Origin of the sequence: Curtobacterium sp. VKM Ac-2865 (assembly GCF_015350905.1) — a bacterium.
In the GTDB taxonomy this organism is placed as follows: Bacteria; Actinomycetota; Actinomycetes; order Actinomycetales; family Microbacteriaceae; genus Curtobacterium.
This window is the reverse complement of sequence record NZ_JADKRZ010000002.1, coordinates 168,489-392,758: the sequence shown is the minus strand read 5'-3', so window position 1 is coordinate 392,758 and position 224,270 is coordinate 168,489. Positions and strand designations below refer to the sequence as shown.

Annotated in this window: 224 protein-coding genes, 3 tRNA genes and 1 pseudogene (2 of these 228 cut by a window edge); 138 read left to right on the top strand and 90 right to left on the bottom strand. The window is 70.6% G+C overall.

The genetic code is table 11. From position 1 onward, the window contains the following. Positions 1-245, top strand: partial view of a family 16 glycosylhydrolase gene (locus ITJ54_RS06955; RefSeq protein WP_194626814.1) — the end only. Its footprint begins 589 nt before the window's first position; only the last 245 of its 834 coding nucleotides appear in the window; its start codon lies off the left edge, out of view; it ends in the stop codon at positions 243-245. A gap of 58 nt (positions 246-303) precedes the next feature. Here the strand turns inward: ITJ54_RS06955 and ITJ54_RS06950 are convergent, their stop codons facing one another. After that, on the bottom strand, positions 304-1,437 hold the full coding sequence (locus ITJ54_RS06950; RefSeq protein WP_194626812.1) for an alpha/beta hydrolase: 1,134 nt from the start codon (positions 1,435-1,437) through the stop codon (positions 304-306). Between the two features lie 288 nt (positions 1,438-1,725). On the opposite strand from ITJ54_RS06950, the gene ITJ54_RS06945 reads away from it, so the two are divergent. Both ITJ54_RS06945 and ITJ54_RS06940 read left to right on the top strand, forming a co-directional pair. Beyond that, positions 1,726-3,096: an NAD-dependent succinate-semialdehyde dehydrogenase gene (locus ITJ54_RS06945; protein WP_194626810.1), complete on the top strand. Its 1,371-nt coding sequence runs from the start codon at positions 1,726-1,728 to the stop codon at positions 3,094-3,096. A 124-nt stretch (positions 3,097-3,220) separates the two neighbouring features. Then, positions 3,221-4,369 (top strand): ATP-binding protein, encoded by a 1,149-nt coding sequence (locus ITJ54_RS06940; protein ID WP_194626808.1) that lies wholly within the window; start codon positions 3,221-3,223, stop codon positions 4,367-4,369. Between the two features lie 90 nt (positions 4,370-4,459). Here the strand turns inward: ITJ54_RS06940 and ITJ54_RS06935 are convergent, their stop codons facing one another. Continuing rightward, positions 4,460-5,905, bottom strand: coding sequence for an NAD(P)/FAD-dependent oxidoreductase (locus ITJ54_RS06935; protein WP_323741618.1), 1,446 nt, complete (start codon positions 5,903-5,905; stop codon positions 4,460-4,462). A gap of 40 nt (positions 5,906-5,945) precedes the next feature. Continuing rightward, on the bottom strand, positions 5,946-7,301 hold the full coding sequence (gene gabT / locus ITJ54_RS06930) for a 4-aminobutyrate--2-oxoglutarate transaminase (RefSeq protein ID WP_194626804.1): 1,356 nt from the start codon (positions 7,299-7,301) through the stop codon (positions 5,946-5,948). 92 nt (positions 7,302-7,393) lie between these two features. Between gabT and ITJ54_RS06925 the strand changes: the two genes are divergently transcribed. Beyond that, positions 7,394-9,019 (top strand): PucR family transcriptional regulator, encoded by a 1,626-nt coding sequence (locus ITJ54_RS06925; protein WP_194626803.1) that lies wholly within the window; start codon positions 7,394-7,396, stop codon positions 9,017-9,019. Here ITJ54_RS06925 and ITJ54_RS06920 read toward each other — a convergent pair. Then, the gene (locus tag ITJ54_RS06920) at positions 9,006-9,989 is read right to left on the bottom strand and encodes an NAD-dependent epimerase/dehydratase family protein (RefSeq protein WP_194626802.1); all 984 of its coding nucleotides are present in this window, start codon (positions 9,987-9,989) and stop codon (positions 9,006-9,008) included. The two genes, ITJ54_RS06925 and ITJ54_RS06920, sit on opposite strands and share 14 nt — an antisense overlap. A gap of 156 nt (positions 9,990-10,145) precedes the next feature. Next, positions 10,146-10,232 (bottom strand) — tRNA-Leu (locus tag ITJ54_RS06915). 85 nt (positions 10,233-10,317) lie between these two features. On the opposite strand from ITJ54_RS06915, the gene ITJ54_RS06910 reads away from it, so the two are divergent. The 7 genes from ITJ54_RS06910 to pknB all read left to right on the top strand — a co-directional run bounded on the left by ITJ54_RS06910 (position 10,318) and on the right by pknB (position 19,476). Next, positions 10,318-10,995 carry an FhaA domain-containing protein gene (locus ITJ54_RS06910; protein WP_194626801.1) on the top strand — a complete coding sequence of 226 codons (678 nt, stop codon included), beginning with the start codon at positions 10,318-10,320 and terminating at the stop codon, positions 10,993-10,995. Then, positions 10,992-11,549: an FHA domain-containing protein gene (locus ITJ54_RS06905; protein ID WP_194626800.1), complete on the top strand. Its 558-nt coding sequence runs from the start codon at positions 10,992-10,994 to the stop codon at positions 11,547-11,549. The genes ITJ54_RS06910 and ITJ54_RS06905 overlap by 4 nt, the downstream gene beginning before the upstream one ends. A 6-nt stretch (positions 11,550-11,555) precedes the next feature. Further along, positions 11,556-12,920, top strand: coding sequence for a Stp1/IreP family PP2C-type Ser/Thr phosphatase (locus tag ITJ54_RS06900; protein ID WP_194626799.1), 1,365 nt, complete (start codon positions 11,556-11,558; stop codon positions 12,918-12,920). Continuing rightward, positions 12,917-14,356 carry an FtsW/RodA/SpoVE family cell cycle protein gene (locus tag ITJ54_RS06895; protein ID WP_194626798.1) on the top strand — a complete coding sequence of 480 codons (1,440 nt, stop codon included), beginning with the start codon at positions 12,917-12,919 and terminating at the stop codon, positions 14,354-14,356. Before ITJ54_RS06900 ends, ITJ54_RS06895 begins: the two co-directional genes overlap by 4 nt. Then, on the top strand, positions 14,353-15,807 hold the full coding sequence (locus tag ITJ54_RS06890) for a peptidoglycan D,D-transpeptidase FtsI family protein (RefSeq protein ID WP_194626797.1): 1,455 nt from the start codon (positions 14,353-14,355) through the stop codon (positions 15,805-15,807). The genes ITJ54_RS06895 and ITJ54_RS06890 overlap by 4 nt, the downstream gene beginning before the upstream one ends. Beyond that, positions 15,804-17,543 (top strand): serine/threonine-protein kinase, encoded by a 1,740-nt coding sequence (locus ITJ54_RS06885; RefSeq protein ID WP_194626796.1) that lies wholly within the window; start codon positions 15,804-15,806, stop codon positions 17,541-17,543. Before ITJ54_RS06890 ends, ITJ54_RS06885 begins: the two co-directional genes overlap by 4 nt. A 118-nt stretch (positions 17,544-17,661) precedes the next feature. Next, positions 17,662-19,476 carry a Stk1 family PASTA domain-containing Ser/Thr kinase gene (pknB, locus tag ITJ54_RS06880; protein WP_323741617.1) on the top strand — a complete coding sequence of 605 codons (1,815 nt, stop codon included), beginning with the start codon at positions 17,662-17,664 and terminating at the stop codon, positions 19,474-19,476. 131 nt (positions 19,477-19,607) lie between these two features. Here pknB and ITJ54_RS06875 read toward each other — a convergent pair whose 3' ends face one another. Further along, positions 19,608-20,252: an anthranilate synthase component II gene (locus ITJ54_RS06875; RefSeq protein ID WP_071278539.1), complete on the bottom strand. Its 645-nt coding sequence runs from the start codon at positions 20,250-20,252 to the stop codon at positions 19,608-19,610. Positions 20,253-20,334: 82 nt separating this feature from the next. Between ITJ54_RS06875 and ITJ54_RS06870 the strand changes: the two genes are divergently transcribed. Further along, on the top strand, positions 20,335-20,592 hold the full coding sequence (locus ITJ54_RS06870; protein WP_071278537.1) for a cell division protein CrgA: 258 nt from the start codon (positions 20,335-20,337) through the stop codon (positions 20,590-20,592). Between the two features lie 352 nt (positions 20,593-20,944). On the opposite strand, the gene ITJ54_RS06865 is transcribed toward ITJ54_RS06870, so the two are convergent. Then, complete coding sequence (locus ITJ54_RS06865; RefSeq protein WP_194626794.1) at positions 20,945-21,796, bottom strand: rhomboid family intramembrane serine protease; 852 nt, start codon at positions 21,794-21,796, stop codon at positions 20,945-20,947. 2 nt (positions 21,797-21,798) lie between these two features. Next, complete coding sequence (locus tag ITJ54_RS06860; protein ID WP_194626792.1) at positions 21,799-22,338, bottom strand: peptidylprolyl isomerase; 540 nt, start codon at positions 22,336-22,338, stop codon at positions 21,799-21,801. A gap of 116 nt (positions 22,339-22,454) precedes the next feature. Here ITJ54_RS06860 and ITJ54_RS06855 point away from each other — a divergent pair, with 116 nt between their 5' ends. Next, positions 22,455-23,030, top strand: coding sequence for a hypothetical protein (locus tag ITJ54_RS06855; RefSeq protein ID WP_194626790.1), 576 nt, complete (start codon positions 22,455-22,457; stop codon positions 23,028-23,030). 1,128 nt (positions 23,031-24,158) lie between these two features. On the opposite strand, the gene ITJ54_RS06850 is transcribed toward ITJ54_RS06855, so the two are convergent. The 10 genes from ITJ54_RS06850 to dnaA all read right to left on the bottom strand — a co-directional run bounded on the left by ITJ54_RS06850 (position 24,159) and on the right by dnaA (position 35,564). Then, positions 24,159-24,231, bottom strand: a tRNA-Ala gene (locus tag ITJ54_RS06850). A 53-nt stretch (positions 24,232-24,284) separates the two neighbouring features. After that, positions 24,285-24,361 (bottom strand) — tRNA-Ile (locus ITJ54_RS06845). 75 nt (positions 24,362-24,436) lie between these two features. Continuing rightward, entirely contained in the window at positions 24,437-24,844 is a 408-nt protein-coding gene (locus ITJ54_RS06840) for a DUF3566 domain-containing protein (RefSeq protein ID WP_194626788.1), read from the bottom strand. Beyond that, positions 24,837-27,482, bottom strand: a complete 2,646-nt coding sequence (gyrA, locus tag ITJ54_RS06835) for a DNA gyrase subunit A (protein WP_194626787.1) — start codon at positions 27,480-27,482, stop codon at positions 24,837-24,839. The genes ITJ54_RS06840 and gyrA overlap by 8 nt, the downstream gene beginning before the upstream one ends. Positions 27,483-27,599: 117 nt before the next feature. Next, positions 27,600-29,603: a DNA topoisomerase (ATP-hydrolyzing) subunit B gene (gene gyrB / locus ITJ54_RS06830; protein ID WP_194626786.1), complete on the bottom strand. Its 2,004-nt coding sequence runs from the start codon at positions 29,601-29,603 to the stop codon at positions 27,600-27,602. A gap of 132 nt (positions 29,604-29,735) precedes the next feature. Continuing rightward, positions 29,736-30,236, bottom strand: a complete 501-nt coding sequence (locus ITJ54_RS06825; RefSeq protein WP_071278525.1) for a DUF721 domain-containing protein — start codon at positions 30,234-30,236, stop codon at positions 29,736-29,738. After that, entirely contained in the window at positions 30,236-31,486 is a 1,251-nt protein-coding gene (gene recF, locus ITJ54_RS06820) for a DNA replication/repair protein RecF (protein ID WP_194626785.1), read from the bottom strand. The genes ITJ54_RS06825 and recF overlap by 1 nt, the downstream gene beginning before the upstream one ends. Before the next feature lie 31 nt (positions 31,487-31,517). Further along, a complete protein-coding gene (gene gnd, locus ITJ54_RS06815; RefSeq protein WP_194627379.1) occupies positions 31,518-32,453 on the bottom strand; it encodes a phosphogluconate dehydrogenase (NAD(+)-dependent, decarboxylating) in 936 nt (311 codons plus the stop codon). 19 nt (positions 32,454-32,472) lie between these two features. Next, positions 32,473-33,627 carry a DNA polymerase III subunit beta gene (dnaN, locus tag ITJ54_RS06810; protein ID WP_194626784.1) on the bottom strand — a complete coding sequence of 385 codons (1,155 nt, stop codon included), beginning with the start codon at positions 33,625-33,627 and terminating at the stop codon, positions 32,473-32,475. Positions 33,628-34,109: 482 nt separating this feature from the next. Beyond that, positions 34,110-35,564: a chromosomal replication initiator protein DnaA gene (dnaA, locus tag ITJ54_RS06805; protein ID WP_194626783.1), complete on the bottom strand. Its 1,455-nt coding sequence runs from the start codon at positions 35,562-35,564 to the stop codon at positions 34,110-34,112. 505 nt (positions 35,565-36,069) lie between these two features. On the opposite strand from dnaA, the gene rpmH reads away from it, so the two are divergent. The 8 genes from rpmH (at position 36,070) to ITJ54_RS06765 (ending at position 41,239) form a co-directional block, all read left to right on the top strand. Further along, complete coding sequence (gene rpmH, locus ITJ54_RS06800) at positions 36,070-36,207, top strand: 50S ribosomal protein L34 (RefSeq protein ID WP_055951440.1); 138 nt, start codon at positions 36,070-36,072, stop codon at positions 36,205-36,207. 129 nt (positions 36,208-36,336) lie between these two features. Continuing rightward, positions 36,337-36,687 carry a ribonuclease P protein component gene (rnpA, locus tag ITJ54_RS06795; protein ID WP_194627377.1) on the top strand — a complete coding sequence of 117 codons (351 nt, stop codon included), beginning with the start codon at positions 36,337-36,339 and terminating at the stop codon, positions 36,685-36,687. A 71-nt stretch (positions 36,688-36,758) separates the two neighbouring features. Next, on the top strand, positions 36,759-37,115 hold the full coding sequence (yidD, locus tag ITJ54_RS06790; protein ID WP_323741616.1) for a membrane protein insertion efficiency factor YidD: 357 nt from the start codon (positions 36,759-36,761) through the stop codon (positions 37,113-37,115). Positions 37,116-37,123: 8 nt separating this feature from the next. Continuing rightward, the gene (gene yidC / locus ITJ54_RS06785; protein ID WP_194626782.1) at positions 37,124-38,098 is read left to right on the top strand and encodes a membrane protein insertase YidC; all 975 of its coding nucleotides are present in this window, start codon (positions 37,124-37,126) and stop codon (positions 38,096-38,098) included. A gap of 44 nt (positions 38,099-38,142) precedes the next feature. Beyond that, the gene (locus ITJ54_RS06780) at positions 38,143-38,637 is read left to right on the top strand and encodes a protein jag (protein ID WP_194627373.1); all 495 of its coding nucleotides are present in this window, start codon (positions 38,143-38,145) and stop codon (positions 38,635-38,637) included. Then, the gene (gene rsmG, locus ITJ54_RS06775) at positions 38,634-39,284 is read left to right on the top strand and encodes a 16S rRNA (guanine(527)-N(7))-methyltransferase RsmG (RefSeq protein ID WP_194626781.1); all 651 of its coding nucleotides are present in this window, start codon (positions 38,634-38,636) and stop codon (positions 39,282-39,284) included. Before ITJ54_RS06780 ends, rsmG begins: the two co-directional genes overlap by 4 nt. A gap of 84 nt (positions 39,285-39,368) precedes the next feature. Further along, the gene (locus ITJ54_RS06770) at positions 39,369-40,262 is read left to right on the top strand and encodes a ParA family protein (RefSeq protein ID WP_323741615.1); all 894 of its coding nucleotides are present in this window, start codon (positions 39,369-39,371) and stop codon (positions 40,260-40,262) included. Next, positions 40,262-41,239, top strand: coding sequence for a ParB/RepB/Spo0J family partition protein (locus ITJ54_RS06765; RefSeq protein WP_194626779.1), 978 nt, complete (start codon positions 40,262-40,264; stop codon positions 41,237-41,239). The genes ITJ54_RS06770 and ITJ54_RS06765 overlap by 1 nt, the downstream gene beginning before the upstream one ends. Positions 41,240-41,449: 210 nt before the next feature. Here the strand turns inward: ITJ54_RS06765 and ITJ54_RS06760 are convergent, their stop codons facing one another. From ITJ54_RS06760 to ITJ54_RS17855, 6 genes are all read right to left on the bottom strand, one after another. Further along, positions 41,450-41,905, bottom strand: coding sequence for an ElyC/SanA/YdcF family protein (locus ITJ54_RS06760; RefSeq protein ID WP_323741614.1), 456 nt, complete (start codon positions 41,903-41,905; stop codon positions 41,450-41,452). 168 nt (positions 41,906-42,073) lie between these two features. Beyond that, positions 42,074-43,036: a D-alanine--D-alanine ligase family protein gene (locus ITJ54_RS06755; protein WP_194626774.1), complete on the bottom strand. Its 963-nt coding sequence runs from the start codon at positions 43,034-43,036 to the stop codon at positions 42,074-42,076. A gap of 43 nt (positions 43,037-43,079) precedes the next feature. Continuing rightward, the gene (locus ITJ54_RS06750; protein WP_194626772.1) at positions 43,080-44,384 is read right to left on the bottom strand and encodes a PLP-dependent aminotransferase family protein; all 1,305 of its coding nucleotides are present in this window, start codon (positions 44,382-44,384) and stop codon (positions 43,080-43,082) included. A gap of 201 nt (positions 44,385-44,585) precedes the next feature. Then, on the bottom strand, positions 44,586-44,912 hold the full coding sequence (gene trxA, locus ITJ54_RS06745) for a thioredoxin (RefSeq protein WP_017887828.1): 327 nt from the start codon (positions 44,910-44,912) through the stop codon (positions 44,586-44,588). A gap of 59 nt (positions 44,913-44,971) precedes the next feature. Beyond that, positions 44,972-45,958: a thioredoxin-disulfide reductase gene (trxB, locus tag ITJ54_RS06740; RefSeq protein ID WP_194626770.1), complete on the bottom strand. Its 987-nt coding sequence runs from the start codon at positions 45,956-45,958 to the stop codon at positions 44,972-44,974. Between the two features lie 105 nt (positions 45,959-46,063). Next, positions 46,064-50,203 carry a DUF6049 family protein gene (locus ITJ54_RS17855; RefSeq protein WP_228508713.1) on the bottom strand — a complete coding sequence of 1,380 codons (4,140 nt, stop codon included), beginning with the start codon at positions 50,201-50,203 and terminating at the stop codon, positions 46,064-46,066. Between the two features lie 122 nt (positions 50,204-50,325). Between ITJ54_RS17855 and ITJ54_RS06730 the strand changes: the two genes are divergently transcribed. The 16 genes from ITJ54_RS06730 to dnaB all read left to right on the top strand — a co-directional run bounded on the left by ITJ54_RS06730 (position 50,326) and on the right by dnaB (position 67,537). Beyond that, entirely contained in the window at positions 50,326-51,759 is a 1,434-nt protein-coding gene (locus ITJ54_RS06730) for a CCA tRNA nucleotidyltransferase (protein WP_194626768.1), read from the top strand. Between the two features lie 197 nt (positions 51,760-51,956). Next, positions 51,957-52,349: a 30S ribosomal protein S6 gene (rpsF, locus tag ITJ54_RS06725; RefSeq protein ID WP_194626766.1), complete on the top strand. Its 393-nt coding sequence runs from the start codon at positions 51,957-51,959 to the stop codon at positions 52,347-52,349. Positions 52,350-52,352: 3 nt separating this feature from the next. Beyond that, entirely contained in the window at positions 52,353-52,946 is a 594-nt protein-coding gene (locus tag ITJ54_RS06720; protein ID WP_194626764.1) for a single-stranded DNA-binding protein, read from the top strand. Between the two features lie 47 nt (positions 52,947-52,993). After that, entirely contained in the window at positions 52,994-53,251 is a 258-nt protein-coding gene (rpsR, locus tag ITJ54_RS06715) for a 30S ribosomal protein S18 (protein WP_071278496.1), read from the top strand. Positions 53,252-53,265: 14 nt separating this feature from the next. Then, positions 53,266-53,718 (top strand): 50S ribosomal protein L9, encoded by a 453-nt coding sequence (gene rplI / locus ITJ54_RS06710; protein ID WP_071278494.1) that lies wholly within the window; start codon positions 53,266-53,268, stop codon positions 53,716-53,718. Between the two features lie 425 nt (positions 53,719-54,143). Continuing rightward, positions 54,144-54,437 (top strand): WXG100 family type VII secretion target, encoded by a 294-nt coding sequence (locus ITJ54_RS06705; RefSeq protein WP_071278485.1) that lies wholly within the window; start codon positions 54,144-54,146, stop codon positions 54,435-54,437. Between the two features lie 75 nt (positions 54,438-54,512). Continuing rightward, the gene (locus ITJ54_RS06700; protein WP_194626763.1) at positions 54,513-54,824 is read left to right on the top strand and encodes a hypothetical protein; all 312 of its coding nucleotides are present in this window, start codon (positions 54,513-54,515) and stop codon (positions 54,822-54,824) included. Next, positions 54,824-56,242: a hypothetical protein gene (locus tag ITJ54_RS06695; protein WP_194626761.1), complete on the top strand. Its 1,419-nt coding sequence runs from the start codon at positions 54,824-54,826 to the stop codon at positions 56,240-56,242. Before ITJ54_RS06700 ends, ITJ54_RS06695 begins: the two co-directional genes overlap by 1 nt. A 290-nt stretch (positions 56,243-56,532) precedes the next feature. Continuing rightward, positions 56,533-56,826: a WXG100 family type VII secretion target gene (locus ITJ54_RS06690; protein WP_071278485.1), complete on the top strand. Its 294-nt coding sequence runs from the start codon at positions 56,533-56,535 to the stop codon at positions 56,824-56,826. An 87-nt stretch (positions 56,827-56,913) separates the two neighbouring features. After that, positions 56,914-57,225 carry a type VII secretion target gene (locus tag ITJ54_RS06685; protein WP_194626759.1) on the top strand — a complete coding sequence of 104 codons (312 nt, stop codon included), beginning with the start codon at positions 56,914-56,916 and terminating at the stop codon, positions 57,223-57,225. Next, entirely contained in the window at positions 57,225-58,679 is a 1,455-nt protein-coding gene (locus tag ITJ54_RS06680) for a hypothetical protein (protein WP_194626757.1), read from the top strand. The genes ITJ54_RS06685 and ITJ54_RS06680 overlap by 1 nt, the downstream gene beginning before the upstream one ends. A 31-nt stretch (positions 58,680-58,710) precedes the next feature. Next, a complete protein-coding gene (locus tag ITJ54_RS06675; protein ID WP_194626755.1) occupies positions 58,711-59,340 on the top strand; it encodes a hypothetical protein in 630 nt (209 codons plus the stop codon). Continuing rightward, positions 59,337-60,218, top strand: a complete 882-nt coding sequence (locus ITJ54_RS06670; protein ID WP_194626753.1) for a hypothetical protein — start codon at positions 59,337-59,339, stop codon at positions 60,216-60,218. The genes ITJ54_RS06675 and ITJ54_RS06670 overlap by 4 nt, the downstream gene beginning before the upstream one ends. After that, complete coding sequence (locus tag ITJ54_RS06665; protein WP_194626751.1) at positions 60,215-61,138, top strand: hypothetical protein; 924 nt, start codon at positions 60,215-60,217, stop codon at positions 61,136-61,138. The genes ITJ54_RS06670 and ITJ54_RS06665 overlap by 4 nt, the downstream gene beginning before the upstream one ends. Next, the gene (locus ITJ54_RS06660) at positions 61,138-65,580 is read left to right on the top strand and encodes an FtsK/SpoIIIE domain-containing protein (RefSeq protein WP_194626749.1); all 4,443 of its coding nucleotides are present in this window, start codon (positions 61,138-61,140) and stop codon (positions 65,578-65,580) included. The genes ITJ54_RS06665 and ITJ54_RS06660 overlap by 1 nt, the downstream gene beginning before the upstream one ends. A 589-nt stretch (positions 65,581-66,169) precedes the next feature. Next, positions 66,170-67,537, top strand: coding sequence for a replicative DNA helicase (gene dnaB, locus ITJ54_RS06655; protein ID WP_416354898.1), 1,368 nt, complete (start codon positions 66,170-66,172; stop codon positions 67,535-67,537). Positions 67,538-67,677: 140 nt separating this feature from the next. On the opposite strand, the gene ITJ54_RS06650 is transcribed toward dnaB, so the two are convergent. Beyond that, positions 67,678-68,034 (bottom strand): hypothetical protein, encoded by a 357-nt coding sequence (locus ITJ54_RS06650; protein ID WP_194626748.1) that lies wholly within the window; start codon positions 68,032-68,034, stop codon positions 67,678-67,680. A 225-nt stretch (positions 68,035-68,259) separates the two neighbouring features. Here ITJ54_RS06650 and ITJ54_RS06645 point away from each other — a divergent pair, with 225 nt between their 5' ends. The 4 genes from ITJ54_RS06645 to ITJ54_RS06630 all read left to right on the top strand — a co-directional run bounded on the left by ITJ54_RS06645 (position 68,260) and on the right by ITJ54_RS06630 (position 70,928). Beyond that, positions 68,260-68,634, top strand: a complete 375-nt coding sequence (locus ITJ54_RS06645) for a hypothetical protein (protein ID WP_194626747.1) — start codon at positions 68,260-68,262, stop codon at positions 68,632-68,634. 473 nt (positions 68,635-69,107) lie between these two features. Continuing rightward, entirely contained in the window at positions 69,108-69,947 is an 840-nt protein-coding gene (locus ITJ54_RS06640) for a class I SAM-dependent methyltransferase (protein WP_194626746.1), read from the top strand. Between the two features lie 54 nt (positions 69,948-70,001). Then, positions 70,002-70,406, top strand: a complete 405-nt coding sequence (locus tag ITJ54_RS06635; protein ID WP_194626745.1) for a GNAT family N-acetyltransferase — start codon at positions 70,002-70,004, stop codon at positions 70,404-70,406. 351 nt (positions 70,407-70,757) lie between these two features. Then, positions 70,758-70,928, top strand: a complete 171-nt coding sequence (locus ITJ54_RS06630; RefSeq protein WP_194626744.1) for a hypothetical protein — start codon at positions 70,758-70,760, stop codon at positions 70,926-70,928. 74 nt (positions 70,929-71,002) lie between these two features. On the opposite strand, the gene ITJ54_RS18450 is transcribed toward ITJ54_RS06630, so the two are convergent. The 6 genes from ITJ54_RS18450 to ITJ54_RS06600 all read right to left on the bottom strand — a co-directional run bounded on the left by ITJ54_RS18450 (position 71,003) and on the right by ITJ54_RS06600 (position 77,703). Then, positions 71,003-71,488, bottom strand: a complete 486-nt coding sequence (locus ITJ54_RS18450) for a Mov34/MPN/PAD-1 family protein (RefSeq protein WP_194626743.1) — start codon at positions 71,486-71,488, stop codon at positions 71,003-71,005. Then, positions 71,470-72,387, bottom strand: coding sequence for a HesA/MoeB/ThiF family protein (locus tag ITJ54_RS18445; RefSeq protein WP_416354901.1), 918 nt, complete (start codon positions 72,385-72,387; stop codon positions 71,470-71,472). The genes ITJ54_RS18450 and ITJ54_RS18445 overlap by 19 nt, the downstream gene beginning before the upstream one ends. Before the next feature lie 392 nt (positions 72,388-72,779). Then, the gene (locus tag ITJ54_RS06615; RefSeq protein ID WP_194626740.1) at positions 72,780-73,331 is read right to left on the bottom strand and encodes a hypothetical protein; all 552 of its coding nucleotides are present in this window, start codon (positions 73,329-73,331) and stop codon (positions 72,780-72,782) included. Further along, positions 73,328-74,281, bottom strand: coding sequence for an SMODS domain-containing nucleotidyltransferase (locus ITJ54_RS06610; protein ID WP_194626739.1), 954 nt, complete (start codon positions 74,279-74,281; stop codon positions 73,328-73,330). The genes ITJ54_RS06615 and ITJ54_RS06610 overlap by 4 nt, the downstream gene beginning before the upstream one ends. Before the next feature lie 478 nt (positions 74,282-74,759). Then, complete coding sequence (locus ITJ54_RS06605; protein WP_194626738.1) at positions 74,760-76,205, bottom strand: SAVED domain-containing protein; 1,446 nt, start codon at positions 76,203-76,205, stop codon at positions 74,760-74,762. 667 nt (positions 76,206-76,872) lie between these two features. Continuing rightward, positions 76,873-77,703, bottom strand: coding sequence for a PhzF family phenazine biosynthesis protein (locus tag ITJ54_RS06600; RefSeq protein WP_194626737.1), 831 nt, complete (start codon positions 77,701-77,703; stop codon positions 76,873-76,875). 311 nt (positions 77,704-78,014) lie between these two features. On the opposite strand from ITJ54_RS06600, the gene ITJ54_RS06595 reads away from it, so the two are divergent. Together ITJ54_RS06595 and ITJ54_RS06590 are read left to right on the top strand one after the other, a co-directional pair. Further along, complete coding sequence (locus ITJ54_RS06595) at positions 78,015-78,710, top strand: hypothetical protein (RefSeq protein ID WP_194626736.1); 696 nt, start codon at positions 78,015-78,017, stop codon at positions 78,708-78,710. 700 nt (positions 78,711-79,410) lie between these two features. Continuing rightward, positions 79,411-80,703 (top strand): hypothetical protein, encoded by a 1,293-nt coding sequence (locus ITJ54_RS06590; RefSeq protein ID WP_194626735.1) that lies wholly within the window; start codon positions 79,411-79,413, stop codon positions 80,701-80,703. Between the two features lie 365 nt (positions 80,704-81,068). Here ITJ54_RS06590 and ITJ54_RS06585 read toward each other — a convergent pair whose 3' ends face one another. Beyond that, a complete protein-coding gene (locus ITJ54_RS06585; RefSeq protein WP_194626734.1) occupies positions 81,069-81,797 on the bottom strand; it encodes a hypothetical protein in 729 nt (242 codons plus the stop codon). A 168-nt stretch (positions 81,798-81,965) separates the two neighbouring features. Between ITJ54_RS06585 and ITJ54_RS06580 the strand changes: the two genes are divergently transcribed. The 6 genes from ITJ54_RS06580 to ITJ54_RS06555 all read left to right on the top strand — a co-directional run bounded on the left by ITJ54_RS06580 (position 81,966) and on the right by ITJ54_RS06555 (position 86,894). Continuing rightward, complete coding sequence (locus ITJ54_RS06580) at positions 81,966-82,679, top strand: SDR family oxidoreductase (RefSeq protein ID WP_194626733.1); 714 nt, start codon at positions 81,966-81,968, stop codon at positions 82,677-82,679. A gap of 733 nt (positions 82,680-83,412) precedes the next feature. Further along, positions 83,413-83,787 carry a DUF4345 domain-containing protein gene (locus ITJ54_RS06575; protein WP_194626732.1) on the top strand — a complete coding sequence of 125 codons (375 nt, stop codon included), beginning with the start codon at positions 83,413-83,415 and terminating at the stop codon, positions 83,785-83,787. 78 nt (positions 83,788-83,865) lie between these two features. Further along, positions 83,866-84,192 carry a hypothetical protein gene (locus ITJ54_RS06570; RefSeq protein WP_194626730.1) on the top strand — a complete coding sequence of 109 codons (327 nt, stop codon included), beginning with the start codon at positions 83,866-83,868 and terminating at the stop codon, positions 84,190-84,192. A 57-nt stretch (positions 84,193-84,249) separates the two neighbouring features. Then, positions 84,250-84,543 (top strand): hypothetical protein, encoded by a 294-nt coding sequence (locus tag ITJ54_RS06565; RefSeq protein WP_194626728.1) that lies wholly within the window; start codon positions 84,250-84,252, stop codon positions 84,541-84,543. A 647-nt stretch (positions 84,544-85,190) separates the two neighbouring features. After that, positions 85,191-86,240 carry a BLUF domain-containing protein gene (locus tag ITJ54_RS06560; RefSeq protein WP_194626726.1) on the top strand — a complete coding sequence of 350 codons (1,050 nt, stop codon included), beginning with the start codon at positions 85,191-85,193 and terminating at the stop codon, positions 86,238-86,240. Between the two features lie 9 nt (positions 86,241-86,249). Next, a complete protein-coding gene (locus ITJ54_RS06555) occupies positions 86,250-86,894 on the top strand; it encodes a class I SAM-dependent methyltransferase (protein ID WP_194626723.1) in 645 nt (214 codons plus the stop codon). Positions 86,895-86,966: 72 nt separating this feature from the next. Here ITJ54_RS06555 and ITJ54_RS06550 read toward each other — a convergent pair whose 3' ends face one another. The 4 genes from ITJ54_RS06550 to ITJ54_RS06540 are packed head-to-tail and all read right to left on the bottom strand — an operon-like array spanning position 86,967 to position 88,439. Further along, positions 86,967-87,206: a PLDc N-terminal domain-containing protein gene (locus ITJ54_RS06550; RefSeq protein ID WP_194626721.1), complete on the bottom strand. Its 240-nt coding sequence runs from the start codon at positions 87,204-87,206 to the stop codon at positions 86,967-86,969. Positions 87,207-87,238: 32 nt separating this feature from the next. Next, entirely contained in the window at positions 87,239-87,370 is a 132-nt protein-coding gene (locus tag ITJ54_RS18085; RefSeq protein ID WP_267237986.1) for a hypothetical protein, read from the bottom strand. Positions 87,371-87,399: 29 nt separating this feature from the next. Next, positions 87,400-87,969, bottom strand: coding sequence for an acetyltransferase (locus tag ITJ54_RS06545; RefSeq protein ID WP_228508707.1), 570 nt, complete (start codon positions 87,967-87,969; stop codon positions 87,400-87,402). A gap of 5 nt (positions 87,970-87,974) precedes the next feature. Then, positions 87,975-88,439 carry an ASCH domain-containing protein gene (locus tag ITJ54_RS06540; protein WP_416354897.1) on the bottom strand — a complete coding sequence of 155 codons (465 nt, stop codon included), beginning with the start codon at positions 88,437-88,439 and terminating at the stop codon, positions 87,975-87,977. A 138-nt stretch (positions 88,440-88,577) separates the two neighbouring features. Between ITJ54_RS06540 and ITJ54_RS06535 the strand changes: the two genes are divergently transcribed. The 8 genes from ITJ54_RS06535 to ITJ54_RS06500 all read left to right on the top strand — a co-directional run bounded on the left by ITJ54_RS06535 (position 88,578) and on the right by ITJ54_RS06500 (position 95,478). Next, complete coding sequence (locus ITJ54_RS06535) at positions 88,578-89,249, top strand: hypothetical protein (protein WP_194626717.1); 672 nt, start codon at positions 88,578-88,580, stop codon at positions 89,247-89,249. A gap of 25 nt (positions 89,250-89,274) precedes the next feature. After that, positions 89,275-89,820, top strand: coding sequence for an SdpA family antimicrobial peptide system protein (locus ITJ54_RS06530; RefSeq protein WP_194626716.1), 546 nt, complete (start codon positions 89,275-89,277; stop codon positions 89,818-89,820). Beyond that, positions 89,820-90,788 (top strand): sporulation-delaying protein SdpB family protein, encoded by a 969-nt coding sequence (locus tag ITJ54_RS06525; protein WP_194626715.1) that lies wholly within the window; start codon positions 89,820-89,822, stop codon positions 90,786-90,788. The genes ITJ54_RS06530 and ITJ54_RS06525 overlap by 1 nt, the downstream gene beginning before the upstream one ends. Further along, complete coding sequence (locus tag ITJ54_RS06520) at positions 90,772-91,233, top strand: hypothetical protein (RefSeq protein WP_194626714.1); 462 nt, start codon at positions 90,772-90,774, stop codon at positions 91,231-91,233. The genes ITJ54_RS06525 and ITJ54_RS06520 overlap by 17 nt, the downstream gene beginning before the upstream one ends. Before the next feature lie 137 nt (positions 91,234-91,370). Further along, entirely contained in the window at positions 91,371-92,171 is an 801-nt protein-coding gene (locus ITJ54_RS18260; protein ID WP_194626713.1) for a CPBP family intramembrane glutamic endopeptidase, read from the top strand. Positions 92,172-92,313: 142 nt separating this feature from the next. Further along, positions 92,314-93,519, top strand: coding sequence for an FAD-binding domain-containing protein (locus ITJ54_RS06510; protein ID WP_323741613.1), 1,206 nt, complete (start codon positions 92,314-92,316; stop codon positions 93,517-93,519). A gap of 36 nt (positions 93,520-93,555) precedes the next feature. Next, positions 93,556-94,317: an SDR family NAD(P)-dependent oxidoreductase gene (locus tag ITJ54_RS06505; protein ID WP_194626711.1), complete on the top strand. Its 762-nt coding sequence runs from the start codon at positions 93,556-93,558 to the stop codon at positions 94,315-94,317. Between the two features lie 195 nt (positions 94,318-94,512). Further along, positions 94,513-95,478: a helix-turn-helix transcriptional regulator gene (locus tag ITJ54_RS06500; RefSeq protein ID WP_194626710.1), complete on the top strand. Its 966-nt coding sequence runs from the start codon at positions 94,513-94,515 to the stop codon at positions 95,476-95,478. A 24-nt stretch (positions 95,479-95,502) separates the two neighbouring features. Here ITJ54_RS06500 and ITJ54_RS06495 read toward each other — a convergent pair whose 3' ends face one another. Further along, a complete protein-coding gene (locus tag ITJ54_RS06495) occupies positions 95,503-96,033 on the bottom strand; it encodes an AAA family ATPase (protein ID WP_194626709.1) in 531 nt (176 codons plus the stop codon). 117 nt (positions 96,034-96,150) lie between these two features. Between ITJ54_RS06495 and ITJ54_RS06490 the strand changes: the two genes are divergently transcribed. Then, complete coding sequence (locus ITJ54_RS06490) at positions 96,151-96,666, top strand: hypothetical protein (RefSeq protein ID WP_194626708.1); 516 nt, start codon at positions 96,151-96,153, stop codon at positions 96,664-96,666. 13 nt (positions 96,667-96,679) lie between these two features. On the opposite strand, the gene ITJ54_RS06485 is transcribed toward ITJ54_RS06490, so the two are convergent. Further along, positions 96,680-97,249 carry a TetR/AcrR family transcriptional regulator gene (locus tag ITJ54_RS06485; protein WP_194626707.1) on the bottom strand — a complete coding sequence of 190 codons (570 nt, stop codon included), beginning with the start codon at positions 97,247-97,249 and terminating at the stop codon, positions 96,680-96,682. A 60-nt stretch (positions 97,250-97,309) separates the two neighbouring features. Here ITJ54_RS06485 and ITJ54_RS06480 point away from each other — a divergent pair, with 60 nt between their 5' ends. After that, a complete protein-coding gene (locus ITJ54_RS06480; RefSeq protein WP_194626705.1) occupies positions 97,310-98,047 on the top strand; it encodes an SDR family oxidoreductase in 738 nt (245 codons plus the stop codon). 281 nt (positions 98,048-98,328) lie between these two features. Here the strand turns inward: ITJ54_RS06480 and ITJ54_RS06475 are convergent, their stop codons facing one another. The 3 genes from ITJ54_RS06475 to ITJ54_RS06465 form a co-directional block, all read right to left on the bottom strand. Then, a complete protein-coding gene (locus ITJ54_RS06475; RefSeq protein ID WP_194626704.1) occupies positions 98,329-98,940 on the bottom strand; it encodes a hypothetical protein in 612 nt (203 codons plus the stop codon). Continuing rightward, positions 98,940-99,887, bottom strand: coding sequence for an alpha/beta hydrolase (locus tag ITJ54_RS06470; RefSeq protein ID WP_194626702.1), 948 nt, complete (start codon positions 99,885-99,887; stop codon positions 98,940-98,942). Before ITJ54_RS06470 ends, ITJ54_RS06475 begins: the two co-directional genes overlap by 1 nt. A 77-nt stretch (positions 99,888-99,964) precedes the next feature. Then, a complete protein-coding gene (locus tag ITJ54_RS06465) occupies positions 99,965-101,059 on the bottom strand; it encodes a fatty acid desaturase family protein (protein WP_194627365.1) in 1,095 nt (364 codons plus the stop codon). A gap of 291 nt (positions 101,060-101,350) precedes the next feature. On the opposite strand from ITJ54_RS06465, the gene ITJ54_RS06460 reads away from it, so the two are divergent. The 3 genes from ITJ54_RS06460 to ITJ54_RS06450 all read left to right on the top strand — a co-directional run bounded on the left by ITJ54_RS06460 (position 101,351) and on the right by ITJ54_RS06450 (position 103,574). After that, on the top strand, positions 101,351-102,082 hold the full coding sequence (locus tag ITJ54_RS06460; RefSeq protein WP_194626700.1) for a GAF and ANTAR domain-containing protein: 732 nt from the start codon (positions 101,351-101,353) through the stop codon (positions 102,080-102,082). Positions 102,083-102,144: 62 nt separating this feature from the next. After that, positions 102,145-102,723, top strand: a complete 579-nt coding sequence (locus ITJ54_RS06455) for an RNA polymerase sigma factor (protein WP_194626698.1) — start codon at positions 102,145-102,147, stop codon at positions 102,721-102,723. After that, positions 102,720-103,574, top strand: a complete 855-nt coding sequence (locus tag ITJ54_RS06450; RefSeq protein WP_194626696.1) for a hypothetical protein — start codon at positions 102,720-102,722, stop codon at positions 103,572-103,574. The genes ITJ54_RS06455 and ITJ54_RS06450 overlap by 4 nt, the downstream gene beginning before the upstream one ends. On the opposite strand, the gene ITJ54_RS06445 is transcribed toward ITJ54_RS06450, so the two are convergent. Further along, positions 103,504-104,379, bottom strand: coding sequence for an NAD(P)H-binding protein (locus ITJ54_RS06445; RefSeq protein ID WP_194626693.1), 876 nt, complete (start codon positions 104,377-104,379; stop codon positions 103,504-103,506). The genes ITJ54_RS06450 and ITJ54_RS06445 overlap by 71 nt on opposite strands. Positions 104,380-104,437: 58 nt before the next feature. Here ITJ54_RS06445 and ITJ54_RS06440 point away from each other — a divergent pair, with 58 nt between their 5' ends. The 3 genes from ITJ54_RS06440 (at position 104,438) to ITJ54_RS18080 (ending at position 105,515) form a co-directional block, all read left to right on the top strand. Continuing rightward, positions 104,438-104,929 carry a MarR family winged helix-turn-helix transcriptional regulator gene (locus tag ITJ54_RS06440; RefSeq protein ID WP_194626691.1) on the top strand — a complete coding sequence of 164 codons (492 nt, stop codon included), beginning with the start codon at positions 104,438-104,440 and terminating at the stop codon, positions 104,927-104,929. Between the two features lie 99 nt (positions 104,930-105,028). Further along, positions 105,029-105,280, top strand: a complete 252-nt coding sequence (locus ITJ54_RS06435) for a hypothetical protein (protein WP_194626689.1) — start codon at positions 105,029-105,031, stop codon at positions 105,278-105,280. Between the two features lie 103 nt (positions 105,281-105,383). Continuing rightward, a complete protein-coding gene (locus ITJ54_RS18080; protein WP_267237985.1) occupies positions 105,384-105,515 on the top strand; it encodes a hypothetical protein in 132 nt (43 codons plus the stop codon). Positions 105,516-105,586: 71 nt separating this feature from the next. Here ITJ54_RS18080 and ITJ54_RS06430 read toward each other — a convergent pair whose 3' ends face one another. The 5 genes from ITJ54_RS06430 to ITJ54_RS06410 are packed head-to-tail and all read right to left on the bottom strand — an operon-like array spanning position 105,587 to position 111,070. Continuing rightward, positions 105,587-106,594 carry an aminoglycoside phosphotransferase family protein gene (locus tag ITJ54_RS06430; protein ID WP_194626687.1) on the bottom strand — a complete coding sequence of 336 codons (1,008 nt, stop codon included), beginning with the start codon at positions 106,592-106,594 and terminating at the stop codon, positions 105,587-105,589. Further along, positions 106,591-107,493, bottom strand: a complete 903-nt coding sequence (locus ITJ54_RS06425) for a carbohydrate ABC transporter permease (RefSeq protein ID WP_194626685.1) — start codon at positions 107,491-107,493, stop codon at positions 106,591-106,593. The genes ITJ54_RS06430 and ITJ54_RS06425 overlap by 4 nt, the downstream gene beginning before the upstream one ends. After that, positions 107,493-108,452, bottom strand: coding sequence for a carbohydrate ABC transporter permease (locus ITJ54_RS06420; RefSeq protein WP_194626683.1), 960 nt, complete (start codon positions 108,450-108,452; stop codon positions 107,493-107,495). Before ITJ54_RS06420 ends, ITJ54_RS06425 begins: the two co-directional genes overlap by 1 nt. Continuing rightward, on the bottom strand, positions 108,449-109,798 hold the full coding sequence (locus tag ITJ54_RS06415; RefSeq protein WP_194626681.1) for an ABC transporter substrate-binding protein: 1,350 nt from the start codon (positions 109,796-109,798) through the stop codon (positions 108,449-108,451). Before ITJ54_RS06415 ends, ITJ54_RS06420 begins: the two co-directional genes overlap by 4 nt. Positions 109,799-109,855: 57 nt before the next feature. Further along, positions 109,856-111,070, bottom strand: coding sequence for an FAD-dependent monooxygenase (locus ITJ54_RS06410; RefSeq protein WP_194626679.1), 1,215 nt, complete (start codon positions 111,068-111,070; stop codon positions 109,856-109,858). Between the two features lie 189 nt (positions 111,071-111,259). Here ITJ54_RS06410 and ITJ54_RS06405 point away from each other — a divergent pair, with 189 nt between their 5' ends. From ITJ54_RS06405 to ITJ54_RS06390, 4 genes are all read left to right on the top strand, one after another. Next, positions 111,260-111,892 carry a TetR/AcrR family transcriptional regulator gene (locus ITJ54_RS06405; protein ID WP_194626678.1) on the top strand — a complete coding sequence of 211 codons (633 nt, stop codon included), beginning with the start codon at positions 111,260-111,262 and terminating at the stop codon, positions 111,890-111,892. After that, positions 111,889-112,236: a DMT family transporter gene (locus ITJ54_RS06400; RefSeq protein WP_194626677.1), complete on the top strand. Its 348-nt coding sequence runs from the start codon at positions 111,889-111,891 to the stop codon at positions 112,234-112,236. The genes ITJ54_RS06405 and ITJ54_RS06400 overlap by 4 nt, the downstream gene beginning before the upstream one ends. After that, positions 112,236-112,550 carry a DMT family transporter gene (locus tag ITJ54_RS06395; protein ID WP_194626676.1) on the top strand — a complete coding sequence of 105 codons (315 nt, stop codon included), beginning with the start codon at positions 112,236-112,238 and terminating at the stop codon, positions 112,548-112,550. The genes ITJ54_RS06400 and ITJ54_RS06395 overlap by 1 nt, the downstream gene beginning before the upstream one ends. A gap of 141 nt (positions 112,551-112,691) precedes the next feature. Beyond that, a complete protein-coding gene (locus ITJ54_RS06390; RefSeq protein WP_194626675.1) occupies positions 112,692-114,032 on the top strand; it encodes a fibronectin type III domain-containing protein in 1,341 nt (446 codons plus the stop codon). A gap of 199 nt (positions 114,033-114,231) precedes the next feature. On the opposite strand, the gene glgX is transcribed toward ITJ54_RS06390, so the two are convergent. Further along, entirely contained in the window at positions 114,232-116,250 is a 2,019-nt protein-coding gene (gene glgX / locus ITJ54_RS06385; protein WP_194626674.1) for a glycogen debranching protein GlgX, read from the bottom strand. A 155-nt stretch (positions 116,251-116,405) separates the two neighbouring features. Between glgX and ITJ54_RS06380 the strand changes: the two genes are divergently transcribed. From ITJ54_RS06380 to ITJ54_RS06370, 3 genes are read left to right on the top strand one after another with little or no spacing between them, the layout of a single operon-like run. After that, a complete protein-coding gene (locus ITJ54_RS06380; protein ID WP_194626673.1) occupies positions 116,406-117,230 on the top strand; it encodes a glycosyltransferase family 2 protein in 825 nt (274 codons plus the stop codon). Beyond that, positions 117,227-118,084 carry an endonuclease/exonuclease/phosphatase family protein gene (locus ITJ54_RS06375; protein ID WP_194626671.1) on the top strand — a complete coding sequence of 286 codons (858 nt, stop codon included), beginning with the start codon at positions 117,227-117,229 and terminating at the stop codon, positions 118,082-118,084. The genes ITJ54_RS06380 and ITJ54_RS06375 overlap by 4 nt, the downstream gene beginning before the upstream one ends. After that, the gene (locus tag ITJ54_RS06370; protein WP_194626669.1) at positions 118,081-118,710 is read left to right on the top strand and encodes a hypothetical protein; all 630 of its coding nucleotides are present in this window, start codon (positions 118,081-118,083) and stop codon (positions 118,708-118,710) included. The genes ITJ54_RS06375 and ITJ54_RS06370 overlap by 4 nt, the downstream gene beginning before the upstream one ends. On the opposite strand, the gene ITJ54_RS06365 is transcribed toward ITJ54_RS06370, so the two are convergent. Both ITJ54_RS06365 and ITJ54_RS06360 read right to left on the bottom strand, forming a co-directional pair. After that, positions 118,692-119,480 carry an SDR family NAD(P)-dependent oxidoreductase gene (locus ITJ54_RS06365; protein WP_194626667.1) on the bottom strand — a complete coding sequence of 263 codons (789 nt, stop codon included), beginning with the start codon at positions 119,478-119,480 and terminating at the stop codon, positions 118,692-118,694. The genes ITJ54_RS06370 and ITJ54_RS06365 overlap by 19 nt on opposite strands. Positions 119,481-119,509: 29 nt before the next feature. After that, complete coding sequence (locus ITJ54_RS06360; RefSeq protein WP_194626665.1) at positions 119,510-120,076, bottom strand: hypothetical protein; 567 nt, start codon at positions 120,074-120,076, stop codon at positions 119,510-119,512. 137 nt (positions 120,077-120,213) lie between these two features. Here ITJ54_RS06360 and ITJ54_RS06355 point away from each other — a divergent pair, with 137 nt between their 5' ends. Continuing rightward, a complete protein-coding gene (locus ITJ54_RS06355; RefSeq protein WP_194626663.1) occupies positions 120,214-120,699 on the top strand; it encodes a DUF4126 family protein in 486 nt (161 codons plus the stop codon). An 84-nt stretch (positions 120,700-120,783) separates the two neighbouring features. On the opposite strand, the gene ITJ54_RS06350 is transcribed toward ITJ54_RS06355, so the two are convergent. The 3 genes from ITJ54_RS06350 to ITJ54_RS06340 form a co-directional block, all read right to left on the bottom strand. Then, positions 120,784-121,563, bottom strand: a complete 780-nt coding sequence (locus tag ITJ54_RS06350) for an SGNH/GDSL hydrolase family protein (protein WP_194626661.1) — start codon at positions 121,561-121,563, stop codon at positions 120,784-120,786. Between the two features lie 141 nt (positions 121,564-121,704). Next, positions 121,705-122,685, bottom strand: coding sequence for an aldo/keto reductase (locus tag ITJ54_RS06345; RefSeq protein ID WP_194626659.1), 981 nt, complete (start codon positions 122,683-122,685; stop codon positions 121,705-121,707). A gap of 40 nt (positions 122,686-122,725) precedes the next feature. Beyond that, a complete protein-coding gene (locus tag ITJ54_RS06340; RefSeq protein ID WP_323741612.1) occupies positions 122,726-123,295 on the bottom strand; it encodes a TetR/AcrR family transcriptional regulator in 570 nt (189 codons plus the stop codon). An 89-nt stretch (positions 123,296-123,384) separates the two neighbouring features. On the opposite strand from ITJ54_RS06340, the gene ITJ54_RS06335 reads away from it, so the two are divergent. Beyond that, positions 123,385-124,116: an SDR family oxidoreductase gene (locus ITJ54_RS06335; RefSeq protein WP_194626658.1), complete on the top strand. Its 732-nt coding sequence runs from the start codon at positions 123,385-123,387 to the stop codon at positions 124,114-124,116. A gap of 100 nt (positions 124,117-124,216) precedes the next feature. On the opposite strand, the gene ITJ54_RS06330 is transcribed toward ITJ54_RS06335, so the two are convergent. From ITJ54_RS06330 to ITJ54_RS18255, 4 genes are all read right to left on the bottom strand, one after another. Then, the gene (locus ITJ54_RS06330) at positions 124,217-125,095 is read right to left on the bottom strand and encodes an aldo/keto reductase (protein WP_194626657.1); all 879 of its coding nucleotides are present in this window, start codon (positions 125,093-125,095) and stop codon (positions 124,217-124,219) included. A gap of 65 nt (positions 125,096-125,160) precedes the next feature. After that, entirely contained in the window at positions 125,161-125,754 is a 594-nt protein-coding gene (locus tag ITJ54_RS06325) for a YdeI/OmpD-associated family protein (protein ID WP_416354896.1), read from the bottom strand. A gap of 24 nt (positions 125,755-125,778) precedes the next feature. Next, entirely contained in the window at positions 125,779-127,341 is a 1,563-nt protein-coding gene (locus ITJ54_RS06320; RefSeq protein WP_194626655.1) for an FAD-binding oxidoreductase, read from the bottom strand. A 26-nt stretch (positions 127,342-127,367) separates the two neighbouring features. Next, complete coding sequence (locus ITJ54_RS18255; RefSeq protein WP_194626654.1) at positions 127,368-128,318, bottom strand: helix-turn-helix transcriptional regulator; 951 nt, start codon at positions 128,316-128,318, stop codon at positions 127,368-127,370. A 148-nt stretch (positions 128,319-128,466) separates the two neighbouring features. On the opposite strand from ITJ54_RS18255, the gene ITJ54_RS06310 reads away from it, so the two are divergent. Further along, the gene (locus tag ITJ54_RS06310; RefSeq protein ID WP_194626653.1) at positions 128,467-129,453 is read left to right on the top strand and encodes an aldo/keto reductase; all 987 of its coding nucleotides are present in this window, start codon (positions 128,467-128,469) and stop codon (positions 129,451-129,453) included. A gap of 114 nt (positions 129,454-129,567) precedes the next feature. Here the strand turns inward: ITJ54_RS06310 and ITJ54_RS06305 are convergent, their stop codons facing one another. The 3 genes from ITJ54_RS06305 to ITJ54_RS06295 form a co-directional block, all read right to left on the bottom strand. Next, positions 129,568-130,050 carry an FBP domain-containing protein gene (locus tag ITJ54_RS06305; RefSeq protein ID WP_194626652.1) on the bottom strand — a complete coding sequence of 161 codons (483 nt, stop codon included), beginning with the start codon at positions 130,048-130,050 and terminating at the stop codon, positions 129,568-129,570. Positions 130,051-130,254: 204 nt separating this feature from the next. After that, the gene (locus tag ITJ54_RS06300; RefSeq protein ID WP_194626651.1) at positions 130,255-130,974 is read right to left on the bottom strand and encodes a methyltransferase domain-containing protein; all 720 of its coding nucleotides are present in this window, start codon (positions 130,972-130,974) and stop codon (positions 130,255-130,257) included. Between the two features lie 34 nt (positions 130,975-131,008). Beyond that, complete coding sequence (locus ITJ54_RS06295) at positions 131,009-131,914, bottom strand: helix-turn-helix transcriptional regulator (protein WP_194626649.1); 906 nt, start codon at positions 131,912-131,914, stop codon at positions 131,009-131,011. A 102-nt stretch (positions 131,915-132,016) separates the two neighbouring features. Between ITJ54_RS06295 and ITJ54_RS06290 the strand changes: the two genes are divergently transcribed. Then, positions 132,017-132,847, top strand: coding sequence for an oxidoreductase (locus tag ITJ54_RS06290; protein ID WP_194626647.1), 831 nt, complete (start codon positions 132,017-132,019; stop codon positions 132,845-132,847). Positions 132,848-132,919: 72 nt separating this feature from the next. On the opposite strand, the gene ITJ54_RS06285 is transcribed toward ITJ54_RS06290, so the two are convergent. The 3 genes from ITJ54_RS06285 to ITJ54_RS06275 all read right to left on the bottom strand — a co-directional run bounded on the left by ITJ54_RS06285 (position 132,920) and on the right by ITJ54_RS06275 (position 136,013). Further along, positions 132,920-134,170 (bottom strand): hemolysin family protein, encoded by a 1,251-nt coding sequence (locus tag ITJ54_RS06285; RefSeq protein ID WP_194626645.1) that lies wholly within the window; start codon positions 134,168-134,170, stop codon positions 132,920-132,922. 110 nt (positions 134,171-134,280) lie between these two features. Then, positions 134,281-135,312, bottom strand: a complete 1,032-nt coding sequence (locus ITJ54_RS06280) for a M23 family metallopeptidase (RefSeq protein WP_194626643.1) — start codon at positions 135,310-135,312, stop codon at positions 134,281-134,283. Between the two features lie 53 nt (positions 135,313-135,365). Then, entirely contained in the window at positions 135,366-136,013 is a 648-nt protein-coding gene (locus ITJ54_RS06275) for a TMEM175 family protein (protein WP_194626641.1), read from the bottom strand. A gap of 78 nt (positions 136,014-136,091) precedes the next feature. Here ITJ54_RS06275 and ITJ54_RS06270 point away from each other — a divergent pair, with 78 nt between their 5' ends. Then, complete coding sequence (locus tag ITJ54_RS06270) at positions 136,092-136,586, top strand: hypothetical protein (protein ID WP_194626640.1); 495 nt, start codon at positions 136,092-136,094, stop codon at positions 136,584-136,586. Positions 136,587-136,629: 43 nt separating this feature from the next. On the opposite strand, the gene ITJ54_RS06265 is transcribed toward ITJ54_RS06270, so the two are convergent. Further along, the gene (locus ITJ54_RS06265) at positions 136,630-138,327 is read right to left on the bottom strand and encodes a cation:proton antiporter (protein WP_194626639.1); all 1,698 of its coding nucleotides are present in this window, start codon (positions 138,325-138,327) and stop codon (positions 136,630-136,632) included. Between the two features lie 142 nt (positions 138,328-138,469). Here ITJ54_RS06265 and ITJ54_RS06260 point away from each other — a divergent pair, with 142 nt between their 5' ends. Next, the gene (locus ITJ54_RS06260; RefSeq protein WP_194626638.1) at positions 138,470-140,680 is read left to right on the top strand and encodes an NADP-dependent isocitrate dehydrogenase; all 2,211 of its coding nucleotides are present in this window, start codon (positions 138,470-138,472) and stop codon (positions 140,678-140,680) included. Positions 140,681-140,787: 107 nt separating this feature from the next. On the opposite strand, the gene ITJ54_RS06255 is transcribed toward ITJ54_RS06260, so the two are convergent. Beyond that, positions 140,788-141,246 carry a DUF3817 domain-containing protein gene (locus ITJ54_RS06255; RefSeq protein ID WP_194626637.1) on the bottom strand — a complete coding sequence of 153 codons (459 nt, stop codon included), beginning with the start codon at positions 141,244-141,246 and terminating at the stop codon, positions 140,788-140,790. A gap of 191 nt (positions 141,247-141,437) precedes the next feature. Between ITJ54_RS06255 and ITJ54_RS06250 the strand changes: the two genes are divergently transcribed. Together ITJ54_RS06250 and ITJ54_RS18250 are read left to right on the top strand one after the other, a co-directional pair. Beyond that, positions 141,438-142,190, top strand: coding sequence for a ThuA domain-containing protein (locus tag ITJ54_RS06250; RefSeq protein ID WP_194626636.1), 753 nt, complete (start codon positions 141,438-141,440; stop codon positions 142,188-142,190). Further along, the gene (locus ITJ54_RS18250) at positions 142,187-143,347 is read left to right on the top strand and encodes a PP2C family protein-serine/threonine phosphatase (RefSeq protein WP_194626635.1); all 1,161 of its coding nucleotides are present in this window, start codon (positions 142,187-142,189) and stop codon (positions 143,345-143,347) included. Before ITJ54_RS06250 ends, ITJ54_RS18250 begins: the two co-directional genes overlap by 4 nt. A gap of 39 nt (positions 143,348-143,386) precedes the next feature. Here ITJ54_RS18250 and ITJ54_RS06240 read toward each other — a convergent pair whose 3' ends face one another. Then, positions 143,387-143,818 carry a hypothetical protein gene (locus ITJ54_RS06240; RefSeq protein ID WP_194626633.1) on the bottom strand — a complete coding sequence of 144 codons (432 nt, stop codon included), beginning with the start codon at positions 143,816-143,818 and terminating at the stop codon, positions 143,387-143,389. 229 nt (positions 143,819-144,047) lie between these two features. Between ITJ54_RS06240 and ITJ54_RS06235 the strand changes: the two genes are divergently transcribed. From ITJ54_RS06235 to ITJ54_RS06185, 11 genes are all read left to right on the top strand, one after another. Continuing rightward, positions 144,048-144,923: an aminoglycoside phosphotransferase family protein gene (locus ITJ54_RS06235; RefSeq protein ID WP_194626632.1), complete on the top strand. Its 876-nt coding sequence runs from the start codon at positions 144,048-144,050 to the stop codon at positions 144,921-144,923. A 39-nt stretch (positions 144,924-144,962) separates the two neighbouring features. Continuing rightward, positions 144,963-145,595, top strand: a complete 633-nt coding sequence (locus ITJ54_RS06230) for a hypothetical protein (RefSeq protein ID WP_194626631.1) — start codon at positions 144,963-144,965, stop codon at positions 145,593-145,595. After that, positions 145,592-146,323, top strand: a complete 732-nt coding sequence (locus ITJ54_RS06225) for a DinB family protein (protein WP_228508701.1) — start codon at positions 145,592-145,594, stop codon at positions 146,321-146,323. The genes ITJ54_RS06230 and ITJ54_RS06225 overlap by 4 nt, the downstream gene beginning before the upstream one ends. 205 nt (positions 146,324-146,528) lie before the next feature. Beyond that, complete coding sequence (locus ITJ54_RS06220; RefSeq protein ID WP_194626630.1) at positions 146,529-147,173, top strand: ABC transporter permease; 645 nt, start codon at positions 146,529-146,531, stop codon at positions 147,171-147,173. Beyond that, entirely contained in the window at positions 147,163-148,434 is a 1,272-nt protein-coding gene (locus tag ITJ54_RS06215) for an ATP-binding cassette domain-containing protein (RefSeq protein ID WP_194626629.1), read from the top strand. Before ITJ54_RS06220 ends, ITJ54_RS06215 begins: the two co-directional genes overlap by 11 nt. Continuing rightward, positions 148,427-149,200, top strand: a complete 774-nt coding sequence (locus ITJ54_RS06210) for an ABC transporter permease (protein WP_194626628.1) — start codon at positions 148,427-148,429, stop codon at positions 149,198-149,200. Before ITJ54_RS06215 ends, ITJ54_RS06210 begins: the two co-directional genes overlap by 8 nt. Continuing rightward, complete coding sequence (locus ITJ54_RS06205; RefSeq protein ID WP_194626627.1) at positions 149,197-150,201, top strand: glycine betaine ABC transporter substrate-binding protein; 1,005 nt, start codon at positions 149,197-149,199, stop codon at positions 150,199-150,201. The genes ITJ54_RS06210 and ITJ54_RS06205 overlap by 4 nt, the downstream gene beginning before the upstream one ends. Positions 150,202-150,228: 27 nt before the next feature. Beyond that, positions 150,229-151,401 (top strand): ROK family transcriptional regulator, encoded by a 1,173-nt coding sequence (locus ITJ54_RS06200; RefSeq protein WP_071277021.1) that lies wholly within the window; start codon positions 150,229-150,231, stop codon positions 151,399-151,401. A gap of 162 nt (positions 151,402-151,563) precedes the next feature. Then, entirely contained in the window at positions 151,564-152,679 is a 1,116-nt protein-coding gene (locus ITJ54_RS06195; protein WP_194626626.1) for a sugar ABC transporter substrate-binding protein, read from the top strand. A 64-nt stretch (positions 152,680-152,743) separates the two neighbouring features. Next, positions 152,744-153,553 (top strand): ATP-binding cassette domain-containing protein, encoded by an 810-nt coding sequence (locus ITJ54_RS06190; RefSeq protein WP_416354895.1) that lies wholly within the window; start codon positions 152,744-152,746, stop codon positions 153,551-153,553. Next, on the top strand, positions 153,550-154,818 hold the full coding sequence (locus ITJ54_RS06185) for a sugar ABC transporter permease (protein WP_194626624.1): 1,269 nt from the start codon (positions 153,550-153,552) through the stop codon (positions 154,816-154,818). Before ITJ54_RS06190 ends, ITJ54_RS06185 begins: the two co-directional genes overlap by 4 nt. Positions 154,819-154,878: 60 nt before the next feature. On the opposite strand, the gene ITJ54_RS06180 is transcribed toward ITJ54_RS06185, so the two are convergent. Next, a complete protein-coding gene (locus tag ITJ54_RS06180) occupies positions 154,879-155,508 on the bottom strand; it encodes a TetR/AcrR family transcriptional regulator (RefSeq protein WP_194626622.1) in 630 nt (209 codons plus the stop codon). A gap of 81 nt (positions 155,509-155,589) precedes the next feature. On the opposite strand from ITJ54_RS06180, the gene ITJ54_RS06175 reads away from it, so the two are divergent. Together ITJ54_RS06175 and ITJ54_RS06170 are read left to right on the top strand one after the other, a co-directional pair. Then, positions 155,590-156,354, top strand: coding sequence for an ABC transporter ATP-binding protein (locus ITJ54_RS06175; RefSeq protein ID WP_194626620.1), 765 nt, complete (start codon positions 155,590-155,592; stop codon positions 156,352-156,354). Further along, positions 156,351-157,628, top strand: coding sequence for an ABC transporter permease (locus ITJ54_RS06170; RefSeq protein ID WP_194626618.1), 1,278 nt, complete (start codon positions 156,351-156,353; stop codon positions 157,626-157,628). Before ITJ54_RS06175 ends, ITJ54_RS06170 begins: the two co-directional genes overlap by 4 nt. 99 nt (positions 157,629-157,727) lie before the next feature. On the opposite strand, the gene ITJ54_RS06165 is transcribed toward ITJ54_RS06170, so the two are convergent. Then, positions 157,728-158,003 (bottom strand): hypothetical protein, encoded by a 276-nt coding sequence (locus tag ITJ54_RS06165; protein ID WP_194626616.1) that lies wholly within the window; start codon positions 158,001-158,003, stop codon positions 157,728-157,730. 103 nt (positions 158,004-158,106) lie between these two features. Between ITJ54_RS06165 and ITJ54_RS06160 the strand changes: the two genes are divergently transcribed. The 3 genes from ITJ54_RS06160 to ITJ54_RS06150 all read left to right on the top strand — a co-directional run bounded on the left by ITJ54_RS06160 (position 158,107) and on the right by ITJ54_RS06150 (position 160,749). Continuing rightward, positions 158,107-158,784, top strand: a complete 678-nt coding sequence (locus tag ITJ54_RS06160) for a hypothetical protein (protein ID WP_194626614.1) — start codon at positions 158,107-158,109, stop codon at positions 158,782-158,784. Positions 158,785-158,853: 69 nt separating this feature from the next. After that, positions 158,854-160,299, top strand: coding sequence for a phytoene desaturase family protein (locus ITJ54_RS06155; RefSeq protein WP_194626612.1), 1,446 nt, complete (start codon positions 158,854-158,856; stop codon positions 160,297-160,299). Positions 160,300-160,305: 6 nt separating this feature from the next. Beyond that, positions 160,306-160,749, top strand: coding sequence for an SRPBCC family protein (locus tag ITJ54_RS06150; RefSeq protein ID WP_194626610.1), 444 nt, complete (start codon positions 160,306-160,308; stop codon positions 160,747-160,749). Positions 160,750-160,808: 59 nt separating this feature from the next. Here ITJ54_RS06150 and ITJ54_RS06145 read toward each other — a convergent pair whose 3' ends face one another. Next, positions 160,809-161,627 carry a shikimate 5-dehydrogenase gene (locus tag ITJ54_RS06145; protein ID WP_194626608.1) on the bottom strand — a complete coding sequence of 273 codons (819 nt, stop codon included), beginning with the start codon at positions 161,625-161,627 and terminating at the stop codon, positions 160,809-160,811. A 90-nt stretch (positions 161,628-161,717) separates the two neighbouring features. Here ITJ54_RS06145 and ITJ54_RS06140 point away from each other — a divergent pair, with 90 nt between their 5' ends. The 4 genes from ITJ54_RS06140 to ITJ54_RS06125 all read left to right on the top strand — a co-directional run bounded on the left by ITJ54_RS06140 (position 161,718) and on the right by ITJ54_RS06125 (position 166,973). Beyond that, on the top strand, positions 161,718-162,656 hold the full coding sequence (locus tag ITJ54_RS06140; RefSeq protein ID WP_228508699.1) for an NADP-dependent oxidoreductase: 939 nt from the start codon (positions 161,718-161,720) through the stop codon (positions 162,654-162,656). A gap of 84 nt (positions 162,657-162,740) precedes the next feature. After that, positions 162,741-162,935 (top strand): PspC domain-containing protein, encoded by a 195-nt coding sequence (locus ITJ54_RS06135; protein WP_071276996.1) that lies wholly within the window; start codon positions 162,741-162,743, stop codon positions 162,933-162,935. Positions 162,936-163,095: 160 nt separating this feature from the next. Then, positions 163,096-164,478 (top strand): L-serine ammonia-lyase, encoded by a 1,383-nt coding sequence (locus ITJ54_RS06130; protein ID WP_194626606.1) that lies wholly within the window; start codon positions 163,096-163,098, stop codon positions 164,476-164,478. 191 nt (positions 164,479-164,669) lie between these two features. Beyond that, on the top strand, positions 164,670-166,973 hold the full coding sequence (locus ITJ54_RS06125; RefSeq protein WP_194626605.1) for a S8 family serine peptidase: 2,304 nt from the start codon (positions 164,670-164,672) through the stop codon (positions 166,971-166,973). Between the two features lie 57 nt (positions 166,974-167,030). Here ITJ54_RS06125 and ITJ54_RS06120 read toward each other — a convergent pair whose 3' ends face one another. The 5 genes from ITJ54_RS06120 to ITJ54_RS06100 are packed head-to-tail and all read right to left on the bottom strand — an operon-like array spanning position 167,031 to position 171,622. Beyond that, positions 167,031-167,870, bottom strand: a complete 840-nt coding sequence (locus tag ITJ54_RS06120) for a class II fructose-bisphosphate aldolase (RefSeq protein ID WP_194626603.1) — start codon at positions 167,868-167,870, stop codon at positions 167,031-167,033. Then, the gene (locus ITJ54_RS06115; RefSeq protein ID WP_194626601.1) at positions 167,867-168,820 is read right to left on the bottom strand and encodes a 1-phosphofructokinase family hexose kinase; all 954 of its coding nucleotides are present in this window, start codon (positions 168,818-168,820) and stop codon (positions 167,867-167,869) included. The genes ITJ54_RS06120 and ITJ54_RS06115 overlap by 4 nt, the downstream gene beginning before the upstream one ends. Beyond that, positions 168,817-169,782, bottom strand: a complete 966-nt coding sequence (locus tag ITJ54_RS06110; RefSeq protein WP_194626599.1) for an N-acetylglucosamine-6-phosphate deacetylase — start codon at positions 169,780-169,782, stop codon at positions 168,817-168,819. Before ITJ54_RS06110 ends, ITJ54_RS06115 begins: the two co-directional genes overlap by 4 nt. After that, positions 169,779-170,744, bottom strand: coding sequence for an ROK family protein (locus ITJ54_RS06105; RefSeq protein ID WP_194626597.1), 966 nt, complete (start codon positions 170,742-170,744; stop codon positions 169,779-169,781). Before ITJ54_RS06105 ends, ITJ54_RS06110 begins: the two co-directional genes overlap by 4 nt. After that, positions 170,744-171,622, bottom strand: coding sequence for an SIS domain-containing protein (locus ITJ54_RS06100; protein ID WP_194626595.1), 879 nt, complete (start codon positions 171,620-171,622; stop codon positions 170,744-170,746). The genes ITJ54_RS06105 and ITJ54_RS06100 overlap by 1 nt, the downstream gene beginning before the upstream one ends. 136 nt (positions 171,623-171,758) lie before the next feature. On the opposite strand from ITJ54_RS06100, the gene ITJ54_RS06095 reads away from it, so the two are divergent. From ITJ54_RS06095 to ITJ54_RS06050, 10 genes are all read left to right on the top strand, one after another. After that, positions 171,759-172,547, top strand: a complete 789-nt coding sequence (locus ITJ54_RS06095; RefSeq protein WP_194626593.1) for a DeoR/GlpR family DNA-binding transcription regulator — start codon at positions 171,759-171,761, stop codon at positions 172,545-172,547. Positions 172,548-172,722: 175 nt separating this feature from the next. Continuing rightward, positions 172,723-173,934 (top strand): Gfo/Idh/MocA family protein, encoded by a 1,212-nt coding sequence (locus tag ITJ54_RS06090; RefSeq protein WP_194626591.1) that lies wholly within the window; start codon positions 172,723-172,725, stop codon positions 173,932-173,934. Further along, the gene (locus ITJ54_RS06085; protein WP_194626589.1) at positions 173,931-175,241 is read left to right on the top strand and encodes an ABC transporter substrate-binding protein; all 1,311 of its coding nucleotides are present in this window, start codon (positions 173,931-173,933) and stop codon (positions 175,239-175,241) included. The genes ITJ54_RS06090 and ITJ54_RS06085 overlap by 4 nt, the downstream gene beginning before the upstream one ends. A 150-nt stretch (positions 175,242-175,391) precedes the next feature. Continuing rightward, the gene (locus ITJ54_RS06080) at positions 175,392-176,342 is read left to right on the top strand and encodes a carbohydrate ABC transporter permease (protein ID WP_194626587.1); all 951 of its coding nucleotides are present in this window, start codon (positions 175,392-175,394) and stop codon (positions 176,340-176,342) included. Next, on the top strand, positions 176,339-177,247 hold the full coding sequence (locus ITJ54_RS06075; protein WP_194626585.1) for a carbohydrate ABC transporter permease: 909 nt from the start codon (positions 176,339-176,341) through the stop codon (positions 177,245-177,247). Before ITJ54_RS06080 ends, ITJ54_RS06075 begins: the two co-directional genes overlap by 4 nt. A gap of 11 nt (positions 177,248-177,258) precedes the next feature. Next, complete coding sequence (locus ITJ54_RS18245; RefSeq protein WP_194626584.1) at positions 177,259-178,044, top strand: hypothetical protein; 786 nt, start codon at positions 177,259-177,261, stop codon at positions 178,042-178,044. Further along, on the top strand, positions 178,041-178,268 hold the full coding sequence (locus tag ITJ54_RS06065) for a hypothetical protein (protein WP_194626583.1): 228 nt from the start codon (positions 178,041-178,043) through the stop codon (positions 178,266-178,268). The genes ITJ54_RS18245 and ITJ54_RS06065 overlap by 4 nt, the downstream gene beginning before the upstream one ends. 28 nt (positions 178,269-178,296) lie before the next feature. Continuing rightward, entirely contained in the window at positions 178,297-179,985 is a 1,689-nt protein-coding gene (locus ITJ54_RS06060) for a bifunctional 3'-5' exonuclease/DNA polymerase (RefSeq protein WP_194626582.1), read from the top strand. 743 nt (positions 179,986-180,728) lie between these two features. Continuing rightward, positions 180,729-181,568 carry a phosphatase PAP2 family protein gene (locus ITJ54_RS06055; protein WP_194626581.1) on the top strand — a complete coding sequence of 280 codons (840 nt, stop codon included), beginning with the start codon at positions 180,729-180,731 and terminating at the stop codon, positions 181,566-181,568. Positions 181,569-181,617: 49 nt separating this feature from the next. Continuing rightward, positions 181,618-183,210 carry a serine/threonine-protein kinase gene (locus ITJ54_RS06050; RefSeq protein ID WP_194626580.1) on the top strand — a complete coding sequence of 531 codons (1,593 nt, stop codon included), beginning with the start codon at positions 181,618-181,620 and terminating at the stop codon, positions 183,208-183,210. Positions 183,211-183,213: 3 nt separating this feature from the next. Here ITJ54_RS06050 and ITJ54_RS06045 read toward each other — a convergent pair whose 3' ends face one another. Further along, positions 183,214-184,074: an NAD(P)H-binding protein gene (locus ITJ54_RS06045; protein WP_194626579.1), complete on the bottom strand. Its 861-nt coding sequence runs from the start codon at positions 184,072-184,074 to the stop codon at positions 183,214-183,216. 86 nt (positions 184,075-184,160) lie between these two features. Here ITJ54_RS06045 and ITJ54_RS06040 point away from each other — a divergent pair, with 86 nt between their 5' ends. From ITJ54_RS06040 to ITJ54_RS06025, 4 genes are read left to right on the top strand one after another with little or no spacing between them, the layout of a single operon-like run. Then, on the top strand, positions 184,161-184,868 hold the full coding sequence (locus tag ITJ54_RS06040) for a TetR/AcrR family transcriptional regulator (protein ID WP_194626577.1): 708 nt from the start codon (positions 184,161-184,163) through the stop codon (positions 184,866-184,868). Positions 184,869-184,907: 39 nt separating this feature from the next. Beyond that, a complete protein-coding gene (locus ITJ54_RS06035) occupies positions 184,908-188,042 on the top strand; it encodes a GH92 family glycosyl hydrolase (RefSeq protein WP_323741610.1) in 3,135 nt (1,044 codons plus the stop codon). Between the two features lie 34 nt (positions 188,043-188,076). After that, positions 188,077-188,379: a hypothetical protein gene (locus tag ITJ54_RS06030; protein ID WP_194626575.1), complete on the top strand. Its 303-nt coding sequence runs from the start codon at positions 188,077-188,079 to the stop codon at positions 188,377-188,379. A 33-nt stretch (positions 188,380-188,412) separates the two neighbouring features. Then, a complete protein-coding gene (locus ITJ54_RS06025; RefSeq protein WP_194626573.1) occupies positions 188,413-188,640 on the top strand; it encodes a hypothetical protein in 228 nt (75 codons plus the stop codon). Positions 188,641-188,705: 65 nt separating this feature from the next. Here the strand turns inward: ITJ54_RS06025 and ITJ54_RS06020 are convergent, their stop codons facing one another. After that, a complete protein-coding gene (locus tag ITJ54_RS06020) occupies positions 188,706-189,176 on the bottom strand; it encodes a MarR family winged helix-turn-helix transcriptional regulator (RefSeq protein ID WP_194626571.1) in 471 nt (156 codons plus the stop codon). A 219-nt stretch (positions 189,177-189,395) separates the two neighbouring features. On the opposite strand from ITJ54_RS06020, the gene ITJ54_RS06015 reads away from it, so the two are divergent. From ITJ54_RS06015 to ITJ54_RS06005, 3 genes are all read left to right on the top strand, one after another. Continuing rightward, positions 189,396-190,049, top strand: coding sequence for a hypothetical protein (locus ITJ54_RS06015; RefSeq protein ID WP_194626569.1), 654 nt, complete (start codon positions 189,396-189,398; stop codon positions 190,047-190,049). 103 nt (positions 190,050-190,152) lie between these two features. After that, on the top strand, positions 190,153-191,037 hold the full coding sequence (locus ITJ54_RS06010; RefSeq protein ID WP_194626568.1) for a S26 family signal peptidase: 885 nt from the start codon (positions 190,153-190,155) through the stop codon (positions 191,035-191,037). Then, complete coding sequence (locus ITJ54_RS06005) at positions 191,034-191,894, top strand: LamG domain-containing protein (protein ID WP_194626566.1); 861 nt, start codon at positions 191,034-191,036, stop codon at positions 191,892-191,894. The genes ITJ54_RS06010 and ITJ54_RS06005 overlap by 4 nt, the downstream gene beginning before the upstream one ends. Positions 191,895-191,995: 101 nt before the next feature. Here ITJ54_RS06005 and ITJ54_RS06000 read toward each other — a convergent pair whose 3' ends face one another. The 3 genes from ITJ54_RS06000 to ITJ54_RS05990 form a co-directional block, all read right to left on the bottom strand. Beyond that, a complete protein-coding gene (locus ITJ54_RS06000) occupies positions 191,996-192,508 on the bottom strand; it encodes a GNAT family N-acetyltransferase (RefSeq protein ID WP_194626563.1) in 513 nt (170 codons plus the stop codon). Between the two features lie 37 nt (positions 192,509-192,545). Beyond that, the gene (locus ITJ54_RS05995; RefSeq protein WP_194626561.1) at positions 192,546-193,484 is read right to left on the bottom strand and encodes an aldo/keto reductase; all 939 of its coding nucleotides are present in this window, start codon (positions 193,482-193,484) and stop codon (positions 192,546-192,548) included. A gap of 64 nt (positions 193,485-193,548) precedes the next feature. Beyond that, positions 193,549-194,190 (bottom strand): CG0192-related protein, encoded by a 642-nt coding sequence (locus ITJ54_RS05990; RefSeq protein ID WP_194626559.1) that lies wholly within the window; start codon positions 194,188-194,190, stop codon positions 193,549-193,551. Between the two features lie 41 nt (positions 194,191-194,231). Here ITJ54_RS05990 and ITJ54_RS05985 point away from each other — a divergent pair, with 41 nt between their 5' ends. Next, positions 194,232-195,104, top strand: coding sequence for a putative RNA methyltransferase (locus ITJ54_RS05985; protein ID WP_194626557.1), 873 nt, complete (start codon positions 194,232-194,234; stop codon positions 195,102-195,104). Between the two features lie 14 nt (positions 195,105-195,118). Here ITJ54_RS05985 and ITJ54_RS05980 read toward each other — a convergent pair whose 3' ends face one another. Further along, positions 195,119-196,030 (bottom strand): hypothetical protein, encoded by a 912-nt coding sequence (locus tag ITJ54_RS05980; protein WP_194626555.1) that lies wholly within the window; start codon positions 196,028-196,030, stop codon positions 195,119-195,121. Positions 196,031-196,074: 44 nt separating this feature from the next. Continuing rightward, a complete protein-coding gene (locus ITJ54_RS05975) occupies positions 196,075-196,518 on the bottom strand; it encodes a VOC family protein (protein ID WP_194626553.1) in 444 nt (147 codons plus the stop codon). Positions 196,519-196,580: 62 nt separating this feature from the next. Here ITJ54_RS05975 and ITJ54_RS05970 point away from each other — a divergent pair, with 62 nt between their 5' ends. Next, complete coding sequence (locus ITJ54_RS05970; protein ID WP_194626551.1) at positions 196,581-197,552, top strand: helix-turn-helix transcriptional regulator; 972 nt, start codon at positions 196,581-196,583, stop codon at positions 197,550-197,552. Here ITJ54_RS05970 and ITJ54_RS05965 read toward each other — a convergent pair. Together ITJ54_RS05965 and ITJ54_RS05960 are read right to left on the bottom strand one after the other, a co-directional pair. Beyond that, a complete protein-coding gene (locus tag ITJ54_RS05965) occupies positions 197,539-197,877 on the bottom strand; it encodes a hypothetical protein (protein WP_194626549.1) in 339 nt (112 codons plus the stop codon). The genes ITJ54_RS05970 and ITJ54_RS05965 overlap by 14 nt on opposite strands. A 24-nt stretch (positions 197,878-197,901) precedes the next feature. Further along, a complete protein-coding gene (locus tag ITJ54_RS05960; protein WP_194626547.1) occupies positions 197,902-198,888 on the bottom strand; it encodes an Abi family protein in 987 nt (328 codons plus the stop codon). Between the two features lie 371 nt (positions 198,889-199,259). On the opposite strand from ITJ54_RS05960, the gene ITJ54_RS05955 reads away from it, so the two are divergent. The 6 genes from ITJ54_RS05955 (at position 199,260) to ITJ54_RS05930 (ending at position 207,124) form a co-directional block, all read left to right on the top strand. Then, complete coding sequence (locus ITJ54_RS05955) at positions 199,260-199,349, top strand: potassium-transporting ATPase subunit F (RefSeq protein ID WP_071276921.1); 90 nt, start codon at positions 199,260-199,262, stop codon at positions 199,347-199,349. Beyond that, entirely contained in the window at positions 199,349-201,037 is a 1,689-nt protein-coding gene (gene kdpA, locus ITJ54_RS05950; RefSeq protein ID WP_194626545.1) for a potassium-transporting ATPase subunit KdpA, read from the top strand. The genes ITJ54_RS05955 and kdpA overlap by 1 nt, the downstream gene beginning before the upstream one ends. Continuing rightward, complete coding sequence (kdpB, locus tag ITJ54_RS05945) at positions 201,034-203,175, top strand: potassium-transporting ATPase subunit KdpB (RefSeq protein WP_194626543.1); 2,142 nt, start codon at positions 201,034-201,036, stop codon at positions 203,173-203,175. Before kdpA ends, kdpB begins: the two co-directional genes overlap by 4 nt. Before the next feature lie 5 nt (positions 203,176-203,180). Continuing rightward, entirely contained in the window at positions 203,181-203,783 is a 603-nt protein-coding gene (gene kdpC, locus ITJ54_RS05940) for a potassium-transporting ATPase subunit KdpC (protein ID WP_194626541.1), read from the top strand. Between the two features lie 174 nt (positions 203,784-203,957). Then, a complete protein-coding gene (locus ITJ54_RS05935; RefSeq protein ID WP_194626538.1) occupies positions 203,958-206,450 on the top strand; it encodes an ATP-binding protein in 2,493 nt (830 codons plus the stop codon). After that, positions 206,447-207,124, top strand: coding sequence for a response regulator (locus ITJ54_RS05930; RefSeq protein ID WP_194626537.1), 678 nt, complete (start codon positions 206,447-206,449; stop codon positions 207,122-207,124). The genes ITJ54_RS05935 and ITJ54_RS05930 overlap by 4 nt, the downstream gene beginning before the upstream one ends. Here the strand turns inward: ITJ54_RS05930 and ITJ54_RS05925 are convergent. Then, complete coding sequence (locus tag ITJ54_RS05925) at positions 207,114-207,965, bottom strand: LuxR C-terminal-related transcriptional regulator (protein ID WP_194626535.1); 852 nt, start codon at positions 207,963-207,965, stop codon at positions 207,114-207,116. The two genes, ITJ54_RS05930 and ITJ54_RS05925, sit on opposite strands and share 11 nt — an antisense overlap. Before the next feature lie 113 nt (positions 207,966-208,078). Here ITJ54_RS05925 and hxlB point away from each other — a divergent pair, with 113 nt between their 5' ends. The 5 genes from hxlB to ITJ54_RS05900 all read left to right on the top strand — a co-directional run bounded on the left by hxlB (position 208,079) and on the right by ITJ54_RS05900 (position 212,198). Then, a complete protein-coding gene (hxlB, locus tag ITJ54_RS05920; protein WP_194626533.1) occupies positions 208,079-208,651 on the top strand; it encodes a 6-phospho-3-hexuloisomerase in 573 nt (190 codons plus the stop codon). Between the two features lie 19 nt (positions 208,652-208,670). Further along, complete coding sequence (hxlA, locus tag ITJ54_RS05915) at positions 208,671-209,297, top strand: 3-hexulose-6-phosphate synthase (protein WP_071276907.1); 627 nt, start codon at positions 208,671-208,673, stop codon at positions 209,295-209,297. A 466-nt stretch (positions 209,298-209,763) separates the two neighbouring features. Next, complete coding sequence (locus ITJ54_RS05910; RefSeq protein WP_194626531.1) at positions 209,764-210,249, top strand: helix-turn-helix transcriptional regulator; 486 nt, start codon at positions 209,764-209,766, stop codon at positions 210,247-210,249. A gap of 231 nt (positions 210,250-210,480) precedes the next feature. Further along, positions 210,481-211,440: a GNAT family N-acetyltransferase gene (locus ITJ54_RS05905; RefSeq protein WP_194626528.1), complete on the top strand. Its 960-nt coding sequence runs from the start codon at positions 210,481-210,483 to the stop codon at positions 211,438-211,440. Continuing rightward, on the top strand, positions 211,437-212,198 hold the full coding sequence (locus tag ITJ54_RS05900) for an alpha/beta hydrolase (RefSeq protein ID WP_194626526.1): 762 nt from the start codon (positions 211,437-211,439) through the stop codon (positions 212,196-212,198). Before ITJ54_RS05905 ends, ITJ54_RS05900 begins: the two co-directional genes overlap by 4 nt. Here the strand turns inward: ITJ54_RS05900 and ITJ54_RS05895 are convergent. Then, positions 212,155-213,552, bottom strand: a pseudogene (locus tag ITJ54_RS05895) (APC family permease). The gene ITJ54_RS05900 and the pseudogene ITJ54_RS05895 overlap by 44 nt on opposite strands. On the opposite strand from ITJ54_RS05895, the gene ITJ54_RS05890 reads away from it, so the two are divergent. From ITJ54_RS05890 to ITJ54_RS05870, 5 genes are all read left to right on the top strand, one after another. Beyond that, on the top strand, positions 213,551-214,345 hold the full coding sequence (locus ITJ54_RS05890) for an HAD family hydrolase (protein ID WP_194626525.1): 795 nt from the start codon (positions 213,551-213,553) through the stop codon (positions 214,343-214,345). The pseudogene ITJ54_RS05895 and the gene ITJ54_RS05890 sit on opposite strands and share 2 nt — an antisense overlap. Before the next feature lie 66 nt (positions 214,346-214,411). Next, on the top strand, positions 214,412-216,928 hold the full coding sequence (locus ITJ54_RS05885) for a glycoside hydrolase family 65 protein (protein WP_194626522.1): 2,517 nt from the start codon (positions 214,412-214,414) through the stop codon (positions 216,926-216,928). Positions 216,929-217,111: 183 nt separating this feature from the next. Beyond that, positions 217,112-217,879, top strand: coding sequence for an SDR family NAD(P)-dependent oxidoreductase (locus ITJ54_RS05880; protein ID WP_194626520.1), 768 nt, complete (start codon positions 217,112-217,114; stop codon positions 217,877-217,879). A gap of 74 nt (positions 217,880-217,953) precedes the next feature. Next, positions 217,954-218,418: a prevent-host-death protein gene (locus tag ITJ54_RS05875; protein WP_194626518.1), complete on the top strand. Its 465-nt coding sequence runs from the start codon at positions 217,954-217,956 to the stop codon at positions 218,416-218,418. 3 nt (positions 218,419-218,421) lie between these two features. Continuing rightward, on the top strand, positions 218,422-218,766 hold the full coding sequence (locus ITJ54_RS05870; protein ID WP_194626516.1) for a hypothetical protein: 345 nt from the start codon (positions 218,422-218,424) through the stop codon (positions 218,764-218,766). Positions 218,767-218,769: 3 nt separating this feature from the next. Here the strand turns inward: ITJ54_RS05870 and ITJ54_RS05865 are convergent, their stop codons facing one another. The 4 genes from ITJ54_RS05865 to ITJ54_RS05850 all read right to left on the bottom strand — a co-directional run bounded on the left by ITJ54_RS05865 (position 218,770) and on the right by ITJ54_RS05850 (position 220,785). Further along, positions 218,770-219,285: a DUF1697 domain-containing protein gene (locus ITJ54_RS05865; protein ID WP_194626514.1), complete on the bottom strand. Its 516-nt coding sequence runs from the start codon at positions 219,283-219,285 to the stop codon at positions 218,770-218,772. A 102-nt stretch (positions 219,286-219,387) separates the two neighbouring features. Next, the gene (locus ITJ54_RS05860) at positions 219,388-219,861 is read right to left on the bottom strand and encodes a HEPN domain-containing protein (RefSeq protein ID WP_194626512.1); all 474 of its coding nucleotides are present in this window, start codon (positions 219,859-219,861) and stop codon (positions 219,388-219,390) included. Continuing rightward, positions 219,862-220,446, bottom strand: coding sequence for an ArsR family transcriptional regulator (locus tag ITJ54_RS05855; RefSeq protein WP_194626510.1), 585 nt, complete (start codon positions 220,444-220,446; stop codon positions 219,862-219,864). It lies immediately after the preceding gene. Between the two features lie 75 nt (positions 220,447-220,521). After that, positions 220,522-220,785, bottom strand: coding sequence for a hypothetical protein (locus ITJ54_RS05850; protein WP_194626508.1), 264 nt, complete (start codon positions 220,783-220,785; stop codon positions 220,522-220,524). Positions 220,786-220,897: 112 nt separating this feature from the next. Here ITJ54_RS05850 and ITJ54_RS05845 point away from each other — a divergent pair, with 112 nt between their 5' ends. Continuing rightward, positions 220,898-221,350 carry a hypothetical protein gene (locus tag ITJ54_RS05845; protein WP_194626506.1) on the top strand — a complete coding sequence of 151 codons (453 nt, stop codon included), beginning with the start codon at positions 220,898-220,900 and terminating at the stop codon, positions 221,348-221,350. A gap of 129 nt (positions 221,351-221,479) precedes the next feature. Here the strand turns inward: ITJ54_RS05845 and ITJ54_RS05840 are convergent, their stop codons facing one another. Beyond that, positions 221,480-222,949, bottom strand: coding sequence for an NCS2 family permease (locus ITJ54_RS05840; protein WP_194626504.1), 1,470 nt, complete (start codon positions 222,947-222,949; stop codon positions 221,480-221,482). A 67-nt stretch (positions 222,950-223,016) separates the two neighbouring features. On the opposite strand from ITJ54_RS05840, the gene folE reads away from it, so the two are divergent. Together folE and folP are read left to right on the top strand one after the other, a co-directional pair. Then, positions 223,017-223,661 carry a GTP cyclohydrolase I gene (gene folE, locus ITJ54_RS05835; protein ID WP_194627353.1) on the top strand — a complete coding sequence of 215 codons (645 nt, stop codon included), beginning with the start codon at positions 223,017-223,019 and terminating at the stop codon, positions 223,659-223,661. Next, positions 223,658-224,270: the 5' portion of a dihydropteroate synthase gene (gene folP / locus ITJ54_RS05830; RefSeq protein ID WP_194626502.1), read on the top strand. 323 nt of this gene lie beyond the right edge of the window; the window shows 613 of its 936 coding nt (coding positions 1-613); it begins with the start codon at positions 223,658-223,660; its stop codon lies beyond the right edge, outside the window. Before folE ends, folP begins: the two co-directional genes overlap by 4 nt.

Below are 224,270 nucleotides of genomic sequence, written 5' to 3'. Positions count from 1 at the left end.
CGGACACGTTCCACACCTTCGCGGTCGACTGGAAGCCCGGGTCGGTCACCTGGTCGGTGGACGGTGTCGCGTACAGGACGGTGACCTCGGCGGACACCCGGGGGAACCCGTGGGTGTTCGACAAGCCGTTCTTCATCGTCCTGAACCTGGCGGTCGGCGGTTCCTGGCCGGGGTACCCGGACGGCACGACGCAGTTCCCGCAGCAGATGCGGATCGACTACGTCCGGGTGACCGACAACTCCTGAACACCGGGGCGGGACGGAGCCACTCCGTCCCGCCCCGGCGAGCCGGACACCGCGCCGGTCAGCTCGGCGCGAGCCCTGTCCGCTGCATGAGCGACGCGAGCCCCGCCGCCAGGCCCGCACCCGCCGTCGCCCAGTTGTGCCCGCCCCCGGGGACGACCCAGGTCGTGACGTGCATGCCCGCGGCTCGTGCCCGCGCCGCCATGACCGGCATCACCGGTCCGTACACGCGGTCGTCCTGGCCGACCGCGAAGAAGGCGTCGGACGACGGGTAGGGCGTGTGGGCCGCGAGCTCCGCCGCGGGGACGGCTGCGTGGTACGCGGCGGCGTTGCCGGAGAAGCCCTGGTCGATCGTCGCCGCGACGGACCCGAGACTCGGCGCGTCCTGCCCGGACACGTCGATGAGGTTGCCGAACCGCTCGGGGTCGCCGGCCCCGAGCTGGATCGCACACGTGCCGCCCTGGGAGAACCCGCCGATCGTCCACGCGGACGCCCCCGACTGCACCCGCAGGTGGGACGTGATCCACCGGGGGACGTCCTGCTCCAGGTAGGTCCGGCTGTTGCCGAGCGGTCCGTCGACGCACATCGGGTTGGCCGACTGCGGGCCGAGCTGGTCGGGGACGACGATGATCGGCGCCAGTCCGCGGTCGGTCTGGGCGAGCGCGTCGGCCGTCGCTGCGATGTGGCCGCTGTCCTCGACGTCGTCGGGGCCGGCACCGCGGGACTGTCCCGACAACAGGACGGCGACCGGCAGGTGCGGCGGGTCCGGGGTGAGCGCGGCCGGCGGCAGCCAGACCAGGGCCGGACGTGCGCGGAAGTGCGACACGGTGCTCGGGATCTGCACGCGCAGCAGCCGTCCGCGCGTCGGCGTCGTGGCAGGCGCGGTCCACGTCCGCGCGAGGTCCTCGTTTACCGGCGGCGCGGTGGACCCTGGCGTCTCCGCGGCGGGGATGCCGACGTCGGAGGTCGGCGCGGGCGTCGCCGTGCCGCGGTCCGGCCCGACCGACGACGGCGGCGCCGACACGACGACGGACGGTCCGGATCCCGACCTCCCGGACGCAGACGCACCGTGCGTCGTCGCACCGTCGGCCGCCCGGGTCCACCAGGTCGCCGAGACGCCGAGGTTCACCACGGTGAGGACGACCAGCACCGCGACGACCGCGGTGAGGGGACGGGGACGGTGCGTGCGCTGCATGGGATCGAGAGCGTACGGACGTCCTCCGCGAGCACACCCCGCGGAGCGCTCGAGACGCTGAGGGTCCTCGCCGTCTGCTTGCAGGCAGTTCACGACGGACCTCCAGGACGACACCGGCCCCGACGGGGGCCGGCACAGGACCCGGCCTGGAGGCTCGTCCCGGCCATGCGCCACAGCGTCCAGCACCAGGTCCCCGGCTCGACATCGCGGCAGCGCCGTCGGATGCGCACTGGAGGAGACTCGGACCGAGACCCGATGCCTCCGCCACCGCCAGCGACAGGACCCCGCATGAGCGACACCGTCTACGCCGTCACCGACCCAGCCACGGGCGAGGTCCTCCGCAGGTTCCCCACGATCACGGACGACGAACTCCGCGCGGCCATCGCCACCGCGGACCGCGCCCACGCCGAGGACGCGAGCACCGTCGCCGAGCGTGCCGCGCGCCTGCACCGCGTGGCCGAGCTCTACCGCGAGCGCCGCGAGGACCTCGCCGCCACGATCGTCCGCGAGATGGCGAAGCCGATCGACCAGGCCCTCGGCGAGGTCGACTTCTGCGCCGACATCCACGACTTCCAGGCCGACCACGCCGAGGAGTTCCTCGCCGACCAGCCCATCGCGCTCGCCCCGGGCAGCACCGGCAGCGCGTTCATCCGCAAGGACTCCGTCGGCGTGCTGCTCGGGATCATGCCGTGGAACTTCCCCGCGTACCAGATCGCCCGGTTCGCCGGTCCGGCCCTGCTCGTCGGCAACACCGTCCTGCTGAAGCACGCCCCGCAGTGCCCCGAGTCCGCCCTGGCGATCGAGGGCATCTTCCACGAGGCCGGCTTCCCCACCGGCTCGTACGCGAACGTCTTCGCCACGAACGACCAGGTCGCCGACGTCATCGCCGACCCCCGCGTGCAGGGCGTCTCCCTCACCGGCTCGGCGCGCGCCGGTGCCGCGGTCGCCGAGATCGCCGGCCGCAACCTCACCAAGGTCGTCCTCGAGCTCGGTGGGTCTGACCCCTTCATCCTCCTGTCGACCGACGACCTCGACGCCGTGGTCGCGTCCGCCGTCGCCACCCGACTCGAGGGCAACGGCCAGGTCTGCAACGCTGCCAAGCGCTTCCTCGTCGTCGACGACCTGTACGACGCCTTCCTGACGAAGTTCGCCGCCGCGATGTCCGCCGTCACCTCCTCGGACCCCTCCACCCCCGGCGCCGAGCTCGGCCCGCTGTCGTCCCCCGCGGCCGCCGACCGCCTGCAGGAGCAACTCGACGCCGCCCGGGCCCAGGGCGCCACCGTCGTCACCGGTGGCGACCGCCACGGCAACGCCTTCGCACCGACCGTCCTGACGGACGTCACCCCGGACAACGACGCCTACCGCGAGGAGTTCTTCGGTCCCGTCGCCGTGGTCCACCGCGTCGCCGACGAGGACGACGCCGTCCGGCTCGCGAACGACACCCCGTTCGGCCTCGGCTCGTACCTCTTCACCACCGACCAGGAGCAGGCACTCCGGGTCGCCGACCGGATCGAGGCCGGCATGGTCTACGTCAACATCGTCGGCGCAGACAGCCCCGAGCTCCCCTTCGGCGGCGTCAAGGCCAGCGGCTTCGGCCGCGAGCTCGGCGCCCTGGGCGCCGACGAGTTCGTCAACAAGAAGCTGATCCGCATCGGCTGACCGCCGCGGCGATCACCTGCCCGTCACCCAGGCCGCAGCATCCTCATCGGGCCGCAGACTCGGACCGCCACGCGATGGTCTGTTATGAAACACTGCTTTCATAACAAACGATCGGAGGCTCGTCGTGCAACCCAGTCCCTACACCCCGGGCGAGATCGCGAGGACGGTTCCCGGCCGCTCGCAGCAGCTGGCCGAGGTCGACGAGCGGTTGTCCGTCCTGGTCGACCTCGGTCGCCTCGTCGGCCGTATCCGCGTCGACCACGCTGCTCGCGGGTTCGGCAAGACCTCCCTCCTCCGGGAGTACCAACGGCGTGCCACAGCAAGAGGCGTGTCGACCATCTGGGTGACCGCCGGAGAAGCAACTGGCCTGACTGCACAGATCGCCGCGGAAGTCAGCCGTGCCACCAGCGGCCTGAGCGAGAAGACGAGGAAGGCGCTCCACGATCGGATCGCCACGCTGGAACTGTCGCTCGGCATCCCCGGCGTCGCGAGTGCGAGCGGGACGCTCAGGCCACCGACCCGCGAGGCGACGACGGAGCTGACAGGCGCGAGAGCTCTCGAGACCATCATCACGGCAGCCGCTGGAGAACGGCCCCTGCTGATCCTCATCGACGAGATCCAAGCGGCCGATGCCGATGGGCTCCGCACGCTCGTGTACGCCTGGCAGCACCTCCAGGCCGAGGGACCACGCCTCCCGGCGGCCGTCTTCGCCGCCGGCCTCCCCAACGCACCTGAGACCATCGCGAGCATCGTCACCTTCAGCGAGCGCCTCGCTTACCGGCCGCTGGGGTCACTCCATCGAGAAGCCGAGGAGATCGCCCTCGTCGGCCCCGCGCGAGCGCTCGGTGTCGACTGGACTCAGCCTGCCGTCGACCGTGCCCTGGAGATCGCGCAGGGGTACCCGTACTTCGTGCAGCTCATCGCGGACGCGGCCTGGACCGCTGCCGGCCGTCCCGATCCAGGAAGCAGTGTCAGCGTCACCGCAGTCGAACGCGGTCGGATCGCGATGCAGGCCGATCTCGACGCGCTCTACCGCGCCCGCTGGTCCGCGTGCGCTCCTGCCGAACGTCGGCTCCTCGCCACCATCGCCGACCTCGGGGACGGACCGGTTCCGCGATCAGCGATCGCAGCCGCGATGAAGACAGGCAGCAACCAGCTCTCGACACCGCGAGCTCGCCTCATCGACAAGGGGCTCATCCAACCGGCGGACCGCGGGATGCTCGAGTTCACGATCCCGGGTTTCGCGGCCTTCGTCCGTGACGTCGACGCCTGAGGACGACCGACGTGCCGGACCCGGCCCCACACCGGACGGGAGGCCCGGTGCCAGCCGGCACCGAGCCTCCCGTCCATGGGGTGGTCGCGTCTACCGCACCACCGGCTGCGGCAGGACCGCAGCGATCTCCGCGGCGACCTCGCGGCCGATGCGGACCGCACCGTCGACGTGCTGGTACCCGGCACCGGCCAGGTCACTCGACGCGAAGCGGAGGGGGCCGACCGCTGCCCGCTGGTCGGCGCCGTACCGGCTGAGACCACCGAGGTCGAAGCTCGCGGCGTAGGCGCCCCGCGTCCACTCCTCGGTCCCCCAGTCGCTCTCGTGGTAGACGACGGGGTCGGCGGCTTCCGGGCCGTAGTAGTGCACCAGGGACGCCAGGATCCGGGCCTTGCGCTCATCCGCGGGCAGCGCGGAGACCTCGTCGGCGTGCTCGTCGGACACGAAGCCGACCAGGGTGCCCTGGGTCGCGCCGTGGGTGGTGTTGTCGTAGGACTCGTGCACGAGCTCGTAGGGGCTGAACGCGGTGCCGGACAGACCGGCTTCGCGCCAGAAGGGCCGGTCGTAGACAGCCTGCACCTTGATGACGAAGCCCATCGACAGGTGCTGGTGGAGCTGGTGCTGGCGGCGGGGCAGGGGCGGATCGAACGAGATCCGCGAGTACAGGGGCGGCGGGACGGCCACGAGCGCCTGCCGGGCGTGCACCTCGATGCCACCGTCGGCGAGCGCGACGACCGCGTCCTCGGCCTCCGTGGTCGACCACCGCAGGGTGCGGACCGGTGCGTTCAGGTGGACGTCGGCGCCGAGTTGCTCGGCCAGCCGCTCGGAGACCTGCTGCATCCCGCCGACGACCCGCTTGTCGAGGATGAAGTCGGCATCGACCAGGTTCGCGAAGCTGCCGGCGGAGGCGGCCATGAGCAGAGCCTGCAGCGCGGAGAACGCGTGCGCGGGCTTCGTCAGCATCGCGCCGGCGATGAACAGCTCGACGTTGTCGGTGGCGACCCGGTCGTCGCTGAGGCCGTGCAGCCAGTCGCGGAAGGTGACGGCGTCGAGCTGCTTGGCGTCCGGGGCGTCCCACGGCCGCGCGGGGTCGACCTGCGCCACGAAGCCGTCGACGACGTCCACCAGCCGCTCGATCTCGTCCGCGGTCGCGGTGGGCAGCGGGAAGATGTCGCCGGTGTACTCGGTGCGGGTGCCGGCGGCGTCGACGTAGACGCTCGAGCCCTCGCGGTAGCGGTCGTGGGTCTGCAGGCCGAGCTCGTCGAGGACCTCGAGCAGGGCGGTCTGGTCGGGCGAGACCCACTGCCCGCCGATCTCCAGGGCGACGCCGTCGACGTCGTCCGTCCAGGTGCGGCCACCGACGCGGTCGCGGGCCTCGAGCACTGCGACGGTGCGGCCGGCGGCCCGGAGTCGTGTCGCGGCGATCAGTCCGGTCACGCCGGCGCCGATGATGACGACGTCTCTCTGGATCATCGTGCGTCTCCCTGGCTCGTGGTGGTGTGCCGTGTCGTGACCGTACTCGGTGTCGGTGGTGGGCACGCGGCGGGTCGGTGGTCGTCACGCGGCGGGTCGGTGGTCGTCACACGGCGGCGAGCCCCTCGAGCACGACGCCGAGGCCCTCGGTGAGCAGGGCGTCGTCGATCGAGAGCGGGGGCAGGAAGCGGACGACGTTGCCGTACGTGCCGGCGGTCAGCGCGATCACCCCGTGTTCGGCGGCGTACGTGACGACCCGCCCGGTCAGCGCGGAGTCCGGCTCCCCGGTCGCGGGGTCGACGAGCTCCATCGCGAGCATCGCACCGCGGCCCCGGACGTCTCCGATGCGCGGGTCCTGCGCCTGCGCGGTCCGCAGCGCCCCGAGCACGATCGTCTCGATCGCCCGCGCACGCTCGATGAGCCCGCCGTGTTCGAACGCGTCGATGGCGGCCAGGGCAGCGGCGCACGCGACCGGGTTGCCGCCGTACGTCCCGCCGATGCCACCGACCTGCGGGGAGTCCATGACGTCGGCGCGACCAGTCACCGCGGACAGGGGCAGACCGCCGGCGATGCCCTTCGCGGTCGTGACGACGTCGGGCACGACGCCCTCGTGCTCGCTGGCGAACATGGCGCCGGTGCGGGCGAAACCGGTCTGCACCTCGTCGGCGATGAAGACGACGTCGTGCTCGCGGGCCCAGGCGGCGAGCGCCGGCAGGAACCCCTCGGCGGGCACCACGAACCCGCCCTCGCCCTGGATCGGCTCGATGAGCAGGGCCGCGGTGTCCTCCGCGCCGACCTGCTTCTCGATCTGGCTGATCGCCCGTGCGGCTGCCTCGGCGCCGGTGAGCCCGTCGTGGAACGGGTACGACATGGGGACGCGGTAGACCTCGGGGGCGAAGGGCCCGAAGCCGCTCTTGTACGGCTGGTTCTTCGCCGTCAGCGCCAGGGTGAGGTTCGTCCGGCCGTGGTACGCGTGGTCGAACACCACGACGGCCTGCCGACCCGTGTGGCGCCTGGCGATCTTCACGGCGTTCTCCACGGCCTCGGCGCCCGACGTGAACAGTGCGGTCCGCTTCTCGTGGTCGCCCGGGGTCAGGCGGTTGAGCGCTTCGGCGACCTCGACGTAGCCCTCGTAGGCGGCGATGGTGAAGCACGTGTGCGTGAAGGCCTGGGCCTGCGCGGCGACGGCGGCCACGACGGCCGGGTCCGCGTTGCCGACCGACGTGACGGCGATGCCCGAGCCGAGGTCGATGAGCGAGTTGCCGTCGGCGTCGACGACCACCCCGCCGCCGGCTGCGACGACGGCGATCGGCACGGCGACACCGACACCCCTCGGCACGGCGGCGGTCTTGCGGGCGAGGAGCTCCTGGGAGCGCGGACCGGGGACGGCGGTGACCAGGCGGCGCTCCTGCGGCAGGCCGGGGCCTCCGGTGGCCGTCCGGGGAGCGGTGACGGAGGACATGGGCCGATGCTAGGAGCCGAGCCGGAGCAGCATCGCTGTCCGCAGTGTCGAACGCGGGGCCCGCCGTTCGACACCGCGGATACAGTGTCGCCATGCCCGCGACGCTGCGTTCCCTGCTCGACCGGCGCGACCTCCGGCTGCGGCTCCTCACGCCGGAGGACGACCGCTCCGCCCTCGACACCCCCGTCTCGTGGCTGCACAGCTCGGACCTGCCCGACCCCACACCGTTCCTGCAGGCGGGGCAGGCACTCCTGACCACCGGCACCCAGTTCGGCGCCGACCCCGAGGTCCCGTCCCACCTGGCGGACGCCTACGTCGAACGCCTCCGGACCCGCGGCGTCGTCGCCCTCGGCTTCGGCACCGAGGTCGTCCGCGCCGGCACCCCCGACGCCCTCGTCGCGGCCTGCCGGACCCGGGGTCTGCCGCTGTTCGAGGTGCCGTACGAGACCTCCTTCATCCAGGTCGCGCAGGCCAACGCCGACGCCGTCGCCCGCGATGCGAACGCCAGGCGCGACTGGGCCGTCGCCGCGCAGCGCGCCGTCTCGCTCGCTGCGATGCGCCCGGACGGCCTCGGTGCCACGATCGCCGAGCTCTCCCGCCAGCTCGACTGCTGGGTCGGCCTGCTCGACGTGTCGGGCCGGCTCGACCGCTCCTTCCCCACCGGGGGCGTCACCGCGGCCGAACAGCAGCAGCTGCAGGCGGAGAGCACGCGCCTGCTGCGTGGCGGACACCGCGCGAGCCTCCCGGTGCGCACCGCCACCGGGCGGTTCACCCTGCAGACGCTCGGGTCGGGCGGCGACCTGAGCGGCGTGCTCGCCATCGCGACGAGCGGCCTCGACCAGCCCGGGCGTGAGGTCGTGACCGCCGTCATCGCGCTGGCCGGACTCGCCCTGCAGCAGAACCGCGAACTCGCCAGGGCACGCGGACTGCTCCGCACCGGGCTCCTGACGATGCTCTCCTCCGGCGATCCCGGGGTGGTCGAGACCACCTCTCGGCAGCTCTGGGGGCCCCTGCCGACCGAACCCGTCCGCGTCGCAGCGTTCGACGTCGCCGCCGAGCGGGTCGACCGGGTCGTCGACCTGCTGGAGCTGTGGGTGCAGGACCGTCCGGGACACCTCTTCTTCGCGGTCGACGACGCCCTGTTCCTCTGTGTCAGCGCCGACGACACCGGCTCCGTCGACCGACTCGTCGACCACCACGACCTGCACGCGGGCCTGTCGGACAGTGCCTCCTACGCCGACTTCGCGCGGGCCAGGGCCCAGGCGGTCCGTGCACTCGGCCGCAGCCGCGAAGGCCGCGCCGGCATCGTCGAGTTCGGCGACCTCGCACGCGAGGGCGTCCTCGCCCACCTCGCCCACACCGAGGCCGGGCCGGTCGCCCGCGCGTTCCTCGCACCCCTGGTCGACCACGACGCCGACGCCGGCACCGACCTCACCCGCACGGTCCGCACCTGGCTCGAGCAGGACTGCGAGTACGACCGCACTGCCAGTGTCCTCGGCGTCCACCGACACACCGTCCGTGCCCGCATCGAACACGCCGGTCGCCTGCTCGGCCGGGACCTCGGCCTGTTCGCGACGCGCGCCGACGTCTGGGCCGCGTTCGTGGCCCTCCCGGCGGACCGCCCGCGGTCCCGAACGCGACCAGGAGCCGGACGGGAGGCTCGGAGCACCCCCGCCACGCGCCTCCCGTCCGGCAGTGCGCGAGTCAGGCGGACGTGAGCGGCGCGGCGACGTCGAGCTCGCCGTGCTCGACGAGCCAGCGGACAGCCTCCTCGACCGTCTGCCCCGCGGTGTGCTGCGGCTCGTAGCCGAGCAGGCGACGTGCCTTGTCGATGCTGAAGACCTGACTGCGGGACAGGTGGTCCCAGCTGGCCTGCGCGGCGTCCTGGTCGGTGGTCTCACGGAACCGGTCGAACGGGACGGACTCCAGCCGGGCCTCCTGGCCGAACCACGACGCGGCGAGCGACGCGTACCCACGGACGTTGAGCGCGTCCGGTGCGACCACCGTGAAGTCCTCGCCGGCGGCGGCGTCCCGGTGCTCGACCGCGAGCTGGAAGGCCTGGGCGACGTCGTCGGCGTGCACGTGCGCCATCGTCTCCGCGCCGATCCCGGGGATCGCGAGCGACTCCCCGGCAGACAGTGTGCGCAGCACGCCGGGGTCGAGGTTGCCGACCGGACCGATCGGCATCCAGCCGGGGCCGCTGATGTGACCGGGGTGGAGCGACGTCGTCACGACACCACCATCGGCAGTTTCCTGCTTGAGCATCCGGGCGATGCGATCCTTCTCGACGCCGTACTCGCCGACGGGCGCCGTGCCGTTCTCCTCCGTGATCGGCAGCACCGAGCTCGGCCCCGCACGCCAGATCGAGCCGCAGTGGACCAGGTGCACCCCGGTGCCGCGCAGCCGCTCGACCAGCGCGACGGCGGACTCGAGCGTGAAGCAGACCAGGTCGACCACCACGTCGGGACGCAGTCCGACGACCCGCTCGCCGAAGGTCCCGTCGCGGTCCTCCTGCTCGCGGTCGGCGACGACCTGTTCGACCTGCTCCCACTCCGGGGCGTCGACGTAGGCCGACCGTGACCCACGACTGATGTTCACCACCTGGTGTCCGGCGCGGACCAGCCGCGGGATCAGGAAGGTGCCGATGTGTCCGGTGCCGCCGATGACGACCACGCGCTGAGGGCTCATGCGGCCACCGTAGGCCGAGGGGGTCGGCGTGGCGCCCGGGAACGGGGCTCCTGTGGAGGAACCGCCGGAGAGAGGTCCCTGTGGAAGGACGCCCCAGGGACGACGCCCCCGGAACGACGAAGGCCCCGATCTCTCGATCGGGGCCTTCGTCTTGCCTGGTGCGCGAGGGGGGACTTGAACCCCCACGCCGTTTCCAGCACACGGACCTGAACCGTGCGCGTCTACCAATTCCGCCACTCGCGCCAGCCATGGAACACTACCACGCACAGACTGCCCCAGCTGACGCCGACTACCATGCAGAGGTCATCGACCGAGAACGTGGGAGCCCATGGGACTGCTGGACAGCTTCGAGCGGGGACTGGAACGCGCCGTCAACGGTGCGTTCGCGAAGACGTTCCGCTCCGGCGTGCAGCCGGTGGAGATCTCCAGCGCGCTCCGACGCGAACTCGACACCAAGGCCGCAGTGGTCTCGCGTGACCGCATCCTGGTGCCGAACGAGTTCAGCGTGCGCCTCGCGCCGCCGGACTTCACGCGCATGAACGACGTGGGCCGTCCCCTCGTCGACGAGCTCACGCAGATGGTGCAGCAGCACGCGGTGGCGCAGAACTACTCGTTCTCCGGCCCCGTCACCATCCGGCTCCAGCAGGACGGCACCCTGTCCACCGGGATCCTGCAGATCGACGCCACGACCGTGCAGCGGGACGTCGCCTGGGTCGCCGTCCTCGACATCGGCTCGCAGCGGCACAAGCTGCAGCGCGGACGCACCGTGATCGGCCGCGGCACGGACGCCGACATCACCGTGGCGGACACCGGGACCAGCCGGAAACACGTCGAGGTCGTGTGGGACGGCAAGCACGCCCAGGCCAACGACCTCGGCTCCACGAACGGCTCGAAGCTGAACGGCGAACGCTTCCAGCAGGCGATCGTGGAGCCGGACTCCACCATCGAGATCGGTCGTACCCGTATGGTGTTCCGGGTGATCCCTGAGAACGGAGGTGCGCGATGACCACTGGACTGACCCTGCTCGTCCTGCGTTTCGCGTTCCTCGCGGTGCTCTGGCTGTTCGTCTTCGTCATCGTGTTCGCCCTGCGAAGCGACCTCTTCGGCCAGCGCGTCCGGACCATCCCCACGGACCCGAAGGGCGCACCCTCCGGCCCGACGACACCCACCATCCCGGCCAACGCCGCCGCTGCGGGTGGCGGGGCCGGGTCGTTCACGGAGCTGATCGACCAGAACCGCGCAGCAGGCCCCGGACCGGCCGCCACGGACGTCGCCACCCGGCTGGTCATCACCGAGGGCGCCCGCGAGGGCATGGAGATGCCGCTCGGCCGCGGCCCGATCACGGTCGGCCGCTCCAGCGAGAGCAACGTCGTCATCCGTGACGACTACACCTCCACCAACCACGCACGACTCGAACTGCAGTCGTCCGGATGGGTCGTCATCGACCTCGAGTCCACGAACGGCACCTTCGTCAACGGCCAGAAGGTGACCTCACCGGTCACCGTCGCCGAACGCACGCCGATCACCATCGGGACGACCACGTTCGAGCTGCGGCGGTAACCCGGGATGACCGCTCGCACGCTGAGCGCCGCTGTGTCCCACGTCGGGCGCATCCGCGCCAACAACCAGGACTCCGGCTACGCGGGAGCGCACCTGTTCGCCGTCGCCGACGGCATGGGTGGTCACGCCGGAGGCGACGTCGCCTCGGCCATCGCCATCCGTCGCATCCGCGAGGTCGACCGTGAGTTCCCCTCGGCGCACGACGCCGAGTTCGCCCTGCAGTCCGCGCTGATCGCCGCGAACCAGCTCATCACCGAGACCGTGTTCGAGCACCAGGAGCTCACCGGCATGGGCACGACGGTGAGCGCGATGATCCGCGTGGGCGACCAGCTCGCGATCGCCCACATCGGCGACTCCCGGATCTACCGCCACCGCGACGGCGAACTGCAGCAGATCACGTCGGACCACACCTTCGTGCAGCGGCTCGTCGACAGCGGGCGCATCACCCCCGAAGAAGCGGCAGTGCACCCGCGCCGCTCGGTGTTGATGCGCGTGCTCGGCGACGTCGACGCGGCACCCGAGGTCGACACCGCGATCATGGACATCCGCCCCGGCGACCGGTGGTTGCTCTGCTCGGACGGCCTGTCCTCGTACCTCGCCGAGGAGCGCATCCGGCACGCGCTGGCGTCGAACATGGACGCCAACCAGGTCACGCAGCGGCTCGTCAAGGAGACGCTCGACCACGGCGCGCCCGACAACGTGACCGTCGTCGTGATGGACGTCACCGACACGGTCCCGACCGAGGACGACGACGACGCGGCCACCACCGTCGGGTCGGCAGCGGCACCCCTCACCTTCGAGGCCTCGACCGGCCGCAAGCCGATCCGCCTCCCCACGATCCTGCTGCACCCGCTCAAGGTCACCACGGCTCCGGAGGACTCGCACTTCGAGCCCGAGAGCGACCAGTACTTCGCGGAGCTCATCGCCGAGGACCGCCGCCGCCGCGTGCGTCGACGGATCACCTGGACCATCGCGCTCGTGCTCGCCGTCGCTGCCCTCGTCGGGGCCGTCTTCCTCGGCTGGCGCATCGTGCAGGACCACTACTACGTCGGCTCGGACCGCGGCCAGGTCGCGATCTACAAGGGCGTGCAGCAGCAGATCGGTCCGCTGGCGCTCTCCGACGTGTACGAGGACTCCGGCATCGAGGTCTCCGACCTGCCCGAGTACACCCGCGAGAACGTCCGCTCGACGATCAACGCGCAGTCGCTGACCGACGCCAGGGACATCGTGGACCGCCTCCGCACCGCTGCGCGGACCGGTCAGGACCAGTCCGGCACGGGGGGTTCCGGCGGCTCGCCGTCCCCGAGCCCGACCTCGACGCGCTCGCCTGCGCCCTCGCCGTCCCCGAGTGCCACGCGAGGTGGCCGATGACCGCCACCGCGCAGCAGTCCTTCACGCAGGCGATCACGATCAAGCTCCGTGAGCCCGCCCGCGCCCGCAACCTCGAGCTCGTGCTGCTCGTCATCGCCTGCGGCATCTGCGCCGGGGCGATGGTGCTCGTGGAGCTCGGCACCAAGGGCCGGCTCTTCGACACCTCGGTGCTCTGGATCGGTGGGTCGATCCTCGGCCTGGCGCTCGTCATGCACGTCGTGCTGCGGATCGTCGCGAAGAACGCCGACCCGTTCATCCTGCCGGTGGCCCTGGTGCTCAACGGCATCGGGATCGCGGAGATCTACCGGATCGACATCCACAACGGCGACCTCGGGTGGGCGGCGATCGGCGTCAAGCAGATCGTGTGGACGCTCCTCGCGATGGTGCTCGCGATCGTCACCCTGATCCTGGTCAGGAACCACCGGTTCCTGCAGCGGTACCGCTACATCTTCATGTTCCTGACGGTCGCGCTGCTGCTCATGCCGATCCTGCCCGGGCTCGGCTACGCACGCGGCGGGGCCCGCGTCTGGATCCACCTCGGGCCGTTCACGTTCCAGCCGGGCGAGCTGGCGAAGATCACGATGGCGCTGTTCTTCGCCGGGTACCTGGTCACCGCGCGGGACAGCCTGTCGATCGTCGGCAAGAAGTTCCTCGGCATGACGTTCCCCCGTGCCCGTGACCTCGGCCCGATCCTCATCGTGTGGGGCGTCGCGATGGGCGTCCTCGTGTTCCAGCGCGACCTCGGCACCGCCCTGCTCTACTTCGGCCTGTTCCTCGTGATGATCTACGTCGCCACCGCACGGCTCAGCTGGGTCGTCATCGGGCTCGCGCTGTTCATCGGCGGCGCCCTCGTCGCGGCGAACGCCCTCGAGTACGTCCACGGCCGCTTCGAGCAGTGGCTGAACCCGTTCGACCCGACGATCTACAACGCTCAGACGCAGGCGAGCTACCAGCTGGTCCAGGGCCTGTTCGGCTTCGCGAACGGCGGCATCACCGGGACCGGACTCGGCCAGGGACGCCCCTACATCACGCCCGTCGCCAACGCGGACTACATCATCGCGTCGCTCGGCGAGGAGCTCGGGCTGATCGGCGTCTTCGCGATCCTCGCCCTGTTCATCGTGCTCGCCTCCCGTGGCATCCGCGTCGGCTTCATGGCGCAGGACGACTTCGGCAAGCTCCTCGGCATCGGGTTCGGGTTCACCATCGCCCTGCAGGTCTTCGTCGTCGTCGGCGGCATCACCCGGATCATCCCGGTGACCGGCCTGACCACGCCCTTCATGGCCGCCGGTGGCTCGTCCCTGGTGGCCAACTGGATCATCGCGGCGATGCTGCTGCGCCTGACCGACTCCATCCCCGCGGAACAGCGCGTCCTCTCCGATCGCGGTGACGCGCTCGGTGGGTCCGCTCGCGGGCGCAGCAGGAAGGCGCGTCGATGAACCGGCAGCTCCGCGGCGTCTCGACGATCGTCGTCCTCATGTTCGTCGCGCTCTTCGTGTCGACGACCTCGATCCAGTTCTTCGCGGCCGACTCGCTCCGAGCCGACTCGCGGAACTCCCGCACGATCCTCGACAGCTACTCGACCAAGCGCGGCGCCATCCTCGTCAACGGCACGCCGATCGCCGAGTCGACGGCCGTGGACGACCAGTACCGGTACCAGCGCAAGTACTCGAACGGTGCGCTGTACTCCGCCGTGACGGGGTACTTCACGATCGGCCAGGGCAACACCGGCATCGAGGGCGCGGAGAACGCCGTCCTCTCCGGCAACTCGGACGACTCGTTCTTCCAGAACCTCAACTCGATCCTCACCGGGCAGGACGTCCAGGGCGACAACGTCAACCTGACCATCGACCCCGACGTACAGCGCGCGGCCTACGACTCCCTCGGCGCGAACAGCGGTGCCGTGGTCGCGATCCAGCCGAAGACCGGCAAGATCCTCGCGATGGTGTCCAAGCCCGAGTACGACCCGAACTCGCTGACGTCCCACGACACGAAGAACGTGAAGGCGCAGTACGACGCCCTCCTGGCGCAGACCCCGACGCCGCTGCAGAACCGCGCGATCGGCGGCGACCTGTACACGCCCGGATCGGTCTTCAAGCTCATCGTCGCGTCGGCGGCGCTCCAGGGCGGCAAGTACGACCTCGACTCCGAGTTCCCGAACCCGTCACGGCTGCAGCTGCCCGGCACGAGCAGCTACATCAACAACGCCGAGGGTGGCTCGTGTGGCGGCGGCGACACCGTGAAGCTCCGCGTGGCGATCCAGAACTCGTGCAACATCCCGTTCGCGGAGCTCGGACAGAAGCTCGGCTACGACACGATCAAGGCGATGGCGGACAAGTACGGCTTCGGCGACGCGATCGACGTCCCGATGCGTGCCACCGCGAGCCAGTACCCCGATGTCGACTCGACCGCCCAGCTCATGCTGAGCTCGTTCGGCCAGGCCAGCGTCCGCGTCTCGCCGCTGCAGATGGCGATGGTCTCGGCCGGCATCGCGAACGGCGGCTCGGTCATGCAGCCGTCGCTGGTCGACTCGATCACGACGAGCGACCTGAAGACCGTGCAGTCGTTCTCGCCGAAGCAGTACAGCAGCCCGCTGTCCAACTCGGAAGCGTCCGACCTGACCGAGGCGATGCAGAGCGTCGTGAAGGCCGGGACCGGAACCAATGCGAAGATCGACGGGGTCGACGTCGCCGGCAAGACCGGAACGGCCGAGGGCGAAACGGGTGACCCCTACACGCTGTGGTTCACCGGGTTCGCGCCCGCGAAGGACCCGGAGGTCGCCGTGGCGGTCGTCGTCGGGAACGGCGGCGGGCTCGGACAGTCCGGCGTCGGCAACACGGTCGCGGCCCCGATCGCGAAGAACGTCATGGAGGCGGTGCTGAACAAATGAGACCCACCAGCGGACTCACCTTCGGTGGGCGGTACCAACTCTCGTCCCGGGTCGCCATCGGCGGCATGGGCGAGGTCTGGCAGGCGACCGACCTCGTCATCGGACGGACCGTCGCCCTCAAGATCCTCAAGGACGAGTACCTCGGCGACCCCGGGTTCCTCGAGCGGTTCCGTGCCGAGGCCCGGCACGCCGCACTCGTCAACCACGAGGGCATCGCCAACGTCTTCGACTACGGCGAGGAGGACGGCAGCGCCTACCTCGTGATGGAGCTCGTCCCGGGCGAGGCCCTGTCGACGATGATCGAGCGCGAGCACACCCTGCCCGTCGACAAGGTCCTCGACATCGTCGCGCAGACCGCCAACGCCCTGCAGGCCGCACACGCGGTCGGCCTCGTCCACCGCGACATCAAGCCGGGCAACCTGCTGATCACGCCGGACGGCCGCGTCAAGATCACCGACTTCGGCATCGCCCGCATCGCCGACCAGGTCCCGCTCACCGCGACCGGCCAGGTCATGGGCACGGTCCAGTACCTCTCGCCGGAACAGGCGAGCGGACACCCGGCGTCGCCGTCGACCGACATCTACTCGCTCGGCATCGTGGCGTACGAGTGCCTGGCGGGTCGTCGTCCCTTCACGGGCGAGTCGCAGGTCGCGATCGCGATGGCACACATCAACGAGCAGCCGCCGGCACTCCCCGGGGACGTGCCCGAGCCGGTCGCCGCACTCGTCATCTCCTGCATCGCGAAGAAGCCGGCCGACCGTCCGGCGACGGCCGCCAACCTGGCCCGTGCGGCCCAGGCGCTCCGTCGCGGTGACGTCGCCGCGGCCACCGTCGCGGTCCCCGCCCTCGGGGGCGCAGGCACGGTCGCGTTCAACCCGCCCCAGGGCAACGACGCGGCGACGGCACTGATCGGCACCCAGGCCGGCAGCACCGTCGGTGGCGGCCCGCGCACACCGAGCTCGCCGGTCACGGACGAGGACGAGGACCCCAAGAAGAGCCGCGCGTGGATCTGGTGGGTCGTGGCCGTCGCCGTGCTGCTGGTCGTGGGTGGCGTCATCGCCGCCTTCGCCTTCGCGAACCAGGACGAGCCCAAGCCGGTCGCGTCCTCGAGCAGTGCTCCGCCGAAGCCGAGCCCGACCCCGTCGGCCTCCCCGACGCAGGAGCGGTTGTTCGTCAACCAGAGCGACTACGTCGGACGCAGCACCACCGAGGCCCAGGCCGCGTTGCGCAACCTCGGCTTCGAGGTCACCGTCGAGGACGGCGACGCCGCGCCCAGTGCCGACCAGGCCAACACCGTGCAGTCGATCACCCCGACGGGGAGCGTCGCTGACGGCACGCTCATCACCCTGCGCAGCTACACCGCGCCGCCGACGGTGAACAAGCCGAACACGCCGAGCGCCGGCCCGGTGTCGGACGACGGCGCTGTCACCTTCACCTGGACCGACGCCACCTGCCCGACCGGGTACACGGTCAAGGCGTACTCGTGGAGCGTCACCGGCGGCAAGGACAGCTCCGGGGCGACGTCCGGCACGACCTCGTCCAAGGCCGTCGACGTGCAGGCCGACGCTGCGGGGCAGACCGTCTCGTTCGTCTACAACGTGACCTGCGGCAACCTCACGGCGTCCGAGAACTCGGACCCCGCGACCGCCACGTGGGAGGCACCCGTCCAGACGGAGACCCCGTCGCCGACGGCACCGTCGACCGGCGCTCCGGAAGGCCCGCAGGACAACAACTGAGGCCACCCGCGGGGTCGTCCACACCGTTCCGGTAACGGTTGTCTGGACGGCCCCGCGGCCAGCGTCTCGTCAGGGACCCCTGTCGTACACTTGCGCGGACGGACATTCGGAGGAGTACGTGCCTGAAGGTGTGACCGCGGGGATCACCCTCCTCGCCAACCGCTACGAGATCGGCGACGTGATCGGCCGTGGCGGCATGGCCACGGTGCACGTCGGTCAGGACACGCGGCTCGGCCGTCGCGTGGCCGTCAAGCTCCTCAAGCCGAGCCTGGCGAACGACCCGGCCTTCCGCACCCGGTTCCGTCAGGAAGCCCAGGCAGCGGCGCGCATGGCGCACCCGACGATCGTCCGCGTGTACGACGCCGGCGAGGAGACCATCACCGAGAACTCCGGCGCCGAGGTCCAGGTGCCGTTCATCGTGATGGAGCACGTCGAGGGCCGTCCACTCAGCGAGATCATCGCCGAGGGCCCCGTCGACCAGGCCGAAGCCGTCCGCATCACCAGCGGCATCCTCACCGCGCTCGAGTACTCGCACCGCGCCGGCGTCGTCCACCGCGACATCAAGCCCGCCAACGTCATGGTCACCACCACCGGCCAGGTCAAGGTCATGGACTTCGGCATCGCCCGAGCCATCACCGACACCTCCGCCACGGTCGCGCAGACCACCTCCATCCTCGGCACCGCGTCGTACTTCTCGCCGGAGCAGGCACGCGGGGAGACCGTCGACGCCCGCACCGACCTCTACTCCACCGGTGTCGTCCTGTTCGAGCTGCTCACGGGGCGCCCGCCGTTCCTCGGGGACTCGCCCGTCGCCGTCGCCTACCAGCACGTCAGCGAGCAGCCCGTCCCCCCGTCGACGATCACGCCCGTGGTCTCCCCGGCCATCGACGCCGTGACCCTGCACGCCCTGGTGAAGGACCGCACGCGGCGCTTCCAGAACGCCGCGGAGTTCCGCCGCGACCTCGAGCAGGCAGCAGCGGGTCAGGTCCCCGCGTCGACGAAGAAGCTCCAGCAGCAGCGGGCGAACGACGCCTCGACGATGCTCTTCGGGGTCAACCCGCGCACCACCACGAACTCCGAGGTCGCCTTCCGCGAGCTCGACGACACCCAGGAGCACCGCCCCCAGCGCACGCAGAACCGCCCGCCGGTCGCGTGGATCTGGGTCGGCATCCTGCTGACGATCGCGGTCATCACCGGTGTCGGGTTCTGGGTGGCCAACCTGCAGCCCGGCCAGGCCCCGATCTCGTCGTCGGTGAGCGTCCCGAACGTGGTCGGCGCCACCTGGAACTCCGCGTCGAGCGCCCTCGAACGACGCGACCTGAAGCCGATGCGCGTGGAGGAGAACTCCGACGACGTGTCCCGTGGTTCGGTGATCCGCACCGAGCCCGGCTCCGGCACGGCAGTGGCACGGCAGCAGGACATCCGGGTCGTGGTCTCCCTCGGACCCGAGCAGGTCGCGATCCCCGACGTGGCGAACCAGGCCCAGGCCGACGCCGAACAGTCCCTGAAGACCGCCGGCTTCGAGATCGGCTCGATCACCTCCGACTACTCGACGACCGTCCCCGAGGGGACGGTCCTGGGCTCTGACCCGGCCTCCGGCTCCGCCCACGCCAAGGGCACGGTCGTGAACCTCCGGGTGTCGAACGGTCTCGTGCAGCTGCCGAACGTGCAGCAGCAGCCATTCGAGACGGCCAACGCCACCCTCGCCGGGCTGGGCCTCACCGTGCAGCCGCAGCCGACCAGCTCCTGCACCGGCAGCACCGTCACGCAGCAGAGCGCGCCGGCCGGCGACATCGCCCAGGGCAGCACCGTGACGCTCACCTACTGCGCCGCTCCTGACCGTCCCGCGGCGCCCTCGGCACCGACGGGTGACACGGGCGGCCAGCCCGGTCAGGACGGCGGCGGCGACGACGGCGGTGACGGCGGCAACTGAGCCGTCCCGTCAGCGCTGCGGGTCCAGACCACCACCGGACTGGAGGCTCGTGGCGGCGCCGTGACGGGCCTCCAGTCCGGTGGTCCACAGGTCCACGGCAGACCGGCGCCGTGCCGGGCTGCCGAGGTGCTTCAGGCCTGTCGGGACGCGATCAGCGGGCCGAGGCCCGCGGCGCGGTCGGCCGCACCGGTCAGCCCGGTGGTCTCGAGCCAGTTGCCGACCATCCGGTACCCGCCCTCGGTGAGGACGGACTCCGGGTGGAACTGCACGCCGTAGACGCGGGCGTCCTGGTGCTGCACGCCCATGATCACGCCGCCGCCGGTCCTGGCCGTCACGGTGAGTTCGTCGGGCACGGTGCCGTCCACGATCGCGAGCGAGTGGTACCGCGTCGCGGTGAACGGGTGCGGGACCCCGGCGAACAGCGTGCTGTCGTCGTGGTCGACCTGCGAGGTCTTGCCGTGCATGAGCTCCTCGGCGTGCGTCACGGTTGCGCCCAGCGCCTCGGCGATGGCCTGGTGCCCCAGGCAGACGCCGAGCAGGGGCTTGTCGGCGTCGATGGCCGCGTGCACCGTGGCGATCGAGACGCCGGCGTCCCCGGGGGTACCCGGTCCGGGCGAGAGCAGCACGCCGTCGTACTCGGCGAGCCGGTCGGCGATCTCGGACTCGGGGAAGGCGTCGTTCCGGACGACGTCGGTCTGCGCGCCGAGCTGCTGCACGTAGCCGTTGAGCGTGTAGACGAAGCTGTCGTAGTTGTCGACGACGAGGATCCTGGTCATGGTCGGTTCACCGTACTCGTGAGGGTCGTGCAGAGGCTCTGTGCAGCCCCTGCGCACACATGTTCACGGTAGGATACCGGCCATGGCCAAGGACAAGGACCGCACCAAGCCCGCCCGGACGACCACCCGAGCCGACTCGGTCGACACGGCGGGCGATCAGCCCAACCCCGTGTGGTTCAAGCCGGTCATGTTCGGATTCATGCTGATCGGGCTCGCCTGGGTGATCGTCTTCTACATCTCCCAGGGCACGCTGCCCGTCCCGTCGCTGAACTCGTGGAACATCCTCGTCGGCTTCGGCATCATGTTCGTCGGCTTCCTGATGACCACACGGTGGCGCTGAACCCGACCCCGATCTCCTGACGACGCCCGCTGCTCCCCTCGGTGCGGCGGGCGTTCTCGTTCTCCACAGGGAACGGCCGTCGGAGCCGCTCAGATCGTGGTTCTCCACAGAAGTCGGCGTTCTCCACATCGGGTTCCACACCCAGACCCCGGAGTTGTCCACAGGTGTTTCCACAATGGGGATAATCACACCCGTGTAACTCACCGAGTTGTCCACAGGTACGAAAACGCCCCGCCACAGCAGTGACGGGGCGTTCGCAGTGCGCCGAGCGTTCGCGGTGCGCCGAGCGTTCGCGGTGCGCCGGGCGTTCGCGGTGCGCCGGGCGTTCGCGGTGCGCGGCTCGGTCAGGTCGTCAGGCGAGCGCCAAGACGTAGCCGACGACCGTCAGCGCGATGATGAGCACCGCTTCTCCGATGAGCAGGGCGATCTGGAGCCCTCGCTGCCGGACGTTGCGGGTCTTCGAGAACACGTACCCGGTCAGGAAGCCCACCGCGATGCCACCGACGTGGGCCTGCCACGAGATGTTCGTCCCGGGGAGGAACCCGATCACGAGGTTGAGCCCCATGATCACGAGCAGCGAGACCGCGTTCGAGCCGAGGCTGCGCTGCAGGACGAAGAACGCCGCGAACAGGCCGAAGATCGCCCCGGAGGCTCCGACCACCGAGGTCGTCGGGGCCAGCAGGGTGACGGCCATCGAGCCGCCGAGGCCCGACAGGAAGTACAGCGCGAGGAACCGCCACGTCCCGAGCATGTTCTCGAGCATCCGTCCGAAGATGAACACCGCCCACATGTTGAACAGGATGTGGAAGAGCCCGGAGTGGACGAACAGTGACGTCACCATCCGCCAGGGCTGCGTCGGCAGGTAGTACGCGTTGTACCCGAGCAGCTGCGTGAAGAAGCGCCCGGACACCTGGTCGAGCAGCCAGATCACGACCGAGACCGCGACGATGACGACCGTGGCCTTCTGGTCGAGCATGGCGAAGCGCCGCCGTGCGACCGTGAACCCGCTGGGTCCGGTCGCACGACGGTTCGCCGTGAACTGCGCCCGCTGCTCGCGGACGCACTCAGGGCAGTGCACCCCGACGGCCGCCGGCGTCTGGCACTCGGTGCAGATCGTCCGTCCGCACCGCTGGCAGAGGATGAAGCTCTGCCGGTCCGGGTGCCGGTAGCAGTAGTTCGCCGGGTTGTACGCCTGGTCGGTCAAGGTCAGACGGACTCGACGTCGATGCTGTTGATGACGACGTCCTCGACGGGCTTGTCACGGCCGTCGGTTGGCACGCCCTCGATCGCGTCGACCACGGCGCGGGACTCGTCGTCGGCGACCTCACCGAAGATGGTGTGCTTGCCCTGGAGCCAGGGGGTCGCCACCGTCGTGATGAAGAACTGCGAGCCGTTCGTGCCGCGGCCACCCTGCAGGCCGGCGTTGGCCATCGCGAAGATGTACGGGTTCTGGAAGGTGAGCTCCGGGGAGATCTCGTCGTCGAACCGGTAGCCCGGGCCGCCGATGCCCTGGCCGAGCGGGTCGCCGCCCTGGATCATGAAGTCCTTGATGATGCGGTGGAAGACCACGCCGTCGTAGAGCTTGTCGGTGGAGACCTTGCCGGTGCCCGGGTGGGTCCACTCCTGCTGGCCGGTGGCCAGGTCGACGAAGTTCTTGACGGTCTTCGGTGCGTGGTTGCCGAACAGGTTGACGCGGATGTCGCCCTTGTTCGTGTGGATCGTTGCGACAGCGGTGTGCAGAGACATGTTCCGATTCTCGCATGCGTCCCCTGCGTACAGACGGTACCCACAGGTACGACTCCGTGACCTGTCAGGCGCTGCGGTGGCAGGATGGGGGCACGCCGTTCCGATGGAGGTACCAGATGACGACGATCGAACTGCCGCGCAAGCGCCGGAAGCAGATCAAGAAGCTCAAGGGCAAGACCGCCTCGCTCCTCGGTGAGCAGCGCAAGGTGCTCGAGCACGCGAACGAGATCCTCGCCGAGGCCCGCTCGCACGCCGCCGACGCAGCACGCAAGGACATCGCACCCCGCGTGCAGAACGCGATCGACAACGGCATCCGCCCGGCTGTCGCCACGGGTGTCCACGCTGCCAGCTCGGCTGCACAGACCGCTTCGCACCGTTTCCAGACCGAGGTCATCCCCGGCCTGGTCTCGACCGCGGGTTCGGTCATGAGCGTGGGCGACCTCGCGAAGGACCCCCGCGTCAAGAAGCTCGTGAAGAACGCTCAGAAGAAGAGCAAGGCCGCGAAGAAGGCCGCTGCGAAGTACGTCCCGTCGCAGCAGAAGAAGGGCCTCGGCTTCGGTGGTGTCGCACTGATCATCGTCGGTGTCGTTGCCGTCGCTGGTGCTGCCTACGCCGCGTACCAGACGCTCCGAGCCGACGACGACCTCTGGGTCGCCGACGACTCCGACTCCGCGGACAAGTCCGCAGCCTGACCTCTCCGGTTCGGACGACGGGCCCCGGCACTGCGCCGGGGCCCGTCGTCGTTCCCGGGGGTCCGTTCCGTCGCGCCCACCCGCCGCGGTGAGATCGCACTCCGTGTCGCCTCAGCGCAGCCGGACCCGACACCAACTGCGACCTCACCGCCGCCAGGCCGGCCATGCGACGGACGGGAGGCGCGTGGCGGCCCCGGCGTGAGCCTCCCGGCCCGCCCACCGGTCACGACACCCCGCGCGCGTCCGCCGGCCGGCTAGGACCCGTCGCCTGCGGCGCCGCGCGCCGACGGCTCGCGCCCACCCACCGCGGTGAGATCGCACTTCGTGTCGCCTCCGGCCTCGCGGACCCGACACGAACTGCGACCTCACCGCCGCCGCCGGGTCGGCCATGCGACGGACGGGAGGCGCGTGGCGGCCCCAGCGTGAGCCTCCCGGCCCGCCCATCGGTCGCGACACCCCGCTCGGCCCCGCCACCGGCCAGGACCCGTCGCCTGTGGCGCCGCGCGCCGACGGCTCGCGCCCACCCACCGCGCTGAGGTCGCACTCCGTGTCGCCTCCGGCCTTGCGGACCCGACACGAACTGCGACCTCACCACCGCCGCCGGCCGGCCAGGCACCGGCCGGGACGCGCGTGGCGGCCCCGGCGTGAGCCTCCCGGCCCGCCCACCGGTCGCGACACCCCGCTCGCACCCCGCCACCGGTCAGGGCCAGTCGCCTCCGGCGCCGCGCGCCGACGGCTCGCGCCCAACCACCGCGCTGAGATCGCACTCCGTGTCGCCTCCGGACCCGCGGACCCGACACGAACTGCGACCTCACCACCACCGCCGCCGGCTGGCCACGCACCGGACGGGAGGCGCGTGGCAGCTCCGCCCGCAGCCTCCCGGCCCGCCCACCGGTCACGACACACCGAGCGAGTCCCGCCCACCGGCCACAGACCGTCGATGGCTGCGCGCCCAGCCGACCGGTCGCGACCACTCGGCGGACATGAGCGGGATGTTGTGACCACTCGCGGCCGGCCGAGCACGCAGACACACAGCCACGCAGGCACACAGGGACGTGGGCGGCACGCCCCCGGACAGCAGAACGCCCCTGGTCGGCGACCGGGTCACCGTCCAGGGGCTGTTGCGAGTGGAGCCTAGGAGATTCGAACTCCTGACATCTGCCTTGCAAAGGCAGCGCTCTACCAACTGAGCTAAGGCCCCGGAGCGACCGAGACGGCCGCCACGTCGAGACTTCCGACGCGGGAGTTGAGTTGTGGTGGGGCTACAAGGACTTGAACCTTGGACCTCTTCGTTATCAGCGAAGCGCTCTAACCGCCTGAGCTATAGCCCCTCAGACCGGATGAAAGCCTACCGCAGGAAGTCGTGGGAACGAAATCGAGCGGATGGCCTCATCCGGCCGGGTGTGTCAGTTGTTGGTGAAGCCCACGAGCAGACCGCCCGTGATCCGCACGCTGAGGTTGTACAGGACGCTCACGATCGCGCCGAGCACGGTGCCGACGACGACGTTGAGGATGCCGACGACGATCGAGAACCCGAGGACCTGGCCCAGTGAGAACTGGTCCATGATCGAGTACCCGTTCTGCCCGGTGACGTCCTTCAACAGCATGTCGATCTTCTCGAACACCCCGGTCTGGTTGAGGATGAGCCAGACCAGCGCGGTGGCGACGACGATCACGATGCTGCCGGCGAGGGCGATGAGGAAGCTCAGCTTCACCACCGACCAGAAGTCGAGGTAGACGAGGCGCAGACGGACCTGTCGGGTGCCGACGGGACGCTTCGCCTTCCTCTGGAGCTTCTCGGCGACACTACTCATTGCTTGACTGGTCCTCTCCGGCCACGGTGTCCGTGGGCACTGTGTCGGCGGGGTCGGGAGCCGCTTCGTCCGGGCTCACCGTCTCCACCGGGCCCGCAGGCTCGATCTCGGGGTCGTCCTGGTCGTCCAGGTTCCGCTCTGTGTTCTGGGCCACCGCGATGATCCGGTCGTTCTCCGCGAAGCGCGCGAAGACGACTCCCATCGTGTCTCGGCCCTTGGCGGGGACCTCGGCCACGGCAGACCTTACCACCTTGCCCGATTGCAGCACGACGAGCACCTCGTCGTCCTCACCCACGATGAGCGCCCCCACGAGGTCGCCGCGGTCGGCGGCCAGCTTGGCCACCTTGATGCCGAGACCACCACGGCCCTGGATGCGGTACTGGTCGACGGAGGTGCGCTTGGCGTAGCCGCCCTCGGTCATGACCCACACGAAGCCGTCGTCCGAGACCACCCGTGCGGCGAGCAGCGAGTCGCCGTCGCGGAAGGACATGCCCTTCACGCCGGAGGTCGAGCGACCCATCGGGCGGAGCGTGTCGTTCGTCGCCGTGAACCGGAGGGACATGCCGTGGCGCGAGACCAGGAGCAGGTCGTCGGTCTCGTCCACGAGCAGCGCCGACCGGAGCTTGTCACCGTCGCGCAGGTTGATCGCGATGATGCCGCCGGTGCGGTTCGTGTCGTACTCGGTCAGCGCGGTCTTCTTGACCAGTCCGTGCTCCGTCGCGAGCACGAGGTACTGAGCGGCCTCGTAGTCCCGGATGTCGAGGACCTGCTGGATCCGCTCGTCCGGCTGCATGGCGAGCAGGTTGGCGGAGTGCTGGCCCTTGGCGTCGCGGCCGGCCTCCTGCAGCTCGTAGGCCTTGGCGCGGTAGACGCGGCCCTGGTCGGTGAGGAACAGCAGCCAGTGGTGCGTCGTCGTGACGAAGAAGTGCTCGACGACGTCGTCGGCGCGGAGCTGAGCGCCACGGACGCCACGCCCGCCGCGGTGCTGCGCGCGGTACTGGTCGCTGCGCGTGCGCTTGACGTAGCCACCGCGGGTGATGGTGACGACGACCTCTTCCTCGGGGATGAGGTCCTCGATCGACATGTCGCCGTCGTACCCGAACATGATCTCGCTGCGGCGGTCGTCACCGAAGCGCTCGACGATCTCGTCGAGCTCCTCGCCGATGATGCGACGCTGGCGCTCCGGGCGGGCGAGGATGTCCTCGAAGTCGGCGATCTTGAGCTCGAGCGCCTCGGCTTCCTCGTGGATCTTCTGTCGCTCCAGCGCGGCCAGACGGCGCAGCTGCAGCTCGAGGATCGCGCGGGCCTGGATCTCGTCGACGGACAGCAGGTCCATCAGGCCGCTGCGGGCCTCTTCGACGTCGGGCGACCGGCGGATGAGCGCGATGACCTCGTCGAGGGCGTCGAGCGCTGCCAGGTAGCCGCGCAGGATGTGCGCGCGCTTCTCGGCCTCGCGCAGGCGGTACTGGGTGCGGCGGACGATGACCTCGACCTGGTGGTCGACCCATGCCGAGATGAAGCCGTCGAGCGCCAGGGTGCGCGGGACACCGTCGACGATCGCCAGCATGTTCGCGCCGAAGTTCTCCTGCAGCTGCGTGTGCTTGTAGAGGTTGTTCAGCACGACCTTGGCGACGGCGTCGCGCTTGAGCACGATGACCAGGCGCTGACCGGTTCGTCCGGAGGTCTCGTCGCGGATGTCGGCGACGCCGGCGAGACGGCCGTCCTTGACCAGCTCGGCGATCTTGATCGCGAGGTTGTCGGGGTTGACCTGGTACGGCAGCTCGGTGACGACCAGGCAGGTCCGAGCCTGGATCTCCTCGACGCTGACGACGGCACGCATGGTGATCGACCCGCGGCCGGTCCGGTAGGCGTCCTGGATGCCCTTGACGCCGAGGATCTGCGCGCCGGTCGGGAAGTCCGGTCCCTTGATGCGCTGCATCAGCGCCGCGAGCAGCTCTTCACGCGTGGCGTCCGGGTTCTCGAGCGCCCACTTCGCGCCGGAGGCGACCTCGCGCAGGTTGTGCGGCGGGATGTTCGTCGCCATGCCGACCGCGATGCCGACGGAGCCGTTGACGAGCAGGTTCGGGAACCGCGCCGGCAGGATCGCCGGCTCCTGCGTGCGACCGTCGTAGTTGTCCTGGAAGTCGACGGTCTCCTCGTCGATGTCCCGGACCATCTCCATGGCGAGCGGCGCCATCTTGGTCTCGGTGTACCGCGGGGCCGCGGCGCCGTCGTTGCCGGGCGACCCGAAGTTGCCCTGACCGAGCGCGAGCGGGTAGCGGAGCGACCACGGCTGCACCAGGCGGACGAGTGCGTCGTAGATCGCGCTGTCGCCGTGCGGGTGGAACTGGCCCATCACGTCGCCGACGACGCGCGAGCACTTCGAGAAGGCCCGGTCCGGCCGGTAGCCACCGTCGTACATCGCGTACAGCACGCGACGGTGGACGGGCTTCAGGCCGTCACGGACCTCGGGCAGCGCGCGCCCGACGATGACCGACATGGCGTAGTCGAGGTACGACCGCTGCATCTCGAGCTGCAGGTCGACCTGCGAGATGCGGTCGCCGGAGACGACGATGTCCCCGACCTCTCCGTGCACGATCTCGGGCTGGTCGTCGTTGGTTTCGTTCTCGTCAGCCATCTGGCTCGGCTACCTTTCTGACGGCCGGGAGGCCGTGGTGGCGTTCGTCGCGCCGGGCGCGACCACAGGTGGTCAGGACCAGAGCACGCGGCTCGCGCCGCGCCTCCAGGCCGGTGATCAGATGTCCAGGAACCGGACGTCCTTCGCGTTCTGCTGGATGAACTGGCGACGGGCGTCCACGTCCTCGCCCATGAGCGTGGCGAAGGTGCTGTCCACCGCGGCTGCGTCCTCGAGCGTGACCTGCAGCAGGGTGCGGGTGTCCGGGTTCATGGTGGTGTCCCAGAGCTCCTTGTAGTCCATCTCGCCGAGGCCCTTGTAGCGCTGGATCCCGTTGTCCTTCGGGATGCGCTTGCCCGAGGCGATGCCCGACTGCAGCAGGGCGTCGCGCTCACGGTCGCTGAAGACGTACTCGTGCGCGGAGTTCGACCACTTCAGGCGGTACAGCGGCGGCTGCGCGAGGTAGACGTAGCCGCGCTCGATGAGCGGCCGCATGTAGCGGAACAGCAGCGTCAGCAGGAGCGTCGTGATGTGCTGGCCGTCGACGTCGGCATCGGCCATCAGCACGATCTTGTGGTACCTGGCCTTGTCCGGGTCGAAGTCCTCACCGATGCCGGCGCCGAACGCCGTGATCATCGACTGGATCTCCTGGTTGGCCAGGGCGCGGTCGAGGCGGGCCTTCTCGACGTTCAGGATCTTGCCGCGGAGGGGCAGGATCGCCTGGGTCATCGGGTTGCGGCCCTGCACGGCGGAACCACCGGCGGAGTCACCCTCGACCATGAAGATCTCCGACAGGGTCGGGTCCTTCGACTGGCAGTCCTTGAGCTTGCCGGGCATGCCGCCCGACTCGAGCAGCCCCTTGCGCCGCGTGGTCTCGCGGGCCTTGCGGGCCGCGAGCCGTGCCTGCGAGGCCTGGATCGCCTTGCGGACGACGTCGCGGGCCTGGGTCGGGTTGCTCTCGAACCAGTGGGTGAGCTCGGTGCCGACGACACGCTGGACGAAGGACTTGGCCTCGGTGTTGCCGAGCTTGGTCTTCGTCTGGCCCTCGAACTGCGGTTCGGCGAGCTTCACGGAGATGACAGCCGTCAGCCCTTCACGGATGTCGTCACCCGTGAGGTTGTCGTCCTTCTCCTTGATGATCTTGGCCTCACGCGCGTAGCGGTTGACCAGCGTCGTGAGCGCTGCGCGGAAGCCCTCTTCGTGGGTGCCGCCCTCGTGCGTGTTGATCGTGTTCGCGAAGGTGTGGACGCTCTCCTGGTACGAGGTGTTCCACTGCATCGCGACCTCGAGCGCGATCTTGCGCTCGGTGTCCTCGGACTCGAAGCCGATGACGTCCGGGTGCACCAGGTCGGCCTTCTTCTGCGCACCGAGGTACTCGACGTAGTCGGCGAGCCCGCGGTCGTAGCGGAAGCTGTCGTGGCGCGACTCCTCGCCCTCGTCCGGGGTGCGCTCGTCGCGCAGGTTCAGACGCAGGCCCTTGTTGAGGAACGCCATCTGCTGGAAGCGTGCGCGCAGGGTCTCGTAGTCGAAGTCGATCGACTCGAAGATCTCGGCGTTCGGCCAGAACGTGATCGTCGTGCCGGTCTCGGTGGTCTCTTCGTCCTGCGAGACAGGGGCGACCGGGACGCCGTCGGTGTAGCTCTGCCGCCAGACGTGGCCCTGCCGGCGGACCTCGACGTCGAGTTCGCTCGAGAGCGCGTTCACGACGGAGGAACCGACACCGTGCAGACCACCGGAGACCGCGTAGCCGCCGCCACCGAACTTGCCGCCGGCGTGCAGGACGGTCAGGACGACCTGGAGCGTCGAGACACCCTCGGCCGAGTGCACGTCCACGGGGATGCCGCGGCCGTTGTCGACCACGCGGACGCCGCCGTCCTCGCGGATCGTGATGTCGATGGTGTCGCAGTACCCGGCGAGGGCCTCATCGACGGAGTTGTCGACGATCTCCTGCACGAGGTGGTGGAGACCGCGCGGGCCCGTCGAGCCGATGTACATGCCGGGGCGCTTGCGGACGGCCTCGAGCCCCTCGAGCACCTGGATCTGGTCTGCGCCGTAGGACGACTCGCTCTGCTGGGCCTGCTCGCTGAGCGAGTCCTGTCGGTCGTCGTCAGATGCTGATGCCATGTCGAGAGTGCTCCTGCCTGCGCGCGGAACACCCACGCACTGCACCGCCCAGTCTATCGCAGCAGCCTCGTCCTCAGGGCTGAAACGGGCCACAGACGGGCGATTTCGCGACCAGAGGACGATTTGGTCTGCTCAACCGTAGGTGTCGCGAGGGCCGCGCCCCTGGACGCTCCTGGGGCCACGTTTCCAGGTGGGGGCGTCCGGGCCGGAAACCCGTATCGACTCGACGCCCGCTTCCGGGTGCCGCTCCGCGATGGTCGTCGTGACGCTCGCGCGCATCAGTCGGAGCTGTGTCGCCCATGCCGTCGAGTCGCACCGGATGAGCAGTGCACCGTCCTCGATGTCCGTCGGACGGGAGTGCTTCGCGAGCTCCTCACCGACCACGCTCGGCCAGTCCACGAAGAGCTCCGAACGCGCCAGCGGTTCCGTCCAGCCGAGCTCCGCCGCGAGCGACCCGACGATGTCGCCGAGGCCCTTCGGCTCACGCCCGCGGCCGTACGGCACGGTGTCGGCGTCGATCTCCTTGGCACGACGTCGGCGGGCGTCGACCCCGCGCTTGCCCGGGTCGCCGAACACCGCCTTCATGTGCTGGTACACGCGGCTGGGTTCGGTGGGCTTCCACGGCCTGGGCATCAGGCCTCCGCCGCTGCGGTCGGGTCAGCGGGTGCCGCCGGTTCCGTCGGCGTCGTCGGACTGGAGGCCCGGCTCGGCTCCGTCTCGTCGGTCACGATGGTGCCGGCCTCGATCCGCACGGTGTGCGCGGCGAGCTGCCCGGGGACGTCGCCGAACACGGCAGCGGTGATGAGCACCTGTTCGTAGTCCGCCACCGCGGTGCCGAGCCGTTCCCGCCGGGACTCGTCGAGTTCGGCGAAGACGTCGTCGAGGATGATGATCGGGTCACCGAGGCTCGACTCCGCCCGCAGGATCGACGCCGAGGCGAGCTGGATCGCGAGCGCGAACGACCACGACTCCCCGTGACTGGCGTAGCCACGGGCCGGTAACCCGTTCAGGGTGAAGAGCACGTCGTCGCGGTGGGGCCCGGCGAGCGTCAGGCCGCGGTCGAGCTCGTCGCGACGCCGGCGTTCCAGCGCCTGCCGGAAGGCCTCGGCCGCAGCGGGGACCGTGACGGGTTCGTCCGGGGTGCCGAGCACCGGGTCCGTCGCGCTGGCGTCCTCGGGGTCGCCGCCCCGCACGGAGAGCACACCCGTGATCGAGGCCTCGTGCCGCTCGCCGGCGACCATCGCGTACGACTCCGCGACGAAGGGTGCGAGCCGACGGGTCAGGTGGTCGCGGGCGGCGATGATCTCGGACCCGAACGCCACGAGCCGCTCGTCCCAGACCTCGAGCGTCGAGAGCGACCCGGCCTTTGCGCCGGAGTTCCTCGCCGACTTGAGCAATGTGTTGCGCTGCCGGAGCGTGCGGTCGTAGTCGGCGATGACGCCCTGCATCCGTGGCGCGATCTGCACGAGGAGCTCGTCGAGCATGCGCCGACGACCGGACGGTTCGCCGCGGACCAGCGCCAGGTCCTCCGGCGCGAAGAGCACGCTCGTGCAGTAGCGCGGGAGCTCGCGCGGCTTGATCGCCGAGCGGTTCACCTGCGCCCGGTTCGACCCGGAGCGGTTGATCTGCACCTCGGCGAGGATGCTGCGGTCCTCGTGCGCGAGCCGAGCGCGGACGATCGCCGCGTCGCACCCCTGCCGCACGAGAGCGGCGTCCGTCGGGACCCGGTGCGACCCGAGCGTGGACAGGTAGGCGATGGACTCGACGAGGTTCGTCTTGCCCTGGCCGTTCCGCCCGACGAACAGGTTCGGCCCGCGTGCGAAGTCGACCTCCGCCTGCCGGTAGTTCCGGAAGTCGGTCAGTTGGAGATGGTCGACGTGCACGCGGGCCGAGGCCGGGTTGCCCCGGGAAGTCCTAGGACTTCTTGACGGCGTGGCCGCCGAACTGGTTGCGGAGCGCCGCGACGGCCTTCATCGTCGGGGACGCGCTGCCCTGACGCGAGACGAAGCGCGCGAAGATCGACGCCGAGAGCGCCGGCATCGGCACGGCGAGCTCGATGCCCTCTTCGAGCGTCCAGCGGCCTTCGCCCGAGTCCTCGACGTAGCCCTCGAGCTCGGTGAGCTTCGGGTCCTCGTTGAGGGCCAGCACCATGAGGTCGAGCAGCCAGGAGCGCACGACCGTGCCGCGCTGCCATCCGGCGAACACCGCCGGGACGTCCTTGATCAGGTCCTTGGCCTCGAGGAGCTCGTAGCCCTCGCCGTAGGCCTGCATGATCGCGTACTCGATGCCGTTGTGGACCATCTTGGCGTAGTGGCCGGCGCCGATCGGGCCGGCGTGCGAGAAGCCCGCTTCGCGGGGGCCCTCGGGACGGAGCGCGTCGAACACGGGCATGGCGCGCTCGACGTCGGCGGCGTCGCCACCGACCATCAGGCCGTAGCCGTTGTCGAGGCCCCAGACGCCACCCGAGACGCCGACGTCCATGTAGCGGATGCCCTTGGCGTCGAGCAGCTTGGCGTGCACCTCGTCGTCGAGCCACTTCGAGTTGCCGCCGTCGATGACGAGGTCACCCGGCTCGAGGACCTCGGCGAGGTCGTTGATGACGTCGTCGGTGATCTTCCCGTGGGGGACCATGACCCAGACCAGGCGCGGGCCGGTCAGGGCCTTCGCGAGGGCGCCGAGGTCAGCGACGTCCGAGACGGCGGGGTTGGCGTCGTACCCGACGACGTCGATCCCTGCGTTGCGCAGACGCGCACGCATGTTGTTGCCCATCTTCCCGAGGCCGACAAGACCGATCTCCATGATTTCCTTCTTCTGTTCGTCGTCGCGCTGGGGCCACGAGTGACGCGTCAGCGCAGGTGTGACTGTTGCGCTATCGCAGCAGGAGGTTGGGCTGCAGCAGGTACCGGTATCCGTCCGTGGCCGGTTCCTCACGCGAGGACTGGCCGGTGATGAGCACCGGGCCCGGCTTGTTGGGGTTCTCCGTCTTGGTGAAGGAGATCCGGACGAACTCGGAGTGCACCGCGTTCAACCCGTCCAGGAGGAAGGCGGGCTTCAACGAGACCACCATGTCCTCACCGGTCAGCAACGCATCGATCGACTCTGACGCCTGCGCTTGTTCGGAACCGATCGCTTCGAGCGTGAGCCCGTCGACCGTGAAGGAGAACCGGAGCGCGGCTTCGCGCTCCAGGACGAGGGAGACCCGTCGGACGGCTTCGACCAGCTCGGCCGTGTTGATCACGGCGTGGTCCTGCACGGTCTCGGGGAAGAGCCGGCGGACCGGCGGGTAGTTGCCCTTGATGAGCAGGGACGTGACCGTCTTGTCGGCGGCCTGGAAGGCGATGAGCTCGCGGTCCGAGTTGCCGCTGATCGACACCGACACCGTGGTGGCCGAGCCGAACGTGCGGCCGACCTCCTGCAGGGTGCGAGCCGGGACGAGCGCGTGCATCGGCTCGGTGGGTTCGCCGCCGGAGCGGCCGGAGTCCCACTGGATCGTGCGGACCGCGACACGGTAGCGGTCGGTCGCGATGAGCGACAGGTCGTTGTCGCTGACCTCGAGCTGGACGCCGGTGATCACCGGGGTGACGTCGTCGCGGCTGGCGGCGACGGCCACCTGCGAGACGGCCTCGGAGAACGCGTCGCCGGGGATGACACCCGTCTGCGGCCCGATCTCCGGCAGCGTCGGGTACTCCTCGACCGGCATGCTCAGGAGCGTGAAGTGCGCGGAGCCGCAGGTGACGGTGATCCGGGACTCGTCCGTGGAGAACGTGACCGGGGCGTTCGGCAGGCGGCTCGCGATGTCGTTGAGCAGACGGCCGGAGACCAGGACCGTGCCCGACTCGTCGATCTGCGCCGAGATCGAGGTCTGCGCCGAGACCTCGTAGTCGAAGGACGAGAGCGTCAGGCGCTCCCCGTCGGCATGGATCAGGACACCCGAGAGGATCGGGAGGGTCGTGCGCTGTGGGAGGAGTTTCACCGCGAACGAGACGGCTTCGGAGAAGACGTCCCGGTTGACCTCGAACTTCACAGCTGGGACCCCTGTCGATGGTTGGACTGTCCGGCCGCCCCATTGTGGCACAGCCCAGCGGAGGCCGGATTTCTTGTCATCCCGCCGTCCACAAGGTTGGCCCAGGGATCACTGGAGATAAACAGGAGTAATCGTATTAACGCCTGTGCACACTGTGGACAACTCTGTGGATACCAGTCGCCGCAAGGGAACTACACAGTTGTGACTTGTGGGCGGCCTGTGGGCACCCTCGGGATGAATCATCCTCGTCTATCCACTTCCATCCCCAGTTTCCACAGTTGACCCCATCGCTGTGTACAACCGTTCGGCGTGTCCTCCACAGTTATCCACAGGCTTTCCACACTGTGTGAAAACCACCGCCTGGAACCGTCTCAGATGGTGGACGCGCGCCCAGGCGCGCCGATGTCGGGACCGAGGGCGAGCCTCCCGGCTGGGTGAACCGATGTTCTGGGCGACGCGAGTCGCCGGTGCGAGCGACGTGCTCAGCGGTACCGGCGGTCCTGCTTGATCCGGCTCGTGAGCTCCGTGACCTGGTTGTAGATGGAGCGTCGTTCCTTCATCAGGTCGGCGATCTTCTTGTTCGCGTACATGACGGTGGTGTGGTCGCGGTTGCCGAACAGCTGCCCGATCTTGGGCAGGGACAGGCTGGTCAGCTCACGGCAGAGGTACATCGCGATCTGTCGTGCCGTCGCGATCGCCTGGGAGCGGGACGAGCCGTAGAGGTCGTCGACGGAGAGCTTGAAGTACTCCGCGGTGTGGTTGATGATGTCCGTCGGCGCGATGACGTTGTCCTCGTCGAGCGTGATCAGGTCCTTGAGGACCGTCTGCACGAGCGCCATGTCCACGGCCGTCCGGTTCAGGCTGGCGAAGGCCGTCACGCGGATGAGCGTGCCCTCGAGCTCCCGGATGTTGCTGGAGACCTTCGACGCCATGAACTCGAGGATGTCGTCCGGCACCTGGAGGTGGTCCGACTGCGCCTTCTTGCGGAGGATCGCGATGCGGGTCTCGAGGTCGGGGACCTGCACGTCCGTGATGAGGCCCCACTCGAAGCGGCTGCGCATCCGGTCCTCGAAGCCGGTGAGGTGCTTCGGCGCCACGTCCGACGTCACCACGACCTGCTTGTTGTGGTCGTGGAGGGTGTTGAACGTGTGGAAGAAGGCCTCTTGTGTGGAGTCCTTGCCCTGGAGGAACTGGATGTCGTCGATGAGCAGGATGTCGATGTCGCGGTACCGCTGCTGGAACTGGTTGGACCGGTTGTTCGCGATCGAGTTGATGAAGTCGTTCGTGAACTCCTCGCTGGACACGTACCGCACGCGGATGCCCGGGTAGAGGCTCTCCGCGTAGTGCCCGATCGCGTGCAGGAGGTGGGTCTTGCCGAGGCCGGAGTCGCCGTAGATGAACAGCGGGTTGTAGGCCTTGGCCGGGGCCTCGGCGACCGCGACGGCCGCGGCGTGCGCGAACCGGTTCGAGGCGCCGATGACGAAGTTGTCGAAGTTGTACTTCGGGTTGAGCCGCGACTCGGGCCGGCCGCCGGTGCCCGGGGAGTCGATCTGGCTCGGGACGAACGGGGCTTCGATGTACTGGCGCGGCGCGGCGCTCTGTTCCACCGGCTGCTGCACGGGCTCGGCGTACGCGGGGACCACGGGGTCGACCCGGGGCTCCGAGGCCATGTCCGGGTTGACCGTGATCGCGAAGTTCGCGACCGAGTCGTCACCGATGCGGGCGACGGCCTCGGTGATCGGGATCCGGATCCGCTGTTCGAGCATGCCGCGCGTCAGGTCGTTCGGGACCTCGAGGTAGAGCGTGCCGGCGAGGACGCCCTTCGGCTCGACGAGGTTGAGGAAGCCGTGCAGCTGCGGCGTGATGCGGTCGTCCTCGGCGAGGATCCCGAGGACGTTCGACCAGAGGTCCTCGACGGGGTCGGCGGGCATCGTCATGTCGCGCTCGTCTCCAGGGGTCTCGTTTGGTCGTTCGGGTCGGTCGTTCGCGTTCTGTCGTCCGGGTTCTGTCGTCCGGGTCGCAGGACGTACCGCGGAGGGCGTGGGACCGCGCGGCAGCACACTGGTGCCGGCGAGTCGTCCGTGGTTCAGGGCGGCTTCCTCGACGCTGCTGTGCCGCGGGCTTCCCACAGGGTTGTCCACAGTCTTGTCCACGATCGCCCGGGGCGCCAGGTCGGGGGTACTCCCCTGTCGTGGCGGGCCTCAGGCCGATCGATCACCCAACTGTAAAGGACCGGGGGCGCTCTCACCGAACGGAAGTTGTCCCCAATGTGGAGAACCCGGATGCGGCATCGGAGGACGCTGGGCTCACCGATCGGGGTTTGACCTGCTCGCCCCTGTCACGTACCGTGGACAAGTTGACAGCGGCCCCTTGGTCGCGCCCACCTGGTTCAACCAAACCCATTCGTGACGGCTCGCCTCGAGCAGCCGTGTGGAGAAGATCATGAGCAAGCGCACCTTCCAGCCGAACAACCGTCGCCGCGCCAAGAAGCACGGCTTCCGTCTCCGCATGCGCACCCGTGCGGGCCGCAGCATCCTGGCCGCACGTCGCGCCAAGGGCCGCACCGAGCTCTCCGCCTGATCCAGCTCCACGCTGGTCCGGCTGTGCAGCCGATCGCGCCGCTCCGGAGTGGACCTCGTGTCCACCCGGGCGGCGCTTCGCTGCGCCGTCGGTGTCACGGACCGCGTCGTCGGACGGGTCGGTGACGTCGTGCTCGCTCGTGCGAACCGCATCGTGCGCGGTGACGACTACCGCGCAGTTGTGCGTCGGGGCCGGAGGGTCGCGACGCCGAACGTCGTCGTCTCCGTGGTCCGGCGAGCCGTCGAACCAGATGCGCCCACACGCTTCGGGTTCATCGTGGCCAAGACGGTCGGCAACGCGGTGACCCGCAACCTGTTGCGGCGTCGGTTCAAGGGCATCGCCCACGAGCTGCTGGTCACGGTGCCGACCGGGCACGACGTGGTGGTTCGCGCACTGCCAGCCGCTGCGCAGGCCACGTGGCCTACCCTGCTCGAAGACGTCTCGCGCTCGTTCGCGCGCGGTGTGGAGAAGGCAGCATGAACCGGACGCTCGCGATGCGGACCCAGAGTTCACCTCGGACCCAAGCGGTTCGTGCGCTCTGGGTCGTTCGTGTGCTCTGGTTCCTCGTGTTGCTCCCGCGCAACGTCTGCGTGGTCGTGCTCCGTGCCTACCGCGCCGTGATCTCCCCGCTCTACGGCAACGTCTGCCGGTACCACCCCTCGTGCTCGCGCTACGCGCTCGAGGCGATCCAGCAGTACGGCGTCGTACGCGGGACCGCCATGGGCGCTTGGCGCATCGGCCGGTGCAACCCCTGGGCCGCCGGCGGCATCGACGACGTCCCAGCACGACGCGAGCCCCACACCGTCAACCGGTTCGGGTTCGTGCTCGCCCCGGTTCAGCAGCAGTCGCAGTCACCGGTCGGCACCCTCCGCCCGGTGCTGTTCCCCCAGCGCACTCGAAAGGCGTGACCGTCCTCATGGACCTCATCGGAACGATCCTCTGGCCCCTCAAGTGGGTGGTCTCCGCCATCCTGGTCGGCTTCCACTGGATCTTCGAGAACCTCGGCCTGGACCCCGCAGCGGGCCTGACCTGGGTCCTGTCGATCATCTTCCTGACCTTCGTGGTCCGTGCCGCACTCATCCCGATCTTCGTGCGCCAGATCAAGTCGCAGCGCCGCATGCTCGAGGTCGCGCCGCAGCTGAAGAAGATCCAGGACAAGTACAAGGGCAAGAAGGACCAGTTCTCGCGCGAGGCCATGTCCCGCGAGACCATGGCGCTGTACAAGGAGACCGGGACCAACCCGTTGAGCTCCTGCCTGCCGCTCCTGCTGCAGATGCCGATCTTCTTCTCGCTGTACTCGGTGCTGCACGAGGCGCAGATCAACAAGACCGGCATCGGCCTGCTGACGAACGACCTGGCCAGGGAGTTCGGCAACGCGTCCCTCTTCGGTGCTCCCCTGCACGAGACCTTCACGAACGCCTCCGGGTGGGAGGTCCGCATCATCGCGGGCTTCATGATCGTGGTCATGACGGCATCCCAGTTCGTCACCCAGCTGCAGCTCGTCGCGAAGAACATGTCGCCGGAGACCAAGGAGTCTCCGATGTACCGCCAGCAGAAGATGATGCTGTACGTGCTCCCCCTGATCTTCGTGATCTCGGGTCTGTCGTTCCCCCTCGGCGTCATGTTCTACTGGCTCGCGTCGAACCTCTGGACGATGGCGCAGCAGTACTTCGTCATCCGCAGCATGCCGACGCCGGGCTCCGAAGCCGCGCTGGCTCGCGAGGTCCGCCTCGCGAAGAAGGCCCAGCGCCGTGGGACGCCCGCAGGGATCCTCGCCGAGGCCGGAGCCGGCGCGGGAGCCGCTGAGATGGAAGCCGTGCGCATCACGACGACGCAACGCCAGCAGCCGGTCGGCAAGCAGCGCTCGAAGAAGAACGGGAAGACCAAGTGACCGAGCAGGACACCGCCGCAGCAGTCGAGCCAGCCGAGGGTGATCTGACCCCGAGCGTCTCCGTCGACGGCGTCGAGGAGGACCTCGACGACGAGACGCGCGACGAAGCGGACATCGCTGCGGACTACATCGAGGAACTGCTCGACATCTGCGACCTCGACGGTGACATCGAGATCGAGGAGCGCGCTGGTCGCGTCTACCTGTCCGTCACCGACGAGGGGAACGCGCTGCGGGTCCTCGCGAAGCCGGACACGGTGACCGCGCTGCAGGAGCTCACGCGCATCGCCGTCCAGGCCGAGACCGGCGAGTTCAGCCGGCTCATCCTCGATGTCGGTGGGTCGCGAGACGCCCGCGCCGAGGAGCTCCAGCGCCTCGTGGACACGGCGGTCGAGCGCATCGAGGCCGGTTCCGCCACTGCTGCTCTGCCCCCGATGTCCTCGTACGAACGCAAGCTCGTGCACGACCTGGTCGCCGAGAAGGGCTTCAACTCGGAGTCCGAGGGCGAGGGTCGCGACCGTCACACGGTCATCACCCGATGACGACGGACGCCGTCGACGCGCCCGTGCTGCAGGCTGAGCCGGCGGCAGCGTCGGCGCTGTTCGGCGACCGGATCGACGTCGCGCGGTCGTTCACGAACGAACTCGCGCGCCGCGGTGAGGAACTGGGTCTCATCGGACCCCTCGAGCTTCCCCGCCTCTGGACGCGACATATCCTCAACTCTGCGTTGGTCGCACCGCTCTTGACGGCAGGGGGCCATGTCGGTGACGTCGGTTCGGGCGCAGGGTTGCCGGGCCTCGTCCTGGCGATCGCGCGTCCGGACGTCACCTTCACGTTGATCGAACCCATGGAGCGCCGCGTCGAGTGGTTGACCGCCGAGGCCGCGCGGCTGGGTCTCGAGAACGTCTCCGTGCTGCGTGCACGGGCCGAGGACGTGTCGGACGACCTGGTGCTCGATCAGGTCACCGCTCGGGCCGTGAGTGCCCTCTCCAAGCTCATCCCGATGACGGTGCCACTCGTGCGGTCTGGCGGCGAGCTCATCCTCATGAAGGGCGCGCGCGTCGATGACGAGGTCGCGGCCGCCCGCAAGGTGATCCTCCGGAAGCGCCTGGAGAACGTCGAGGTGCTCGAGCTCGGCGTCGGTGTGGTCGAGGAAACCACCCGCGTCTTCCGGGCTACAGTTGACTGACGCCGCGCGGCGCTGAGGTCCCTCGGGATCGTGTGCAGCGCCCCGCGTTCCACGTGAAACATCGAACCGGGGAAGAGGCACTCGTTGAGTTCATCGACCGACTACGACGCGTCGACACCGCTCGCTCGCGAGATCGCTGACCTGACTCGCCGCCGCCGTGCGATAGCGTCGGAGCAGTTCCCTCTGCCGGAGAAGACCCGCATCCTGACGGTGTCCAACCAGAAGGGCGGCGTCGGCAAGACCACGACGACCGTGAACCTCGCGGCGGCCCTCGCGCGCGGAGGCGCCCGCGTCCTGGTCATCGACCTCGACCCCCAGGGCAACGCATCGACGGCGATGGGGGTCAACCACCAGGCCGACGTCACGAGCATCTACGACGTCATCGTGGACGAAGCGCCGATCGCCGATGCGGTGCAGCGCTCTCCCGAGTCCGAGAACCTCTGGTGTGTGCCGGCAACGATCCACCTCGCAGGAGCCGAGATCGAGCTCGTGTCGCTGGTCGCTCGTGAGCAGCGGCTGCGGACGGCACTCGACCAGTACCTCGAGTCGTTGGACGAGCCGTACCACTACGTCTTCATCGACTGCCCGCCGTCACTCGGCCTGCTGACCATCAACGCCTTCGTCGCTGCGAAGGAAGTCCTGATCCCGATCCAGTGCGAGTACTACGCACTCGAGGGCCTCAGCCAGCTGCTCCGGAACATCGAGCTCATCGAACGCCACCTGAACCCGAACCTGCAGGTGTCGACGATCCTGCTCACGATGTACGACGGTCGGACGAACCTGGCGAACCAGGTAGCGGCCGACGTCCGCGAGCACTTCGGAGACCAGGTGCTCAAGGCGATGATCCCCCGATCGGTGCGCGTGAGCGAAGCCCCGAGCTACGGCCAGAGCGTCGTGGCCTACGACATCAACTCCTCCGGGTCGTTGTCCTACCTGGAAGCGGCGGCGGAGATCGCAGCACGAGGAGCAAAGCACTGATGGCACCCAAGCGCACCGGACTCGGCCGAGGTATCGGCGCCCTGATCCCGACGGCCGCGGACCAGCAGGACCGGCCCGTTGACGTGTTCTTCCCCACCGGCGGGACCGGAGCATCCGTGGTGGTCGACGGCGCCACCGCAGAAGACCTCGTGGCGGTTCCTGGTGCACGTCTGGCGAACCTCAACCCGCTCGACATCGTGCCGAACTCGCAGCAGCCCCGTAAGGAGTTCCGCGAGGAAGAGCTGCAGGAGCTCGTGCACTCCATCCGCGAGATCGGCGTCCTGCAGCCGATCGTGGTGCGACCGCTCGAAGGTGCTTCGGGAACGGATCCGCAGTACGAGTTGATCATGGGCGAGCGGCGTCTGCGGGCGACGAAGGAGCTCGGGCTCGCCACAATCCCCGCGATCGTCAAGGACACCCCAGACGACGCGATGCTCCGCGACGCTCTGCTGGAGAACCTCCACCGCGCCAACCTCAACGCGCTTGAAGAGGCCTCGGCCTACCAGCAGCTGCTCGCGGACTTCGGCATCACGCAGGAAGAGCTCGCGCAGCGCATCGGACGCTCGCGCCCCCAGATCACGAACACCATCCGACTCCTTCGCCTCCCCTCCCCCGTGCAGCGCCGGGTGGCTGCGGGTGTGCTGTCGGCCGGGCATGCCCGCGCCATCCTTGCAGCGCCCGACGCTGAGGCGATGGAGTACATGGCGGAGAAGATCGTGAACGAGGACCTGTCGGTGCGGCAGGCTGAAGCCCTTGCGCAGCAGCTCGTGCAGGGAGCGCCGAAGAAGGCGCCCGCGCAGCCCAACAAGCGCGAGGCGCACTTCTCGGACGTCGCCGAGCGCCTGGGCGACCGACTGAACACCCGTGTACGGATCGCCGTCGGTACACGGAAGGGCCGCGTGACGATCGACTTCGCCAATGCCGCGGACCTGAACCGCATCCTCGAGGAGCTCGGGGCGGCTGACCTCGGAGCCTGAGGCAGCGTTCCACGTGGAACATCCCTTCAGAAGCCGTCCACGCGGCCTCTGACGGCACGGATCTAGTCGCGGTATGACCTGGCTCACTCGTGGGCTCCCGAGGCCTCAGCGGACGCTTCGGCATCCACAGCAGCCGGCTTTGGGGCCGACCCCGGGGCCATGGAGCCGATGTTCCACGTGGAACGCCTCGTACTCATGCTGCGACGCCCGTCAGCGGAGCGTTCGGAGCTTCAGGAGACCGATGACGGTCAGGATCGGCTTGATGAGGGTCATCTCTCCGACGCGGTAGTCAGCAGCGCGGACGAGTCGATCAGCCAGATCTGGGCGCTGGCGTCTGAGGTACACCCGGGCCTTCTCTGCGTGCAGGCTGTTCGACACGAGCATGATCCAGTCGGCGTCTTCGAGTTCGGGGATGACGTTCGCCACGTTGTTCCACGTGGAACGGCTTGTGGTCTCCTCGACGAGTGGTCCGCGCCACAGGAGGACATCACGCAGGTGTCGGGCGACCAGCGTGGCCTCCGGGACCGGACCACGGACCGCACCACCACTGGTGACGATGGTCGTGAGTGCCCCCACCGGAACAGATCGCAGAGCCATCCGGGCGCGCCAGCGGTTGACGAGGTTCGCCCGCTGACCACGGTTCGCGACGCCGAGGACGACGATCACGCCGGCGGAACCGAGTGGCGGCGGTGTCCCTGTCCCTTCCGGGAAGCCGCGCCCGCTCGAACGACGGTGGACCACCTCAGCCCAGACCAGGACCCCCGCAGCCGTGACGCCGCAAAACGACAACAGGCGCAGTGTTCCACGTGGAACACTGCGCCTGTTGGGCATCCGTCAGGCCTGGTGGTCGCGGATGGCTTGCTCGGCCAGCTCGGCGTAGGTCCATCCCAGGTCGAAGCCCGAGACCGACAGTGCCTGCGGAACCAGTGAGGTCTCGGTCAGTCCTGGCAGCACGTTGGCCTCGAGGAACCACGGTGTACCGGCGCCGTCGATGATGAGGTCGACACGCGAGATGTGGCGGAGCCCGAGTGCCTCGTGGGCAGCCACGGCGGCAGCAGCGGCGGCGGCAGCGAAGTCCGGCGACAGGCGGGCCGGCGTGTAGAAGGTGGTCTCACCGGCGTTGTACCGAGCCTCGAACCCGTAGAACCCGTTCTTCGGCACGATCTCGACCGGCGCGAGCGCGACAGGGCCGTCTCCGGTGTCGATGATGCCGACGGCGACCTCTGTCCCGCGGATCAGCTGCTCGACCACGACGTCGTCGCAGTACGTGTAGGCCGTCACCATGGCACGAGGCAGATCGTCGACGTCCTCCACGAGGGTGACACCCTGGGCACTGCCGCCACGGGCGGGCTTCACGGCCAGGGGCACGGGGTGCTCCCCCGCGATGCTCTTGAGGACTCCCACGGCGCCGAGCTCGCGGAAGACGTCGTGCGACAGCGTGACGGACCGTGGGGTCTTGACGCCGGTCCTGGCGACCAGTGCCGACGCGGTGGGCTTGTCCCATGCCAACCGGGCCGAGGTCGACCGTGAGCCGACGAACGGGATGTCCAGAGCCTCCAGGATGCCGCGCAGCGCGCCGTCCTCACCGGAGGCGCCGTGCAGGGCCGGCCACACGACGTCCGGGCGGGTGTCCGCCAGGGCGGGCAGGAGCGAGGCGTCAGCGTCGCGCAGGTCCACCTGCCAGCCGTACCCGGTCAGCGAGTCCGCGACCCGGCGTCCGGAGCGGAGCGAGACGTCGCGCTCGTGGGAGATGCCCCCGGCGACGACGACGACGTGACGGCGAGTGAGCTCGGCCATGGCGGGGACCTCCGGTACTGCGATGTTCTACGGAAAGTGCTGGTCAGGAGATGTTCGGCGGCGGCGCGCTGACCGACGACGTCTGCCGAGCGGTGCTGCTCGACCGCGTCGTGGCGCCGAACGTCTCGACGAGTTCGAGCTCGTCGTTGACGACGTTCGCCAGACGCTTGACGCCCACACGGATCTGCTCCGGCGTCGGGTAGCAGAACGACAGGCGGATGTTGTGGCCACCACGACCATCGGCGTAGAACGCGGTCCCCGGGGTGTACGCCACGAGCTCCTTCACCGCGCGGGGCAGCATGCCCTTCGAGTCGAGCGACTCGGGCAGGGTCAGCCACACGAAGAAACCGCCGTTGGGGCGTGTCCAGCTCAGGTCGGGCAGGAACTCCCCCAGGGCCTGGAACATGGCGTCGCGGCGCTCGGCGTAGATGCCACGGAAGGTGTCGATCTGCCCGCGCCAGTCAGCGGCGTCGAGGTAGGCGTTGACGACGTACTGGCCGAACGAGTTCGGAGCGAGGACGGCGGACTCGTTGGCGAGCACGAGCTTCTCGCGGATCGCGTGGGGAGCGAGAGCCCATCCGACGCGGAAGCCCGGCGCGAGCGTCTTCGAGAACGAGCCGAGGTAGACCACGCCCTCGTCGTCGATCGACCGGATGGCCTGGGGTGCTGGCTCGTCGAACCAGAGCAGGCCGTACGGGTTGTCCTCGAGCACGAGGATGTTGTTCGAGCGACAGATGTCGAGGATCTCGATGCGGCGCTCACGGCTCATCGTGACGCCGGCGGGGTTGTGGAAGTTCGGGATCGTGTACAGGAACTTCATCCGCTTGCCAGCGGCTCGCAGGTTCGCGATGGTCTCGCGGAGCGCCTCGGGGACCAGGCCGTTCTCGTCGGTCGTCACGTGGACGGTCTCCGCCTGGTACGACCGGAAGACCCCGATGGCGCCGACGTACGACGGGGACTCGGCGAGGACGACGTCGCCCGGGTCGATGAACAGGCGCGTGACGAGGTCGAGCGCGTGCTGTGACCCCGTGGTGACCACGACGTCCTCGGCGCTGGCACGGATGCCCTCCAGGGACATCACGTCGACGATGTGCTCGCGGAGGGAACGCAGGCCCTGTCCGCTGCCGTACTGGAGCGCCATCGCGGCGTCCTCGGCCATCACACGGTCCAGGGAGCCCGTGACGAGCTCACGCGGGAGCGCGGAGACGTAGGGCATGCCGCCGGCCAGGGAGACGACCTCAGGGCGCGAGGCGACGGCGAACAGGGCTCGGACCTCGGAGGCGCTCAGACCAGCCGTGCGCTGGGCGTAGGAGTCGTACCAGGGGTCGAGGCTGTTGCCGTTCGTCATCGGTTCTCCGTTCAGAGGGGTTCCGCCACAGTACGACATGGAGTCCGCGAACCCCGGGTGTGTGTCGCAGGCCGATCCTGAACACGTGGACCGCTCCGGGCGGGACAGACGAACGCCCCGCCCCGCCGCTCCGGCCGGGACAGACGAACGCCCCGCCCTCCGATGGAATGGAGGACGGGGCGTCCGAGCGTGCGGGAGTGCCTACGCGAGGAACTCGGCCAGGTCGGCCTCGAGAGCCGGCTTCGGCTTGGCGCCGATGACGGTCTTGACGACTTCGCCGCCCTTGAAGACCTTCATCGCGGGGATGGAGGTGATCTGGTAGTTCATGGCCGACTGCGGGTTGTCGTCGACGTTGAGCTTGACGATCTCGATCTTGCCGGCGTGCTCTTCGGCGATCTGGTCGAGGATCGGCGAGACGGCGCGACAGGGGCCGCACCACTCTGCCCAGAAGTCGACGAGGATCGTCTTGTCGGACTTCAGGACCTCGTCCGAGAAGGTGGCGTCGGTGACTGCCTTGGCGTTGGACATGTGTACTCCTTCGAGAAGTCGTTCAGTGGGTGGAACGGCGACGTGTGCCGCCGCATTCCCTACGCGGAGATGGTGACGGGCTCGACCGGGGCCTCGCCCTCGGCCGGCGCCGTCAGGGCGTCGTCGAGGTCGGCGAGGTACTTCTCCGCGTCGAGCGCCGCGACGGCACCGGAACCGGCAGCCGTGATGGCCTGACGGTAGGTGTGGTCGAGCACGTCGCCCGCGACGAAGACACCGGGGACGCCGACGGCACGGGAGGTGCGGCCCTCGACGGCGATGGTGCCCTCGGGGGCGAGCTGGAGCTGCTGGTGGACCAGGTGCACGCGCGGGTCGTTGCCGATCGCGATGAACAGGCCGTCGAGTGCGAGCTCCGAGGTCTCACCGGTGACGGTGTCCTTGAGCGTGACGCCCTCGACCGCAGAGGCACCGGAGATCCCGACGACCTCCTTGTTCCAGGCGAACTCGATCTTCGGGTCGTTGACCGCGCGGTCCTGCATGATCTTCGACGCGCGCAGGGTGTCCTTGCGGTGGATGACCGTCACCTTGTCGGCGAAGCGGGTCAGGAAGGTGGCTTCCTCCATCGCGGAGTCACCACCACCGACGACGGCGATGTTCTTCTGGCGGAAGAAGAAGCCGTCGCAGGTCGCGCACCACGAGACGCCGTGGCCGGACAGGCGCTCCTCGTCCGGCAGCCCGAGCTGGCGGTAGGCCGAGCCGGTGGCGTAGATGACCGCGAGGGCCTCGTACGTCTCGCCGGAGCCGACGGTGACGCGCTTGACGTCGCCGGTGAGCTCGACCTTGACGGCGTCGTCGTACAGGACCTCGGCGCCGAAGCGCTCGGCCTGTTCCTGCATCTTGATCATGAGGTCGGGGCCCTGGATGCCCTCGGGGAAGCCCGGGAAGTTCTCGACCTCGGTCGTCTTCGTGAGCTCGCCGCCCGTCTCGACGCTGGACGCGACGATGAGCGGCTTGAGCTGGGCTCGAGCGGCGTAGATGCCGGCGGTGAACCCGGCCGGGCCGGAACCGATGATGATGAGCTGGCGCATGCCTGGTTGCCCTTCCGTTGCGTACTGACCGGGTCAACCAATGGTAGCCGTGGGGCATTCCACACGGCCCGTGAACGGACAGCGTCCGGTGCTCCAGTTGGAGGGTCAGCGACCGAGGCGCGAACGCAGCAGGCCGACGGCGTTCGTGATCTCGCCGTTCTTCGCGACGACCAGGGCCAGGAAGTACACGACGACCATGACCGCGCCGGAGAGCACCACGGTGATGGCTGCGCTGGTGAAGTCCGCCATCGCGAAGCCGTCGGCCGAGAACGTGCCGAAGAAGTTCGCGACGAGCAGTCCGGCGACGCCGGCGAGCAGCGCGGCGATCACGAACTGCACGTGGGAGCGGGTGACCACGGCGCCCTCCATGCCACCGAGGCGGCGACGGACCAGCACGAGGGCGACGATCGTCTGCGCGGTGCCGGCGAGCGTCGTGCAGGCGGCCACCCCGACGCCGATGGCACTGCCGGGGAGCGCGGTGACGGCGAGGGCGCCGATCACGAAGAGCCCGGACTGCACGAGCTGCATCAGGAACGGCGTGCGGTGGTCGTGCATGGCCCAGAACACCCGCTGGATGATGAAGAGCATGCTGAACAGCACCAGGCCGGGCATGTAGGCCAGCAGCACGGCGCCGATGGACAGAGCGCCGTCGAAGTCCCGCGCGAACATCCGGCCGAACGGCACCGCGACGACGATGAGCGCCACGGACGAGAAGACCGTGAACAGCCCGACGATCCGGAGCGACAGGGACAGGTTCCGGCGCACCGAGTCGAGGTCGCCGCGTTCGGCGTCGTGGGTCATCCGGGTGAAGTACGCGGTCGCGATCGACACGGTGATGATCGAGTGCGGCAGCATGAACAGCAGCCAGGCGTTCTGCAGCACGGCGTTGCCCGCACTGCCGGTGCCGAGGGACGCCACACGCGACTGCACGATGCCGGCCAGCTGCGTGACGAGGATCATCGCGAACAGCCAGCCCGCGGCCGTCCCGGTGGCCTTGAGGCCCACACCACGCCAGCGGAAGTCCGGGCGGAAGGTCAGCCCCGCCCGACGCCAGAAGAGCGGCAGGAAGGCCGCCTGCGCCAGCACGCCGAGCGATGCGCTGCCGGCGAGCACGGCGATCTTCAGCGGGGTCCAGGTGTCGACGCCGGAGTTCTCCACGCGGCCGCCGAAGAGGGCGATGAACACGATGAGGCCGGCGATCGCGATCACGTTGTTGATCAGCGGTGCCCAGGTGAACGGCCCGAAGACCTGCTTGGCGTTGAGGACCTCACCGAGGAGCGAGTACAGCGCGTAGAAGAGGATCTGCGGCAGGCACCAGAACGCGAGCGCGACCGCCAGGTCGGTCTGCTCCGGCGAGAAGCCCTTGCCGTCCGAGGCCTGCGATGCGTACAGGCGCACGAGCACCGGTGCGACCACCGTCGCCACGACCGTGATCACGAGGAACACCGTGGCCCCGAGGGTGACGATCTTGTTGACGTACGAGACGCCGCCGTCGGCGTTCTGCTTCATGGAGCGGACGATCTGCGGGATCAGCACGGCCGACAGCAGGCCGCCGGCGATGAGCGCGTAGATGTTGTTCGGGATCTGGTTCGACACCGCGAAGGCGTCGGCCGCCGGGGAGTGCGTCTGACCGATCGCGTACGCGAGCACGAAGGTCTTCGCGAAGCCGAGCACGCGCGAGATCATCGTCCCCGCGGCGAGCATGGCGCTCGCGCGACCCAGGCTGCGCTGGGCGACGGGCGCTGCGGCCGACGGCTGGGGCTGGGTGCTGATCGTCGGCTCCTGTGGGTGGTCGGTCCGGTCGTCGTCGGCCTGGAGGCTCGACACGGCTCCGGCACGCGCGATCGCGGCGTCGAGACGGTCGCCGCCGTCCTCGGCGAGGGTGGCGGTGGAGCCGGCCGTGGCGAGGGCGGTGGCGGCCCCGGGGACCTGCTCAGGGCCTCCTGTCCGGTCGTCCACCCGGGACGGCTCCGTTGCGGACGCATCCGTTCGGCACGGCTCCGCTCCTGGCGCGTCCGCGACGAACAGCCGGTTCGGGTCCTCCCGCGGCTCGTCGGCCTCGCCGTTGCGGCGGCGCCGCAGGCGGCGACGGACGTTGCGGAAGATCCCCAGGCCGAAGATCAGGATGACGGCGATCGCGGCGGCGGCCGTGATCAAGCTCTCCCACTGGGCCTGCACGTTGATCTCGACGACCTCGGGGTCGGCGACGCGGACCCCGGTGGCCGTCGTGAGGGCCATGGTCAGTTCGACCTTGCCGTTGGCGACCGAGGTCACCGGGAACGTGACGCGGCTCGAGGAGTCCGGCTGCACCGTGACCTTGACGGCGTTCTTCTCGATGCGCAGGAACGAGTTCGACGGCTGGACCGTCAGGAAGACCGTGATCGGGTACGCCGACCGGTTCCGGATGGAGATGGGCAGTGAGGACCGGTCCCCCAGCAGCAGGATGCTGCTGCCGTTGAGGATGCCGACGCTCGCGACGACCTTGTCGGTCCTCGCGACGCGGGCGTCGACGGCGGCGACCAAGCCGTCCTGGTCGGACCGCCAGGCGTTGGAGGCCGCGGCCAGGTCCGCCAGGCGGGCGGGGGCCGTGAGCTGGGCCGGGTCGGCGACCGCGGAGGCGAAGTCGGTCAGGGCGTCGGCGGAGCGGACGATGCGCCGCAGCTGGGCGAGGCGGGCGTCGTCGTCGGAGGCGCTGGCGAGGGTGAGCGAGCCGGGCGTCGTCGCCGCGGTCGTGGAGAGGTCGGCGGGCGAGACCCACGGGGTGCTCTCGAGGGCGTCGAGGGCCTCGCTGAGACGCGTGGAGTCCGTCGGCCACGAGCGCCCCAGGGTGAGGAGGACGGGGCTGCTCGTGCTGCCCTGACGGGAGGCTGTGGCCAGCGTCGCGGTGAGCTTGCTCATGGCGCTCGACCAGGCGCGCTGCGTGGTGGCGGTGGCGGCGTCACGGAGGAGCGTCGACATGCCCTGGTCGGACACGAGGACGTGGTCGTCGCCGATCTTCTCCGACGCGGCGATCGTGGTGTCCCCGCCGGCCGAGGTGTTGCTGCTCGCGACGATGGTGGACTTCGTGCCGGCCTTCCGCAGGGCGGGGAGGTCGTCGGTCGCGACGGTGCCCTCGGTCGGCCAGGCGACGGAGGACATCGTGTACGGGAAGTCGAGCAGGGACGCGGTGGTCGGGAGGGTCGTGTCCGCCGGGGCGCCCGGGGCCGCGGTGGCGCCGTCGCTGGGGGCGACGGACGGGGTGGGCGCGGGGGTGTCGCTCGCCCCGGGCGTCGGCGTTCCGGTGGTGCTCGGTGTGCCGGTGGGGCTCGGCGTGCTGGCGCCGGGGAAGTTCTCGGCCTTGACGGACTGGTCGAGGGAGATGGGCGCGAGGATCTCGTCGGACCCCGCCTGCCGCAGCCCGGTGACGTCGGCGTCGGCCCAGGACAGCGCGAAGGTCTCGTTGCGCATCCGCTCGAGGCGGTCGAGCCAGGCGATGGCGGAGGACGGTGCGTTCTCCCCGAGGATGCGGATGGACGCGATGATGCGCGGGTCGATGCCGAGCGCGACGTTGTGGTCCTGTGCGGCGTCGAGCTGCTGCGACAGGGTGCCGTCGACCGCGGTCGCCGCGGCGAGGTCACCGGCAGGGATCAGCCCGCCGGCGTTCGCGGGCATGGTGACCGGCATCGCGACGGACACCCCGACCGGGGTCTGCTCGTAGTTCGGGTACCAGGTGATCGCGGTGCGGTCGATGGCGGACGTCGACCCGGCCGTGTAGTCCGCGGAGATCTTCCGGGCGCCGAAGGAGGTGTACCCGCCGAGCGCCACGTTGCCCGGGATGAGCTCGACGTCGCTCAGGGTGACCGATCGGTGTGCCGGGACCACCGGGACGTCCACGGAGCCCATCGGTGCGCCGGGGTAACCGGTCGTGCTGGTCTCCTTGAACCAGTCGGTGAGGACGTCGCGCGTGCCCGCGTAGACGCGGTAGATGCCGAACTTCGCGATGCCCGTCGGCAGGTCGGCGTCGGTGTCGTTCGTCACCGTGACCGTCAGCGAGAGCGGCTCGTCCGGCCGCAGGACGCCGCGGTCAGCAGGGACGACCTCGATGCTCGCCGTGCCCCCGTCGCCGGCAGCGGGAGCGGCCACACGGGTCGTCGCGGTCGGCTCGGTGGCCGCCTGCGACGGGGCCACGGACGCAGGCGTGACGACGAGACCGAGGGCGACGAGGGCTGTCGCGGCGGCGGCGAGCGAGGAGCGGAGAATGTGCATGCGGTGGGGCCCGTGATCGGTTCGGACCTCGACGAGTGTATGAGGCACGACCATGAGAGCCTCGCGTGCGCGCCAGGGGTGTGGACAACCCGCGGCGTCCATCTGGGATGATCGAGGACGTCATGCAGTCCGTAGCCCAGGCCGTCGAACGACTCGACGCACTCGCAGCCACCGCGCCCGTCGCGGCGCTCGCACGCGCCTTCGCCGCCGCCGGTCACGAACTCGCGCTCGTCGGGGGTCCGGTGCGGGACGCCTTCCTCGGACGACCGGTGACCGACCTCGACTTCACGACGGACGCCAGGCCCGACGACGTGCTGCGGATCGTGGAGCCCATCGCGAGTGCCACCTGGGATGTCGGCCGCCAGTTCGGCACGATCGCCGCCCGGGTGCAGGGCGAGCAGGTCGAGATCACCACGTACCGCAGCGACGTCTACGACGGCGAGACCCGGAAGCCCGAGGTGGCGTTCGGCGAGACCATCGAGGACGACCTGCTGCGCCGCGACTTCACGGTGAACGCGATGGCGCTCCGACTGCCCGGTCGGGAGCTCGTCGACGTGCACGGCGGGGTCGAGGACCTGCTCGCCGCACGCCTGCGCACGCCGCAGTCCGCCACCGTGTCCTTCCGCGACGACCCGCTGCGGATGATGCGTGCGGCGCGGTTCACCTCGCAGCTCGGCTTCACGGTGTCCGACGAGGTCGAGCAGGCCATGACGTCCCTGGCCCCGTCGATCGAGATCGTCTCCGCCGAACGCGTCCGGGACGAACTCGTCAAGCTGTTGAACACGGACGACCCCGTGCCGGGCATCCGGTTGCTCGTCGACACCGGGCTCGCCGAGCTCTTCCTGCCCGAGCTGCCCGCGATGCGGCTCGAGATCGACGAGCACCACCACCACAAGGACGTGTACGAGCACTCCCTCACGGTGCTGACCCAGGCCATCGGGTACGAGCACGAACGGCACGCCGGGGACGCCCCCGACACCGTGCTGCGGCTCGCGGCGCTGCTGCACGACATCGGCAAGCCGGCGACCCGGAAGCTCGAGCCCGCCGGCGCCGTGAGCTTCCACCACCACGACCTGGTCGGCTCGAAGCTCGCGAAGAAGCGGCTGCGGGCACTGCGGTTCGACAACGACACCATCGCCGCGGTCAGCCGGCTCATCGAGCTGCACCTGCGCTTCTTCGGGTACACCGACGGTGCCTGGACCGATTCGGCCGTCCGACGGTACGTGCGGGACGCCGGCCCGCAGCTCGAGCGGCTGCACGAACTCACGCGCTCCGACGTCACCACGAGGAACCGCCGCAAGGCCGACCGGCTCGCGTTCGCGTACGACGACCTCGAGGCCCGGATCGCCGTGCTCGCCGACCAAGAGGAACTCGACTCCATCCGGCCGGACCTGACCGGCGACGACATCATGCGGATCCTCGACATCCCGCCGGGCCGTGCCGTGGGCGACGCCTACCGGTTCCTGCTCGAGGCCCGGATGGACGAGGGCCCCCTCGGCGCGGAGCTCGCCGAGGAGCGCCTGCGCGCCTGGTGGGCATCCCGCGACGCGTCCTGACCGGCCGAGCCCGGCCCTGGCTCCGGGACCAGCCATCTGCGTGAGGCGAGCTGTCCACACACCGGTAGCGGGCCTCCAGGCCGTCAGGTAGGATTGCGGGGTTGTGCCCGCGCACCTGCGCATCGGCACGCACGCATCAACCCTCCTGTTCCGGGAACCGCCCGGAGCCGTTCGAGACCAAAGGAGGTGGGTTCCGCATGCACCAGTACGAACTGATGGCGATCCTCGACCCCGAGATCGATGAGCGCACCGTCGCTCCCAGCCTGGACAAGTTCCTCGCGGTCATCCGCAACGACGGTGGCACCGTCGACAACGTGGACGTATGGGGCCGTCGCCGGCTCTCCTACGAGATCGCGAAGAAGACCGAGGGCATCTACGCCGTCGTGAACTTCACGTCGTCCGCCGACTCCGCCAAGGAGCTGGACCGCCAGCTCGGCCTCTCCGAGGCCGTGCTCCGCACGAAGGTCCTCCGCGCCGAAGAGGGCATGGCACAGGTTGCCGCCCAGAAGCAGCGCGACGAGGCCCGTGCCGCTCGCAAGGCCGCTTCGGCAGCCGCTGCGCCGGCTCCCGCGACCGCGAGCGCCGAGTAACCGATGGCCGGCGAAACCGTCATCACGGTGGTGGGGAACCTCACTGCTGACCCCGAGCTGCGCTACACGCAGAACGGGCTCGCTGTGGCGAACTTCACCATCGCCTCCACCCCTCGCACGTTCGACCGTCAGGCGAACGAGTGGAAGGACGGCGACGCGCTGTTCCTCCGCGCGAGTGTGTGGCGCGAGTTCGCCGAGCACGTCGCGGGGTCGCTGACGAAGGGCTCGCGCGTCATCGTGCAGGGCCGTCTCCGTCAGCGCTCGTACCAGGACCGTGAGGGCCAGCAGCGTACGAGCATCGAGCTCGAGGTCGACGAGATCGGCCCGTCGCTCCGGTACGCGACCGCCCAGATCACCCGTGCAGCGGGTGGCAGTGGCGGCGGTCGTGGACAGGTCGGCGGCGGTTCCGGTGGCGGCGGCAACTTCGGTGGCAACGCCGGTGGCGGCAACGGCGGTGGCGGCGGCAACGCTGGTGCCGGCGGTGGACGCTCCGACGAGCCGTGGTCGCCGCAGGGTGGCCAGCAGGGTGGTGGGGCACAGGGGAACGACGTGTGGTCGACCCCCGGTGGCACCTACGACGACGAGACCCCGTTCTGATCCCTCAGCGGACGAACAACTACTTCTTCTCCTAAGGAAAAAACACAATGGCTGGAAAGAGCAGCGGCGACCGCCGCAAGCCTCGCGGGAAGGGCGGCAAGAACGCCGCCCCCGCGAAGTCCATCAAGGTCGGTGTCATCGACTACAAGGACGTTGCGACCCTTCGCAAGTTCATCTCGGAGCGTGGGAAGATCCGCGCCCGTCGCATCACCGGTGTCTCCGTCCAGGAGCAGCGTCTCATCGCCCGTGCCGTGAAGAACGCCCGTGAGATGGCGCTCCTCCCCTACGCCGGCTCCGGCCGCTGATCGGGGGTCGACACATGTCGAAGCTCATCCTCACCCACGAGGTCTCCGGCCTCGGTTCCGCCGGTGACGTCGTCGACGTCAAGAACGGCTACGCCCGCAACTACCTCATCCCCCAGGGCTTCGCTGTCGCGTGGTCCAAGGGCGGCGAGAAGCAGGTCGAGGCCATCCGTGCCGGCCGCGTTGCGCGTGAACTCGCCACCATCGAAGAGGCACAGGACCTCAAGATGAAGCTCGAGAACGCCACCATCCAGCTGACCGTCAAGGCCGGCCAGGACGGCCGTCTCTTCGGCTCCGTGCGTCCCGCGGACGTCGCCTCGGCCGTCGAGGCCCAGGGCGTCGGCTCGCTCGACAAGCGCAAGGTCGAGGTCCCCGCGACCATCAAGACCGTCGGTGACCACGAGGCCACCGTGCGTCTGCGCGAGGACATCGTCGCGACGATCTCGCTGAACGTCGTCGCCGCCAAGTAAGACAGCGTCTGTTCCGTCGGAAGGCGGGTCTCCCAGTCGGGAGGCCCGCCTTCCGTCGTTCCCGGATGGTTCCGTCCGGCGGGTGCTGTGTTCCCACACGACACGGAGGGCCGCCTTCCGTCGTTCCTGGAGGGGTCGCGTCCGGCGGGTGCTGTGTTCCCACACGACACGGAGGGCCGCCTTCCGTCGTTCCTGGAGGGTTCCGTCCGGCGGGTGCTGTGTTCCCACACGAGACGGAGGGCCGCCTTCCGTCGTTCCTGGAGGGGTCGCGTCCGGCGTCCGGTCGCGTCTGCGCCGTCGCGTCTGACCGTGGAACGGTCGGTGAACAGGCGTCGAACCACCTCGTCCCGCGGTGGAACGCTCGGTACGTTCGTCTCGGCCTCCAGTACCGGAGGTGAACGAAATCCGAGACCAGGAGCACGCACATGCCCAACTTGAACGTCACGTACGGCGAGATGCAGGACGCCGCGACCCGACTCGTGAACGGTGAGCAGGACATCACCTCGAAGCTGCGTGAGCTGAAGTCGCTGGTCGACTCGCTCATCACCGGTGGCTACGTCACCGACCAGTCCTCCGTCGCCTTCGGCAGCTCGTACCAGGAGTTCAACGACGGTGCGACGAAGACCATCGAGGGTCTCGAGGGCATGTCGACGTACCTGAACAAGGCCGCCGAGGCACTGCAGCAGACCGACCAGGAGCTCGCGAACGCGATCAAGTAGTCGGATCGCCCGGGGTCTCGCGCGAGTGCGACCCCGGGCGCCCGTCGTCCTCCACCGCATCGACCGGGAGCACCCATGGCAGACCTCATCATCACGCGCGCCGTCCTCGAGGACTCCGCCACCAAGCTGCAGCACATCTCCGACGAGCTCGAGCACCAGAAGTCGGACGACCGTGCGCTGACCGAGGTCTACGGCCAGCACGACGTGCAGAAGGCGATGCACGACTTCTCCGGCGACTGGAAGATCCACCGCAACAAGATGAAGGGCGCCGTGAAGGACCTGCACGACAAGATGCAGAAGTCCGTCGAGCACTGGTCCGCCCTCGAGCAGGACCTGCACGACAAGCTCACCACCGAGTCGCAGCCGACCGAGGGGCAGGCCGCCTGATGCCCGCCCGCGCCGGCAACTGGGAACTGCTGCACGAGTCGTCCGACCCGGTCGTGGCCGACGTCGCCACCGTGCAGGACCTGGTGCACTACTACACGACGATCGCGCAGGAGATCAGCGCCGAGGCCGACGTGCTCCACCGCATCGGGGACGGCGACACCGCGGAGTTCAAGGGCGAGTCCGCCGACGCCGTGCGGAAGAAGAGCAAGGAGGTCGCGGAGTCCCTGCAGAAGATGTCCGGCCGCTACGACGCGATCCGCGATGCCCTGACCGGGTACCTGCCCGAGCTCGAGACCGCGCTGTCCGAGTCGGCCGCAGCACTCCGCGACGCCGAGGACGCCTCGGCCTCCGGCGCACGAGCCGCGTCGATGGCGGACCCGTCGCAGAACCGCGCGCAGGACGCCCCGCCGCTCACCAGCGACGAGCAGGGGTCGATCGACGCGAAGCACCGCGCCGAGAGCGCCGCGTCCGACAGCGCCGACGCCGCGGTCGCCCGACTCCGACGCGCGGTGGACGGCATCAACGGCGCCGGCAAGGCCGCAGCGTCGACGATCCGCGCGGCCTGGGACGACGGCCTGCACGACACCCTCGGCGACAAGATCAAGGCGTTCTTCTCGAAGCTGCTCAAGATCATCGTCAAGATCTTCACGTACATCGGCATCGCCCTGGCAGCCCTGGCGATCCTGATCCCGGGCGTCGGCATGCTCACGTTCATGGCCGCCGTCGCCGCGTCCGTGGTCCTGGTGGCGAACATCACGCTCGCGGGCATGGGTGAGGGCTCCTGGCTCGACGTGATCACCTCGGCCGTGGGACTCGTGCTCGTCGGCGTGGGCGGCATCATGACGAAGGCCGCATCCGTGGCGAAGACCGCCGGGCTCGGCAAGGGGATGCAGGGGTTCGCGAAGACGAACCTCGACAAGGTCAAGAAGCTGCAGGACGTCCGCGCGATCAACGTCAAGAACGCCCTGAACGACAGCACCGCGGCGCGCACGGTCGGCACGATCGACCGGCACATCAACCGCCTGAACGACGTGCGGGTCGACACCATCACGAAGAACACGCTCGGTGGCTTCAAGGAGAAGCCGAACTGGTGGCACCCGAACAAGGCGCTGTGGACCGAGGACAAGAGCAAGATCAAGGACGTCTTCGTGAAGCGCGACTGGCGGTCGGACCGACTGTTCAGCGTCGACCGGCAGATCGAGATGGACGCCATGAAGGTCGCGATGAAGCGGGACCACGGCGTCGACATCGCGGCCCTGCCGGCCTGGCACAAGTACGTCGCCGGTGGCCGTGTGGTGGCGAGCTGGATCAACACGTTCGGGTACGGGCAGGGCATCAAGCCGACCGGGTGGGGCGCGGACCAGGAGCGCGTGCCGGGCTACAAGGAGGCCTCCGGCGCACTCGTGCACGGGTTCTGACCGTCGCGGCGTCGCTCCCCGGGTACTCCGAGGTCCACACAACGGGGGACACCTGGTCCGGAAGACGCGCGCGCGACACGCGGGTAGCAATGGATACTCTCCGGTACTGACATCGAAACATCAGTTCGATTCGACCCGATGCCCGCGGCGGTGTACTGGAATGTGCACATCAGAGTGCAGTTGCATCCGGTGTCTCGACGGTGAAATGTACCCCGCAAAGTCGTTCCACCCCGGAATAACCTCCTGTCAGTGCCTCGACCGGGGCCACGGACGAACGACAGGAGCTGGCAATGCCCAACTTGAACGTGACCTACGGCGAGATGCAGGACGCCGCGACCCGACTCGTGAACGGTGAGCAGGACATCACCTCGAAGCTGCGTGAGCTGAAGTCGCTGGTCGACTCGCTCATCACCGGTGGCTACGTCACCGACCAGTCCTCCGTCGCCTTCGGCAGCTCGTACCAGGAGTTCAACGACGGTGCGACGAAGACCATCGAGGGTCTCGAGGGCATGTCGACGTACCTGAACAAGGCCGCCGAGGCACTGCAGCAGACCGACCAGGAGCTCGCGAACGCGATCAAGTAGCGACACCGCACCGGTCCCGGTCCCCGTCACCACGACGGGCACCGGGACCGAGCCGGTTCCGATCCCGTTCACCGACCAGGAGCACCCATGGCAGACCTCATCATCACGAAGGCCGTCCTCGAGGACTCGGCCACGAAGCTGCAGCACATCTCGGACGAGCTCGAGCACCAGCGGTCGGACGACCGGGAGCTCGACCAGGTGTACGGGCAACACGACGTGCAGAAGGCGATGCACGACTTCTCCGGCGACTGGAAGATCCACCGCAACAAGATGAAGGGCGCGGTGAAGGACCTGCACGACAAGGTGCAGAAGGCCGCCGACAACTGGACGGCCGTCGACCAGGACCTCCACGACAAGCTGACGACGGAGTCGCAGGCCACCGACGGGCAGGGCCACTGATGCCGGCGCGCGGCGGTGACTGGGCACTGCTCGGTGAGGGGTCGGACCCGGTCGTGGCCGACGTCCCCGTGGTGCAGAGCCTGGTGAGCTACTACACGATGATCGCGGACGCCATCACGAGCGAGGCGAGCACCCTCAAGAGCATCGGCGACGGCGACGAGTCGCAGTTCAAGGGCGAGACCGCCGACGCCGTCCGGAAGAAGAGCAAGGAGGTCGGGGCCTCCCTGGAGAAGATGGCCGGTCGCTACGTCGCGATCAAGGACGCCCTGACCGGGTACGTGCCGCACCTCGAGGACGCCCTGAGCGAGTCCGCTGCGGCACTCCGAGACGCGGAGGACGCCTCTGCTGCCGGGTCGCAGGCGAGCGGCATGGCCGACCCGTCGCAGGGCCGGGCCCAGGACGCTCCCCCGCTGACCGCCGACGAGCAGGGCGCGATCGACGCCAAGCACCGCGCCGCGACCGCCGCCGACGACAGCGCGAACGCCGCGAAGGCCCGGCTGCGTCGGGCGGTCGACGCGCTGAACGCGGCGGGCAAGGCGGCAGCGTCGACGATCCGCGAGGGCTGGCACGACGGCCTCCACGACACCCTCGGCGACAAGATCAAGGCGTTCTTCTCGAAGCTGCTCAAGATGATCGTCAAGATCTTCACGTACATCGGCATCGCCCTGGCGGCGCTCGCGATCCTGATCCCGGGCGTCGGGGTGCTCGCGATCATGGGTGCCGTGGCGGCCGGGGTCAGCCTGGTGGCGCAGATCGGGCTGACGGCGCTCGGCGAGGGCAACGTCTTCGACCTGGTCATGGCCGTGGTCGGCGTCGTCACGCTCGGCGTCGGCGTCGGGATCACGAAGGCCACGTCGGTCGCGCTCAGCAAGGGCATCACCGCGGGGAAGACCGCCGTGCAGAACGCCACGAAGGTCGACCTCGGCAAGATCGCGAAGCTGCGGAACGACGCGATCGGCGGGTGGCTGTCGAAGACGAAGAGCCTCGACGACGCGTACGGCGACCTGAAGTACGCCGACCAGCTCGACGGTGCCGTCACGAAGAACGGGATCGCCAAGATGGAGGACCTGCTGGGGAAGTTCAAGGACAACCCGAACTGGTGGAACATCTCGAAGGTCGGGACGACGATCAAGAACGACTGGGCCACCATCTCGAAACAGTTCGGTTCCGACCTGTTCACCAAGAAGGGCTTCACTGGCTGGGCCGAACGCATCGGTGGTGTCGACTTCCAGATCCTGCGCAACGACCTCGGCAAGTGGGGCGGCGCCAACGGGTTCGGCGCCGTCGTCGGGACCGCCCCGAAGTGGCACACGTACGTCAACGGTGGGCTGAGCGTCTGGGGTCGGAACTACTCGATCGCCGGCCTGGTCCTGAACCCCGTGGGCGACGGCGCGGACACGAAGCGGCCGTGGACCGACGACTGGTCCGCCGTCAAGCACCCGATCACCGTCTGACCCCGGTCCGACGCGACAAGCAGTGGAGCCCATGAGCGCAACACCCGTCCTCACCTCGCGCATCGACGTCGAGGTCCCGCAGTGGCTCGTCGTGCCCGGCACGGCCGACGTCACCCCGGTCTGGCGCGCGGGGGCGCTCGAGCTGTTCGCGGCGATCGCGCAGGTCGACCGCGACACCCCGGCCGACCAGCGGGTGTTCGACGGTGGGCCCGAGGTGGACCCGGAGGCGGCGCTCGACACGCTGCTCGAGTTCCGCGCTGCGCTCGACGGGGGTGAGCGGCTGGTGGCGGGTCTCGGTGTGCCGAACCGGTGGCCGCTCCCCGTCGTCGTGTCCGTGGGCATGGCCGAGTCCGACGGGCCGGGGCTGCTCGAGCTCGCCGGTGCCGAGGGCGGCCTGCCCGTCGAGCGTCCGGCGGTCGACGAGCTCCCCGACCACGTCGGTGGCGAGGGGCCCGTCGTGACCCGGTACGACCTCGACGACGACGGCGCGATCTGGGCCACCGTCTGTGCCGTCCGCCGTGAACGCTTCGCGACCGCTGACGCCACGACCCCCGTCGACACCCGGGTGCTCTGGCGCACCCGGGACCTCGACGTCGTCCCCGTGTTCGGGGACGAGCTCATCGACCTGCTCGCCGCCGTCAAGAACGAGGTCTCCGCATGAGCGACACCACCCGCACCGACACCGACACCGACAGCGCCGACACCACCCCCGCCGACACCACCGACGTGCCGCGCACCGACCCCACGGCCTCGTTCTTCATGGTGGTCCCGCCCGGGTGGGCCCGGCTCCCCGCGCGCGAGGACGACCGGCAGGAACTCGCGGCGATCGTCCGGGACGTCATCGCCCGCGCGCTCCCGGACGACCTGCCCCGCGACCGCGCCGAACCCCTGCGCCAGGAGATGCGGAAGCGCCTGACCGCGACCGTCGTCGAGGCCGGCGACAACGGCGCGAACGCGGTCTACCTCGCCGTGCAGCCCGTCGACGGGTACACGCCCCCCGTCTCGATCATCGAGACCGAGGTGGAGGACGAGTCCGACCAGCCCCCCGAGCAGGTCATCGCGCAGGTCCTCGCGGACGCGCTGCCGACCCGCCACGACGAGGACGACCCGGGTATCCGCGAGGTCGACGGCGGCATCGCTGCCCGCACCGAGACCGTCATCCGGCGCGTGGACCCGGGCGCCGAGCTCCCCGGCCTCGGCGACGACCTGCCCGTCGTCGACGACCGCCAGGTGGTCTACACGATCCCGGTCCCCCACCGCCCCGGCCGCTGGGTCGTCATGTCCTTCTCCGCAATCAGCGCCGCGAAGCCGAACGGCACGGCCGGCGCCGGCACCAACGGCAACGGCAACGGCACCACCGGCGCCGGCACCACCGGCGCCACCGGCACAGACCCAGACCCAGACACCACTGACCACCTCACCGACGCCCTCGTCGCCCTGTTCGACGCGATCATGACGACCTTCCGCTGGACGGACGTCCCCGGCACCGAGCCGACCACCCTCGAACGCCGCCTGGCCGAGCTCGGAGGAGCCGCATGAACTGGTCGCTCTCCCACCCCGAGTCCCACCTCATGCTGACGATGTCGGTGGTGCTGTTCCTCGGCGCCCTGGCCTTCGTCGTGCCGACGATCATCGCGCACCGCCGCCGGCCCGTCTCGGACGCCGCTGCCTGGGCAGACCTGCCCCGGCGCGAGGAGGGCGCCGCCTGGGCCACCGACCGCGTGCTCCGCAGCGTCGAAGCGTCGTGCACCGTCGCCCGCGTCGGCTTCCCCGGCTTCGTCCGGGCCGTGGTCGGCCCCACCGTGCGCCTGGACCTCGCGTCGCCGACGGTCGCCCCGCCGGAACCGTGGCAGACCACTCCCGACGGCCGCTCGTGGTCGGCCCCGATGTGGGCGCTGCAGGCCGTGCCGCTCGGGCAGACCCCGTCGACGCAGTTCGCGACGGTCGTCGGGCTGGGCAGCGACCAGGACGGTGCCGTCCTGGTCGACCTGCGCCGCGCCTCCGGCTTCGTCGCCCTGGACGGCGACCGCACGGCCCGTGCCGCGGTCGCGCGCCGGATCGTGGACCAGGTCCGCACCGACCCCTGGTCGGTGGGCACCCCGGTGCTGACCGTCGGGATCCGCGGCGGCGAGTTCGGGCCGGCCGACGCCGTGTCCGTGGGCGAGGCAGTGGCGGCCGTCGCGGCGGACGCGACCCCGGGCCTCCTGGTCGTCCACGGTGTGCCCGGCGGCAGCGAGGGACGCGAACTCGCGCGCCTGCTGGAACGGCCGGGCGGCCGCTGGGCCGCCCTGTCCATGAGCCCCGACCCCCTGGCGCGCTGGACGCTCGACTGCCGTCGCGACGGCACGTTCGTCTCCGACGAGTTCGGCGTGGTCCGCTGGGTGGACCAGCTGCTGTCGACCGTCGCCGCGGTGCCGGTCGAGGACGACGCGACCGTCGTCGAGGAGCTGCGCGCCTGATGCGCGTCGTCGTCACCGTCGTCGACGACGTCGTCGGCACCACCTCCGACGTCCTCGTCGACGCACCGGGCCAGACCCCCATGCGATCGGTCGTCGACGCCCTGGCGCGACGCACCGGCAGCGCACCCATGCCGTCCGACGCGTCCGACGGCGACGTCCCGTTCGCGCGCAGCGGGCTGGTCGACGGTGCCGTCCTGCACGTCCACGGCACCGACCGCCCCGAGGTCGAGCGCGGCGTCGTCCACCTGCTCGTCGCCGGTGGCGTCGGTGCCGGTCGCGAACGCCGGCTGGCGCCCGGCCACGTCCGGATCGCCCTGGTCGCGGACGGCGCCCCGGCCGTCGGCGCGCCGGCTGCCGACCACCCCGGCCTGGAGGCTCGGGTCGCCTTCGACCGGACCGTCACCCTCCGGCTGTCCCCGCGTGCGCACCCCGCGGCCGACACCGCGGAGGTGGTCGCGACCCTCGAGGACGAGGCCATCGGCGACGCGTGGGTCGTCTGGGAACCGGGCGCCCTGGTCCGGCTCGGGTCCAGCGTGCTCACCGTGCGACCCGTCGCCGTGGCGGACCGGCTCCTGCTGCAGCCGCCGGACTCCGGCCAGCTCGACTTCAACCGGCCGCCCAGGCTGCTGCCGCCGTTCCTGACGACGCAGTTCCGGATCCCGAAGCCGCCGGTCCCGCCGCAGCGCTCGGCGATCCCCTGGATCATGGTGTTCGTGCCGGCGATGTTCGGCATCGTGATGGCCACCGTGTTCCACTCGCCGTTCTACCTGCTGTTCGCGGCGATGACCCCGATCATGGTCGTCGGGCAGACCGTCACGGCCCGGCGCACCGGCAAGAAGAGCCACCGGAAGCAGACCGCGGAGCACCGGGAACGGGTCGCCGCGCTCGAGGCCGCGATCGCCCGGGCCGTGCTCGCCGAGCGGGACGAGCGACGGTCCTCCGCGCTCGACGCGGCGTCGCTCCGGGTCGTCGCCGGGACGCCCGGTCGTCGCCTCTGGGAGCGCCGGCCCTCGGACGCGGACCACCTGCACGTGCGGATCGGTGTCGGGGACCTGCCGTCGACCGTCACTGTGGACGACGACCGCGACCTGGACGGCCTGGCGGACGAGCAGCGGATCACCCGCGGCGTCCCCGTGACCGTGCCGCTCGCCGAGGTCGGCGTGCTCGGGATCGCCGGTGCCGAGGACCTGCCCCGCGACCTCGGGCGCTGGGTGCTCGGGCAGCTCGCCGTCACGCAGAGCCCGCGCGAGGTGCAGTTCGTCGTGCTCACCGCGCAGCAGCACGTGCCGGCGTGGGCGTGGACCCTGTGGCTGCCCCACCTCCGCCCGACGAACGGACAAGAGGCCCTGGCGCTCATCGGTGCCGACGGCGACACGATCGGCCGTCGCCTGGCCGAGCTCAGCCAGGTGCTCGCGGAGCGGAAGGCCGAGCGGACGAAGAACGGGTCGATGCGGCCGCGGTTCTCGCCCGAGATCGTCGTCGTGCTCGACGGCGCCCGTCGCCTTCGTGCCATGCCCGGCGTCGTGGGACTGCTCCGCGACGGGCCCGCGTGCGGCATCCGCCTGGTCTGCATCGACGAGGAGGAGTGGCAGCTGCCCGAGGAGTGCGTCGCGACCGTGACGCACCGGACCGCGACCGAGCTCGTGCTGCGCCGCCAGCTCGCCGCCCCCGTGGAGCTCGTGCTCGCCGACCGGGTCGAGGACGACTGGTACGACGCCGTCGCCCGCGCCGTCTCTCCCCTGCGCGACACGAGCGGCTCCGACGGCGACGGCCTGGTGCCCGACGCCGCACGGCTGCTCGACGTGGTCGACCTGCCGCAGCCGTCGGGGGCGCTCGTCGCCGACCGCTGGACCTCGCGCGAGGCCACCACCTCGGCCGTCGTGGGCGTGGGCATCGACGGCGCGTTCGCCCTCGACCTGGTGAAGGACGGCCCGCACGGCCTGGTCGCCGGCACCACCGGCTCCGGCAAGTCCGAGTTCCTGCAGACCCTCGTCGCGTCGCTCGCCTTGGCCAACCGCCCGGACCAGATGACCTTCGTGCTCGTCGACTACAAGGGCGGTGCGGCGTTCAGCGTGGCGTCGGAGCTGCCCCACACCGTCGGGCTCGTCACGGACCTGGACCAGCACCTCGTCGAGCGCGCGCTCCGCTCCCTGCGCGCCGAGCTCACCCGGCGCGAGCACATCCTCGCCGCGTCCGGCGCGAAGGACATCGAGGACCACGAGACCCACCTGGCCCGCGGCGGTGCCGGTGAGGCGATGCCGCGACTCGTCATCGTGATCGACGAGTTCGCCGCCATGGTCACCGAGCTGCCCGACTTCGTCGCGGGGCTCATCGGCATCGCCCAGCGCGGCCGGTCCCTCGGCGTGCACCTGATCCTCGCGACGCAGCGCCCCGGCGGCGTGGTCGGGCCGGACATCCGCGCGAACACGAACCTGCGCGTGGCGCTCCGCATGACGGACACCGGCGAGAGCTCCGACGTGATCGACGTCGCCGACGCGGCCCGGATCCCGAAGAGCGTCCCCGGGCGGGCCTACGCGCGCCTCGGGCACTCCTCCGTGGTGCCCTTCCAGTCGGCGCGCGTCGGCGGTCGGTGGGCCGGCGACGAGGACCCGGCCACGAGCCTCCCGTTCGTCCGCGTGCTCGACTGGCGCGACTTCGCGACCGCACCACCTGCCCGACCGACCAAGAGCGACCAGTCGTCGGCGGCGACCGACCTGTCGGTCCTGGTGCAGGCGATGGCGGACGCCCGCGACCGGCTGGGCATCGGACCCCTGCACAGCCCGTGGCTGGCCCCGCTGCCGGAGCTGCTGCCGCTCGCCGAAGTGGCGTCCGCCTCCGTCGGCACGCGCCGGTCGCTGGCGGCGTCGACGGAGACCCTGCGGTTCCCGTTCGGCGTCGAGGACCTGCCGGACACGCAGGAGCAGCGCGCGGCGGAGATCGACCTGGACCGCTTCACCCACCAGTACGTCGTGGGGGCGCCCGGGTCCGGTCGGTCCACCGCGCTCCGGAGCATCGCCGCGTCGGCTGCGCAGTCCGTCTCCTCGTCGGACCTGCACCTGTACGCGATCGACTGCGGCAACGGCGCACTCGCGTCGCTGCAGCACCTGCCGCACTGCGGTGGCGTCGTGCAGCGGACGCAGGTCGAACGCGCGACCCGGCTGGTCGACCGGCTGACCCGGGAGATGGCCCGGCGGCACGACCTGATCGCCGCCGCCTCTGCTGCGGACATCACCGAGCAGCGGCTGCTCGCCGCCCCCGGTGAGCGGCTGCCGCACGTGCTCGTGCTCATCGACCGGTGGGAGAACTTCACGACCTCCCTCGGCGAGGTGGACGGCGGAGCCCTGACCGACGCGATCCAGTCGATGCTCCGCGACGGAGCCGCGGCTGGCATCCACGTCGTCATCTCCGGCGACCGGACGCTCATGTCGTCGCGGATGTCGACGCTCACCGACGACAAGATCGTGCTGCGCCTGACCGACCGGCTCGACTACTCGCTCGGCGGGATCAACCACCGGAAGCTGCCGGCGTCGATCCCTGCCGGCCGTGGGTTCCGCGCCGACTCGGGCATCGAGGTGCAGTTCGCCACGCTCGGCACCGACGTGTCCGGGCAGGGGCAGACGGCAGCCGTGCGCGACCTCGCTGCCGTGGTGCGGAATGCGTTCCCGGTGCCGCCGGCGCCTCGACCGTTCCGCGTGGACGCGCTGCCGAAGGACCTGGACCTCGACGCCGCGCTGGCACTCGAATCCGCGCCGTCGCTCGCACCACTGGTAGCGGTAACTGGGATCGGGGGTGACGACATGGAGCTCCAGACCGTCGACTTCGCCACCGGTGGTGGCACGTTCGTGGTCGCCGGGCCGTCACGTTCCGGTCGGTCCACCATGCTCGCCGCCATGGCGCGGTCGCTGCTGGTCGGAGGCACCTCGCTCGTGGTCGTCGCGCCCCGGCAGGGTCCGGTGCGGGACCTCGCCGGGCTGCCGGGCGTCCGTGCGGTCTTCACCGGCGACGACGTCACTGTGGACGAGTTGTCCCCCGTGCTCACGCCCGACGGGACTCCGCTCGTGCTCGTGGTCGACGACGGGGAGCTGCTCATCGACTGCTCGGCCGCGCGGTGGCTGCGCGACTGGGGCCGGGCCGCTGTGGACAACCGGCAGGGGCTGTTGCTCGGGGGGAACACGACCGGGCTCGCAGCCGGGTTCGGTGGGTGGCAGGTCGACGCGAAGAAGAACCGTCGTGGGGCCCTGTTGTCGCCGCAGGACACCCTGGCCGGAGACCTGATCGGGGTGCGGATCTCGCGGTCGTCGATCTCGTCGCGGATCGTGCCCGGGTCGGCGCTGGTGCACCTGGGGACGGGGATCGCGTCGACGCTGCAGGTGCCGGTGGTGCGGGCGACGACGCGGTCGGGGAGCGCGGGCGTGGGGGCGGGCGCGGTGTTGGCCGGCTGAGGCCGGCTCGTCGTCGCTTGTCGCTTCTGGCTCCTCGTCTCTGGCTGGTCGCTTGTCGGTTGCGGTTCTGGTTTCGGTGGTGCCGGGCGTGTCCGGGTCGGTTCCGCCCTGGTTCCGGCCCGGTTCCGTCTCGTCGGTTCCGGTCTGGTCTGCGCCGCTTGCGGCCTGGAGGCTCGGGGTGCGCTGCGTTGGCTGGTTACCATCCGCGGGCGGTCGCGCTCCCTGGGAGCCAGCAGGGAACACTCCGCTCAGGAACCGGTTTGTCAAGTCGTTTCCCACCGTGACGACGTCAAATCGGGAACCTTCAAGCGCACATTGAAGCACGGTTGTCCACACACAGTGTGGAAACCAAAAGCCCAGGTCAAGCGGTCGAACGTATGTTCTTCCGCCCCTTTTTCCACATGTCTGTCCACAGTTCTCCACACGGGTTCTCGGCGTGTTCCGCGAGTCCTCCACAGAGTTGTCCACAGGGGCAGTTGTTGGGGATAACTTGCACCCCGTACGGTGAGCGCGCGACCGGGGGATGTCGGTTGCTCGGGGTAGGACTGGCTTGCGGGGGCGGCCCGTACGGACAACAAGAGGAGCACGTGTGTCGATCGCGCATCTGGACCCGGCACCGCAGACGTACTCGGAGCGCGGTGGCATGGAGCGCACTCCGCCGCACGACCTGCTGGCCGAACAGTCGACCATCGGCGGCATGCTCCTGTCGAAGGACGCCGTCGCCGACGTCATCGAGACCGCCCGTGGCGTGGACTTCTACATCCCCAAGCACGAGGTCATCTTCGACGCGATGCTGTCGCTGTACTCCCACGGCGAGCCGACCGACGTCATCGCCGTCACCGACGAGCTGACCAAGACCGGGCTGCTGTCCCGTGCCGGCGGCGCCGAGTACCTGCACAGCATGACGAGCCTGGTGCCGACCGCGGCGAACGCCGGGTACTACGCCTCGATCGTCGCCGAGAAGGCGGTCCTGCGTCGCCTGGTCGACGCCGGCACCCGCATCGTGCAGATGGGCTACGCGTCGGAAGGTGAGGTCACCGACCTCGTCAACAGCGCCCAGGCCGAGGTCTACAACGTCGCCGGCGGCGTGCAGACCGAGGACTACGTCCCCCTGACCGAGGCCATCTCCGCCGCCATCGACGAGATCGAGGCCGCCAAGGGCCGCGACGGCCAGATGACCGGCGTGCCCACCGGGTTCGCCCAGCTCGACGGCCTGACGAACGGCTTCCACCCCGGACAGCTGATCATCGTCGCCGCCCGACCCGCACTCGGCAAGTCGACCCTGGCGCTCGACCTGTGCCGCGCGGCCGCCCTGAAGCACAACCAGACGGCTGCCTTCTTCTCGCTCGAGATGGGGCGTGCCGAGATCGCGATGCGTCTGCTCTCCGCCGAGACCAGCGTGCCGCTGCAGAACATGCGCAAGGGCACCGTGGACTCCCGCGACTGGACCACCATCGCGCAGACCCGCGGGCGCATCAACGACGCCCCCTTCTACATCGACGACTCCCCCAACATGACGCTCGTCGAGATCCGTGCGAAGTGCCGTCGCCTCAAGCAGCAGCACAACCTGAAGCTCGTCGTCATCGACTACCTGCAGCTGATGACCTCGGGCAAGAAGGTCGAGAGCCGCCAGCAGGAGGTCTCCGAGTTCTCGCGTGCGCTCAAGCTCATGGCGAAAGAGCTCCAGGTCCCCGTCATCGCCCTGTCCCAGCTGAACCGTGGGCCCGAGCAGCGTGCCGACAAGAAGCCGATGATCTCCGACCTGCGTGAGTCCGGCTCCATCGAGCAGGACGCCGACATGGTCATCCTGCTGCACCGCGAGTCGGCGTACGAGAAGGACAACCCGCGGCAGGGTGAGGCCGACCTCATCGTGGCCAAGCACCGCAACGGGCCGACCGACACCATCACGGTGGCGTTCCACGGGATGTTCTCTCGGTTCGTGGACATGCCGCAGTAGGCAACTGTTGTCGTCCGCCAGCTCACTTGTCCGACTGCCACCCATCGTGTCCGAGACAGAAGCGCGGACGGCCATATCGCCCTACCGCCCTCGGGAGGAGCGTCCTGGGCTCATGGGGGTGCCGCTGTCGGGCCGATCCGTCAACTCGCGATCAGGGTTGTGACCAGCGACACCAGCACCAGACATGAGGTCAAGACGGTTGCAACTACCGTCGTCGCACGCGACCGGTCCGGCGCACGCGTACGCCGCCACGCTGTCACCGTGCACGCCACTGCAATCACGGCCAACGGCATGACGACATAGAAGCCACCGATCCGGGTGATCTCCCTGAACAGGTGCCCGTGACCGGCCTCCCCTTGGCTGGCGGCATGGATGAGACCACTGCCCAGCAGCGCGGACACCCCCAGCACCGCGCCGATCAGTGCTGCCGTGAGCCCCGTCGCGGCGACGACGATGCCTGATACTGCCCACGCAGAGCCGCGACGTCGAATCGACACAGCAGACCGCTCACCCCATGCCGGAACCCGGCTCCCGCTTCCGCCCGCCTGCATGACGCAACCCTGCCATGTGTCGCGTTCCCGGCGGCGTTGGTCGGGGCAATGTCGTCCCGACGGCGGTGCTCGAAGATCTCGCTCAGCTGTGCGTCGAGGTCTGCGGTGCTCATCGACCGGGTGTGGCATGGTGGGAGCGGAGTCTGTGGACGCCGCCGAGAGGGAGATGCGATGAGCCAGCAGTTCGTGTTCTGGAGAACGAGCGAGCTCCTCGACGCTCGCGTTGTGTACGAGGCCCTGATGGAGGGCAAGCCGGTCGCGGGGCTCGATCTGCTCGACCTCGACGCGGCGGAGCAGGCGCTCATCGTGGCGTTCCCGGACTGGACGGTCGAGGCCCGTCGCGCCGACGGCGGCGAACAGACCATGCTCTTCTCGCCGGACCAGCGCGCCAGCATCGATGCCGGCTACTCGCCCGAGAGCGTCACCGTGAGCTGCTCGTGGATGTCAGGAGAGCAGTACAACCTGGTCATCCAGGCGATGGCGGCGCTGCATCTCCCGCTCTACGACCCGCAGATCGACGAGCGGTTCGACTCGGTGCCGATCTGACCACGCCTGCGATCGGCCGCCGTCTCGACGCAGCCCGCGTCAGGCGATCCATCACGAGTCGGTCCTAGCTCTGGATACGTAGCGAGGCGTTCGACAACCTGTTTCACTTCACACACAAGTTGTCTCCTCCGCACACAACTTGTCGCCGTCCGCGCGGGCGGGCGTCGCCAGGGTCCTGCCCGAAAGGCCAGGGCCGGGCAGCTCGCGTGACACGTCCGCCTCACGCACCTTCAGTGCGAAAGATCGCGGAACATCTATGTGAGACGAAGGCTCCCAACAGCCAGCGCGAGTGGGACGACCTCAGCGATGCAGCGGCCTTGGTCCTAGCCATTGACCCGCGTTCGCGACGCTGCCGAGTCCGGCTGCCGATCGCCTACTGGGATGGGACTCCCGTTCCTTCCCCTTGCACGTGTTGCGGCCTGCGGAGCGTTCTGGGAAGCTGCTCGGCTTTGCTCATTCACTAGGGGGTTGCCGTGTCCACTCATGACCAGATCGAGACGAACCGGGCGAACTGGGACGAACGAGTTTCAGATCACCTCGTCGCCTACAAGGCGGCTGAGTTCGCCGACGACCCCTCCGCCAACCGGGTCATGTTCGAAGCCAAGGTCATGGCTCCCCACCTCCCCGACGGGTCTCTCACCGGGCTCGACGTCGTGCACCTTCAATGCCACATCGGGGTTGACTCGATCAGCCTCGCCAGGCTTGGGGCACGAGTCGTCGGCACCGACTTCTCCGGTGACGCGATCGCAGCAGCCACCTCGCTTGCTGCTCGGGCCGGCGTCGATGCGTCCTTCGTCCAAACATCCAACGAAGACGCCCCCGATCAGCTCGGCCGGCAATTCGATGTTGTCTACACAACCGTCGGCGTCCTCGCGTGGCTCCCGGACCTCACCATGTGGGCGCGCGCCGTCGAACGGCTCCTGAAACCGGGCGGGCTGTTCTTCCTCTACGAAGCACACCCCATGGTCATGACCCTCCAATACGACCGACAAGACACCGCCCTCGTCGTCACCGAGCCGTACTTCGGAGCGGGCGAAGCCCAACGATTCGACTCCGGGACCACGTACGCGAGCGACACCCTTCTCACGAACCGAACCACGTACGAGTGGCCCCACTCCCTGGACGAAATCTTCACCTCGATTTTGGCTGCGGGGCTTCAAATCGAAGCCTTCCACGAATACACCGCCATGCCATGGGAGCCCATTCCGAATCTCGTCAAGACGCCGGCTGGTTACGCGCTTGCTGACGGCAACGAACGCTTGCCAATGATGTTCTCTATCGCTGCCCGGAAGCATCACCACCCGTCTCGTTAGCCGATCGTCCAGCGGTGCCTGGCGAACTCAGCCTCCTCGTGGGAGCTTGGGACGATGCAGCACAACGACGTGACGCTCACCTGGCGTTCGATCATCAGTGACGACGAGCTAGCAGGCCTCACCGCGGCTCATGGAGGGTCACCCGAACCCGGCTGGTGGGACCGGATAAGTCCGCACTCCCTGGGCTGGGTCGCGGGCAGAGCCCCCGGTGGTGAGCTGGTCGGCTTCGTCAACGTCGCCTGGGATGGTGCAGACCATGCGTTTCTCATCGACACGAAGACGCATCCGACCTACCAACATCGGGGCCTTGGAACAGCGGTGGTCCGCTACGCCGTCGACGCGGTCCGATCCGCCGGCTGCGAGTGGTTGTTCGTCGACTACGGCGAGGACATGGTGCCCTTCTACGAGGGGGCCTGCGGCTTCCGACCCACCCACGCCGGCCTCGTGCGTCTGCGCTGATCCCGCGTCTCGATAGCCCATCGGCTATCGGACGTCGTGCTGCCCGGTACCGTGTATGCGATGAAGCCTTCGAGCGATTCTGCGGATCCGCCACATCGTGCGCGTTTGGACCTGCTAATCGGCGGCGTATTGCTGGTGGTCGGCGTCGTTCTGCTCGTAAGCCGATGGAACCTGGTAGTCGGCGTCCTTTTCCCCTTTGTCGGTGTCATCTTGCTGCTCGTGGCCTGGCTCTTCTCGTGGTCAAGCAGAGGCCGATCTCGCGTGTAACAGGGGTCAGCAGACGCCAAGGACCATGGATGTGTCCGGTGGACGACCGTTTATCGGACGGCGCCCGTCTGATTGACTCGCCCCATGTCTGCTCGGAGTCTCACCGTGGTCGGTGTCGTTGTGATCGCGTTCGCGCTGCTGGTGCGGATCCTCAATCCGACAAGTCATGGGGCGAGTTTCGTCGTGCTGATCGTCGCGCTCGTCGCCGGCCTTGCCTGCGTCGTGCTGGAAACGACGCGGCGATCGGCAGGTTGACTCTCGTCTGGGTTTAGAACCATGCAAGCGAGGTAGCTGAATGCGTGTCGGCTTCAGGTTCGAAAGCTGCAGCTTTACCGCTCTCCGCAAGCGATCTCCAGCGGAACTCGATAGAGCGCTTCGTCAATCACCCATCCCACAAGCGAGGAACCTGCATTGCGTGGACGCACGATGATTGAGACGAACCGCTCGAAGGACAGATCAGGGTCGTTGGTGTGTTTGCGGTACGTGCGTAGATCCACAGCGCTCGGTTCCAGGGCACTTCGCGGGTGAGTGTGCCATTCGCCGATCCACAGCGACCTGTCATGGTCCCAGGCGGATGCCGCTAAGGCTGAAGCATGCTCGCCGTCCCGGAGAAATCGGTTCGGCGCTTGGAACGCTTTTGGGCCTGGATCCCCCGCAAAAGTTATCAGAATCTCGGTGCCAGTATCATGACCAAGGAGAATGCCCCCCGTTTCGATACCGACCGGAGATACTGCGGACTCGTGCAGAATACTGTCGTACGCTGATCTTTCGATGCGTAAAGACGGCAATGATAGCGTCAATTTGCGAGAGAACATGTCGGGCAATCGGTGCGGGGCGGAGGGACGGACGCCCAGCGGACCTCGCCGGCGTGGGCTACGTTGAACGGCCCTCCAAGGTCGGCGGTCGGACGAAGGCCAATGACTGCGTGTTCGTTTGGGAGGCTTGCCCCCGGTCTACCGTGCCGTGATTCGAGAAGCGTTGCGAGAGTTATTTGCGCGGCCAGCTGTCCGATGAGCTGGAGATCCGACGGCACTGCGGTCATCGGCTTGTGACTGGTGCCGGTCCCGTAGGCCAACTCCTGGTCTGCTTCGGGATCCATCCACCCTTGTTCTGCGAGCCAAGCGCGATGACAAAGAAGGCATCCGAACTTCGTGCCTGGCCTCGAGCGGAAAATCTCGCCGACGGAGCCGTCGTCGAGCACACACGCGAAGATCGCGGGCGTTCCTGCGAGTCGGGCGAGGTGATTGACGACTCGCCTCGGGGCGATACCGTCCGCTGCGCACAGCACAACTTGCGCGCGGTGAATGAGGGGGAAAAGATCCGCGGCTTGCTCGACAGCATCCACTCGGTGAGTGCGGTACGAGGTCGATCCGGTAGCGGCGTTTGGACGGGAACGATCGCGCAGCGCGTCCGCGAGGGCATCAACTTTGTACCGGCCGATTGCGCTTGGACCAAGTTGATGCCGGACGATGTTATGCCAAAGAAGTCGGTCTGGGTCGATCAGATTGATGGTGCCGATCCCAACGTCAGCCAACGCGCGCGTGGCGGCACTTCCAATCGAACCTGTTCCGATGACGGAGACCGTATTGCTCTGAAGGCCCTGGAGCGGCCAGCCTGTGCCAAGTTGTATCGCGCCTAACGCGTCGGGTTCGGCGTGCACTTGAAACGGAGCAGCACCATTCCGGTCGAGAATCCAGCCCGTGAAATCCGGCATTCCGAGGCTGGCCAGCTCGGCTGGGATCTCGTCGTGCCGCAGCAGGAGCAAACCGTGGCCGTTCCCTGGATCCTCGAGACCGGGGACGTATCGCCGTAGCTCGTCTAGCCGGACGTAGCCGGTTGGTCGTCGAATCAGTTGTAGGTAGGTCGCGCAGAGTGCTGGGTCTGCGCTGGACGACCACTGCCCCCAGCGGTCCGCGTCTCCCCAGCTCAGCGCCTCGTACTCGCGATTGATGCGAACGTCCACCACCGCATCTCGAGCGATCTCGACCCCATTGACCGTGTATCGAAGGTCCGGTTCGGAATACCCTAATCGAATCAGTCCGCCTGTGGCGCTCGCATTCCTTAACAGCCGGACGGCGTCGGAGACCAGGGCAATGAATGGCCCGCTCATCCGTTGCTCTGATCTTCCGATGCTTCGCTCGTCACCCTGTCGATGAGTGCATCGAGCGTCGGATCCTCCGCAATGCCTCGCTCCGTCATCCGCTCGATGAGCTGGAGGCGCATAAGTGCGTACTCGATGTGCCAACCGGCGCATTTCGCGATGATGTCGGTGATGCTGCTCCTCGGGTCCCAGAAGCCTTCTGATTGAAGAAGGCACAGCGTTCCCGCTGGAGCCACATGCCAAATGGACTCGGACATCTCCATCAGCTCGGGTGCCGGGCTCACCGGGTAGACCCTAGGACTGACGACCGGGTACGCGGGTGGGTAGGCCAACATGATCTCAAGGGGCTCGGGCACGAGGGTGCGAAGCCTTTCCGGCGCGGGACGCTCGAACGGCCAGATCGGAACAGTCCCGCCCCACGCCCCAAATTCGAAGTTGGCGTCGCGTCGGAAGGCGAGGTCCGGCGCGTACAGCGCAAGCTCCTGAGTGTCGCGGCGCAGTCGGGCCGGATCCCAGTCGAGCCAGCTGCTGCGACCTCCGTCATCGGGTCGGGTCATCCCTGCGGGCTGTCCTTTACGGTCCGGGGGCGGTCCGGCGTGGCCGCGACGCCAATCGCAGCGATCTCGGGGAATGCATCGCCGAAGATGTCGCGCCAGTGTCGGCTCGCTGCCGCTTCATCGTTGTTGCTTCGAGCTGTTCCCGCACTGGTTGCCGATTGCGCCGCAGAGCGGAGTGCCTCAGCCAACTGGTCCGTGTCCAGGTCCGGCTGGACTGGTCCGCAAAGCCCCGCTGGGTCCTCGATTGTCAGGCCGGATTCGACGTGATAGGCGGCGGCTGTGAAGAAGCTCTGGACGGCGGCCGACCGGTTGGACGTCGTTGGGAGGTGGTCGAGCGCAAGAACCTCCATCACCAGAGACTTGATCTTGAAGGACTGCTTGCTCGCCCAGTACTTCAGCATGCGCACGGCGCCGGCGTACTGGCGCCACTCGGCGTGCTTTCGGGCTGCCTCAGCGATCAGGTACTCAGGGTCTGCCGTGATCCACCGCTTCGAGAGCTTTTCGGGGATCAAGAAGCCATTGTTCTGGCGGAGCGCCGGCATCACGTCGACGGTGAAAGCGTCTTCTGCCTCGGGATCATCGAGAAAGCACTTCACTGCGTGGTTTCGGGGCTTCGCCAGGCGGACTTCGTGACCGGCGGTCCCGTAGGTTGCTCCCAGGAGACGGTTGACAGCGGAGCCCGCATACTCGAGCGCGTCCTCGGCCGAGTCTCCGTCTTGACCCCAAGAACTGTGCGCCTCGGGGTCAAAGACGACGATCAGGTCCACATCGTGGATGGGAGCTTTATGCGTGCCACGTGCGAGCGATCCCGACGGGACGAGCTCGGTTACGTCTGATTCGGTGCTGAAGGCGGCCTCGAAGAGCCGGCGACGCCGGCGCGCTTCGGTCACCTGATCGGGATCCGCGTTGACCACGGTCTGGAAAGTGGCGAAAGAATCCAGGACACTCATGTGCACTCCTCGGGTGGAAGCTGGTGGTGAGCTCAGGCTACTGCCAATCACCGACAGTTCACGGAGTTCGAGCGAGGAGGGCGATCATGGCCGCATCGAAACGAGTTGGGATTCGCGAGGCGTTCGTGAGCCGCCAGCGTCTGGTCGCCCTGAGTTGCGAATCCTGTTCGACTTCACCAACCATCCGACCACCCTCGGAGACGCATCTGAAACCAACTGGAAGGGCATGCTCGGGTCCTTCCTCACTGGCCGCTACGCGGTTTAACCAATATTCGCCATGGGTGCGCAGGGGAATTCAAGTGGATAGATTGACCTGGGGTGCTACGACAGGCAGTATTCATCGGTGTGGCTCGGAGTGAGCTTCGGCCTTGAGGGGCGTTGAACTGAAGAATTTACGCGGATGTTGCTGATGAGCACCTCACTCGGTTTTGCCGCGGTCCGTCGTTCGATGTCGGGCTCATGTCCCTTCGGTGACGTTTCACCCTTGAACATCGAAGGCGCGTTCGTAATCGCGCCCGCCGAGGTGCTCGTATACTGCAGTAGGAGCGACCCGATTCCAGTAATGCCCGAGGAGGACGGATAGCCCAAGCGGACCAGCTTGGAACATGTGGACGACTTTCCCTCTGGGAGCGTGGCTGCGGACCGTCGTAAGGGCCGCTTGCGCGTATGCTGCCGCCGCTTCCGCGTCGGGGATGGCGGTTAACCCGGTAACCCCGTCCTTGGGCCTGACGATGAGGAGGCGTCCGACGGACGGTTGGTGTTTCTCAAGGTAGGCGCGCACATCGTTGTCGGCTGCGCCATTAGATACGCACGTGAGCATCGCAAGTTCATCGCCCGCTCCTATCTCGAGCAGTTTAACGTCGGGCACATATGGCGTCGACCGAGCCTCACTCGTCCAAAGCTTGGTGCCCTGTGCGATGGCAACCTCGTACCCGAGGACGCGCCGAAAGACAGATCCGACATAGAATCCGGTTGCTTGACGCATTGTCCCCGAGATGAGAATTCGTTGTGCTGGCGCGACGTCGGCGCGGAGCGCGTCGAGCTCGGCCGCCAGCTCTGCCCAGGTGTGCGGCGCCTTCGGTGCAACGGTGGCGTGAGGGACCCCATTTCCGTCCATCCGTCCGTTCCAGTCGACGGCCGCGCGCGCGGTTCGGCTGTTCGGGTCAACCTGAAGCGTCGCGATCGAAATTCGACTCCAGGGTTCGGACCGGCGCATAGTTTCGGCATACGCCGTCACTGCCGCGAGCTCGATGTATCGCTGGCCGGCGACGACCTGCTGCTCGATCCAAGAGATCGCGGCTTCGACGTCGCTACTCTCGCTGCGTAAACCACAAGCTCGCATCTTCAACTGGATCGTCTGGCGGATCCGAAACTCATCGACTCCGGTTTCGAAGCGCATGTCGCTGAGCAGTGCGAGCAACCCTTCGGTGGATGTGTCAGCTGCCGCCGACCAAGCGTCCCGTGATGCTCGCAATGGAACGGGGTGCTCTGCCGCGCCACGTGGGACTAACTTGCCGGTCCTTGCATCTCGACGGGACGCCAGCTCGTCGTACGGATCGACTTCGCGCGGCGATACGAGTATCACTTCGGCTGGTTCGCCGGACGAGGTGATCTCAGACCAGCGTTCCCGGATCCGCTTCAGCAGACCCTTTCTTGACACGTAGTCCAGGTTCACCGGAGATGTGCCATCGACCGCCCACTTGACCTGCCAGTAGGTGTGCGGTGGAGCTGCGCGGTAATACACGACGTCGTCGAGCGGAACAAGGCCAGCCGCTTCCACCCCGACAGCGACCCCGGGATTGAGAGACGTGGGGTCTTCAGCATCCGTGAGGAGATCTAGGCACGCGCTCCAAGCATGCATCCACTGATAGCGGTCGCCCGCGATCCTGACGCCAGTCGCTGAGGGCATGCTGGCTTCGTGCATGAGGCTCCTCTCGAGCTACCGCAAGTCGATGACGGACAGCAGGACAAAGATATCGAGCACACGACGATCCGAGACCCTAGCGCATGGGCACATCGCTGCCCCTGGTCGCTGCTTGTCTGCTTCTCTGGAACTCTTGACCATCGCTCCCGATGTTTCAAACGTCGGGTGCTACCCGGACGGTTATTGCGAAGAGGATCTGCGGTCGGAGCCTGGACATCCTCGTCAACAACGCCCGTGTGGACCCGGGCGGTGAGGACATCACGGGGACGTCGACATAGCAACTCCGCGCCGCCTACGAAGCCAACGTCTTCGTGCTCATCGCCGTCACCCAGGCGTTCCTCCCAGCGCTCCGCTCTGGCGCTCGGAACGGCGCCGACGCTGCTGGGTTGGTACTGCAGTGGCGTCGCGTCCTGGAGCGACGACAGGCAGGCACAGCTCGGAAGGTGCGATCGACCCCGCGCGAGGCGGTTCTCGGGGGGGGGGGGGGTAGGTCGCTCTGATTGTGGGCGCTCCTGCTCAGCCGGCTTGCCTTCAACTCACCGCTTCGGGCGTCCGCTGACGGATCCCCATGCTGACGGCGGTAGCGGCCGAGAGTTCTCCCCCCCGATCTGGCCTCTCGCGGCCACCGTTCGGATGGAAGTGACCGAGAACGAGGGTGCTCCTTCTGCTAGAGCTCGTCTGCCGTTCCGCTGACGCGGATTCGGCCCGTCGCCGGGATCGTCACCGAGATCAGTGACGGTCGGCCCGTCTCGGCGCCTTGCTCGACGGTGATCTCGGTGGGCGGAGCGACGTGGCCGCCCGTCCGCAGATACTCCCCGAGCGAGGCCGCGGCCGAGCCGGTCGCCGGATCCTCGCGGATGCCGCCTCGCGGAAACGGATTACGGCTCACGAAGTGCGTCGCGCTCGCGCGGTGCACCACCGGGATCGTGCCGTCCCAGCCTTCGCGGTCCTGCAGGGCGAGCACCGCGTCGCCGTCGTGGCGGGCGAGCACACCCGCGTGGACAGGAACAATCGGGTGAGGATTCCCGCCGCGGAGGAAGGCCGGCGGAAGCGCTGGGTCGAGATCCTCGGGGTCCAGTCGGAGCGCGGCGAGCAACTCGTCGAGTAGTTCCGGCTCGAGCGGCTCGACCGCCGTGTCGACAGCGATGAGCGTTGCCCGGTCGTGCTGAACCTCCACGGGTACTGCGCCGGCGTTCGTCGTCAGAGAGACCACCGGGCCCGCGCCGCGTCGCGCGAGCACCACACCGGATGCGATCGTCGCGTGACCGTAGAACGCGATCTCCGCGCGCGGGGTGAAGTACCGGATCCGCGCCGAGCCGGGAGTGACCGACGAGAGGAACGCCGTCTCGCTGAAGCCGAGGTCGGCGGCGATCGCGAGTATCTCGTCGCTGGACAGCTCTTCCGCGCCGAGGACCACCCCGGCCGGATTGCCAGACGCCGGGTCCTCGCTCGAGGTGGTGAAGGCGCGGAACCGCAGGATCTCCGGAAGTGAGGTCATCCTCCAGTTCTATCGAAGTGCCCGATTCGGGCACGAGCGCCAATTCGGTCCCGGTGGCCCGATTCTTCCGGACGGCGGTTTCAGCCGCCGTCTGGCGAAGCGCGAGCTCTAGCCCAAATCTGTAACTCATGAGGATCCGTTTCGGCCAGGCTCGGCAACCTGCATCGTCCCTACTTGGGCCGCCGAAGGGCGAGAACAAGCGGCGAGCCCCGTCTCAACACGCATTTGAGGAAGAAGGGCGACGGGCGCACCGGCTCGCCGTTCACCGAGCCCGCTGCCGTTCGAGGGCGGTCAACGGCAGAATCGGGCGCGTGAACTTGTCTGCCTTCGCCTCAGCGGCTGTCGTGAGCGTGTCCAGCAATTCCGGTGTCGAGACGTGGCTCGCCCCGGCTGTCGCTGGCCTGGGGGCCCTCCTGGCGGCGGGTGCGGCCCTCTACGTGGCGCGTGCGACGAATCGGCGCGAGCACGAGGGATGGCTCCGGGAGAAGCGGCGGGAGGCGTACGTGACGTTCATGACGGCTACCCGTGATGCGTACGACGTCATCGAGCTGCGGGGACGACGCGTGTCCGCCCCGCGGATGGACACGGACTACGAACCGAAGGACGACCCCGAAGTCCTCGGGCTCAAAGCCGATATCGACCAGGAGCTGGGAGCGGTGAAACGTGCCCTCGATGTCCTCACCATTGTCGGACCACCGGAGATGGAGAGCCGGGCCCGAACCGTCGTCGCCCGTCTGAACCTCGATCGCGGCTACTACTCGCCCGACGGGCACAGCAATCGTCGGAAGGATAAGGACCGCGTCCTCGCCCGAGCAGAGGAGACGCAAAATATCGCGTTTCTTGACGGGCTTCGTGCTGCGTACGCGAACGCCGCGTTCGACGACGAAGTGTACCGGGCGGCATTCCATAACCACCGGCTCGCCCCGTTCTGGGATGCTTTCGCCGCCGATGCCAGGAAGATCATCGGAAAACGAGCACGGCGAGGCGAACAGCGGACGCGTCCTTAACGCGTCAAGAGTCGTAGCTGCTTTCCTTGCCGCGCTGGCTGGCCGTCGACGCGCTCTCAGCAGCGCTGCGGTTCCATCAGCCATGCTCTGATGCATGCAGCGGTTGTGGGCTCGGGTTTCGGCTCTCCTGGGACTGGTCATCATCATCATCGACAACTTCGACGGCGCGATCCTCGGACCTGGTTCGACGAGCATGCGGTTCTCGATGCTCCGAACGCGATTGGCGAGTCCCTCATCGCGGGCGTTGGTCTGGTCCTTTTGGTCGGAGGTGTATTCACTGCCGTGCTGTCTCGGCATCCCGCGGACCGCTCGCCTGCCCGGTAGCTGGGGCTGGCCGGTAGCGGATCCAGTCCTTCTGGTCTGGGTCGCCACCACTCCGTCCAACTCACGATGACTGCGAGCACCGCGGATCATCCAGTCCGCGGCTACGCCGTCTGACCATGGGACGAGCGATTCATAGCTCTGCCCGTGAGGTCCGAGCAGCGCGGCGTGATGTTCTCATTCACCGCGGGTACCGTCCTTCCGTCGGACCGGCGCTGCGGGCTCTCCGCAACGTGTGGAAGGACGCGCTCACCTTGGTTGCTGATTCAGGTGACGTCCTCACCGGACATCAGGAGCTCCGCGAAGCGTGCCCGGTCGAGATCCCCGATACGGTCTCCGTTGAGGGGGAGTCTCCAACTCCCGGAGGGGCGAGCGACAGATGGCGGAGTTCAGCGCGCATTCCATTTCGCGGCGATGGCGGGCCCGCGACGCGGGTGAGCGAAGCACGCAACTGATGCTAATCGGATTCTCGCTTGCGGGCCTGCCGACTGCGGGCTTCGTCGATCCAGAAGATCCACTCTTGCAGACAACGCCGAAACCGAGGGCGTTGACGGCGGAGGCGCAGATTCGTTCCCTTGACTGGTTACAGCGGGCGGCGCTGGGATTGATCGCTCGTTCAGCACCGTCCGGATGGCAGTACGGACTGGCTGCTGACATGGCTGCAACGCCCCGCCAGCTTGATGAGCCGTTCCTAGTCGCGCGTCCCGGCGACGAGGTCGGATCCGACGCCGACCGCCTGCTGGCAAACATCGCGACGTTCTCCTCGGCGCGGTCCGCCGTGGCATTGATGAACATGTCGTTGGCTGACGACGACGAGTTAGTGAGAACGGTCGCCGCCGCGGTCCTGCATTCGCTGGGCAGAACCCGTGAAGAAACCGTTCAAGCCGTTCTCCAGGCCGCGCGCGACTCGGTCGTCGCCACGGTGTCGGCCCTCGGCGGCCTCGTGGTTGGTAAGCCCGGAGTAGACTACTCGGCGGGAGATGAGTCCGGTACTGACGATCACGCTGAGGCGGACAGCAAGGACGGGCCCCCAGACGACAGCGTCGACGACGCCCGTGGGGCTTGCAGCGTCATGGTGCACGGGACGTTCGCTCGACTCACGTCCGCGAAGAAGCGCTGGTACGACCCAGGGTCAGACCTGTCGATGCACGTCCGCCGACACGCGTCGCGCAATCTCTATGCCGGCCGGGACTACGTGCGCTGGACGGCAGGTTTCAGCGATGTCGCCCGAGCACAGGGGACTACGGACCTGCTGACATGGTGCGCGCGGCACGGCCTCGACGCACTCGACACGGTTTACGCACACAGTCACGGCGGCAATGTCGTCCTCGACGCTATCGAGCGAGGTCTTCGCGTCAAACTTCTCGTGCTGATGCACGTGCCGGTCATCGAACGCAGCGCGCAAAGCTGGTCCGCGATCGAGCGGAACGTCGGAAGAGCTCTGGATCTCCGTACCGCGCGCGATCTGGTTGTAGCGGCGGATCGCCTTCACCGAAAGGCAAATCACCTGCCACTCAGTGAAAATCGCACTCCGCAGCTGCCGTGGATTCACCGGCCGCGCCGCTCGGCGCTGTACCTGCTCGACACGAGCCATAAGCGATTTGTGCAGCTAAAGACCTGGCAGAAAAACGCAGTCGCGAACGATGTCCGTTTCGCTTGGCTGATGGCGTAGTCAAACGCGACAACTTCCGTGCCCACATGACGCCTCAGCCGAGCCTCCGCGTCCAACGCGGACGTTCCCGGCGCGCTCGTTGCTCCTGGGGGCGATTTCATGCCTCAGGCTGCCACACCTGCGGTAGCGGTTCACTAAAAGCCGAGTCGGAACACACCTCGTCGAGACGTGACCATGCCAGCGAAGCATGGCACTAGGCGGCGGGTTGTTCGCGCTGCACACCTCCCTCGAGCGCCCTGCGAGGCTTTCACCTCGATCCCCGCTCTGCTCGAATCCGTCCTGCGAGAGCTGGACAGGACGGAGCGAAGCACGTTCCTGCTCGTGTCGCGCAGTCGCATCAGCTTGATCGATTTGTGGGGCGGAGTTCAGTCGCCAGCGACCTGGCGCCCAACACTTTTGAAGTCATGCCCCCAGGCCTTGCCTCGAGTGCCGAGCACGCCTTGCACAGCCGACATAGTCAAAAGGTCGCAGAATCGCTGCAAGCTTTCTGCCATGCGACCATTCAACGACCGTGCGAACTCATCCGACAGCGAGAAGTCACCCAGCATCCGTTGGAAGAGCTCGCTGATCGCTTCATCATTGTCGCGAGCAACGCACTCCGCTGCATCCCAGAACGCTTGAGGGCTCTCTTCACGCTGCGGGTTCTCAGCGAGCGCATCGAGGTAGTAGAAGCGGCCCTCCTGGCCATAGCGGTTCAGCGCCGCAACGAGCGACGGCCACACAGGATCCGCATCTACTTCCGCGAGTGCTTGATCGACGAAGGCAACGTGTGTTGCTCGTGCTCTGCGGTCGCGGATTGCTTCACGCAGGAGACCTTCCATTTTGATGAGGTCGTGCCGAAAGTCGCTCTTGAGGACGCGAGCCGGAAGCCACGCACCCTGGACTTCGACGTGCAGGAGTCCCAGTCCGAGCTTGAGCATCTTTTCGATGCCGATTGAGAGCATCGTCATGATCGGGTCCCTAGTCGTCTCTATGAACGCCGCGGTTCGGAGGGCTCGGATGCCGTAGGCGAGCAGGTGCTTTGCGGAATCGGACTCCTGGACGAGATTGATCTCCTGGAGTCGGGTCAGGTCATCGCCAAAGCGGTTGGGCATCTGACCACCCTGCCAGAGGGCCGCTCTCGAAGCGTCCGATAGCCGATCGCCCATCGAGACTGGTGGCGGGGAGCGAACCTCAGTGAAACCACGCTGGTGTGGCGATGGTCTTTAAGCGGAGCATTGTTCCGTCTGTGGAAACGGTTCCGGAGACGGACGGGAACGGTCATGAACATCGCTGACAGCACGGTCCTCATCACCGGGGCCAATCGCGGCCTCGGGGCAGTCTTCCTCGAGCAGGCCCTCGCGCGAGGCGCCTCGAAGGTCTACGCCGCATCGCGCACGCCGGGAACCTGGGATGATCCGCGCGTCGTCCCGCTGCGCATCGACGTCACGGATGAGCAGACCATCCTCGACGCGGCTCAGATTGCCGACGATGTGACGTTGGTGATCAACAACGCCGGCATCGCGAACCACGCTCCCTTCGCTACTGGTGACATCGCCGCGATCCGCGCCGACATGGACACCAACTTCTGGGGCCCGGTCCTGATGACCCGGGCGTTCGCGCCCGTCCTGACCGCTCGTGGCGGCGGGACGGTCTTGAACGTCCTGTCTGCTGCAGCCTGGATGCCACTGCTCCACTCCTACAGTGCATCCAAAGCAGCGATGTGGTCCGCGACGAACTCGATGCGGAGCGAACTGCTCCCGCAGGGCATCCACGTCGTAGACACCGTGCTCGGCTTCGTCCGCACCGAGATGTCTACCGAGTTCGTGGGCTTGGTCGCCATGATCGAGGCAGACTTCGCCGTCAACGCGGTCTACGACCAGCTGGAAGCAGGTCGCTACGAGATCATCGTGGACGACACCGGACGTGACATGAAGCAGCTCCTGACACTCCCTCCTGAGGAGATCCCTGCGGCGTTCGGTGGCCTCCAAAGCTGAGGGCACCGACCCCGAAGAGCCTGCCCAAGATCTCGTGGGCAGGCTCTTCTTGCTCATCCGCATCACTTCGGGAGCTACGCCCCGCGCCCGGCACACCATCGGCTACCAAGACACCGCGAGCGTCTTGCGTTGGTGAAGGTGGCCGGGGCATCATTGCGCAGTTCCGCGGTTTTGCTAGGACCGTCGATGTGCAGTCCGCCCTGTCTGCCGACGGTCTCGCACACCGCGTGGAGGCATCGTCCATGACGACTGCACGCTCTCGCCTTCGATCGGTACTCGACCCGATGCGATCGCCTGTCCAACGCTACGGCGGAGTCATCCGCCGACCTGGCGCGATCGCGTTCTTCACGACTGCCGCTGTCGCGCGCCTCGGTGTCGCGATGACCGGGCTCGGACTGCTCTTCTCCGTACAACACGCAACCGGATCGTTCGCTATCGCAGGTGCAGCAACCGGAGGATTCGCCGTCACGGAGGCCGTGGCCGGACCGCAAGTCGCCCGCCTCATCGACCGATCGGCTAGTGAGACAGGCCAGGTGCGCCCTGGTTCCCTGTGAATCGGGCACGATGACGACAGGCAGGCACGCTGACCAGTCGTGTAGGTGACGCTCAGCCCGGCCCACTCCGATACCGTCGGCGGTGGCCGGCGACCGTCATGGCCGCCCAGGATCGAAGGAACGCAGTGATCGATAGGCAACTTCCGGGTTCCGACGCACGCGAGGCTTCGCACCGGGCCGTGCTCATCGTTCTGCTGACGGTCGTGGGCGCCATCGCCGTCGTGGGCGGCGGCGTCGGGATGGTCCTAGGCGCCGTCACCGGTCCCGAGGAGCAACACGTCGCGGTCTCTACGAGCAGCGAGTACCGGTTCCTCAGTGGCGTCTGGCTGGTACTCGGCCTCACTCTCTGGTGGTCGCTTGTCCGCCCGGCATACCGGTCAACCATCACGCGAGTCGTTCTGATCGCCGCAATCGGTGGGGGTGTCGGTCGGCTGGTTTCGTTGCTCGTTGAGGGCTGGCCCGGTCCTTTCGCAGCGGCGCTTGCCATCGAGCTGCTAGCACTCCCGGTCCTGCTGGTGTGGCACGTTCGGTCGTTCGGACGGGCCGCGGGCTGACAGCGGCGGCGCACGCAGCTCTACGGCCGGTTGGCGATCCGCTTGACGAGATACCGCCAAATGAGCAAGGTTCGTGGGGTGCCTGAGTGGAACGGTCTCCAGATCCCTGTGGCTGACCTGCGTCGCGTGTTCGAACGGATCCTCGAGCATGTCGAGCAGACGGCCGGGAAGACGGTCACACTGCGCGAAGACTACTTCTACTCGTTGCCCGCCCCAGAGCTCTACGACGTAGGGAAGGACGCGCCCGAGCCGACGATCGGTCAGTCGACCGAGTCGTGGCAGAACTTGACGTCGCATCCGGACTCTGACTGGACAGTGAACTGGGAGTTCGTGTGGTTGGGTGACATCTTGCGAGCCATGGGGCATCTCTTGCCGGAAGGCGGGCCCCGTTCGGTCGGCCAGTAGCGGATCACTCACCCGGCGCCGCAGCCTCGGCTACCGCGCCTGTGCGATCCTTCCGGTGTGCAGTACCGGCTGATGAACGAGTACAGCGTCGATTGGCCGCTGTGGGACGAAGACGGCCTCTGCGCCGTCGGCACGCCATCGTTGTCGCCGCGGCTCGAGAGCGAGGTCCTTGCGTGGGCCCGCGACTTCAGCGAGCACTACGACATCGAGGCCGGCTGGCCAACCGAGGCCGCTGCCCGCTCCCACGAACGCCAAGGACGCCGGCTGCTGCTTCTCGTCGAACGAGAGCTGCCGGTTGGGGACGACGTCGTACTCGGCTACTGGGAGACGAACAAGCGCAAGGGTCTGTAGGTCCGACGCGTCCCATGGAGCATCCCTCACTGGGGTTGGTTCTGCCCGATGGAGGGTCCGATGTTCCGACGGTCAGCTGTCGAGTGCGATGACCCACAGGATCAGCAGTGAGCCCGCGATGACGAGCACTCCGATCCCTGACCAGAACCAAGGAGCACTGGTCCCGCGTTCTGCTCGAACCCGGCCGATCCAGTCTCTGCGAACGGCCATCACGAGGGTGCGACCGATCAGCCCACATCCCGCGAGCGCAGTGACCACGAGCCCCGACCAGGTCCACCACGAGAACTCCACCCGACGAGCATGCCGGATGTGACGCACTTCCAGAATGCGGCAGGCCCACGGCGACGCTCACCTCCCGCCCCCCCGGGCCAGCTTCGCCCGGAGCGTCATTCGCTCCTCGTGGTGGACGGAGCCGACCCCGTCGGTGACGGCAAGGATCGCGGTTTCGTCGGACGAGCCTCCAGTCCGGATTCGCGCCGCGCCACGCCGTCGGCGAGCAGCGCCAGCACTGAAGAGGGCCATCGCCGGATGCTCCGCGCGGATCGCGGCCGCGGGCGGGCTTGACCCGGTGTGGGGGTTGTGTCAGATGGCGGCGCGGACTTCACTCGGAGGCAGCAGTGTTCCGGCAGGCAAGGAGACCAGGACTGATGCGTTCCATCGTGTACACCAGCACCCAGACCCGTCCGATCACGGACACCGAGCTCGCGCAGATCCTGGCGGTCGGTCGGGAGAAGAACACCGCCCTCGGGGTGACGGGGATCCTCGCGCACAACGGCGACAACTGTCTCGGGATCCTCGAGGGTGACGACGAGGTGGTGCGGACCCGGTTCGAGCAGGTCCGTCTCGACCCTCGCCACACCAGCGTCCGTGTCCTTCTCGACGAGCAGATCCAGCGGCGGGCGTTCCCGGACTGGTCGATGGCGTTCCAGCCGATGGACCCGTTGATGCGGGAGGTGCCCGGCTTCAGCGACCTGTTCGCCCCAGGCCAGCCCACCGACCCGATGTTCGGGCTCACCCGGGCTCGGGGGCTCCTCGAGTGGTTCCGGAAGCACCCCCTCGCGCCACTGACCAGCAACACTGCAGCCGAGGAGGAAGCGCCCCGGACTCGGGCGGTCAACGGTGCGATCACCGCCCTGCACGACGCTGGCGTCACCCGGTTCACCCTTGAAGCAGCTGCGTCGTGTGCGGAGCTGCCGGTGGCGGTGGTGGAGCAGTTCTTCCCCACTGATCGGGCGCTGCTCACCGCGACCGTGGAGCGGTGGACGCAGGCGATCTCCGCACCCTTGGTGCCGCTGATGGCCGAGAAGGGCACGGTCGCGTTCCTGCATGCCCTGATGGCAGCGCACGCAGAGGAGCCAGCGCTGATGGAGCTGCTGGCGTACTGCCTCGCCTCGTCTGCTGACCCGACGTTGGACGGGTCCGACTACTACCGGTCCGCGTACCGGCAGTTCCGGGAAGCCATCAACAACGGGCTGGCCGCGGATGTGCGTGCGGGGCGGGAGCCGGCGACGATGGACCCGGTCCGTGGTGCGAAGCAGCTCCTCGCTCTCTTCGACGGTCTCCGGCTGCAGGCGCTCCTGACCGCGGACATGGACGTGGTCATCGAGTTCGACCGAGCGGCGACTCGGATGCGTCGAGGCTGGTCGGAGCAGTACGAGCAGCCCTCCTACTGGGACATCCCCGTCGTCAGCTCCTAGGCTTCCTGCATGCCGCCGGACGTCCATGCCGCGTACGCACGCCGGGCCGGGGAGTACGCCGAGCATCTCGGACGCGTGAGTTCGGTGCATCCATCTGACGTGCACCTCGTCACGACGTGGGCGTCCTGCGTCGAGGGGCCCCTGCTCGACGCCGGGTGCGGGCCCGGGCACTGGACGGCGCACCTCGCCGGGCAGGGCTTCGACGTGCGAGGGGTCGATCAGGTACCCGCGTTCATCGACCACGCGCGGAGGGCCGACCCGGACGGGTCGTTCACGCTCGGCAGCATCGACGTTCTCGACGAGCCAGACGACACGTACGGTGGCGTCCTGGCCTGGTACTCCCTGATCCATCACGACCCGAGGACGATCCGCCGCCCCCTTGACGAGTTCGCTCGGGTGCTGCGGCCAGGTGGGCGGCTCCTCGTGGGCTTCTTCGTCGGCGACGCACTTGAGGCGTTCGACCACGCGGTCGTCACTGCCTGGCGCTGGCCGGCCGATCTGCTTGCGCGGGAGCTTGAGGCGGCGGGGTTCGACGTCATCGAGACGCACAGCCGCACCGCTGTGAGTGGAACGCCGCGCCCTCACGGCGCGATCGTCGCGCGCCTGCGGGGTTCCGACCAGGCTGCTCCTCGTCCGGGCCGGTTTCAGAGCTGAGTGACGGTACCGTCGCCAGTCACGCCTGACACCGCAGCGGGGACCTCTCACGACCAGGGGCTCACGCGATGCTTACGCGCTGTCGCTGTGATGCTTGAGCGCGAACGACTGCTTGCGATGCTGAACCGTGAACCAAGCTGCCGGCCCGATGAAGGGGATGAGGAGCACCACCAGAGTCCACGCGAGTAGCCACCAGCCAGAGGGCGAGGCAGAGCGGATCAGCGAGATGAACGCTGCCAATGCCAGGAACAGCGCAACGAGCGACACGATCATCAGTGTGCCATCGAGTGCGGTCGGGATGAGTGGGTTCATGCGCTACTCCTCGGTCCAGGACATCATCGTGCTCACTCCCAGCGGTTGTAGGTGACTGCGCCGTTGCCCTTGGCGCTGAGACGCTGGATCGCAGAGTAGGTGCTCCAGGCGATCGTTCCCCACGGAGTCGGGACGCCTCGCTTGACGACCACATTCCAGCTCATACATCACTGCGCTCCTTTGCTTCGCGGTCCTAGCGACCGCCAGGCTCGAGCGTCACCCACTCCTCGTCGCGGACGTAGCCGACCACGTCGTTGGCGGCCAGGATTGCGACGTTGTCGGCCGAGCCTCCAGTCCGGAACCGCGTGACACCGTCGGTGAGCAGGGCCAGGACGGACGCCGCCTTCGCGGCGACACCGAGACCTCGTCCGCGCCAGTCCGGGTGCACGACCGTGAAGTCCGTCTCGGCGTCCGACCCGTCGACGTCGACGAACGTCATCGCGACCAGCTCACCGCTCCCGAGGAACACCCCGAACCCGCGCCGCGACGCCGAGGGCTCCGCAGTCTGCCGGTCGAGCGGTGTGTGCTGCGTCGCGATGCTGCCCGGGTAGTCACCGATCGTCAGGGCGTCGAGGGCCAGCACGGCGTCGACGTCGGCCCGGCTGAGTTCTCGCATCGAAGCGACGTCGGCAGTCCGGGCAACGAGGCCCTGCAACCGAAGCTGATCGACCGCATCTGCGTCGAGCTGCGCGCCGAACGACCGGGCGACGACGGTCCACCCCTGTGCCTCGAGCTCCGCCCGCTCCGGGGTGTCCGCGGGCATGACCTTCATCGGGGCCACAGCAGCTCGAAGCGCTGGCAGACGATGGGCATGTCCGGCGCGAAGCCACGGGGGTTCTCGGAGTGCTCGCGCCAGTAGCGCTCGTGTGAGGATCGCCAGTACGCCAGGGTCCGGTCGCCCTCTCCCTCGGCGCGGGCGTGCTCCGCGTCGACCTGGTCGAACGGGAGGATCGCGATGTGCGTGGTCACGAGCACGGCTCGTGGCTCCCCTGTGCCATCGAGGATGACGCTGAGCTCGCCGACCTCGGGCAGCGGTTCGCCGCTCTCCTCGTAGTCCCACAGCGACGACGCGGTCCCGTCCTTCACCCCGCGGAGCACAAGGTCGAGCAGGGCGTCGGCGTGGTCCGGCGTCGCGCCGAAGGCCCACGCGAGCGGGACGGCTTCCGGCAGGTCGGGGGACTCGCGGCGGCGGGCTTCCCAGAAGGCGGGCAGGGACGGCGACGGTGCGATCACGAGGGCAACGCTAACGGCAACGACGATCAATCGACTTGCGCCAGTGGAATATCTCATCCAGAGTGTCTGTGTCGGTCCTCCATGATCCGGGTCACCGGACGCGGGCTCTCGTGGGGGTGCATGAACAGAGGGGCTTCAGTGAAGAAGAACAAGATCATCGGCGGCGTGCTGGCTGGAGTGGTCGCCGTCTCGGCAGCATTCGCTTCGAGTACCGGCGCTTCGGCTGCTGAGCCAGAGGCGGCTGACGGTCAGCGCTACACGTCCGCGGAGCTGATCGAGGGGGTTGTGTTTCTCCAGGGAAGGCTTGGGCAGACGCTGATTGCCAACGGGGCACTGGGCGACATCTCATCTTCCGAAAAGGCCAAGGTCGTGGAGCTCCTCGCGGGGGATGATGCGAAGGATCTGGCGGCGGAATCGACGAAGCAGATGCTCGAGGCGCATCCTGAACTGGCTGTAGATCTCACGTCAGCGCTTGACGCGGGTGACCCCGTCGCGGTGTCTTCGGCTCTTCGGCATGTTGTCGAAGGCGCCGCCGAAACGCCGGCCGCACATGCTGCCGCTGATGCGATGCAGAAGAGCGAGCAGACGTACGTGCCCGGCGAGGTCGGTCCTGACTGTCTCTTCAACGTCGCGGTCGGCGGGTACTTGGTGCTTGTAGTTGCTGCGGTCGCCGTCGGTGTCGTCGCTGTCGCCTCCGTCGCCCTCGTCGGTGATGTTTCCGTGGCCGGCAAGAACGCGGCAAGCAAGCGCACCGCGGTCGCGTCTGACACGGACGGCCAGTTCGTCGCAGCGTTGCTCCAGAGTGTCTGATCGGCACAACCGGGGGACGCGCGTCGTGCGCGTCCCCCTTCTGTCGGTCATCGGTGTGATCGCTGTCTGCGTCCTGCTTGGTGGTTACGTCTTACAGGGACGACTCCAGAACAGCGGCGCCGGGGCGCTCCCGTTCCAGTCAGAGGTGTCGCCAGTGATGCAGAAGGTTCTTCCTCAGGGGTGGGCGTTCTTCACCAAACCGGCGGACTCCGAAGCCCTGGTCCCGTACCGGATCGACGCCGGAGTGGTCAAGCCACTGTCCGTCGGAGAGTACGCGGAACCGTCGAACGGGTTCGGGTTCGACCGCAGCAAACGGCGACAAGGTGTCGAGTCGGCACTGCTGCTGCAGGGCATCGGAAAGTCATCGTGGAAGCAGTGCGACGGTGCTGGCGTAAGGGTGTGCGTGGCCGCGGCTCCTACCGTGGTACGGCGTGTGAACGGGCTGCCGAGTCCGACGCTCTGTGGGCCGCTCGTGATGGCTGCGGAGCAGGTCACTCCGTGGAGATGGCGCCACCTCCGCGACCAGCCGCGCTACGTGACGGAAGTCCTGCGGCTCCAGGTGAGCTGCTGATGAGTGCGAACCTGCTGCACCGCCGGGTGGCTGTTCCAGAACCATGGACGCTTCCGCTGACGATCGCTCGTTCGCTGCTGTTCCTCGGAACAGGGCTGACGTTGACCATCGGACCGAGCTGGGCGGTGTTCACCCCGTCGAATGGCAAACCTGACGTCTTGGACTGTTCAGGCGTGAGCGCACTCTCCCTGTTCTGCGCGGCTGATGCGGTTCCGCTCGATTTGGTGACACGGTCTGCAGGCGTCCTTCTGCTCGTGTTCGCGACGGGCCTCCTGCCTTGGCTCACAGCGCTGCCTGCAGCATGGATCCTCCTCAGCGTCCCTCTCTCCGGCACACTCGTCGACGGTGGAGATCAACTCGCGGGAATCCTGGGAGTCCTCCTCATCCCGGTGAGCATCACGGACTGGCGGTGGAACCCATGGAGTGGTGCGCTTCCGGGAACGTCCGATAGTGGCGTTGCGGTTCTCATCGGCAACGTGAGTTGGTGGCTGATGCGAGCGCAGATCGTCGTGGTCTATCTCGAGGCATGCATCGGCAAGATCGCCGTCCCGGAATGGGCGGGTGGAACTGCGCTCTACGCGTGGGAGCGGCACCCGAACTTCGGTGCCCCTGACTGGGCGCAGCCACTGGTGTACGCGGTGACCGCGCAGCCGCTGATCACTGCCCTGTTGACGTTCGCAGTGATGGCGACAGAGTTCTCGATTGCGATCTCGCCAGTGCTTCCGCGTTGGTTCCGTACCCGCGTGCTCTACCCGTGCGGGGCTGCACTCCACCTCGGGATCATCTTGTTCATGGGCGTCAGCTCGTTCTCGATCGTGATGTTCGCCGCGCTCACCTTGCTGGTACTTCCGATCGACGTGGACGTTCGAGGAATTCGCCCGTTGTCACCACAGAAAGACACTGCACCGTCACCTGCGGGAAGTCCTGTCGAAACCGAAGAGGAGAGGTCCGTTGCCCCTGTTCCGTGAACGCCATCGCGCCCCGATCTCGATCGTGATCCTCGGCATCATCGTTGCCCTCGCCAGCGCTGCCGGCCTCGTGGCATCGATCCCGTCGTTGTCCGCCCGGGGTGGCGCGGATGCGAGCGCAGTGATCGCCGCATTGAGTGTCGGCATCGCGCTCGGGCTGAGCGCCGCGACACAGACACTCTCGATCGTGGTCCGAGACGGTTTGCTCATCGTCTGGTTGACACCGTTCTTTCGAAAGTCGGTGTCGACTGCGCGCATTGCGTCCGTATCCACGTCGACCATCAACCCAGTTGGGTACGGCGGTGTCGGAGTCCGTCGAGCTTCGGGCAGACCGCCCGCTGTGTTCCAGCGCGGAGGTTCGGCTGCGGAACTCGTGATGCACGACGGATCGACGTTGCTTGTGGAGTGCGATGACGTCGACGGACTCGCGGACGCGCTCCGATGAACCTGACACGGATGTCCCGCCGTGTCCGCTGGCTCTCGGTAGGGGTCTTCATCACAACGTCGTTCCTGCTTGCGTGGCTCGTCTGCCTCCCGCTGTGGACGGATGCGCGAGGTCTCTCCTCGCCAGGAGCGGCGTTGGTGCTCCCGGTCATGATGTTCACGCCGTCCCTGGCGACCGTGCTGACGGTCCTGTTGCTTGACCGGGGCTCCTGGAGATCGTGGCTCCGTCACCTCGGCGTGTGGCCGGTCAGCATGCCGCGGAGGACGGCCCTCCTCACGGCTGGGGCGATCATCGCGCTGCCGCTGACGGTGGCTGCGGGAGTCGCGACATCGGCGGCGTTCGGTTTCGTCCGCCTCGATCTCGCCGAGTTCAGCGGCTTCGCCGCCACCCTGCCGCGTTCGATGCAAGGGGAGGTCTCGATCCATACGCTCGTTGTCGTTCAGTTGGTCATGATCCCCTTCGCTGCCATCGTCAACGGGCTCCTGGCGTTCGGCGAGGAGATCGGTTGGCGCGGGTGGCTGCTCCCAGCCCTGCAGCCGCTCGGGAACTGGCCGGCGGTGCTCCTCACCGGGGTTGCGTGGGGGATCTGGCACACCCCGCTGATCTTGTTGGGATACAACTTCGACCGCCCAGATGCCAGCGGGGTACTCCTCATGGTCGCGGGCTGCGTCGCAGTCGGTTCGTTGATGGGCTGGCTCCGCATCTGGAGCGGGTCGATCTGGCCGTGCGTGTTCGGGCACGGTGCGTTCAATGCCGCAGGTGGCCTGGTCTTCTTGCTGTCATCTGCCGACGCACCCCCGGACCTCGCTCTCGCAGGGCCGCTCGGGGTCGGAACTTGGGTCGTTGTCCTGCTCCTCGTGGCGGCGGCGCTCGTCGCCCGCCGCGTCCGGAATGCCCGTTCTTCGGTACCGGTGGCAGCCGAATCTCGGCGGACCTGAACCGGAAGCCGCATGGTGCGCGGCGACCATCCGCCGGACGACAGGCTCGGTGCCAGCTCGCACCGAGCCTCCCGTCCGTCCTGTGGCCCAGAAAGCGCTAAGGACCGTCGGCACCGTCGGAGGTCCCCTGCATGATCAAGACGTGTTCATCCCCACCAGAGCCGCCGGCCTCGACGCCCTCGACGACTTCGTCCCCCGCGCCGGCCGTGACTACGCCCGCGACCGCAACGCGGACCTCGGCGCATCGCGGGACAACGTCTCGGGGCTGTCGCCGTACGTCCGCCACCGCCTGGTGACCGAGCACGAGGTCGTCGGAGCCGTCCTCGAACGCCACAGCCTGCCCGCCGCCGAGAAGTTCGTGCAGGAGGTCTTCTGGCGCACCTACTGGAAGGGCTGGCTCGAGCAGAACCCCGAGGTGTGGCGTCGCTACCGGCGGGAGGTCGACGAGTTCGCCACCGGGAGCCTGCCGGCCGGCTACGACGACGCGGTCAACGGCCGCACCGGCATCGACGCGATGGACGCCTGGGCACGCGAGCTCATCGACACGGGGTACCTCCACAACCACACCCGCATGTGGTTCGCGAGCATCTGGGTCTTCACGCTCGGCCTGCCGTGGCAGCTCGGCGCCGACTTCTTCTACCGCCACCTGCTCGACGGCGACGCGGCCTCGAACACGCTGTCGTGGCGCTGGGTCGCCGGGCTGCAGACCGCCGGCAAGACCTACCTGGCGACGGCGTCGAACATCGCGCGGTACACGGACGGCCGGTTCTCGCCGAGTGGCCTGGCCCCGACCGCTCGAGCGCTCTCCGAGGAGCCGCTGCCACCACGCACGCCGATCGAGTCCGACGACGTCGTGGGGACGATCGGCGAGCGGGTCGGGCTGCTGCTGCACGAGGAGGACCTCGAAGCGACGAGCCTGCTGACCGAGCACCCCCGGCTGCCCGACCGTCCGATCGCGACCGCGGTCTCCGCGGACCCCGTCGCGCGGTCCCCGTTCCCGGTGTCGGACGTCGTCGAGGCCTTCACGGCGACCGCCCTCGACGACGCGGCCGAACGGACGCTGGACGCCAGTGGCCGCCCGGCCCAGGTGCTGGCCGACACGCTGCCGTCGACGGTCCTGCGCTGGGCGGAGTCCGAGCAGCTCGACACCGTGGTGGTGCCGTACGCCCCGGTCGGGCCGGTCCACGAGCGGCTCGGAGTGCTGCGTGCTGCCCTCGCCGCAGAGGGAGTCAGCCTGGTCACCGTCCGCCGACGCTGGGACAGCGCCGCGTGGCCGTACGCATCACGCGGGTTCTTCCCGTTCCGCGAGCGCATCCCGGCCCTGGTCCGCGAACTCGTGGTGGACTGAGCCCTCCGCACGACCGGACGCGTCGAAAGGCACCACATGACCTCCCCCTTCAGCCTGCACGGCAAGACCGCGATCGTGACCGGCGGCAACCAGGGCCTCGGCAAGGCGTTCGCGTTCGGACTCGCTGAGGCCGGCGCTCGCGTCGCGATCGTCGGTCGCTCCACCGACCGCAACGAGCGGGTCGCTGCAGAGGCCGCGGCAGCCGGCCACGAGTTCGTCACGATCACGGCCGACATCACCGACGACGCCCAAGTGACCCGCATGACCGAGGAGGCGCTCGCCGCCTTCGGCACGATCGACGTCCTGGTCAACAACGCCGGCACCTGCGTCCACAACGATGCCTTCGCGGTGACGGACGACGAGTGGGACGCCGTGTTCACCCTCAACGTGCGGGCGCTCTGGAAGGCCACCATCGCGGTCGGTGCGCACATGCGCGAGGCCGGCTCCGGCTCGATCGTCAACATCGGCAGCATGTCCGGCATCATCGTGAACCGTCCGCAGTGGCAGCCCGCGTACAACGCGTCCAAGGCCGCGGTGCACCACCTGACGAAGTCCCTCGCGGTCGAGTGGGCGCAGTACGGCATCCGCGTCAACGCGCTCGCCCCCGGCTACGTCAAGACGGAGATGGCGCCCGTGGACCGCGAGGACTTCAAGCGCTACTGGATCGACGACGCCCCGCAGCAGCGGTTCGCCCTGCCGGAGGAGATCGCCCCGAGCGTCGTCTTCCTCGCCAGCGACGCCGCGTCGTTCATCACGGGTTCCGTCCTCGTCGCGGACGGCGGCTACACCGCCGTCTGAAGCGACCAACTGCCGGACAGGAGGCCCGGTGCCAGCTGGCACCGAGCCTCCCGTCCGGCATGTGGCCCGATTCGGCGACCAAACGGCCCGATCCGGCCGACCGGCCCTGGTGGTCCGCGGTGGTTCGGCGTATGGTCGCGCCCACGACCCCGAGCCCTCGGTTGACGCCATGCTGCACAACCGAACGGACCTCCCGTGTCTGATCAGGCTCACCACGACATCCGCCTGATGTCCGTCTCCGGTCGCCAGCCGGACGCGGCCCTGCAGGTGCTGGCGCCGATCTACGACGGAGCCGGGTGGAACTGCCGGCCGACGGACGATGCGTTCTGGTTCCGGTACGTCGCCATCGGGGACGAGCAGATGAGCGTCCGACGGCTCCAGATGCACGGACATCTCCGTGGCACGGCCTCGACCGGCAGCGACGTCGTCGTGCACTGGCTCGAGCGTGGTCGGGCACGCGTGCAGACAGCCGAGGACGTCACCCGCCTGCAACCGGGGGCGCCACCGTCGATGCTCCCCAGGGAGGGGCGCTTCGCGTTCGAGTACGAGGACTGGGACCAGCGCTTGATCCACCTGAGCAAGGACCTGCTCCTCGAGGTCGCAGCAGAGGAAAACGTGGTCGGGACGACGTCGGCCTTCGACCGCCGAGCCACGCCGGAGGTCGCAGCCAGGGCGCAGTGGCAACGGAGCCTGGGGCATGCCGTCGACACGTTCCGCGTCCACGGCGCCGAGTCGGCGGCCTGGGCGGCAGCGCGCCGTGAGGTCGCCCGCGCACTCCTGGTGCTCCACCCGTCGAGTGGGGAGCGGCTCCTCGACCGTCGCGCGGCGCAGGACGACCGGATCCGGGCTGCCCTCGACTTCGTGCTGAACCACGCGCACGAGCCCATCACGGTGGACGACATCGCCGACGCGGCCTCGCTGAGCGTGCGTGGTGTGCAAGAGGCCTTCAAGCGGGAGTTCCAGCGGAGCCCGATGGCGTTCGTGCGCGAGACCCGACTCGACCGTGCGCACGCGGAACTCCGGGCGGTCGGCGTGGAGCGGGGTGCCGTGGCGGGCGTCGCGCGCCGGTCTGGCTTCAGTCACATGGGGCGGTTCTCGGCTACGTACCACGAGCGTTTCGGCGAGTACCCGCGGGACACGCTCCGCAACGTGGCGTCCTGACGACTCGGTGGGCCGAGCGGCGTGTCAGGCGCCCTCGCTGACCGCGTCCGCGATCCGCTGCGCGACCTCGGCGGCGGGGATCGACGTCGTGTCGATGACCTCGGCCTCCCGGTGCAGCCAGCCCGCCGCGGCCTCGGCGTACGCGTCGACGTAGGCGAACCGGAACGTCGACGGGCCGAGCTCCTGGTCGTTCTGGATGCGGTCGACGAGCGTGGGGCCGTCGACGTGCAGCACGACGTGGCGCACCGGGATGCCGGATGCGGTCAGCCCGGCCTGGATCTCGCGCCAGTAGGCCTCGACCAGGACGGTCATCGGCATGATGAGCGGTCTGCCACCGATGTAGTCGTGGACGCGACGAGCCGTCTCGACCACGAGCGGCCGCCAGGGGTCCCAGTGCTGGAAGTCGTCCGTCGCTGGCAGGCCGGGCTTGATGTCCATCAGGACCTCGCCGACCTTCTCAGCGTCGAGGATCTGCGACCCGGGCAGCAGCGGCTGGAGCAGCCGACTGGTCGTGGTCTTGCCCGCACCGTGGGTTCCGTTCAGCCAGACGATCACACTCGGACCATAGCGGTGACCAGCGGTCGGACGGGAGGCTCCCCACCAGCTGGTACCGAGCCTCCCGTCCGCTGCGTGGCCGGCAGCTGTCTGCCGCGGTGCGGCAGGATGGCCGGTGTGGACACCTGGGGAATGAACGAGACCGGTCGGCTGGTCGGACGCAGCTACCTGTGGCTGGCGGGGGTGACGGCCCCGATCGGCGCGGTGGCCTTCTACCTCCTCGCCGCAGTCACCAGTGGCGGAGGACTCGGCGACCCGAGCCAGATGGTCTGGCTGGTCGTCGTCACCGTGGTCGCGACCGCGGTGTTCGCACTGGGCGGTGCGGCCGTCGCGCTCCCGTGCACGTACCTGCTCGGCCGGGCACTGCGGCAGGTGCGGTCCCGGGGCGCGCACACCGCCGCCCATGCGGCGCTCGCCGGGCTGCTCGCCGTGGTGACGGCGTCACTCGTGGTGCTGTGGTTCACCGGGCCGACCTCGCTGCCGGCCGTCGTGTCGTTCCCGCTGGGCATGTCCGTGGCGGCCGGTCTGGCTGCGGCGATCGCGACGTGGCGGTTCCTCCGGCCGGTGCCGGAGTCGGAGTCCGAGTCGGCGTCGGAGGCAACCGCCGAGGCTGGAGCCGTGGCGGCACAGTGACACCCTGAGGCAGTTACCGTATCCGCAGGGAATCGACGACGAGGTCGAGCAGATGAGCGGTGCGAGCGTCGCTCTGCGGCTCGAGGTGCCACAGGAAGCTCAGCAGGGGGAAGACCTCGTCAGGTGCGATGTCGGGGCGCACCTGCCCGGCGTCCTTACCCGCCCGCAGCAGGTCGTCGACCACAGCCAGGATCCGGTCGTACTGCTCGTCGTGCAGGTCGCTACGGGTGACGGCGTCGAGGACGTCCGCGAGCGCGTGCTTCATCCGGCCGAAGGAGGCGAGCACGTCGAACCACCGGCGGAGCGCGACGACCGGCTCGTCCTCGTGCTCGTCGAGGAGTCGTCGGGCCGTCACGAGGAGTCCGTCGAACTCGTCGCGGTAGACCTCTGCGAGCAGTGACTCCCGTGTGGGGAACCGCCGGTAGAGCGTCCCCTGCCCGACGCCGGCCGCGCGGGCGATCGCCTGCATGGTCGTGGCGCTGTCCTCCGTGAAGGCCTGTCGGGCGATGCTGACGATCCGCGTGCGGTTCTGCTCGGCGTCCGCGCGCAGCACACGAGCGGAGGGGGTCGACGAAGTGGACATGTGTCCGGTAGCCTCTCGAGAAGTGGACGGGTGTCCACTCTACTGCGATAGGAGACCACCATGGACGGCATCAGCGGCAAGACCATCGCCATCACCGGGGCGTCGAGCGGGATCGGCGCCGCGACGGCTCGGCACCTGGCGGCGGCGGGCGCGAACGTCGTGCTCGGTGCCCGCCGCGCCGATCGGCTGGCGTCGCTCGTGGACGAGATCCGCGCCGAGGGCGGAGAGGCGCACGCGGTGCCGATCGACGTCCGGCAGCGCGAGGACCTGCAGCGGCTGGTGGCCAGCGCGCAGGACCGGTTCGGCCGGCTCGACGTGCTGTTCTCGAACGCGGGGAGCATGGCGATCTCGCCGTTCGACGAGCTCCGCGTGGACGACTGGCAGCAGATGATCGACGTCAACCTGACCGGTGTCCTGAACGGGATCGCGGCGGCGCTGCCGGTGTTCCGCGCCCAGGGCTCCGGGCACTTCGTCAACACGGCGTCGACGTCGGCGCACCGGATCGTGCCCGCGCAGGGCGTCTACGCGGCGACGAAGACCGCGGTCCGGGTGCTGTCAGAGGCCTTGCGGCAGGAAGCCGGCGCCTCGCTCCGGGTCACGGTGATCACGCCCGGCTTCACGAACACGGAGGGCGTCGGCCTGGGGGCGAGTGCCGAGGTCGCTGCGGCACTGGTGGAGCAGCGGGACGCGATCGCGATGCCGCCGGAGGCCATCGCCCGTGCCGTGGCCTTCGCGATCGAGCAGCCCGACGGCGTCGACGTGGGCGAGGTCATCGTCCGGCCGACCGCACAGAACTGACGGAAGCCGGTGGGGCGCTGTCGGGTTCAGGACACCACCGGCTTCAAGCGCACGTCGCCGTCCCCGCGACGGTGCGCCCTGTCACGCGGGGTGTCCTGCGGGAGCTGCGTTGCTCCCGGGGCCCGCGGTTCGTGAGGTGATCCGGCGCAGCGCGCGAGGTGCCGAGGGCGAGCGCTGCATGCGTAGTTCCGATCCGGCAGCCGGGGTCCGGGGTCACCTGGCGGGAACAGTACGCCCGCATGGGCGTCCGCACCAGGGGTACGACAGGATCCGCACTGCGGTCAGCGGTGGGATGCCTGCCGAGCGTCGTCGCTGACCGTTGCTGTGCCCATCGGCCGACTGGCCAGGGCGAGCGCGATGAGCAGGAGGCCGGCACCCGTGACGACGACGCCGACCATGGTCGCGACGTGGTTGAGGTCGCGGTCGACGCCGGGGACGAGCAGCAGGGCGTTCGAGATGAGCGCCGGCAGGCCGACCAGGCCGAGACCGCTGAGCGTGGCGATCGTCAGCCGGTGCCGCGACCGGGCGGCGAGCAGCAGGACGACCGCGACGGCGACGGCGAGCCCGCCGACGAGCCCGACCACGGCGGAGGCGGCCAGGACCCCGGGCAGTGGTCGACCCGCCTGCAGCAGGACCGTCTTGGCGACGGCGGCTCCGGCAGCGGTCATCAGCAGCGGCATGGCGAGCGGGACCTGTCGGAGCGGTCGCTCGTCGGACAGGCCGGTCGCGATGATGCCGAGCCCGGCCAGCGTCAGGGTGCCGGCCAGGATCGCGGCCGCGGACCGAGCACCCGTGCCCGAGGGCAGCACGACGATCAGGATGGTGCAGAGCCCGGCGGCGGCGAAGGTGATCGCGTGCAGGCGGACGGCGAGGGCGTGCCCGACCCGGGCCATCACGGCCGGGCCAGGGCGGAGCGCAGCTCCCCGGTCAGCTCCCCGAGCGCCTGCGGGACGGCCCTGCTGATCCGGGGGAAGGCCATGAAGCCGTGGGTCATGCCGACGTAGGTCGTCGTGCGCACGGCGACCCCGGCCTCCTGGAGGGCTGCGGCGTACCGGAGGCCGTCGTCACGGAGCGGGTCGTGCTCGGCCACCTGGACCAGTGCCGGCGCCAGGCCGGTCAGGTCGGCGAAGAGCGGCGACGCGTACGGGTCGGTCGGGTCCTGGCCGGCCAGGTAGTGGCCGCGGAAGGCGAGCATGTCCGCCTTCGTCAGGATCGGGGCGTGCGCGTTCTCGTCGATGGACGGACTCGCCATCGTGAGGTCGGTCGCGGGGTAGATGAGGCCCTGGAACGCGATCGCCGGGCCGGAGCGGTCGCGTGCCATGAGGGCGACGACGGCGGCGAGGTTGCCGCCCGCGCTGTCGCCGACGACGGCCAGGCGGCTGGTGTCGGCACCGAGCTCGTGGCCTCGGCCGACGAGGTCGACGGTGGCGGCGTAGGAGTCCTCGGCGGCGGCGGGCCAGCGTGCTCCCGGGGCCAGGCGGTAGTCCAGGGAGGCGACCACGGCCTGGGTGTCCCGGGCGATGCTGCTGGCCAGCCAGTCGTAGGTGTCGAGCGACCCGGACGTCCAGCCACCGCCGTGGATGAGGACGACGAGCGGGGGCGTGCCGCGGAAGGTGGTGGGGCGGTAGACGCGGACGCCGACGGGGCCGTCCGCGCCGGCAGCGGTGGTGTCGCGGACGGCGACGCCCGTGGCGAGTCCGCCGAGCAGCAGGTCCACAACCGGGTTGTGTCCGATCTCGCGGCGCTGGTCGGCGAGGATCTGCTCCTCCGACCGGCGGGTGACCGAGGCGGCGCTGAGCAGTCGGCCGAGCAGTCGCGTGCGGAGGTCGAGCCTGGCCATGGGTCCAGTCTGCGCGTTGCGGCGCTCTCGTGCCGGTGCCGTCTCGGGACGGGCTCAGAACCAGCGCAGACCGGGTGTCAGCTGATGCGGAGCTCGGTGGTCATCGGGCAGGTGAAGGGGTCGCGTGCTGCCAGACCGACGCGGTTCAGGTACACGATGACGATGCCGTACGAGCGCAGCAGCGTGGTCTCGGTGTAGGGCACGTCGAGCTGCTCGCAGTGCGCGCGGACCAGGAGCCTGGCCTGCTTCAGGGCCGGCCGCGGCATGCTCGGGAACAGGTGGTGCTCGACCTGGTAGTTCAGGCCGCCCATCAGGAAGGACACCCACCACCCGCCGCGGATGTTGCGCGACGTCAGGACCTGGCGGGACAGGAAGTCGACCTTGGCGTCGTGGGCGATCGTCGGCATGCCCTTGTGGTTCGGCGCGAAGGACGCGCCCATCATCACCCCGAAGACGGCGAGCTGGACGCCGAGGAACGCGCAGGCCATCCCGAACGGCAGGGTCAGGAACACCACGGGCAGGTAGATGCCGAAGCGGAGCACGAGCAGCACGCCTTCGAGCACCCGCCCGCGGGCATCGCTCCTGCCGTCGGCTCCGCGGAGTACCGAGACCACCGCGTGCCGGTGCAGGTTGATGCCCTCGAGGGTCAGGAGCGGGAAGAAGAGCCAGCCCTGGTGCCGGACGAGCAGACGCATGGGGCCTCTCGCGGCGGCGGCGTCCTCGGGGATGAACACGACGCCGTCCGGGCTGATGTCCGGGTCCTTGCCGACGGTGTTCGGGTTGCCGTGGTGGCGGGTGTGCTTGTTCATCCACCACGAGTAGCTCAGGCCGACGACGAAGGTGCCGAGCCACCGGCCGGCGCGGTCGTTCCACTTCCGGGACTCGAACACCTGGCGGTGCGCGGCCTCGTGCGACAGGAACGCGAACTGCGTGAAGAGCACCCCGAGGACCGCGGCGACGACCAGCTGCAGCCACGAGTCGCCGAGCGCGGCGAACGCGACCCAGCACGCCACCGTCGCCACGACCAGGGCGCCGAAGAGCGCCCAGTAGAAGCCGCGACGCCGCCGGAGCAGCCCCGCGTCCTTCACCTGCGCCAGCAGCGCGGAGTAGGTCGACGTGCCCCCGGTGCGGGGTCCCCCGGCCGTCCCGGTCTTCCGGTACGGGCTGGTCATCGTGTCGTCGGCGGTCACTGGGGTTCCTCTCGTCGGTGCTGACCGGCGCACCGCGGAGACTGCGACGACGCAGCCGCGTCGACAGCCCCGCGCCGCGCAGGCGCGATCGGCGTGTGACGTAGCTGGTCCATCGGGCTCCCGGGCATCACGGAGATCGTTCGGGTCTTCCGGCCGCCGGGGGCTGGGGCAGCTGAGCACAACGCTAGGGCTGGAGAACCTCGCGTCGCAAGTCCTCGAACGGGCGGCGTTACGGTTGTTGCACAGCACACCGACGGACAGGGAGCACTCCGGATGCCGGACACCCGCGAGGCACGACTGGTCGACACGTTCGTCACGCTCACGGACAGCCTGGTCGCTGACTTCGACGTCGTGGAGGTGCTCCAGACCCTGGCCGACCGGGCCGTCGAGCTCTTCGACGCCGCTGCCGGCGCGATCCACCTGGCGAACGCGCACCACGAGCTCGAGGTGGTGGCCTCGACGAGCGAGCGCAGCAGCTTCTTCGGCCTGCTCCAGCTCAATGCCGGCGAGGGTCCGTGCATCACCGCCGTGACGACGGGCGAGCTGGCGACGTCGGAGGACCTGGCGGAGCTCCAGCGGCGCTGGCCCCGGTTCGCCGAGGCCTCGGAGCAGCGCGGGTACGCCGGTGTCCACGCCATCCCGATGCGGCTCCGCGACACCGTCGTGGGGTCGCTGAACCTGTTCCGCGAGTCCGAGGGGGCGCTCAACGGCGCCGACGCCCGTGCTGCGCAGGCGCTCGCCGACGTCGCGACGATCAGCCTGCTGCAGCAGCGCACGATCGAGAACGCGACGCTCGAGGCCAGCCAGCTGCAGCGCGCCCTCGACAGCCGCGTGCTGATCGAGCAGGCGAAGGGGTACGTCAGCCGAGCGCTCGACGTCGACCTGGACACCGCGTTCCGGCTGATCCGCCAGTACGCCCGCGCGAACCAGGAGCGCCTGAGCGACGTGGCCCGCGCGGTGTCCGGGCAGCAGCTCGCGCCCGCCGCACTCGTCGGCAGCGCGTGAGCGGTCCCCGGTCGGACCGCACGCCGGTGTAACGCCCGCACCCCGACCGGACACTCTTGAGTGTGCAGGACGAACAGGACGACGACGGGCCGCTGTGGGCGCGGGCCCGGTCGAACGACGGAACGGCCTTCGCCGAGCTGTTCGACCGGCACCGCCCGCGGGTCTACCGGCGCGCACTGAGCCTGCTCGGGGACGTGCACGACGCCGAGGACGTGACGGCGTCCGCGTTCTACGAGCTCTGGCGGAAGCGGAGGACCGTGCCGCTGGTGGCCGGGTCCGTCCTGCCGTGGTTGCTCGTGACCGCGGTGAACCTCGGCCGGAACAGCCGTCGAGCCGCCGCCCGCTACCGCAAGCTGCTCGACCGGCTGCCCCGCGAGGAGGAGCACGTCGACCCGGTCGACCCCGAGGACGCCGAGGTCCGGCAGCGGCTCGAGGAGTCCCTCCGCGGCCTGTCCCCGACCGACGCCGCGCTGCTGGTCCTCACCACGCTCGAGGACCTGCCCGTGTGGCAGGCCGCTGCGGCCGTCGGGCTGCAGCCACCCGCTGCCCGGGTCCGCCTGCACCGGGTCCGGAAACGCCTGCGCGCCGACCTGCACGACCTCGACCCCACACTCCGCTCCGCACCAGGAGGCACCGCATGACCAGCAGCCACGGACACCTGACCACGACCGACATGCCCGCGGGCGCGGCCGCCACGATCCGGGCCGAGCTCGCGTCCATCGGCACCCCCGGCAGCCGACTGCAGCGCGCCCAGCGACGGACCCGGGTCACCGCGTCCGTCGTCGGGGTCGCGGCCGTCGCCCTGGCCACCAGCGCCGCCGCCCTCGTGGTCACCGGGATGCCCGGATCGACGGCGACCGACGCCCTCGGTTCCACCACGACGGTGACCCGGACCGGCCCCGCACTGGTCGACATCGGCCGGGCACCGGCGACGGCGGGAGCGGTCATCGTCGACGTCACGTGCCTGAGCGACTCGGGGATGGTGCAGGTCCCCACTGGCGACGGCACGACGGGCGCCGGGGTCTCCTGCAGCGGCGACGGGCCGCACCGACTGCACGTCGTGGACGGCCAGCTGCCGTCCGCCGGCACGACCACGTTCCCGGTCTCGTCGTCCCCCGGCACCCGGTGGCACGCCATGCTGCAGTACGCCAGCTCGGTCACGTCCCGGTGGAGCGTCAACGCGAAGGGGCAGACCTTCGGGATCGAGAACCAGCACGGTCACCCGGACCTGGTACCTGGTCGGTCCGACGACGGTCGCCTGGGCTGGGTGCTCTGGTCCGAGACGGCGGGCGCCGACCAGCCCGGGACGGTCGACGTGTACGAGTCCGACGGCGAGACCGTCATCGGCCACCAGACCGCCGAGGCTGGGACCCTGCCCGAGCTCCCGCTCGACCAGCGGTACATCGACGAGCTGAACTCGGTCAGCGCCCCAGCAACACCCCCCGCGACGCCCGTGCCCAGTCCGCCATCGACCGCGCCGGCGTCCCGGTGATCCGCTCGACCTGGTCCGTGTGCACCGCGATGCCGTCGAGCCCGTGCCGGGCGACGATGCCGAACTGCTGACGGAGCCCCGCCGCTTGCCACGCGGGCATGCCGGTCAGTCGCAGCACACCCTCGAATCCCCGGCTCGGCAGGTGCAGGTAGCGCACCCGCCGACCGAGCCCCTCGGTCAGGGCCCGGGCGACCCCGCGGCCGTCGAGCAGCTCGGGCCCGGTGAGCACGGGCTCGGAACCGACGTGCACGCCGTCCGTCAGCACCCGGGCCGCCACCCGGGCGATGTCCTGGCTGTCGATCCAGCCGATCACCCCGCGGCCCATCGTCTGCGGGAAGACCCCCCGGCGGATCGCCGGCCCGGACGGCACCAGGTTCGTCATGAAGCCCGACGGGTGCAGGATCGTCCACGCCAGACCGCTCGCGCGCACGTCCACGTCGATCTGCGCCACCGCACGAGCCCACGGGATCGTCGACCCCAGCGCAGCGTCCCCGCCCGACAGGTGCACGAGCGCCCGGACCCCGGCACGCTGCGCGGCCTGCACGCCGACCACGCCGTGCTCCCGCTGCCGCTGGGTCGCCGCCGTGACCAGGAACACCTGGTCGACGCCCTCGAACGCCGCCGTCAGGGCCGACAGGTCGCCGAGGTCCGCCTGCCGCGCATCGATCCCCCGTGCCCGGAAGGCCTCGACCTGCTCCGGTCGTCGCGCGATCGCCCGGACGGTCTTCCCCGCAGCGCGGAGGGCCTCGACCGTCTTGCCGCCGACGTCCCCGGTCGCTCCTGTGACTGCCACGATGTCGCCCATGTCGTCTCCCTTGATATCAGTTAACTGATAATAGACCCTCCTCCGCTACGATCGAGCGATGTCCCCGGAGTTCGCAGCATCGCGTGACGACGTCGACGCGGTCGCCGCCTGGACCGTCATCCGCGCCGGCCGCGAACTCGCCCGACGCCTGGCGACCGAGCTCGAGCCGATGGCGCTGACGCCGGTCGAGTTCGGCGTGCTCGTCCAGCTGGCCACGGCCGAGGAGCTCAGCCAGGCCGAGCTGGCCCGCGCGGTCGGTGTCCGCCCGCAGAGCATGACCGCACTCGTCGCCGCCCTCGGAGCCCGTGGGCTGTTGGTGCGCGGGGCCGAGCCGGGCCGCGGCCGGCTGTCGCGCCTGACCCTGACCCCGGCCGGCCGGGAGCTGCTGTCCCGCGCGTTCCCGGTCGTCCTCGCGAGCAACGCGTGGTTCGGACCGGTCGCGGTCGACGACGACGCCACCGGTGCCGACGTGGTGGCGTCCGCCCTGCTGCCGCTGCTCGGCAGCGAGACGCCGGACGGGTCCGGCTCCGCGTCCGCGGGGACCGCTTGACGGGAGGCTCGTGGCGGGCCCGCACCGCGCCTCCCGTCCGCCCTCGGTCACACCACGACCGTCCCGATCACCGAAGCCGGAGCGGGTACCGTCCACCTCGTGGCCGAGCGATGGATGGACAGGGTCCCCGATGCACCGGGCGGCATCGTCGGCGCGTGGTTCAACGTGGTCTTCTGCGGCGCGCTCGTCATCGGCCTGCCGGTCATCGCCTTCACCTCGAACGAGGGCGTCGCGGCGGTCCTCTTCGCCATCGGCGCCCTGCTGCTGACCGGGTTCCTCGAGGCGACGTTCATCCACAAGCTCCGGAGCCAGATCGAGGGGCGACGCGAGCTGCGTCGGCGGCCGAACTGACGGGCGGACTCGGACGTCCGCTGGACGCACTCCGAGCGTGGCATCGGGAATGGCTGACACCGCTCCGCGGTAGTACTCCTCACCCCCGAAGAAGGAGCACCCCATGAGCCACGACCTCGACCGTTCCACCGCGACCATCGACGAGCTCGACTGCTGGCCCACGCCGCGCGCGCTCCACGATGAGCCGACGCCCCGCTTCGGGCGCTACCTCGGCCTGATCAACGGCCACGACTGACCTGACGGCGACCAGCCGACAGACGGGAGGCTCCCCACCGGACCGGTGGGGAGCCTCCCGTCTGTCTGTGGTCAGGAACGCGACGCAGCGTCCGCCAGCGCGGCGCGCAGCCGGTCCTCGACCAGGGAGGCCGACCCGGACGGCGCGAGGATCCCGGTGAAGACCCGGAGGGCCTCGGTGCGGTCTTCGGCGGAGCCGTCGAGTGCCGTCGTCATCGTGGACGTCAGGTCCTCGAGCGCACGGACGCAGGCGTAGCGGACCAGGCGGTGCTCGTCGAGGACGACGGGTCCGTAGCCGGCACGGAACGCGGCGAGCTCGTCGGGCGATGCCGGGGCGAACAGGACGCTGAACTCGACCAGGTGCAGGTCGAGCTCGCGCGGGGCGACGACGGCCTCGTCCCAGTCGACCAGCCGCAGGCCGCCGCTCGGTTCGACCAGGACGTTGCCGAGGTGCGGGTCGCCGTGGCACGGGACGCGCTCGCCGGGCGCTGCCGAGGCGAGCGTGGTGCCCTGCTGCAGGAGCGCGATCCGGGGTCGAGCGTCGTGCCACAGGCCGAGGACGTCGTCTCCCGTGAGTCGCGCGTCCAGCGTGCGGATGGCCGCGCGGTACCGCTGCCGTCGGCGGCGGATCCCCCGACGTGCGCCCTGCCGACGCGGCGGGAGCGGGAAGGCATGCGCGTGCACGTCGGCCAGGAGCTCCCCGTAGGCGTGCCAGCCGGCGAGGTCGAGGCCGACCGTGGCGGCGTCCTCGCCGTCCGTCCAGCGGGTGACGGCGAGCCGACCCCCGCCACGACGACTGCGGCGCCGGCCGTCCGCGGTCGGGACGGCACTCGGTGCGCGGTCGAGCCCGGCGTCGGCCATCGACCCGACCAGGCGCGTGCCGGTCGTGGTGGTGCGGGTGGTCCACTTGGCGGCCCAGGCGTCGCCGGTGTCGTCGACGAAGCGCCAGACCACGGCGGAGACGTCGGTGCCGCCGGTCACCTCCTCGATCGCGGTGACCTGCATGGCGAAGTCGGCGGTGACCCAGTGGCGGGCGTCCGCGGGAGTCGGGCGGCCAGCCGTCGGTTCGGCTGCGCTCACCGCAGGCCGCTCCGCGACAGCCCCTCGACGAAGTACCGCTGGAAGGCCAGGAACAGGGCGACGATCGGCAGGATCATCAGCAGGTTGACGGCCATGATCGCGCCGTAGTCCGACGTGTACTGGCCCTGCAGCGTGCCGACGATGCCGATCGGGACGGTGAACAGGTCCTGGTTGCCGGACAGGGCGACGAGGGGCCAGCCGAACGCGTTCCACTCGCCCATGAACGTCAGGAGCACGAGGACGGCGAGCAGCGGCCGGCAGAGCGGGAGCACGACCGACACGAACGTGCGGAAGCGGCCGGCGCCGTCGAGCTGGGCGGCCTCGATGAGCTCGTCGGGCACGGCGAGGAAGAACTGCCGGGCCAGGAACACCCCGAAGATCGCCGCGGCCTCGGGCAGGATGACCGCCCACAGTCCGCCGTACAGGTGCAGGCCGATCGAGATGAAGAACTGCGGCACGATGATGGCCTGCGGCGGGATCATCAGCGTCGACAGCAGCACCAGGAACAGGGCGTTCCGGCCGCGGAAGCGCAGCTTGGCGAAGGCGTACCCGGCGAGCAGGTTGCACACGACGGTGATGACCGTGACGACGACGGAGATCAGCAGCGAGTTGCCGAACCAGCGCCAGACCGGGAACTCCTGGAACGGTCGGACGAAGTTCTGGATCGTGAAGTGCTCCGGCCAGAGCTGCAGCCCGGGCGCGTACAGGTCGGCACGGGTCGAGAACGCGGTGAGCAGCATCCAGTACAGCGGGAAGGCCATGACGATCGTCACGATGACCGCGACGGTGAGGCGCAGCCAGAGCAGGCGTCCACGGCGCTTCTTCGGCGAGCGGGTGGCGGTGGTGGCGGCAGCGGGTGCGGCGTCGGCGGCGCCGGTGTCCCAGGTGGTGGAGGTCATCAGTCGGTCTGGTCCCGTCCGGCGTTGAACCGCCACTGCAGTCCGGTGATGAGCAGGGTCACGAGGTAGATGACGATGCCCACCGCGGCGCCGTACCCGAGCAGCTGGGGGCCGTGCTCGTCGAAGGCCACCCGGTACGCGTACGACACGATCGTGGTGGTGCCGTAGCCGGGGCCGCCGCGGGTCATCGCCCACACGGTGTCGAACACCTGGAACGAGTAGATGAGGTTCATCACGAGCAGGAAGAACGTCGACGGGCCGAGCAGCGGGAACGTGATGAGCCGGAAGCGCTGCCAGCCGCTCGCGCCGTCGGTCGTCGCGGCCTCTTGCACGGCGGGGTCGACGCCCTGCAGCCCGGCGAGGTAGATGAGCATGTCGAACCCGATGCGCTGCCACAGCGTCATCAGGATCACGGCGGTCATCGCCCAGCCACCGCTCGACTGCCACTGGATCTGCGGCAGGCCGAGGGAGCGGAGGAACTCGTCGACGAAGCCGTTGTTCTGGTCGAACATCCACGCGCCCAGGACACCGGTCGCGACCCCGGAGACCACCAGCGGCAGGAAGATGATCGTCCGGAAGACCGCCCGCCCCGGCAGCACGCCGTTGAGCAGCACGGCGACGCCGAGCCCGATCGCCATGCCGACCGGCACCGTGAACAGCGTGAAGACGCCCGTGTTCGCGACGGACTGCCAGAAGACCGGGTCCGTCACCAGTCGCGCGTAGTTGCCGAGGCCCGCCCAGCTCGTGCCGCCCAGGGAGTCGAGGTCCTGGAAGCTGATGACCAGGGCGTAGACGAGCGGCAGCAGCGTGAAGACGACGATGAGGACGACGTTCGGCACCAGGAACGCCGTGGCCGCGGCCCCGCTGGAGCCTCGGAAGCCGCCGACCGACCGGCGTGGACCCCGACGAACGGCGCCGCCAGCGGTCGCGCCGCCGATGCGCTCGGCCGCGCCGGTCATGCCGCCACCGCCTGCTCGACGGCGGCGTCGATGGCCTTGACGGCAGCATCGGTGCCGCGGCCGTGGAAGGCGAGCTCGAGCTGGTCCTGCAGCGCCGTGTTGACCGAGGCGAACCCGGGCACGACGGTCTCGCGCACGGCGGTCTCGGTGATCGTCGTGGCCTGCTGCGTGAAGACGTCCATCACGTCCGGGCGCACGGCGTAGTCGAGGGGCGTGTCCGCCAGGCTCTTCAGCGTCGGCAGTTCGTTCGCCCGCTGGCAGAAGTCACGCATCTGGTCCTCTTCCACCAGGAACTTGAGGAACGCGGCCGCGAGCTCCGGGTGCTCGGTGTCACGTGTGGCGACGACGGCGTTCCCGCCGAGGTCGGACGCGGCAGCCTGGTCGCGCGGCATGTACGTGGTGGCCCACTTCCCGCCCTGGTACCCGTTCTTCGTGTCGGCGAGCTCCGGCACCAGGAAGTCGCCGATGAACGTCATCGCCACGGTCTGGTTCAGGAAGAAGTTGTCCGAGTAGACGGTGGTCTTGATGGTGTTGTTCGCCGGCACCCACCGCTCGTCGAAGAACCGCTGCGTGAACGCCATGGCCTTGCGCGCGGGGTCGCCGTCGACCGCCGAGTGGTCCAGTGACGGCGTCAGGAGCGACCCGCCCGCCTGGTACAGGAAGCTCGCCCAGCGGTAGGCGCCGGCGGCGGTCCAGTCGTAGGCGAAGGGGTACTTGTCGTCCGGCAGGGCCTTGCGGAGCTTCGTCGACACCGCGGTGAACTCCTCCCAGGTCCAGGCGTCCTCGAGCCGGTCGGGCACGGCACCGATGCCGGCTTCGTCGAGGGCGTCGCGGCTGAACGCGATCGCCGAGGTGTCGGTCTGGTGGGGGACGCCGTAGGTGCGGCCCTCGAACCGGACGGCGTCGCGGAGTGCCGGCAGGAACCCGGCGGACTCGGTGGCGCTGAGGTACGGCGTGATGTCGAGCAGCACCCCGTGCGAGGTGTACTTGCCGATGCTCGTGTAGTCGACCCGGAAGACGTCCGGTGCCGTGCGCGACAGGATGCCCCGGTCGATGCCGGAGAAGAAGCCGTCGTACGGCAGCGTCTGCAGCTCGACGGTGGCCTTCGGGTGCCGGGCCTCGAACACCTTCTTCGCGTGCGCGAACCCGGCGTTCTCCCCGTCGCTGCCGCCCCAGAACGCGAAGCGGATCGTGCCCTCGACCTCGCCGATGTCGGCCTTCGACCCCGCGGCGGCGGTGCTCGGCGCCGGGCCGTTGTTCGCGACGCACCCGCTGAGCGCCCCGGCGGCGGCCAACCCGAACGCGCCGACGAGCACCGAGCGGCGGGAGATGGGCTGCAGCGGCACTGGCGGCTCCTCGGGACGGGGTCGCGTCGACCGATGCCGGTCGCCGTGCCCGCGACGCTAGTCCGCGCCTCCGACGCCGGTCGTGCCCGTCGAGGACCCAGTGCGGGAATCGGTGTCCCGGCCTGTCCGGTGGGCGTCGTAGTCCTCGAGCACGAGGTTCGACGCCGGTCGGTCGACGACCCGCATGAGCGGACCGAAGACCGCCAGGGTGCTGAACAGCAGGTTGCGGACGCGGATGCCGGCGGTGGTCCTCGGTGCGAGGAGCTTGCCGGCGTTCACCTTGTGGGAGATCGAGGCGTAGTTGCGGTACCGACGCTCGAACGTGTCGAACGCGGTGACGTGGTCACCACCTGCTCGTGCGAGTTCCCCGGCCAGGACGTACGCGCCGACGACGGCGAGCCCGGTGCCGTAGCCGCCGAGGGCGTTCCCCCACGCGGAGTCGCCGAGCAGCACGACGCGGCCGCGGGACCAGTGGTCGACCGTCGCACGACTGATCGAGTCCATGTAGAAGTCACGGGCGTCGGGCAGCTGCTCCAGCAGCTCGGGGATCCGCCACTTCCCGTGTCGGAGTGCCTCGGTCACCTGCTGCTTCTGCCGGGCGACGTCGTCCCGAGCCGGGGGCAGCGGTGGGCCGGCGAAGACGAGGAACGCCGGGGCCTTGGTCCCGCCGAGCATGACGGTGATGCCCGGTTCGCTGTAGACGACGTCGTCGGGGCCGGTGTCCAGGTCGGCGAGGACGTAGTGGTAGCCGAGGTGCGTGACGTGCTCGGACTCGGGGCCGAACGCCAGCCGGCGGACGTTGGAGTGCATGCCGTCCGCGCCGACGACGAGGTCGAACGTCCGCGGCGCTCCGTGCTCGAACGTCACGTCGACGCCGTCGCCGGTGTCCGTCAGGCTCGTGATCGAGTCGCCGAAGACGTACTCGGTGGTGTCCTCGGTCAGACGGTGCAGGATCCGGGCCAGGTCGCCGCGGGGGATGTTCACCTCGCCCGCGCCGAAGCCACCGGGGGCCGTCCCGACCTTCCGGCCGGCGGCGTTCACGATGATGCCGTCCGCGTCACGGACGTCTGCGGCGCGCACCTCGTCGAGGATGCCCATCTCCCGCAGGACGCGCATGTGGATCGGCCCCTTGAAGTCGACGGCCTGGCCGCCCGGCCGGATGCTGCTGGCCTTCTCGACGACGGTGACGTCGAACCCCGACCGGTGCAGCCAGTACGCCAGGGCGGGGCCGGCGATGCTCGCGCCGGAGACGAGGACTCGGGTGTTCTGCACGGTGTGCTCCTTCGATCGGATGTCCCGATCATCGGCCGCGGCACTCACACCGCGCTGACGCGCCACTGACACCGGACCGACTGGAGGCTCGGTGCCAGCTGGCACCGAGCCTCCAGTCCGCCTGTCCGTCAGCTGGGACTGCGCCGGTCGAGTTGGCCACCTGGCCAACTCGACCGGTACGGTCGTTGCATGACCACGAGCACCCACCGCAGCGCGGACGAACGACGGGCTCAGCTCGTCGACGCCGCCGTGGCGGTGATGACCGACGACGGCGTCCGCGCCGTCACCACCCGCGCCGTCACGGCACGCGCCGGACTGCCCCACGGCACGTTCGCGTACTGCTTCGGGTCGAAGGGCGAGCTGTTCCGCGCCGTGCTCGACCGCGAGCTCCGGCAGTCCATGGCCGTGACCTTCGACGACGACTCGGTCCCGGTCGAGGACCCGTCCGAGCGCATCGCGGCCGGGCTCCTGGCCTACCTGGACCGGGTCCGCGCCGCGCCGGACGAGGCACTCGCGCTCTTCGAGCTCACCGCACTCGCACGACGCGACCCGGACCTGCGGGACCTGGCGCGCTGGGAGCAGGACGCCTACGCGCAGGCCGTCACCGGCAACCTGCGGCAGTGGTCGGACCGGCACGGCCGGTCGTGGTCGGCGCCCGTCGACCAGGTCGCCCGCCTGCTGGTCGCGCTCGTCGACGGGACGATGTCGGCGTGGCTGAGCGACCGGGACGACGCGGCGGCAGCAGCGACGCTACGACTCGCAGCGACGATGGTCGGGGCGCTCGCCGTGCAGGATGCCGACGCCGTGGGGGTCCGCTCGTGAAGTGGCTCTTCCTCGCCGGCGCGATCCTCTCCGAGGTCACCGCCGCCCTGTCCCTGCAGGCCGCCGTCGAGCGGCCCGGTTGGTACGCGCTCGTCGTGGTCGGCTACGTCGGGTCGTTCTTCCTGCTCATCCAGGTGCTCCGCCGGGGCATGGCCATCGGGGTCGCCTACGGCATCTGGGGCGCCTCGGGCGTCGCCCTGACCGCGGTGCTCGCCGCCGTGCTGTTCGGGCAGTCGCTGACCCCCGTGATGCTGGTCGGCATCGGGCTCATCGCGGCAGGGGTGCTGCTCGTCGAGATCGGGTCGCAGCGGGCGCTCGCCGCACGTCGGGAAGGAGCCCGCTGATGGGCTGGGTGCTGCTCGCGATCGCCATCGTCACCGAGGTCTTCGCGACGATGAGCCTGAAGGTCGCGACGGACGGCAAGCGCCGCTGGTACGTCGCGGTGGTGGCCGGGTACCTGGTGGCGTTCTCGCTGCTCGCGGTCGCGCTGACCATGGGCCTGCCGATCGGGGTGGCCTACGGGGTGTGGGCGGCGACGGGGGTGGCGTTGACGGCGGTCCTCGGGCGGGTGCTCTTCAAGGACCCGTTGACGCGGACGATGCTCGCGGGCATCGGGCTGATCATCGTGGGGGTGCTGCTGGTCGAGCTCGGGCACTGAGGCACGCTGCGCAACAGCCGATCCGGTGCGGATTCCCGTACGCGTACCGCAATTCTCGGGACGGCCCCCTGGCGCGGCACGGGATCTGCTCTGATGTGCGCAGCAGCGGCACCGGTGCCGCAGCACGTTGAGGGGATCGTCGTGTTCAAGAGCATGCTCACCATCGCAGCCGCGGCTGCACTCGTCGTCGGGGGTGCGCTGCCGGCGCATGCCGCCCCGACGTCGTCGACGCCGAGTGCGCCGACGTCCGTCCGTGTCACGGGGTCCGGGGGCGACGCCGACGTCACCTGGGGGGCGCCCAGCGCCGGTCCCCGCATCACGGGCTACACCGTCACCGTGACGCCCGCCGAGAGCCAGCCGAACGGCGGCGTCGACCGCCTGCCGGCCACCGCTCGCTGGGACCACTTCGGCGCGCTGCGCACCGGCACCACGTACACGTTCGCCGTGCGCGCGGTCGCCGCGAAGCAGACCGGTCCGGCCGTCAGCGTCAAGTACACCGCGACGGCTGCCGCACCCACCCCGCAGGCGCTCTTCGCCCTGGACGCCCAGGGCAGCGTCGTCCGGTTCGGCACCGGGAGCACGAGCACCGGCACGACGACCGGCACCACGGTCGCGACGAACGGCACGGGCTACACCGCGGACGACCAGGGCGACGTGTTCGTGCCCTCGGCCGACCTCATTTCGATCCTGATGTACCCGGCCGGTGGTGGCGCAGCTCGCACCGTCGCGACGGGCCTGCACCTGACCGCCGACCTCCGCTCCGACGTCGCCGGCAACCTGTACTGGGCCGACTCGGTGTCCGGCTCGGTGACGATGCTCCCGATCGACGGGTCCGCTCCCCGGGTCGTCGCGGACTTCGGCACCGTGCAGTACGGGCAGCAAGCCTGGGTCGTCTCGCGGAACGGGATCGTCTCGACCTTCAACGGCAGTCCCTCCCAGACGCGGGTCGCCCAGCGGAGTGCCTCGGGCGTGCTCACCGTCCGGACCTGGCAGAACAACTCCGTGGTCGGGTTCGTCCGCGGGCTGCAGTCGGACGACGCCGGCAACCTCTGGGTGAGCCAGATCCAGGACGGCCCCGGCGGGCGCTACCCGTGGTTCGAGGTCCCCGCAGGACAGAGCGTTCTGATGCGGCTCGAGCAGCAGGACACGTTCGAGTACGGCGCCGCGAACTCGACGTCGTTCCGACTGCTGCGATCGGCTGACTGGTGCAGCCAGGCCGACGAGCTGGCCGGGACCTGCGACGTCGACCGGACGCTCGCCTCCGAGCTCGTCTTCGGCGCTGACGGGACCCAGCGGACCCTCCCGGTGACGGGAGCCACGGCGGGGTCGCGAGGCACCCACGTGGGCGCGGCGACCGAGACAGGCGACCTGTTCCTCGACATCGACCGCGCGCCGTCGGCCGGCCTGTGGCGCGTCCCCGCCGCCGGCGGAGCCGCCCAGCTGGTCTCCACGGCGCAGTACACGCGCCTGGTCGTGATCTGACGGCAGCGGCCCTGACGGGCCACAGACGGAACGGGAGGCTCCCCACCAGCTGGTGGGGAGCCTCCCGTTCGTCACTGCATCTGCGCAGCCGCCACGCGTCGGGTTCGGGCCCCGACGCGGGACGGCCGCACACGGCGGCAGGCCGGGAGTGCTCCCGGCCCGCCGCGGGTCAGACCGCGCTGGCTCAGCCCGCGCTGGCTCAGGCCAGCGCGGTGAAGGACGCGTCGCGCACCAGCAGCGTGGTGGCGTCGCCGTCGAGCTGCTGCTCCGGGTCGCTCGAGAGCCCGAGCGACCAGGTGCCGCCACCCGGCTTCTCCGGCAGGGTGAACTCGACCGTGGTCTCGGAGGCGTTCAGCAGCACGGCGACCGAGTCGTCGCCCTGCTCGAGCACGAGCATCACGGCACGGTTGCCGCCGTCGGCCCAGTCGCCGTCCTCGAAGCCCGCGTTGTCCGCGCGGAGCACCGACACCGTGGACTCGGAGTGGCCCGGCGCGGTGCGGTACCACTCGGGGCGGAGCGCCTCGTGCTGCCGGCGGAAGGCGATCGCGGACGTGGTGAAGGCGAGCAGGTCCTGGTCGACGGCGGCCCAGTCGAACCACGAGATCTCGTCGTCCTGGCAGTAGGCGTTGTTGTTGCCGCCCTGCGAGCGAGCGATCTCGTCGCCACCGAGGATCATCGGCACACCGGCGGACAGCATCAGCGTGCCGAGGAAGTTGCGACGCTGGCGGTCGCGGTAGTCGTTCACCGCGCCGTCGTCCGTCGGGCCCTCGATGCCGCCGTTGAACGACGTGTTGTCGCTCTCGCCGTCGTTGTTGTCCTCACCGTTCGCCTCGTTGTGCTTGTCGGCGTACATCGTGAGGTCGGCGAGCGTGAAACCGTCATGGGCGGTTACGAAGTCGACCGAGCAGAGCGGCGAACGGCGCGATCCCTCGTAGACGTCGGGGCTGCCGAGGACGCGCTGCACGGCGTCGCCGAGCGCATCCTCGTCGCCGCGCCAGAACGCGCGGAGGTCGTCGCGGTACTTGCCGTTCCACTCGGACCAGTCGGCCGGGAAGCCGCCCACCTGGTAGCCGGCGGTGTCCCACGGCTCGGCGATCATCTTGACCTCGCGGAGCACCGGGTCCTGGTGGATGATGTCGAGGAACGCGGAGTGCTTCTCGGCCTCGCCGTCCTGGCGGGTCAGCGTCGTCGCCAGGTCGAAGCGGAAGCCGTCGACGTGCATCTCCTCGACCCAGTAGCGCAGCGAGTCCATGATCAGGCCGAGCGCCGTCGGGTGCCCGACGTTGAGCGAGTTGCCGGTGCCGGTGGTGTCGAAGTAGTTCGCCTCGTCACCCTCCACGAGCCGGTAGTACGACGCGTTGTCGATGCCCTTGAAGGACAGCGTCGGGCCCATGTGGTTGCCCTCCGCGGTGTGGTTGTAGACGACGTCCATGATGACCTCGAGCCCCGCGGCGTGCAGGGCCTTGACCATCTCCTTGAACTCGGTGACCTGCTGGCCGGCCGTGCCCGTGGACGAGTACTCGTTGTGCGGCGCGAAGAAGCCGATGGAGTTGTAGCCCCAGTAGTTCCGCAGGCCCTTGTCGACGAGCGTCGAGTCCTGCACGAACTGGTGCGTGGGGAGCAGCTCGACGGCCGTGACACCGAGGTCGACCAGGTGCTTGATCGCGGCCGGGTGCGCCATGCCGGCGTAGGTGCCGCGGATCTCCTCGGGCACGTCGGGGTGCTGCTTGGTGAAGCCCTTGACGTGCACCTCGTAGAAGACGGTGTCGGCCAGGTCGGTGCCCAGGCGGGTGTCGCCCTGCCAGTCGAAGGAGCGGTCGGCGACGATCGAGCGCGGCATCGCCGAGGCGGAGTCGGTCTCGTCGATCTGCTCGGGCTCGTTCATGTCGTGGCCGAAGAGCGCCTGGCCCCACTCGTACTCGCCGTCGATCGCGGTGGCGTAGGGGTCGAGCAGCAGCTTGGCGCCGTTGTGGCGCAGGCCGTTGGCCGGGTCCCACGCGCCGTGCACGCGGAAGCCGTAGCGGGTGCCGATGGTGACGTCCGGCACGATGTCGTGGAACGTGTAACCCGTGCGCTGCGTCAGCTCGGTGCGGTGCTCGGTGCCGTCCTCGTCGAAGCGGCAGAACTCGACCCGCTCCGCGGTGCTGGAGAACAGGGCGACGTTGGCGCCGCCGTCGACGAGGGTCACGCCGAGCGGTGTGCGCGAAGAAGTGGTCATGCTCCCAGTTCTACCGCCGCGGTGCTGTGTCCGAGGCTCGTCGCCGTACCCCGCCGCGCCGAACGGCCATCCGCCGCCATCCGTGGCCGTCCACGGTCATCCACGGCCATCCGTGGCAGGACCGGCGCTCAGCACGCTCTTGGTTGGCTGGGTGCATGCGTTCCGTCACCGTCGTCATCCCGGTGCTCGACGACGCCGACCAGCTCGCCGCCTGCCTGGCCTCGCTCGCCGCCCAGACGGTGCCCCCGACCGAGGTGATCGTGGTGGACAACGGCAGCTCGGACGCCAGCGCCGAGGTCGCGCGTGCTGCCGGGGCCGTCGTGCTGCACGAGCCCGTCCGCGGCATCGCCTCCGCGGCCGGTCGGGGGTACGACGCCGCCTCGGGTGAGCTGATCGCCCGGGTCGACTCGGACTCGGTGCTCCCCCACGACTGGGTCGCCCGCGGCACCGCCTGGTTCGCCGACCCGCTCGTCACGGCGGTCACGGGGCCCGGCCGGTTCCGGGACCTCGGTCGCGTCGCCGGTGCGGTGTGGCAGGTCGCGTACATGGGGGCGTACTTCGCGCTGATGACCGCCGCGCTCGGCCGCCCGCCGCTGTTCGGCTCGAACATGCTGATGCGGCGATCCGCGTGGCTGGCCATCCGGCACCGCGTGCACGTCGACCCGATGGTGCACGACGACATCGACCTCTCGATCCAGTTCGACCCGACCTGGCGCACCGTCCTCGACCTGGGCCTCGTGGCGTCGGTGTCGGGGACGCCCGTGCAGGACCCGTGGGGCCTGGTCGTCCGGACCCGCAAGGCCGGTCGGACCATGCGGCTGTCCGGCATGCGGGCGTTCACCCCGGCCCGCATCATGCGTCGGGTGCTCGTCGGCACGCGGCCGGTCCGCGTGCTGCGGCAGCCCGACCCGGCGTCGGTCGAGCACGCTGACCCCGCGTCGGTCCAGCAGGTCGATCCGGCGTCGGTCCAGCAGTCGTGACCCCCGACGACGCCCCGGTCGTGGGTCCCGTCGCCGCGCCGGCCCTGCACTGCATGACCTTCAACGTGCGCCGCCCGATGCCGCACCTCCGCGCAGCACACCCCGACGCGTGGGCACGGCGGGCCCCGGCGGTCGCAGCGCTGGTCCGGTCCGAAGCACCCCACCTGCTGGCCGTCCAGGAGGCCGTGCCCACCCAGGTGCAGCACCTCACCGCCGCCATGGGGTCGCGGTGGGCGGCCGTGGTCGCGGACCGAGACGGGGCAGACGGCACGACCGGCGGCGAGCACGTCGGGGTCGTCGTCGACACCGACCGGCTCCACGTCGGCAGCACCACGACGGTCGCCCTCGGGCCGGACCGCTCCCGGGTCGGCAGCCGGGCGTGGGGTGCGCCCTTCCCCCGCATCGCGGTGCTCGTCGAGCTCGAGGACCGCGTCACCGGCGTCCGCTTCGTCGCCATCGCCACCCACGTCGACCCGTTCTCGCCCCTGGCGCAGGTCCGGTCCGCGCGGCTCATCGGCGCACTCGTGCGGGAGGCCGGCCTGCCCGCCGTGGTGCTCGCCGACTGGAACGCCGGGGAGCGCTCGGCAGCCGCCAGGGTCCTCGCCGAGGAGGGACTCGACGACACGTGGGACCTGGTGCCCGCGCGGGACCGCCCCGCGGGCGTCGGCACCTACGCCCACTACCGGGAACCGAAGCCGGGCGGCCCCCGCCTCGACCGGGTCCTGGTCACCCGCGACCACCCCGCCGCCCGTGCCGTCGTGCAGCGCGTGGCCGTGTCGACCCGCCGACCCGGTGGCGTCTGGCCCTCCGACCACACCCCCGTGCACGCCGTCATCCGATGGGAGACCCCGTGACGAGCATCGTCCGCACCGCAGGCCCGACCTTCCTCCGACGCCCCCGCGGCGCCGAGTGGGTCGCCGACGTCCTGCGGGTCCTGACGCTCCTCAGCATCCCGATCGCGACGGCCGGCTGGGGACCCATCGCCCTCGCGGTGATGTCCCTGACGCTCCTCGGCGTGGTCGTCCCGCGGATCCTCGGACTCCGCCCCGGCTTCGACGCCGCGCTGTGCCTGCTCGCCCTGGTCGCCGGGTGGAGCAGCTCCCTGGAGTGGTACACGACCGTGCCCGGCTGGGACAAGCTCGTCCACTTCCTGCTCGTCGGTGCGCTCGCCGTGCTCGTCGTCGTGATCGCGTCCGACCTCGGGATCCTGCCCGACGCCACCCGCATGCCCATCGTCGTCGCGGTCGTCGTCTGCGGCACGATCGGCCTGGCGATCGGCGCCGTGTGGGAGATGTTCGAGTGGGTCGGCCACAACTACCTCGACTCCACGATCTTCGTCGGGTACGACGACACGATCGGCGACCTGCTCGCTGACGGGGCCGGTGCTGTCGTGGTCGGCATCGTCGCCCGCTGGTGCGCGTCCGACCGGCGGATCGTCGAGCCGCCCGTCCGGTCCTGGCGTCAGTCGCCCGCCGTGTAGAGCGCCGACATCCGGGCCATCAGCCCGCGCGGCACGAACCGGTGCGCGCTCGCGATCACCGTGTTGCCGAGGCCCGACACCACGGTCGGCCCGCCGGCGCGGGCGAACGCACGGAGCCCGACCGCGGCGACCTGCTCCGCGGTCTGGCGTCCGCCCTCAAGCGACGAACTGCCCGCGGCGTCGAAGAACCCCGTCTCGGTCGGGCCCGGGCAGAGGGCGAGCACGCGGACCCCACGGCCGCGGGTCTCCTGCCAGACGGCCTCGGTCAGGGACAGCACGAACGCCTTCGTCGCGCCGTAGACGCCCATGCCCGGTGTCGGCTGGAACGCTGCGGTCGAGGCGACGGTCATCACGCCACCGACCCCGCGCGCGAGCATCCCCGGCAGGAACGCGTGCACGAGCCGGGTGACCGCGGTGATGTTCAGCGCGATCTGGGTGCGGTTCCGCTCCTCGGAGTCGTCGGCGAAGTCCCCGTGCGAGCCGAGGCCGGCGTTGGCGACGACGATGTCCACCCGGCTGTCGGCCAGGGACGTGATGACGTGGTCGACGCCGGCGTCGGTGGACAGGTCCGCGACGAGGACCTCCGCGCGCACCCCGTGGTCACGGCGCACCCGGGCGGCGACCGCCTCGAGCTTGTCGGCCGACCGCGCCACCAGGACGAGGTCGCTGCCGCCGCGGGCGAGTCCGACGGCGAGCGCTTCGCCGATGCCCCCGCTCGCTCCGGTGACGAGGGCGCGGCGGGCACGGAAGGGCTGCTTCTGGGAGGCCATGCACCCTGCCTACACGCCGGACGCGTGGGTCACTCGGGCGTGGAGACGCCCCGACGCAGGATCGCGGCCGCAGCCCGGGCGCGCGGGATGACGACCACGGCACTCCACAGTCCCAGCCCGGTCCACAGCCCGCAGAGCAGCAGCGTGATGACCCAGCCGTGCTGGTCCCGCATCGACCACGACATCGCGAACCACAGCACCGCGGTCAGGATCTTGCCCCAGCCGGCGACCTGCCGGTCCGCCTGCCCGTGCAGCAGCGGTACCCACTCCGTCGCGGGGACGTCGACCGGCACTCGGCCGTCGGAGATCCAGCGCTGGACGGCACTCGCGCGCTCGTAGCCGCCCTCGATGCGCCACGAGCGCAGCAGCAGCACGACGCCGAGCGTCCCGCCGACCGCTGCGGCCGGCACCCCGACGGACACCAGCACACCGGTGGTCGCCGCGGTCCACGACGACAGCACGAGCATCACGAAGACCAGCGCGAACGCAGCCCCGGAAACGGCGGCCCCGAGGAGGCGGAGACGACCCGCCTCGTCCACGGCACCCACCCGCGCGCGCGGGGCAGCGGCAGCGCTGATGCGGTCGGCGTCGGTCACGGTGGTCCTGTTCGATCGGGGGACCCCATGACTACACCGCGCCGCTCGGCGGACGTCGTGCGCCCGGCCGGTGGACATCCCGGTGCGGCGGCCAGGTCCCGTGGGTAGCGTCGACGACGATCTTGTGAGGAGACCCCATGGTGAAGAACACGAAGCACACCGGTACGAAGGCCCTGCTGCTCGGCATCCTGACGGGCGGCCGCAGCGCCACCCCGCTCGCACTCCTGGCGCTCAACCGCGACCGCAAGGAGCTGTCCGGCGCCTGGCAGGACTGGCCGGCGTTCCGCACGCCGCTCGGTCGCGGCCTGCTCATCGCCGGTGCCGTCGGCGAGATCATCGGTGACAAGCTCCCGATGACGCCGAGCCGCACCGCCCTGACCGGGCTGATCGGCCGCGCCACCTCCGGCGCGTTCGTCGGCATGGCGATCGGCACGACCGGCAAGCGCGACCGCCGGGTCGAGGGCGCGGTCCTCGGAGCGATCGGCGCGGTCATCGGCAGCTACGTCGGACTGCTCGCCCGCAAGTCCGTCACGAAGACGACCGGCCTGCGCGACCCCCTGGTGGCGCTCGCCGAGGACGCCGCGGTCATCGCGGGCACGACGAAGGTGCTCACCTCGCGCTGACACGCGACCGCTCGACGGGCAGGAGGCTCGGCGCACCACGTGCACCGGGCCTCCTGTCCGTCTCGGGGTGCGTTCAGGGCCCCGTCAGGTGCGCGCGGTGTGCGCGGCGGCCGTGATGGCCGCGGCGAAGCGGCCGGCGATCACGTGGTTCGCCGCGGTCGTGGGGTGGATGCCGTCCGTGGAGGTCCCGGGGACCCAGGAGCCGTCGCGCTCGCGGTCCACCGCGAACGGGTCGGCCTCGTTCCACCCGTGTCGGTGTGCGTCGACGACCAGGGCACGGTCGAGCGCCGCGTTGCCCGTCCGACGGTCGACGCCCCACAGGCTCGTCGTGTGGTCCGAGGGCGGAGCCGCGACCAGGAGCACGTGCGGCGCGGCGACCTGCGCCACCAGGCGGTCGACGTCGCGCAGGGTCGTCGCGGTGGGCACGTGCTGGTTCACGTCGTTCGTGCCGAGCTCGACGACCAGGACGTCCTCGCCGTGCACGACGGGCATCCGGGCGAGCACCTGGTCCGAGCGGTACCCGCTGTGGGCGTACCCGCCGACCGCGCGGACGAGCGCGGTCGCGGCGGGCGTCGCGGCCAGGTCGCGGAGCCACGACCCGGGCCGTGCGGTGATCGAGTCACCCGCGTAGGCGAAGGGAACGGCACGCGAGCCCGCCGCGCCGAGGGCCCCGGTGAGGACCTGGTCCGGGGTGCGCCGGAGGTCGGCGGCACGCGCGGCCACGACCCGTGCGGCCTGGGGACCGGTCACGCCCGCGGTCGACCCGTACGCGGCGACCGCGGGGTGCGCGACGACGAGTGCCGTGGGGACGGCGACCAGGGCAGCCGCCAGCGCAGCGGTGACGATGACGTGGCGCACGTGCATGGTGGTTCCCGATCGGTCGGAGGGCGTGGGATCATCGTAGGACCGGGCCGGGCGCTGCACGCCGTGGGATCGATGGGAAGGGGCGGCGGTTCCTGAAGCACCTCCGAGCAGGGGCTGGGAGGTGCTCCAGGCCGCCGGGGGTCACCAGCGCTCGTGCACCGTCGCGCGGAACCAGCGGTCGTACAGGTCACGCACGGTGGCGTCGAGGTCGGCCGGGGTGTCGAGGGACCCCGCCTGGGCGTTCGAGCGGGCCTGCTCGGCGTTGCGGGCACCGGGGATCGCGGCCGTGACGCCGTCCTGCGCGATGACCCACGCGAGCGCGGCCTGCGGGACGGAGACGCCCTCGGGCAGGGCGGCGGCGAACTCCTGCGCCGCACGGACGCCGTCCTCGAACGGCACCCCGCTGAAGGTCTCACCCTGGTCGAAGGCCTCGCCGTGGCGGTTGTACGTGCGGTGGTCCTCCGGGGCGAACTCGGTGTCCGTCGTGTACTTGCCGGAGAGCAGCCCCGATGCCAGCGGGACGCGCGCCAGGACGGCGACCCCGGCCTCCCGGGCGGCGGGCAGGACCGCGTCCAGCGGCTTCAACCGGAACGCGTTGAGGATGATCTGGACGCTCGCGACGTTCGGCCGGGCGATCGCGGTGAGCGCCTGGTCGGCGGTCTCCACGCTGACGCCGTAGGCGGCGATCGCCCCGTCGGCGACCAGCGCGTCGAGGGCGTCGTACACGGCGTCGTCGGAGAACACCGCGGTCGGCGGGCAGTGCAGCTGGACCAGGTCGAGCGTGTCCTGCTGCAGGTTCGTCCGCGAGCGGTCGACCCAGGTGCGGAAGTTCGCGGCGACGTAGTTGTCGGGCGTCTGCTCGGCGCGACGGCCCATCTTCGTCGTGACGGTGACCCCCGAGCCCGGGTTCGCCTGCAGCCAGCGGCCGATGAGCGCCTCGCTCGTGCCGTCGCCGTACACGTCAGCGGTGTCGAACAAGGTGACGTCGGCTTCGGCGGAGGCGTCCATCACGGCGAAGGCGTCCTCGTCGGCGACGGGACCCCAGTCACCGCCGAACTGCCAGGTGCCGAGACCGATGGAGGAGACTTCGCGGCCGGTACGGCCGAGGGTGCGTCGCTGCATGGGTCCGACGCTAGTCGTCGGTGCCGGGGTGCTCGTGCGGTCAGCGGCGGAACAGGCCGGCGGTCGCCAGGCGCACCCGTCGTCTGGCCTGCTCCTGGTCGTCGCCGAAGCGGTCGACGCCCCACGACAGCGTCGTCAGCAGTTCGAAGACGTCCTCGGCGCTCGCCGTGTCCGTCGCACTGCCCTGGGTCCGGGCGCGCTGCAGGAAGTCGTCCGTGCGCTCCGTGAGCCGGGCGCAGACGTCCTGCACCGGCGAGTGGTCGTCGCCGATGGCGCTGGCGATGCAGGTCGGCAGGTTCTGCCAGATCCGCAGCTGCCAGGTGACGCGGGCCATCCACTCGTGCAGGGCGTCGTCGGCCGGCAGCGCCTCGAGCTCCCGTGACTCGTCGAGGGCTGCCCGGAAGCTGTCGTCCATCACGGCGGCGAGCAGGTCGTCGCGCGTCGGGAAGTTCCGGTAGAACGTCGCGTTGCCGACCCCGGCCGCCGTGGCGATGCCGTCGATCGGCGCGAATATGCCGTCCGTCTCGAAGACCTGCCGGGCAGCCGCGGTGATCGCGTCGCGGTTCCGGCGGGCATCGGCGCGCATGGGCTTCGCGGTCGTCGACGTCACGGCACACCTCACTTGACTCAAGTGGGGACGTTCCCCACATAATGATCCGGGGAGCATCCCCGCTTCCAGCCCAACCTACAGGAGTGACCATGACTGAGCGACTCGACGGCCGGACCGTGCTCGTGACCGGAGCGAACGGAGGCCTCGGCGAGGAGTTCGTCCGCCAGGCCCTGGAGCGCGGCGCGACGAAGGTCTACGCCACGGCACGGTCCCCGCGGCCGTGGGACGACGACCGCGTGGTGTCCTTGGCGCTCGACCTCACCGACGGGGAGTCGATCGCGGCAGCCGCTCGGACGGCTGCGGACGTCGACCTGCTCGTGAACAACGCGGCGATCGCCCCGGCGTCGGACACGTCCATCGCGGCGGCACCCGACGACGTCCTCCGGTCGGTGTTCGAGACGAACGTCTTCGGCACGATCCGGGTCTCCGGGGCGTTCGCGCCGGTGCTCGCGGCGAACGGCGGCGGTGCCGTGCTGAACGTGCTCTCCGTCGCCGCGTGGACGCCGATCCCCACGGTCTACGCCGCGTCGAAGGCGGCGGCGTGGTCCGCGACGAACGGGCTGCGCACCGAGCTGGCCGGACAGGGCACGACGGTCACCGGGGTGCTCGTCGGCATGATCGACACGGCGATGGGCGCCCGCTTCGACGTGCCGAAGGTCAGCCCGTCGAGCGTGGTGTCGCAGTCGCTCGACGGCGCGGTGACCGGGGTGTACGAGGTCCTCGCCGACGACGACACCCGGATGGTGAAGGGGCTGCTGAGCCGCCCGGCGGAGGACCTCGGCGCGGCGACCGCACAGGCGATGGCGGCCATCGCCTCCTGACCGACGAATGACGGATCCGGTCGGCGATCCCGCAGGATCGTCGACCGGATCCGTCAACGCTGGATCCGGGATCCGCTGTCCCCAGCGGATCCTGGTCGTGTCACTCGTGCAGGCCGGCGAGCTCCTGGAACTCGTCGTCGGTGAGCTCGACCGTCGCGCCGGCGAGGTTGTCCTCGAGGTGCGCGACGCTCGACGTGCCGGGGATCGGCAGCATGACCGGCGAGCGCTTGAGCAGCCAGGCCAGGGCGACCTGTGCGGGCGTGGCCTGCTTGCGCTCGGCGAGCTCGGTCAGCGGGGAGTCCTCGCCGGTCAGGCCACCCGTCGCGAGCGGGAACCACGGGATGAAGCCGATGCCCTGCTCCTCGGACCAGTCGAGCAGCGCCTCGGAGGACCGGTCGGTGAGGTTGTAGAGGTTCTGCACGGAGACGATCGTCGCGATCTCCTGCGCGGCCTTGACCTCGTCGACGGAGACCTCGGACAGGCCGATGTGGCGGATCTTGCCCTCGTCCTGCAGCTTCTTCAGCTCACCGATCTGGTCCTCGAGCGGGACCTTCGGGTCGATACGGTGCAGCTGGAACAGGTCGATGCGCTCCAGGCCGAGACGGCGGAGGCTCATCTCGGCCTCCTGACGCAGGTACTCCGGGCGGCCGACCGGCGGCCACTCGTTCGGGCCGGTGCGGGTCAGGCCGGCCTTGGTCGCGATGACGACGTCGTCGCCGTACGGGTGCAGGGCCTCCTTGAGGAGCTCCTCGGCGACGTAGGGGCCGTAGGAGTCGGCGGTGTCGAAGAAGTTCACGCCGAGCTCGACGGCGCGCTTGAGGACGCGGATCGCCTCGTCGTGGTCCTTCGGCGGTCCCCAGACCCCGGGGCCGGTGAGCTGCATGGTGCCGTAGCCGAGGCGGTTGACCTCGAGGTCGCCACCGATGCGGAAGGTGCCGGAGGCGTCGGCCGGACGTGTCGTGGTGTCGCTGTTCGTCATGACCCCGGTCTACGCCGTCTCCGCGAACGCGCGGTGAGCAACAGGTGGCGTCCTGTCCCCCGACGTCAGCGTGTCGGGCGTGGGTACGGCGTCTCGCCGCGGTCGAGCATGCCGACGAGCTTGCTCAGCCGGGCCGCGCGGGTCGCGGGGTTCGGCGCGGTCATGACCCGGTGCAGCACCGCGTACCGGTTCGTGGCGTCGAGGTCGGCGAACAGGGCGGCGGCTGCCGGCGCGGCGTCGAGCGCGGCGACGAGGTCGTCGGGCACCGTGGCGGTCGCGGAGCCGGCGTACGCGCGCTCCCACCGGCCGTCGGCCTTCGCGCGGTCGACCTCGGCCTGTCCGCGCTCCCGCATCCGTCCCTGGGCGACGAGCGTCGCGACCAGGCCGATGTTCCGCTCCGACCAGAGCGAGGCCTTCCGCCGCGGGGTGAACCGCTGCAGGAAGGTCGCCGCGTCGTTGCTCCGCTTCTGCCCGTCGATCCAGCCGGAGCAGAGCGCCTCGTCCAGTGCCTGCGCGTACGTCAGGGTCGTCGGCCCCGTCGTGCCCTTCTTGGCGAGGGCGAGCCAGACGCCGTCGGAGTCGTCCTCGTGCTGGTCGAGCCAGGCGCGCCAGGCGGCGGTGTCGGCGACGACGAACGGCTCGATGTCCATGCCGGTCATCGTAGGACGGGGCCTGCCGCCGGGTCAGACCCAGTTCGGCTGCGCGAACACCCCGTCCGGGTCGGCCTGCTCGGCGATGCGGTGCAGCCGCGAGGTGTTCACGTCGAAGTACGCCGACGGGTCCGTGATCGCTGCGTCGCAGTAGTTCGCGTACGCGCCGTCACCCCACGCGGGACGCATCGCGGCACGGAAGCCCCGCACGTACTGGTCGAACGGCGCCGGGTCCGCGCCGTCCGCGAACACGGCCGTGTACTGCACGGTGCACAGCGCCGAGCGCCACGGGAAGGGGGTGTCGGTCCGCCCGACGTCCGCCACGACACCGCCGAGGGCGTCGAGGGACACGCCGCCCTCCTCCATGCCGTCGACCGACCCGGACCGTTCGGCCTGCTGCACGAGGACCGCGATCTGGGCGTCGGACAGTGCCGCGGTGCCGATCGACGACGTCGCCGCCTCGGACACCCGCACCGGCTTGCCGGCGAGCTGCTGCATCGCCTGGCCGTACGTCAGCTCGTCGGCCGTGTGTCGTGTCGGCGTCGCCCCGGTCGCGGCGATGAACCCGTCGACGGAGGCGTCCGCGCCCGACTTCGTGCCGGTCCACACGCCGGACACCGTGACGGACGGGCCGCCGGCATGCCGTGCGCCGCCCAGGAGCTTCAGCGTCGACCACAGCTGCCGGTCCGCCGTCGGCGCCCAGTCCTGCCACGCGCGCACCACCGCAGCGGCGGCCGACCATGGGAAGGAGATGCCGAAGAGCAGGACGGGAGGCGCGGGCTGGGTCCGGAACGTCAGGCTCGTCACGACGCCCACCGTCCCGCCGCCCCCACCACGGCAGGCCCAGAACAGGTCGGGGTCGCGGGTCGACGAGACCTCGTGCACGGCGCCGTCCGCCGTGACGATCGTCGCTCCGGTGAGCTGGTCCGAGGTCAGGCCGAACGAGCGGACGAGCACGCCGACGCCCCCGCCGAGCGTCAGGCCGCCGATGCCGACCGTCGGGCACGACCCCGAGCCGATCGCGCGCCCGGCCTCCGCCAGGGTCGCGTAGACGTCGGCGAGCTGTGCGCCGGGGCCGATCGTGACCGACTCCCCCGACACCTGGACGTCGTCGAGCCCCGCGGTGCTGATCACGAGCGAGCGCGGGACGTCCGTGCCGGCAGCGCCGCCGGCCGACCACCCGGTGTACGAGTGCCCGCCGGCCCGCAGCGCGACCGGCGTGCGGGTGTTCCTGGCGAAGGCGAGGCCGGCGACGACGTCGTCGGCGTTCGCCACGCGGAGGATGCCCTGCGGGTCGGCGTCGTCGTACCGCGGGTTCTCGAGCACACGCGCCGTGTCCCAGCCCCGGGCGCCCGAGCGGAGCAGCGCCCCGGTGGTCGCCGCGGCCAGGGCGTCCCAGCTGTCCGGGCCGGAACCCGTCGACGGGGCGCTCGCGCTGGGCATCGGCGTGCCGCTCGCTCCCGAGGTCCGTGTGCCGGACGGCGTCGGCGCCGGCGACCCCCCGCTGCACGCGGCCAGGACCCCGGCGATGCCGAGCCCGAGACCCCCGGCGATGAGTCCCCTGCGTGTGGTCGAGCTCCCCAGTGGTTCCGTCACGGTACCTGTCTACCCCGCGGTGCTGGTCAGGGTCGACTGGCCTTCGCCGATCGCAGGGTGGCGCTGGGCTTCTCCCCGAAGCGGGCGGCGTAGCTCGATGCGAACCGTCCCTGGTGGTGGAACTGCCACGCGTGAGCGACGTCCGAGATCGAGTCGACGCACCCGCTCGCCAGGTCGGCGTGGACGCCGTCGAGACGGAGCGCGCGGAGGTGGTTCATCGGGGACGTCTGCAGCTCCCGGGTGAACGCGTCCTGCAGCCCGCGGACGCTCAGGCCGGCGGCCTCGGCGACCTCCTGCACGGACAGCTCCCGGTGGGCGTGCTCGTGCATGAACGCGATCGCGCGCCCGACCGGTGCGGGAGCCACCGGGTCGTGCTCGCGCCGCGGGAAGGCCGCGAGCACCGCGGCCACGACCTGGTCGTTCAGCGACGCACGCGCGTCAGCGGAGGTGTCCGCGCTGACGAGCCCCGCGGTCGACACGTCGAGCACGGCTCGGAGCCGGTGCAGGGCGTGGTCGTCGTGGGGCAGCTCCTCGAACAGCAGGTCCTGGGCGACACCGTCCTGCGCTCCGACCGCCGCTCGCAGGATCGCGTCGGACAGGTGCAGCAACGTGACCCTCGACGTGGCAGCCGTGAAGTCGTAGACCGTGCCGGCCGACAGGAACAGCGGACGCCCGGGTGTCACGACGATGGTCCCGCCGTGCGCCGAGGTGATGGTGGCGGTGCCGTCGCCGATCCAGAAGACGATGTGGTCCGGCCGGCGCTGCATGGTGCCGGCACGGGTCCCCTCGACGCTCGCGCCCCGGAACGAGACGTCAGCGTCACCGGCCCCGGCGTACCGGAACTGTTCGAGGACACTGCCGACCCCGCCGCCGGTGCCGTACACCTGGTCCAGCTCGGGGCCACGCCGGGCGCTGGTCGTCGCCCTCCGGAACCGGAGGTACGGGGACGGGGGCCCTGACACCGGGTTCACGCTCACGTCCGACATGGTCGCAGAACCACGGTGCGCTCCGGGAACTCCGCCCCTGCGGCTGTCCGGATTCCGGGGGCGGCTCCGCCGGGGTCGCTCGTGACGGGTACGACCGGGGCCTCCCTCCGACACGGGCGGGCGGAGTAGACCGGGGTGCATGCAGACACGCAAGCTCAGTGACCTCGAGGTCGGCCCGATCGGCCTCGGAACGATGGGGATGAGCGCCTTCTACACCGGCGCCGGCACGGACGACGACGAGTCGGTCCGCACCATCCACCGCGCGATCGACCTCGGTGTGACGCTCTTCGACACCGCCGAGGCGTACGGCCCCTACACGAACGAGGAGCTCCTCCGCCGGGCCCTCGCCGACCGTCGCGACGACGTCGTCATCGCGACGAAGTTCGGCCTCATCACCCACGAGGCCGGCGAGGCGACCCCGGCCCGCGGCCGCGGCATCAGCTCCGCGCCGCAGTCCGTGCGGGAGGCCCTCGAGGGGTCGCTCCGCCGCCTCGGCACCGACCACATCGACCTCTACTACCAGCACCGCGTCGACCCGGCGGTCCCGATCGAGGACGTCGTCGGCCAGCTCGCCGAGTTCGTCCAGGAGGGCAAGATCCGCCACATCGGACTCTCCGAGGCGAGCGCTGCGACGATCCGCCGGGCGAACGCCGTCCACCAGATCACGGCCCTGCAGAGCGAGTACTCCCTGTGGACGCGCGACCCCGAGGGTGACGTGCTCGACACCCTCCGCGAGCTCGGCATCGGCCTGGTCCCCTACTCGCCGCTCGGCCGCGGGTTCCTCACCGGCGCGATCACGAAGCCCTCGGACCTCGACGCCGACGACTTCCGCCTGGCGAACCCCCGCTTCCAGCAGGAGGCCTTCGAGACGAACATGCGCATCGTCGACGAGGTCAAGCACGTCGCGGACGAGGTCGGCGGCACCCCCGCCCAGGTCGCCCTCGCCTGGCTGCTCGCGCAGGGCGACGACGTCGTGCCGATCCCCGGCACGAAGCGCGTCTCCCGCCTCGAGGAGAACGTCGCTGCGGCGGACCTCACCCTGAGCGCGGAGCAGGTCGAGCGCCTCTCGGCCCTGCCCGCTCCGACCGGTGACCGCTACCCCGACATGTCGAGCATCGACCGCTGACCGGCGTTTCCCATCGCGATCGCGGTGGGATGCGGGATCGCGCGTAGGGGGTCGGAGAAACCGACCCTCTACGCGCGTTTCGACCTCCTGCCGGGGGCGGGGAGAGCCTCCCGGCTACAAGTCGGTGGCGAAAGCGGCCGCGCGGAGCTGCAGGTCCTCGATCCGGCGGAGCCGGGCGGCCTCGACGTCGAAGCCCTCGTAGGCCAGTGGCGGGGCCTTCCGGACGTTCGCCGAGCACTGGAAGTCCTGGCAGACGAGCGTGCCGACGGTGTTGCCGTTGCGCCCGGCCGGGCCCGACCGCTTGGCGCTGTAGAACACCACGTCGTTCGGCAGCTTCACGTCCTGGCACCACGAGCACTGGGCCCGGGAACGCGGCGAGGCCTCGGCCTGCCGGAGCAGGATGCCGATGAGCTCGCCCTCGAGGGTGGGCACGACGACGGATGCACGACGGGGGCTCTTCGGGTCGCGCCACCCGAGGAAGTCGAGCGCGTCCCAGTCCAGGGTCGCGAAGTCGGCGGGGAGCGTCATGTCGCTCGTCTCCTTGCGGGAGGCGTTGACGAAGGACGCGCGGATGGTCTTCTCGCTGATGGGCAGCATGGTGGGCCTTCTGTGATGCCACCCGGGGCGCTCGTGCGCCGCACCGGGCGGGTGTTCTGGGAGGGGACGACGAGTGGGGCCACGTCGACGACGTGACCCGGGGCGTCAGGCCCTGATGCCGGCGTGGACGCCGACGACCTCCTGGGAACGGTTGCTCACGGGGTCGATCCTACGAGGCCGTGTCAAGACAGACGGTCCGTGCGGTCAGGGCAGCGCGGTGAGCAGCACCACGGAGCCGTCGTGGGACGGGCGGACCCGGAGTGCACCGTGGCGGTCGTCCCACGCGCCGGACTCGAGCGCCGTGCGGAGTGCGGCGACCGAGCGCGCGGCGCTCATCTCGTCGACGAGCCCCCAGGCGTCGTCGGCTCGTCGCGCGGCCGGGTCGAGCAGCCGCTCCGGTCGGCCGTAGTACGCCTCGGAGAACCCGTCGACGCACGTGAAGGGGATCGGCACGCGGGTCGTGGTGACGTCCCCTCCGAGGGCGTCTGCGAGGCGGTCCAGGCTCGGGTGGCGGCGGGCGTCGGCGGCCGTGACCTCTGGGGCGTACTCGGCGAGCCAGGAGTCCTGGATCCGGGCGGGGTCCCGCGTCAGCACGACGACCGGGCCGCGCGTCACGCGCCGCATCTCGGCCAGTCCACGCTCGAGGTCCTCCCATCGGGGGATGGTGAACGCGGTCATCGCAGCGTCGAACGTGTCGTCGGGGAAGGGCAGAGCGTCGGTCGTGGGCTCGTGCGTGGTGACGTCACGGCCGTGCGGCTCGTACGACACGGCCCCGGTGCCGACGTGCAGCACCGTGCGGGCGTCCCCGAGTGCGGCCTTGAGCGCCCGGGCGAGGGCGGGTTCCGGGCGGCGCCACCGGGCGCTGTCGGTGCCGGTCGGAGTGCGGCCGACGTCCTCGGTCGATCCGTCTGCTCGCCTGGTCACGCGGCTCAGCCTACGGCGGGGCCGAGCGGACTCGTCAGTCGACCGACTCGGACTCCGTGGCCCGGGCCGCGGCGAGCTGCTCCGCGCGTTCGGTCGCCGCCCAGGTCCCGAGGAGGGCGAGCGAGCGCTCCGACTCCGAGCCCGGTTCGGCGCTGTAGGTGAACATCGTCAGGCCCTGGTCGGCGACCAGGTCGAGCGCCTCGTAGTCCAGCTCGAGCGCGCCCACGACCGGGTGGCTGATCCGCTTCTTGCCGGTGCGGTGCAGGCGGACGTCGTGCTCGGCCCACCACGAGCGGAACTCCTCGCTGCGGGTGGAGAGCTCCCCGACGAGCGTCACGAGCCCGGGCTCGCAGGGGTTGGCGACGGCCGCGGCACGCAGGATCGCGACGGAGTCCCGCGCGGTCTGGGGCCAGTCGACGAAGAACGTCCGGGCGGCGGGGTCGAGGAACGTGAAGCGGGCGGAGTTCACCGGGCGACCGGGTCCGGCGAACATCGGCGCGTACAGCGCACGGCCGAGCTCGTTCGCGGCGAGGACGTCCCCGCGCTCGTTCCGCACCCACGCCGGCGCACCGGTGATCGCGTCGAGCAGCCGTTGCACGCCCGGACGGACCCGGGTCGGCATGGTCTTGTGCATGGTCTTCACGCCGGAGTTCGCCAGCCGGGCGAGGTCCCACAGGTGGGTGCGCTCGTCCTCGTCGAGCTGCAGCGCCCGCGCGAGCCCCTCGAGCACGCTGTCCGACACGCCCTTCAGCGTGCCGCGCTCGAGCCGCGTGTAGTAGTCGACACTGACGCCGGCGAGCATCGCGACCTCGTGCCGCCGCAGCCCGGGTACCCGTCGGACCCCACCGCCGAAGGACGGCATGCCCGCCTGCTCTGGCGAGATCCGAGCCCGCCGCGTGGACAGGAAGTCGCGGATCTCCCCGCGCACGTCGATACCCATGCGGCCCAGGCTACGTCCTGGTGCCGTGCGCGAGACAGGCACTGGCCGTACCTGGCCCCGCCGCCCCTGGCACACACCGGACCGAGGGCGTTGCATGGAGCCATGACCGACACCACCTGGTTCATCACCGGCTGTTCCACCGGACTCGGGCGCGCGTTCGCTGAGGCCGTCCTCGCTGCGGGGGGCTCCGTCGTCGTGACCGCTCGTGACGCCTCCCGCGTGCAGGACATCGCCGACACCGCCCCCGACCGCGCACTCGCCCTGGCGCTCGACGTCACCGACCCCGCTGCCGTCACGGCCGCGGTCGCCGCCGCCGAGGAGCGCTTCGGCCGCATCGACGTGCTCGTGAACAACGCTGGCTACGGCTACCGCGCCGCCGTCGAGGAGGGCGAGCCCGAGGCCGTCCAGACCCTCTTCGACACCCACGTCCACGGCCCGACGGGCCTGATCCGCGCCGTGCTGCCCGGGATGCGGGCCCGCGGGACCGGCACGATCGTGAACATCTCCTCGATCGGCGCCCGCATCTCGCCCGAGGGCTCCGGCTACTACGCGGCGGTCAAGGCAGCACTGGAGGCCCTGTCGCTCTCGCTCCGCAAGGAGCTCGCCCCGCTCGGCATCGACGTCATGGTCGTCGAGCCGGGTGGCTTCCGCACGGACTTCGCGGGGCGCTCGCTGACGCAGTCCGCCACGCCGATCGAGGCCTACGCCGACACCGCCGGCAAGCGTCGGATCGAGCACGACACCGCGCACGGCACGCAGGCCGGCGACCCGGCCAAGGCCGCGCAGGCGCTCATCACCGCGGTCGAGGCCGACCAGACGCCGTTCATGCTGCTCCTCGGCAACGACGCGTCGGACGGCTTCCGCGCCGCGCTGGACGCGCTGCGCGCCGAGGTCGACGCGTGGGAGTCCGTGAGTCGGGGCACCGACTTCTAGCGGCCCGGCTGCTCAGACCCCCATCTGCCGGACTGGAGGCTCGGTGCCAGCTGGTACCGAGCCTCCTGTCCGTTATCTGGTCGCGATCGTCACGCTGGCGACGCGGTGACCGTCCATGGCGGTCACCTCGAGACGGTGGTCGCCGACCTCGACGACGTCGCCGACGGCCGGGACGCGGTCCAGGTGCACCTGCACCAGCCCGCCGACCGTCTCGTAGTCGCCGTCGGGCAGGGCCGGTCCGCCGTCGGCGTGCAGGTCCTCGAGGACGGTCGCGCCGTCCACGCCGTCGCCGTCGGACACCGGGGCGTCGTACTCGTCCCGGATGCGGCCGACGAGGTCCTCGAGCAGGGCCTCGAGCGTGACCATACCAGCGCTGCCGCCGTACTCGTCGACGACCAGGGCGATCTGCTGCCCGGCGGTCCGCATCTCGGTGATGGTGCTCGAGAGTGACTTCGTCTCCGGGAACGCGGGGACCGGTCGGGTGATCGTGGCGACCGATGCGGCAGGGTCCTCCGGTCGGAGGAGGTCGCGGAGGTGCACGAAGCCCGTGACCTCGTCGCGGGAGCCGCCGGTCACGACGTAGCGGGTGTGACCGAGGTCGAGTGCCCGGTCGGTGGCCTCGGCGATCGTCTGGTCGTGGTCCAGCGTCGCGACGTCGAACCAGGGGCGCATGGACTCGCGGAGGATCCGGCCCTGCGCGTCGAGGGCACTGCGGGCGATGCGTCGGCCCTGTTCGTCGATGGCGCTGTGGTCGGACACCAGCCCGCGGAGCTCTTCGGTGCTCATCGACTCGCTGCGGGCGTCGGGGTCGCCGCCGAGCAGCCGGACGACCGCGTTCGTGCTGGCGGACAGCAGCCAGATCACCGGGCGCATCAGGACGGCGAAGCGTTCGAGCGTCGGGGCGACCGCCATCGAGAAGCCCTCGGCGCGCTGCAGGGCCAGACGCTTCGGCACCAGTTCGCCGAAGACGAGCGACAGGTAGGCGATGACGAGCGTCATCGCGACCAGGGCGACCGTCTCGGCCGTCGCCTGGGACAGCCCGAGGCCCTGGAAGACGGGTGCCACGTCGGGGGCGATCGAGGACGCACCGTACGCGGCGGAGAAGAAACCGGCGACCGTCACGCCGATCTGCACGGCGGACAGGAAGCGGTTCGGGTCACGACCGAGTGCGGCGACACGGGCGCCCCGGGAGCCGCGGTGCTCGAGCTGCTGGAGCTGGGACTCGCGGAGGGAGACGAGGGCGATCTCGGCGGCGGCGAACACCCCGCCGACCAGGACGAACACGACGACGAGGGCGAAGGCGATCCAGGTGTCGGCGCCCATCAGCGGTGCGGTTCTGGGTCGAGGTGCGGGCTCGGACTTCGGGGGTCATCCATGCCTGTGAGCCTGCACAGGTCAGCTGGGCGACCGCCGCGGTGGTGCTGTGGAACGCCCTAGAGCGCGCGGCCCGTGTGCGACTCGATCCACGCGCGCGGGTCGATCGGCAGGGTGCCGTCCATCAGGACCTCGAGGTGCAGGTGTGCACCCGTGGAGACGCCCGAGGACCCGACGCTGCCGAGGAACTGGCCGGCGTCGACCTTGTCGCCGACACGGAGCGGCGAGGAGCCCGGGATCATGTGCCCGTAGAGCGTGGAGACCTTGCGGCCGTCGACGACGTGGTCGACGATCACGGTCTGGCCGTAGGAGAAGTAGGTGCCGGACACGCGCACGGTCCCCGCGGCGACCGCGCCGATCGGGGCGCCCATGCCGGGGTTGAAGTCGAGGCCCTGGTGCAGCGACGAGCACGCGCCGCAGGGGGCCGAACGCCAGCCGAAGCCCGAGCTCATCCGGACCGGGCCGGGGAACGGCGAGCGGACCTCGCCACCGATCGTGACCTCGGCGCCGCTGTTGACCGCGCCGGCGGTGAGGGCGCCCGTGCCCTTCGGGGCCGCGACGACGACCTGCTTGGCCTCGTTCACCGTGAAGCCGTCGCGGGAGGTCGAGGCGCTGGCGACCGCCTGGGTCACGGCGTAGTCCTGCGTGCGGACCGTCGGCGCGATGGTCGAGGTCGCCATGGAGGTGTTGGCGCTGGCGTGCGCGGGCATCGCCGACGAGGCGAACAGCACGACGGCGGCGATCGCGCTCACGACGGTGAGGCGGCTGGTGCGCTGGGTGCGGGTGGCGGGGGCGCTGGTGCGGGCTGCGGGGTTCGCTGGGCTGATGGCCTTCGGCCCCGTCGGGGTCTTGGGAGTCTTGGGGGCCTTCGGCGCTCTCGGGGCCTTCGCGGGCCGGGCTGCCTTCGCTGCCTTGGGGGCCTTCGCCGGCACGGCCGCTCGCGGTGCCTTCGCCGGCGCCGGAGTCGTGCGTGGTTCCTGCGGCGTCACTGGCGCTGCGGCGGCTTCGCGCTCGGCCTGCAGGGCCGCTCGACGGGTCAGGTGCACCACCGGGGTGCCCGGGTGCTGGTCTGCGTCGTGTGGAGTCGTCATGGCCGTCGACCATTCTGCACGAAGCTGTCCGGTTGTACAGCCCCCAATCGGCGTCAGGACCGGTCAGGAGTGCGGCGCCGGTGCCGGTCTCCCGCATGGTGACGCCGTTCCAGCCAGCTCGAGACCCAGCTGGCCGGGACCAGCAGGAAGAGCCAGAACGGCCCACCGGCGGGTACGAGGACAGCACCGACGAGGGCGACCACGAGCGAGATGAACGTCACGGCGCCGTCGATCGGGTGCAGCAGCGCGCGGCCGTCCTCGCGGAGGAGCTCCGGGTCGCGCCAGATCGCCCACTGCATCACCGTCATGCTCAGGCTGGTGACGGCGATCGTGCCGATGTAGAGCGCGTTCACGCGGGCGTCGTGGGTCGTCTGCGCGATGAGGTTCGACGCGAACGGCAGGAACGCGATGCTGGCGAGCCAGACGAAGTTCACGCGCAGCACCAGGGTCGAGTACGACCGCGTGGCCTCGAACAGGCGGTGGTGCGAGAGCCACAGGCGCGAGATCACGACGAAGCTCACGAAGAACGCGATCACCGTGCCCACGTGTTCGGCCAGCAGGTCACCGAGGGACTCGTGCTGGATCTCGTTCGCGATGTCGACGAGCGGCAGGAGCAGCAGCGTGATGGCGATCGCGACGGTGGCGTCCGAGAAGTTGACGAGGCGGTCGAGCCCTCGGTCGGTCCGCAGCGTCGGCGTCATGGCGTCAACCTAGCGGCACGCGGGCGCTCTCCACCCGTCGTCGGTACTGTCCAGGGGACTCAAGCGGAAGGACCCCTCATGGCCCGAACGCCCCGGGAACGCCACGACCCTGTGGACCTGCAGCACGCCGAGGTGGTCCTCGCCGGCACACAGGAGCTCCTGCCCGTGCTCCGCGCCGCGGCCGTCCGCGCCGGCGTGGACGCCACACGCATGCGGGTGGTCGGCGTCAACGACCTGCCCGACCCGACCGACCACGCCGAGGCCGAGCTGGCGGTCATCGCCATCCGCCGTCCCGGTGACGACCCCGCCTTCCACCGCGCGCAGGACGCCGCCGAGCGCATCGAGCCGCTGATGGCCCCGAACGCCGTCCGCATCGTCGTGACGGTGTCCGGTGCGACGCGGCTGGCGCCGAAGCTCGAGCGGACGCTCACCACCGAGGTGCTGCACCAGATGGGCGCTGCGGCGGCGCCGTTCGGGTTCCGGCGGCCCTTCCGGAACCTGCGGAAGCGCCTCGGCCTGGCGGCGCTGCAGACCGCCGGTGTGCGGGTCTTCCGGATCACGATCGGGCACTGACGGGCCGGGTGCCTTGTCAGACGGCTGGCCCGGGTGTGCCGCGTCAGGCGGCCGGACCGCCCCGCAGTTCGAGCGCGATCTGCTCGGCGTCCAGGTTCCTGAGCACCGACTCGAGCACCTCGGCGTCGAACGTGCCGTCGTCACGGGCGTCGAGCAGCGCTGCACGCTGGGCGTCCAGGACCCGCAGCCGTCGGACCTTCTCCTGGCCGAGCCACGCGCGCAGTTCGGCCGGGTCCGCGGCTTCGAGCTCCTCCCGGGTGCGTGCTGTCGACGGAGCGGGGTCGTCCGCCTGGGTGGCCTCCGCCGCGGCGCGCATCACCACGAGCAGCCGACCGCGCTCCTCGACGTCCGCCGCTGCTCGGTCGGCTGCCGGGGGACTGATCCGTCGCAGCAGCGGACCGATCGTGCCGCCCTGTAGCAGCAGGGAGAACCCGGCGACGGCGAAGGCGACGAACACGAGCAGCGACCGCTCCGGGGTGCCCTCCGGCAGCGTCTGGGCGGCGGCGACCGTCACCGCACCGCGCATCCCCGCCCACACCACGGTCGTGCCCTCGCGCCAGCCGAGCGGGGCCTTCCGGAAGTACTGGATGTCCGCGAGCAACTGACGGACGCGGCTGCCGAACCGCTCGAGGTCCCGTTCGGACGGCGCGCGGTTGCCGAGCCGGTGCTCCTGCAGGGCGGCGCTCGCGGCCTCGCGGTCGGCGTTGCGGTAGTCCTGCAGGCGGTCCTGCATCGTCGCCTGGCGGGCAGCGCTCCGCGTCAGGCCGAACAGCAGCGGGACGACGTACGCGGCCCGCACCAGCACGGTGAGCACGAGGGCGCCGACGGCGATCAGCAGTGCTGGTCCGATGCCGGCGTGGTCGCGCTGCACGTCACCGATGATGGAGGCCAGCTCGAGCCCCATGACCAGGAAGACCGCGCCCTCGAGCACGAACTCGACCGTGCCCCAGTTCTGCGCGTCCGACAGGCGGTGGTTCGGCGGGAGCACGCGCGGTGCCCGGATGCCCGTGATCAGTCCCGCCACGACGGCGGCCACGAGGCCGGAGGCGTGCAGGTGCTCCGCGGGGATCGAGGCGACGAAGGGCACCGCGAACGACAGCGCCGTGTTGACGGTGGGGTTCGCGACGCGGGCGCGGACGGCGAGGTTGAGCCAGCCGACGACCAGGCCGATGGCGACGGCCACCGCGACGGCGAAGGCGAAGTCCCCGACGGCGCCCCAGAACGAGAAGGTCGCGCCGGCGGCGACGATCGCCGTGCGGAGCAGCACCAGCGCCGTGGCGTCGTTGAGGAGCGACTCGCCGTCCAGGATCGCGACGACCCGTCGGGACACCGAGGTCTGTTTCACGATGGACGTCGCGACCGCGTCGGTCGGGCTGACGATCGCGCCGAGGGCGATGCCCCACGCCAGGCCGAGGTCGGGCACCACCCAGGCGAAGAACAGCCCGAGCACCAGGGAGCTCGCGACGACGAGCACGACCGACAGGCCGCTGATCGCGCCGAACTCCCGCCGGAAGTTCATCGTCGGCATCGACACGGCGGACGAGTAGAGCAGCGGTGGCAGCACCCCGGCGAGGATCCACTCCGGGTCCACCTCGATGGTCGGGACCCACGGCACCAGGCTCGCCACGATGCCGACGGACACCAGGACCAGGGGCGCGGCGACGCCGATCCGAGGCCCGAGCACGGCGGCGCCCGCGATGACGAGCAGAGCGACGATGCCGACCACGAGGAGTTCTGTCACGTGCCCAGGGTGGCACCGATCGCCCTCCACAGGTCGGCGTCCCGGAGGCCTCGTCCACAGCCCATGTATCTTGATGTCGAGATACTGCTCACCGCGAGTAGCGTGGAGCCACCGACGCGCGAACAAGGGAGTACCCGCCAGCATGGCCAAGATCATCTACACCCTCACGGACGAGGCGCCGTTCCTCGCCACCCACTCCTTCCTCCCCGTCATCCAGGCGTTCGCCGGCACCGCCGGTGTGGACGTCGAGACGCGGGACATCTCCCTCTCCGGCCGGATCATCGCGCTGTTCCCCGAGCGGCTCAGTGCTGAGCAGCGCGTGGACGACGCCCTGGCCGAGCTGGGTGCCCTCGCCAAGACGCCAGAGGCCAACATCATCAAGCTGCCGAACATCTCGGCGTCGATCCCCCAGCTCAAGGTCGCGATCACCGAGCTGCAGTCGCAGGGCTACGACCTGCCCGACTACCCGGACGAGCCCAGCACCGACGCTGAGCGCGAGGTCCGCGCCAAGTACGACACCGTCAAGGGCAGCGCCGTCAACCCGGTCCTGCGCGAGGGCAACTCCGACCGCCGGGCACCCCTGTCGGTGAAGAACTACGCCCGCAAGCACCCGCACCGCATGGGTTCATGGAGCGCCGACTCGAAGACGAACGTCGTCACCATGGGCGACGACGACTTCCGCGACAACGAGAAGACGTGGGTCGCGCCCGCCGACGACACCCTGACGATCACCTTCGTCGGCGCAGACGGCTCCGAGCAGGTCCTCAAGCAGTCGATCCCCGTCCTGTCGGGCGAGGTCATCGACGGCACCGTGCTGCGCGTCGGGCCGCTCGAGCAGTTCCTCCGCGCACAGATCCAGCGCGCTGCTGACGAGGGCATCCTGTTCTCGGTGCACCTCAAGGCCACGATGATGAAGATCTCGGACCCGATCATCTTCGGCCACGTCATCCGCGCCTTCTTCCCGGACGTCTTCGACCGCTACGGCGCCGACCTCGCCGCGGCCGGCCTCACCCCGAACGACGGCCTCAACTCGATCCTCACCGGGCTCGACGCCCTGCCGAACGGCGCAGAGATCAAGCAGGCCTTCACCGAGGGCATCGCCGCTGGCCCCGAGCTCGCGATGGTGGACTCGGACAAGGGCATCACGAACCTCCACGTCCCGAGCGACGTCATCGTGGACGCCTCGATGCCCGCGATGATCCGCACCTCCGGGCACATGTGGGGCCCGGACGGCGACGAGCACGACACCCTCGCCGTCATCCCGGACTCCAGCTACGCCGGCATCTACCAGACCGTGATCGAGGACTGCCGGGCCAACGGCGCGTTCGACCCGTCGACCATGGGCTCGGTGCCGAACGTCGGCCTCATGGCCCAGAAGGCCGAGGAGTACGGCTCCCACGACAAGACCTTCGAGGTCCCCGGCGACGGCACCGTCCGCGTCACGACCGCCGCCGGTGACGTCGTCATCGAGCACCAGGTCGCGCAGGGTGACATCTGGCGTGCCTGCCAGACCAAGGACGTCGCCATCCGCGACTGGGTCAAGCTCGCCGTCACCCGTGCCCGTGCCTCGGAGACCCCTGCCGTGTTCTGGCTGGACGACAGCCGCTCGCACGACGCCGCCCTCATCGAGCTCGTGCACCGGTACCTCGGCGAGCACGACACCGACGGCCTCGACATCCAGGTGCTCTCCCCAGTCGACGCCATGCGGTTCTCGCTCGAGCGCATCCGCCGCGGCGAGGACACCATCTCCGTCACCGGCAACGTGCTCCGCGACTACCTCACCGACCTGTTCCCGATCATGGAGCTCGGCACCTCGGCGAAGATGCTCTCGGTCGTTCCGCTGCTCGGCGGTGGCGGGCTGTTCGAGACGGGTGCCGGTGGATCCGCGCCGAAGCACGTCCAGCAGCTCGTGCAGCAGAACTACCTGCGATGGGACAGCCTCGGGGAGTTCCTGGCGCTCGCCGTCAGCCTCGAGCACCTGGCCGACGTCACGGGCAACCAGCGCGCGAAGATTCTCGGCGCGACCCTCGACCGTGCCACCGGGACCTTCCTCGAGCAGGACAAGTCCCCCGGGCGCAAGCTCGGCTCGATCGACAACCGCGGCAGCCACTTCTTCCTCGCGAAGTACTGGGCCGAGGAACTCGCCGCGCAGACCGAGGACATGGAGCTCTCGGCCGCGTTCTCGCACATCGCAGGCGAGCTCGGGGCGAAGGAGCAGACGATCGTCGACGAGCTCGTCGCGGTGCAGGGCGCTCCGGCCGACATCGGCGGCTACTACCGTCCCGACGACGCCAAGACGAGCGCGATCATGCGTCCGTCCACGACGCTGAACGCGGTGCTCGCCGCGCTGTAGGCGCGACCAGTCGCCCAGACGGGAGGCCCGGTGCCAGCTGGCACCGGGCCTCCCGTCCGTCTGTGCGCACGTCCGCCACCCCGCCCGACCTGACCGGTCGCGACCCGTCAGCGGGACGGGACCGGCGGGCCGATCGTCAGCAGCACCACGAAGACGAGCGCCACCAGGACCACCCCGGCCACCGCGGCCAGGAACGGGTGCGCCACCACGACGAAGAGCAGGCGGTCGAGGACCCCGGGGCGCCGACCCTCGGACGCGGACCGGCGCCAGGGACCGTCGAGCATGCCGCGGCGGGCGACGCCGACCTCGAACGGCAGCGTCGTGTACGGCACGACGGCACTGGCCCAGCCGAGCAGCGTCGCGCCGAACGACCACCGCTGGTTGACCGCGACGACCGTCGTCACGACGAGGTAGGCCAGGAACACGAAGCCGTGCACGCTTCCGCCGATGCGCACCGGCAGGTCGCCCAGCCCGGCGGCGTACTTCAGCAGCATGCCCACCAGGAGCATCGTCCAGGTCACGAGTTCGGCGACCGCGAGGACACGGAACAGGGATCGAGGCGTCATGCCCTCCATGGTCCCGGACCCGGCTTGGGAACCCCCGCTGAGATCGCACTCCGTGTCGGGTCCCGGATGCCGGAAGCGACACGAACTGCGATCTCAGCGCCCGCGCCAGCGCCAGCGCCTGACCGGCGCCAGCACCGGGCACCGGGTAGCGTCGCGACCGTCCCCAGCGGACACGAGATGGAGGTACCGGCATGACGAACATCGTCGTCTGGAACGAGAACGTGCACGAGAGCCGCGGCGACGCCACCGTCCTCGGCCACTACCCCGACGGCATCCACACCGTCGTCGCGGACGCCGTCCGCGCCCACCACCCCGAGGCCGACGTGACGACGGCCACCCTGCAGGAGCCCGAGCACGGCCTGAGCGCGGAACGCCTGGCGTCGACCGACGTCCTCTTCTGGTGGGGCCACGTCGCCCACGACGAGGTCTCGGACCAGGTCGTCGACCGCGTCGTGCGCGCAGTGCACGCCGGCATGGGCCTCGTGGTGCTGCACTCCGGGCACTACTCAAAGCCGTTCACCCGCCTGATGGGGACCACCTGCTCGCTGAAGTGGCGCAACGACGGGGAGCGCGAGCTCGTCTGGACGACCGCGCCTGAGCACCCGATCGCCGAGGGCGTCCCGCACCCGATCGTCATCGACCGCCAGGAGATGTACGGCGAGTACTTCGACATCCCCCGCCCCGACGAGGAGGTCTTCCTGTCGACGTTCGCCGGCGGCGAGGTGTTCCGCTCGGGTGTCGCCTACCGCCGCGGCCGCGGCCGGGTCTTCTACTTCTCGCCCGGCGACCAGGAGTACCCCGTGTACCACCACCCGGACATCCAGCGGGTCCTGGCCAACGCCGCGGGCTGGGCGGCACCGACCACGGACCGCCGTGACCTGACCGCCGACCCCCACCCGCGGGACTGGTTCCTGGGCGACGGTGCGGGTAGACAGGACGCGTGACCACCACCACGGATCAGGGCGCCGACCACCGGGACGCCGTCGTCGAGGCGCTCGACGTCCTCGGCGGGGGCCCGGAGGAGCGGTTCGACCGCATCACCCGCATGACCCAGCAGGCGTTCGGCGTGCCCCTGAGCTTCCTCAACCTGGTGCACCACGACCTGGTGACGGCGCAGTCGACGCAGGGCTGGGAGCAGGGCCGCAGCGTCCCCGCGAGCATGGTCTTCTGCTCGACGACGGTGATGGAGGGCGAGCCGGTGGTCGTGCCGGACGCGAGCCTCGACCCGCGCTTCAGCTCCCTGCCAGCGGTCACGGGTGAGCCGGGCATCCGCTTCTACGCCGGCGCCCCGCTGACCATGCCGGACGGCACCCCCGTCGGCACGCTCTGCATCATGGACCCGCGGCCGCGGGAGCTGTCTCCCGAGGACCTCGCGCTGCTGCAGGACCTCGCCCGCTGGGCGGAACGCGAGCTCGGCCAGGCCATCGACCTCGACCGTGTCCGGAAGACCCTGGACGGGCTCGTCCCCGAGCCCGTGTCCGTGCCTGGCTACGACCTCGACGTCGTCACCGCCCGGAACGAGGACGGCGGCGACGTCGCCGACTGGCACGTCGCCGACGACGGCGCACTCCACCTGACGATCGGATGCGTCTCCGCGGTCGGCCGTGCCGCCGGCCTGCTGGCCGCCAACGTCCGTGGGGCCCTCGTCGCGCGCGCGGACCGCTCGATCCGCGACGGGGGCCTCGGCCTGGAGGCCCAGATCGCCGCCGACCTGGACGCTGCGGGCGCCGTCGTCTCGCTCTTCCACGCGCGCCTCGACCCGACGTCGGGTCGCGTCGAGCACGTGGACGCCGGGCACGGTCTCGCCGTCCACCTGCGCGCGGACGGCGGCCACGACGTGCTGCGCTCCCTCGACCTGCCGCTCGGCCTGCACGCGCCGACGGAGCGACGGTCGTCCGAGACCCTGGTGCTCGACGCGGGCGACCGGCTCGTGGTGTTCTCCGAGGGGCTGTACGGCCTGCCGGGGACGTCGGACGTCGGCGCCGTGGTGGCCATGGCGGCGACCGAGCCGAGCGGGGCGGCCTTCGTCGACCGCGTCCGGGCGCTGCTGGCGACCGCTCCGGGCACGGACGTCAGCGTCGCGGTGCTCACCCGCCGCTGACACCAGGCCGCGTCAGCGCCGCCGGACCGCGAGCCCGCGTCAGCGTGAGGCCGGCCGCCCCGGACGTGTCAGCGCGACCACGAGCAGCGTCGCCAGCAGTCCGAACCCGCACAGCTCGACGCCGAGTCCGGCGAGCCGCCAGTAGGCGCTGCCCACGTGCTGCGGCTGTGTCACGGCGTCCGGCCACCAGGAGTCGATGAGCGGGAACGTGCCCGGGAACGGGTCGAGCGCCAGCACGACGAGTCCGCCGAGGAGCATCACCACCCCGAGCGCTGCCATCCCCCCGAGGCTGCCACGGAGCATGCGCACGACGAGCGCCGCAGCGATGCCGACGAGCCCGACGACCGCGACGAGGAAGGCCACCACGAACACGCCCTGCGGCACGAGCGCGAACCAGTCGAGGACGGCGGTGGGCGCGAGCAGCCACCGACCCGTCCGGGCCCAGCGCGCGGGGTTCCGCCATCCGTCCATGCCCGGAACCGTAGGGCACGCGGCCTGACGGTTGCCGGGGACGTCCACGCCAAGTGACGCGGTACCAGACCACCGCGCCGACCGTGGCCCCCTGCGACCACGACCGGCCGTCCGGTACGTGGGTCCCCCCAGCGACACCCACGTCATCCGACACTGTGAAGCTACCAAGAGTCTGATCACGGCTGAACTCCCCCGTTCGCGGGGAAGCACGGGCCGCTACCCTGTCGCGATGCCCACCCCTGCCGCCGAGGTCGCCGTCGACGTGCCCCTCGTCCGGTCGCTGCTCGCCGACCAGCACCCGGACCTGGCGGACCACCGGCTGCGCGTCGTCGCGAACGGCTGGGACAACGTGGTCCTGCGGCTCGGCGACGACCTGGCGGTCCGACTCCCCCGGCGGGCGGCCGCCGCACGGCTCGTCGAGCACGAACAGCGGTGGGTGCCGGAGATCGCCCGCCGGGTCGCGCCCGTCGTCCCGGTGCCCGAGCCCGTCCGCCTGGGCCGCCCGGCGCTCGGCTACCCGTGGTCGTGGAGCGTCGTCCGATGGCTGCCCGGCGAGGTCATCGGCGACCGCGCGGCGGGACCGTCCGTCGCCCGAGCGCTCGCCGCCTTCGTCGCTCTGCTCCACGTGCCCGCGCCGTCGGACGCCCCGGTGAACCCGTTCCGCGCGGTCCCGCTCGCCACGCGGACCGAGGCGGTGCTCGACCGGCTGGCGACCGCGGACGTGCCCCGTGCCCGTGAGCTGGCCGCGCTCTGGCGGACCGCAGCGGCGCTGCCGACGCACGCCGGGCCTCCCGTCTGGGTGCACGGCGACCTGCACCCGTTCAACGTGCTGGTGGAGCGCGGGCCAGGCGGCGATCGCCTGTCGGCGGTCGTCGACTTCGGCGACGTGACCGCCGGGGACCCGGCGGTCGACCTGGCCACGGCATGGCTGACCTTCGACCGGGAGGGCCGGCGCACCTTCCGCGCACTGGTGGCGGCCGACGACGCGACCTGGACCAGGGCACGTGGCTGGGCCGTGTCCATCGCCTCGGCCCTGTGGACCAGTGACGACAGCGCGTTCCGGACCGTCGGGCGCCGCGGGATCGACGCGGCCCTCGACGGCTGAGCAGAACGGCGTTATCGTCGCTCCACACCATCCGTGCACGTGAAGAATCGGAGGGGCCTGATGACCCTCGAGTTCCGCGTCCAGCACGACGTCGACACCGACGCCGCTCCCTCCTCGTCCGCGCCGTCCCGCTCCGGACTGCGCGGCCTCCTCGACCGGATCGCCGTCCGCCGGGCTGCCGCCCGAGCCCGTCGTGACGCCACCGAGATCGCCGAGCTCGCCGACCTCGGACGGCTGCTCTCCGACGCCCGCGGTGTCGTCGAACACGGCTGGATCCAGCACGCCTGGTTCGCCTACGTGGACGAGGCCGGGCGCACCCGCACGGCCTCGAGCGCGGCGGCGATGGACGTCGTCGGCCGGCCCCTGGTCGGCGCCTGCCTGGTCGGTGCCGTCGTCTCGGCCGCGGGCGGGCCGCACGCGGTGCACGCGCAGCCGGTGCAGCGCGCGCTCGACGTCGTGTGGCACGCCCTGGCGTCCGCCGAGGGCACCCCGGTGCTCTGGTGCCCGGCGCCAGACGTCCGCATGGGCCGGGTCCGTGACCTGACGAGCTGGAACGACCAGCCGACGCGCAGCGCCACCGACGTCGCGTCGCTGCTGCTCACGGCCGAACGCGTCGCCGTGGCCGAGTCGGAGCGCGTCCGGGCACGAGCGGTGGCACGATCGACCGCATGACCGACTCCCCCGGCAGCACCGCGGACGCCGACGTGTCCGGCGTGCCCGACGTCCCTTCTGTCCGGCGGGCGCCGGCGTCCGCGACGCTGGCGTCCGTCGGCACGTCGCGGCTCAGCGACGAGGGCCGCGCGCCCCTGACGGACCAGGCACAGGTGAAGGCGACGCTGCACCGCTACCTGCAGAAGCACCGGGCAGCGCTGGTCGGCAAGCTCGACGGACTCGCGGAACGGCAGGCACGGTGGCCGGTCACCCCGACGGGCACGAACGTGCTCGGACTCGTCAAGCACGTGGCCTCGGTGCAGCTGCTGTACTTCGGGTCGGTGTTCGACCGGCCCTTCCCCGATCCCCCGGCCTGGATCACGGCCGAGGACGACTCCGACATGTACGCGGGCCTCGACGAGACGACCGCTGACGTCGTGGCCTTCCACCACGCCAGCGCCGCGCACGCCGACGCCACCATCGCGGCGCTCGACCTCGACGCCCGCGGGGTGGTGCCCTGGTGGCCCGAGGACGTCCGCGAGGTCACGCTGCACCGCATCCTCGTGCACATGGCGTACGAGACGGCCCGGCACGCTGGCCACGCCGACATCGTGCGCGAGATGCTCGACGGCCTGGCCGGGGACGGCGACGGCAACCTGGCGGACAAGACTGCCGACGAGTGGCGCGACTGGCGCGACCACCTCGCCGACATCGCCGAGCGGGCGGGACTGCGGAGCGCGGGGCTGTAGTCGGCATGACCCAGGGATCGTTACCGTTCTCCCAGGGTCACCGGTAGGTAGCCCCTCTGACCAGGGGTTCCTCGCTGCGCGGTCACGCAGGTTCCCGGCGGCAGGCGGTTCCACGGTTGTACAGATCGCGGACGCCTTGGCTACGTTTGGCCGCGTTCGTGCCCGATCCGCGGGCAGGACTGCCGACCGGGAAGGAACCGACTCCGTGTTCCAGTACGTCGTGGAGCGATGGGACCAGATCTGGTTCGCCTCGTGGCAGCACTTCTCACTGGTCGTCCAGTGCACCGTGCTCGCCACCGTCATCGCCGTGGTGCTCGCAGCACTCGTCTACCGCATCCCCCGGCTCCGGTCGGCGGCGAACGAGCTGTCGACCATCGGCCTGACCCTGCCGTCGTTCGCCGTCATCGGACTGCTGCTCGTGCCGCTCGGGTTCGGCGTCGTGCCGTCCGTCGTCACCGTCACCTTCTTCGCCGCCCTGCCGATCCTCCGCAACGCGGTCGTCGGGCTCTCCGAGATCTCCCCCGCCGTCGTCGAGTCGGCGCGGGGCATCGGCATGGGCCGCTTCCGCACCCTGGTGCAGATCGAGCTGCCGCTCGCGTGGCCGATCATCCTGACCGGCGTCCGGGTCTCCGCGCAGATGGTGATGGGTGTCGCCGCGGTCGCCGCGTACGCCCTCGGCCCGGGACTCGGCGGCTTCATCTTCTCCGGCCTGTCCCGCCTCGGCGGCGCCAACTCGCTCAACTCCGTCGTGGTGGGTGTGGTGGGCGTCGTCCTGCTCGCCCTCGTCCTCGACCTCCTGCTCCTCGGCCTCGGCCGCCTGACCACCTCGCGAGGTATCCGTGTCCACTGACAACGCCACCCTCACCGCCCCCGACGGCGACGTCACGGGCCGCAGCATCCTGCTCGACACCGTCACCAAGCGGTACCCGGGCCAGGCCAAGCCCGCCGTCGACGGCATCACGCTCGAGATCCCGGCGGGCAAGATCGTCATGCTCGTCGGCCCGTCCGGCTGCGGCAAGACGACCACGCTGAAGATGATCAACCGGCTCATCGAGCCCACCGAGGGCCGCATCGTGGTCGGCGACGACGACGTGACCAGCATCGACGGCGACGAGCTGCGCCGCCGCATGGGCTACGTGATCCAGGCCGGCGGGCTCTTCCCGCACATGACGGTCGCGGCGAACATCGCGATCGTGCCGAAGATGCTCGGCTGGTCCAAGGCGAAGATCGCCGCCCGTGTCGACGAGCTCCTCGAGCTGGTGTCCCTCGACCCCGAGACCTACCGCGACCGCTACCCCCGTGAGCTCTCCGGCGGTCAGCAGCAGCGCGTCGGCGTCGCCCGGGCACTCGCCGCCGACCCGCCCGTGCTGCTCATGGACGAGCCCTTCGGCGCCGTCGACCCGATCACCCGGGCGCGACTACAGGACGAGCTCATCCGGATCCAGGAGGAGCTGCACAAGACGATCGTCATCGTCACGCACGACTTCGACGAGGCCGTGAAGCTCGGCGACTGGATCGTGATCTTCTCCGAGGGCGCGCACATCGTGCAGTACGACAGCCCGGAGCGCATCCTCGCCGAGCCCGCGAACGAGTTCGTCGAGAACTTCATCGGCTCGGGCGCCGGCCTCAAGCAGCTCACCCTGAACCGGGTCCGCGACGTCGAGGTCGTCGACGCCGTGACCTGCTCCCCCGGCGAAGAGGCGAAGGCCGTCCTGCAGCGGATGCGTGAGGCCGGTGGCCACGGGCACGCCGTCGTCGTCGACCGCCGCCAGCGCCCCATCGGGTGGCCGTCACGCCGTCAGCTCGAGCGCCTGGAGCGCATCCCCGAGGGCATCGAGCCGAACCTGCCCGTCGTCGGCGAGGCCGCGACGCTCAACGACGCGCTCGACACCATGCTCGTGTCCAGCGCGGGCGCCGCCCTGGTCACCGCTGGCCGTGACGCCTTCCGCGGTGTCATCACCGTCGAGACGGTCATGGAGGCGATCACCCGCTCCCGCGCCGCTGCGGCCGAGGAGCAGGCGTACACGCCGGTCGGGACGAACACGAACCCGATCGAGACCCTGCCGAAGTCGCCGGTGCAGGCATCGTCGACCGGGGGCACCGATGACTGACGTCGTCGTCGACCCCGCCACGACGAAGTCCGGCGGGCACGCGACGTCCTGGAAGGCCCTGGTCATCCAGCCCGTCGCGATCCTGGTCGTGCTCGCCGCGTTCGCGGTCTGGCTGAACACGGCGGACCTCACCGAGACCGAGCGCACGACGCTGAACCCGGCCGACCTGCTCGCGCTGACGTGGCAGCACCTGATGCTGACCGTCGTGTCGACCGCCATCGTGCTCGTGATCGGCATCCCGCTCGGCATCGTCCTGACCCGCGGTCCCCTCCGCCGGGCCAGCGGGTTCATCCTCGCCGTGGCGAACTTCGGCCAGGCCGCACCCGCGGTCGGTCTCGTGGTGCTCCTGGCGTTCTGGTTGGGCTTCTCGTTCTGGGCGGCCGTCATCGCGCTCGTCCTGTACGCGATCCTGCCCGTGCTGCGGAACACCATCATCGGCATCGAGAGCGTCGACCAGCGCACCGTCGAGGCCGGTCGTGGCATGGGCATGAGCGCGTTCTCCGTCCTGCTCAAGGTCGAACTGCCGTTGGCCGTCCCCGTGATGCTCGCCGGCATCCGCACCGCCCTGGTGCTCCTGGTCGGGTCCGCCGCCCTCGCGACGTTCATCGGCGCCGGTGGCCTCGGGCTGCTCATCACCACCGGCGTGAACCTGTTCCTGCCCAAGGTGCTGGTCGCCGGTGCGCTCCTCATCGCGCTGCTGGCCCTGTCCATCGACTGGCTCGGCCGCATCGTCGAGACGTTCGCACGACCGAAGGGACTCCGATGACCCGCACGAAGCGCACGCGTCGCGTCGCCGCGACCCTCGTCGCCGGTGCCGCCGCCCTCGCCCTGACCGGCTGCGGCCTGCAGCCCGCGACCTCGTTCGTCCCAGCGGCCGAGCCCGGCACCATCAAGCGGATCGCCGACCTGCCCGAGGACGCCCACATCACGGTCACGTCGAAGAACTTCACCGAGCAGCTCGTGCTCGGCAAGATCGCCGTGCTCGCCGCGAAGGCCGCCGGGTTCCAGGTGACCGACGAGACGAACGTCCCGGGCAGCGTCGCCGTCCGCCAGCTGATGACCGGGCACGACGCCGACATGACCTACGAGTACACCGGGACCGCGTGGCTGACCTACATGGGCCACAAGGAGGGCATCCCGGACAAGCAGGCGCAGTACCAGGCGGTCAAGAAGGAGGACGCCGGCAACGGCCTCACGTGGCTGCCGCCCGCTCCGATGAACAACACCTACGCGTTCGCGGTGCGCAAGGAGGCCGTCAAGGACCTCGGCGGCATCACGAAGCTCTCGCAGATCGCCGACCTGCCCGCGGAGGACCGCACGTTCTGCGTCGAGTCCGAGTTCAACTCACGCGCCGACGGGTTCAAGCCGATGCTCGCGAAGTACGGCATGCAGCTCGGTGGCTCCGGTGCCAGCGCGATCCCGAAGGGCAACGTCGACATCCTCGACACCGGCACGGTCTACACGGCGACCGACCGCGGGACGTGCAACTTCGGCGAGGTCTTCACCACCGACGGCCGCATCAAGTCGCTCGGCCTGCAGGTGCTTGAGGACGACGAGGGCTTCTTCCCCGCGTACAACGTCGCGCCGGTGCTCGACAGTGCCACGCTGAAGGAGTACCCGCAGCTCGAGGGCATCTACGACCAGATCTCCCCGAAGCTCACCGACCCGGTGCTGCAGGAACTGAACCGCCAGGTCGACGTCGAGGGCCGCGAGCCGGTCGACGCCGCCTACGACTGGATGGTCAAGGAAGGCTTCATCACGAAGTAGCCGGACGCCCCCGGTTACGCTGTCCCCGTGTCAGAACCACGCCGGAGTCCGGGCAGCCAAGCTTCACTGCGTGAAGCCAACCGGGGGCGGGTGGTCGAGGCCGTCAAGCGCCACGGGGGACTGACCCAGGTCGAGCTGGCCGGCGCGACCGGGCTCTCGCCGGCCACGGTCTCCAACATCGTCAAGGAGCTCGTCGCCACCGGCGCCCTGCACGCCACCCCGAGCACGTCGAGCGGACGCCGTGCCCTCCGGGTGACGTTGCCGCACGGCCTGGGCCTGGTCGCCGGGGTGCACGTCGCACCGCGGCACCTCCGCGTGGCCCTGTCCGACCTCAACGGGGCCGTGCTGGCCGAGCGGCACATGCCCCTGGCCCGTGACCACCGCGCCGACGCCGAGCTCGACAAGGCCGCCCTGCTCGTGATGGACATGGCCGAGTCGGTGGACTCGTCCATGCAGGAGGTCCTGTCGGTCGGGCTCGCCGTGGCCGCACCGATCGACAAGCGCACGGGCATGACCGCGCGCGGCGGGATCCTGCGCGGCTGGGATGGCATCGCGATCGGCACGTCCCTCGGCGAGCGGGTCGGCAAGCCCGTGCAGCTCGACAACGCCGCCACGCTCTCGGCCCTCGCGGAGCACCGCAGCGGCGCGGGCCGCGGACGCAGCACCGTCGTCACGCTCGACGTCGGCAACGGCATCGGTGCCGGGCTGGTGCTCGACGGCCGGCTGTTCCGCGGGCACCACGGCGTCGCCGGCGAGTTCGGGCACACGCCCGTGGTGCCCCACGGTCCGATCTGCCGGTGCGGGAACCGCGGCTGTCTGGAGGCCGTGGCCGGCGCCCCCGCGGTGCTCGAGTCCGTCCGCGACGAGGTGGGCACGCTCAAGCTCACCGACCTCATCCTGCGCGCGATGTCCGGCGACCCGGCCTGCATCCGCGCGGTCGCGGACGCCGGGCGGGCGATCGGCACCGCCGCGGTCGGGCTCTGCAACGTGCTGGACCCCGAGCGGGTCGTGGTCACGGGGGAGTTCGCCCGCGCCGGGGAGCTGCTGCTCGGCCCGATGCGGCACGCCCTCGAGTCGATGCTCATCGTCGACGCGGACGGCACCCCGGACGTGGTGCAGGGGCAGCTCGGAGAGAAGGCCGCCGTGACCGGTGCCCTCGCCGTGGCGATCGAGGCGGTGGACGTCACCCGAGCCCGGTGACGGTCCCGGCCCGGTCGGCGCCGGGAACGACGTCGACGACCCTTCGATAACGATTTCGTCACAGCCCGCACCCCTTGCGTTCAACTCTTGCAGCCAAGAACGCCCGCTGACACACTCAGGGCACCGCCAACGTGGGCGGCCCACCTGTCGGAGGACGTTTCAATGAAGAAATCCACCACACGCGCCATGCTCGGCGTCGGCGCGCTCCTGATCGCGATCACCACCCTGGCGGGCTGCTCGAACGGGGCCGGAGCCGGGACGGGGTCCGGCAGCGGCGGCGGCGACGCCTCGAAGGCCAAGATCGGCCTGCTCCTGCCCGACTCGGTCACCGCCCGCTACGCCAGCGCCGACCGTCCGCTCTTCACCGCCGAGATCAAGAAGCAGTGCAGCGGCTGCTCGGTCGTCTACGCCAACGCCGACGGTGACGCGTCGAAGCAGCTCCAGCAGGCCCAGTCGATGCTCACGCAGGGCGTCAAGGTCCTGGTCCTCGACCCGTTCGACGGCGAGGCGGCAGCGTCCATCGTCCAGCAGGCCAAGGCGAAGAAGGTCCCGGTCATCTCCTACGACCGGCTCATCGACAGCCCGGACCTGAGCTACTACATCTCGTTCGACAACGAGAAGGTCGGACAGCTCCAGGGGCAGGCCCTCGTCGACGCCCTCAAGGCGAAGAAGGTGCCGGCCGGCTCGGGGATCATCATGGTCAACGGCTCGCCGACCGACAACAACGCGTCGCAGTTCAAGAAGGGCGCGCACTCGGTCATCGACAAGAGCGACTACAAGGTCCTCGCCGAGTACGACACCCCCGGTTGGGACCCCGCCAAGGCGCAGGACTGGGCCTCGGGTCAGATCAGCAAGCTCGGCGCCGACAAGATCACCGGCGTGTACGCGGCGAACGACGACACCGGCGGCGGTGTGATCGCGGCGCTCAAGTCGAGCGGCGTGAAGACGCTGCCCCCGGTCACCGGTCAGGACGCGTCGCTCGCGGGCATCCAGCGGATCCTCGCGGGGGAGCAGTACATGACCGTCTACAAGGCGTTCAAGCCCGAGGCCTCGCAGGCCGCGGACCTGGCGATCCAGTTCGCCCAGGGCAAGTCGCCGAAGGGTGACTCGACCGTGAAGACCGCCAAGGGCGACAGCGTGCCCTCGACCCTGCTGGACCCGGTGGCCGTCACGACGGACAACGTGCAGGACACGGTGATCAAGGACGGTCTGTACACGACGAAGCAGGTCTGCACGTCGCAGTACGCCGCCGCCTGCTCCACCGCCGGCATCAACTAGTCCGGACAACCGCCCGCCCGGTCCCACACGGACCGGGCGGGCCCCACCGATCGAGGACGACCCCGTGAGCAACGAGTCCGCAGCAGCACACCCCACCTCCGAGCCGGTGATGTCCCTCCGCGGGATCACGAAGCGGTTCGGTGCCGTCCAGGCCCTCAGCGACATCGACTTCGACGTGTACGCGGGCGAGGTGATCGCCATCGTCGGCGACAACGGCGCCGGCAAGTCCACGTTCGTGAAGATCCTCGCCGGGGTCTACACGCCGGACGGTGGCACGATCACCTTCAACGGCGACGAGGTGACCGTCCCGAACCCGGCGGCGGCCCAGTCGCTGGGCATCGCCACCGTCTTCCAGGACCTCGCGCTCGCGGACAACCTCGACGTCGTGTCGAACCTGTTCCTCGGCCGCGAGATCAGCCACCCCTTCCTCGACGAGGAGGAGATGGAACGCCGCTCGTGGGAGCTCCTGCAGCAGCTCGCCGCGCGGATCCCGTCCGTGCGCATCCCGATCGCCTCGCTCTCCGGTGGTCAGCGCCAGACGGTCGCCATCGCCCGGTCGCTCATCGGCAACCCGCAGGTGGTCGTCCTCGACGAGCCGACCGCCGCACTCGGGGTCGCCCAGACCGCCGAGGTGCTCAACCTCGTCGAGCGCCTCCGCGAGCGCGGCCTCGGGGTCGTCCTCATCAGCCACAACCTCGCGGACGTGCAGGCCGTCGCCGACCGGGTCGCGGTGCTCCGCCTCGGCCGGAACAACGGCACGTTCCGCATCGACGACGTCTCCTACGAGGAGATCATCGCGGCCATCACCGGAGCGACCGACAACGCCGTCACCCGTCGTGCCGCCGCCAGGACCGAGCAGGAGACCACCGCATGAGCAAGGCCGACGAGACCCTGACCGCCGCGACGCCCACCCCGTCCGCGGCCGACCTGCAGGACGAGCGACTGCTCCGTGACCAGGGGATCGGCGGGGCCGCGAAGGCGTTCGTCCGCCGGGTCCGCGGCGGTGACATCGGCTCGCTGCCCGTGGTCGTCGGCCTCGTGGTGATCTGGGCGGTGTTCCAGGCCCTGTCGCCGGACTTCCTGTCGCCCGGCAACCTGGTCAACCTCGCGCTGCAGTGCGCTGCCGTCGGCACCATCGCGATCGGCATCGTCCTGGTCCTGCTCCTCGGCGAGATCGACCTGTCCGTCGGCAGCGTCAGCGGGCTGTCGGCCGCGATCCTCGGCCAGGGGCTGACGACGCTCGGCTGGCCGCTGTGGCTCGTGCTCGTCGTGGCGCTCGCCGTCGGTGCCGCCGCCGGTCTGCTCTACGGGCTGCTCTTCACGCGGTTCGGCGTCCCGAGCTTCGTGATCACGCTCGCCGGGCTGCTCGGCTTCCTCGGCCTGCAGCTGCTCATCCTCGGCCCGAACGGCTCGATCAACCTGCCGTACTCGTCGCCGATCGTGCAGTTCGCCTCGGCCTCGTACCTGCCCCCGTGGCTCGCGTACCTGCTCGCCGCGGTCGCGGCCGGTGGCCTGTTCGTCACCGAGGTCCGTCGCGCCGGTCGTCGACGCCGCGCCGGCCTGTCCACGGGCGCCATGTCCCTGACGATCGCCAAGTCGCTCGCGCTGTTCATCGGTCTCGGCGTCATGGTCTGGTACCTGTCCCGCGACTTCGGCACGGGCACCTCGTTCGTGTTCTTCATCGTGCTCGTCGTGCTGATGAACTTCGTGCTGAAGCGCACCCGCTGGGGCCGCTCGGTCTTCGCGGTCGGCGGGAACGTCGAGGCTGCACGACGGTCGGGCATCCGGGTGAACCGGATCTACATCTCGGTCTTCGTGCTCACCTCGCTGTTCGCCACCATCGGCGGCATCCTGGCCGCGGCTCGCCTCAACTCCGCGAGCCTGTCCTCGGGCGCCGGCGACACGAACCTCAACGCGATCGCCGCGGCGGTCATCGGCGGCACGAGCCTGTTCGGCGGCCGAGGCAGCGCCTGGTCGGCCCTGCTCGGCATCATCGTGATCCAGTCGATCTCGAACGGCTTGACGCTGCTCAGCCTCGACTCGTCGATCCGCTACATGATCACCGGCGCGGTGCTCCTGCTCGCGGTCATCATCGACTCGCTCTCACGACGCAGCCGCGCCAGCCACGGCGCCGCCTGACCGGCCACAGGCAGACGGGAGGCTCCCCACCGGTCCGGTGGGGAGCCTCCCGTCTGGCTGTCAGCCGGCCGCGATCCGGGCCGCGGTGTCGCGCATCAGCGCGACCACCCGGTTGCGGACCTCGTCCGGGTCGGTGCCCTCGTGCCGGGCCGCACTGCGGAGCGCGGTCATCACCATGCCGAGCAGCATCTCGGCGGCCTGCGCGGTCGCTGCGTCCGGGCCCCAGGCCGGGTCGCGTTCGAGGACCGTGCGGACGGCGCCGGTCATGGCCTCGGCCACGGTCGTCATCCGGCTGACCTGGCGGCGCATCAGCTGCGGGAAGCGCACGATGAGCTCCTTGCGGGCGAGCCGTTCGCGCTCGTCGCCGAACGTCTCACCGAACACCAGGAACGCCAGGTCCACGACGGCCTGGGCCGCGGGTTCGCCGGCGACGGCGGCGAGGTGGGCATCGAGGGCCTCGGGGGACAGGTCGAGCTCGGTGTGCCCGAGGACCGCGTCCTCCTTGCTCTCGAAGTAGTTGAAGAAGGTGCGCGGCGAGATGTCCGCACGCGCGGCGACCTGCTCGATCGTGGTGTGGTCGATGTCGTTCTCGAGCGCCAGCGAGCGGGCGGCCTCGGCGATCCGGTGACGCGTCTCGATCCGCTTGCGGTCGCGGAGACCGAGTGCGGGGGGCGCGACGGACTCAGGCATGGGACGACTGTAACCGGAACGTCACGTGGTTTGCAGCAGATGCAAACTTTCACTCGTGCATCCGCCACTACGCTCAGGCGCATGACCACTCCCGTGCTCGAGGTCCGAGACCTCACGAGGACCTACGGCCGCGGCTCGTCGCGGTTCGACGCGCTCAAGGGGGTGTCGCTCGCGGTGAACCAGGGTGAGAGCCTGGCGATCGTCGGCAAGTCCGGTTCGGGCAAGTCGACGCTCATGCACCTGCTGGCGCTGCTCGACAAGCCCTCCACTGGCCAGGTGCTGCTCGACGGCACCGACGCGGCGACGCTGAGCGCCCGCGACGTGAACCGCACCAGGAACAGCACCTTCGGGTTCGTGTTCCAGCAGTTCTTCCTGACGCCGAAGACCTCGGTGCTCGACAACGTCGTGCTGCCGCTGAAGATCGCCGGCGTCTCCGGAGCCGAGCGGAAGCGCCGGGGGATGGCTGCTCTCGACGCCCTCGACCTGGCGGACAAGGCCAAGAACGACGCCAACGACCTGTCCGGCGGGCAGAAGCAGCGCGTCGTCATCGCCAGGGCGCTGGTGGGGGAGCCGAGCGTGATCTTCGCCGACGAACCGACAGGGAACCTCGACACGAACACCGGGCAGGTCGTCGAGGACCTGCTCTTCGGACTGCAGCGCGAACGGGGCATCACGCTCGTCGTCGTCACCCACGACGAGGAGCTCGCCGCACGGTGCGACCGGAGCGTGAACGTGCGCGACGGGCTCATCGTCGGCGGGTCGGACAACCGCACCGCCGCCGTCGGGGCCTCTGCCGATGCGACCGCCTCGGTCGCCACCGACCAGCACGGGAGGCACTCCGCATGAACTTCCTCGACCTCCTCCGGACCGCGGTCGGCAACACCTTCCGCTCCAAGCTCCGCACCACGCTGACCGTCATCGCGATCTTCATCGGCGCGTTCACCATCACGCTGACCTCGGCGATCGGCACTGGTGTCGGCAACTACATCGACACCCAGGTCGCGTCCATCGGTGACACCGGGTCGCTGACCATCACGAAGGCCGTCGACTCGTCCACGACCGACAGCGGTCCGGCCAAGTACGACCCTGACGCCTCCACCCAGAGCGTCGACCGGGGTCCGGCGTCGTTCGGCTTCCTGTCGGCGTCCGACATCGACAAGGTCAAGGCGGTCGACGGCATCGGCACCGTCCGCCCGGCCGTCGCGCTGAGCCCGAAGTACGCCGAGCACGGTGGCGACGGCAAGTACGTCGTCACGCTGACCGCCAACGCGGGGGAGCTCAAGGCCGACCTGGCGTCGGGGAAGCAGCTCGACGACGACACGAAGGCGAACCAGGTGATCCTGCCGACCGACTACCTCAAGAACCTCGGGCTCGGCAGTGCGAAGGCGGCCGTGGGTGAGGACCTGACCTTCGCGGTCGACGACTACCAGGGCAAGCAGCACACCCTCACCGCCACGGTCGTCGGCGTGCAGAACGAGTCACTCTTCGGCGGCGGCGCCGGTGCGAACACGGCCCTCACCGACGCCATGCAGGCCGCGCAGGAGATCGGCAAGCCCTCGTCGATCGCGACCTCGTACGCCAGTGCCTCGGCCACGGTGACCTCGGGCGCCGACGTGTCCGACGTGAAGAAGGCCCTGGCGGACGACGGCTACACGGGCCAGACGATCCAGGACCAGCTCGGCCAGTTCCAGACGGTCATCAGCGGCATCGTCGGCGTCCTCAACGCCTTCGCCGTGATCGCGCTCATCGCCGCCGGGTTCGGCATCATCAACACCCTGCTGATGAGCGTGCAGGAGCGCACCCGCGAGATCGGGCTGATGAAGGCCATGGGCATGGGCGGCGGGAAGGTCTACACGCTGTTCTCGCTCGAGGCCGTGTTCATCGGCTTCCTCGGCAGTGCGATCGGCGCCGGTGTGGCGATCGGGCTCGGCACCGCGATCTCGAACGTGCTCGCGGCCACCCTGCTCAAGGACCTGCCGGGCCTGCAGATCCTGCAGTTCGCACCGTCCTCGGTGATCACGATCATCCTCGTGGTGATGTTCATCGCGTTCCTCGCGGGGACGCTGCCGGCTCGTCGAGCGGCCCGCCAGAACCCGATCGAGGCGCTCCGGTACGAGTAGCCCGCGGCGGCGGTCGGCATCGCGCCCCGCTCTGGTCATCGCGCCCCGTCACACCGGGGCGCGACGGCCGGGGTGGGGCGCGACTCGTGCGGCGCCCGGTCAGGAGCCGTGCACGGACCGCTGCCAGAGCGCGAACGTGTGGGCGCCGACGGCGAGCACCAGCAGCACGACCCAGATCGCCAGGGCGACGACGGCGAGCAGGACGCCCCAGCCCGCGCGGCCCCGGGCGGCGGGCTCCTTCCGGAGCGAGGCGATCCCCAGGCAGAGCCCGACGATCGGGGCGAAGAACGTCCACCCGGCGAGCAGTGAGCAGATGCCCAGCACCAGGCTGGCGGTGCCGAGTCCGGTACGGGTGGGTTCGGGTGCGGTGAGCATGTCGACGACGCTACGGACGCGGTCGAGGCGAGTCGTCCCTCCAGGCGGTGATCCGGGTCCACCTGCGGGCTGACGGACACCGGACGCCGGTATCGTTCCCGGCATGGCTCTGTTCGGACGGCGCAGCAAGACCTCGACCGAGCGACCCATCAGCCAGGTCGAGCTGAAGCGAGCGGTGGACGAGGGCTTCCTCATCTCGCGCGCGGCGATCGTCATCGCGGTGGCGAACCGGATCATCACGACGTCCCTGCGGGAGAACGGGTACTTCGACCACGCCGTCGCAGCCGAGGCCACGCGCGAGGAACTCCTCCGCATGGCGACCGAGCAGCGTGGCGACGCCGAGCGCATGCGGGAGATCCGCTCGAAGGCGATGAAGCAGAAGGGCCGGTCGAAGCACCAGCACGACTACCGCCGCGGTGACGACCTCAAGCTCCGCACGCGCGAGGCCACCTACGACCAGCTCGCCAACATGCTCGAGCAGCGTCGGGACGACAAGGGCTTCGTCGACCGCATCGTCCTCGCCGCCCGGGCCCGCGCCTGGGACGACATCGGCACGACGGTCGTGGGGCGCCTCGGCTGGGCGCAGCGGCCGACCGAGGGCTACGAGATCGGCCGGGATGACCGCGTGCAGCAGATGCTCGACGAGGACTTCGCGGCGCTGCTCGCGGAACACCCCGTCGGCTCGGGGCCTGACGCGGTGGAGGACACCGACGAGCCCGACGACGCCGACGCCGGCGACGAGGGCACGGACGCGTCGGATGCCGACACCGCGCGCAGCTGACCGCGGTCGGGCCGTGATCTGACCCGCCCGCTCCGAGTGCACCGAGCCAGCCGGTCCTAGGCTCGACGCATGGTCGATGCGGTGGTGGTCGGGGCGGGGCCGAACGGACTCGCCGCAGCGGTGACGCTCGCGCGGGCGGGACTGTCCGTCGAGGTCGTCGAGCGGAACGACACGATCGGCGGCGGTGCCCGCACGTCGGAGCTCACGCTGCCCGGGTTCCTGCACGACGTCTGCTCCGCCGTGCACCCGATGGCGCTGCAGTCCGAGTTCTTCCGGCGCTTCCGGATGGAGGACCGCATCGAGCTCCGCCTGCCGGAGGTCCAGTACGGCCACCCGCTCGACGGCGGCCGCGCGGGCATCGCGTACCAGGACCTCGACCGCACCGCCGCGGAGCTCGGCGTCGACGGCCCCGCGTTCCGGCACCTGATGGCACCGCTCGCGCGCAACGCCGACCAGGTCGCCGACTTCGCCACCGACGCCCTGCTGCACGTCCCGCGGCACCCGCTCACAGTGCTGCGCTTCGGCCTGCGGGCGCTCGAGCAGGGCAGCGCCGCCTGGAACCTGCGGTTCCGCGGGGACACCGCCCCGGCCATGGTCTCCGGCGTCGCAGCCCACTCGATCCAGCACCTGCCCTCGCTGTCCACCGCCGCCGCGGCCCTGTCGCTCGGCTCCTACGCCCACGCCAGGGGCTGGCCGGTGCCGATCGGTGGCAGCCAGGCGATCGTCGACGCGCTCGCCGCGGACCTCGTCGCCCACGGCGGCACGATCACGACCGGCCACGAGGTCCGGTCGCTCGCCGACCTGACTCCAGCCAAGGCGGTGCTGTTCGACACGAGCGTCCCGGGGATGCTCCGGATCGCCGGCAAGCAGATCCCGACGCCGAAGCGTGGTGCGCTGCGACGCTTCCGATTCGGCAACGCCGCCGCCAAGGTCGACTTCGCGCTGTCGGACGCCGTGCCGTGGACGAACGCGGAGCTGCGGCGCGCGGGCACCGTGCACATCGGCGGCACCCGGGCCGAGATCGCCGAGGCCGAGGGAGCCGTGGCCCGCGGGCAGCACGCCGAGCGACCGTACGTCCTGGGCGCCGAACCCACCGTCGTGGACCCGAGCCGAGCTCCGGAGGGCAAGCACGTCTTCTGGGCGTACGCGCACGTGCCCGCGGGCTCGGACGTCGACCCGACCGAGATGGTCACCCGCCAGATCGAGCGCTTCGCCCCGGGCTTCCGCGACACGGTCCTGGCGTCGAGCGCGCGCACGGCCGTGCAGATGGCCGAGTACAACCCCAACTACGTCGGCGGCGACATCGCCGCCGGTGCCGCCAGCTTCTGGCAGCTCGTCAAGCGCCCGGTCCTCTCGAGCGACCCGTGGCGGATGGGCGGCGGCATGTACCTCTGCTCCGAGGCGTCCGCCCCGGGGCCCGGCGTGCACGGCATGGCCGGGTGGCACGCCGCCAAGAGCGCCCTGCGGCACACCTTCGGGCTGCCGGAGGACGTCGACCTCACCCCGGAGGACTGAACCACCATGGCCAAGAACGTCCGCATCTTCCACTGCTCGCCGCAGGCCGTCTTCGACGTGCTCCGCGACGGCTGGCTCTACCCCACGTGGGTGGTCGGCGCGTCCCGGATGCGGGGCGAGGACCGGGGCTGGCCAGCGGTCGGCACGAAGATCCACCACTCGTTCGGCATCTGGCCGTTCGTGATCAACGACACCACGACGGTGCTCGAGTACGACGAGCCTCGTCGCATGGTGATCCAGGCGCGCGGCTGGCCGGTCGGCGAGGCCCGCGTCGAGGTCGAGGTCGAACCCCACCCCCGCGGCAGCCGCGTCACCCTGCGGGAGAACCCTGTCCGGGGCCCCGGCTCCCTCGTCCCCGGCTTCATCGCGCAGCCCGGCATCTGGTTCCGCAACCACGAGAGCATCCGCCGGCTCGGCTGGGTCGCGACGGGTCGCGAACAGAACGGCTGACCACCGACTGGAGGCTCGTGGCGGCGCCGTCACGAGCCTCCAGTCTGCGTCTCAGCTGGCTACAGAGCCCGGCTGAACTCGCTCGCGCGCCGCACCTGGTCGTCGGTGAGGGCGACGCCCGTGTACCGCTCGAACTGGCGGGCCGCCTGCAGGGCGATCACCTCGGCACCCGTGATGACGTGCTTGTCGGCCGCACGGCCGGCGCGCACCAGCGGGGTCTCCGAGGGGAAGGCGACCACGTCGAAGACCGTGTGGGCCGCGTCCACGCGGGCCTGGTCGAAGGCGAGGGTCTCCGCCTGGTCGCCGTCCATGCCGAGCGGCGTGACGTTGACGAGCAGGTCGGCGTCGCCGGCGTCCGCCTCGGTCCGTGCCCAGGCGTAGTCGTACTGCTCGGCGAGGGCCGGGCCGGTCTCCTCGTTGCGGGCGACCACGGTGAGGTGGTCGAAGCCGGCGCCGCGGAACGCCGCCGTGACCGCCTTCGCCATGCCGCCGGAGCCGCGCAGCAGCACGCGTGCTGTCGGGTCGACGTCGTGGGAGGCGAGGAGTGCCGCGACGGCCTCGTAGTCGGTGTTCGACGCCGTGAGGACGCCGCCGTCGTTCACGACCGTGTTGACGGACTGGATCGCGGCGGCCGAGTCCTCGATGACGTCGACGAGGGGGATGACCGCCTCCTTGAACGGCATCGACACGGAGCAGCCGCGGATGCCGAGCGCCCGGATGCCCGCGACCGCGCCGGGCAGGTCGGTCGTCGTGAACGCCTTGTAGATGAACTGCAGCCCGAGCTCGTCGTACAGGTAGTTGTGGAACCGGGTGCCGATGTTGCTCGGACGGGCCGCGAGCGACATGCACACCTGCATGTCCTTGTGGAGGATGGGCATGCGGCCAGTCTCCCACGGGTGCGGCGATGGAGCGGTCCACTGGATGTCGCTCACGCCTGCGGACGGGGGAGCAGCGTAGGGTCGCGGACGATGAGCGATCTGCCTGAGACCATGCGAGCCGTCCGCTTCGACCAGTGGGGAGACCGGAGCGTCCTCCGCGTCGACGAGGTCCCCGTGCCTGCCGTCGAGCCCGGACGGGTGCTCGTGCGCGTGCGCGCCGCCGGGATCAACCCGGGGGAGTCCGCGATCCGTCAGGGCCTGTTCGACGGCGAGGACCCGTCGAAGCTGCCGTCCGGCCAGGGCACCGACTTCGCCGGCATCGTCGTCGCGGTCGGCGAGGGCGTCGACGGCGTGGACGAGCGCGAAGAGGTCATCGGCTGGTCCTGGGACCGCGCGAGCCACGCCGAGTACGTGTCCGTGCCGGCCGGCCAGGTCGTCCAGAAGCCCCGCCTGCTCGACTGGAACGTCGCCGGCGGGCTCGACGTGATCGCGACCACCGCGGCCGCCGCCGTGCGCGCGGTCGACCCCCGCGCCGGCGAGACCGTCGTGGTCTCCGGCGCCGCTGGCGGCGTCGGCGGGTTCGTCACGCAGCTCCTGACGAACGAGGGCATCGACGTCATCGCGATCGCGTCCGAGGCGAACCACGAGTGGCTCGCCGCCAAGGGCGCCCGTCCGGTGACCTACGGCGACGGGCTGCAGGAGCGCATCCAGGAGCTCGCGACGAACGGCATCGACGCCCTCATCGACCTGCACGGTGCCGAGTACGTGCACCTCGGCATCGCGCTCGGCATCCCCGCCGACCGCATCGAGACGGTCATCGCGTACGAGGCCGCGGCCGAGGTCGGCGCGAAGACCTCCGGCAGCGTCGACACCGCCGACCCGGAGATCCTCGGGGCACTCGCCCGGATGGTCGCCGACGGCGAGATCGAGGTGCCCGTCGCTGCGACCTACCCGCTCGACCGCGTGCAGGACGCCTACGAGGAGCTTGAGCAGGGCCACACCCGCGGCAAGATCGTCCTCATCCCCTGACGTCGACGGGTGGGGGCAGCCCCACCCGACATCCGGGGGCGATCCGCCTGCTGCCGGTCGGTCGCACGCCGTAGCGTCGTCCGCATGACCTCACTCATGCGTCCTCGTTCCGGCCGTGTCCTCGCGGGTGTCTGCGCCGGACTGGCCGACCGCTTCGGCTGGTCGCGGCTGTTCGTCCGCGTCGCCTGGATCATCCTGAGCCTGTTCCCCGGCCCGCTCTGGATCACCTACGTGGTCCTGTGGATCGTGATGCCGGCCGAGGGCGGGCGCCGCCGCTGACCTGACCCCCGCCGTCTGGCCCGTTCCGCCCGCCAGGCCCCCGTGAGATCGCACTTCGTGTCGGCTCACCGCCGGTCGACCCGACACGAAGTGCGATCTCACCGAGGAGACGGGGCCGACTCGGGGAGGTGCTCCGTCCGGACGGGTTAGGGTGGCGGACGTGCCGGTCTCCGTCTTCGATCTGTTCAGCATCGGTGTCGGCCCGTCGAGCTCGCACACCGTGGGGCCCATGCGGGCCGCGGCCGAGTTCGCCGAGCGCGTCGCATCGCTGCCGGTCGTGACGATCCGCGTCGACCTGTACGGCTCACTCGCGTCCACCGGCCAGGGCCACGGCACGCTCGGGGCCGTCGCGGCGGGACTCACCGGGGAGCTGCCCGAGTCGGTCGATCCCGACGCGATGGCGCAGTCCCTCGAGGACCTCGAGCGGACGGGCACGCTGCGCCTCTCCGGCGGTCAGGTGGTCCCGTTCCGGCTCGGCGACATCGTGCAGCACCCGCTGACCATGCTGCCCCGACACCCGAACGCGCTGCGACTCCGCGCGTTCGACGACACCGGGACGCAGCTCGCCGTGGAGACGTACTACTCCGTCGGCGGCGGGTTCATCACCCGCGACGGCGACGACGCACCGGCCGACGTGGCCGAGGCCGCGATCCCGGTCGTCGACGCCGTGCCCTACCCGTTCTCCAGCGGCGCGGAGCTGCTCGCCGCGTGCGCCACGACCGGTCTGCCCTTCAGCGGCATCGCGATGGCGAACGAGACCGCCACGCGGACCGAGGACGAGGTCCGTCGGGGTCTGCTCGAGATCCACGCCGTGATGGAGTCCTGCGTCGACCGCAGCGTCCGGCGCTCGGGCACGCTGCCGGGCGGGCTCGAGGTCCGGCGGCGGGCCGCGACCTGGTTCGAGGAGCTCACCCGCGACGACCCGCACCACGACCCGCTCTTCGCGATGGAGTGGACGAACCTGACCGCGATGGCCGTGAACGAGGAGAACGCCTCGGGCGGACGGGTCGTCACGGCGCCGACGAACGGTGCTGCCGGGATCATCCCCGCCGTGCTCTTCTACGCGCTGACCTACGTGCCGACCATCACGCCTGCGCGCCGCGACGACGCCGTGGTCCGGTTCCTGCTGACCGCCGGTGCCGTCGGGTCGATCTACAAGGAGCGCGCGTCGATCTCCGGTGCCGAGGTCGGCTGCCAGGGCGAGGTCGGGTCCGCGGCGTCGATGGCCGCCGCCGGGCTCGCCGAGCTCCTCGGAGGCACCCCGGAGCAGGTCGAGAACGCCGCCGAGATCGCGATGGAGCACAACCTCGGGCTGACCTGCGACCCGATCGGCGGACTCGTGCAGATCCCCTGCATCGAGCGCAACGCGATCGCCGCGAACAAGGCCGTCAACGCCGCGCGGATGGCGCTCCGCGGGGACGGCGTGCACCACGTGTCGCTCGACCAGGTCGTCGAGACCATGCGGCAGACCGGCGCCGACATGTCCACCAAGTACAAGGAGACCGCCATGGGCGGGCTCGCGGTGAACGTGCCCCTCTGCTGAGCGGACCGACGCGGCGGAGGTGATCCGAGCCTCCCGGCCGCTCGTCGCCGTCCGGCGGACCGCTGTCGTGCTCCACAACTGGGGGAGGACCCGGGCCTGCACCGCGGGGTAGCGTGCACCGTCCCCCTGACGTCATCGGGGGACCGGCGCCCACGGACCGGGCACCGTCCCGAGTCACGGAGCGACCCCCCATGCCCCCTCGTACCCCGTCCCTGCTGACCGCTGCGGCGATCGTCACGGCGCTCGCCGTCGTCGGTGTCGCCGTCCCGGCCACCAGCGCCTCGGCGACCGCGCCGACACCGGTCCGGGTCGCACCCGAGCACACGCTGCCCACGTCGACGGACCCGACCACGGGCGCGACGCCCGACGGTGAGGTCGTCGACCTGACGGTCGTCCTGCGCCCCACCGACCAGGCCGCACTGCGCGCCCTGCCGACCACGACGACCGGCGCCACGACGGACGAGCGCGCCGACGCCGTCGCCGAGGTCGCACCGGAGACCGACGACCGCGCCACGGTGCGGGCGACGCTCACCGCAGCCGGCTTCACCGTCACGGACCTGGACACCTGGCAGGTCGAGGCCCGCGGCACGGCCGCGCAGGCCGAGGCCGTGTTCGGCGTCGAGCTCCTCGGCACCGGCGACGGGATGCACCCCGCGACCGAACCCGTGCTCTCGGGCGTGCTCGGCGGAGCGGTGACCGGCGTCCTGGGCCTGGACACCCGGCCGGCCGTGTCGCACGCGGCCGTGCCCGCCGGGTACGCACCGGCCGACATCGCGAAGGCGTACGCGTCCTCGACGAGCGCCACCGCCGGCACGGGTGCGACGGTCGCCACCGTGCAGTTCTCCGGCTGGGACCGCAACGACCTGTCCGCCTACGCCGCCGCCGTGGGGCGTCCGGTGCCGGCACTCGACCAGGTCGCCGTGGGCGGCGCCGACGCGCACCGTCCCGACGGCAGCGGCGGGGAGACCGAGGTCGCGCTCGACCAGGAGGCCCTGCTCGCCGTGGCACCGGGAGCTCGCCAGCGCGTCTACGTCGCGCCGAACTCGTTCCAGGGGATGTACCAGGCGTACAGCCAGATCGCGGACGAGGTCGGTCCCGCTGGCATCACCGCGGTGAGCATCTCGTGGGGCGTCTGCGAGTCGCTCATGTCCGGCGGTGCCCGGGCGGCACTCGACGACGCGCTCGACCGGGTCGTCGCCGCCGGCGCGACGGTCTTCGCCGCGACCGGGGACGACGGCGCGCAGTGCCCGACCGGGCCCCGCTCGACGATCCGGGACGTCTCGTACCCGGCGTCCTCGCCCGCCGTGGTCGGTGTCGGTGGGACCACGCTGCGTCGTGCGGGCACGGGCTTCAGCGAGAGCGCGTGGTCGAACACCCTCGGCGCCGGCGGTGGCGGCACCTCGTCGGTGTACCCGCGTCCGGCCTGGCAGACGGGTGCCGGCATCAGCGGCACCAACCGGCTGGTGCCGGACATCGCCGCGGTCGCCGACCCGAACACCGGTCCTGGCATCTACCTCGGCGCGGCGCACGGCTTCGTGTACGGCGGTGGGACGAGCCTGGCCTCGCCGATCGTCGCCGGGCAGCTCGCCTCGGCCCTGTCCGCTCGGGGCTGCGCCGCGGGCGTCGGTGACCTGCACGCCGTCCTGTACGGCAACCCGTCCGCGTTCCGCGACGTGACGACCGGGACCAACGGCACCTGGAAGGCCACGGCCGGCCACGACCTGGCGACCGGCCTCGGCACCCCGCGGTGGTCGACGCTCGGACCGCTCCTGCCCGTCGCGGCCTCGTGCCCGCCGCCGGCCGGACCGTCCGTCGCCGGTGCCGCCGCGACCACGATCACGGCGTCCGGTGCCTCGGTGCCTGCTGGTACCTCGATCCACTCGCCGAACGGGCAGTACTGGCTCGACCTGCAGCGGGACGGCAACCTCGTCGAGTGGGGCAACGGCCGCGTGCTGTGGTCCACGAAGACCTCGGGCGCGGGGAACACCCTGTCGCTCGGCACGAACGGCGTGCTCAGCGTCCGGTCGGGCTCGGGCGCGGTGCTCTGGACCACGACGAAGACCACCGCGGCCGGCACGCCGGTGCTCTCGGTCACGGACGGCGGTGACGTCCGCGTGACGGTCGGCAGCACCGTGCTGTGGCGCAACGGCGCACCCGGGGCCGACCAGCTGGTGACCGGTGCGTCGCTCGTGCAGGGCCAGAGCCTGTGGGACACGACGGGCCACCGGCGGCTCACGGTCCGTGCGGACGGGCAGATGCGCGTGGTGCTCGGCAGCCGGACGGCGCTCGCGGTCAGCGGCCGCGGAGCCGGTGCGTCGCTGCGCATGGAGTCGAACGGCAACCTGGTGCTCTGGGACCGGTTCGGCAAGCAGGCCTGGTCGAGCGGGACGTCCCGTGCCGGTGGTGCGAAGGTCACGCTGCGGATGATGACCAACGGCGACCTGGTGCTGCGGAAGGGCACGACGACGATCTGGCACAGCCGGACCAAGGGGTGACGGACGGCGGCGGCGCGGGGGTCGCGCCGCCGCCGGTGCTCGTCGTGCCGGTGCTCGTCAGGCCGTGGCGAGCAGGGTCAGCAGGCGGCTCGTCTCGGCCGTGATCGCGTCCCGCCCAGCCGACACGTACTTCCGGGGGTCGACCACGTCCGGTCGCTCGTCGAGCACCGCGCGGAGCGCCCGGGTGAACAGCCCGTTCAGGTGCGTGGAGATGTTGACCTTCGTCATGCCCGCGCGGACGGCGCCCTGCAGCTCCTCGTCCGACAGGCCCGACGACCCGTGCAGCACGAGCGGCACCGGGACGGTGTCGCGCAGGCGGGCGACGAGGTCGCGGTCCACCGCGGCCTCTCGCGTCTGCATCGCGTGCGAGGTGCCCACGGCGACGGCCAGGGCGTCGACCCCGGTCGCCGCGACGAATGCCGCCGCGTCGGTCGGGTCGGTGCGGACGCCGGGTGCGTGCACGCCGTCCTTGCCGCCGACCTCGCCCAGCTCGGCCTCGAGCGCGATGCCCGCGCGGTGGCAGCGCTCGGCCAGGACCTTCGTGGCGGCGACGTTGGCGTCGTAGTCCAGGTGCGAGCCGTCGTACATGACCGAGTCGACGCCGAGTGCGATGCCCTCGGCGACCAGGTCGACGTCCTCGATGTGGTCGAGGTGCACGAGGACCTCGACGTCAGCCGCGCGGGCGATCGCCTGGGTCGCGGTCGTGATCGGGGCGAGGCCGCCGTGGTAGCGGACGCAGTTCTCGCTGATCTGCAGGATGACGGGCAGGCCCGCGTGTTCGGCGCCGGCGACGATCGCCTCGGCGTGCTCGAGCAGGACGACGTTGAAGGCGCCGACGCCGTGGCGCGTCGAGCGGGCCGAGTCGAGCAGTCCGGTGAGGGCGAGGTCGATGGTCATGCGGTGCTCCGGGTCGGTTCGGTGTCGGTCAGGAATCGGTGGACGGCAGCGCGGTCGACCTCGCCAGCGACGGGGCGCAGGACGGCGGCGGCGCCGAACGCTGCGGCGGTGCGGAGGGCGGTGGTGAGGTCGGCGGAGTCGACGGCGGCCGGGCGGTCGGGTGCGGGAACGTCCCGGGTGAGCGCCAGCACGAGTCCAGCCGTGGCCGCGTCGCCCGCGCCCGTGGGGTTGCCGGTGACGCCGGGGACGGCTGGTACCTCGACGACCTCGGTCCGGGTGTGGGCAGCGATGCCGTCAGCGCCCCGGGAGACGACGACCATGCCGGCGCCGCGGTCGAGCAGCGCGAGGGCCCCGTCGCGTTCGTCCGGGAATCCGGTGGCCTCGGCGAGCTCCTCGCGGTTGGGCTTGCAGACCGTGACACCGGCATCGGCCGCGGCCAGGAGCGCGGGCCCCGAGCAGTCGGCGACGACGAGCACGCCCGCGGCGACGGCGTCGGCGATCCACGGCGTCACGACCCCGGGCGCAGTGCCGACGGGCAGCGAGCCGGAGACCACGAGGGCCTCGGCGGTCGGGAGCAGCGCCCGGACGGCCTGGTCCACGGGGAGCCAGGCGTCAGGCGGCACGGACGGGCCCGGTTCGCCGAACATCGTCGGGTGCGCGTGGTCGTCGACGACCGTGACCGTGGTGCGGGTCTCGCCGGGGACCGGCACGGCGGTGGCGGCCAGCCCGAGGGCGGCGACGGCGTCCGCGACCCAGGCACCCGCGCTCCCGCCGAGCGGCAGGACCGAGTGCGTCTCGACGCCCTCGCCCGCCAGGACCCGCGCGACGTTGAGGCCCTTGCCACCCGGCAGCCGGTCGACGGACCGCACGCGCTGGGTCGTGCCGACGCGCTGCTCGTCGACCCGGTAGGTGACGTCGACGGCCGGGTTCGGGGTGACGACGACGATCATGCGGACACCTCGGTGTGTGGGCGGACACTGGCGGTGGTCGTGTCGACCACGATGCGGGCGGGGCTCGCCGGCAGCCCGAGGAGCGCCAGCGCCCGTCCGGAGCTCGCGGCCACGGCCTCGTCCAGCGACGTCCCCGCCGCCAGCAGGCGCAGGAACCCGTCGAGCACCGTGCTCGTGCTGCCCGCCAGGGACGACCCGTCGGCGAGCATGGCGACCCCGTCGGACACGACGACGTCCGACCCGGCGATCCGGTACCGTCCGTCGTCGCAGCCGGTGGCCGCCATCGCGTCGGACACCAGGACCATCCGGCCCCCGGTGCTGCGGCGGACCAGGTCCACGGTGACGTCGTCGAGGTGGTGTCCGTCGACGATCGCCTCGACGTGCAGGCGCGGGTCGGTCAGGGCGACCCCGACCGGACCGGGCGCGCGGTGGTGCAGCGGCGGCATGCCGTTGAAGACGTGGGAGACGAGCCGGGCGCCGGCGTCGACCGCGCGGGTCACGGTGTCGGCGTCGGCGTCGGTGTGGCCGATCGCGACGACGACCCCCGCCGCGGTCAGGCGTGCGACGGCGTCGAGGGCACCCGGCAGCTCCGGGGCGAGCGTCACGACGCGGAGCGTGCCGGCGGCGGCGTCGAGGTACGTGTCGACCTCCGCCGGGGTCGGGGCGTGCAGGAGCTCGGCGGCGTGCGCACCGCGGCGGGCCGGCGACAACCAGGGCCCTTCGAGGTGCAGACCGGCGAGCACGCCCTCGTCGACGAGTGGTCCGAGCCGCCGGAGTGCGGCCACGGTGGCGTCGGGCGTCCCGGTGGCGATCGAGGCCACCATCGTGGTGGTGCCGCGGCTGGCGTGGTGGGCGACGGCGGCACGGGCCTGGTCGGCGGAGCAGCTGGCGAAGTCGTGGCCGAGGGCTCCGTGGACGTGCAGGTCGACGAACCCGGGGACGACGAGGTCGCGGGCGGTCATGCCGGACCGCCCGTGGGGTTCCCGACCACCGCGAGCGTGTCGAGGAGGTCCCGCGCGAGCAGCCCGGCACCGATGGCCCCGGCGGCGTCGCCGTGCCGCGCGGGCAGGAGCGTCGGCGGTCGGAGTCCGACGAGCCGGTCGGCCACGGCTGTGCGGAGCGGGTCGAGCAGCATCGCGCCGGACTCGGCCAGGCCGCCACCGACGACGACGGCGTGACAGCCGGCCACGGCGGTGATCCAGGCGATCGCCTCGCCGAGCACGTCGACGCACTCGTGCCACACGGCGGTCGCCACCGGGTCGCCCTGCTGGACGCGGAGCATCGCCGCGTGGGCGGACGCCGTCCCGGCACGGCGGGCGACGGCCCCCGCGGAGGCGATCTCCTCGACGCGGAGTCCGGCGTGCGGACCGTGCTGGATGCGCACCTGTCCGATCTCGCCGGCCCACCCGCCGCCGGACACGACCGCGCCGTCGACGACCAGGGCGCTGGCGAGCCCGGTGCCGACGGGCACGAAGCCCACGGACCCGCGGTCGAGGGGCTGGGACGCGCCAGCCAGGGGACGTGTCTCGGCGAGGGCACCGGCGCGGACGTCGTGGCCGAACGCCACCGGGACGTCGACACCGCGGGCGGCGAGTGCTGCGTGGATGCGGGAACGGACGGGGACGCCCTGCCAGCCGAGGTTCACGGCGAGCACGGACACCCCGGTGGCCTCGTCGACGACCCCGGGCACGACGACCCCGACGGCGTCGAGCCCGGCGTCGACGGCGACCCCACCGGAGTGCGCCGCGCCGACCGCGGTGGCCGCCAGCTCGGCGACCACCGCGGCGAGCTGCACGGCGTCGGGGTCGGCACGCGGGGTCGGGACGCGGTGCTCGCCGAGCACCGTGCCCGCCGCGTCGGTGAGCCGGGCCTTGATGCCCGTGCCGCCGACGTCGACCCCGAGCACCAGCCCCGTCGAGCGCATCAGGTGAGGATGACCGAACGGGTCAGCGACCGCGGGTGGTCCGGGTCGAGACCGCGGCGCTCGGCCAGGGCGACGGCGAACCGGTGCACGACGACGAGCCCGGCGATCGGGTCGAGCTCGTGCCGGACGAAGCGGGCACCGGTGGCGGCGACCTCGTCCTCGAGGCCCTCGGGCGACTCGCCGAGCGACCAGACCAGACGGCCCGGCTGCGCGATGGCGATCGGCCCGTGGCGGTAGTCCATCGCCGGGTACGACTCGGCCCAGAACTGCGCGGCCTCGCGCGTCTTGAGCGCTGCCTCGAACGTCAGGCCCACGGCGGTACCGCGGCCGACGAAGGACACCTGCTCGGCGTCGAGCAGGTCGTCGATCGGGAGCGTGAGCGCCGTCTCCGCCTGGGCGGCGAGGGCGTCGACGTCGTCGCCGATCGACGCGCGCAGCAGTGCGAGCGTCGTGGTGGCGAAGCGGGTCTGCACGACGCTGCGCTCGTCGGCGAACGGCAGGGCGATGACGTCGTCGGCCTCGGCGGCCGCGGGGCTGTCGGCGACCGCGGTGATGAGCACGGTGCGCTGGGTCGGCAGTGCGGCGAGCAGCGAGACGATCTCCGTCGTCGTGCCCGAACGGCTGATGGTGACGACGCGGTCGTACTCGCGACCGGTCGGGTACTCCGAGCCGGCGAAGGCGTCGGTGACGCCGAGCCCGGCCTGCTCACGGGCGACGGCGTAGCTCATGGCGATGAACCAGCTGGTGCCGCAGCCGACGACGGCCACGCGCTCGCCGGGCTGGGGGAGGGAGTCGACGAACGAGGGCAGCAGGGCCGCAGCAGCGCGCCACGTCTCCGGCTGCGACGCGAGCTCTTCGCTCACGAAGGTGTCGGTCATGAGGGCCTTCCGATCCGTGAGTCGATCCGGGATGATCGACGTGGTTGGGAGCATAGCGAGCGATCGTGCTCGAAGCGAGGGCAAAACGTCATTTCCGATCAAGACCGGTGGTTCTGCCGCCCGTAGGATGGCCCCCATGACTCCGCAACAGCGGCTCAACGCCCTGCTCGAACTCGTGAGCAACCGGGGCAACGTGTCGATCTCCGAGATCGGCGACGTGCTCGGGATCTCGGCGGCGACCGCCCGCCGCGACCTCGCCACGCTCGCCGACCAGCGCCTCGTCACGCGCACCCACGGCGGGGCCGCTGCGCTGGGTGCCGGCTACGAGCTGCCGCTGCAGTACAAGATCGCCCGCCAGGCCGAGGCGAAGACCGCCATCGCCCGGGCCACGGCCGCCCTCGTGGCGCCCGGCGACACCGTCGGCCTGAACGGCGGCACGACGACGACCGAGGTGGCGCGGGAGCTCGGCAAGAGCGAGCGCTTCATCCGTGCCGACGGCGAGTACGGCATCACGATCGTCACGAACGCGCTCAACATCGGGTACGAGCTGTCCGTCCGGGCCAACGTCAAGATCGTGGTCACCGGGGGCGTCGCGCGGCGCCAGTCCTACGAGCTCATCGGCCCGCTGGTGCGCGACACCCTCGACGAGTTCGCGTTGGACGTCGTCGTCCTCGGGGTCGACGGCCTGACCGGGCAGTACGGCGCCACCACCATGCACGAGGGCGAGGCCGAGGTGAGCCGCCACTTCGCCTCCGTCGGCCGACGGGTGATCGTCGTGGCCGACTCCACCAAGGTCGAGCGCTCCACGTTCGCGCGGATCTGCCCGCTCGACCGGATCGACGTGCTCGTGACGGACCAGCCGGTCCCGCCGGCGTTCGCGACCGACCTGGCCGCCGCCGGGGTGGAGCTCGTCGTCGCGGACTGACACCGGGCCTCCCGGCTCGCTCGCGCTGCGGCGCCCTGGCGCGCGCTGTCGCGCCGCGGACGTTACCGGCGTGTTAAACCCTTGCATCTCGCTTCCGTGAGCGATCTGTGATCGCATATTGTGCATCCATGATCGATTTGGCATCATTGCCGTCACAATCACGCAAGGGAGCGAGATGACCGTCAACACGAACGAAGGCCTCCGCGTCGCGGTGATCGGGATGGGTCAGCGGTCGTACATCGCCCGTCACGTCGCCGACGCGGTCGCGTCCGCATCCGACCTGGAGGCCCGCATCACGGCCGTCGTGGACGTCACCGCCGCAGGGCGGGAGCGCGGCCATGCCGAGTACCCCGACGCGCAGGTGGTGGAGGACCACCGGGCCCTGGCAGGGCTCGTGGACGCCGCGATCGTCACCACGCCGGACTGGACCCACGCCGAGATCGCGACCGACCTGCTCCGCGCGGGCATCGCCGTCTACCTCGAGAAGCCCCTCGCCATCACGGTCGAGGACGCCGACGCGGTGCTCAACACGGCCGCCGAGACCGGCACCCCGCTCTACGTCGGGCACAACTTCCGGCACGCCGCCGTGGTGCGCCTGATGCGCCAGGTCATCGAGCGCGGCGAGATCGGCGAGGTCAAGGCCGTCTGGGTCCGCCACTTCGTCGGCAACGGCGGCGACTACTACTTCAAGGACTGGCACGCCGACCGCACCAAGGTCAACTCGCTGCTCCTGCAGAAGGCCAGCCACGACCTCGACGTGATCCACGCCCTCGCCGGCGGCTACACCAGCCGCGTCGTGGGCATGGGCTCGCTGTCGGTCTACGGCGACGTGACCGACCGCCGCGACCGCAGCGACGAGCTGATGACCGACTGGTTCTCGTTCGACAACTGGCCGCCGGCCGAGCAGACCGGACTCAACCCCGTCGTCGACGTCGAGGACGTCTCGATGGTGATGATGACGCTCGACAACGGCGTGCAGGCCAGCTACGAGCAGTGCCACTTCACGCCGGACTACTGGCGGAACTACACCGTGATCGGCACGCACGGGCGCCTCGAGAACATCGGTGACACCGGTGGCGGCGTGGTCAAGGTCTGGAACCACCGACGCAACTGGGACGTCCAGGGCGACGTCGAGTACCCGATCGACGGGGTCGAGGACGGCCACAGCGACGCCGACCTGCTCACGATGACCGAGTTCCTGCGCGCCGTCGCCCTCGGTGAACCGACCACCCTGTCGCCCGTCGCGGCACGCGCAGCGGTCGCCGCCGGCGCCCTCGCCACCCGGTCGCTCCGCAACGGCTCCGAGCCGATCGACGTCCCCACGCTGCCCGAGGCGACCCTCCGGCACTTCGCGACCACCTCCGTTCCCGAAAGGACCACCCGATGACCGCTCCCACCGCCCGCACGGGCCGCGGCCGACGCCGCGCACTGCTCGGTCTCGCCGCCGCCGTCAGCGCCGTCGCGCTGCTCGCCGGCTGCAGCACCTCGTCCTCCGGCAGCTCCGGGGGTTCCGGCGAGGTCGCGAAGGACACCAAGGCCGACCTGACGTACGCCGTCTGGGACCAGAACCAGGTGAAGGCGATCAAGGCCAACATCAAGGGCTTCAACGAGAAGTACCCGGACATCAAGGTCAACGTCGACGTCACCCCGTACGCCAGCTACTTCACGAAGCTGCAGACGCAGGGCTCGAGCAACACGCTGCCCGACCTGTTCTGGATGAACGGCCCGAACTTCCAGCTGTACGCAGGCAACGGCAAGCTCGCCCCGATCACCGACGAGGTCAAGTCCGGTGCGATCGACCCCAAGAACTACTCCTCGGCGCTCAACAAGCTCTACACGTACGACGGCAAGCAGTACGGCGTCCCGAAGGACTTCGACACCATCGGCGTGTGGATGAACAAGTCGCTGTTCGAGCAGGCCGGCGTCCCGATGCCGTCGAAGGACTGGACCTGGGACGACTTCCAGAAGACCGGTGCCGAGCTCTCCGCGAAGCTGAAGGGCCAGGGCGCCTACGGTGCCGCCGCGGGCATGGACGGCCAGACCACGTACTACGACACGATCTTCCAGGCCGGCGGGTCCGTCATCGACGGCAAGCAGTCGGAGTACGACTCGAAGGCCGCCGAGGCCGGGCTGGCCTACTGGACCGACCTCATCAAGTCCGGTGCATCGCCCACGATGCAGCAGCTGACCGACACCACCGCTGACCAGTGGTTCACCTCCGGCAAGGTCGCGATGTACCAGGGCGGCAGCTGGTTCCGCTCCGCGCTGATCGGCACCGACATCGAGAAGGACGTCGTCGCCTACCCGCTGCCGAAGGGCAAGGAGCAGGCCACGGTCATCCACGGCGTCTCGAACGTCGTGGCCGAGGCCTCGAAGAACAAGGCCGCCGCGCAGGCACTGCAGGCCTACATGGCGTCGAAGCCCGCCCAGCAGCAGCAGGGCGACATGGGCGCGATCATCCCCGCCTACACCGGGACGCAGGACGCCTTCACGAAGACCATGCCGGACGCCGACCTGCAGGTCTTCCTCGACGCGGTGAAGTACGCCAAGCCGCTGCCGGTGTCGAAGAACACCGCCGCGTGGAACACCCTCGAGACGAACCTGCTCCCGAGCGCGTTCGACGGTTCGAAGCCGGTGGACCAGGTCGCGAAGCAGCTGGCCACCAAGATGGACGCGGCACTCGCCAAGGAGTGACGGCACCGGTCGACCGGCCGGGCCTGATCCCCGGCCGGTCGACCGTCCCGCGTCCCACGTCCCCCGGGTCCACCCGCGGGTGACGACCCACTGCCTGCGACGACCCACCCGCAGCACCCGATCCGACCGCCCTGGCCGAGGAGCGACCCGATGACGACCACCACCCAGAACCGTGACGCCGCACAGGCGTCCCCGCCCCCGACGACTCCGGACGCCCGCCGCGCAGGTGCCCCGCGCACCGACGGCTTCTGGCCGTGGCTGTTCGTCCTGCCGCTGCTCATCGGCGTCGGCACGTTCTTCATCTGGCCGATCATCCAGACGTTCTACTACTCGTTCACCAGCTGGGGGGTGTTCGGCGGGTCGAGCTTCACCGGCATCGCGAACTACGTCCGCCTGGTCTCCGACCCGCAGCTCTACCAGTCGCTGCTCAACACGGTCATCTACACGGTGATCGTCCTGCTCGGCATCCCGATCGCGGTGTGGCTCGCGAGCCTGCTGAACACCCCGGGTCTGCGCTTCGCCCAGTTCTACCGCGTGCTCTTCTTCCTGCCCTACGTGGCGATGCCGGCCGCGATCGCTCTGGTGTGGCGCATCATGTTCAACGGTGACTTCGGCATCGTGAACTCGTTCCTCGGCCTGTTCGGCATCCAGGGCCCGTACTGGATCTCCACCCCGGGCTTCGCGCTCGTCGCCGTCTCCCTGGTCGGGCTGTGGTCGTCCCTCGGCTTCTCGATGATCATCCTCGGCGCCGGTCTCAAGGACATCCCGCCGGAGCTGTACGAAGCGGCCGAGCTCGACGGAGCCAGCCGGTGGCGCCAGTTCCACTCGGTGACCGTGCCGCTCCTCAGCCCGAGCATCTTCTTCGTGCTCATCGTCACGACGATCTCGAGTTTCCAGCTGTTCGACCTGCTCTACGCGATCCTCGGCCCGCTGAACCCGGTGATCCCGAAGACGATGTCCCTCGTCTTCTACTTCTACAACTCCGGGTTCGTCGACGGTGACAAGGGCTTCGCGGCCGCGATCGCGATGGTCATCTTCCTGCTGATCGGCATCATCACGGTCATCCAGTTCCGCGTCCAGAAGAAGTGGGTCCAGTCATGACCGGCATCATCGCCGCCACCGGCACCAAGGCCGCCGTCGCCACCAAGGCGTCCAGCCGCACCAGGACCCGCACCCGCTCCGGCCCCCGTCGGCGGCAGGGCAGCCACTGGTGGATCCACGTCGTGCTCGGCGTCGGCGGGTTCGTCATGGCGTTCCCGTTCATCTGGCAGATCATCATGGCGCTGTCGACCAACGCGCAGGTGACCTCGCCGACGCCGGTGTTCTGGCCGGGGCAGCTGCAGTGGCAGAACTTCGCGCAGGTGTTCGAGCGGCTGCCGTTCCTCAGCCAGCTCGCGACGAGCGTCTGGGTCACGCTGATCCGCACCGTCGTGCAGATCATCCTCTGCACCTTCGCCGGCTACGCCTTCGCGCGCATGCGGTTCAAGGGCCGGGGGCTCATCCTCGGGATCGTGCTGTCGATCCTGCTGGTGCCGTCGCAGGTGTACCTGATCTCGCAGTACCAGATCGTGCAGGGCCTCGGCTGGCTCGACACCCTCGCCGGGATCGTCGCGCCGGGCCTGTTCAGCGCGTTCGGCACCTTCCTGATGCGGACGGCGTTCCTGAACATGCCGGCCGAGCTCGAGGAGGCCGCCCGCATGGACGGCGCGAACCCGTTCCAGACGTTCTGGCGGATCATGCTGCCCCTGGCGCGGCCGTCGATGAGCGTCCTCGCGATCACCACCGTGCTCTGGTCGTGGAACGAACTGCTCTGGCCCCTCGTGGTGTCCACCCGCGCCGAGTCGATGCCCCTGGCCGCCGGGCTCGCGACGCTGTCGAGCGACCGGACCGTCAACTACCCGGTGCTGATGGCCGCCAGCCTGATGGCGATGGCGCCGGTGCTGATCATGTTCATCGTGCTCCAGCGTCGCGTGATCGACGGGCTCGCCTCGTCCGGACTGAAGTAGGGACGGGACCGGTGGCGGACACGTCCAGCCTGGAGGCCCTCCCCGCCTCCGTCACGCTCCTCGCGGCCGCCGTCGGTTCCGACCAGGACCCCGACGAGACCGCGCAGGCGCTCGCCGCGAGCGTCGCGCACGCCCCGGCGGCCGAGCAGGACGAGCTCGGGTTCGCCGCGGTCCTCGCGGTCCTGCCGACGACCCGCGCGTGGCTCGTCGCCCACGGGCTGACGGCAGCGCAGGCGGACGCGAGCATCGCGGACGTGCCCCGGAAGCGTGACCGGTACGGGATCACCGGCACCGGGATGGGCTGGTTCTGCGGGATCGTGACCGGGCGCGTGGTGGCCGTGGGGCGCCTCCAGTTCGAGGTCGGCACCCACCTGCCCGACGGCACGCCCGCGTGGGGCGTGCACGTCCCCGAGACCGGCCCGCTCGACCCGGAGGCCTGCGCGCAGTCGTTCGCCGCCGCGCCGGACGTGCTCCGTCGGCTGGCGCCCGAGCACGAGGCGACCGTGTGGAGCTGCCGCTCCTGGACCCTCGACCCGGGGCTCGCGACCGCGCTCGGGCCCGAGGCCAACCTGGTCCGGTTCGCCGAGCGCTTCGCCCTGCTGCCGCCCGAGCCGCACGACGAGGAGGAGGGCGACGACAGCGCCGCCAAGTTCGTCTTCGGCACCGACCTCGACGCCGCTCGGCGCGCCGTCCCGCGCGGCCGCGTGCAGACCGCGGTGCACGAGCGGTGGGCGGCCGGCGGGCACTGGACGGAACGCACCGGCACCGCGCCCGTCGGGGTACCGTCCTCGGCATGAGCGAAGCGGACCGCGACCACCTCGACGACGGCGTCGACATGACCTTCGACGAGCGGCGACACGACACCCTGCGCCGGATGTCCGGGTCGGATGCCCACGACGAGGCCCCCCGTGTCGAGGTCGATGAACTCGACGACGGCACCGTGCGCATCGACGTCGCGGACAGCGCTGCCGTCCGCCCGGGCGACCCCGACGGCCACGCCGCGGAGCACCCGGGACGCTGACGACGGTGGGGCACGGCATGATCGGTGCGTGCACCTCGTCCTCAGTCGCGTCGACGGCGACGTCCTCGCGACGCCCCTGACCGACTCGGGGACCCCGCAGGGCGAGCCGACGCGGATCGCCGAGCCGAGCCTCCCGGCCTTCGTCGCGCAGCACGAGGCGACCGGTGTGCGCTGGGTGTGGGACGACACTGCGCGGTGGTACCCGGCCGTGCTCGCAGCGGGCGGTCGCGTCGCCCGCTGCGTCGACCTGCGCCTCGGCCACCGGATCCTGCGGGCAGCGCTCGCCGCACGGGGGTCGGCCCTGCAGCAGGCGCCGGCGGGGCCGTGGGACCAGGCCGCTCCGCTGGAACGCGCCGCTCGACCGGCGACCCAGACGCAGCTCTTCGACGACGCGCTGTTCGGCAGCGGCCGTGCCGACGACGACGCCGACCCGGTGGCAGAACTCCGGGCGCAGCTCGCGGCCGTGGCCGGGGCCACCGACCCCGGGGCGCTCCGGCTGCTGCTCGCGGCGGAGTCCGCAGGGTCCCTCGTCGCCGCCGAGATGCGGTTCGGCGGGCTGCCGTGGCGCGTCGACGTGCACGAACGGCTGCTCGAGGACACCCTCGGGCCCCGGGTGCCGTACGGGGTCCGGCCGCGCCGACTCGAGGAGATCGCCGACGTCCTGCGCGCCCGGCTCGACGACCCCGCGCTGAACCCGGACTCGCCCGCCGAGGTGCTGCGGTCCCTGCGTCGTGCGGGACTCGTCGTCGAGAGCACCCGCAAGTGGGAGCTCCAGCAGCTCGAGCACCCCGCGATCGAACCGTTGCTCGAGTACAAGCGCCTGTACCGGCTGCTCACCGCCAACGGCTGGTCGTGGCTCGACGAGTGGGTGCAGGACGGCCGCTTCCACCCGGAGTACGCAGTCGGCGGGGTCGTGACCGGGCGGTGGGCCGCGAACGGCGGCGGGGCGATGCAGCTGCCCAAGGCCGTCCGGGCCGCCGTGGTCGCCGACGCCGGGTGGAAGCTCGTCGTGGCCGACGCCGCACAGCTCGAACCGCGGGTGCTCGCCGCGATGGCGGGCGACCTCGCGATGGCTTCGGCGGGTGACGGGCGGGACCTCTACGACGGGGTCGTGGCCTCGGGTGCGGTCGAGACCCGGCAGCAGGCCAAGGGCGCGATGCTCGGCGCGATGTACGGCGCCACCCAGGGCGAGGGCGGGCGACTCGTGCCGAGACTCGCGCGGGCGTTCCCCCGGGCGCTGGAGCTCGTCGAGCAGGCGGCGCGGGCGGGGGAGCGCGGTGAGCCCGTGACGACGCGGCTCGGGCGGACGTCACCGGTGCCCGAGGCCTCGTGGTTCGAGGCCAGGAACCGCGCGTGGAGCGTCGAGGGCACCCCGGCGATGCAGCGCGCCGTGGAGTCCCGGGCGCGGAGCTGGGGGCGGTTCACGCGGAACTTCGTCGTGCAGGGCACGGCAGCCGAGTGGGCGCTGTCGTGGATGGCGTCCCTGCGCACGCGGCTCGCTGCCCGGTGGCAGGGGCCCCTGCGAGACGGCGCCCACCTGGTGTTCTTCGTGCACGACGAGATCGTGGTGCACGCACCCGCAGCCGATGCCGCCTGGGTCGCCGAGCAGGTCGCGGCGGCGGCGGTCGACGCCGGGAGGATCCTGTTCGGCACCTTCCCGATCACGTTCCCGCTGTCGGTCTCCGTGGTCGACGACTACGGCAGCGCGAAGGACTGACGGGACCCGCCGGTCGGGTGCTGGCCGACCGCCGGTTCTCGTTCGCGGCGATGACCGATCTGGTCCGCGATCCCCGGGGTCCGGGAACCGGATCCGTCACCGGCAGATCCGAACGCCACCGTCCGCCCGTCCGTTCCCCCGTTTCACCGTTCCCCGGCCCGTCCGCCCATCTGATCCGCGCGTCGAGGGGGACGATGATGACAACGGCGGCGCGAGCACCGTCGATCGGGGTCGTGTGCGGCCGACGGGCGGTTCTCGTTCGCGGCGATGACGGATCTGGTTCGCAATCCTCGGGGTTCGAGAACCGGATCGGTCACCGGCAGATCCGGAAACCATCGTCCGCCCGTCCGCCCGTCCGCCCGTCCGCCCGTCCGCCCGTCCGCCCGTCCGCCCGTCCGCCCGTCCGCCCGTCCGCCTATCCGCCTGTCCGTCCGTCCGCCCGTCCGCCCGTCCGCCTGTCCGTTTTCGTTCGTCGCGCTGACGGATCTGGTTCGCGATCCTCGGGGTCCGAGAACCGGATCCGTCAGCGCCCGATTCGAACACCGCCGTCCGCCGTCCGCCGTCCGTTCGGGTGCGGGGCGCAGGTGGCCGGTGCGAGCTCGGCCACGTGGTGCGCCGTGGTGTCCGCGCACGGGGTGGCCGAGCTCGCACCAGCTGGGGGAGCGCGCACGGTGCGAGGCCACCGTGCGGCACCGGGCGGGACCGCGCGCGGGCTCTCGGGTGGGGGCGGGCACGCTGGGGAGATGGACAGCGAGCAACGAGCACGTGAACCCGGGCACCCGGAGCAGGCCGACCGGACGCTCGGGGACGTCGACCTCACCACGTGGCGCACCCCGGCCGGTCGGGCCTCGGCCGAGGCGTCGGTGCGGCTCGGGCACCGCTTCGGCGCGCTCCCGGTGCTCGTCGTCACGCTGCTCATCGGCATCGCGATCGCCGCGCTGGCCACCCTGCTCGCGTCCGAGGTCTACGACGCCGTCCGTGAGGCCGACGACGTCGCCGTGCTCGACCGCCCCGTGCTCGACTGGATGATGTCCGTGCGGACGCCCGGCCTCGACACCGTGGTGACCTGGTGGACGAACGTCGCTGGGACGATCGGGATGCCCATCGTGGCGATCGCCTTCCTGGTCGGCTTCACGATCCAGCGTCGCCGGTGGACGCCCGTCGTGCTGCTCGTCGCCGCGAGTGGCGGGTCGCTCCTCATGACCATCGCCGGCAAGGACCTGATCGGCCGCGCCCGTCCGCCGCGCGCCGACGCCGTGCCGCCGTACGAGCACTCGCCGTCGTTCCCCTCCGGACACACGCTCAACGCCACGGTCATCGTCGGGACGATCGTCTACCTGCTCATCCTGCGGCAGTCCCGACGGGTGACCCGGGTGACGACCATCGTCGTCGGGTCGTTGTTCGTGCTGTCCGTCGGGGTGTCCCGCGTGTTCCTCGGGCACCACTGGCTCACCGACGTGCTGGCCGCGTGGGCGCTCGGCGTCGCCTGGCTCGCACTCGTGGTCACGGCACACCGGCTCTACCTGACGGCACTCACCCGAGACCGAGATCGAGACCGGGACCGGGCCCGACGCGAGGGCTAGCACGCCGTGCACATCATCGTGGTCAGGTGCTGCCGGTAGGTTGCCGGGCATGGCAGAACGGGTCTTCGGCGGCAGGTACCGCGTCACAGGCACCCTCGGGCACGGGGGCATGGCGTCGGTGTACCGCGCGGTCGACGAGCAGCTCGGGCGCGAGGTCGCGGTCAAGGTCTTCCGGATGGGCGCCGTCGACCACGGGGAGCGTGCCCGTGCCGAGGCGGAGATCCAGGTCCTCGCCGGCCTGCGCAGCCCGTCCCTCGTGACCCTCTACGACGCCGCCCTCGACGACGCGGACGGCGACTCGTACCTCGTGATGGAGCTCGTCCCCGGCAGCGACCTCGCCACGCGGCTCGGCGAAGGGCCCCTCGACCGCCCCACCACGGCGCGCGTCGGAGCCCAGATCGCGGACGGCCTCGCCGCCGTGCACGCGCAGGGCATCGTCCACCGCGACGTCAAGCCCGCGAACGTCCTGCTCGAGTCCGACGGCTCCCACGTGAAGCTCGCCGACTTCGGCATCGCCCTGCTCCGCGACGCGGCCCGGGTCACCGGCACGGGCGCCGTGATGGGCACCGCCGCCTACCTGGCGCCGGAGCAGGTCACCGCCCAGGCCATCAGCGGCAAGTCCGACGTCTACGCCCTCGGCCTGGTGCTGCTCGAGGCCCTGACCGGCACCCGTCCGTTCCCGGGCAGCGCGATCGAGTCGGCCACGGCGCGGCTGACGCGCTCGCCGGAGATCGACCCGCACCTGCCCACCGCCTGGCGCACGCTGCTGCACGTCATGACGGCGACCGACCCCGCGGAGCGCCCGACCGCCGCCGAGGCGGCCGACCGCCTGCGCGCACTCGGCCGCGCGGACGTCGAGCCCGCCACGCAGCTCCTGCCGGGAGGCCCCGGTACCGTCACCGCGGCGGCTGCGGCCGCCGGGGCGGCAGCGGCCACGGCCGCGATGGACGCCCCGACGCAGGCCTGGGACGGCGCGCCCACGCAGGCGATGCCCGTGACCGCGCCGGGGGACGACGCGACCCGCCTGCTCCCCGCGGGACGAGCCTCCGACCAGGACGACCTGGCGACCACCGTCCTCGGTACCCAGCGCGGCGGAGGTGGCACCGGTGGCGGCGCGCCCGCGGCGCCCGTGCCGCCCGCACCCCGACCGGAGGAGCCGGAGCGGAAGAGCCGACGCGGACTGGTGATCACGCTCGTGGTCGTCGGCGTGCTGGTGCTCGCCGGGATCATCGGTGCCCTGGCCTTCGCGAACGGCGGCGGGACGCCCGCGCCGACGCAGTCGACCTCCTCCACGCCGGAGCAGCCGCAGCAGGAGCCGTCGGACGAGGCCTCCCAGCCGGACGAGCAGCCGTCACAGCCGGCGGAGCAGCAGCCGTCCGAACCGGCCGAGCAGCAGCCCTCCGAACCGGCCGAGCAGCAGCCGTCGGAGCCCGCCGAGCCGTCCCAGCCGGCCGAGCCGACGACGGGTCCGCAGCCGAGCGTCCAGCCGACGCTGCCGGTGCAGACGCCCGCGGGCGACGCCGGAGCCGCCGGGACGTCGAACGGCACCTCCACCGACCCGAAGGCCGACACGAAGGCCGACACCAAGGCCGACACCGGGCCCGGCAACTCGGAGAACGCGCCGGGGCACAACAAGGGCTGACGTTCAGCGGGTGAGCGCAGCCTCGATCGCAGCGCGCACGGGCAGCGGCTCCCGGCCGAGCAGTTCGCCGAGCAGCGGGTCGACCTCGTCGAACTCGCCGGCCCTGGCGCCCTGGAACATGCCGAGCATCAGGTGCGCAGCGTGTTCCGGCATGCCGTGCGCGATCTGCTGGGCGACCCACTCCTCGTCGTCCACGACGGTGCGCCGCACGGTGGTCCCGGTGACCTCGGACAGGACCCGGGCGACGACGTCGAACGTGACGGCCTCGGTCGCGGTGAGCGCCGGCGTGGGGCCGTCGAACGTCGGACCCTGCGCGAGCAGGACGGCGTCACCGGCAGCCAGGTCCTCGCGAGCGGTCCAGGAGATCGGGCCGTCCGCGGGCAGGAGCAGCTCGCCGCGCTCGACGGCCCCGGCGATGAGCCACCCGACGGTGTGCGCGTAGAAGCCGTTCCGCAGCGAGGTCCAGGGGGTCCCGAGCTCGGCGAGCGCTGCCTCGGTCGCGGCGTGGTCGACGGCGAACGGCACGGGGGAGTCCGCCCGCGTGTCCTGGTGCGCGGTGTAGAACACCCGCGAAGCGCCGGCGTCCCGGGCTGCCCGAGCGGCCGCCGCGTGCAGGGCGACACCCTCGGGCCCGAGCGTCGAGCCAGACACGAGGAGCACCCGGTCGGCGCCCTCGAAGGCGTGGGCGAGCGAGTCCGGGTCGGCGAAGTCGCCCTGCCGGACCCGGACGCCGAGCCCGGCGAGGTCCTGCGCCTTGGCGGTGTCACGGACGCTCACCCCGACCTCGGTCGGCGGCAGGTGGCGCAGGAGTTCGTGGACGGTGGCGGAGCCGAGGGCCCCGGTCGCGCCGGTGACGATGATCATGGTGACGCCCTTCGTGTTATCAACGGAAACGTCAGGACAGTAGCACCGATAAAGCAGCGGTAACAAGAGCGCGTTATCGTTGCTGCATGAGCATCGCCACGACCGAACGCGACACCGTCCGGGCGCGCATCGTCGACGTCGCGTCCGAGCTGCTGGCTGCCGGCGGGCCCCACGCCGTCACGACCCGGGCGGTCGCCGCAGCAGCCGGGGTGCAGGCGCCGACGATCTACCGGCAGTTCGGCGACAAGGACGGGTTGCTCGAGGCCGTCGCCGACCAGGTCTTCTCCGCCTACGTCGCCGGCAAGACGGTGCCGGACGACGTCGACCCGATCGAGCACCTCCGCGACTCGTTCGACGCCCACGTCACGTTCGGCCTGGCCAACCCCGGCCTGATCGCGCTGCTCTCGGACCCCCTGCGCCCGCGGTCCGAGGCTGAGGACCGCGGCATCGCCGTCCTGCGCGAACGAGTCCACCGCGTGGCCCTCGCCGGGCGGCTCCGTGTGCCCGAGGCCCGCGCGGTGTCGCTCGTGCACGCGATCGGCGTCGGCCTGGTGTTGGCACTGCTCGGCGCCCCGGTCGACGAGCGCGACCCCGCACTCACGGACGCGGCCTGGGACGCGCTGGCATCGGCGATCCTGACGGACGACACCGCCCCGGCCGACGACGCCGGTGCGGCCGGTGCCACCCGTGCCGCGGCCGTCCGGCTCACCGCTGACGACCACGCCCTCGCTGTGCTGTCCCCGGCGGAACGCGGCCTGCTGCGCGACTGGCTCGCCCGCATCGCCGCCGACTGAGCGGTTTCGTCCATCCACTGGAGCAAATAGGGTGGTGACGTGCGAGAACTGCAACGGAGCGGTGGCCCGACGACGGCCGTCGCAGCCAGGGACCATGTCGGCTTCACGTCGCTCGAAGGGCTCCTCGTCGAGCGACCAGCGGGATCGGGCACGGTCGACGCCCTCGTCCCCGGGTTCGGCGGACGGGCGATCCAGTCCGGGGACCGCCTGTCCTGGGTCTGGTTCCCCGAGCGCACCCTGCCCGACGGCCAGGACGAACCCACCGAGGCCGACCTCGACCACTTCTGGGACGCGACCGCGTTCACGCTCGACGTCGTCTTCACCGACGGCTCCCGGCTGTCCGACACCGCCCACGACCAGTACGGCGACGCCCTGACCCCGGAAGCGCAGGACGCCGCCCGCAAGCAGTGGGTGGACCAGTGGAACCGGCGCGAGGTCTCCCTGACGTCCGTCACGGGGCGCGTCGTCGACCGCCTGGAGGCCCGGGTCGGCTCCGCCACGCCCGCTGCGGACGCCGGGATGCCCGCGTTGCGTGGCTGGCTCGACGACGTCCGCATCGAGGCACCCCGTCGCCCGGCACCCACCCGCCCGCTCGACCACGTCCGCACCACCCGCGGCACGCAGGCGTCGTCCCGGTTCTCCCGCGGCAACAACGCCCCGCTCGTCGGGCTGCCGCACGGCGGGGTCTTCGGGCTGCCGATGACCGACGCCGCCAGCAACCGGTGGCCGTACGCGTACCAGGAGCACAACCGGGCGAGCGACAACCGCCCCGCGATCCAGGCCTTCGCCACGAGCCACATCCCGTCGCCGTGGATGGCGGACCGCGGCGTGTTCCAGGTGATGCCCTCCCCGCTGGCGCACCCCGAGGTCGACCGCACCGCCCGGGCCCTGGCCTTCGACCACGACGACGAGCTCGACGGCCCGCACCGCTACCGCGTGGCGCTCGAGCACGGTGTCACCGCGGAGATGACCCCGGGGGAGTTCGCCCTCGGCTTCCGTTTCACCGGCGTGCGGAGCGTCGTGCTCGACCACCACGGTCGCCTGCTCGAGGGCACCGTGCGGGTCGACGCCGACGGCACCGGGGTCGTCGACGCGCACCTCGACGACCGCCCCGGCACTCCGTCGCACTTCGTGCACGTGCGGGTCCCCGGCGTGACCGAGGACCACACCGCGGTCACCGACGGCGTGCTCGCAGGCTGGTTCACCGTCGCCGGCGACACCGACGTGCTGCTCGGCATCTCGACCGTCTCGCCCGAGGACGCCCGCGCCAACCTCGACGCCGCCGGCCCCTTCGACACCATGCGTGCCCGTGCCGAGGCCGCGTGGGAGACCGAGCTCGCGACGCTCGAGGTCGACGGCGCCACCGACGACCAGCTGACGTCGCTCTACTCGGGCCTGTACCGGCTGTTCCTCTACCCGAACCGTGCCGGCGAGACCGCGCTCACGGGCAGCCCGCGGCACCGCTCCCCGTACGGCTCGGTGCTGGCGGACCCGATCCGCGACGAGCCCGGCCCCGAGGTCGTCAACTCCGCGATGACGACCACGAACGGGTTCTGGGACACCTACCGCACGGCCTGGCCGCTGCTCGGGCTGCTCACGCCCGACACCGCCGCCGACCTCGCGCAGGGGTTCGTCGAGCACTTCCACGACGGCGGCTGGACCCCGCGCTGGAGTGCTCCCGGCGCCGAGGACTGCATGACCGGCACCACGAGCGACACCGTCTTCGGCGACCTCGTGTCGAAGGGCGTCGACGGCTTCGACGTGGAGCAGGCCTACCGGAGCGCCGTGAAGAACGCGACCGTCCCGCCACGGGACGAGCGTGTCGGACGCAAGGGGAGCCTCCCGGGCGCCTTCCGCGGCCATGTCGACACCGACACGTCGGAGGGGATGTCCTGGACCCTCGACGCGGCGATCAACGACTGGAGCATCTCGGTGCTGGCGACCGCCCTGGCGGGCCGGACCACGGATCCGGCGGACCGCGAGCGGTACGAGGCCGAGGCCGAGTGGTTCGCCCGGCGGTCCCTGCAGTACCGCAACGTGTTCGACCGCCGCCGCGGGTTCTTCATCGGACGCCGTCCTGACGGCGAGTGGCGCGAGGGGGAGGGGTACGACCCCGACCAGTGGGGCGGCGACTACACCGAGACGAACGCCTGGGGCACGATGTTCACCGCCCCGCACGACGGTACCGGCATCGTCGACCTGCACGGCGGCCAGGAGCGCTTCGACGCCGCCGTCGACCGCTTCTTCGCGACCCAGGAGACCGGCGCGACCGACCGCGCCGGGCACTACGGCTTCGCCATCCACGAGATGACCGAGGCCCGCGACGTCCGCATGGGCATGCTCGGGCTGTCGAACCAGCCCGCGCACCACATCCCCTTCTTCCCGATGTTCACCGGCCGCCACGACGACGCCCACCGCGTCGTCCGGCAGGCGGTCGACCGGCTGTTCGTCGGCTCGGACCTCGGCCAGGGGTACCCCGGCGACGAGGACAACGGCGAGATGAGCGCCTGGTACGTCTTCGCGACGGTCGGGCTGTACCCGCTGGCACCGGCGAGCGGGTCCTACGTGATCGTGCCGCCGTCGGTCCGGCGCGCGGTGCTGCGACCGGTCGGAGGCTCGCCCACCGTCATCGAGACCGCCGGCGACGGGCGGTTCGTCGCCTCGGTCACCGTGGACGGGGACCCCTGGACGTCCGTGAGCATCCCGCACACGGTGGTGGTCGGGGCGTCGCGGATCGTCGTGTCGCTGTCGTCGTCGCCGAGTGGGTGGGCGGCGGACACGCGGCCCGTGTCGGCGTCCGAGGTGCACGGGTACCGCGACACCCCGGTCGACGTGCTGCCCGTCGGGGCCTCGCCGCTGACGGACGACACCGGGCGCACCGTGACGGCGCTCGCCGCGGGGGACGTGGTCGAGGTACCGGTGTCCGTCGGGTCCGCGTCGCTGTACACGGTGACGGTCGCCGCGGCGGGGACGTACTCGTGGCAGGTCGCGCTCGGGGGTGCGGACACGGGTCCGGGCGCCGGCTCGGTCGTCGTGACGGATGCCGTCTTCGACTGGGCCGGGCAGACGCGGGTGTTCCGTCTCCGTGGTGGCGGGTCGGCCTTCCGGTTCACCGCGGTGACGGACATCGAGCTCACGCAGCTCGAGCTCATCGCGTCGGACGGACAGCGTTGACCCGCCGTTCACCCGGGCGGAGCATGCTCGCCCCATGTCGATGAGCGCACCGTTCGATCCGGAACAGCAGGGCAGTGACGTCCCCGTGGACGGCTCGGATGCCTCCGAGCTCGAGGTCGAGGAGGGGCGGGGTGCTGAGGGCTCGGACTCCGGTCCGGTCTCGGTCTCCGGCGCGGTGACGTCGACGTCGGAGGAGGCGGACGCGTCGTCCGAGCGACTCCAGGACGAGGACGAGGCCGGCGGCGGCCCCGTGTTCCGTCGACCGCAGCCCGGCGACCGGGTGGACGCGGAGGACCTCTCCGAGGAGCTGTCGGAGGACGGCGAGCTCGACTCCTAGGATCCGCTCATCGGCGGCGGGCATGCTCGTCGCATGTCGATGAGCAGTGCGTTCGACCCGTCGAAGGGCCGCGCCATCCCCGAGGACCAGGTGACCGAGAACGGTCTCGAACTCGACGAGGACCCGGCACACGGGCTCGACATCGAGGTCGAGGTGGTCAGCCGTGCGGCGGCGGACCCCGCTGCGCCGGCGCTGTTCCTCGCGCCGATGGGGTCGCCCTCGCCCGCGTCGGTCCCGGCTCCACCCCACCCCAGCCGGTGAGATCGCACTTCGTGTCGGGTCCCTGATCGGGTTGGCGACACGAAGTGCGACCTCACCGGATGCGATCAGGCGCCGTCGGGGTCCTTCGCGGCGGAGATGGCCGCCGCCTGCTGCAGCAGGCCGTTCGCGATGTCGCTGAGTGCGTGGAGCAGGTCCGCCGAGCCCGAGGAGTCGACCGTCCGGAGCACGTCGGCGTAGCGCTGCCGGACCTCGGCGACCAGGGCGGTGCCCGCGGAGCTGAGGACGAGGTGCGAACCCCGGCGGTCGTTCGGGTTGCGCTGCCGCTCGACGAACCCGGCAGCCGAGAGCCGGTCGACCATGTTCGTCACCGCGCCCGAGGTCAGGCCGAGGTAGCCCGCGACCTCGGTCGGGGTCGAGTACCCGGTGTCACTGATCAGGGTGAGGGCGCGGAGGGCGCTCTCGTGGATCCCGGCGCGTGCGCTGACCTGCGTGACGACGCTCGCGTTGGCCCGCACGACCGCGTCGAAGGCGGCGATGAGCTCGCTGCTGTCGTCGCCCAGCCGTCCCGGTTGCATGTCGCCGTCCCCTCGATGTCTCGACGCCGGACACTACACGGCACTGTGCAAGAACCGGTGACGCAGCACGGTCGACCACGAGACGGTGTCCCCTGCGCGGGTGTCCCCTCCTCTGGGGCCGGGCGGGGGCTGGCCTGTGCTTGAACGGTTCACTATCTTGATGATTAAGCAATCGCGCCCTGCGGTAGCCACCCACACTCCCGAACATCGAGGTACCCCGTGTCGAACCCGCTCCGCGTCTCCCCGCTCAAGCGCCTCCGCTTCGCGCCCGTTGCGCTCTCCGCGGGCATCTTCGCAGCCGTCCTGCTCTCCCTCTCCCTGACCGGCACCCTCTCCGGGTTCGCGGCGAGCATCACCAACACGAGCAACACCGCCGGCAGCGGCACGCTGATCATGCAGGAGCAGAACGCCGGCGCGACGGTCAGCTGCCTCAGCACCGACGCCGGGTCGGTCTCCACCAACTCCGCGTCCTGCTCGACGATCAACAAGTTCGGCGGCAGCACCACGATGACGCCGGGCAACACGGTCAACACGGCGATCTCGATCAAGAACACCGGCACCGCTGCCGCGAGCACCTTCACGCTGAGCCCGGGTGCGACCTGCACGCAGACCACCCCCACCTCGGCCACCGGCTCCGCGACCGACCTCTGCGCCAAGATGAACCTCGTGATCACCTCCGGCTCGAGCACGGTGTTCTCCGGCACGCTCGCCTCCTTCAAGGGTGCCGCCGCCTCCGCGTTCACGATGCCCGCCGCCCCCACCGCCGGTGCCTCCACGCCCTTCAACTTCGCGGTCACGCTGGACTCCAGCGCCGGCAACACCTACCAGGGCCTCGCCGCGTCGGTGCCGATGACCTGGACCTTCACGGCCTGATCCACCTCCACCGGACGACGTCCCGCTCGCCGCACGCGACCGGGACGTCGTCCGCCCACGTCCCCCGCCACCGCACCCGACCAGACCAGAGAGGCAGCAGCGCATGAGCCAGACCACGGCCATCCCCCTGAGCGGCACGCTCAGCCGCCCGCTGCTCGGCGGTCACGCGGCGACGCGGACCGAGTCGATGACGGCCTGGACCGTCGCGGTCGTCGCCGGGCTCCTGCTCGCGGCGGCGGCGGTCTTCCTCGGCAGCGGTGGTCGCTGGTTCGTCGTCGAGACGCCCTCGATGGGTGAAGCGGCTCCGGTCGGCACCCTGGTCCTCGACCTGCCGGTGACGGTCTCCTCGCTCGCGGTCGGCGACGTCGTCTCGTTCGAGACCAGCGCCAACCCGGGCGTCACCTACACGCACCGCATCATCGCGATCGACCCCGACGGTGGCGTCCACACCCGCGGTGACGCGAACGGCGCCACCGACCCGTGGACGCTCACGCAGGAGAACATCGTCGGCGCCCCGATCGCCCTCGTTCCGCACCTCGGCTGGCTGTTCCGCGCGGCCCCGCTCCTGATGATCGGGACCCTGCTCATCTGGGTCCTCACCAGCCCCTTCACCGACAGGGTCACGCGGTCGTCGCTCCGCATCGCGGGGTCGGCCCTGACGGTGTCCTACGCGGCGTTCGTCCTCAAGCCGTTCGTGAACATCACCACGATCTCGAACGAGTCCTCCCCGCACAGCGTCGAGGCGACGATCATCTCCTCGGGCATGTTCCCGGTCCGGGTCGACGCGCACGGCGGCAACACCGTGCACCTCGTCGACGGCGAGGTCGGCCGGGTCACGATCGACGAGCTGACGAAGACCGGCCACTACCAGCTGACGTCCAACATCGACCTCGACCCCATGGGCTGGGTGTTCCTCATCGTGCTGTGCCTGGTCCCGCTCGTCTGCTGCCTGATGGTCGGCCGCGTCGAGACGGTGCGTGCCGAGTGAACCTCCACCGCCTGCGCGACGGCAAGGTCGTCGCGATCCTGCTCGTCCTGGCCCTCGCGGTCGTCGTCCTGCTCAACCAGTTCGCACCGACCCGCTCCGGCTTCAGCGCGCAGATCGCGAACAGCGCCAACTCCGCCGGCACCGCCGCGTCGAACACCTGCACCGGCCAGGTCGGGTTCGACGCGTCCGCATCGAAGGCGCTCTTCGCGTACCGGTTCACCGAGGCGACGGGCTCCGTGACCGCCGCGGACTTCTCCGGGAAGGCCGCCAACGGCACCTACCAGGGCGGGATGACGGCCAGCACGCCGAGCCCGATCGCCTGCCCGCGCGACCCCGGTACCGCCTGGCTGCTCAACGGGTCGTCGAACTTCGTGTCGACGCCGGCGCTCCAGCAGAACCCGACGACCTTCAGCGAGGAGGTCTGGTTCCGCACGACCGTCGCCGGCGGCCTGCTGATCGGGTTCGGCGGCAGCCAGGTCGCCGTCTCGGGGCAGCACGACCGCCAGGTCTACCTCAACACCAGCGGGCAGCTCGTGTTCGGCACGTACAACAACGGCACGCAGGTCGTCACCTCACCGAAGGCGTACAACGACGGCACCTGGCACCACGTCGTCGCGACCATGTCCGCCGCGACCGGGATGGCGCTCTACGTCGACGGCGCGGTCGTCGCCTCGAACGCCAAGTACACCGTGCCGGAGCCGGGCAACGGCTACTGGCGCATCGGGTACGACACCGTCTCCGGCTGGCCGGGGTCCGGGTCGAACTACTACTACACCGGCTCGATGCGCTTCGCCGCGGTCTACGGTTCGGTCCTCACCGCGGCCCAGGTCTCGAGCCACTACGGCGCAGGCCGCTGACCGGTCCGTTGCGACTACACAAGCACAGCGACGCCTCGCCGAGCACTGGTCGCAGCCCCGCTGACACCGCAGCGCCCCGGAGCCACGGCGGCCCCTCGGGCTCAGCGCACCCGGTACTTGAACCCCACGTGGGACCCGGTGAACCCGAGCCGCTCGTAGAACCGGTGGGCATCGGTCCGCTCGGCGTCGGACGTCAGCTGCACGAGCGAGACCCCGAGCGCCGGCGCGGCCACGTCCGTCACCCAGCGCATCATCGCGCCGCCGATCCCGCTCGACCGCAGGTCGCTGCGCACCCGCACGGCCTCGACGAGCAGGCGGGTGGATCCCTGGCGAGCCATCCCGGGGATGCGGGTGAGCTGGAAGGTCCCCACGAGCCTCCCGGCCTGGTCCTGGGCCACCAGCAGAGCATTCGAGGGGTCCTCGACGACCGCCCGCAGGGCGGCGGCGTACCGCGGCCGGTCGGATGCGTCGGCCACGTCACCGCGGGCAGCGCTCACCGGGTCGTCGGCGAGCAGGCCCATCAGCGCGTCGAGGTCGGCGTCCGTCGCGTCGCGGAGCCTGACGGTGCCGGTGCGGGCGGACAGGACAACGGGCAGGGCGAAGTCGTCGATCACGACCCCACCCTGCCCGATGTCCCGAGCGCGAGACGGCTCAGGGAACGGTGTGCCCCGCGGCGGTGAGCACGCGGTACCACTCCTCGCGGCTGAGCTCGATGTCCGAACCGGCGGCCGAGTCGCGCACGCGCTGCGGGTTCGTCGTGCCGAGGACGACCTGGAAGTGCGCGGGGTGGCGGGTGATCCACGCGACGGCGATCCCGGTCGGGGTGGCGCCGTGGGCGGCGGCCAGCTCCTCGAGCACGTCGTTCAGCTCCGGGTACTGCTCGCGGTCGCCGAGGAAGACGCCGTCGAAGAAGCCCTTCTGGAACGGCGACCAGGCCTGCAGCGTCACGTCGTTCAGGCGCGAGTAGTTGAGGATGTCGTTGTCACGGTCGACGGCCTGGTCGAGCCCGCCCATGTTCGCGACGAGGCCCTGCGTGATGACGTTCGCGTGCGTGATGCTCAGCTGCACCTGGTTGAAGGCGAGGGGCTGCTGCACGGACTTCTTCAGCAGCTCGACCTGCCCGGGGGTGTGGTTCGAGACGCCGAAGTGGTGCACCTTGCCGGCGGCGTGCAGCTCGTCGAAGGCCTTCGCGACCTCCTCCGGCTCCACGAGGGCGTCGGGGCGGTGCAGCAGCAGGACGTCGATGAAGTCGGTGCGCAGGGCGGTGAGCGACTCCTCGACCGAGGACATGATGTGCTCGTACGAGAAGTCGAAGTACGCGCCGGTGATCGTCGGGCGGATGCCGACCTTGGTCTGCAGCACGATCTCGGCGCGCTCCGCCGGGGACAGCGTCACGGCGGAGCCGAACCGCTCCTCGCAGCCGTGCCAGCCGCCGTAGACGGCCGCGTGGTCGAACATCGTCACGCCCGCGTCGCGCGAGGCCGCGTACAGCGCGCGGATGTCCTCGTCGCTCATGTCGTTGATCCGCATCAGGCCGACGACGACGTCGGATGCGGTGAGGTCCGTCTGTGGCAACTCCAGTGTCTTCACGGCACCGATCCTGCCATCCGGGCCGGACCGCAGAGGGGCCCTGCCGGTACCCGCCCCGTCGGCGTCAGGCGCGGAGGACCGCCACGACGGTGGGCTCGGAACCAGCCCAGGTCGCCGTGAGCGTGGCACCGTCCGGTGCGTCCGTCGCCTCCGCCCCGACCACACGCAGCACCACGAGGTCGCCGTGCCCGGTCGACACCGTGCTGGTCGTCCCCGCGGTCGCCACGTGCACGGCGGAGACGGTGGGGGAGTCGACATCGGACCCACTGCCCACTGCCGTGCCCTCCTTCGTCGGGGCCGGACCACCCTCGCCCGGCGCTGCCTCGAGGTCGGCCTCGCGCCCACCGGTCGCGATCGCGCGCCGCAGGACGTCCGCGTACACCGGGTCACCCACCGCGTCGTAGACCCACCGGCGCCCGAGCACGGAGTGGTCCATCTCGGTCACCAGGAACGCCTCGGCCCCGGGCAGCGGCGCACCCCGGTAGGTGAGCGGCACGTGCAGCACGGGCCCGTCCCCGACGCGCACCAGGTAGGTCTCCACGCCGACCTCGCCGTCCGGGTCGTCGAAGCGGAAGCGACCCAGCGCGACGAGCGGCGCGCGCCGAGCCGGGTCCTCGTCGACGCCGCTCCACGGCTGCGTCGGCAGCCACGCGGCGATCGCGTCGGTCTTCGACGGGCGGAGTTCGGCGTTGTGGATGACGGCCATGCCCCGACCGTACCGGCGCCGAGCGCCCGTACGCTGGTCCGGTGCGCGACGACCTGCTCCCTGTGCTCGCCTGCCCCGTCTGCCGCGAGCCCCTCGCCCGCACCGGCAGCGGCCAGGCCGGCTGCGCGAACGGGCACCGCTTCGACGAGGCCAAGCAGGGCCACCTCACCCTCCTGCCCGCCAAGCGCCGCGCGCTGACCGCGGACACCCCGGAGATGGTCGACGCCCGCATCCGCTTCCTCGGACGCGGCCACTACGCACCCGTCGAGCGGGCGCTCGCCGCGGTCGTCGGGGCAGCCTCCGCTCCCGGCGTGGTCCTCGACGTCGGGGCCGGCCCCGGCACGTACCTCGCGCATGCGCTCGACGCCTCCGGCGCGGACGGGAGGCTCGGGGTCGCGCCCGGAGACGCTGTACCTGTCGGCCGTGACCCGGCCATGCGACTGGGGGTCGCGTTGGACCTGTCGGCCGTCGCCGTGCGCCGCGCGGCTCGCGTCCACGACCGGGCCGGTGCCGTGGTCGGTGACGTCACGGAGCGCCTGCCCGTGGTCGACGCCGCCGCTGCGGTCGTCCTCGACGTCTTCGCCCCGCGGAACCAGCGCGAGTACGCGCGGGTGCTGCACGCGGACGGCGTCCTGGTCGTCGTGACACCGCGGACGGGGCACCTGGCGGAGCTCGCGGAGGCCACGATCAGCGTCGACCCCGAGAAGGAACGTCGACTGCACGACTCCCTGACCCCGTCGTTCGTCCAGCGCTCCTCCGAGGACCTGACCTGGACGATGGAGCTGGAGGCCCCGGACGTCCACGACGTCGTGCACATGGGCCCGAGCCACCACCACGTCGCTCCTGACACGGTGTTCGCCGCGACGACGGTCACGGCAGCGGTCACCGTCTCGACCTGGACGCCCACGGCCTGAGCCGCGGGCGGTGCTCAGGCGGTGGACGCCGATCCCGGTCGCTGGCGGGGGTGTCGACCGACCCGCGCCTCGTACAGCCGGCGGGCGACGAACCCGAGGGTGATGCCCGCCATGCCGGCCGTCAGCGTCGCCGGCATCCCGTGGACGCCCGCGGAGCCCCAGACGTTGAACAGGATGCCCCACTGCGCGGCGGCGAACGGTGCGCCGCCGACCGCGTACCGACTCTGCACCGTGCCGCTCCACCAGCCGGTGGGCACGGACCAGAGCAGGGCCAGCGCGACGAGCACGAGCCACGCGGGCAGCACGTCGGGCGTCGGGACGACGAGCAGCAGAGCGGGGACGACGAGCAGCCCTGCGCCGGCCGCACCCGAGAACGCGAGGGTCGTCCGTTCCGACCGGTTGATCGGCGCCGGGCGCCGAGGACGACTCCGGTCGACGAGCTGTGGCGCCTCGGGCGGCCGCCGTCGTCCGACCAGGAGCCACCGGAGCTCGATGCCGACCATCCACCCCGCGACCATGCCCACGATCCCGGCGGAGACGGCTCCGGGCACGTGCGGGCCGACCGTCAGCGCCCCGACGAAGATGCTCGCGGTGATGAGCGGGACGGCGACGAGGGGTGGCGCTGCGGCGACCACGAGCGTCCCCCACCCCACGCCCGCTGCGACACCGCCGAGACCGACGACGAGCCCGGCCGCGCCGAGGTCCCCTGGGTCGTCCACGCTGCCGTAGAACGCTCCGTATGCGACCGCGAGCACCGCGATGAACCAGCCGAGGGGCGGGACGGACCGCCCGCGCCAGTCCATCTGCCGTCGGAGGTTCCGCCGGAGGGTCCGACGCTTGCGGAGCTTCCGCGCCCGGGCCTTCCGCGCTCGCGCGAGCTCCTGCGCCTGCTCGCCGTCCTGCCCCGTCGTCCCCGTTGCCCCCATGCCGACCAGCATGCCCGAGCGACGGACGACGAGGTCAGCCGGAGTCAGCTGTCGGTCGCCGGAGCGTCGGGTGCGGCGTCGGGTGCGACGTCGAGCGCCCAGATCACGCCGAAGCGGTCACGGAGCTGCCCCGCGAGCGGTGACCAGGGCGAGGGACCGAACGGTTGCCGGACCTCGGCCCCGTCGAGCAGCCCGTTCCACGCGGCGGTGACCTCCTCCGGGTCGGTGCCGCTCAGGTAGACGTAGGACGCGTTCGTGCCCTGGTCGTACGGCTGTCCGGGCCACACGTCGAAGGCCATGACGCGGATGCCCGACGTGGTCTGCACCTGGCCCCACACGATGCGGTCGGCCCAGGCGGGCTCGTCGGTGGCGCCCATCGCGCCGTAGGTCATGGCGGCGACCTCGGTGCCGAACGCCGTGGCGTAGAAGTCGAGTGCCTCGCGGGCGTTGCCGTCGAAGTTGAGGTGGGGAGTCGTGGTGATCGTCATGGGCATCACTGTGCCGCTCGAAGTGGTCAGATCATGTCCGCTTCTCCGGCAATACTCGATCCATGTCCGGACCGTCGTCGCGCATGCTCGCACTGCTCTCCCTGCTGCAGGTGCGCCGGGACTGGCCGGGGGGCGTCCTCGCCGAGCGCCTCGACGTCAGCCCGCGGACGGTGCGCCGCGACGTCGACCGGCTGCGCGAGCTGGGCTACCGGGTCGAGGCACTGAAGGGCCCGGCCGGCGGCTACCGCCTGTCCGCCGGGTCGGAACTCCCGCCGCTGCTCTTCGACGACGAGCAGGCGGTGGCGATCGCCCTCGCCCTGGCCGTCGCTCCCGCATCCGGCGCGGACATCGCGGAGTCCGCTGTGCGGGCGCTCGCCGCGGTCCGTCAGGTGATGCCCGCGCGCCTCCGACACCGGATCGACGCGGTCGAGGTGATCAGCACCCCGGGCGCGACGACCGTCGACCCCGAGGTCCTCGTCGCCGTGAGCGACGCCGTGCGCACGCACCAGGTCCTGCGCTTCGACCACGGCGCTGACGACCAGCAGGACCGACCGCCCCGCCGCGTCGAGCCCCTCGCCGTCGTCGCACGGAACGGCCGGTGGTACCTGCTCGCGTGGGACCCCGACGCCGCCGACTGGCGCACCTACCGGCTCGACCGCATGCACCTCGAGGTCCCGACCGGGCGGCACTTCAGGCCGAGGCCGATCCCCGGCGGCGACCCCGCCACCTTCGTCGCCGCACGCTTCAAGGGTTCGGACGTCGTCGACGCCTGGCCGTGCACGGGCTCCGTCGTGCTCCACGTCCCCGCGCGCCAGGTGGCGCCGTACCTCGAGCCCGACGCCGACCTCGAGGACCTCGGCACCGACCGCTGCCGCATAACGCTGGGCTCGTGGTCGTGGACCGCCCTCGCCGCGAAGGTTGCCGGCTTCGACGCGGTGTTCGACGTCCTCGGGCCGCCGGAGCTCCGCGACGCAACCCGCACGCTTGCCGACCGCCTGTCCGCGGCGTCGGAGGCGGTGATCAAGCTCCCGTGAACGGGCCGCCGAACCACATCGCCAGCGTAGCCAGCAGAACCACCAAGGCCCCCGCGATCGTCAGGACGGCCGCTCGGCGCTCCCGACTCCGAGCCCACCCGACCGCTGCCACCACGGTGCCAGAGACGGCAACCGTCCACGGCACCACGGACAACGGCGTCACCCAGTACCAGAGCAGGAGCTGCCGTTCTTCGCCGATCAGCCACAGCGGTCCGAACACGATCGCCCACAACACCGCGAGCACGACGACAGCGAGCAGGAGCAACGCCAGCGACACGGCGGCGGCGGTGTGGCCAGGTCGGGCGGGTGGCGGAACGAGCACCATGCTCCCGAGCGTAGGGCCGCCGGGTCAGCGGGGTGTACGGCCTGATCCGCGCACCCACAGGTCACCTGACAACCAATGCGGAAGCGCTCCCATCGAACCGAGGTCGAGGGCCGTGCTCTCCGGGAACTGTCGGAGCAGGGCGGCTGTCCGTTCTGGCCAGTCGTCGTCGGCAGACACCGTGGCGAGGACGTGCGCCATGACGGCGAGGGCGCTGTAGACGCCGAACTGCTTCGGTGCCGTCTCGGCACTCAGATGCGCGAGCAGCGGAACCTGCTCTGCCGTGGGCCGGCGTGGGGCGACGACGAGCTTCCGGTTGAACAGGCGGGCGTGGTGAGCGGCCACGTTGCGGACGTAGTTGATCGTCGCGAGCCAGCTCTGCATGAGCTTCTTCGTCGGGACACCGAACGTCGCGGCGATCTCCGTTGCCGTGTCGTTGCGCAGGCCGCCGTACAGACGAGAGACCTGTCCGAGTTCGAGGATCTCGATCAACGCCCAGATCGGCATCCGGCCGTCGTACTTCGTGCGGAAGTGCGCCACGAAGGCTTCGTCCGAGTCTGACTGACGCCGCCGGACACGGTCGAGCCACTCCTCATGAGCACTCGTACCGTCGCCGTCGCGTGTCGTGAAGGAGTCGTTGAACGTCGTCGCGTCCTCATGGGCGAACGGCGACGACCGTCCCAGGACGTGAGCCAGTTGCGTGCGTGTCGCCACCTCGATCCGCTCGACGCCCTCGATGACCAGCAGCCGGAGCTGTCGGTCGAAGGCCAGCAGTGCAGCAGCGTCCGCGAAGGTCGTGCCCGCTCGGTACGTGTCCAGGACCGTGACAGCCGTTCGCCCTGCGCTCTCCGTCCGCATCGACGCGCGGAACGGGTAGAGGTACCCCGTCAGCCGGTAGTAGCCGACCTCGCGGAGGAGCGCGGCTGCTGCGGCGCGGTCGGGGACGTGGACACCACGGCGGTGCAGCTGGTCGATCTGCTCGTCGACCGACAACCACGGCTTCGAGTACTCCACCACACCCACCCCCCGGAGACGAGAAAATCGGCCCGAGCCGTGAGGCGAGCGGGCCGATCGTGATGCCTCCACGGTACCAGCCAGCGCGGCGGCGTCGCAACGAGGTCGGAGCCGCTGTGGAGCGCGACGCGACGGGGGTGTTAGCGCGGCGCATGCGTCGAGCGGCGGGGCGTCAGGGAACCGTTAGGACGGCTCGGCAGCGCCACCACCGGGCACACCATCGTCAACGCACCCCAACCGGTGCGGCCCACGGCGTCTGCTGTGGGCATCGATGACCTCCAGGAGTCCCACGTGTTCGACGTCTTCGTCGTCGCCGGTGTCCTCGCCGTGTTCGGCGTCGTGACACTGATCGCCAAGGGGGTGGAGCGACTGTGATCGCCATCACCGTCGTCGCCGCCGTCCTCGGCATCGCCGCTGTCGTGTACCTCGTCTGGGCGCTCGTGCGCCCCGAGCAGTTCTGATGGGCGGGGGTGCACAGACCTGGGCCGGCATCGCCCAGGTCGCCGTCCTCGTGCTGCTGCTCGTGGTCGCGTACCGGCCGCTCGGCGACTGGATCGCCCGCGTGTTCGAGTCCAAGCACCACGGCCGGGTCGAACGGGTCGTCTACCGGCTCATCGGCGTCGAGCCCGACGCCGAGCAGTCCTGGCCCGCGTACCTGCGCGGCGTGCTGCTCTTCAGTGTCGTCGGCGTGCTGCTCGTCTACCTGCTGCAGCGCATCCAGGTCGTCCTGCCGGGCGACCTCGGGCTGCCGGGCGTGGGCCCGTCGCTCGCGTTCAACACGGCGGCGTCGTTCGTCTCGAACACGAACTGGCAGTCCTACTCGCCGGAGGTCACCCTCGGGTACTCCGTGCAGATGGCCGGCCTCGCCGTGCAGAACTTCCTGTCGGCAGCGGTCGGCCTCGCGGTCGCCATCGCCCTGGTGCGCGGGTTCGCCCGGCGCAACACCGGGACGCTCGGCAACGTGTGGGTCGACGTCGTGCGCGGCACGGGCCGGCTGCTCCTGCCGCTGTCCTTCGTGTTCGCACTCGTCCTGGTCGCGGGCGGTGTCATCCAGTCCTGGGGCGCCGGCACCGACGTCACGACGCTGACCGGCGGCACGCAGCACATCCCGGACGGCTTCGTCGCGTCGCAGGAGGCCATCAAGCTCCTCGGGACGAACGGCGGCGGCTACTTCAACGCGAACTCGGCACACCCGTTCGAGAACCCGCAGGCGTGGACGAACCTCCTCGAGGTCTTCCTCATGCTCGTCATCCCGTTCTCCCTGCCGCGGGCCTTCGGCCGGATGGTCGGGGACAACCGCCAGGGCTACGCGATCCTCGCCGTGATGGGCGCGATCTTCCTCGTGTCCCTGTCGGCGATGTCGATCGCCGAGCTCGCCGGCGGCGGCACGGCCACCCACGCTGCCGGTGCCGCGATGGAGGGCAAGGAGGTCCGCTTCGGCATCCTCGGTTCCACGCTGTTCGGCACGACGTCGACCGCCACCTCGACGGGTGCCGTGAACGCGATGTTCGACAGCTTCACCCCGCTCGGCGGGATGATGGCGATGCTGAACATGATGCTCGGCGAGGTCACCCCCGGCGGCGTCGGGTCCGGCCTCTACGGCATGCTCGTCCTCGCCGTGATCACGGTCTTCATCGGCGGCCTGCTCGTCGGCCGCACGCCGGAGTACCTCGGCAAGAAGATCCGCGCCAAGGAGATGACCTTCGCCGCGCTCTACATCCTGGTCACCCCGACCGTGGTGCTGCTCGGGACGGCGCTCTCGCTCGTCATCCCCGGCGTCCGCGAGCAGGTCCTCGGCACGTCGGTCTTCAACCCTGGCAACCACGGCCTGTCCGAGCTGCTCTACGCCTTCACCAGCGCCGGCAACAACAACGGCTCGGCCTTCGGCGGCCTGACGGCGAACACCACGTGGATGAACTCCGCGCTCGGCGTCGCGATGCTGCTCGGTCGCTTCGTGCCGATGGTCTTCGTCCTGGCGCTCGCCGGGTCGCTGGCCAAGCAGGACAAGGTCCCCGCCACGGTCGGGACGCTGCCCACCCACCGGCCGCTGTTCATCGGCCTGCTCGGTGGCGTCGCCGTCATCGTCACCGCACTCACGTACTTCCCGGTGCTCGCACTGGGACCCCTCGCAGAAGGACTGGTTCGATGACCATCCAAACCTCCGAACCGGAGGTGACCACGGCCTCCCGGCCGGCCACCCGCTCGTCCGCCTTCGGGCCCCGTCAACTGGTGGCGGGCCTCCCGGGCGCGTTCCGCAAGCTCGACCCGCGGCTCATGTGGAAGAACCCCGTCATGTTCATCGTGGAGGTGGGCGCGGCCCTGACGACGGTCACCGCCGTCGTCGAGCCCTTCACCCGGTCTGGAGGCTCGGCGGACTCCGCCGCGCCCGTCCCGTCCTCCTTCACCATCGCGATCGCGATCTGGCTGTGGCTGACCGTCGTGTTCGCCAACCTGGCGGAGTCCGTCGCGGAGGGCCGGGGCAAGGCCCAGGCCGACACCCTGCGGAAGACCCGCTCGACCACGAGCGCCCGGCGGGTGGTCGACTACTCGGCCGCCGACCCGGCAGCCGTCGCGAACACCACCGAGGACGTGGCGTCCGTCGACCTGGCGAAGGGCGACGTCGTCGTGGTGGTCGCCGGGGAGGTGGTGCCGGGTGACGGCGACGTGATCGACGGCATCGCCTCGGTCGACGAGTCCGCCGTCACGGGCGAGTCCGCGCCGGTGATCCGCGAGTCCGGTGGTGACCGCAGCGCCGTCACGGGCGGGACCCGGGTGCTGTCGGACCGCGTCGTGGTGCGCATCACCTCGACCCCGGGTGAGACCTTCATCGACCGGATGATCCGGCTCGTGGAAGGCGCTGCCCGGCAGAAGACGCCGAACGAGATCGCGCTGAACATCCTGCTCGCGTCGCTGTCGATCGTCTTCGTGATCGTCTGCCTGACGATGCAGCCCATCGCGGGCATGGTCGGAGCGACGGTCAGCATCACGGTGCTCATCGCCCTGCTCGTCTGCCTCATCCCGACCACCATCGGCGCCCTGCTCTCCGCGATCGGCATCGCCGGCATGGACCGGCTCGTGCAGCACAACGTGCTCGCGATGTCGGGCCGTGCGGTCGAGGCCGCCGGTGACATCACCACGCTGCTCCTCGACAAGACCGGCACGATCACGTACGGCAACCGCCGGGCCTCCCGCGTGGTGCCCGTGCCCGGTGTGACCGAGGCCGAGCTGATGGCGGCCGCCGCGCTGTCGAGTGCTGCCGACGGAACGCCCGAGGGTCGGTCGATCGTGGACCTGGCGAGTGCTGCCGGCATCACCACGCCCCTGCCCGACGGCGGGGTCGAGGTGCCGTTCACCGCCCAGACGCGCATGTCCGGCGTCGACCTGCCCGACGGCTCCTCGGTGCGCAAGGGCGCCGCGGCCGCTGTGCTGTCGTGGGCTGACACCTCCGATGCAGGTTTGGTGGCCGCGGTCGACGCCACGGTCGCGGAGATCTCCGACCAGGGCGGCACCCCGCTCGTGGTCGGTCGCCGCTCGGCCTCGGGCGCGGTCACGTTGCTCGGCGTCGTGCACCTCAAGGACGTCGTGAAGGACGGCCTGGCGGAGCGCTTCGGCGAGCTGCGGTCGATGGGCATCCGCACGGTGATGATCACCGGCGACAACCCCCGCACCGCGAAGGCGATCGCCGCCGAGGCCGGGGTCGACGACTACCTCGCCGAGGCCACCCCGGAGGACAAGCTCGCGCTCATCCGCCGGGAGCAGGAGGGCGGCAACCTCGTCGCGATGACGGGCGACGGCACGAACGACGCCCCCGCCCTGGCGCAGGCGGACGTCGGCGTCGCGATGAACACCGGGACGACCGCGGCGAAGGAGGCCGGCAACATGGTCGACCTCGACTCGGACCCGACGAAGCTCATCGACGTCGTCCGGATCGGCAAGCAGCTGCTCATCACCCGCGGGGCACTGACCACGTTCTCGATCGCCAACGACGTCGCGAAGTACTTCGCGATCATCCCGGCGATGTTCCAGGCCGTGTTCCCGGGGTTGGCGGCGCTCAACATCATGGGCCTGCACAGCCCGGCGTCGGCGATCCTGTCGGCGATCATCTTCAACGCGCTCGTCATCGTGGCGCTCATCCCGCTGTCCCTGCGTGGCGTCAAGTACCGCGCAGCCTCGGCGTCGTCGATCCTCGGCCGCAACCTGCTCGTCTACGGGCTCGGCGGCGTCATCGTCCCCTTCATCGGCATCAAGCTGATCGACCTCGTCGTCGGTCTCATCCCGGGGTTCTGAAAACCATGGCATCACCACGTAGTTCCGTCCGTTCGCTCGGTGTGGCCGTCCGCCTCACCGTCCTCGCCACCGTCGTGCTCGGCGTCGCCTACCCGCTCGCGGTGTTCGGCGTCGGGCAGGTCGCCTTCCACGACCAGGCCAACGGCTCGATGGTCACCGACGCCTCCGGCACGGTCGTCGGCTCCTCGCTCATCGGGCAGGCGGTCAGCGGCAAGCAGGCCGACCGCTGGTTCCAGACCCGTCCGTCGGCCGCTGGCGAGGACGGGTACGACGCCGGCGCCTCGTCCGGCTCGAACCTCGGGCCGAGCAACCCCGACCTGACCAAGGCCATCGACGAGCGTCGCGCCGCGGTCGCGAAGGCCGACGGGGTCGCAGCCGCCGACGTGCCCGCGGACGCGGTGACGGCGTCGGGCTCCGGCCTCGACCCGGACGTCAGCCCCGAGTACGCCCGCCAGCAGGTCGCCCGGGTGGCCGAGGCCCGCGGGCTGTCCGAGTCGCGGGTCCGCGCCCTGGTCGCCGCGCACACCGAGTCTCGCCAGCTCGGCGTCCTCGGCGCCCCCGCGGTCAACGTCCTGGAGCTCAACCTGGCCCTGGCGAAGCTGTCCTGACCCGGCTTGCTCTGACCCGACCTGCCCTGACCCGACCTGCCCGTCCGCGGTGTCAGTCGGCGCCGCACCACCGAAGTCGTCCCGAACCGCCGAAGTCGGCGGCGCGAGCGGGATTCGGTGGTGCGACGCCAGGGCGCGCCGCACGCCACCACCAGCACGCGAGAGGATGAGCACGTGAAGCGAGGGAAGCTGCGGGTCCTGCTCGGTGCCGCACCCGGCGTCGGCAAGACCTTCACGATGCTGGAAGAGGGGCGCCGCCTGCGTGCCGAGGGCCGTGACGTGGTCGTCGCCGTCGTCGAGACCCACGGCCGCGCCGCCACCGCAGCGCTCGTCGACGGGCTCGAGGTCGTGCCCCGCCGCACCGAACAGCACCGTGGCGTCGAGCTCGACGACCTCGACCTCGCGGCCGTCGTCGCACGCCGGCCCGACGTGGCCCTGGTCGACGAGCTCGCCCACACGAACGCCCCCGGCGGCCCGCACGAGAAGCGCTGGCAGGACGTCGAGGCCCTGCTCGCCGCGGGGATCGACGTCATCTCGACGGTCAACATCCAGCACATGCAGTCCCTCGGCGACGTCGTGCGCGAGATCACCGGCACCGTCCAGCGGGAGACCGTCCCGGACGCCGTGGTCCGCGCCGCCGACCAGATCGAGGTCGTCGACCTGTCGCCGCAAGCCCTCCGCGAGCGGCTGTCCGACGGGCTGGTCTACCCGGCCGCCCGGATCGACGCCGCGCTGTCGAACTACTTCCGCCTCGGCAACCTCACCGCCCTGCGCGAGATCGCCCTGCTCTGGCTGGCCGACGAGGTCGACGACGCGCTCAAGCGCTACCGCGCCGAACACGGCATCGACCACCGGTGGGAGGCCCGCGAGCGCGTGCTCGTCGCCCTCACCGGCGGGCCCGAGGGCGAGACCCTCCTGCGCCGCGGGGCCCGGATCGCGGCCAGGTCGGCCGGCGGGGAGCTCGCGGCCGTGCACGTCACGACGAACGACGGGCTGCGGGAGCGTCACCCCGGCGCGCTCGGCAAGCAGCGGGCACTGCTCGAACAGCTCGGCGGGACCTACCACCAGGTGGTCGGCGACGACGTGCCCTCGACGCTCGTCCGGTTCGCCCGGTCGATCGACGCCACGCAGATCGTCATCGGGATCAGCCGTCGGAGCCGTGCGACCGCGGCCGTCACCGGCCCGGGCATCGGCAACACGGTGATCCAGGAGTCCGGCGACATCGACGTGCACGTCGTCACGCACGAGCGGGCCGGCGGCGGGATCGCCCTGCCGAAGCTCGGCGGCAGCCTGTCCCGGGGCCGCGTGGTCGCCGCGTTCGTGCTCGCCCTCGTCGCGGGGCCGCTGCTCACCTGGGCGCTCAGCCTCACCGACGACCCCGACTCGATCACGGTCGACGTCCTGGCGTACCAGCTGCTCGTCCTCGTCGTGGCCCTGGTCGGCGGGATGCTGCCGGCGGTGTTCGCGGCCGTGCTGTCGGGGCTCAGCCTCGACTTCTTCTTCGTCCAACCGCTGCACCAGGTCACCGTGCAGCAGCCGTGGCACCTCGTCGCCCTGGTGATGTACGTCATCAGCGCCGTGCTCGTCAGCTTCGTGGTCGACCGGTCCGCGCGCCGCTCCCGCACGGCTCGTCGGGCCGCGGCGGAGTCCGGGCTCCTGGTCGGGATCGCCGGCAGCGTCCTGCGCGGCGACGACGCCCTGCAGGCCCTCGTCGACCGCACCCGCGAGGCCTTCGGCTTCACCGGGCTACGCGTCCGGCAGGGGGACGCGGTGCCGGCCACGTCCGGGGCGTTCGACGACGCACCGGACGCCACCACGAGCCTCCCGTCCGGAGCGGTCCTGGAGTTCGCCGGCGCACCCGACGACCCGACCCAGCGCCGACTGCTGCGGGTCGTGGAGCAGCAGATCGACGCCGCCCTGGAGCACCGCGCGCTCACCCGCACCGCGGTGGACGCCGAGCGGATCGCGGCGGCGGACCGGGTGCGGAGCGCCATCCTCGCGGCCGTCGGCCACGACGTGCGGCGGCCGATCGCGGCCGCCTCGGCCGCCGTGCAGACCCTCCGTGCCAGCGACATCCGTCTGTCCGAGACCGACCGGGAGGCCCTGCTCGCCACCGCCGACGAGAGCCTCGGTCAGCTCGCGGTGCTGTTGGGCGACCTGCTCGACGTCTCGCGCGTGCAGGCGGGGGTGCTCGCGGTCACACCCGTGCCGCTGCCGCTCGAGACCGTGGTGGCGCCGGCCCTCGACGAGCTGGAGCTCGGGCCGGACGACGTCGACCTCGACCTGCCGGTGGACCTGCCCCAGGTGCTGGCCGACCCCGTGCTGCTGCAGCGCGTCATCGTGAACCTGCTCGCGAACGCCGTCCGCTACAGCCCCGAGGGCACGAGCGTCCGGGTGGCGGCGAGTGCCTTCGGCGGCGGGGTCGAGCTCCGCGTCACGGACCACGGGCCGGGCATCCCCGAGGTGCAGCGGAACGACGTGTTCCAGCCCTTCCAGCGGCTCGGCGACACCGACAACGACACCGGGCTGGGGCTCGGACTGGCACTGGCGCGGGGCTTCACCGAGGGGATGGGCGGCACCATCGAGGTCGACGACACCCCCGGCGGCGGACTGACCATGGTGGTGCGGCTGCCGATCGCCGGACACCTGGGAGTGGAAGCCCGATGAAGGTCCTGATCGCGGACGACGACCCGCAGCTCGTCCGGGCGCTCGGCGTGACGCTGTCCGCCCGCGGGTACGACGTCGTCACCGCCCGGGACGGCCGCGCCGCCATCGACGCGGTGATCACCGAGCGCCCGGACATCGTGATGCTCGACCTCGGGATGCCCAGGCTCGACGGCATCGGCGTGCTACAGGGCCTCCGTGCGTGGACGCAGGTGCCCGTGCTGGTGCTGTCGGGGCGGACGGACTCGGCGGACAAGGTCGACGCGCTCGACGCCGGCGCGGACGACTACGTGACGAAGCCGTTCCAGATGGACGAGCTGCTCGCACGGCTCCGGGCACTCGGTCGGCGGCGGGTCGTCGCGTCCGAGGAGACCCCGTCGATCGCGATCGGCCCGCTGCTCGTGGACCTCGTCGCGAAGCAGGTCACGTCCACCGAGGGGCCCGCGATCCGCCTGACCCCGACCGAGTGGCGGCTGCTCGAGGTCCTGGTCACGAACCCCGACCGGCTGATGACTCGCGAGATGCTCCTGACCGAGGTCTGGGGCCCGACGCACGGCAACGACTCCGGCTACCTGCGGCTCTACATGGCGCAGCTGCGGCGGAAGCTCGAGCCAGACCCCGCACACCCGCGGTACCTGGTCACCGAGTCGGGCATGGGCTACCGCTTCACGCCCTGAGGCCGGCCGCGGCGGCGAGTTCGGCGCGGGTGCGGGCGCCGTGCTTCCGGAGCAGGTTCGCCACGTGGTACTTCACCGTGTTGACGCTGATGCCGAGCCCGTCGGCGATCTCCCGGTTGCCGACGCCGGTCACGACGAGCCGGAGCACGTCGCGCTCCCGCGGGGTCAGGTCGGCGTCGTCGGCCACGTCGACCTGCCCGGCCGGCGGGTCGAGGGGGAGCGAGATGTCGAGGACGGAACCCCACGCGGGCGTCGAGTCCACCCGGAGTCGTCCGTCCAGGGCCGCGACCCGTTCGGCGATCGGCCGCATCGCGTCGTCGTGGGTGTCGAGCGTGCCGGCGCCGTCGTCGCGGAGCTGCATGAGCAGGTTCCGGCCGTCGCAGTCCCACTGGATGCGGACCCGCTGCGCCCGTCCCTCGTCGGCGAGCGCGAGGACCGCCGTCCGCACGATCGCCCTGGCCGCGTGCGCGACGTCGCCGGGCAGGGCGCGACCGGTGGCCGGCGGCTCGACGAACTGCACGTCGAGGTCGCCGAAGCGCACGAGCGGACGGAGGTCGGCACGGAGCCGCGAGAACGCCCCGGCCACCGGTTCGAGCAGTGCGCCGCGCTGTAGGTCGGTCGCGGTGCGCAGCTCGACGAGGGCGGCCGAGGCGATCTCGACGGCCTCGGCCCGAGCCGCGGCGTCGCCGACCCGCGACGACCGGAGCACCGCGAGCACCGACTCCAGCGTGAGCGCGTGGCGGTCGGCCTGCTCGGCGACGGTCCTGGCGTGCTCCGCGGCTGCCAGCCGTCCGCCGGGGTCGACCCGGGCCTCCAGGGCGGTGTCTGCTGTGTCGTCCACGCACCGAACCTACGCGGGTCTCCCATCCGTGTGGGTGGGGCTACCCGATCGGGTGGGTCCCCCGCCGTGTCGGGTAGCGGTCCGTCCAGGGGCGGAGGGCCAGTGTGGGTCGCATGGCACAACCGACCGTCCCCGACGCGCTCGACCTGGTCGTCCGCGAGCTCGACGACCTGGCCGCGGCACTCCGATCGGCCGACCCCGCGCCCTTCGCGCAGGCCGTCGACCTGGTCGAGGGCGCCGACCGTGTCTTCGTCCACGGTGCCGGGCGGTCCGGGCTCGCGCTCCGGATGACCGCCATGCGGCTGATGCACCTCGGGCTCGACGTGCACGTCGTCGGCGAGGTCACGACCCCGGCGATCCGACCGGGCGACGTGCTCCTGGTCGCGAGCGGTTCTGGCACCACCTCGGGGATCGTCGCAGCGGGCGAGAAGGCCGTCGAGGTCGGGGCGTCGGTCATCGCGGTCTCCACCACGGCGGAGTCGCCCCTCGCCGAGCTGGCCGCGGTCACGCTCGTGCTCCCCGCCGCCACCAAGACCGACCGTTCCGGCACCGCGTCCGCGCAGTACGCCGGCGGTCTGTTCGAGCAGGGTGTCGCCCTGCTCGGCGACGCGCTCTTCCACACCCTGTGGGTCAGGGGCGGGCAGTCCGCCGACGACCTCTGGCCCCGTCACGCCAACATCGAATGAACCACTGAAAGGCACACTCATGCAGCTCCAGTTCGCCATGGACACCCTGACCACCGAGAAGGCCCTCGAGCTCGCCGCCGCGGCCGCGCCGCACGTCGACATCATCGAGCTCGGCACGCCGCTGATCAAGGCCGCCGGCCTCTCCGCCGTCACCGCGATCAAGGAAGCCCACCCGGACAAGATCGTGTTCGCGGACCTCAAGACGATGGACGCCGGCGAGCTCGAGGCCGACATCGCCTTCTCTGCCGGCGCCGACCTGGTCACCGTGCTCGGTGTCGCCGGCGACAGCACCATCGCCGGTGCCGTCAAGGCCGCCAAGGCCCACGGCAAGGGCATCGTCGTCGACCTGATCGGCGTCTCCGACAAGGCCGCCCGGGCCCGCGAGGTCACCGAGATGGGCGCCGAGTTCGTCGAGATGCACGCCGGTCTCGACGAGCAGGCAGAGGAGGGCTTCACCTTCTCGAAGCTCCTCGACGCCGGCAAGGAGTCCGGCGTGCCGTTCTCGGTCGCCGGTGGCGTGAACGCCTCGTCCGTCGCCTCCGTGCAGGAGGCCGGCGCACGCGTGGCCGTCGCCGGCAGCGCGATCTACAGCGCGTCGGACGTCGGTGCCGCCGCCGCGGAGATCCGCGCGGCCATCACGGCCTGACCCACCCCACCACGATCGGCCCGACGGGCCCCGGCTGCAGGCCGGGGACGTCGGGCCGTCGTCGTGCCGGCGCACGGGAGGCTCGCCCTCCTCTGCAGCGTGGCCGTCGGACCGGCGCTCCGAGGCTCCGGCGCCGGTACCCGGCCCCCGGCGGCTGGGGAGCGGGCATGTTCGCGATGGCGTCTGACGGATCTGGTTCGCCGGACGCGGGGGTTGCCGACCGGATCCGTCACCGCGCAATCGGAAGTGCGGCGTCCTGCCGGTGCTGGGCGGGGAGCGCTGGCGTCGGAGCGTGACGATCACGCTGCGGGCCGTGACCGCCGGCGACTGGCAGCAGTGGCCGCCCGTACCGTCGTCGTGTCGGGCAGTCGTCATGTTGCTGTCGGGGTCCTGTCGAGTCCGTGTCGGGCAGGTGTCGGGTCCCTGTCGTGGTGCGTCGCGCCGCCTGCTCCCTAGGGTTGCCGACATGAACGACATGCGGATCGCGGAACTACGACGGCACCGGGGATGGACCCAGGAACGCCTGGCCGAGGAGAGCGGTGTCACCGCACGGACTGTGCAACGACTCGAGAGCGGTGCGGACGGCAGCCTCGAGACCGTCTCCCAGATCGCGCGGGCACTCGGCGTCCCCGTCCGTGAGCTCTTCACCGCGGACCCCGCTGAGCAGGTCGACGTCGGGGTCCGCGGGCTCGACGAACGCACGCTGGCGGAGCAGGCCCGGCGGGACTCGTACACACGCGGATGGCGGTACCTCTACCTCGGTGTCGGACTCCTCGTGACCTTCGCGGTGATCGGTGCCCTGTCCGCGCGCGCGGTCCCCGGGCTGCTCGTCTTCGTCATCCCGGCGTACTGGGCCGGCGGGACGCTGCTGTCCCGCTTCCTGATGATGGTCGTGCTCGACCCGTGGCTGGATCGGCGGTACCCGTTGTCCTCGTCGCGCCTGCGGGCCTGACGGCCGTTCCGCGGTCCACGGGCTGCGAGCAGCGTGCGGACGGGAGGCTCGCCCTCCCCGCAGCGTCGCCGTCGGCCCGGCGCTCCACGGCTCCGTGACCCCGGGCATCTTCGCAACGAGCGGTGACGGATCTGGTTCGCCGGATGCGAGGGTTGACGACCGGATCCGTCACCGCGCGATCGGAAGTGCGGCGTCCTGCCGGTCCTAGGCGGGGAGCGCTAGCGTCGGAGCGTGACGATCGTGCTGCGGGCCATGACCGCCGACGACTGGCAGCAGTGGCGGCCGGTGCGGCTGGCGGCGCTCGCGGACGCCCCCGAGGCCTTCGGCTCGCGGCTCGTCGACTGGGCAGATGCGCCAGAGAGCCGCTGGCGTACCCGGTTGTCGATCCCGGGTGCGCTCGACCTGGTCGCGTACGACGGTGAGCACGCCGTCGGCATGGCCAGCGGGGTCTCCGGGGAGGGCGACCGCGCCGAACTGATCTCGATGTGGGTCGACCCCGCCGCGCGTGGCCGCGGTGTCGCGGACGCCCTCATCGACGCCGTTGCCCGATGGGCCGTCGAGACCGGGGCCGACGTGCTCGAGCTCGCGGTGATGCCCGACAACGCCCGTGCCCGACGGACGTACGCACGGCTCGGTTTCACGGAGTCCGCCGTGGCCGGTGACGCCCTGCCCGACGGGCGGCACGAGGCGGTGATGCGCCGGGCGCTGGCGGGCCTGTCGGAGGCCCCACGCGCCTCCAGGCTGGTCGACGTGCTGACCGAGCTGGTCCACCCGGGTTCCCACGTGCTCGAACTCGGCTCGGGTGCCGGGCGGGACGCCCTGGCCCTCGAGGCCGCCGGGTTCCGTGTCGAGCGCACCGACGGGGCCAGGTCCTTCGTCGACGAGCTCCGCGCCGACGGCCACGGTGCGCGGGTGCTCGACGTCCGGACCGGGGTCTTCGGCGGACCGTTCGACGCCGTGTTCGCGACCGGGCTGCTCCGCCACGTGCGGCGGGCGGAGCTCCGCGGGGTGCTCCGCCGTGCCCTCGTGGCCGTCCGTCCGGGCGGGGTGCTCGCGGTGACGGTGCAGCGGACCGACGACGCACTCGCCGCCGACGTCGTGTCCGCCGGGTGGGACGACGTCGTCGTCCGGGCGGCCTCGGACGACGGGCCCTTCACGATCACCGCACACCGGACCGAGGACGCAGGATGAGCCGAGCACACCGACCACACCGAGTCCGCCGATGGGCCGCCTGGGTCGTCGCCGTGGTGCTCGTCCTCGTCGTGGTCTTCCTCGTGTGGGCGAACATCGTCATGCAGGGCACCCGCCCCGCCGCGCTGCAGGTCTGGCGCGACGACCGCGTCGCCGTCCGGGACGCCGGTGACGCCGTGGTGATGACCCCGACCAGCGGCGCGAACGGCGTCGGCGTGGTGTTCATCCCCGGTGCGAAGGTCGACGCGTACGCCTACATGGCCTCGTTCCGGCAGGTCGTCGCCGCCGGCACCACGGTCGTCATCACGAAGCCGACGCTCAACCTGGCCTTCTTCGACCCGCGACCGCTCGCCACGTTCGAGGCCCACGTGCCGACCGTCCACACCTGGGCCGTCGGCGGACACTCCCTCGGTGGTGTCCGGGCATGCCAGCTCGCGGACGGCCCCGAGGTCGCCGGCCTGCTGCTGTTCGGCAGCTACTGCGCGAACGACCTGTCCGGGTCGGACCTCGACGTCCTGAGCATCTCCGGGTCCCGCGACGGGCTCTCGACGCCGGCCAAGGTCGACGCTGCCCGCGACCGACTGCCGGCGAGCGCCACGATGACCGAAGTGCAGGGCGCCAACCACGCGGACTTCGGCGCGTACGGCGCCCAGCCGGGCGACGGCACCGCGACGATCCCGCTCGCCCAGGCCCGCGACGAGATCGCCACCGCCGTCACGCGGTGGGTCGAGGGCCTCCGCGCGTCCGGCCTCCACTGAGGCGCGCAACGAGGTACAGCACGACGCCGACCGCGAGCAGCATCGCCGCGTACAGCCACACCTGCCCGCTCTGCTGGGTGAGGAGCAGCACGCAGGACGCGACGCCGAGCACGGGGACGAAGGTCCACACCCGGAAGTGGTCGTGCTCCACGCGGTCGCGGCGCAAGACGAGCACGGCGACGTTGGTGCTGATGAACACGAAGAGCAGCAGCAGCACGACGGTCTCGGCGAGGGTGCCGACGTCGCCGACGAGCGTCAGCAGCATCGCCACGACGGTCGTCGCGACGATGGCCGTCCAGGGCGTCTTCCGGTTCGGCAGGACCCTGCCGAGCACGGTCGGCAGCAGGCGCTGCTCGGCCATGCCGTAGGTCACACGGCTCGCCATGATCATCGTCAGGAGTGCGCCGTTCGCGACGGCGACGAGGGCGATGAGGCTGAAGACCCAGTCCGGGATCGGCACGCCCGTGGCCGCGACGACCTGGAGCAGCGGGCCGGACGACTTCTGCAGCTCCGAGGAGGGCAGGGCGATGGCACTCGCCAGGCCGACGAGCACGTAGACGACGCCGGCGGTGGCGAGGGCGCCGAACAGGGCCCTCGGGTAGACCTTGCGGGGCTCGCGGACCTCCTCCGCGACGTTGGCGGAGGTCTCGAAGCCGACGAACGAGTAGTAGGCGACGATCGCGGCGCTCAGCGTGGCGAGCGCCGGGTTCGTTTCGGACGGGAACTCCCCGATGCGCGAGACGTCACCGCCTCAGCCGCCCAGCATGACGGCGACCGCGACGATGACGATCACCAGGCCGGAGACCTCGATGACCGTCATGACGACGTTGCTCTTCAGCGAGTCCGAGATCCCGCGGGCGTTCAGGCAGGCGACGAGCGCCAGGAACACGATGGCGGTCGGCACCGGCGGCAGGTCGACGAACGTACCCAGGTAGTCCCCGGCGAAGGCGAGCGACAGACCCGCGGCACTCGTGACCCCGGCGGCGAGCATGCAGAAGCCCACGAGGAATGACACCATCGGCACCTTGTAGGCGCGCTCGGCGAAGATCGCGGCGCCACCGGCCTTCGGGTACTTCGTCACGAGCTCCGCGTACGACCCCGCCGTCAGCAGCGTGAGCAGCAGCGCCAGCAGGAGCGGTGCCCAGAGCGCCCCGCCGACGTCCTTCGAGAGCGTGCCCTTCGTCACGACGAGCGAACCGGTCGTCCTCTGCGCGTCCTCACAGTCACGGACACGTCCTCCACCGTCGGTGAACTCTCTCCACAGGGGTGGTGCGGAGTGCAGCGTGGGTCGTGGAGCGGTCCTAGACTCGGGCGCACCACTCGTTCGACACGACTCCCTGGAAGGTGTGTCCATGACGTCGTCAGACCGGTCCGCCCCCGTGCGCCTCGCCGATGCGCGGGCGCTCCTCTTCGACCTCGACGGCGTCCTCACGCCAACGGCCGACGTGCACATGCGCGCCTGGAGCCGCCTGTTCACGCCGTACCTCGCCGCGCACGGCGTCGCGCCGTACACGGAGCAGGACTACTTCGCGTACATCGACGGCAAGCCGCGCTACGACGGCGTCCGCTCGCTGCTCGACGCCCGTGGCATCGAGCTGCCGCAGGGCACCCCGGACGACGCCCCCGACCAGGACACCGTCTGCGGGCTCGGCAACCGGAAGAACGCGGAGTTCACCGCCGAGCTGACCGAGCACGGTGTGGAGCCATACCCGGGATCGCTGCGCTTCCTCGTCGCTGCCATCGACGCCGGTCTGTCCGTCGCGGTGGTGTCGAGCTCCGCCAACGCCAAGTCGGTGCTCCGGACCGCCGGCATCCTCGAGCGCTTCCCGGTCGTCATCGACGGCCTGGTCGCGCGGGAGGACGGCCTGGCCGGCAAGCCCGCCCCGGACACCTACCTCGACGCCGCCAGCCGCTTCGGCCTGACTGCCGCCGAGTGCGTCGTGGTCGAGGACGCCACGAGCGGGGTGGCCGCCGGCCGGAACGGCTCCTTCGGCCTGGTCGTCGGCGTCGACCGCGGCGCGGGCGCCGACGCCCTGCGGCAGAACGGTGCGGACGTCGTCGTGACGGACCTCGCCGACCTCATCGCCGAGCTGCCCGAGCCTGCCGGGCCGGCCGAGCCGGCCGAGCCGGCCGTCCCGACGACGTAGGCGGACCACCCGGCGCGATCCGCGCCTCCAGGCCGTCCCTGACCACCTCGTCTCCCACGGAGCAGCATGAACCCCATCACCTCGGACCCCCTCGACCGCGTCCGGTACCCGGTCGACGAGTGGGCGCTCGTCGAGACCGAGTACACCCCGGACCAGCAGGGCGTCGCGGAGACGAACTTCGCGGTCGGCAACGGCTACCTGGGGCTGCGCGGGAACCTCGACGAGGGCCGCGGCGGCGTGCAGTACGGCTCGTACATCAACGGCTTCCACGAGACCTGGCCGATCCGGCACGCCGAGGACGCCTTCGGGTTCGCCAAGACCGGCCAGACGATCATCAACGCGCCGGACGCCAAGGTGATCCGGCTGTACGTGGACGACGAACCCCTCGTCCTCGCCGAGGCCGACATCCTGCGCCACACGCGCCGACTCGACTTCCGCGGGGGGTACCTGCTGCGTGAGACCGAGTGGTCGACGCCGTCCGGCAAGCGGGTCCTCATCCGGTCGCGCCGTCTCGTGTCGTTCACGGACCGCCACCTCGCGGTCGTCGACTACGAGGTCACGATGCTCGACCACGACGCCTCGATCCTGCTGTCCAGCCAGATCCTCAACCGGCAGGACGTCGTCGACGAGTACCACGCCGGCATGCGAGCGGCCGCGACGGCGTCCGCGTTCGACCCGCGCAAGGCCGAGACGTTCAGCGAGCGCGTCCTCGAACCGCGGCTCAAGCGGAACACGGCGACCCGCTCCCTGCTCGGGTACCAGGCCAAGAGCTCGGGCATGACGATCTGCGTCGGGGTCGAGCACCGGATCGAGACCGAGAACGCCTGGGACGAGTCCTCCTCGATCGAGGACGACCTCGCCAAGCACGTCTACCGGGTGCAGGCGAAGGCCGGCCAGCCCATCCGCCTGACCAAGAACATCGTCTACCACACCTCGCGCGGGGTGCCGGCGCGCGAACTCGCCGATCGCTGCGACCGCACGCTCGACCGCGCCCACGCCGAGACGGTGGAGGAGACCTTCGCCAAGCAGCGCACGTGGATGGACGACTACTGGGCACGCAGCGACGTGGAGATCGCCGGGCAGCCGGAGATCCAGCAGGCCGTCCGCTGGAACCTCTACATGCTCGCGCAGGCGACCGCCCGCACCGACGGCCACGGCATCGCCGCCAAGGGCGTCACCGGCTCCGGCTACGGCGGGCACTACTTCTGGGACATGGAGATCTACGTCCTCCCGTTCCTCAGCTACACGGCACCGATCGTCGCGCGCAACGCGCTGCGGTTCCGCTACAACATGCTCGACTCCGCGCGTGCCCGCGCCCGCGAGCTGAACCAGCACGGCGCCCTGTTCCCGTGGCGCACGATCAACGGCGAGGAGTCCAGCGCGTACTACGCCGCCGGCACCGCGCAGTACCACATCGACGCGGACATCGCCCACGCGCTGATGCAGTACGTCCGGGCCTCCGGCGACACCGAGTTCCTGAAGCGCGGTGCGATCGACATCCTCGTCGAGACCGCTCGCCTGTGGGAGGACCTCGGCTTCTGGCGCTCCAACGGCGACCAGAAGTTCCACATCGACGGCGTCACCGGTCCGGACGAGTACACGACCGTCGTCGACGACAACATGTACACGAACGTGATGGCCCGGGCGAACCTGTGGTTCGCGGTCAACGCGTGCCGGCAGCTCAGCGTCGACGACCCGGGCGAGTACGCCCGCATGGTCCGACGCACCGGGCTCGACGAGTCCGAGATCGTCGACTGGGAGCACGCCGCCGAGTCGATGGAGATCCCGTTCGACCCGCACCGTGGCATCCACCCGCAGGACGCCCAGTTCCTCGACAAGGAACTCTGGGACCTCGAGCGGACCCCTGAGTCCAAGCGTCCGCTGCTGCTGCACTACCACCCGCTCGTGATCTACCGGTTCCAGGTGCTCAAGCAGGCCGACGTCGTGCTGGCGCTGTTCCTGCAGGGCCACGAGTTCACCCCGGCGGAGAAGCGCCGCGACTTCGACTACTACGACGCCCTCACCACCGGTGACTCGACCCTGTCCGCCGTCGTGCAGTCGATCATGGCGGCCGAGGTCGGCTACCACGAGCTCGCCGAGCAGTACTTCCACACCGCGCTCTACGTCGACCTGGCCGACCTGCACGGCAACACCACCGACGGCGTGCACATCGCGTCGACCGGCGGCATCTGGGGCGGGCTCGTCAACGGCTTCGGCGGCATGCGCGACCACGGCGGCAAGATGTCGTTCAACCCGCGGTTGCCCGAGTCGTGGGAGCGCCTGACCTACCGCCTGACGGTGCACGGCTCACGCGTGCGCGTCGACCTGGAGCAGGAGCGCATGACGTTCACGGTCGAGACCGGGTCCGGCTTCACGGCCTGGGTGCACAACCAGCCGTACGACATCGAGGCCGGCGCCCCGACCGTCGTGCCGATCCCGCACCACGGGCCGCGGATGTCCGGACACGCCCCGACGACGAGCGACATCCAGGGCACGCTCCGCGCCGACGGTTCGGTGATCACGGCGTCGATCCCGACCATCTCGCTCGAACGCGAAGTGGACTCGGACGACAGCACCGCGTAGCGGCTCTCCGGACCGGGTCGCGTACCACGGTGCGCGGCTCGGACCGGCCTGGAGGCCCGGCGCGGCCCCGGCAGTCCGCTCGCCTGGCCGCGTGTCCAGGCCGGTGCGGGCACGGTGGTCTGCTGTGCCCATCGGGCCGATGGCGTCTCTCCCGGGCACGGACGTGCAACGAGAGGATCCACCATGGGCAAGCGGTTCGAGGGCAAGGTCGCGATCGTGACGGGGGCCGGTTCCGGCATCGGTGCGGCCACTGCGAGGGCGTTCGTCGACGAGGGGGCCTCGGTGGTCCTCGTGGACAGCGTCGGTGAGAAGGTCCGGGCGGTCGGCGACGACCTGCCGACGGACCGCGTCGTCGTGCTGCGCGCTGACGTCGCCTCGCCGGAGGACTGGGAGACCGTCGTCGCCGCGGCGATCGACCGCTGGGACCGGGTCGACGTGCTCGTGAACAACGCGGGCACCTTCACGTCCGGCGACGTCACCGACATCTCCACGGACGAGTGGCGCCGCGTGATCGAGACCGACCTGTCGAGCGTGTTCTACGGCACCCGGGCGGCGCTGCCGTTCCTCCGTGAGACGAAGGGGTCGATCGTGAACACCTCGTCCGTGTCCGGCGAGGGCGCGGACTGGCGCATGAGCCCCTACAACGCGGCGAAGGGCGGGGTGTCGAACTTCACGAAGGCCGCCGCGCTCGACAACGGCCACGCCGGGGTCCGGGTGAACGCGGTCGCGCCTGGACTCATCTGGACGGACATGACCCAGGAGCAGGCCGAGGACGAGGCCCTCAAGCAGGAGTTCGCCGAGCGCATCGCTCTCGGGCGTGGTGGTCGTGCGGAGGAGGTCGCCGCGGCGGTGCTCTTCCTGGCCAGCGACGAGGCGTCGTTCATCACGGGAGCGATCCTGCCCGTGGACGGCGGCACCATGGCGAGCAACGGGCAGCCCGCGCAGTCCTGACCGCGGCGAACCGCGCTGTCGGCGAGATCCCTACGGGAGTTGTGTTCAGAACACGTTCTGAATACGGTGGTGTCATGACGCTCCTCGCCCCCGTCCGCCGCCGACGCTCCGTGCAGTCGTCCGACCTGTCGCGCCACGCGAAAGACGTGTTCGCCGCCGCGGAACAGGAGCCACTCGAGGTCACTCGACGCGACGGTGCTCCGCTCGTCCTGACGACGAAGGAGCGGTCCGACGACGACGAGGCCGTCCTCGACATCGCTGCGCAGCTCATCGCCGCGGTCACCGTCAACGAGTCGCTGCCGCTCCACGACCGGCTGGCGATCCCGTATCCCTGGTTGAAGCTGCTGAGCCGTGCGGACCAGCAGCGGTTCGCCACGGAGATCGTCGAGGTGGCTCGCGGGTCCTTCTCGCTCCGGCAGCCCCGCAGGCTGCTGCTGGAGATGCAGGCCTGGCGCAACTCGGCCGAGGCGATCGCCGCCGGCTGGGACACCTCGGAGCCGGACCTGCTCGACCCGCCGGTCATCGCTGAGAAGCCGTGACCGATGGCCGCGCGCCGAACCGGCGTGGCGCGGCCGGTCCGCACCACGGAGTACACGATCGTCCTCGCCACGCGTGGTGCCGAGCAGGGGTGGCGAGACGTCCTGGCGACGCAGCGCAATGCCGTCGTCGGCGCGTGGGAGCGGCTCACGACGGATCCGCTGACTGAAGACCTCGCCTGCCACGCACTCCGCGGGGAACTCGGCGTCGTCGTGCACTCAGGGCGCGAATGGGTCCGCCGTCAGTACGAACTCAAGCGGGGTGCCCGGATCTGGTTCACCGTGGATGAAGAAGCGCGGGTCGTGCAGGTCATCGCGGTGCACACGCACCACCCCAACGAGACGAAGTGATCGTCAGAGGAGCTTGCGCAGGGTGTTCGTGTTGCGGGTCGTCGTCGTGCGCTTGAAGCGTGCGGCGCTGGCCCGCTTCGCGAAAACGCTGTCCGTGCTCGACCCCTTCGGGCACGACCAGTAGACGACACCGTCGCCGCGCGCGACCCGCTCCACCGTGTCGTCGAGTTCGAGGTCGGCAAGCAGGTCGTCCAGTGCGGCGTCGTCGGACCCGAAGAGGACGTAGTCGTGTCGGTCGGCGGACGACTCGAAGGGGAAGGTGTCGACGAGTGCGGCGAGGGCGTCGTGCGGGACGAGCACGATCCAGGCGTCGTACCCGAAGCGGTCGCGGAGCGCCTGCTCGACGTCGGCCTTGAGTTCGGGCGCGGGCATCGCGGACGAGAACACGACGTTGCCCGACGCCAGCACAGTGCGGACATCTGTGTGTCCGCGCTCCTCGAACAGCGTCCGGAGGTCGGCAGATCGGATCGTGATGCCGTTCACGTTCACCCCGCGCAGCAGGGCGATCCACCTGGTCATGTCGTGACGGTAGCGCGTCCGAGGCTCAGGGACCGACGTCGGCATCGCCGTGTTCACGGAGCTGGATCGGCCAGCGGGGTGGATCGACGCGTGGAAACGGTCTCAGAACGGCGGCATGTGCTGGACGAGCATCCCAGCTCGCTCGATGACGGTCGGGACATGGCGAACGGCGTCATCGAAGTCGTCTCGTGATGCAACCGGCCGGTCCGGGTTCGGGTACTGGGTGTCGTTCCGCACACTGCGCATCCACTTGACCGCGCGGAGGGCCTCCTGCCGGGGAGGTTCGGTCTGGGCGATGACCAGGTCGACGACCGCCGCGTGAGCGCCTTCTCCCCGGGTCTTCAAGCCCTGGTTGACCAGTACCGCTGACAGCGCCAGTCGCGCGGCGTCGTACAACAGGTTGAAGGCACTCTCGACGCTGACGTCGGTCACCATCTCGGCTGCGGAGAACGCCCCTCTGGCCTGTTCGAGCATTGCTTCTGCGAGGTCTCGCGATGCGTCGACCCGAGTCAGTGTGCCGTTGCGCAGTGCCTGTTCAACCTCGGCTCGACCGAGGGCCCACACGTTCGGTGCCACCTACTTCCCTCCCATCGTGATCGGTACCAGCGGACGCTGGCGAACGGTCCTGAGGAACGGGTCATCGGCCCGCTCCCACGTCTCGCGAGACGTCGCACGGATGCTGACGTCGCGGTGCAGCTCCTTCGAGGCGGCATCAGCGGTGTCGAACAGGAGGCTGCGATCGGGCCTCCCGACGACGAGGACGTCGATGTCACCGGGTGGCGAACCGCCTTCTCCGAGTCGTCGCGCTGCCCAGGACCCGTAGACGTACGCCTCTTCCAGGTCGGGGACCCCACTGAGCAGGCGACCCAGCACCACGGTCGGGCCGAAGCTGAGCTGCAGCAGTTCCACGAGTGGAAGGAACGCCGGGTCGTCGGGGTTCGCGCGGACGAGGACCGATCGACCGACGTGCTCGGTCATCACGAGGTTGGTCTCGACGAGGCGTTGCACCTCACGGTGCGCCGTCGCGTACGGCACGTTGGTGAGTCGCGCGAGGTCGCTCGTGGAGTATCGCGCCCCGCCGTCCAGGAACACCCGCGCGAGGATCTCTCCTTGCGCGTCGGAACGGAACAGCGGTGACAACCGCGAGATCGACTTGACCATTTGGTGGATGACATTATCAAGAAGATGGATAGGTCGCGAAGGAGATCTCCATGACGATGGTGCCCCGAATCGCCGTCACGACCACGTCCGCGCGACGGTCCACCCGCCACCCTCCGGCACGATGTCGACCACCAGGGTCTCGCCGTCCTCCGCGGTGACCTGGAAGCGCCAGCCGGCAGTCCGTTCGGGAGCGTGCGTGATGGCGGTGGGCAGGTCGGACGGGGTCACGGTGAGGCGCGTCGGCACGTCGGACACCCGCCAGCGGCGTCCCTGCCACACGATGCGCACCGGCATCCCCTGGGTCCACCAGACCGTGGTGGCTGCGTCGACGACGATCATCGGGTCCTCCTCATTCGAACGTGTGTTCGAATGGTAGGCGTCGGTCGGGGGTCCTGCAACCGCCGTCGGATCCCGGGAGCGGTTCCGGGACTGCCCGTGTAGACGGGGTGGCATGACGAACGACGGACAGGGACCAGACGCCGCCCACCAGGTGCCAGAGGGGGTGTCCGAGGAGACCGTCGAGGCCCTCGGGGCGCTCTCCGCAGCACTCGAGGTGCTCGAGCACGCTCGCGGCTACCTCTACGGGTTCCACCGCCTGACGGGCAAGGCGGACCTCGGCTTCGGCGATGCCGTCGAGCAGCTCCGGAAGGCCGGGCACACCGAGCTCGCCGACCGCGTCGACACGGAGCTGATCGGCCGGAACGTCATCGAGGGCCGGTGGACGTTCCAGATCGTCGAGGACTACGACGACGGGTACTACGCGCTCGCCAAGGACCTGGAGCGCACGGCGCGGGACGACCTCGCCGGGGGCCGACGCCACCTGCTCGAGGCGGGCATGAAGGAGGACCGGCGCACGCGCGCCCAGCGCCACCACGAGGCGACGCCGGCCGATCTGCCGGAGTAGCCCCGGGCTTCCCGTCCGGCCGCTCGGCGTCAGCCGATGCCGCACAAGCGAAACCGGCTCGCACCACGGAAGTCCGTGGCGCGAGCCGGTTCTGGTTGTGCGAACCCGATCGACGCCGGCCGCTCGGCGTCAGCCGACCCCGAGCACCGACTCCAGCGGCCCGCGCGCGAAGTACAGCAGGAAGCCAGCGGCGACGACGTAGAGCAGCCAGGAGACCTCGCGGCCGCGGCCGGACAGCGCCTTGATGAGCACCCAGCTGATGAAGCCCACGCCGATGCCGTTCGCGATCGAGTAGGTCAGCGGCATCACGACGATCGTCAGGAACGCCGGCAGCGCCGACCCGAAGTCGCTCCACTCGATGTCCTTCACCTGCGCGACCATGAGCGCACCGACGACGACGAGCCCGGCGGCTGCGACCTCGAGCGGGACGACCTGCGTCAGTGGCGTCAGGAACATCGAGGCCAGGAACAGCAGACCGGTCACGACGGAGGCCATGCCCGTGCGGGCGCCCTCGCCGATGCCGGCGGCGGAGTCGATGAAGACGGTGTTCGACGAGACCGAGGCGCCACCGCCGGCGATCGCACCGGCGCCCTCGACGACGAGCGCCGAGCGGAGACGGGGGAAGGTGCCGTCGGGCTTCGCGACCCCGGCGGCCTTCGCCAGCCCGGTCATCGTGCCCATGGCGTCGAAGAAGTTCGTGAAGACCAGCGTGAAGACGAGCATCGACGCGGCGAGCGGGCCGATGCGGCTGAAGGCACCGAAGTCGAAGTGGCCGACGAGCGACAGGTCGGGCAGGGCGAACAGCGCGCTCGGCAGCCCGGGGGCGTTGAGGTTCCAGCCGGTCTTGGAGTCGACCGAGGTCGGCACGTGGAAGACGGCCTGCAGGATGATCGCGATGACCGTCGTCGCGATGATGCCGATGAGCAGGGCGCCCTTGACCTTGCGGGCCATGAGCGTGCCGATGATCACCAGGCCGATGAGGAACACGATCGTGGGGAGCGCCCCGACGGAGCCGTCCTCGCCGAGCTGCAGCGGCGGCGACGCCAGGCCCGAGGAGCGCACGAAGCCGGAGTCGACCAGCCCGATGAAGGCGATGAACAGGCCGATGCCGACGGTGATCGCGGCCTTGAGCTGCGCCGGCACCGCCGTGAAGATCATCGTCCGGATCCCGGTCAACGCCAGGATGACGATGATCACGCCGTTGATGACGACGAGCCCCATCGCCTCGGCCCAGGTGACCTGGTGCACGACGCTCACGGCGAGGAACGAGTTGATCCCGAGCCCGGCCGCGATGCCGAACGGCAGGTTCGCGATCATGCCCATCGCGATCGTCATGATGCCGGCGACGAGCCCGGTGGCCGCGGCGACCTGGGCGTTCTCGAGCCACCCGCCGGTGACGTCCTTCGCGGCCTGGTCGGCGCTGAACCCACCGAGGATCAGCGGGTTGAGGATGACGATGTACGCCATCGTGACGAAGGAGACGAGGCCGCCGCGGACCTCACGGGGGATGGTCGATCCGCGCTTCGTGACGGAGAAGAAGCGGTCGAGGCCGGACGCGACGCGGTTCCGGGGCGGTTCGGTGGTCTTCGTGGCGCTCACTGACGAAGTTTAAAGGAACCTGGCAGCGTCGGGGGACTGGTGTTTGATGGGTTGCGTGAACCACCGCATGGACCGTGCTCGCATCGAGGCCGCCGTGCGCGAGCTCCTCGCCGGGATCGGCGAGGACCCCGACCGCCCCGGGCTCGCACGGACGCCACAGCGGGTGGCCGACGCCTACGCCGAGTTCTTCGCCGGCCTGGGCGAGGACGCCGCTGCGATCGCCCGCGACGGCACCGTCCCGGCCGAGGCCGACGAACGCGGGCAGCTCGTCGTCGTGCGCGACATCCGCTTCCGCTCCGTCTGCGAGCACCACATGCTCCCCTTCCTCGGCGTCGCGCACCTGGCCTATGCCCCGGGCGAGCGCCTGATCGGCCTCGGCACGCTGGCTCGGGTCGTCGACGCCCTCGCGTCCCGCCCGCAGCTGCAGGAGCGCCTCGGCGAACAGGTCGTGCGGGCGGTGCAGGACGGGCTCGAGGCCCAGGGCGTCCTCGTCGTGCTCGACGCCCAGCACCAGTGCGTGACGACCCGCGGCGAGCGGCAGACCGGCTCGACGACGGTGACGGTCGCCGCGAGCGGCTCGCTGGCCGAGGCGACCGGCCGCGCCGAGGCCATCGCCCTGATTGGGGCCGGGAGCGGCGCCGGAGCCGGAGCCGCGGACGGGCTCGCCGGATCGAGCACCGTCGCCGCACCCCAGCACGAGGCTGACGCATGACGAGGGACGGGGCCGCCACGAGCCTCCAGGCCGGCGCAGCACCCGGCTGGGTCGTCCCCGACCTGCGCGACCCGGTCCGCACCATCGGCCGCCGCACCATCGACTTCGACCACCGCATCGCGGTGATGGCGATCGTCAACCGCACGCCCGACTCCTTCCACGACAAGGGCGCGACGTTCGCGCTGGACCGCGCGGTCGAGGCCGCGGTCCTCGCCGCCGAGCAGGGCGCCGACTGGGTCGACATCGGCGGCGTGAAGTTCGCGCCGGGGCCGGAGCTGCCTGCATCGGACGAGATCGACCGCGTCGTGCCCGTGGTCGAGCAGCTCGCCCAGCAGTCCGACGTCGTCATCAGCGTCGACACCTTCCGTCCCGAGGTCGCGGCCGCCGCGATCGCTGCCGGCGCGAGCGTCGTCAACGACACGACGGGGCTGTCCGACCCGCGGATGGCCGAGGTGGTCGCCGACTCCGACGCCACGATCGTCATCACGCACTCCACGGCCCCGCCCCGCCAGCAGCTCCCGACTCCGCCCGTCTACGACGACGTGACCGGATCCGTCGTCGGCTTCCTGCGCGAACGCGTCGACCGGGCGCTCGCCGCTGGCGTCCCCG

What these genes read in the sequence shown, in the direction of transcription:
- ITJ54_RS06950 (WP_194626812.1), bottom strand. Translation starts at nt 1,437, where the DNA reads ATGCAGCGCACGCACCGTCCCCGTCCCCTCACCGCGGTCGTCGCGGTG.
- ITJ54_RS06945 (WP_194626810.1), top strand. Translation starts at nt 1,726, where the DNA reads ATGAGCGACACCGTCTACGCCGTCACCGACCCAGCCACGGGCGAGGTC.
- gabT (WP_194626804.1), bottom strand. Translation starts at nt 7,301, where the DNA reads ATGTCCTCCGTCACCGCTCCCCGGACGGCCACCGGAGGCCCCGGCCTG.
- ITJ54_RS06925 (WP_194626803.1), top strand. Translation starts at nt 7,394, where the DNA reads ATGCCCGCGACGCTGCGTTCCCTGCTCGACCGGCGCGACCTCCGGCTG.
- ITJ54_RS06920 (WP_194626802.1), bottom strand. Translation starts at nt 9,989, where the DNA reads ATGAGCCCTCAGCGCGTGGTCGTCATCGGCGGCACCGGACACATCGGC.
- ITJ54_RS06910 (WP_194626801.1), top strand. Translation starts at nt 10,318, where the DNA reads ATGGGACTGCTGGACAGCTTCGAGCGGGGACTGGAACGCGCCGTCAAC.
- ITJ54_RS06905 (WP_194626800.1), top strand. Translation starts at nt 10,992, where the DNA reads ATGACCACTGGACTGACCCTGCTCGTCCTGCGTTTCGCGTTCCTCGCG.
- ITJ54_RS06900 (WP_194626799.1), top strand. Translation starts at nt 11,556, where the DNA reads ATGACCGCTCGCACGCTGAGCGCCGCTGTGTCCCACGTCGGGCGCATC.
- ITJ54_RS06895 (WP_194626798.1), top strand. Translation starts at nt 12,917, where the DNA reads ATGACCGCCACCGCGCAGCAGTCCTTCACGCAGGCGATCACGATCAAG.
- ITJ54_RS06890 (WP_194626797.1), top strand. Translation starts at nt 14,353, where the DNA reads ATGAACCGGCAGCTCCGCGGCGTCTCGACGATCGTCGTCCTCATGTTC.
- ITJ54_RS06885 (WP_194626796.1), top strand. Translation starts at nt 15,804, where the DNA reads ATGAGACCCACCAGCGGACTCACCTTCGGTGGGCGGTACCAACTCTCG.
- ITJ54_RS06875 (WP_071278539.1), bottom strand. Translation starts at nt 20,252, where the DNA reads ATGACCAGGATCCTCGTCGTCGACAACTACGACAGCTTCGTCTACACG.
- ITJ54_RS06870 (WP_071278537.1), top strand. Translation starts at nt 20,335, where the DNA reads ATGGCCAAGGACAAGGACCGCACCAAGCCCGCCCGGACGACCACCCGA.
- ITJ54_RS06860 (WP_194626792.1), bottom strand. Translation starts at nt 22,338, where the DNA reads ATGTCTCTGCACACCGCTGTCGCAACGATCCACACGAACAAGGGCGAC.
- ITJ54_RS06855 (WP_194626790.1), top strand. Translation starts at nt 22,455, where the DNA reads ATGACGACGATCGAACTGCCGCGCAAGCGCCGGAAGCAGATCAAGAAG.
- ITJ54_RS06840 (WP_194626788.1), bottom strand. Translation starts at nt 24,844, where the DNA reads ATGAGTAGTGTCGCCGAGAAGCTCCAGAGGAAGGCGAAGCGTCCCGTC.
- gyrA (WP_194626787.1), bottom strand. Translation starts at nt 27,482, where the DNA reads ATGGCTGACGAGAACGAAACCAACGACGACCAGCCCGAGATCGTGCAC.
- gyrB (WP_194626786.1), bottom strand. Translation starts at nt 29,603, where the DNA reads ATGGCATCAGCATCTGACGACGACCGACAGGACTCGCTCAGCGAGCAG.
- ITJ54_RS06825 (WP_071278525.1), bottom strand. Translation starts at nt 30,236, where the DNA reads ATGCCCAGGCCGTGGAAGCCCACCGAACCCAGCCGCGTGTACCAGCAC.
- dnaA (WP_194626783.1), bottom strand. Translation starts at nt 35,564, where the DNA reads ATGACGATGCCCGCCGACCCCGTCGAGGACCTCTGGTCGAACGTCCTC.
- rpmH (WP_055951440.1), top strand. Translation starts at nt 36,070, where the DNA reads ATGAGCAAGCGCACCTTCCAGCCGAACAACCGTCGCCGCGCCAAGAAG.
- yidC (WP_194626782.1), top strand. Translation starts at nt 37,124, where the DNA reads ATGGACCTCATCGGAACGATCCTCTGGCCCCTCAAGTGGGTGGTCTCC.
- rsmG (WP_194626781.1), top strand. Translation starts at nt 38,634, where the DNA reads ATGACGACGGACGCCGTCGACGCGCCCGTGCTGCAGGCTGAGCCGGCG.
- ITJ54_RS06765 (WP_194626779.1), top strand. Translation starts at nt 40,262, where the DNA reads ATGGCACCCAAGCGCACCGGACTCGGCCGAGGTATCGGCGCCCTGATC.
- ITJ54_RS06755 (WP_194626774.1), bottom strand. Translation starts at nt 43,036, where the DNA reads ATGGCCGAGCTCACTCGCCGTCACGTCGTCGTCGTCGCCGGGGGCATC.
- ITJ54_RS06750 (WP_194626772.1), bottom strand. Translation starts at nt 44,384, where the DNA reads ATGACGAACGGCAACAGCCTCGACCCCTGGTACGACTCCTACGCCCAG.
- trxA (WP_017887828.1), bottom strand. Translation starts at nt 44,912, where the DNA reads ATGTCCAACGCCAAGGCAGTCACCGACGCCACCTTCTCGGACGAGGTC.
- trxB (WP_194626770.1), bottom strand. Translation starts at nt 45,958, where the DNA reads ATGCGCCAGCTCATCATCATCGGTTCCGGCCCGGCCGGGTTCACCGCC.
- ITJ54_RS17855 (WP_228508713.1), bottom strand. Translation starts at nt 50,203, where the DNA reads ATGCACATTCTCCGCTCCTCGCTCGCCGCCGCCGCGACAGCCCTCGTC.
- ITJ54_RS06730 (WP_194626768.1), top strand. Translation starts at nt 50,326, where the DNA reads ATGCAGTCCGTAGCCCAGGCCGTCGAACGACTCGACGCACTCGCAGCC.
- rpsF (WP_194626766.1), top strand. Translation starts at nt 51,957, where the DNA reads ATGCACCAGTACGAACTGATGGCGATCCTCGACCCCGAGATCGATGAG.
- ITJ54_RS06720 (WP_194626764.1), top strand. Translation starts at nt 52,353, where the DNA reads ATGGCCGGCGAAACCGTCATCACGGTGGTGGGGAACCTCACTGCTGAC.
- rpsR (WP_071278496.1), top strand. Translation starts at nt 52,994, where the DNA reads ATGGCTGGAAAGAGCAGCGGCGACCGCCGCAAGCCTCGCGGGAAGGGC.
- rplI (WP_071278494.1), top strand. Translation starts at nt 53,266, where the DNA reads ATGTCGAAGCTCATCCTCACCCACGAGGTCTCCGGCCTCGGTTCCGCC.
- ITJ54_RS06705 (WP_071278485.1), top strand. Translation starts at nt 54,144, where the DNA reads ATGCCCAACTTGAACGTCACGTACGGCGAGATGCAGGACGCCGCGACC.
- ITJ54_RS06700 (WP_194626763.1), top strand. Translation starts at nt 54,513, where the DNA reads ATGGCAGACCTCATCATCACGCGCGCCGTCCTCGAGGACTCCGCCACC.
- ITJ54_RS06695 (WP_194626761.1), top strand. Translation starts at nt 54,824, where the DNA reads ATGCCCGCCCGCGCCGGCAACTGGGAACTGCTGCACGAGTCGTCCGAC.
- ITJ54_RS06690 (WP_071278485.1), top strand. Translation starts at nt 56,533, where the DNA reads ATGCCCAACTTGAACGTGACCTACGGCGAGATGCAGGACGCCGCGACC.
- ITJ54_RS06685 (WP_194626759.1), top strand. Translation starts at nt 56,914, where the DNA reads ATGGCAGACCTCATCATCACGAAGGCCGTCCTCGAGGACTCGGCCACG.
- ITJ54_RS06680 (WP_194626757.1), top strand. Translation starts at nt 57,225, where the DNA reads ATGCCGGCGCGCGGCGGTGACTGGGCACTGCTCGGTGAGGGGTCGGAC.
- ITJ54_RS06675 (WP_194626755.1), top strand. Translation starts at nt 58,711, where the DNA reads ATGAGCGCAACACCCGTCCTCACCTCGCGCATCGACGTCGAGGTCCCG.
- ITJ54_RS06670 (WP_194626753.1), top strand. Translation starts at nt 59,337, where the DNA reads ATGAGCGACACCACCCGCACCGACACCGACACCGACAGCGCCGACACC.
- ITJ54_RS06665 (WP_194626751.1), top strand. Translation starts at nt 60,215, where the DNA reads ATGAACTGGTCGCTCTCCCACCCCGAGTCCCACCTCATGCTGACGATG.
- ITJ54_RS06660 (WP_194626749.1), top strand. Translation starts at nt 61,138, where the DNA reads ATGCGCGTCGTCGTCACCGTCGTCGACGACGTCGTCGGCACCACCTCC.
- ITJ54_RS06645 (WP_194626747.1), top strand. Translation starts at nt 68,260, where the DNA reads ATGAGCCAGCAGTTCGTGTTCTGGAGAACGAGCGAGCTCCTCGACGCT.
- ITJ54_RS06635 (WP_194626745.1), top strand. Translation starts at nt 70,002, where the DNA reads ATGCAGCACAACGACGTGACGCTCACCTGGCGTTCGATCATCAGTGAC.
- ITJ54_RS06630 (WP_194626744.1), top strand. Translation starts at nt 70,758, where the DNA reads ATGTCTGCTCGGAGTCTCACCGTGGTCGGTGTCGTTGTGATCGCGTTC.
- ITJ54_RS18450 (WP_194626743.1), bottom strand. Translation starts at nt 71,488, where the DNA reads ATGTTCTCTCGCAAATTGACGCTATCATTGCCGTCTTTACGCATCGAA.
- ITJ54_RS18445 (WP_416354901.1), bottom strand. Translation starts at nt 72,387, where the DNA reads ATGCCGGATTTCACGGGCTGGATTCTCGACCGGAATGGTGCTGCTCCG.
- ITJ54_RS06615 (WP_194626740.1), bottom strand. Translation starts at nt 73,331, where the DNA reads ATGACCCGACCCGATGACGGAGGTCGCAGCAGCTGGCTCGACTGGGAT.
- ITJ54_RS06610 (WP_194626739.1), bottom strand. Translation starts at nt 74,281, where the DNA reads ATGAGTGTCCTGGATTCTTTCGCCACTTTCCAGACCGTGGTCAACGCG.
- ITJ54_RS06605 (WP_194626738.1), bottom strand. Translation starts at nt 76,205, where the DNA reads ATGCACGAAGCCAGCATGCCCTCAGCGACTGGCGTCAGGATCGCGGGC.
- ITJ54_RS06600 (WP_194626737.1), bottom strand. Translation starts at nt 77,703, where the DNA reads ATGACCTCACTTCCGGAGATCCTGCGGTTCCGCGCCTTCACCACCTCG.
- ITJ54_RS06590 (WP_194626735.1), top strand. Translation starts at nt 79,411, where the DNA reads ATGGCGGAGTTCAGCGCGCATTCCATTTCGCGGCGATGGCGGGCCCGC.
- ITJ54_RS06585 (WP_194626734.1), bottom strand. Translation starts at nt 81,797, where the DNA reads ATGCCCAACCGCTTTGGCGATGACCTGACCCGACTCCAGGAGATCAAT.
- ITJ54_RS06580 (WP_194626733.1), top strand. Translation starts at nt 81,966, where the DNA reads ATGAACATCGCTGACAGCACGGTCCTCATCACCGGGGCCAATCGCGGC.
- ITJ54_RS06560 (WP_194626726.1), top strand. Translation starts at nt 85,191, where the DNA reads ATGCGTTCCATCGTGTACACCAGCACCCAGACCCGTCCGATCACGGAC.
- ITJ54_RS06555 (WP_194626723.1), top strand. Translation starts at nt 86,250, where the DNA reads ATGCCGCCGGACGTCCATGCCGCGTACGCACGCCGGGCCGGGGAGTAC.
- ITJ54_RS06550 (WP_194626721.1), bottom strand. Translation starts at nt 87,206, where the DNA reads ATGAACCCACTCATCCCGACCGCACTCGATGGCACACTGATGATCGTG.
- ITJ54_RS18085 (WP_267237986.1), bottom strand. Translation starts at nt 87,370, where the DNA reads ATGAGCTGGAATGTGGTCGTCAAGCGAGGCGTCCCGACTCCGTGGGGA.
- ITJ54_RS06545 (WP_228508707.1), bottom strand. Translation starts at nt 87,969, where the DNA reads ATGCCCGCGGACACCCCGGAGCGGGCGGAGCTCGAGGCACAGGGGTGG.
- ITJ54_RS06525 (WP_194626715.1), top strand. Translation starts at nt 89,820, where the DNA reads ATGAGTGCGAACCTGCTGCACCGCCGGGTGGCTGTTCCAGAACCATGG.
- ITJ54_RS06505 (WP_194626711.1), top strand. Translation starts at nt 93,556, where the DNA reads ATGACCTCCCCCTTCAGCCTGCACGGCAAGACCGCGATCGTGACCGGC.
- ITJ54_RS06485 (WP_194626707.1), bottom strand. Translation starts at nt 97,249, where the DNA reads ATGTCCACTTCGTCGACCCCCTCCGCTCGTGTGCTGCGCGCGGACGCC.
- ITJ54_RS06480 (WP_194626705.1), top strand. Translation starts at nt 97,310, where the DNA reads ATGGACGGCATCAGCGGCAAGACCATCGCCATCACCGGGGCGTCGAGC.
- ITJ54_RS06475 (WP_194626704.1), bottom strand. Translation starts at nt 98,940, where the DNA reads ATGGCCCGGGTCGGGCACGCCCTCGCCGTCCGCCTGCACGCGATCACC.
- ITJ54_RS06470 (WP_194626702.1), bottom strand. Translation starts at nt 99,887, where the DNA reads ATGGCCAGGCTCGACCTCCGCACGCGACTGCTCGGCCGACTGCTCAGC.
- ITJ54_RS06465 (WP_194627365.1), bottom strand. Translation starts at nt 101,059, where the DNA reads ATGACCAGCCCGTACCGGAAGACCGGGACGGCCGGGGGACCCCGCACC.
- ITJ54_RS06460 (WP_194626700.1), top strand. Translation starts at nt 101,351, where the DNA reads ATGCCGGACACCCGCGAGGCACGACTGGTCGACACGTTCGTCACGCTC.
- ITJ54_RS06450 (WP_194626696.1), top strand. Translation starts at nt 102,720, where the DNA reads ATGACCAGCAGCCACGGACACCTGACCACGACCGACATGCCCGCGGGC.
- ITJ54_RS06445 (WP_194626693.1), bottom strand. Translation starts at nt 104,379, where the DNA reads ATGGGCGACATCGTGGCAGTCACAGGAGCGACCGGGGACGTCGGCGGC.
- ITJ54_RS06440 (WP_194626691.1), top strand. Translation starts at nt 104,438, where the DNA reads ATGTCCCCGGAGTTCGCAGCATCGCGTGACGACGTCGACGCGGTCGCC.
- ITJ54_RS18080 (WP_267237985.1), top strand. Translation starts at nt 105,384, where the DNA reads ATGAGCCACGACCTCGACCGTTCCACCGCGACCATCGACGAGCTCGAC.
- ITJ54_RS06425 (WP_194626685.1), bottom strand. Translation starts at nt 107,493, where the DNA reads ATGACCTCCACCACCTGGGACACCGGCGCCGCCGACGCCGCACCCGCT.
- ITJ54_RS06420 (WP_194626683.1), bottom strand. Translation starts at nt 108,452, where the DNA reads ATGACCGGCGCGGCCGAGCGCATCGGCGGCGCGACCGCTGGCGGCGCC.
- ITJ54_RS06405 (WP_194626678.1), top strand. Translation starts at nt 111,260, where the DNA reads ATGACCACGAGCACCCACCGCAGCGCGGACGAACGACGGGCTCAGCTC.
- ITJ54_RS06395 (WP_194626676.1), top strand. Translation starts at nt 112,236, where the DNA reads ATGGGCTGGGTGCTGCTCGCGATCGCCATCGTCACCGAGGTCTTCGCG.
- glgX (WP_194626674.1), bottom strand. Translation starts at nt 116,250, where the DNA reads ATGACCACTTCTTCGCGCACACCGCTCGGCGTGACCCTCGTCGACGGC.
- ITJ54_RS06380 (WP_194626673.1), top strand. Translation starts at nt 116,406, where the DNA reads ATGCGTTCCGTCACCGTCGTCATCCCGGTGCTCGACGACGCCGACCAG.
- ITJ54_RS06365 (WP_194626667.1), bottom strand. Translation starts at nt 119,480, where the DNA reads ATGGCCTCCCAGAAGCAGCCCTTCCGTGCCCGCCGCGCCCTCGTCACC.
- ITJ54_RS06355 (WP_194626663.1), top strand. Translation starts at nt 120,214, where the DNA reads ATGGTGAAGAACACGAAGCACACCGGTACGAAGGCCCTGCTGCTCGGC.
- ITJ54_RS06350 (WP_194626661.1), bottom strand. Translation starts at nt 121,563, where the DNA reads ATGCACGTGCGCCACGTCATCGTCACCGCTGCGCTGGCGGCTGCCCTG.
- ITJ54_RS06345 (WP_194626659.1), bottom strand. Translation starts at nt 122,685, where the DNA reads ATGCAGCGACGCACCCTCGGCCGTACCGGCCGCGAAGTCTCCTCCATC.
- ITJ54_RS06335 (WP_194626658.1), top strand. Translation starts at nt 123,385, where the DNA reads ATGACTGAGCGACTCGACGGCCGGACCGTGCTCGTGACCGGAGCGAAC.
- ITJ54_RS06330 (WP_194626657.1), bottom strand. Translation starts at nt 125,095, where the DNA reads ATGACGAACAGCGACACCACGACACGTCCGGCCGACGCCTCCGGCACC.
- ITJ54_RS06325 (WP_416354896.1), bottom strand. Translation starts at nt 125,754, where the DNA reads ATGACCGGCATGGACATCGAGCCGTTCGTCGTCGCCGACACCGCCGCC.
- ITJ54_RS06310 (WP_194626653.1), top strand. Translation starts at nt 128,467, where the DNA reads ATGCAGACACGCAAGCTCAGTGACCTCGAGGTCGGCCCGATCGGCCTC.
- ITJ54_RS06305 (WP_194626652.1), bottom strand. Translation starts at nt 130,050, where the DNA reads ATGCTGCCCATCAGCGAGAAGACCATCCGCGCGTCCTTCGTCAACGCC.
- ITJ54_RS06295 (WP_194626649.1), bottom strand. Translation starts at nt 131,914, where the DNA reads ATGGGTATCGACGTGCGCGGGGAGATCCGCGACTTCCTGTCCACGCGG.
- ITJ54_RS06290 (WP_194626647.1), top strand. Translation starts at nt 132,017, where the DNA reads ATGACCGACACCACCTGGTTCATCACCGGCTGTTCCACCGGACTCGGG.
- ITJ54_RS06285 (WP_194626645.1), bottom strand. Translation starts at nt 134,170, where the DNA reads ATGGGCGCCGACACCTGGATCGCCTTCGCCCTCGTCGTCGTGTTCGTC.
- ITJ54_RS06280 (WP_194626643.1), bottom strand. Translation starts at nt 135,312, where the DNA reads ATGACGACTCCACACGACGCAGACCAGCACCCGGGCACCCCGGTGGTG.
- ITJ54_RS06275 (WP_194626641.1), bottom strand. Translation starts at nt 136,013, where the DNA reads ATGACGCCGACGCTGCGGACCGACCGAGGGCTCGACCGCCTCGTCAAC.
- ITJ54_RS06270 (WP_194626640.1), top strand. Translation starts at nt 136,092, where the DNA reads ATGGCCCGAACGCCCCGGGAACGCCACGACCCTGTGGACCTGCAGCAC.
- ITJ54_RS06260 (WP_194626638.1), top strand. Translation starts at nt 138,470, where the DNA reads ATGGCCAAGATCATCTACACCCTCACGGACGAGGCGCCGTTCCTCGCC.
- ITJ54_RS06255 (WP_194626637.1), bottom strand. Translation starts at nt 141,246, where the DNA reads ATGACGCCTCGATCCCTGTTCCGTGTCCTCGCGGTCGCCGAACTCGTG.
- ITJ54_RS06250 (WP_194626636.1), top strand. Translation starts at nt 141,438, where the DNA reads ATGACGAACATCGTCGTCTGGAACGAGAACGTGCACGAGAGCCGCGGC.
- ITJ54_RS06240 (WP_194626633.1), bottom strand. Translation starts at nt 143,818, where the DNA reads ATGGACGGATGGCGGAACCCCGCGCGCTGGGCCCGGACGGGTCGGTGG.
- ITJ54_RS06235 (WP_194626632.1), top strand. Translation starts at nt 144,048, where the DNA reads ATGCCCACCCCTGCCGCCGAGGTCGCCGTCGACGTGCCCCTCGTCCGG.
- ITJ54_RS06225 (WP_228508701.1), top strand. Translation starts at nt 145,592, where the DNA reads ATGACCGACTCCCCCGGCAGCACCGCGGACGCCGACGTGTCCGGCGTG.
- ITJ54_RS06210 (WP_194626628.1), top strand. Translation starts at nt 148,427, where the DNA reads ATGACTGACGTCGTCGTCGACCCCGCCACGACGAAGTCCGGCGGGCAC.
- ITJ54_RS06205 (WP_194626627.1), top strand. Translation starts at nt 149,197, where the DNA reads ATGACCCGCACGAAGCGCACGCGTCGCGTCGCCGCGACCCTCGTCGCC.
- ITJ54_RS06195 (WP_194626626.1), top strand. Translation starts at nt 151,564, where the DNA reads ATGAAGAAATCCACCACACGCGCCATGCTCGGCGTCGGCGCGCTCCTG.
- ITJ54_RS06185 (WP_194626624.1), top strand. Translation starts at nt 153,550, where the DNA reads ATGAGCAAGGCCGACGAGACCCTGACCGCCGCGACGCCCACCCCGTCC.
- ITJ54_RS06180 (WP_194626622.1), bottom strand. Translation starts at nt 155,508, where the DNA reads ATGCCTGAGTCCGTCGCGCCCCCCGCACTCGGTCTCCGCGACCGCAAG.
- ITJ54_RS06175 (WP_194626620.1), top strand. Translation starts at nt 155,590, where the DNA reads ATGACCACTCCCGTGCTCGAGGTCCGAGACCTCACGAGGACCTACGGC.
- ITJ54_RS06170 (WP_194626618.1), top strand. Translation starts at nt 156,351, where the DNA reads ATGAACTTCCTCGACCTCCTCCGGACCGCGGTCGGCAACACCTTCCGC.
- ITJ54_RS06165 (WP_194626616.1), bottom strand. Translation starts at nt 158,003, where the DNA reads ATGCTCACCGCACCCGAACCCACCCGTACCGGACTCGGCACCGCCAGC.
- ITJ54_RS06160 (WP_194626614.1), top strand. Translation starts at nt 158,107, where the DNA reads ATGGCTCTGTTCGGACGGCGCAGCAAGACCTCGACCGAGCGACCCATC.
- ITJ54_RS06155 (WP_194626612.1), top strand. Translation starts at nt 158,854, where the DNA reads ATGGTCGATGCGGTGGTGGTCGGGGCGGGGCCGAACGGACTCGCCGCA.
- ITJ54_RS06150 (WP_194626610.1), top strand. Translation starts at nt 160,306, where the DNA reads ATGGCCAAGAACGTCCGCATCTTCCACTGCTCGCCGCAGGCCGTCTTC.
- ITJ54_RS06145 (WP_194626608.1), bottom strand. Translation starts at nt 161,627, where the DNA reads ATGCCCATCCTCCACAAGGACATGCAGGTGTGCATGTCGCTCGCGGCC.
- ITJ54_RS06140 (WP_228508699.1), top strand. Translation starts at nt 161,718, where the DNA reads ATGAGCGATCTGCCTGAGACCATGCGAGCCGTCCGCTTCGACCAGTGG.
- ITJ54_RS06135 (WP_071276996.1), top strand. Translation starts at nt 162,741, where the DNA reads ATGACCTCACTCATGCGTCCTCGTTCCGGCCGTGTCCTCGCGGGTGTC.
- ITJ54_RS06125 (WP_194626605.1), top strand. Translation starts at nt 164,670, where the DNA reads ATGCCCCCTCGTACCCCGTCCCTGCTGACCGCTGCGGCGATCGTCACG.
- ITJ54_RS06120 (WP_194626603.1), bottom strand. Translation starts at nt 167,870, where the DNA reads ATGACCATCGACCTCGCCCTCACCGGACTGCTCGACTCGGCCCGCTCG.
- ITJ54_RS06115 (WP_194626601.1), bottom strand. Translation starts at nt 168,820, where the DNA reads ATGATCGTCGTCGTCACCCCGAACCCGGCCGTCGACGTCACCTACCGG.
- ITJ54_RS06110 (WP_194626599.1), bottom strand. Translation starts at nt 169,782, where the DNA reads ATGACCGCCCGCGACCTCGTCGTCCCCGGGTTCGTCGACCTGCACGTC.
- ITJ54_RS06105 (WP_194626597.1), bottom strand. Translation starts at nt 170,744, where the DNA reads ATGCGCTCGACGGGGCTGGTGCTCGGGGTCGACGTCGGCGGCACGGGC.
- ITJ54_RS06100 (WP_194626595.1), bottom strand. Translation starts at nt 171,622, where the DNA reads ATGACCGACACCTTCGTGAGCGAAGAGCTCGCGTCGCAGCCGGAGACG.
- ITJ54_RS06095 (WP_194626593.1), top strand. Translation starts at nt 171,759, where the DNA reads ATGACTCCGCAACAGCGGCTCAACGCCCTGCTCGAACTCGTGAGCAAC.
- ITJ54_RS06090 (WP_194626591.1), top strand. Translation starts at nt 172,723, where the DNA reads ATGACCGTCAACACGAACGAAGGCCTCCGCGTCGCGGTGATCGGGATG.
- ITJ54_RS06085 (WP_194626589.1), top strand. Translation starts at nt 173,931, where the DNA reads ATGACCGCTCCCACCGCCCGCACGGGCCGCGGCCGACGCCGCGCACTG.
- ITJ54_RS06080 (WP_194626587.1), top strand. Translation starts at nt 175,392, where the DNA reads ATGACGACCACCACCCAGAACCGTGACGCCGCACAGGCGTCCCCGCCC.
- ITJ54_RS06075 (WP_194626585.1), top strand. Translation starts at nt 176,339, where the DNA reads ATGACCGGCATCATCGCCGCCACCGGCACCAAGGCCGCCGTCGCCACC.
- ITJ54_RS06065 (WP_194626583.1), top strand. Translation starts at nt 178,041, where the DNA reads ATGAGCGAAGCGGACCGCGACCACCTCGACGACGGCGTCGACATGACC.
- ITJ54_RS06055 (WP_194626581.1), top strand. Translation starts at nt 180,729, where the DNA reads ATGGACAGCGAGCAACGAGCACGTGAACCCGGGCACCCGGAGCAGGCC.
- ITJ54_RS06050 (WP_194626580.1), top strand. Translation starts at nt 181,618, where the DNA reads ATGGCAGAACGGGTCTTCGGCGGCAGGTACCGCGTCACAGGCACCCTC.
- ITJ54_RS06045 (WP_194626579.1), bottom strand. Translation starts at nt 184,074, where the DNA reads ATGATCATCGTCACCGGCGCGACCGGGGCCCTCGGCTCCGCCACCGTC.
- ITJ54_RS06040 (WP_194626577.1), top strand. Translation starts at nt 184,161, where the DNA reads ATGAGCATCGCCACGACCGAACGCGACACCGTCCGGGCGCGCATCGTC.
- ITJ54_RS06030 (WP_194626575.1), top strand. Translation starts at nt 188,077, where the DNA reads ATGTCGATGAGCGCACCGTTCGATCCGGAACAGCAGGGCAGTGACGTC.
- ITJ54_RS06025 (WP_194626573.1), top strand. Translation starts at nt 188,413, where the DNA reads ATGTCGATGAGCAGTGCGTTCGACCCGTCGAAGGGCCGCGCCATCCCC.
- ITJ54_RS06020 (WP_194626571.1), bottom strand. Translation starts at nt 189,176, where the DNA reads ATGCAACCGGGACGGCTGGGCGACGACAGCAGCGAGCTCATCGCCGCC.
- ITJ54_RS06010 (WP_194626568.1), top strand. Translation starts at nt 190,153, where the DNA reads ATGAGCCAGACCACGGCCATCCCCCTGAGCGGCACGCTCAGCCGCCCG.
- ITJ54_RS05990 (WP_194626559.1), bottom strand. Translation starts at nt 194,190, where the DNA reads ATGGCCGTCATCCACAACGCCGAACTCCGCCCGTCGAAGACCGACGCG.
- ITJ54_RS05980 (WP_194626555.1), bottom strand. Translation starts at nt 196,030, where the DNA reads ATGGGGGCAACGGGGACGACGGGGCAGGACGGCGAGCAGGCGCAGGAG.
- ITJ54_RS05975 (WP_194626553.1), bottom strand. Translation starts at nt 196,518, where the DNA reads ATGACGATCACCACGACTCCCCACCTCAACTTCGACGGCAACGCCCGC.
- ITJ54_RS05970 (WP_194626551.1), top strand. Translation starts at nt 196,581, where the DNA reads ATGTCCGGACCGTCGTCGCGCATGCTCGCACTGCTCTCCCTGCTGCAG.
- ITJ54_RS05965 (WP_194626549.1), bottom strand. Translation starts at nt 197,877, where the DNA reads ATGGTGCTCGTTCCGCCACCCGCCCGACCTGGCCACACCGCCGCCGCC.
- kdpA (WP_194626545.1), top strand. Translation starts at nt 199,349, where the DNA reads ATGGGCGGGGGTGCACAGACCTGGGCCGGCATCGCCCAGGTCGCCGTC.
- kdpB (WP_194626543.1), top strand. Translation starts at nt 201,034, where the DNA reads ATGACCATCCAAACCTCCGAACCGGAGGTGACCACGGCCTCCCGGCCG.
- kdpC (WP_194626541.1), top strand. Translation starts at nt 203,181, where the DNA reads ATGGCATCACCACGTAGTTCCGTCCGTTCGCTCGGTGTGGCCGTCCGC.
- ITJ54_RS05930 (WP_194626537.1), top strand. Translation starts at nt 206,447, where the DNA reads ATGAAGGTCCTGATCGCGGACGACGACCCGCAGCTCGTCCGGGCGCTC.
- hxlB (WP_194626533.1), top strand. Translation starts at nt 208,079, where the DNA reads ATGGCACAACCGACCGTCCCCGACGCGCTCGACCTGGTCGTCCGCGAG.
- hxlA (WP_071276907.1), top strand. Translation starts at nt 208,671, where the DNA reads ATGCAGCTCCAGTTCGCCATGGACACCCTGACCACCGAGAAGGCCCTC.
- ITJ54_RS05910 (WP_194626531.1), top strand. Translation starts at nt 209,764, where the DNA reads ATGAACGACATGCGGATCGCGGAACTACGACGGCACCGGGGATGGACC.
- ITJ54_RS05900 (WP_194626526.1), top strand. Translation starts at nt 211,437, where the DNA reads ATGAGCCGAGCACACCGACCACACCGAGTCCGCCGATGGGCCGCCTGG.
- ITJ54_RS05890 (WP_194626525.1), top strand. Translation starts at nt 213,551, where the DNA reads ATGACGTCGTCAGACCGGTCCGCCCCCGTGCGCCTCGCCGATGCGCGG.
- ITJ54_RS05885 (WP_194626522.1), top strand. Translation starts at nt 214,412, where the DNA reads ATGAACCCCATCACCTCGGACCCCCTCGACCGCGTCCGGTACCCGGTC.
- ITJ54_RS05880 (WP_194626520.1), top strand. Translation starts at nt 217,112, where the DNA reads ATGGGCAAGCGGTTCGAGGGCAAGGTCGCGATCGTGACGGGGGCCGGT.
- ITJ54_RS05875 (WP_194626518.1), top strand. Translation starts at nt 217,954, where the DNA reads ATGACGCTCCTCGCCCCCGTCCGCCGCCGACGCTCCGTGCAGTCGTCC.
- ITJ54_RS05870 (WP_194626516.1), top strand. Translation starts at nt 218,422, where the DNA reads ATGGCCGCGCGCCGAACCGGCGTGGCGCGGCCGGTCCGCACCACGGAG.
- ITJ54_RS05865 (WP_194626514.1), bottom strand. Translation starts at nt 219,285, where the DNA reads ATGACCAGGTGGATCGCCCTGCTGCGCGGGGTGAACGTGAACGGCATC.
- ITJ54_RS05855 (WP_194626510.1), bottom strand. Translation starts at nt 220,446, where the DNA reads ATGGTCAAGTCGATCTCGCGGTTGTCACCGCTGTTCCGTTCCGACGCG.
- ITJ54_RS05850 (WP_194626508.1), bottom strand. Translation starts at nt 220,785, where the DNA reads ATGATCGTCGTCGACGCAGCCACCACGGTCTGGTGGACCCAGGGGATG.
- ITJ54_RS05845 (WP_194626506.1), top strand. Translation starts at nt 220,898, where the DNA reads ATGACGAACGACGGACAGGGACCAGACGCCGCCCACCAGGTGCCAGAG.
- folE (WP_194627353.1), top strand. Translation starts at nt 223,017, where the DNA reads ATGGACCGTGCTCGCATCGAGGCCGCCGTGCGCGAGCTCCTCGCCGGG.